The organism is Halomonas sp. G11 (genome assembly GCF_001663515.1).
Taxonomy (GTDB): Bacteria; Pseudomonadota; Gammaproteobacteria; order Pseudomonadales; family Halomonadaceae; genus Vreelandella.
The window spans coordinates 1-230,686 of sequence record NZ_LYXG01000023.1 but is presented as its reverse complement, the minus strand read 5'-3'; the positions used below and the strand labels follow the sequence as shown (position 1 = coordinate 230,686).

The following is a 230,686-nucleotide window of genomic DNA, read 5'->3' as shown; positions in this document are numbered from 1 at the left end:
GACTTGGCGATACTTAGTCTTCCATCCGCACAAGCCAGGACTCAACGGTCTCATCGCCGTATTCGTCTTTCCAGCTACGCAGCCCCTTGTGGTTGCCTCCACGCGTTTCGATAACCTCACCTGTATGAGGATTTTTATAAATCTTTAAGCGACGCTTACGGCGGCCCGCATTGCTACTGGCGGGCTTTGAACCACGCTGATCGGCAGCAGGGTCTAGCAACGCCACTACATCAGCTGGGCGCTTGCCAAATTCATTCATGAGCGCTTCAAGCTTTGATTTAAACTCTAGTTCACTCTTGAGGCGCTGATCACCCTCTAGTCGCTGAAGATCTTCTTGAAGCTGCTTCAGCTGCTGTTCTTTTTGGATGTATTCGTTAAGTAGTGACATGGGGAATCCTTTAACATCAGGTCAAACCAGATAAGATACCGAACGGACATTGTCAGTATCCATTAGTTCAGAATGCGCATTCATTATTGCTGTAAAAAAGCCAACTGACAACAGTCTAGTTGATTTTTAGTCAATTACGAAAGATATTTTAAAGATTGGCTTAGCGATGAATAACTTTTTAGTGGCTTAATCACCAAGTTATACAGGCAGGAATTCACTGACAAAAAAACGCCGCCCTAAAGGCGGCGTTTTATGAAACCAGTACTAATGGCGATATTAGTCTTGGCCCATCTGCTGCTTAATCAAGTCACCGATAGTGGTTGCACCACCTGCTGCTTCCGGCTCTTGTTCACGCAGCTTCTTGAGGTTCTGACGCGTGTCATCCTGCTCTTTCGCTTTCACCGACAGGTTAATCTGACGGCTCTTGCGATCAACGCTCACGATGCGCGCTTCAACGCTGTCGCCTTCACTGAGAACGTTACGTGCATCTTCAACGCGATCAGCCGCGATTTCAGACGCCTTGAGAACTGCCACTACATCGGTAGCCAGCTCAACGTGAGCTTCTTTGGCGTCCACTTCAACGACACGACCAGTAACGATGCTGCCCTTGTCATTGACCGACAGGTATTCAGCAACGGGATCGGAATCCATTTGCTTGATGCCCAGGGAAATCCGCTCACGCTCAGGGTCGATAGACAGGATAACCGCTTCGGCTTCGTCGCCTTTCTTGAAGTTACGAACCGCTTCTTCGCCAGTATCTGTCCAGGAGATGTCGGACAGGTGAACCAAGCCGTCGATACCGCCTTCCAGGCCGATGAAGATACCAAAGTCAGTGATTGACTTGATAGTACCCGAGACGCGATCGCCCTTGTTGTACTCGGCATTGAAGGTTTCCCACGGATTAGCAGTACACTGCTTGATACCCAGGGAGATACGACGACGCTCTTCGTCGATATCCAATACCATGACATCAACATCATCGCCCACTTGAACCACTTTGGACGGATGGATGTTCTTGTTGGTCCAGTCCATTTCGGAAACGTGAACCAGGCCTTCGACGCCTTCTTCCAGTTCAGCAAAGCAGCCGTAATCCGTCAGGTTGGTGACCACGGCATGAACCTTGGTACCTTCCGGATAGCGCTCTTTAATACGGACCCACGGATCTTCGCCAAGCTGCTTGAGACCCAGAGAAACGCGATTGCGTTCACGGTCAAACTTCAGCACTTTAACGTTGACTTCGTCGCCGACGGCCACGATTTCAGACGGATGCTTGATGCGCTTCCACGCCATATCGGTGATATGCAGCAGGCCATCAACGCCACCCAGATCAACGAAGGCACCGTAATCAGTCAGGTTCTTGACGATACCCTTGATTTGCTGGCCTTCCTGCAGTGTTGCCAGCAGTGCTTCACGTTCCGCACTGTTTTCAGCTTCCAGAACCGCGCGACGTGAAACCACGACGTTGTTGCGTTTCGGGTCGAGCTTGATGACCTTGAAGTCCAGCTCTTTATGCTCCAGGTGCGCTGTATCGCGAACCGGGCGGACGTCAACCAGAGAGCCCGGCAGGAAGGCACGGATAGAATCGACATCGACGGTGAAGCCGCCTTTGACCTTACCGTTGATCACGCCTTTGACGACTTCATCTTTCTCGAAGGCGGCTTCCAGAATCTTCCAAGCTTCTGCGCGCTTGGCTTTTTCACGGGACAGACGCGTTTCACCGAAGCCATCTTCAACGGCTTCCAGTGCAACGTGAACGTCGTCACCGATCGCAATGTTCAGTTCGCCGTTCTCGTCGCGGAATTGCGCCGCGGGGATCTGACCTTCAGATTTCAGACCGGCGTTGACGGTAACCCAGTCACCGTCAATATCGACAACCTGGGCCGCGACGATAGCGCCTGGCTCCATGTTGATGTCGTTAAGAGACTGTTCAAACAGTTCAGCAAAGCTTTCGCTCATGGTGTTCCTACGTGATCAACGTTGTTGAGGCATAAATGCCTTCTCCGTACCACCAGCGAGCACGGGCCTAATGTCACTCTGCTTTTGGAGGTGTTAGCGCTGGTTAGACCTGACCGGGCTCCCAATGTGAGTTTTACGCCCTGCCATGTCGTGACACCTGTCCAAAAACGCCGCAAGGGAGAGTCAATTGCCGGACACCAGCCCCTGTTGGGCCAGCAACTCGGTCAACTGATCAACCACTTCCGGTATGCTCAGGCACGTGGTATCAAGCGTAATGGCATCATCTGCCGGCTTGAGTGGCGCCACGTTGCGATGCATATCGCGGGCATCGCGCGCCTGAATCTCCTTTAGAAGACTCGAAAGACTAGCATCCACGCCCGCTTCCTGCAACTGCTGATGGCGACGGCGGGCTCTCTCCGCCGCTGATGCGGTCAGAAATATCTTCAGGGAAGCGTCAGGAAAAACGACCGTGCCCATGTCTCGACCATCAGCCACCAGGCCAGGCGCCTGACAAAAATCGCGCTGGCGCTCTAGCAACGCCTGCCGAACAGCCGGAAGCGCCGCCACCTGAGACGCGCGCTCGCCAGCCTGCTCGGTGCGGATCGCCCGGCTAACGTCTTCGCCTTCCAACAGGGTTCGTGGCTGACCATTTTCGACGGGAAAGGCAACGTCCAATGCTTGGGCCAATTGTGCCAAGGCCGCCTCGTCATCAAGCGCCACCTGATGCTTGACGGCGGCCTGCGCCGTCAATCGGTACAAGGCCCCACTATCTAACAGATGCCAGTTCAGGCGATCAGCGATGAGCCCACTGATCGTACCTTTACCTGCGCCGCCGGGGCCATCAATGGTCAATACGGGGGGATGTTCAGCCATGCACTCCCTCCACCGATAGCGCCATCCCCACGCGTGTCACCAGGTCCACGAACCCCGGGAACGAGGTCGCCACATTGGCGCAATCATCGATCACGATATCGTCGCTTGCCCGCAGCCCGGCAATGGCAAAGGCCATCGCAATTCGGTGGTCACCCAGGCTATCGATCCGCCCGCCACCATAACTGGCCACTTGGTCGTCACCATTACCAGTAATATCAATACCGTCAGCAACGACCGTATGCTCGACGCCCAGAATGGCCAGGCCATCAGCCATCGCCTGAATGCGATCAGACTCCTTGACGCGCAGCTCTTCGGCGCCGCGTAATCGCGTGGTGCCCTTGGCGTTGGCGGCGGCAATGAATAAGGCTGGAAATTCGTCTATCGCCAATGGCACCTGGTCGACGGGAATCTCGATACCGCTGAGCGGTGCATAGCGAATACGAATATCCGCAACGGGTTCGCCACCCACTTCACGCTGATTTTCCAGGGCCAGATTGGCGCCCATCAGGTTAAGAATATTAATCACACCGATACGCGTCGGGTTGATGCCCACGTGTTCGAGCGTTATGTCCGAACCTGGGGTAATGGCCGCGGCCACCAGGAAAAACGTCGCTGATGAAATATCCGACGGCACATCGATCGGCCCTGCTGTCAGCTTTCCACCCCCCTGCAGCCAGCAGGTATCACCATCACGGGACACCGGATAGCCAAAGCCGTTGAGCATGCGTTCAGTGTGGTCGCGGGTAGGCGCTGGCTCACGCACGCGGGTTTCACCCTCGGCATAAAGGCCTGCCAGCAGCAAGCAGGATTTCACCTGGGCACTGGCCATGGGCATGTCGTAATCAATGCCTTTTAAAGCGGCGCCGCCCTTGATATTCAATGGGGGCCGCCCACCTTCCGCGGTATCGATGGTCGCACCCATCAAGCGCAACGGGTCGGCAACGCGGGCCATGGGACGCTTGTTCAGCGACTCGTCGCCGGTCAATTCGCTGTCGAATGCCTGCCCGGCCAGCAAGCCAGCAAACAGACGCATCGCGGTGCCAGAATTACCCACATAAAGTGGGCCAGAAGGCGCTTTCAGTCCCTGCATACCCACACCATGGATGGTCACGCGTCCCTGATGCGGTCCCTCGATAGCCACGCCCATTTCGCGAAACGCCTGTAGCGTGGCAAGACTGTCCTCGCCTTCCAGAAAACCCTTGACCTCGGTAACACCGTCAGCCAGTGCCCCCAGCATGATCGAGCGATGCGACATGGATTTGTCACCGGGCACGCGCAATCGGCCCTGCGCCTGACCGCCTGGCCGCACCCGGTAAGTCACCTTACCTTCTGGTTGCATATGATATTCCGCCTGATAAGTGGTTTTGTTCAATAATGTATCAAAATAGTGACGTGCATGACTGGCCCGATCAAACGTCGCAATCAGGGCATCGCTATCGCCTTGCTCAACGGCCTTGCGCAATCGGGCAAGGCCCGCTTCAAAATCATCCAGCGACGACAGTACCGCCTGGCGATTGGCGATGAAGATATCGCGCCACATCACCGGGTCACTGCCCGCAATGCGGGTAAAGTCACGGAACCCGCCGGCGGCGTAACGAAAAATATCCAGCCGATCATCCTGACGAGCCAGCGTGTCGACCAATGAAAATGCCAACAGGTGCGGCAAGTGGCTGGTACGCGCCAGCACATGGTCGTGGTGCTCAACGCTCATTTCCAACACATCGGCACCACAAGCCGCCCATAGGGCCGAAACCCGCGCCAAGGCCGCCGCATCAACGTCAGGTTCCGGGGTCAAGATCACCTTGTGATGGCGATAGAGATCGGGGTTGGCTGCCGACACACCACTTTTTTCTGAACCGGCAATCGGGTGTCCCAGCACCATATTGGCAGGCACGCCACCAAAAACACGCTCGGCACAGGCGCGAATCGCCGCCTTGGTGCTGCCCACATCGGTGATCACCACATCGGGAGCGGCCTTGGACAATGCGCCAGCCAGCGTTCTCATGACCGTTTCCATCGCCAGCACAGGCACGGCGAGCACGATAAGTGACGCATCAGTCACCTGATCGCCAAGCTTGGTGCCGCCGCTGTCAATCAAGCCCATCTCGATGCCCCGGGCAATTTCATCGGGGTTAGGATCACAGCCGACTATCTGACCCTCAAACCCGGCAGCACGCAGTGCCGAGGCCAGTGATCCACCAATCAGGCCGAGTCCGACAATCAACAACCGCGACTCATCGATACCAGCCCCGGCGGGCACCTTTTCACCCACTGACGTCACAATACGCCCTGAGGGTAGGACCCCAGCACGCGCAATTCCGCTGCCCGCAATTGGACTTCTTCCAGCACGGCGGTGACGCGGGGCTCATCACGATGGCCCTTAAAGTCGATGAAGAAGACATAATTCCACACCCCGGTACGCGAAGGGCGCGTCTCCAGGCGGGTCATGTCGATTTGGTGACGATGGAACGGCTCGAGCAGATCATGGAGGGCACCCGGCTGGTTGCGCATGGCCACCACAATCGACGTCTTGTCTTCTCCCGACATGGGTACATCTTGATTGCCGATGATTAAAAACCGTGTGGAGTTGTCCGGACGGTCTTCAATCTTTTCTGCCACGTGCTCAAGGTTGTAGAGTTTGGCGGCCATGTCACCGGCAATCGCAGCACTGTGCCATTCGGTTTTCACCAGCTTGGCGGCTTCGGCATTGGAAGCAACCGGGACTCTTTCCGCATGAGGAAAGTGGGCGTCAAGCCATTTGCGACACTGGGCAAAGGACTGAGGGTGGGAATAAATACGCGAAACTTTATCCCGCCGGGTCGTTTCGCTGACCAGTAGGTGGTGATGGATGCGCAGGACCACTTCACCGCAAATACGGATCGAGGAATCCATGAAGGTGTCAAGCGTATGGTTGACCACCCCTTCGGTCGAGTTTTCGACCGGCACGACGCCGTAGTTGACGGCACCGGCCTCAACCTCGCGGAACACCTCATCAATGGCAGCCATGGGCAGGCTGATGGCGCTTTCCCCGAAGTGCTTCAATGCCGCCTGCTGGGTAAAGGTCCCTTCCGGGCCCAGGTAGGATACCTTGATGGGCTTTTCCAGTGCCAGGCAGGCGGACATGATCTCGCGAAACAGACGCGCCATTTCCTCGGCGTCCAGGGGGCCTTTGTTCAACGCCATGATACGGCGTAGCACCTGGGCTTCGCGCTCGGGTCGGTAGAACACCGCCTCTTCATCCTCGGCAAGCTTGATATGCGCAACCTGCTGAGCGCAGTCAGCTCGCTCGCTGATCAAGCGCAGAATATCATCATCCAGTTGGTCAATACGCTGGCGCAATGCGTCCAGGTTGATCGACGTGTCGGCCATGGTGATCAGCCCCTTCGTTGTTCGAAATCTGCCATGAAGGCAATCAAAGCGTCCACCGCTTCCTCTGGCACGGCGTTGTACAGGCTGGCGCGCATGCCCCCCACGCTGCGGTGCCCTTTTAGGTTCAGGAGCCCCGCCTCATCGGCCTCTTTCAAGAAGGCGTTATCAAGCCTGGCGTCTTCCAGCACAAAGGGAACGTTCATGCGCGAGCGGTTATGACGTGCAATCGGATTGCGGTACAAGTCGCTGGCATCGATGGCGGCATACAGTTTTTGAGCCTTGCGCTGGTTAATCGCATCCATCGCCTCCAGGCCACCGACATCCGCTTTCAACCACTTAAAGACAAGCCCCGCCAGATACCAGGCATAGGTCGGCGGCGTGTTGACCATCGACCCCGCCTCGGCAAGCAACTGATAGTCAAACAGCGAGGGAATGGTGGGCTGAGCGTTACCCAGCAGGTCATCGCGCACAACAACCAGGGTCAATCCCGCCGGACCAATGTTTTTCTGCGCACCTGCATAAATCACCCCGAACTGACTGACGTCCCGCGGCCCGGAAAGGATGTTGGATGACATATCACAGACCAGCGGTACGCCGGCGCCATCGTTACGCTGCACCTGTGGCGTGTAATCAAACTCCAGTCCGCCAATCGTTTCATTGGCGGTATAGTGCAGATAGGCCGCGTCGTCACTGATCTTCAAAGCGTCTGCCGCAGGCACCGCCGTATGGCCATTCGGCTCACTACTTGCTGCCACATGGCAGTCAAAACCCAGCCGCTTGGCCTCGTTGAGCGCCTTCTTGCCCCAGATACCGGTTTGAATGAAGTTGCCTCGCCCCCCTTGGCCCAAGAGGTTCATCGGCAGCATGGCAAACTGGAGGCTGGCGCCCCCCTGCAAAAACAGCACCTTGTAGTTGCTGGGAACCCCCAGCAGCTCACGCAGATCGGCTTCCGCCTGTTCGGCGATTGCCACAAACTCATCGCTGCGATGGCTCATTTCCATCACCGACAAGCCGCGACCCTGGTAATCGAGCAGTTCGTCGCGGGCTCTCGCCAGCACGGCTTCGGGCAGGGCTGCAGGCCCCGCACAAAAATTATAACGACGTGTCATCGGCTCCGGCATCCTGTGCGTCATTATGGTTGGCGTCGTCTGTCTGCGCCTCTTCCAGCGTCTCAAAATCGCCTTCTTCGGGCTCTTCGACACGCACGGTTTTAACCAGCTTTTCTTCTTTACCGAGACGAATCAGCATGACCCCCTGGGTATTACGCGACGTGGTCGAGACTTCTTCCACGCGTGTGCGGACCAGCGTGCCGCGGTCGGTGATCAGCATCATTTCGTCACTGTCATAGACCTGCATGGCCGCCACCAGCGAGCCGTTACGCTCGCTGGTCTGCATGGCAATCACACCCTGGCCGCCACGACCGCGAAGCGGGAAGGCTTCGAGACGGGTACGTTTTCCATAGCCGTTCTCGCTCGCGGTGAGAATATAGATATGGCCCGCGTCTGATTGACCGTCGACAACACTGTCCGAGGTATCGTCTTCACCGTCATCAATCTGCTGCGTCTTGGGAATGATCAGGCTGATCACTTCCGCATTGTCTGCCAGGCGCATACCACGAACGCCACGGGCCGTTCGACCCATCGCCCGCACATTACCTTCCTCGAAGCGGATCGCTTTGCCGTTGGAAGACAGCAGCATGGCATGATCGGAACCCGACGTGATCGCCGCGCCCACCAAGCGATCACCCTCTTCCAAGTCAATCGCAATCAGGCCGACGCTACGCGGACGCGAGAACTGTTCAAGGCTGGTACGTTTGACCGTCCCCTGGGCGGTGGCAAAGAAGATGTAGTGATCAGGGTCATAGTCGCGCACTGGCAGGATAGCGTTGACTGCCTCACCTTCCTCGAGAGGCAACATGTTGACCAGCGGCTTGCCACGTGAGCCACGGCTCGCATTAGGCATTTCGTAGACTTTAAGCCAGTACACCTTGCCACGGTTGGAGAACAGCAGCACCGTGTCGTGGGTCGACGCCACCAGCAGGTGCTCGATCACGTCTTCGTCTTTCATGGCCGTGGCAGACTTGCCGCGACCGCCGCGACGCTGGGCCTGGTAATCGGAAAGCGGTTGCGTCTTGGCGTAGCCTGAACGCGAGACCGTCACCACCATATCTTCTTCGGCAATCAGATCTTCGATCGACAGATCGAGATGGCTGGCCTGAATTTCGGTGCGCCGGTCGTCGCCAAACTGGTCGCGCACGGCATGCAGCTCTTCACGGATCACTTCCATGAGACGATCCGGCGAGGCAAGAATCTCGGTCAGCTCGGCAATTCTTTCCAGGATGGAAAGGTATTCATCCAGCAGCTTCTCGGTTTCAAGGCCGGTCAGTCGGTGCAGACGCAGCTCCAGGATGGCCTGCGCCTGGGCCGGGGATAACCGGTACTCGGTCGCGCTGGGATTAAGGCCAAAACCTTCTTCAAGGTCTTCAGGCTTGCACGAGGTGGCCCCTGCGCGCTCCAGCATGCTGGTCACCTGACCTGGCTGCCAGACGTTGGCCAGCAGCTTATCCTTCGCCTCGGACGCGTTGGGCGAGGCCTTGATGAGCTCAATCACCTCATCAATATTGGAAATCGCAACCGCCAGGCCTTCAAGGATGTGACCGCGCTCACGGGCCTTTTTCAGTTCAAACAGCGTTCGCCGAGTCACCACTTCGCGGCGGTGGCGGATAAACGCTTCGAGCATCTGCTTGAGGTTCAACGTGCGTGGCTGGCCGTTTTCAAGCGCCACCATGTTGATACCGAAGACGTTCTGCAGCTGCGTCTGGGCGAAGAGGTTATTCACCACGACGTCGCCGGACTCACCGCGCTTGATTTCGATCACCACCCGCAGGCCGTCCTTGTCGGACTCATCGCGCAGCTCGGCGATGCCTTCGATCTTTTTCTCTTTGACCAGCTCGGCGATCTTTTCGATCAAACGCGCCTTGTTAACCTGATAAGGCAACTCGGTAATGATGATGTGATCACGACCGGTTTTATCGTCATGCTCGATGGTGTGACAGGCGCGCACGTAAACACGCCCACGCCCCGTGCGATAGGCATCCAGGATGCCCGCACGGCCGTTGATGATGCCACCGGTGGGGAAATCCGGACCGGGGATATACTGCATCAGGTCATCGACGCTGAGCGTATAGTCATCGATTAACGCCAGACAGCCGTCGATCACCTCGCGCATATTGTGGGGCGGAATATTGGTCGCCATCCCCACGGCAATCCCCGAGGACCCATTGATCAACAGGTTGGGCACCTTGGTGGGCAGAACGTCGGGGATGCGCTCGGTACCGTCATAGTTATCGACCCAGTCGACGGTATCCTTTTCCAGGTCGGCAAGCAGCTCATGGGCCAGGCGCGCCATGCGCACCTCTGTGTAACGCATGGCGGCCGCATTGTCGCCATCGATCGAACCGAAGTTGCCTTGACCGTCGACCAGCACATGGCGCATGGAAAAATGCTGCGCCATGCGAACGATGGTGTCGTATACCGCACTGTCACCGTGCGGGTGATATTTACCGATCACATCGCCGACGACACGCGCCGACTTCTTGTACGGTTTATTCCAGTCATTGTTCAGTTCATGCATGGCAAACAGCACACGCCGATGAACAGGTTTCAGACCGTCGCGTACGTCAGGTAACGCGCGGCCGATAATGACACTCATCGCATAGTCGAGATACGACTGTTTGAGCTCGTCTTCAATATTGACGGGCAAGATTTCTCTGGCGATGTCACCCATGAAAGTCAGATCCTTTGCACTGCATTGGCACTGCGAGAGTTGAAAGCGCTTATAAATACGGCCTGAAAAGACACAGCATAGCGGCGCCCAAATAATTCCCCATCATACCACTGCATTTGCATCAAGGGCAGTCAGTCGCCATGCCGAGACGTTTCAATCGGCAAATATCGACTTGTCGACGGTTAACGCATCGAGTGTCTCGCGGACATTGCCGTCGATGGGGCTTGCCTTGTTGGCCCGCACGTCCAGCAACACAAAGGTAAGATCCGCTTGGGCCACCACACGGCCATCTTTTCGACGAATCTGGTGGTGGCATACCGCACTTCGATCACCGACATCGACAATCCCTGTCATCACCACCAGATCATCGCCTTGAACGGCGGCGGCACGGTAATCAATATTTAAATTCACCACTACAAACGCCCGCCCGGCGGCGTGCAGTTCGTTCATGAGCGCGGGATGTTCATCGAAAAATGCCCAGCGTCCTTCTTCCATGAATTCCAGGTAGCGGGCATTGTTTACGTGCCCATAGCCATCCAGATGATACCCACGCACACGAAGCTGGGTACGCGACACTGATTCGATCGACATGGATCCTCCTAAAATTGTCTCGGTTGATGACGATGGGGCTGACCGGCTTGATATAATCAGCACGCGCTTAATCAAACACAGGTTTGAAACAACCGCAACAACGAACCACTTGGCGACGATGCTGGTAGGAAAGCGCCGCTTTCGACATAATGTGCCACCTTTTACACAGGACAGGCGACATGTGGTTTAAACACCTGCACTTATATCGCGTACACAGCGCTCCTGAACTCAGTCATGAAGCGCTCAGTGAGGCACTGGATGCTCACGCAGCCGCCCCCCTGGGCAATGCCGACGCCCGCCGTCTTGGCTGGACGGCGCCTGCCGGACGGCTGGGCAGCGGCCAGCGTCTGCATGAAATCCAGGGACACCGACTGCTCTCGGCCTTGCGTCAGGAACGCCTGCTACCTGCTTCGGTGGTCAAGGAAGACGTCGACGAGCAGGTGGCAAGCATTGAGGCCAGCGAAGGCCGCAAGGTGACCCGCAAGGAAAAAACCGCCCTCAAGGAACAAGTAACCGAGGAGCTGTTGCCGCGCGCTTTCGTGCGCAGCCAGAAAATTGATGTCTGGTGGGATACTCGCCGCCAGCTAATCGGCGTCAATGCCAGTTCACGAACCCGGGCGGAAGATATTCTCGATCTGTTGCGCGAATCCCTGGGCACCTTGAGCGTTACGCCGCTGGCCTCCCAGACGCTGCCCATGCGAGCCATGACGACCTGGCTTGGCGACCCCGCCAGTCGACCCGCCGATCTCCAACTGGGCGATCAGGTAGAACTGAAGGCCAAAGGCGACGATGGCGTACTGCGTGCCCGGCAGGTCGACCTGGACAGCGATGAAATCCAGCAACTCCTCGAGAGTGGTCGGCAAGCCAGTAAACTCGCCATTCACATCGAAGGTCGCCTAAGCTTGGTATTACACGATGACCTGGCACTCAAATCGCTACGTTTTGGTGATGCGCTGATTGAAGAAGCCGACCAGGCCGACGATGGCGATGACGCGCTCGCCCGGCTTGAGACCGACTTCATTCTCATGGCAAATGCCCTGTCTGACGACATCGTCCGCTTGATGGAATGGCTTGGCGGTGAAGTACAACGAGAACCAGCACAGCAAGAACCAGCACCGGCTTGATAAAGTGCCGATACACGGTCAACGGCTATTGCTCATACATTTGATTTTATTGAAGAAATCTTACGGATCGCATGACACATCACAATAACGCTTCGACTGACCCGATGCCCTCAGACCCTTGGGCGGATATTCGTCCTTATATGGATCATGAAGTGGCGGACGTGCTCGCCAAGCTTTCGCGGGATAACGAGCTGCTGAATGCGCTTACCCGCTTTCGGCTACCCCGCCTGGCTCGCTGGGCACCGCCTCTGGCGCGTGCCATCGCCAGTCACGCAGTGCGCCGGGAAGTCAAGGACGTCACCAGCGTGCGTGAATTCCAGATGCGCATTGCCAGCTATATGGTGCGCATGATTCGCACTACCACCGATGCCTTCGAGGTGACGGGGCTTGACAAGCTCGACCCCGCCAGCGCCTATTTATTTATCGGTAATCATCGGGATATTTCGCTGGATCCGGCTTTCGTCAACTATGCCCTTTACCAGGCAGACCGGGACACTGTACGTATTGCGATTGGCGACAACTTATTGAAAAAGCCCTATGTCACTGACCTCATGCGGCTCAACAAAAGCTTTATCGTGCCCCGCAGCGCACGCGGCAAGCGCGCCATGCTGGCCGCGTACCAGAAGCTCTCGGCCTATATCCGCCATTCGGTTACCGAAGATCAACACTCGATCTGGATGGCGCAGCGGGAAGGTCGGGCCAAGAACGGTATCGACCGGACCGATCCTGCGATTATCAAAATGCTGACCATCGCCAGTCGTACCAGCAACCGTGACGTTCAATTTGGCGATGCCATTGCCGAGCTCAAGCTTGTGCCCGTGTCGATCAGTTACGAATATGATCCTTGCGATCTGCAAAAAGCCCAGGAACTTCACGATATCGACACCAAGGGCCACTACGCTAAAAGCGAATTCGAAGACATCAGCTCCATTGTGGCGGGCATCACCGGCACCAAGGGCCGTGTTCAACTGCGCTTCGGCACCCCTGTGGGAGCCGATATGGCCACCCCCGATGAAGTCGCTGCTGAAATTGACCGGCAGGTGATTGGCGGTTACCGGCTTTTCCCCAGCCATTACCTGGCACTTGAAGCCCTGGGAGACGCCCCCGAGCTGGTGGCCCGTCGCACCATTACCCGGGAAGACAGGGATCGCTTCAACGAGCGGCTGGCAAGCGTACCGGAAGCCCTGCGCCCCTACTGGCTGGCACAATACGCCAACCCGGTAAAACACAAGGCCGGACGTTTGACCCACTAAGATCACACGCCATGCTCATTGGCTGAAAAAATGCTATTGTCGGGATAGTTAGTGGTCTCGCTCGACGCCCTGCTCGTCGCGATTTAAAGGAGAACCCCATGTCCGCTTCAGAAATTCAGAAAACACGTATCATCAATGAGCTACGCGGCTTTATCCGCAAGCTGCTGCAAGACCCAAAGATTCTTGAGCAGTCACTGGCCATCGCCCGGGAAGAGTTGGTTGAAGGCAACAGCCCCGCCGTCATGGCGCGCATTGCCAACCAAATATCGGATACCACCAGCGTGCATATCCCGGAAGACCCCGCCGAACATTCAGAAGCGGATAAGTTGTTTCTAGAGCTCCTGCGCGAAGTGGTTCAAGAGGAACAGGCACTCTATTAGTCAGTCGCCTGAATCACCTCGCTGTTATATCTTTTTGTTAATGCCTGATCGGGATCTTCGTTCATCATGTCAACTACCTCCTCGCGCCGCATTCTGGTTACCAGCGCGCTACCTTACGCCAATGGCGCTATCCATCTGGGCCATTTGCTTGAATATATCCAAACCGACATTTGGGTGCGCTTTCAGAAAAGTCGTGGTCAGGAATGCTATTACGTCTGTGCCGACGATGCGCACGGCACCGCTATCATGCTGCGTGCCGAGCAGGAGGGCATTTCCCCTGAAGCATTAATCGACCGGGTGTCACACGACCATCAAGCCGACTTTGCCCGTTTCGGCGTAGCCTTTGATAACTACCACTCCACGCATTCCGATGAAAACCGCCATTACAGCGAACTGATCTATCAACGCTTACGCGATAAAGGCCATATCGCCACGCGGGAAATCGAGCAGATGTTCGACCCGCAGAAGGGGCTGTTTCTCGCCGACCGGTTTATTAAAGGCACCTGCCCCAAATGCGGCGCGGACGATCAGTATGGTGACAACTGCGAAAAATGCGGTGCCACCTATACCCCAGCCGAGTTGATAAATCCGGTCTCGGCGATTTCCGGGGCCACGCCCGAAGTCCGCAGCTCCACGCACTACTTCTTCAAGCTGCCGGACTTTGCCGATTTCCTGCAGCGCTGGATTAATGACGGCCATGTGCAGCCGCAGATCCGCAACAAGCTGATGGAGTGGTTTGAATCGGGCTTTAACGAGTGGGATATCTCCCGGGACGCCCCCTATTTCGGCTTTGAAATTCCCGATGCCCCTGGCAAATACTTTTACGTCTGGCTGGACGCGCCGATCGGTTACCTGGCGAGCTTCAAGAACCTCTGCGAGCGTGAAGGCATCGACTTCGATAGCTACTGGGAAAAAGATTCGGACGCCGAGATCTATCACTTTATCGGCAAGGATATTGTCTATTTCCACGCGCTGTTCTGGCCGGCGATGCTCGAGGGCGCGGACCTGCGAACGCCCACCGCCGTTAACTGCCACGGTTTTGTCACCGTGGACGGCGCCAAGATGTCGAAGTCACGGGGCACCTTTATCAAGGCGGCCACCTACGCCGACTACCTGAACCCTGAATACCTGCGCTACTACTTCGCCGCCAAGCTGACGTCGAAGGTCGATGACCTTGACCTGAACCTCGACGACTTTGCCGCCCGGGTTAACGCCGATCTGGTGGGCAAAGTGGTCAACATTGCCAGCCGTTGCGCCGGTTTTGTCAAAAAGCTGGGGGGCGGTCGCCTTTCAGGCCATTGCAGCGAGCCGCAGATGGTCGCCCGCTTTATTGCTGCTGGCGACAGCATTGCCCAGGACTTTGAAGCGCGCGAATTCAGCCGCGCGATGCGCCACATCATGGAACTTGCCGACGAGGCCAATACCTATATTGCTGAAAAAGAGCCCTGGGTGCTCGCCAAGCAGGAAGGCCGCGATGCCGAGGTGCTCGACATCTGTTCGGTGGGTATCAACCTGTTCCGTCAACTGATGGTTTACCTTGCGCCGGTCGTTCCCAGCATGGCCGAGCAGGCCAGAGTCTTCCTGAATGTCGAGTCACTGGACTGGGAGAGCCGTCAAACGGTGCTTGTCGACCATGACATCAACAAATTCAAACCCCTCATGCAGCGCATCGAACGCGACAAGATCGACGCCATGATCGATGCCTCAAAGGAGGATATCGTGGAAGAGCAAAAGCTTAAGGAAACCCCCAAGGGTCCCTTGACAGACGACCCCATCGCGGCGGAAATCAGTTTCGATGAGTTTGCCAAGGTTGACCTGCGCATCGCGCGGATCGCTAGTGCTCAATACGTCGAGGGCGCGGACAAACTGCTTCAACTGACGCTCGACCTGGGCGGCGAAACACGCAATGTCTTTTCGGGTATCCGCTCCGCCTATTCCCCGGAAGCGCTGGAAGGCCGTCTAACCGTCATGGTCGCCAACCTCGCCCCGCGCAAAATGCGCTTCGGTGTATCGGAAGGCATGGTGCTGGCGTCGGCCAACCAAGACGGCATCTATCTTCTCTCGCCGGACTCTGGTGCGGAACCGGGTCAGCGGGTCACCTAACCAGGTATCGTGCAGTTAAAGGGGCAAGGCACTAGCCTTCGCCCCTTTTTTATAAGCGCTTATTTAATACCCATACACTTTTGGTTCGCTCTATGCATCTGCATATTCCACGCTCTTTGCGTTTCCGCTTTTTCGCTGCTCTTGGCGGATTACTTGTCTGTGCAATCGTTGCGTTGGCCGCTATCAGTACATTGGTCATCTTTCCGGTATTGCAGGCTGAAGAACGTGGGGCCGTAAAACGAGAATTAGATCGCGTTGAGCGCAGCTTTCAGCTTGAACAGCAGCAACTTCTTGCCCAAGTGCGTGACTGGGCTCATTGGGATGATACCTATCAGTTTGTCCAGGGCGACTACCCTCGTTACAAAGACGTCAACTTCAGTCAAGAAATGTTCGAGGATATGCGCTATCAGTTGATGGCGTTTTTCAATAAGGCGGGAGAAGTCTACTTTTTAGCCGGTATTAACCCGACGACTGGAAATTACCAAACATGTACAACCCCTAACGATGAGTGTGCCTGGATGGAGTCGTGGGTTAACCGCATGCAGGCAGCCATTGAAGAGGATAAAGCAGATCAAAGCGCTATCTACGCTGACCAGGAACCTGTAATGGTGAGCTCCACCCCCATTTTGCGTACCGATAAAAGTGGCTCACCGGCGGGATGGCTATTTAAGACGCGCAACTTGGACGACGAATGGCTGAGTTTCATGGAAGAATACACGGGGCTGCCTATCAACCTGAGCCTTATCCCGGGGGCAGCCTCAAGCAGTGATGCTTTCAGCTTCTCTGGCAATACCGTTCACGCCGAACGTTACTTACCCATCTATAGCCCACTTACCCCCGCTTCATTAGGAATAGGCATAGAGCTCAATCGCACCAGCTATTTAACTAGTTTGACCACCTTTCGCTATGTGCTGTTGTGGACGGCTGTCCTAATGGTTCTGGTCATTGCCGTGGTACTACTGCTGCTTGAGAAAATTGTGCTTAGGCCGTTGCGCTTACTCACCCAATTTACTCAGCAGTTGGATATACACGAGACGGATGTACATAAGCTCACCAGACGAAACGACGAAATAGGGTTGCTGTCACGAGCGTTTCAGGAACATCTTACCTGCCAGCAGCAGCTCAATGAGGAACTTTTGACACTCTCCACCCATGATGCATTGACCGGACTACCCAATCGGCGGCTGTTTGACCAGCGCCTTGAAACTGCCTTTAACGAAGCCGATGCCACTTCAGGTTCGCTTGCCGTGATGATGCTGGATATTGATCACTTCAAACTCTACAATGACCACTACGGGCATCCCGAAGGGGACGTTTGCTTGCAACGTATTGCCGACGCCATGCATAGCCTCGCCCAAACGAGAGACTTTTTCATTGCCCGTACCGGCGGAGAAGAGTTCTGCGCCCTGCTTCCCCACACCTTGCCCGATAAGGCCAGGGACATCGGGGAACAGCTCTCGGCGGCGATCGACGACTTACAGATTCCCCATTCAACCTCGCCAGTTAAACCGTTCGTCACAATAAGCGCCGGCATTGCCATGCTCCAAGACGCTAAATCCCAATCGCCGAGTGCGGTGGTCAGTTGCGCTGACCAGGCCCTCTATCTCGCAAAGGAAGCCGGTCGACATCAGGTTGTATTATTCAGACAGCCGCTAGCCAGCACCGAGATTTCTCCGCACAATACGTCACCATGAATGAGCTCTTTGTGATCTTGGTCAGCACGGCACTGGTCAACAACTTCGTGCTGGTGCAGTTTCTTGGTTTATGTCCGTTTATGGGTGTTTCCAATAAACTTGAATCAGCGATGGGCATGTCGCTGGCCACCACCTTTGTACTGACCCTGGCCTCCGCCGCCAGTTTCGTGGTCTACCATGGCCTGTTGGTGCCCCTGAACGTCACCTATTTACGCACCATCAGCTTTATCGTGGTGATTGCCGCCGTGGTCCAGTTCACTGATATCATGGTGCGCCAGCTAAGTCCCTTGCTGCACCGTGTGCTGGGTATTTTTTTACCCTTGATCACCACCAACTGCGCGGTACTTGGCGTTGCCCTGCTGTCGCTTAATCGTGATCTGAGTTTTATTGCTACCACCCTTTATGGACTGGGCGCCGCGGTCGGGTTTTCCCTGGTGCTGGTACTGTTTGCCGCCATGCGCGAACGCCTCGCCGCGGCGGATACACCCAGGCCTTTCAAAGGTGCTGCCATCGCCATGATCACGGCCAGTTTGATGTCACTTGCCTTCATGGGCTTTTCTGGCCTGGTCCAAGGATAGGTGCCGTCAATGAGCGAGACATTTTCGATCATCAGCCTGCTCAGCGCTGTCGCTGTGCTCACCGCGCTAGGCGTGGGGTTTGGTGCCCTGCTGGGCGCCGTTAGCGAGCGTTTCAAGGGGGATGAATCCAGCCTGGTCGAGCAGATTGATACCCTGCTGCCGCAGACGCAGTGCGGACAATGTGGCTATCCTGGCTGCCGCCCCTACGCCGAAGCCATCAACCAGGGTGATGCCATCAACAAGTGCCCGCCCGGCGGCGAAGCCACCATTACTGCCCTCGCCGATCTGTTGGGCCGCACGCCCGAACCGCTGGATGGTGAAGCGCCGAGTGAGGATCTGGTGGCCTTCATCCGTGAAGATGAGTGCATTGGTTGTACCAAATGTATCCAGGCCTGCCCGGTGGACGCGATCATTGGCGCCGCCAAACAGATGCACACCGTTATCGAAGATGAGTGTACCGGCTGCGATCTATGCCTTGAGCCTTGCCCGGTCGATTGCATTGACATGCTGCCGCGGAGCACACCGTTGGCCCAATGGCAGCCTGTCACCTATCCATCCCAGGTGATTGCCAGCGACCGCCGCGCGTCAATGGAGATGCCTCATGGCACGCACCTTTGAGTTTCATGGCGGTGTCTATCCGCCCGAACGCAAACAGCGCTCCCAGGGTCCAGTGCGCCACGCAAGGTTGCCCGATCGCGTCGTGCTGCGCCTGGACCAGCACGCCGGTCGCCCTTCCTTCGCGACCGTCGTCGTGGGGGATAGCGTCAAGGTGGGCACGCCAATCGCCCGACGCGACGGCATGATTTCAGCCGCTTTGCACGCCAGCATCAGCGGCCAGATCACCCAGGTGGATCGCCATACCATCACCATCGACAGCGACGGCCTAGATACCTGGCAACGCTTGACGCCGCTTGAATGGCGTACCGCAAGCGCTGAGGAACTGATGACGCGCCTGGAACACAGCGGGGTGGTAGGGCTTGGCGGCGCGGGCTTTCCTACCCATATCAAGGCGCGCGTTGGCGAGCGCCAGCGTATCGATACCCTGGTGGTCAACGCTGCCGAATGTGAACCCTATATCACCGCGGACGACCTTACGCTGCAGCAGTACACCTCGGATGTGCTGGAAGGTGCCCAGCTCATCGCCTCGCTTTGTGGCGCCAAGCAGATCGTGGTCGGCATTGAAGATAACAAGCCCGGGGCGATAAGCGCCCTGCGTCAAGCGATGGCAGAAAGCCAACCGCTCATCGTTACCGTCAGCGTGATTGCCACCCGTTACCCCAGCGGCGGCGAGCGCCAGTTGATTAAAACACTGCTCGACCGCGACGTGCCCGACCAGGGGCTGCCCGCTGACGTAGGTGTGCTCTGCCAAAACCCCGGCACCCTGCTGGCAGCCCTGCGCTCGGTTCGCGATGGCGAACCGCTGGTTGAACGACTGGTAACCCTGACCGGTGAGGCCATCGCCGACCCGGGCAATCGTTGGGTGCGGATCGGCACGCCCATGGCCGACCTGCTCGACGAGGCGGGCCTGAATCGCGCAGCGCTTCATCAACTGATCGAGGGCGGCCCCATGATGGGCACGCCGCTTGCCGACCTTGAAGGCGTGGTGACCAAAACCACCAACTGCTTGATTGCTGCCACGCGCAAAGAACTACCGCCTGCGCCCCCCGAATCGCCCTGCATCCGTTGCGGCGCGTGTGAAGAGGTCTGCCCGGCCAATTTATTGCCCCAGCAGCTGCATTGGTACGCGCGCGCCAGGGACGATGCCAAACTGGCGCACTACCGGCTGTTCGACTGCATCGAGTGCAATGCCTGTAGCTACGTTTGCCCGAGCCATATTCCCCTGGTTGGCGATTATCGCCACGCTAAAACCCGGCTCCGCCACCAGCAGTTGGAAACCGCCAAGGCTGAACATGCCAAGCATCGCTTTGAGTGGCGCCAGGCGCGGATCGCCCGCGAGGAAGCAGAAAAGCAGGCGCGCCGACAGGCACGCCTTGCCAGGCAGTCGACTCAGCAGACCGATTCTCAGGGCGCCTCTCCTCATGCCGACCTGCGCAGTTTGCGGATCGCCCAAACCGCCGCCAAAGCCGCCGTCAGGAAGGCCGAGAAAAACCTCGCTCGGGCCGCCCAGCAAGACCCGCAACAGCCCCATGACGACCTCGAGACTCAACTGGCCACCGCCCAGGAAAATCTGCAGGCAGCCGAGGCACGCCTCGCAGAGGCTCGTGGCGCAGGCGAACCCCAAGAGACCCCATAAGTATGCTGCACGCGTCCCAGGTAGACGACCAACCCCGCTTAACGACAATGCCCAGCACCGGGGGCATCATGCGCTGGGTGATCATTGCCACCCTGCCCGGCCTTGCCACCATGACGTTTTTTTTCGGCCTGGGCGTGGTCAGCAATGTCGTTCTCGCCGCCGCTTTCGGGCTGGGGCTTGAGGCCCTTGTCTTGCGGCTGCGTCAGCGCAATTTGCGGCCGCTCAATGATGCCAGCGCGCTGCTCACCGGCGTACTGCTCGGCGCATCGTTACCCCCGGCCAGCCCCTGGTGGCTGATCGGTATCGGCATGGTCGCGGCCATCGTGGTCGCCAAGCACCTTTACGGCGGGCTGGGACACAACCCCTTCAATCCCGCCATGGTGGGCTATGCCCTGTTACTGGTGTCGTTTCCCACCTATATGACCCTATGGCCAACGCCCCAGTCGCTATGGCCCGCTTCGCTCGGCAGCCAAATCATGGGTAGCATTTCGCTTGAGCAGATCGACGGTTTAAGCGGCGCCACACCGCTGGACGCGTTCAAGCATAAAGCCGATGAGGTCACCGCCAGCCAATTCTGGGCTAACCCGCCGCTAACCCGTGGCACCCTCACTGCCTGGCAGTGGATCTCGGCTGCCTGGGCAGTGGGCGGCGCACTGCTGCTTGCCAGACGCCTGATCAGTTGGCATATCCCCGTTGCCATGCTTGGCAGCATGACGGCTGCCACCACGTTGCTTTACTTGTTGAATCCCGATAACGCCTCCTCGCCCTGGCTGCATCTGTTTACCGGCGCGACCCTGTTTGGCGCGTTTTTCATTGCCACCGACCCGGTGTCCGCGGCCACCAGCCAACGCGGCAAACTGATCTACGGCGCGGGAATCGGCCTGCTTGTCATCGTGATTCGCACCTGGGGCGGCTACCCCGATGCGGTGGCCTTTGCCGTGCTGCTGATGAACCTGTGCGTACCGCTGCTGGATATTTACACGGTGCCCGCCGCGACGGCCCCGCAATCCGCCACTGGCAGAGCACGTCCATGAGCACACTGAACGCCATGCAGCGCGGTGCACTGACGTTAGGTTTGTTTGCCTTGATCACGGCGGGCAGTGTCGCCACGCTGCGAGCATTGACGGCCGAGCGCATCGACGCGCACCAGCAAGCCTATGAACAACGCCAGCGCCAGGCCGTTCTGCCCGAGGCGCTTACCCAGCAGGCAACGGTATCGCCCATTTCGCTGCCCGATGCTGACCTGCTTGGCTACCCCGACGGGACGACCGGCTGGCAAGTGGCCAACGACCAGCATCGTGCCGTCGTGTTACCGGCCGTCACCCGGCGCGGCTATAACGGCGATATCCACCTACTCGTGAGTCTCGACGAGCAACAGCGTATCAGTGGGGTTCGCGTTACCCGGCATCAGGAAACCCCAGGCCTCGGCGACGACATCGAGCGTCGCCGTAGCGATTGGATCACTCACTTCGATGGCTTACGCCTGGACTCGCTAGCCGCCGAAGACTGGGCGGTACGAAAGGATGGCGGTCATTTTGATGCCTTTACCGGCGCCACCATTACGCCCCGCGCTGTGGTCGATGCTGTACACAGTGCCCTACAATATGCAGCCAGCCATGCACCCCTTGAAACCCCCCACAAGCGGCAAGCAGAGGAGCCAGAGCGATGAGCCAACTTGGCCAGCTTTCGCGTGAAGGACTGTGGTCAAACAACCCGGCGCTGGTTCAACTGCTGGGGCTATGTCCGTTATTGGCGGTCAGCGCCAGCGTGGTCAACGCATTGGGGCTGGCCATTGCCACCCTGGTCGTCATGGTCGGCGCCAGCACCACGGTATCGCTGATTCGTCATCAGGTACCCAGCGCCGTCCGCCTGCCTGCCTTCGTGATGATTATTGCCGCCTTTGTCACCTGCGCTGAGCTCCTCATGGCCGCCTACGCCTACCCGCTTTACCAGGTGCTGGGGATTTTTATTCCGCTGATTGTGACCAACTGCGCCATTCTAGGCCGGGCCGAGGCCTTTGCCTCGCGCCAGCCAGTATTACCTGCCGCCATTGATGGCCTGATGATGGGGCTCGGTTTTGGCGCTGTATTGGTGGTGTTAGGGGCATTACGCGAGCTGCTGGGCCAGGGGACGCTGTTCCGGGAAATGACGCTGTTGTTCGGCCCGATGGCCGACGGCTGGCGATTGACACTGGTCGATGACTATCAGTTTCTGTTTTTCGTGCTTCCCCCCGGCGCGTTTTTCGTCGCTGGGCTGCTGATCGCGCTGAAAAACAGCATTGACCAACGCCTTGAGGCAACGTCACAGCCCAAGACCGTTACACCCCGTGAACAGCGCCGCGTCCGCGTCACCGGTACGATTAAATAACCCAGAGACTGACCCATGAATGCCCAGAAGCGTCATGAAATTTTCGCCCGATTGCAGGCAGAAAACCCTCACCCAACGACTGAGCTCAACTGGCATACGCCTTTTGAGTTGCTTGCTGCGGTACTACTCTCCGCTCAGGCCACCGATGTCGGTGTCAACAAGGCAACTGCCCGTCTGTTTCCAGTCGCCAATACCCCGCAGGGCATTATCGATCTGGGTATCGATGGCCTGAAAACCCACATCAAGACCATCGGCTTGTACAACACCAAGGCCGAAAACCTGATGAAAACCTGCCATCAACTGGTGGAAAAGCATAATGGTGAAGTGCCCCAAACCCGCGCCGAGCTCGAGGCCTTGCCTGGCGTGGGACGCAAGACGGCCAACGTCATTTTGAATACGGCCTTCGGCCAACCGACCATGGCGGTGGATACCCACATTTTCCGGGTCGCCAACCGAACAGGCATTGCCAAGGGCAAGAATGTTGTCGAGGTGGAACAAAAGCTGTTGCGCCACGTCCCCAAGGATTTTCTAAAGGATGCCCACCACTGGCTGATCCTGCACGGCCGGTATACATGTATCGCCCGCAAGCCGCGATGCGGCAGCTGCATCATTGAAGATTTATGCGATTATAAAGACAAAACCGAGATTGCTTGATCAATCCAGCACGCCTTCCGTCAGCAGGGACGAATAGGCCGCCTGCCATGCTGGCCACTCCCATTGGGCCGTATTCAACGGCTCGGGCTGGTCTGTCGGTGTGGTGAGCCAGCGGTACAGCTGATCGTATAACCCACCTCGGGTGCCATCGTAACGATAGGCCTTGGGGTAAAGCGCCGGGAAGCAAAGGCGGTCAGGTACCAACGGTCGCGCCCCCCGCTGGGCCGCCTCCATGATCGCCAGCCCTTGAAACTCATGCCATGTAGTCGACACCACGATACCGGCTTTATCCAGTTCAGCCCGATAGCGCCCTTCCGGCAGCGGCCCCCAGGCGGTGATATGTGACGCAAGACGTTGCTCGGCCTCGGCAAAAATCGGCGGGACATGACGAAAGCGCTGCCCCACCACCGTAAGCTCGAAGGCCACCCCCTGGTTGCTCAGTTCAAAAAGCACTTCGAAAAAGTCCTCGGGGTTCTTGTCGTACTCCCAGCGGTGGTTCCACAGAATCCGCCGGGGATGACGCTGGCATTGATGCCTGCCATCAAGGGGCATGATCGGGACAGGCAGTATTCTGGCGCGTTGCCGCAGCGCCTCAAGGGGTTTCACCGCTGGCATATTCTCGGGCATTTTTTTCAAAAAGGCGCGGGCGCCATCGACAAAGGAATCGCGGTTATAGGCGGTATTAAAAACCACTGTGTCAGCCGCCAGGGCCGCATACAGATTGACCATTCTGCCTTCCACCGAGGAGTGCTGCGCTTCCGACACAGGGTAGGCAAACTGGTTCTCATGGAAATAGATGATCTTGTGTGCCTGGCCTAGCGAAGGGAACAAGCCAATTAACGTCGCCAGGTCCACCATCGAGGTTACCAGCACCACATCATACGGCCGACTCAGCGTTTCGTGCTCTTTAAACAGCCAGGTCAATGGGTTACCGCGAACGCGCCAGCGGAAATGGCGCGCTGGCAAGCGCAGTTGCGTCCACTCGACAGACTCGACGTGACGGATGACACTGTCAGCCCAGTAACGATGGCTGACAGCATCATAGGCGGATAGCAGTAAAACCCGCTTACGGCGATTCAAGGGAGCGTTCATTAGGGTCTCGTTGAGTAGCGTGGGGACAATTGTGTAATAATCGGGCGTTGCTTGTCATCACAGCCGCAGACTACCTATTGAACGTCCACAGTGACCGCTTTGTTACCAAGGTCGTCTTGGCGCAGCAGGCTCGCCTACCTACACTCTGGCTAATAATGGGGCAATAAGACGGCCCAACACCTTTAATCCAGGGAGAGCACAATGGCCAGAGTGCTTGTGGTCGATGACGAACCCAATATCCTCATCTCGCTTGAGTTTCTGATGCAGCAAGGGGGCTTCGAGGTCATGACGGCAGAAGACGGCGAGCAAGCGCTTGCGCATGTGCAACAAAGCAAGCCGGACCTCATCTTGCTGGACATCAGTTTGCCGGGCATCAGCGGGTTCGATGTACTGGAGCAGTTACGCCAGGCCCCCGGCACCGCAACACTCCCCATCATTATGCTGACCGCCCATGGCCGCGAAGTGGAGCGGGAAAAAGGCATGGCGCTGGGGGCTGATGATTACATCACCAAGCCCTTTTCTACCCAGGCGCTGGTCGAGAAAGTCAACGCACTGCTGACAGGAAACACCCCATGACGAGAGGTGGGCTGCCCAAACGCCAGCGACTGATTGGCCTGTGGCTTCTGCTTAGCGGCATCAGCCTGCTGGGCGGGGCTATTTTTGCTGCGTGGCTGGATGCTCAACTGGCGCCAAGTGGGGCGACACGAATCGCCTTATGGCTGGGCAGTTTCGCTGGTGGCGTCACGCTTTTCCTGGCGGGGTTGCTGCTTGAACGCATGCTGTTCACCCCACTGCGTCATTTACAGGTCCAACTGGCACGCCTGGTGGCCAACCCTGACGCCCGCGATGAGTACCCGCCCGAAGGCTGGCTGAAAGGCTTGGGGCCAGACCTGCAGCGGGTTCGCGAGAGCTGGCGGGAAGATCGTAGCCGACTGGCCACGGCACACACGGAAGGCGCACGCAGCGCCGCCAAGATTCGCCAGGAGCTTGAAACCTTGCTGCAGGTACTCGAGACGCCGCTGCTGCTGTGTGACCATCATCGCCGTGTCATGCTGTTCAATCAGGCCGCCGAGGATTTTTTTGTCGACCATACCGGCCTTGGCCTTGGCAAGCGTCTCGAAGCGCTTATCCCGGTCGCCAGCTTGCAGCAGGCGATCCGTCAGCTACCCGACGACGGCGCCCCCCGGGAGCTACTGGCCCCCTGCGAGAACCGCTGGCTCAAGGTCATTTTACGCCGCGTTCCCGGCAGCGACGGCGAAACGCTGTTGACGTTCAGCGACGCCACCGCCTCCTGGTCGAGTGAAATGGGCGTTAGAGCGGAGCTCGCCGACATGTTGACGCCGCTGCGCCAGCATACCGCCAGCCTGACCAGCGCCGCCGACGCGCTGATTCAGCTCAGGCATCAGGGCGACGTCGACACCTCGGCGCTGCGCCAGCGGTTCGAGCGCGTCATCCAGGAAGAAGGCGCCACCCTGGGCGATAACGTCGCCAGGATCGGTCAGCTTCTGGATGACATGCAGCATCAGGGGGAACGCCTGACGCCCATGTGGTCCAACGATTTCTGGCAGGCGCTGGACGAGCGCCTCGACCCCGAGCACCGCCTGATCACCCCGGTGGGTATGCCCGCCTGGTTCAAGGGCGACGCGCCGGCACTGATCGCGCTGTTCGATTCGCTGGTCAAGCACCTCAATGCGCACCTGCCCGACAGCGGCTTCGAGGGCGAAATGTGTTTGGGCAACAAGCGCGTCTATCTCGACCTTATCTGGCACGGCAAGGCGCTGCCGGAACACGAGCTGGCCGAATGGCGGCAGCAAACGCTGCCGTCACTGCCCCTGAGCCCGAGCGTCGCCGATGTGCTTCGCCAGCACGCCAGTGATATCTGGAGCCTGGGCGACGCAAACGGCACCCATGCCCGTTTGCGCCTTCCGCTACCCGCCATGGAGCGTGTCGGTGCCCCGCGGGAAACCGCTCCGCCGCGCCCTGAATTCCATGACTTCGGCATTGCCGACCTGCCGCCGCCCGACGAAGCCCTTGCCAGTCGTTCGCTGCGCAGCCTTGAGATCGTCGCCTTTGATACCGAAACCACCGGGCTTGAACTGCGTCGCGGTGACACAGTGATCAGTCTCGGTGCCTGCCGCGTGGTGAATGCAAAGCTGCTGGCAAGCGATGTCTTCGACCAGAAGGTCGACCCCAAACGGCCTATTCCGCTGGCCAGCACCGCCATCCACGGTCTTACCGATGCCGATGTGGCCGGTGCACCGCCGCTGGACATCGTCTTGCCCCGCTTTCGCGACTATGTGGGCGACGCCGTCATGCTGGCCCATAACGCCGCCTTTGACTTGCTGGCCATCAGCCATAAAGGTGTGACGTTCGACATCCCGGTAATCGATACCCTGCTGATTTCACGCGCCCTGGACGAAGCGCTGGATGGCCACGATCTGGACAGCCTTGCCCAGCGTTATGACCTGACGTTTCCACCGGGCACTCGCCACACGGCACTTGGCGATGCACGCGTCACCGCCGAGCTATGGTTGGCGCTGCTGCCGCGGCTGGAGGCAAGGGGTATCAATACCCTGGAGCAGCTGCTTGCCCTCCAGGCCAATGCCTTTGACCGAGAGGATGCCAGCGCCACATGAAATCGTCAGGCCTCAAATCGCGTAAAACCGAACGGCTGATGGCCCTGGTGGTCATTGCCCTGCTGCTGTTCTGCCCGCCCATGATCCTGGTAGTCGACCGCATCTCTGCTTCTCACATCGGCTGGCTGCCGCTGTACCTGTTCAGTACCTGGGCGATCGTGATCGGCCTGGCGGCTTGGCTCATGGAACACCGTGCGGGCCGCTGACCATGCGCACTGATCCGGTCATACTGGGTACCGCCTTTGGTTATCTGGCGCTGTTGTTTCTGGTCGCCGCCTGGGGCGACCGGCGCGCGGAACAGGGCCGTTCACTGATCGGCTCGCCCACGGTCTATGCCCTCTCCATCGCCGTCTACTGCACCGCCTGGACGTTCTACGGCAGCGTCGGGCGTGCCGCCGAGCATGGGCCCAGCTTTCTGCTCATTTATCTGGGGCCCACCCTTGCGATGCTGCTGTCGCCCTTTGTGATCCGCAAGATGGTGCGCATCGCGGCTCGCCAGCGGATCACCTCGATTGCCGATTTCATCAGTGCCCGCTACGGCAAAAGCAGCAGCCTTGGCGCCCTCGTTGCCTTGATGGCCCTGATCAGCATTACGCCCTATATCGCCTTGCAGTTAAAAGCCATTACCGTCAGCCATGCCGTGCTGATCAACTACCCCAATGCGGCAGATGCCACCCTGGTGGATGAACACTTCTGGATGGACAAGTCTCTCTGGGTCGCCCTGGTGCTCGCGGTCTTCATCATCCTGTTTGGTACCCGCCACCTGGATGCCAGCGAACGCCACGAAGGCATGGTGGCCGCCATTGCGCTTGAATCGATCGTCAAGCTGGTGGCCTTCATGGCCGTGGGCGTCTTCGTTGTCTTTGTGATGTTTGAGGGGCCCGCTGCGCTGTTTGACGAGGTAGCCGCCACGCCGGGCCTCGCCGACAGCATGCGCCTGGACAGCGTGCCCGGCGGTGCCACCGGCTGGGTGGGCATGCTGGTACTGGCCTTTCTGGCGTTCTTGACCCTGCCGCGTCAGTTTCAGGTCCTGGTGGTCGAAAATGTCGACGAGCAGCACCTCACCCGGGCAAGCTGGCTGTTCCCGCTGTATATGCTGCTGATCAATCTGTTCGTGATTCCCATTGCGCTGGCGGGACTGCTATTGGGCGTGAGTGCCGGCGACCCCGACAGCTTTGTGTTGACGCTGCCGCTGTCAGCCGGGCTTGAGGGCTTGCCCCTGCTGGTGTTTATTGGGGGCCTCTCGGCCGCCACCGGCATGGTCATCGTCGAGACGATCGCGCTTTCCACCATGGTCAGCAACCAGCTGGTCATGCCGCTGCTGTTACGCTCACGACGCCTGCACCTGAGCACCAAGGGCGAGCTGGCGGGCTGGCTGCTGGGCATCCGCCGGGTGGCCATTGTGCTCATTCTGCTTCTCGGCTACCTCTACCACGCGCTGATTGGCGATTCCTATAGCCTGGTCACCATTGGTCTGGTGTCCTTTGCCGGCGCGGCTCAGTTTGCCCCGGCGCTGCTCATCGGCCTTTACTGGCGAGGCGCTACCCGCCAAGGCGCCGCTGCAGGGTTAATCGCAGGTTTCATGGTCTGGTGCTATACGCTGCTGCTGCCGGGGTTTGCCCAGTCCGGCTGGCTGGATGCCGCGCTGCTCACCGACGGGCCCTGGGGCATCGACTGGCTGATGCCCTACGCGCTGTTCGGCCTGGAAGACTGGGATATTTACAGCCATTCACTGCTCTGGAGCATGCTGGCCAACGTGGGACTGTTGGTGGGTGTTTCGCTATTTACCCGCCCCACGCCCCTTGAACAGACCCAGGCCGCGCTTTTCACCGAAGCGATGCACCCCAACCTGCAATCGGCAGCGCTATGGCGTGGGCAAACGACGCAGGGGGCGCTTAACGAATTGCTCATTCGCTACCTTGGCGACCAGGCAACACGGCGCGTCTTCCGTCAAGGCCGCTTTGACAATGGCTTCACGGCGGATGAGCCCGCCAACGCCGAGCTGATCACCCGCGCCGAACAGGCACTTGCCGGGTCGCTGGGCAGTGCCTCTGCCCGGGTGCTGATCAATTCGGTGGTACGCGGTGAAGCGCTGGATATCGAGTCGATTCTGAGCATTCTGGATACCACCTCGCAAACCCTCGAGTACAACCGCCGCCTGGAGCAGAAGTCCCAAGAGTTGGCGCAAATCGGCGAAGAGTTACGCGGTGCCAATGAACGGCTGCGCGAGCTGGACCGCTTGAAAGATGAGTTTGTCGCCATGGTCAGCCATGAACTACGCACACCGCTCACCTCGATCCGCGCCTTTGCGGAAATTCTGCGTGATAACAGCGAGCTGCCCGACGAAAAGCGCCAGCACTTTCTGGGCGTCATCGTTCATGAAAGCCAGCGACTATCCCGCCTGATAGAAGAGATTCTGGACCTGGCCCGACTGGAAAGCGGCCGCTTGACGCTCAACCCGGTGCCGCTAGACTTGGCGGCGCTGGCGCGGCACAGCGTCGATGCCATTGCACACCTGCATCAGGAACGCGGGATCAAGCTTGAGATGAGTATCGAGGCTGACCCGGCCATGGTGATCGGCGACCAGGACCGCCTGGAACAGGTGATCATCAATCTGCTCGATAACGCGGGCAAATTTGCCGATCGCCATCAGCCCATGGTGCGCCTGAGCCTATACCGTCACCGCCATCATTTCCGCTTAAGCGTGGAAGATAACGGCGCAGGGATTAGCGTCGATGAGCGCGAGCGGGTATTCGAAAAATTTCACCAGATACAGCAGGACGGCGATATCCCCCACGGTCGCCCCAAGGGAAGCGGGCTCGGGCTACCCATCAGCCGGGGCATTATTGCCCATCTGGGGGGACGTCTCTGGGTGGAAGATGCCCAGACCCTGGGCGGCGCCTGCCTGACACTGGAGCTGCCGCCCGCCCCTGAGCATCCAACGACCACCGACTCATCCGCCCCACCATCGCTATCATAAGCACGACACCTGGCTAGGCGGCGCGTGCCTGTTGTACAAACGCCTTGATCTGCTGGAGGTCAAACTTTAAAAGCAACCGCTCATCGTCGCGCAGACGTTGCATATCAACCCAACCGTCAGCGGCGTGGCCGTGCGCCTTGTTGTATCGCTGCTGATCCAGCAACCGCTGCTGGAGGCGCTCAAAGGCCGCCACCAGGAGCGCTGATTGCGCCGCTGACAGCTCGCCTGCCTGGTCAAGCGCCACCAGTCGCGCTCGGGTGGACATTTCAGGGCACCGGTGGCGCACACACATCAGGCGTGCGGCGCTTATCAGTGGCAACAGCCCCTGCTGTTTCAGATTGACGGCCTGATGATGGGGGGCCGCAAGACCGGGACTTGACGTGACCCGCCCGAAGCGGTCCAGCGCCACCGGCAGCTCGTCAAGCAATGCGGCCATCTCGTGCATGAACAGGGACGCCTTGGGCAAGGTCGACGCGATGCTTTCAGCCAGTCGTTCCGCCAGCGCCGAATTGCCCGCAACCGGTGCAAAATCAAGCAGAATATTGGTCTGCTGTACCCGTTTTACCCGCCGGTCGGCACTCCAGATTGACAGCTGGGTGCGCCACTCGCTCAACCGCTTACGCCACATCGGCCAGCGTGCCATTACGTGACCTCGGCACAGTGGTATACCCGCCTCGTCCAGACGCTGGGTAAACCGCTCGCCTAATGCTTGAAAGTAGCCGTCGATCTCGACGTGGCGGTGATCGGGGTAGTCGTCAATGATCAGCGCATTGTCCTGGTCGGGACCCAGTAGACTCTCATAGCGCGCGGCAGAGCCCAACAGCAGTACGCAGTAGTCGACCGGCGGTTCCCCCCAGCCTTGGGCGCGCATTTCGTCGAGCGATAGCGAAATCGCCTGACGGTAAAGCATGGCGTTATGGTCACTGATCACCTCACTGATGCGCCAGGCTGGCAGGTCGTAGTGAACCAGTGATTCAGCCAGGGACAGCTGCCACGCATGCACATCGGCTAACGAGGTAAACGGCGAAGAGAGATGGGTGGAAAGGTGACTCAACGGCGCGGTGAGCGCCGATAGCTTGAGCGTCCCGTCATCAGTAAACAGGGAGCGCCAGGGTGAGGCTTGGTGGACAACCCGCATACGCCTCTCCTTAACGTTACAGCCGCCTCTCCGTCACCGGCCGCCTTCGTGGCGCGGATCGGGCTTGAACATGTCATCGCCCACTTCATCGATGTAGCGCTGGGCTTTGGTGATCATCATGGCGTCGCAGGCGTCTCGGCTGGGCAGCATATCCGAGCGTTCAAAGCGGTGCTCAAGCGCCTCTCCCTCACCCTGGGGCCGAGTGATCAAACCGCTCACCCGATACTGGCCGCTCTGGTTATCGGGCTGAGAAGTGATCATGTAGCCTTTGTATTCGACGGGGTCGGCCGATTGAGTGTTGCCCTTGGCGCCTTCCTGGCCGCCACCCAGCAACCCCGAGAGTAGTTTTTTTAACATTTTGTCTCCTCGCGTCCGGCAGGCGGCAAGTCATGCTTGCCGCCCAACCAGCCCGTTAGCTCTGTTGACGCCCTTTACCCGCCGCAATCCGCAGACGCAGCGCGTTCAGCTTGATAAAGCCTTCGGCATCTTTCTGGTCGTAGGCACCGGCATCGTCTTCAAAGGTGGCAATCGACTCATCAAACAGCGACTGCTCTGACTGACGGCCCACCACGATGGCATTACCCTTGTAGAGCTTCATGCGCACGACGCCGGAGACGTTATGCTGGGTTTCATCGATCGCTGCCTGCAGCATGCGACGCTCGGGGCTCCACCAGTAGCCGTTGTAGATGACTTCGGCGTATTTCGGCATCAACTGGTCTTTAAGATGCGCTTCTTCGCGGTCCAGGGTCAATGACTCGATCGCCCGGTGGGCGCGCAGCATGATGCTGCCCCCTGGGGTTTCGTAGCAGCCACGCGACTTCATGCCCACATAGCGGTTCTCAACGATATCCAGACGGCCGATGCCGTTATCGCCACCCAGCTTATTGAGCTTTTCAAGCACTTCATGGGGTTTGAGGGCTTCACCGTCGATCGCCACGATATCGCCTTTCTCGAACGTGAGTTCCACGTAAGTCGGCTTATCGGGCGCCGCTTCCGGCGAGACACTCCAGCGCCACATGTCTTCTTCGGCTTCCGCCCAAGGGTCTTCCAGAATGCCGCCTTCATAAGAAATATGCAGCAGGTTGGCATCCATGGAATAAGGCGATTTTTTCTTTTTACTGGAAAAGTCGACGGGGATATTGTGCTCTTCGCAGTAGGCCATCAGTTTTTCGCGTGATGTCAGATCCCACTCACGCCACGGCGCGATCACTTTCACACCTGGCTTCAAGGCATAGCCGCCCAGCTCAAAGCGAACCTGGTCGTTGCCTTTGCCGGTCGCACCGTGGGAAATGGCATCGGCACCGGTCTCGTTGGCGATATCGATCAAGCGCTTGGCAATCAACGGGCGGGCGATGGAAGTACCCAGCAGGTATTCGCCTTCGTAGATGGTGTTGGCACGAAACATCGGGTAGACGAAGTCACGCACAAACTCTTCGCGCAGGTCTTCGATATAGATTTCTTTGACGCCCAACGCCTCTGCCTTGGCACGCGCAGGCTCAACCTCTTCGCCTTGACCGATGTCGGCGGTAAACGTCACTACCTCGCAGTTGTAGGTTTCTTGCAACCACTTAACGATAACGGATGTGTCCAGGCCGCCTGAATATGCCAGCACAACCTTTTTGACATCGGACATTCTTGACTCCTTTTCTGAACGAGTGCGCGCCAGACTCGCTAATCGGGGAATGGCTCACGCTGAAAAACACCAGCCTCCAAGTATAGCGTTCTCAGTGCTCAGCGAATACCGCCAACGACGCCTTAACAGGAAACTGCTAGAATCACCCCACGAAAAGCGCTAACCGATTACTCGCAGACTAAGGAGAGCTGCATGAGCGAGGCGATTGCCCGCGAATTAATGGCCCAACGTTTTCGCAGTTACCTGCCCGTTGTCGTTGATTTGGAGACCGGCGGCTTCAATGCACAAGGCGACGCCTTGCTGGAAATTGCTGCCGTTACCCTGACAATGGACCCAGAAGGCAACCTTTTGCCCGATGCCACTCATGCCTACCATATTCAGCCGTTTGAGGGGGCCAACGTTGAGCAGTCCGCGCTGGACTTCACCGGCATCAACCTGGATGACCCCTTACGTCAGCAGGTCGCGCTGAGTGAGGAAGAAGCCCTGGGCGAGATTTTTCGGCCTATCCGCAAGTCGATTAAAGCCCATGGCTGTTCGCGGGCGATCCTGGTCGGCCATAACGCGGCGTTCGATCATGGTTTTTTAAACGCGGCCGCCAACCGTTGCGGTGTCAAGCGCAACCCCTTCCACCCTTTTTCCAGCTTCGACACAGCGACCCTGGCGGGGTTGGTCTACGGCCAGACCGTTCTGGCACGCGCCTGCCAGGCAGCGGGTATCGAATTTGATAACAAAGCGGCTCACTCGGCGCGCTACGATACCGAACGCACAGCCGAACTGTTCTGCGCCATGGTCAACCGCTACAAGGATTTAGGCGGCTGGCAACTGGCCCAGCGCGAACAGGCCCTGGATAGCGGCGACTAGCCGTATGCAGGCCTTAACGCTTTACGCTAAACTTCGCCCACTTATCATTACGCCTTCCGACTTTCAGGAGATGAGACGTTTCCATGGCTCAGTATAATGCCTTTTACGCCCAATCAGGCGGTGTTACCGCCGTGATCAATGCCAGTGCTTGCGGCGTCATCGAAGCTTGCCGTCAAGCCCCCGACCAGATCGGCAAGGTCTATGCCGGTCATAACGGCATTATTGGAGCCCTGACGGAAGACCTCATCGATGTCACCCAGGAAAGCGATGAAGCCATCGCGGCCTTGCGCTACACGCCGGGGGGCGCGTTTGGCTCTTGCCGCTACAAGCTCAAGGATATCGATACCCACCGCGCCCAGTACGAGCGCCTGATCGAGGTCTTCAAGGCCCACGATATCCGCTACTTCTTTTATAATGGCGGCGGTGACAGCGCGGATACCTGTCTGAAAGTGTCCCAGCTTTCCGAAAAACTGGGCTATCCACTGACGGCCATTCATGTGCCCAAAACCGTCGATAACGACCTGCCGATTACCGACAACAGCCCTGGCTTTGGCAGCGTGGCGAAGTACATCGCCACCTCTACCCGTGAGACGTCGCTGGATATCGCCTCGATGTGCGCCACATCAACCAAGGTGTTTGTGCTTGAAGTGATGGGTCGCCACGCTGGCTGGATCGCGGCGGCAGGCGGGTTAGCCGGTGAAGGCGCTGGTGAGCCCCCTCACCTGATCGTATTCCCGGAAATTCCGTTCAACCGCAAAGCGGTCATGGAAAGGGTCGAGCAAAGCGTCAAGCAGAATGGTTACTGCGTGATCGTGGTGTCGGAAGGGGCGCGCTATGAAGACGGCACTTTCCTGGCCGATGCGGGCAACACCGATGCTTTCGGTCACCGTCAACTGGGCGGCGTTGCCCCCACGCTGGCCGGTATGATCAAGCAGGACCTGGGCTATAAATACCACTGGGCGGTTGCAGATTACCTTCAACGCGCCGCCCGTCACCTGGCGTCCAAGACCGACGTCGAGCAGGCCTACGCGGTCGGTCGTGAAGCGGTGACGCTGGCGCTGGCGGGCAAGAACGCCATGATGCCCGCCATTCGCCGGATTTCTCAGTCGCCCTATCAGTGGGATGTCATCTCTGCGCCGCTGTCCCAGGTGGCGAACCAGGAGAAGTTCATGCCCCGGGATTTCATCAGCGAAGAAGGCTTCGACATTACCGACACCTGCCGCGACTACCTCTCGCCGTTGATTCAGGGAGAAGACTTCCCTCCCTTTGAAAATGGCCTGCCCAAAGTGGCCAAGCTGAAACTGGCCAAGGTAGAACGCAAGCTGCCTGTGTTCACGCTCTAGGCGTTTACTGCGTCGCCGCTACCCATAGCCCAGGCTCGTCCCGCGACGCCTGGGCTTGTTTATCCAATGGAACCGTTAACGCAACAGCCACGACAGCACCAGCAACAGCAGCAGAATACCGGCGACTCCCTGCCAGAAGTGGCGCGGCTCCTTGCGCTCTTTATCCTCCGCTGCCCGTTTACCCAAGGGCAACCGCAGGGCATGCAGAAACTCCGATAACCGCCTGAAACGCAGGGCTCGCTGGGGGTCCAGGGCGCGCCGCAGGGCCTCGTCGAGCTCTGGCGATATTTCCGGGTTGGTGGTGCGTGCGTTGCGGTAGGTCAAGCCTTCCAGATCGGTATGGCTGCGCAGCCGATTAGGCGTCAGGTTGTAGGGCAGCTCGCCGGTCAACAGCCAATAGACGGTCGATGCCAAGGAGTATTGGTCACTGCGCCGCCCGACACTGTCCCCCAGGGCATACTCCGGGGCGGTGTGCTCGTTGAAGCCCACCTGCCTCAACAGTTCGGCCGAGTGGCGATGGCCGTCAACCTCGCGCATATGGCAGGCGCTGAAGTCGGTAAGCACGACCTTGCCGTGGGGGTCGATCAGGATATTATCGGGGTTGATTTGTTGGTGGATGATTTCGCGGTGGTGCAAGGCCTGAACGGCTTTGCCCAGCTGATTGGCGATATCCAGCCGCTGGGACAGACTTGCCTGGGGATGGCGCTCGGCCCAGTGACGCAGCGTCTCGCCTTCAATGTGCTGCATCAGATAATAGAGGTAACGCCGCGGCCGCGACGGCTCGACAACCTTGACCACGAACGGCGAATTGACCCGTTCCACCACCCACTGCTGGAGCAGAAAGTGCTCTAGATAGGCATTGCGCAACGAAAGCTCGGGGCTCGGCGCCTTCATGACCATTTCCCGCTCGGAGTAGACATCGCGGACACGGTAGATACGTGATTGGGCGGTACGCGACAACACTGCCAGCACCTCCAGGCCATCCAGCCTGGCACCGGGTGCCAGTTCCGGCGGTATCGGCAGCTCGCCGTATAACTGACCGGGATGATCGCTGCTTTCTTCAGGCAGCTCATCGATGCGCACCAACTGGAAACAGAATTGGTCACCGCCATAGCCGCGTTCCTGAGCCCGCTGTTTCGCTTCATTGGCGAGACGCTCACAGGCCGCATCCAGATCGCTGGCATCCTGGCGGATCAGCCGCACGTAGTCAGACGGCAGCAAGGTGCCCCCCACAGCCTGGGTGGTAAACAGGAACAGATCGCCCTGCTTCATGGGTAGATGGGTGTAGTCAATGTCCAGACTGCCATCCATTCCCAGCGCCCGGGATGGATAGCGGTAGCCCCCCAGGTCCGTGACGTGATCACGCGTCAGCTGTTCGAACTCGGCGCCTCGCAGACGGAACACCAGGGTGTCCCCCATGTGGAACAGGTGGGCATCGCGTTCACGGAATATCAAGGCCGACAGCGATGACACGAAGCTGCCGTTCTGCACATGCTGGCTCTGGCCATAACACCAGCTATTGAGCGCTCTAAGCACGCGCGTCGCCGACGTCTTGACGTCCCAATGATCAGGCGTGGAAAAATAATCGGCTAAAAAGCCCCGTACGCTCAAATCTCCCGCCTGCTTGGCCAGGGTATTGCGCGCCAGTGAGTCGCTAATGACTGCGCAACCTCCTTTTGCCTTGAGCAACGGCGGTTCGGGGAAGCGTACCGACATGGAGCTGCGGTGCAGACGCCGGTCCGGGGCAACAAATGCCTGACCGTAACTGATCAGCAATTGGGCATGAGCCAAATCATCCTCCTGAGCATACAGCATTGGCAACTGACATCACTGTCTAGAAACTCCTATGATACACGCTGGCGATACTGAACGATGCTCGCCAAACGTCGTGACGTCGTAAAGCAGACCGAGCAGCACGATCGCGAAACGCTTTGTCGTCGCAACACCTATGTCGCATTGGTAATCTTGCGGCCATGTTCGTATAATCCGGTGCTATTCATACAGCAACTTCGATTGCCTAGCCATTGTACGACCAAGGAATTAACGATGAACTTCGACAACATCCCCGCTGGTAAGGATCTGCCCAACGACCTGTATGTGGCGATTGAAATTCCTGCCAATCATGCGCCGATCAAATACGAGATCGATAAAGACATGGGGGCCCTGCTGGTCGACCGCTTTATGGCCACGCCCATGTTCTACCCGGCCAACTACGGTTTTATTCCCCACACCTTGGCCGACGATGGCGACCCGTTGGATGCACTGGTCGTCACGCCGCATCCGGTCCAGCCCGGCAGCATCATCCGTGCACGCCCGGTCGGCATCCTGAACATGACCGATGAAGCCGGTGAAGACGCCAAGCTGGTATGCGTTCCGCACCCCAAGCTCAGCTCGCTCTATGACGACGTTCAGGAAGTCACCGACCTGCCCGAACTGCTGCGTCAGCAGATCGCCCACTTCTTCGAAAACTACAAAGATCTCGAAAAAGGCAAATGGGTTAAAGTCGAGTCCTGGGAAGGCGTAGACGCGGCACGCAAGGCCATTGAAAAATCGGCGGCGGCTTACCACAAAGCCTGAGCAGTTCCGCGCAGTGATTAATGGGGCCACCTTCGGGTGGCCCCGTTTCGTTGGCGCTCAGTATTTTTCCTGACGCCCGGCGCCAACCGTTACCGGCGCGCCATCTTGCGTTATGCTAGCGGCCTGATATGACGTTATCGACCAAGGATACATTTTGCATACGATTCGACGTTTAGGGCTCTTGTGTCTGCTCGGCACGCTACCGCTATTGGCCCAGGCGCAGTGGTTTTCCTCAAGCGATCAGAACGACGACTTTCTACCCGTCCTGGAAGCCTTTCAACCCACCGCCTGGCATGACGGTGACACCCTCTTCGTAGGCATTGAGGCCGCTGACGGGTATTACCTCTACCGGCACCAGTTTGCCGTGGAGAGCCTGACGAACCTGGCTCGCCTGGGCGAGCCAGAACTGCCCGAGGGCACCTTCACCAATGATGAATTCATGGGTGACGTCTATATTTTCCGCGACCGGATGGTCATGGAAGTGCCGCTGGAAAGTGACTTTTCAGGTCCGCTGGATATCGACTTTACCTTCCAGGGCTGCGCCGATGCCGGGCTGTGTTACCCACCGGAAACCGTCGCGCTGCAGGCTACCGAAAGCCAACCGCCGCGCGCGTACGCCGACTGGGAGGCCAGGGCGGATACTGACGAGACACCTGCCTCATCGCCGATGGAAGCGGCGGATGACGCCACCGACACGGCAGCACCTGCCGACGTGTCCGCGGCAGTGAATGACAATGCCACACGCCCTGGCGCGCCGCAGAGCGAGGACAGCCGTTTCAGCCAACTGATGACCGACGCCAGCCTACCGTTGGCGCTGGGACTTTTCTTCCTGGCAGGCATCGGGCTGACATTCACGCCCTGCGTATTACCGATGGTGCCCATTCTGTCTTCAATCATCATCGGTCAACAGCCCTCGCGCCCTCGTGCCTTCATACTGTCGGCCAGCTATGTGCTCGGCATGGCCGTTACCTATGCGGCGGTCGGCGTGCTGATGGGGCTATTCGGGGCCGGTCTCAATCTCCAGGCACAGTTGCAGTCTGCCCCGGTACTGATCACCTTTGCCATTCTGTTCAGCGTGTTTGGCCTGGCCATGCTCGGCGCCTTTGACCTGCGCCTGTCGCCACGTCTGGCGCAGCGCATCGACGCCTGGCAGGCACGGGCGCAGCGCAGCGGCCCGGCAGGGTTGGCACTGGCAGGCGCACTGTCGGTACTGGTGGTGTCTCCCTGTGTAACGGCGCCCCTGGCCGGGGCGCTGGTGATCATTTCCACCACCGGCGATGCATTCACTGGCGGCGCCATGCTGTTTGCGCTGGGCATGGGAATGGGTGTTCCGCTCCTGTTGGTGGGCACCTTCGGTGCAACATCACTGCCGCGTTCCGGCCCTTGGCTAAACGGGGTCAAAATCGCTTTTGGGCTGTTGCTGTTTGGGGTGGCCATCTGGATGGTAGAACGTCTGGTGGCTCCGCCGGTTGCCTTGCTTCTCTGGGCAGCACTTGCTATCGGTACCGCCCTGACCCTGGGCGCCTTGCAAACCAATACGCCATCGGGCTGGGCTAAAGCGCGTCAAACACTGGGCCTTATCCTTTTGACCTGGGGCATCGCCCTTACCCTTGGCGCTGCCTTGGGCTCGCATGATCCCCTGCGCCCGCTAAACTTCCAAACGGCCAATAAAAACGACGCTTCAGCACCATTGGCTTTTCAGCGTTTGGACAACTTGCCGGCACTCAACAGCGCCATCGACACAGCCAAGGCAGAGGGTAACCCGGTCTTCGTTCATTTTACGGCTGACTGGTGCATCGCATGTCGCCAGCTGGAACGCGACGTCTACACGAACCCCGCTGTCATCGAGCAACTTTCCGGCTTTGAGCGCATTGCCGTCGATGTCACCGAAACCAATGCGCAAAGTCGCGAACTGTTGAACCGCTACCAGCTATTCGGCCCACCCAGCCTGCTCTTTTTCCAGAATGGCCAGGAGGTCCGCGAAGCACGCATCCAGGGCGATATCAACGCCGCTGACTTCGCCCGGCACCTGCGCGAACTGGCACGTTGGGAAGAGAGCCGCCAGACGGGCCAAGGTTAGATATTGAGGCGTCCTGTCGCGAATGTCGTCAAACGATTGTTTGGAAATAGCGCTATGTGCCAAGCATGCGGTAGCTGGACATCGATAACGTTTTTCGGCAAACTTCGCCACCATATTGATTGATTTTCTGCTTTTTGAAGCAGTATAAAAGGGTAACGTTCGTTATCATGCGGCGTTCTCTTCATTTTAACATTTGGTTTACTGCGCTATTGACGCGCGGTGAGCACACCACTCTTAACGATAGTGATGGGGCTAGGTAATGGATATCCGTAAAGTCAAAAAACTGATTGAACTGCTTGAAGAGTCCAATATTAGCGAGATTGAAATCCAGGAAGGCGAAGAGTCGGTACGCATCAGTCGGCATCCCAATGGTGCGACGTGGCATCCGCAGTCCATGCCCCAGTACGCTCAGCATGCCCCTCAACAGGCGCCTGCCGCGCCCGCTGCCAACACTGCTCCGGCGCCCGAAGAGGATGCCGCTCCGGGCACCAGCTATCGCGGTGAAGCCATCAACTCACCGATGGTCGGCACCTTCTATCGCAGTCCCGCGCCCGGCGCCAAATCCTTTGTGGAAGTTGGCGATACGGTCAAGCAAGGCGATACGGTGTGTATCGTGGAAGCCATGAAGATGATGAACCAAATCGAAGCCGACCGTGACGGCGTGGTGGAAGCCATTCTGGTAGAAGACGGTGAGCCGGTGGAATTCGATCAGCCAATGATCGTCATCGCTTAATCCTTCATTTCAATACGGGTGGACTCTCCCATGCTCGACAAGGTACTTATCGCCAACCGCGGCGAGATTGCTCTACGTATCCTCCGGGCCTGTAAAGAGCTAGGCATTAAAACCGTGGCGGTTCATTCAAAGGCGGACCGCGAACTCATGCATGTACGCCTAGCCGATGAGGCGGTATGTATCGGTCCGGCCTCCTCTGCTCAGTCCTATCTTAATATTCCGGCCTTGATCAGCGCCGCGGAAGTGACCGATTCCAGCGCCATTCATCCCGGCTATGGCTTTTTATCCGAAAACGCCAACTTTGCCGAACAGGTAGAACGCTCGGGCTTTACGTTTATCGGCCCCCGCGCAGAAACCATTCGCCTGATGGGCGATAAAGTCAGCGCCATTGAATCAATGAAAGCGGCTGGCGTCCCCACAGTTCCAGGCTCGGATGGCCCGCTTGGCGACGATGATGAAACCAATCTCGCGACTGCCCGGCGCATCGGCTATCCGGTTATCATCAAGGCGGCAGCCGGTGGTGGCGGGCGTGGCATGCGCGTTGTGCATGCCGAGGGCCACTTGCTTTCCGCGATTACCGTCACCCGCACCGAGGCCCACTCCTCGTTTGGCGATGGTACCGTCTACATGGAGAAGTTTCTCGAAAATCCCCGCCACGTGGAAGTTCAGGTACTCGCCGACGGCCAGGGTAATGCCATCCACCTCTTTGACCGGGACTGCTCGCTCCAGCGTCGCCACCAGAAAGTCCTCGAGGAAGCACCGGCTCCCGGCATCGACCCTGAAGCGCGCGCCAAGGTGCTGGAAGCGTGCCGCCAGGCATGCGTGGAAATCAACTACCGGGGCGCAGGTACCTTCGAGTTCCTCTACGAAGACGGCAACTTCTTTTTTATTGAGATGAATACCCGCGTCCAGGTGGAGCATCCGGTCACCGAGATGGTAACCGGCGTGGATATTGTCAAGGAACAGCTACGCATTGCCTCGGGCATGCCGCTGACGATCCGCCAGGAAGACGTCGTACTGAACGGCCACTCGTTCGAATGCCGTATCAACGCCGAAGACGCGCGCACCTTCATGCCCTCACCCGGCAAGGTAAGCCTTTACCACGCGCCGGGCGGCCTCGGGGTACGCATGGACTCCCACATGTATACCGGCTATACCGTACCGCCCCATTACGACTCGCTGATCGGCAAGCTGATCACCTGGGGAGAGGACCGTGAAATTGCCCTCACCCGTATGCGCAACGCACTGGATGAACTATTGGTCGAAGGCATCAAAACCAACATTGACCTGCAAAAAGACTTGGTGCGCGACAGCTACTTCCGCCAGGGTGGCGTCAATATCCACTACCTCGAAAAGAAACTCAGCAGCTAAGCCACGCTGAGATTGATGATCACGGGATGGCCATCGTCATCCCGCTTTTTTTGCTGCTGCGGAGATCCGGAATGCCCTGGCTTCAACTCAAAGCGCACGTCCCGCCCGAGCAGGCAGAGCTGCTGGAAGAGTTGCTCCTTGAAGAAGGCGCGACAGCGATTGGGCTTCAAGACGCCCATGACGACCCGGTCTTCGAGCCTGAACGCGGCACAACGCCTTTATGGCAGGACACTGTCGTCACCGGCCTATACGATGATCTCGAGGGCATCGACGCCATGCTGGCGCGTATCGAAGCCGCCTGGTCGGAACAGGTAACGGACGAACCCTGCCCGAGCATTGACTACGAGCTACTCGCGGATCGCGATTGGGAACGCGAGTGGATGAAAGACTTTACCCCCCTGCGCATGGGAGAAAGGCTCTGGATTGTGCCAAGCTGGCATGAACCGCCCGAATCCGATGCCGTCAACCTGATCCTCGACCCGGGCCTGGCGTTTGGCACGGGGACCCACCCGACCACTGCATTGTGTCTTGAATGGCTCGATGGCCTGGCCGTCAGCGGTCAACTCGCCGGCCAGTCTGTACTCGACATCGGCTGTGGTTCGGGCATTCTGGCCATTGCCGCATTAAAGCTCGGCGCGGCCCATGCCGATGGTACCGATATTGACCCTCAGGCGCTGCAAGCCAGCCGCGAAAACGCAGAGCGTAACCAGATTGATGAAACGGCCCTGACCCTTTGTTATCCCGAGCAGCTCGCCAAAAGCCGCTATCCGATTGTCACCGCCAACATTCTGGCGGGTCCGCTGATCGAGCTGGCACCAACGATTGCAGGTCACGTTGCGCCCGGCGGTTGCATTGCCCTTTCGGGCATTCTGGCCAACCAGGCTGATGACGTCATGCAGGCTTATCAACAAGAGGGGCTGAGCATGGATACGCCTGTCATGCAGGAAGGCTGGGTACGCCTGACCGGACAACGTATCGCTTAATACGTCGATTACGACCCTGGCCGCCTTCACCCCGCCGTCGAGTAAGCGTATCATACGCCACCTCGGGCGACCTGACGGTCGTTAACCGCACCATCAAAGCGTCAACTGCCATGACCCTATCGACATTGCCACCGCTCAAGATTGGCCCCTACACCCTGCCGAACCGGGTCATATTAGCGCCCATGGCGGGTGTGACCGATCGCCCTTTCCGTCAGTTGTGTCGGCAACTGGGAGCAGGCTGGGTGGTTGGCGAAATGGTCACTGCCGACCCGAGCCTGTGGCACACACGCAAATCGAAGCTGCGCATGGACCATCGCGGCGAACCTGATCCAAGAGTTGTGCAAATTGCCGGGGGCGACGCCGAGATGCTCGCCCAGGCAGCCCGGCTCAATGCCGATCTTGGCGCACAGGTGATCGATATCAACATGGGCTGCCCGGCCAAGAAAGTCTGCAACAAGGCAGCAGGCTCTGCCTTGCTTCGCGATGAAAAACTGGTTGGCGAGATTCTGGATGCCGTAGTCAACGCCGTCGACATCCCCGTTACCCTGAAAATTCGCACCGGCTGGAGCGCTGACACGAATAATGGTGTCCGTATTGCGCGCCTTGCCGAGGAAGCTGGCATTCAATCGCTAGCGGTTCATGGCCGACACCGCGAGCAGCGCTATACTGGATGGGCGGAGTACGACACCATCGCCGATATAAAATCACGACTGAGCATTCCGGTGATTGCCAATGGGGACATCACGACCCCGGAAAAAGCGGCAGACGTGCTGCGCTATACGCAAGCAGACGCCGTCATGGTAGGACGGGGCGCTCAGGGAAATCCCTGGATTTTTGATCAGATTCAGTACTTTCTGGAACATGGTGAGCACCGCGCTCAGCCCAGCCTGGAAGAGCGGCGTAGTGTGCTCATTGCTCATCTAAGCGCTCTGCATAGCTTTTATGGCGACACCATGGGCGTGCGCATTGCGCGTAAGCACCTGGGCTGGTATCTGGGCGAAGATGCCCGTTTTACTCCCGCTCAGCGGCGTGATTTAAAGCAACAATTTAACGGATTATCCTCTGACGAAACACAAGTTAATTGGATCAATGACGCCATGGCACCCGATGCCATCAAGCGTCTGCTAGCCAAAGGAAGCTATGCAGCATGACCGAACGCGATCTTGATCTTGTTTCCAGCGACAGTGCCCCCGATAGCCATACCCCGCTCAACGGGACGCTGGCAGACTCCGACGCCAGTATGCCCGCGCAGCCACTGCGCGAGTGCGTGGAAACCGCGATGCGTCGCTACTTCGAGCATCTCGATGGCAGTCAGGCAACCGACCTGTACGCCATGGTGATGGCCGAAGTAGAGGCGCCACTGCTCGCCTGCGTGCTTGAGCACACCGAGGGCAACCAGACCCGCGCAGCGGATGTACTGGGCCTCAATCGCGGCACGCTGCGCAAGAAACTGAAGCTTTATGGACTTATTGAAGGTGACACCCCATAGCCTTGGGGCATCATTGTTTTTTATTCTCTACTCTGCATACGAGCACCCTCATGGCTGATAGCACTGCGACCCCTGTACGCCGCGCCCTTCTGAGCGTTTCTGATAAAACCGGTATCGTCGAATTTGCCCGTGGCCTGTCCGAGTCCGGCGTGGAGCTTCTCTCCACGGGCGGCACATTCCGCCTGCTACAGGAACACCAGATTCCGGTAAAGGAAGTTAGCGAACACACCGGTTTCCCCGAGATCATGGATGGCCGTGTCAAGACACTGCATCCCAAAATCCATGGCGGCATCCTCGCTCGTCGTGGGCAGGATGACGCCGTCATGGCGGAGAACGACATCACGCCGATTGATATGGTTGTGGTGAACCTTTATCCCTTCGCCGCCACCGTCGCCAAACCGGACTGCACACGCCAGGAAGCCATTGAAAACATCGACATTGGCGGCCCGACCATGGTCCGCGCCTGTGCCAAGAACCATGCCTACACGACGATTGTTGTGAACGCCGCCGACTATCCACGGGTACTGGGTGAACTCACCGCCCAGGACGGGCGTGTCAGCGAAGCCACCCGTTTCGATCTTGCCGTCAAAGCGTTTGAGCACACGGCGGGCTACGACGCTGCCATTGCCAATTATCTGGGCCGTCAGGTTGAAGCCGCAGACGCCAATTTCCCGCGCACGTTCAATCTACAGCTGCACAAGAAACAGGCCATGCGCTACGGGGAAAACCCCCACCAGCAGGCGGCTTTCTACGTGGAGGAAGAAGCGAACGAACCCGGCGTGGCGACGGCGAGAATGCTGCAGGGTAAACCGCTGTCGTACAACAATGTCGCCGATACCGATGCCGCTTTCGAGTGTGTCAGAGCCTTCGAAGACACCGCCTGCGTTATCGTCAAACACGCCAATCCCTGCGGCGTTGCGATTGGCGCTACCGCCCTTGACGCCTACGACAAGGCCTTTGCGACCGACCCTACCAGTGCGTTTGGCGGCATCATCGCTTTCAATGTAGCGCTCGATGCCGACACCGCGCGGGCAATCATCGACCGCCAATTTGTAGAGGTGATTATCGCCCCCGGCGTCAGCGCCGACGCCGCTTCCATCGTGGCCGCCAAGCAGAATGTACGGCTACTCGATGTCAGCGCACACTGGCCCAGCGAAACCCAGCCGGCCCTCGACTTCAAGCGCGTTAATGGTGGCCTGCTGGTTCAAGAGCGCGACCAGGGCATGGTACCCCGCGATGCCCTGACGGTGGTCAGCGAGCGCGCGCCGTCCGAGCAGGAACTGCGTGACCTCGAGTTTGCGTGGCGGGTCGCCAAGTTCGTTAAATCCAATGCCATCGTCTACGCCAATAATGGTCAGACAATAGGCGTTGGCGCGGGACAGATGAGCCGTGTCTATTCCGCCAAAATTGCGGGTATCAAGGCGGCCGACGAGGGCCTCTCGGTGCCGGGTTCCGTGATGGCGTCAGACGCTTTTTTCCCGTTTCGTGACGGCATTGATGCCGCCGCCGCAGCGGGCATCACCGCTGTCATTCAGCCGGGCGGCTCAATGCGCGACCAGGAAGTGATCGATGCAGCCAATGAAGCTGGCATTGCCATGGTGTTTACCGGTATGCGCCATTTCCGCCACTAGGCCAGGCTAGCCCCAGGCATCAAAAAGCCCTCATTGATAGGACATCAATGAGGGCTTTTTCGGTCCAGGAAAGCTTAAACAGCGGGGTTTAACCGAGGTCAATGCACAGGTACTTGGTTTCCAGATACTCTTCCAGGCCTTGATGCCCCCCTTCGCGTCCCAGGCCGGACGCTTTCACGCCGCCAAACGGCGCCGCTGCATTGGAGATCAGGCCGGTGTTGATGCCGACCATGCCATATTCGAGTGCTTCAGACACCCGCCAGACCCGCGACAGGTCACGTGAATAGAAGTACGACGCCAGCCCATACTGAGTGTCGTTGGCCATTTCAATGGCCGTCTCTTCGTCATCGAAGGGAAAGACCGCCGCCAGCGGGCCAAAGGTCTCTTCATGGGCCACTTTCATTTCACTGGTGGCAAAGCTGATCAAGGTAGGGCTGAAGAAGTTACCGCCCAGGGGGTGGGGATACCCGCCCAGTAACAGCTCGGCCCCATGATCGACAGCATCCTGGACGTGCTCACTGACTTTATTGACGCCATCCTGATCGATCAACGGCCCGATGTTGATATTGTCCTGAGTGCCATCGCCCACATTCAGCTCGCTGTTCATCGCGACGGCGAGTTTTTCGCAAAACGCATTGATCACGCTGGACTGGACCAAAAAGCGGTTGGTGCAGACGCATGTTTGCCCTGCGTTTCGGAACTTGGCGGCCATGGCGCCATCCACTGCAGCGTCAAGGTCGGCATCCTCAAAGACGATAAAGGGCGCATTGCCGCCCAGCTCAAGGGATATTTTCTGCACATGCTCGGCGGCCTGTGCCATCAGCTTGCGGCCAACTTCGGTTGAGCCGGTAAAGGTAATCTTGCGCACCTTGGATGACTGGGTGAGCGCTTCGGCGATGTCAGCAGCGCTGCCAGGCACGACATTGAAAACGCCCCGGGGGATACCGGCACGCTCCGCCAGCATGGCCAGCGCCGTGGCCGAAAACGGCGTCTGGCTTGCGGGCTTGACCACAATGGTACAGCCAGCCGCCAGGGCCGCACCCGCTTTACGGGTAATCATCGCCGCCGGGAAATTCCAGGGCGTGATGGCACCGACAACGCCAACAGGGTGTTTGGTCACCACGATACGCTGGTTGGCATTGGCTGCCGGAATGGTTTCGCCGTAGACGCGGCGAGCCTCTTCCGCAAACCAGCGCAGAAAGCTCGCCGCATAGGCGATTTCGCCTGCCGCTTCTTTCAGAGGCTTGCCCTGCTCGTGGGTCATCAACATGGCAAGATCATGCTGATGCTCGAGCATCAGGTCATGCCACTTCAATAGCAAATCCGCCCGTTCCTGGGCAGTCAGCGAACGCCATGCGGGAAGCGCTGCATCGGCCGCTTCAATGGCCCGTTCCGTTTCGGCTTTCCCCAACCTTGGCATATCACCCACTATCTCGCCGGTGGCCGGGTTAAGGACGTTGATCTGATCACCGCTGTCAGCCGCTACCCAACTTCCATCGATATAGGCAAACGGACAGTACAGCTGTGTCTCTTTAAGCGCTTCCATGACAGACTCCTGCCCCCAGATAAGGGACTCATCAGCAAAATAACCTCTTCATGCTATGACGAAACAGGGTAGCAGACCAACCGTAATGCCGTATCGTGTCGCCCTGGGTTAATTGACCAGCGTCAAGAACTCCTGACGCGTTGCCTGATTGGCCCGGAAATCGCCCAGCATGACAGATGACGTCATGCTCGAATTTTGTTTCTCGACGCCCCGCATCATCATGCAAAGATGACGGGCTTCAATGACCACGGCCACGCCACGTGCCTGGGTAACCTGCTGCACTGCCTCGGCAATTTCCCGGGTCAGATTCTCCTGAATCTGCATGCGCCGGGCGTACATATCGACAATGCGAGCAAATTTGGAGAGCCCCAAGACGTTACCGTTCGGCAGGTAAGCGATATGGCACTTGCCAATGAAAGGCAGCAGATGATGCTCGCACATTGAATACAGCTCGATATCCTTGACCAGTACCATTTCGTCTGTCTGCGACTCGAATACGGCGCCGTTGACGATTTCCTGAAGCGACTGATGGTAGCCATGCGTCAGGAACTGCATTGCCTTCGCTGCACGAAGCGGCGTGTCTTTCAGCCCTTCGCGCTCAGGGTTTTCCCCAAGTGCGCTGATAATCTGCTGGTAATACTGGGCGATATCATCCGTCATGGTAAGCCTCGTCGAAAGTGTCTTGCACGATGGATAAGGCACCATCGCGCTAAAAGGAGTCGGCCTTTGGCCGCCATGGCAATGATTGGACGCGATCCAGACACAACCATGTACAGAAAATATACTTTAAATAAGTTATGTACAATAAAATATTAACATAACGCAATGAAACGATGCATCTTAGCGCACCTCGACGCTGTGTGGCAGCCTGGCATGATGAGTCAAGCCTCTATGCGAATGATAGAAGGACACTATGCCAGCCACTGCGGCTTTTTAAGGACCAGCAACTGTTGCTCAAGTTGTCGGATATGCTGATCCCAGTACCCTTTATCAGCGACCCAGGGAAACGCCAGTTGGAAGGCAGGGTCTTGCCAGCGAGAGACCAGCCATGCGCTGTGCCGTATCAGTCGGTAGGCACGCAGCGGCTCAATCAGCTCAATCTGTTGATGGGGAAAGGGTCGCGTCTCTTCGTACCCCTCGACAATCTCACTTATCTGACGGCGCCACTCGGCGGGCTCATTGGCGGATAGCAGCATCCATATATCCTGGATCGCTGGTGCCATCAGGCAATCATCAAAATCCACCAGTGAAAAATGCTCATCACGCCCCAGGATATTGCCCAGATGACAATCACCGTGGCAGCGTATCATCGCTTCCTCACCCCACTGATAGGGACGAAGCGCTTCCAGCATGCGGGTAATGACGCTTTCATAACCTCGGCGCTGATAACGATCCAAACGCTGGCTATCGAAGACCCGCTGCTGGGCATCTCTCACCCCCTCCAATAACTCAAGGCGTGGACGATGGGTAAAAGTGCCCTTGTCGGCCACCGCGTGCAGCCGCCCCATCAGCTCTCCCAGGGCGAAAAGATGGGCATCGTTGTCCAGCTCGGGGGCCTGACCAGGGCAGTGGCGAAATAACGCAAAACGATACCCTTCGTAGTGATGCAGACTCTGACCCCGACGATCACGCCAAACGGTGGCCACCGGCACCTCGGCCTGGCTCAGTTCGACAAGAAAATCGTGCTCTTCCTGAATAGTGGCGTCCTGCCAACGTTCTGGACGGTAGAACTTGATGATCCACTGACTGCCGTGCTCATCGCGGAACATCATCACGCGGTTTTCATAGCTGTTCAGCGCAAACGGTTCTGACGTTGGCCATATATCCAACGACTCCACCGCTGACATTACAAGGCCGGGAGAAAGCGTTTGAAAAACATGCGTCATGGTGTCTCCAGGGGTCCATCCGTAAAAGGCTATCGTCGACGATGGGTCATGCCGTTAGACATCATCCACCACCAGAGGTGTGCGCGCTGCCGCCCATACATCAACACGCTGCGCCCCCGCCCGCCGCAATGCCAGGGCGAGCGCATGAGCCGTGGCGCCCGTCGTGACAACGTCATCGACAATCGCGACATACGCAGGCGGTGGTGTCTCGACCACAAAAGCGCCCGCCAGATTGGCAAAACGCGCCTGCCGGTTCAAGCCGCGCTGCGAAGGCCCCTGTTTGAGTCGCCGGGCTTCGAGCAGGGGCAGGCCGCTTCGCTTGGCGAGCTCGAAAGCCAACCAGTGCGCCTGATTGAACCCACGGTCGCGGGCACGCTCGGGCGTCATGGGCACAGGCAGTATCGCATCAAAGGGTGGCGAGGGCAGGCTGTCCTGCATTAACTCACACAGCAACATGCCTGCCCGGGGCCGGGCGTTGAACTTGAAATCGCGCACCAGCGCATTGATGGGGGATGCATAGCGTAACGCCACATGAGCCGCCTCAAAGGCAGGCCGCTTACTGATGCAATGCCCGCACAAGGATTGGTGATCGTTCGGTAGCTGATCACCACAGCACGGACAGGCAGGGCGATTCCAGGGCAACTGCTCGAAACATTCCGAGCACCAGCTTGCGCCCCCTTCAAGCGGTGCCAAACAAAATGCGCAATAACCCGGTAGTGCCCGTTTTACCAGAGCACTACCGGCAGCTACCCAGCGTTTCAATCGCATTCGCGCTCCCTGACCGGCGGATTGAACACTTTGTCGTTGACTTTATACAAAAGATTGATAGTATACGCCCCGTTCCGCGGATGTGGTGGAATTGGTAGACACGCTAGATTTAGGTTCTAGTGCCGTAAGGCGTGGGAGTTCAAGTCTCCCCATCCGCACCAATTCAGTTTCAAGCGTCATTCCCTCCTGGCACCCTGCTTGCTGTCCTCCTGACGGCCTCATTGATGATTGCCCGTTTTCCTCGTTTTCATTTTTTTGCATCCATTACATGCGTTTAGTCTTATATAAATGTATCAGCTATGTGACTGGCATCTCCAGTGTATTGAGCTAGCTTTTGTTTTACTTGGCAGATCCTCAATCACACATCCGGCGAAGGAACGCATCCATGGAATGGCTCAATAATAACGCTCAGGCGATTTCCGCCGTCACGAGCATCCTGACGCTTCTTGTCTGGTTATTTTACGCGCAGCTACTCTATAACGGCTACGTTCGCCAGCGGCGCCCACGCATCATCATCAACCGCGGCCTGGGCACCGGGCAGAATGCGCTGTGCTTGATCAGCAACATGAGCAGTGAATCCATCTATATCCAGCATGTGGTGGCGATTCTTCACACCCAGGAAAACAGCTTCATGGTCGACGTCGCGGAGTACCAGGAAGAGAAAGAGGATGAACAGAAAGGGAAATCCATCAGAAGCCACCAGGGGCCTCTAGCCTCTGGCGATTACCTGCATATGCAACGCTTTGCCGACATTGCCGATCAGATCTGCGCCACCTGGCGACTGGACAACACCATCTATGACCAGACAGGGCTGCAACTGGAGCTGCGGGTGATTGCCATCTATGGATCGGAGGACAGGCCTGTCGGGGCGTCGCGGACATTCTATCTAAGCGACCCATCCACTTCCGAAAAAGCATTGATCCCCATCAGTGTGGATACCAAACGTCTCAACGGGCGGCTTCAGCGCCGTAAGGTAAAGCGCTGGGCCGAAGAAGTGGATAACCTGGCAACGAAACGCTAGGGCCTGGATCACCAACACCGCCCCCATGGAACCTGGCTATAGCCGCAGCCCACCGTCGCACTCGATGATCCGACCCGAGAAATAGTCGTTCTCGAGGATAAAGGCCACGCTTTGCGCAATGTTCTCCGGCTCGCCCAGCCGCTTGAGCAGCACCTTCGACGCAATGCGTTCCAGCATATCCGGGCGCATTGAGGCCGTCATGTCAGTATTGATAAAACCAGGTGCCACCGTGCCCGTGCGAATGCCGTACCGCGCAAGCTCGGCTGCCCAGGTGACGGTCAATGCGTGAACCCCCGCCTTGGCGGCCGCGTAATTGCTCTGGCCGGGATTACCCGCTTTCGAGATGCTGGAAATATTGACAATCACGCCTTCGTGCCGGGCTTCGATCATTTGCGTCGCCGCTTCCCGGCCACACAAAAACACGCCCGTCAGGTTGATATCGATAACGCGCTGCCACGCCGCCAGGGACATGCGCGTTTCCACCTGCCCCTTCTTGGCTTTCACCATCAGGGCATCGTCGGTAATCCCCGCATTGTTGACACACCCGCTGATCGGGCCCTGCTTCTCGGCAATGTCCGCAAAGGCCTGCGCGACCGAGGCTTCATCGGCAACATCAACGACCACCCCCTGCGCATCGATCCCCTCCCGGGCCAGTGCCGAGACAGCGCTATCCAGAGCTTCGCCACTAATATCCAGCAACGCCAGCCTTGCCCCCTTCTGCCCCAGTTGCTGGGCCACGGCATAGCCCAGACCCTGTGCGCCTCCGGTTATCGCAATTACCCGACCATCCAGCTTCATTTGACACTCCTTTCCATCCGTTTTTAGCACGTTGATATATCTCGTCATTCAAACTGACACGCAAACCATCACCCGGCAATCCCCAAAAAGCGCAATGCAGCTTCGCTAGGCTATTTAGCCCAACTTGTTTTTCGATCAGACTGTCACCATATCTCTCATGACGTTTATTACGGAGTTGGTTATGCCCATTTTGGTGTTTGTTTCCCTGTTCACGCTGCTTGATTTTGTCATCCTGTTCTCGATTGGCAGCCAAATCGGTTTGTTAATGACCCTGCTGCTGGTGATTGGTACCGGAGTCGTGGGTCTTCATCTCATTCGCAAGGAAGGCGTGGCAACCTTTGCCCGCGCTCGCCAGCGCATGCAGGCAGGCGAAATTCCCTCCAGCGAACTGTTTACCGGTGCCGCCCTGATATTTGGCGGCGCGCTATTGATGGCACCTGGTTTTTTGTCCGACGCCCTGGGCCTTGCCTGCCTTGTGCCGAATGCCCGCCGCTTGCTGTTTAAACTGCTGACCGCCCTGGGGTTAAAGGTCGCCACCCACCGCACATCCGGGCATGACCCGTCGTGGGCCTACCAGCAGGATGAACCCCGCTATCGTCACGGCGAGCGCGCCTCATCCGCTGAAAAGCCGGAAGGGCCGATCGAAGGTGATTTTATTAGTCGGGATGAACCGAAACACCGTGGCTAGCAAAGGGGTCAGCGCTTGAGATTTTTTTATTAGCGACCCCTTGAAAGGCCATCCGCAGCCCCCACTTTTGAAACAGCATACAAGTTCGGTAACTGCTTCACTATAAAGTGGTTGCCATTTACAGCGAAGGCATCCTGCCTTCATTTTTCGCGGGCACCGCCCACGAAAGTTATCAACACTAACCGCCCTGACTGGGGCTTTGACGATACTCAGGAGAACGTAAGCATGAATATCCGTCCTTTGCACGATCGCGTCGTCGTTCGTCGCGTGGAAGAAGAGCAGAAAACCGCTGGCGGCATCGTGCTTCCGGGCAATGCGCAGGAAAAGCCTACCCGTGGTGAAGTTATCGCTGTCGGTAACGGCCGCATTCTAGAAAGCGGCGATGTTCGCCCATTAGACGTGAAAGTTGGCGATAACGTGATCTTCAAAGACGGCTTCGGCGTTGAGAAACAGAAAATCGACGGCGAAGAAGTCTTGATCATGAGCGAAGCCGATATTCTGGCAGTTGTCGAAGGCTAATCACCGCCTCGACCCATTACTTTCCCATTTCTTGAATTTTATTAGGAAGTAACGAACATGGCAGCTAAACAAGTCAAGTTTTCAGATGATGCTCGCAAGCGCATGGCGCGCGGTGTTGACACTCTTGCCAACGCAGTAAAAGTTACCCTGGGCCCGAAGGGACGCAACGTCGTTCTCGAAAAATCCTTTGGTGCACCGACCGTCACGAAAGATGGCGTATCGGTCGCCAAGGAAATCGAACTGAAAGACAAGTTCGAGAACATGGGCGCCCAGATGGTCAAGGAAGTCGCCTCGCAAACGTCTGACGTGGCAGGTGACGGTACTACCACCGCGACCGTGCTGGCCCAGGCCATCATTGCGGAAGGCCTGAAAGGCGTGACCGCCGGCATGAACCCGATGGACCTCAAGCGCGGCATCGACCAGGCCGTCACGGCAGCGGTCAAGGAAATCCGGGCGATGTCTGTGCCCTGCACCGACACCAAGTCCATTGCCCAGGTAGGCACCATCTCCGCCAACGGCGACAAGCGTATCGGCGAGATCATTGCCGAGGCGATGGAAAAAGTCGGTAAAGAAGGTGTCATCACCGTTGACGAAGGTCGTGGTTTCGAAGACGAACTGGAAGTCGTCGAAGGCATGCAGTTCGATCGTGGCTACCTGTCGCCCTACTTCGTGACCAACCAGGACACCATGTCCGTGGAACTGGAAGATCCTTACATCCTGCTGGTGGATAAGAAGATCTCCAACATCCGCGAACTACTGCCGGTCCTCGAAGCCGTTGCCAAGCAAGGCAAGCCGCTTGCCATCGTTGCCGAAGACATCGAAGGCGAAGCGCTGGCCACGCTGGTCGTGAACAACATGCGCGGTATTGTTAAAGTCGCGGCCACCAAGGCACCCGGTTTCGGTGATCGTCGTAAGGCGATGCTTCAGGATATCGCGATCCTCACCAACGGCACCGTGATTTCCGAAGAAGTCGGTCTGACCCTCGAGCAGGCGAACCTGGATCATCTGGGTACTGCCAAGCGCATGACCATGACCAAGGAAAACACCACCATCATCGACGGCGCCGGTGTTGAAGCCGATATCGAAGCGCGTGTGGGTCAGATTCGCACCCAGATCGAAGATACGTCTTCCGACTACGACAAAGAGAAGCTGCAAGAGCGGGTTGCCAAACTGGCAGGCGGCGTTGCGGTTATCCGCGTCGGTGCGGCCACCGAAGTGGAAATGAAAGAGAAGAAAGCACGCGTTGAAGATGCGCTGCACTCGACTCGCGCCGCCGTTGAAGAAGGCGTTGTGCCGGGTGGTGGTACCGCACTGGTTCGCGTTATGGCCAAGGTACAGGGCCTGACCGGTGATAACGAAGACCAGAACCACGGCATCAACATGGCACTACGCGCCCTGCAGTCGCCGCTGCGTCAAATCGTCAGCAACGCTGGCGAAGAACCGGCTGTGATCATCAACCGCGTGAAAGACGCTGAAGGCAACTTCGGCTACAACGCGCAGACCGGTGAGTTCGGCGACCTGTTCGAAATGGGCGTCCTCGATCCGGCCAAGGTAACGCGTTCCGCGCTGCAGTCTGCGGGCTCCGTTGCCGGTCTGATGATCACCACCGAGTGCATGATCGCCGACGATCCGGACGAGAAAGAAGCTGCCCCGGATATGGGTGGCATGGGCGGAATGGGAGGCATGGGCGGCATGATGTAATTGCCCCCCCGAGCCTTTTCGCTCTGACGGTTAGCCGTCATCAAGAACCCCGCCCTGTGCGGGGTTCTTGTCGTTAAAGCGTGGTAAAATCGTCGTTTTCCATTCGCTATTCAGGCTGTCTTATCACCGTGCTTTCCAATATCCGCATTGTGCTGGTGCAAACCTTCCATCCAGGCAACATTGGTGCCACCGCCCGGGCCATGAAAACCATGGGCTTAACGAATCTTGTGCTGGTCAATCCGCGGCAATTCCCTGACGACGAGGCTACCCGACTTGCCGCGGGCGCCACCGATGCCCTCGACAACGCCCAGGTGGTGACGCAGCTCGACGAGGCTGTGAGCGACTGCGTTCAGGTAGTAGGCGCCAGCGCGCGGCTTCGCAGCCTCCCCCTGCCCCATTTTGAAGAACCCGACGACATGGCCCAGGCGGTGACCCAGAACGCGCAGCATGCGCCGGTAGCACTCGTGTTTGGCCGCGAACGCTCAGGGTTGACCAACGACGAGATTCGCTGCTGCACGCATCAGGTGAGCATTCCCGCCAACCCTGACTACGGCATTTTAAACCTCTCTCAAGCCGTACAGATCCTTGCCTACGAAGTCCACCGGGCATGGCGCAGGCGTGACGACAGCCACTATGTTTATCAGCAGCCGACACAAACCACGCCACCGAGCCGCGAGCAGTTCTTGCACTTTCAGGCGCACTTGGGGCGACTGATGCAACAAAGCGGCTTTATTACCCAGCCGCATGCGCGCACCGAAGAGCAGCTGCAGGCGCTGTTTACCCGCGCCCAGCCGAGTCGCAAAGAGCTTTCCCTGCTGCGTGGCCTGCTAAGCGCTTTCGAATCCCACTTGCCGGATCGATAATTCGAGCCACACAGGCCCCATCGTGCAAGGTCCGTTATACATACCCAAAAAAACGGCGAGCTTGAGCTCGCCGTTTGTGTCTATACCGCTGGCTGATTGTGGGCGTAACGCTGATTAACGGGCCAACCACGCCATCAGCGCTTTACCGGTCGCCGCTGAGGAAGGCGGGTTTTGGCCGGTAATCAACTGGCCATCCTCACGCACATAAGGCGTGAAGTCGTCTGCCTTGCTGTAAATACCGCCACACTGCTGAAGCGCGTCTTCCACCAGATGAGGCACGACATCCGTCAGCCCCACGGCCGCTTCTTCACCGTTGGTAAAGCCGGTTACTTCACGGCCTTTCACCAATGGTTCGCCGTTCGTGCCTTTCGCATTGACGAGCACAATCGGCGCATGGCAGACCGAAGCCACCGGCTTGCCTTGTGCGATAAAGGTTTCGATCAGGTTGATAGAGTCTTTATCATCGACCAGATCCCACAACGGGCCGTGGCCACCCGGATAGAACACGGCATCAAAGTCATCCGCCTTCATATCACTCAGGCGATGCGTCGCCGCCAGGGCAGCATTGGCCTGCTCATCCTGCTTGAAGCGCCGCGTTTCATCGGTCTGCCCATCTTCGGCATCGCTTTTTGGATCAAGCGGCGGCTGCCCCCCTTTCGGTGAGGCCAATGTCACTTCGGCCCCGGCATCCTTGAACACATAGTAAGGCGCGGCAAGCTCTTCCAGCCAGAAACCGGTCTTTTCGCCGGTATCACCCAGCTGATCATGCGACGTCAGTACTATCAAAATACGCTTGCTCATCTAAATTCTCCTAGCGTGATGCGTTCAAAACTCCGCTTAACACTCTTCTAGATGGGGGCGTACCCGCTGAGTTGCAAGCCGAACCTGACTGTCCTGGCTGGATGTCTTGCCCTGGCCCTGAATGGTTAAAGCATCATCGCCGCCAGCCAGCCAAAGCCGATCAGCGGCAGGTTGTAGTGCAGGAAGGTGGGGACCACGCTGTCCCACATATGATCGTGCTGACCATCCACGTTCAACCCCGCGGTTGGGCCAAGCGTTGAGTCGGATGCCGGCGAGCCCGCGTCCCCCAGAGCCGCCGCGGTGCCGACCAGCACCACGGTCGCCATGGGCGAGAAGCCAAACTGAACCGCCAGCGGCACAAAAATAGCCGCGATAATGGGAATCGTCGAAAATGACGAGCCGATGCCCAGCGTGATGAACAGCCCGACCAGCAACATGACCAGGGCGGCCAAGCCACGATTATCACCAAATAGGTCGACCGCACCCGCAACAAGCGTATCGATATCGCCGGTGGTTTTCATGACCTCCGCAAAACCGGCCGCCGAAATCATGATAAAGCCGATCAACGCCATCATGCGCATCCCGCTGGTGAACAAGTCGTCGGCCTCGCGCCATTTAAAGATGCCACCCAGCGACAGCAGCCCGATCCCTACCAGGCCGCCCAGTATCATCGAGCCGCTATAAAGCTGAAGCCCGAGAGCGGCCACAATGGCGACCCCCGACATGACCAGCCCAAGCCGGTGTGGCGTGGCGGGCGTCGCCGAATGCCCTGCCGAGGTGTTCGCTAACGGCTTGGCGGCATAGTCGCGCCGACCGCGATAGCTGAAGGTTAGCGCCACGATTAAGCCCATCAGCATCCCGCCGACGGGGATCGCCATCGCCATGGGCAGCATCTCGCGTGAGATGTCCAGGCCCAGCGGCTCACCCGCGCTGTTCAGGTTGGCCAGCAGGATATCGTTGAGAAAGATCGCCCCAAAGCCAACGGGCAACAGCATGTAAGGGGCCGTCAAGCCGAAGGTCAGCGCACAGGCCACCGCGCGACGGTCAAGCCGCAGACGGTTCATGACCACCAGCAGAGGCGGAATCAACACCGGAATAAAGGCGATATGCACGGGGATTGCATTCTGGGAAAGAATCGCAACCAGCACGATGGCGACCAACAGCACCCACTTCACGCTATTTTGGTTGGCTGTATGGGTTTCTTTTCCCAGCATCCTGATCAGCACCTTGGCCAGCATGTCCGGCAGACCAGAGCGGGAAATCGCGACAGCAAAGGCGCCCAGCGTCGCATAGGCAAGCGCCACCTGGGCACCGCCGCCCACACCATCGTTGAACGCCTCGAGCGTCTGATCCAGTGAGAGCCCACCGACGAGCCCGCCCACTAACGCGCCCACGATAAGGGCAAACACAACCGACACCCGCGCAAGCGAGAGCGCGACCATCACAAGTACGGCAATAATTACGGCGTTCATCAATCTTCCTAAAGCAAGGCAGTGAAGTGGTAAGCGAGAAAACGCGGGATTTTAGCAGACAAAACGGCTATATGAGGCGTTATTCCCGCTAAAATATCCTGTTGGCCTGACGATTCAGGCCTCCCCGCTTTCCCTTGTCCTTTTCCCTTATCCTTTGCTTTGGATGACCGATGACATCGCATTTGATCAATATCGCCCCTAGCAAACCTGTTCTCCATCAAGAGGCTGATGGGTAAAAGTGGTATGATTCAGTGCCATAGGCTGAGTCTTACAACAGCCCATCGAATTCATCACGGCACTATAGCCATTATGAGTCTTGTATTACGTGACCATTCCGTACCCTGAACACATAGTGGTGGTCATCACCACCTCTATCGCTGTCGTACTCGCGGTTCTACTGCACTATGAAGCCCTCTGGCTGATTTCCCGCCAGATCGAGCGATCAAGCAGACCTCACCGTCAGCGCATTCTGGCCATGGCATTCGGCGTGCTGATGACCCACATCGCCGAAATCTGGCTGTTCGGCATCACGGGGTGGTGGCTGGCCGAGCAGCAAGGCATTGGCGCCCTGAACGGCTATAGCGCTTTCAACCTGCTGGATCATATCTTCTTCGCGGCCGTCACCTACACCACGGTGGGCTACGGCGATATTTATGCCACCGGCCCGATCCGTTTTCTGTATGGCACCCTGGCACTCACCGGTTTTGTCTTGATCACCTGGTCGGCGTCATTCACCTTTGTTGAAATGCAAAAGCATTGGCGAGCAAGAAAATAACCCGTCCGTTCCATACGCTGGGGATTGTGCATGTTTGAAGTCATTATCTTATCGTTTGCCTTTATCTTCGGCATTGCGGCTCGCCAGCTCAGCCTGCCACCACTGGTGGGCTTTTTAACGGCCGGTTTCGCGCTTAATTTTGCAGGCCCCTATATCGGCTTACCCACTGAGGCGGGCCCGCTACTTGAGCACCTCGCGCATCTAGGGGTATTGCTGCTGCTATTCACCATTGGCCTTAAGCTCAACCTTAGAAATCTCGTCGAACCCGCGGTGCTGGGTGGCGCTTTTATCCACCTTGGCATCACGACGTTTATTTTCACTGCAGGCTTTGTGATCTTTCTGGGCCTGGCGCTCGATACTGCCATTCTGCTGTCCATTGCGCTTTCGTTTTCAAGCACGGTACTGGCTGCCAAGGTGCTCGAAGGTAAAAGAGAATTGCGGGCGCTGCATGGGCGACTGGCGATCGGTATCCTGATTATCCAGGACCTGGTGGCATTGGCCGCCATCAGCATTTACAGCGGCCAGTCTCCCTCCTGGTGGGCGCTCTGGATCCTGGCACTGCCGCTTCTACGGCCACTGCTTTACTGGCTGATGAGCATTGCCCAGCACGATGAAATGCTGGTGCTGATGGGGGCCGTTCTCGCCATTGCCGTCGGTGGGCTTGGGTTCGATGTGGTAGGTCTCAGTGGTGAAGTGGGCGCCCTGGTGATGGGGCTTCTGCTGGCCAGACATCCGCGTGCTCAGGAAATGTCCAAAGCGCTCTGGGGACTCAAAGAGATCCTGTTGATCAGCTTTTTTCTGCAGATCGGCATGTCGGGCCTACCCGACGCGAACGCGCTGATCTTCGCTGGCGTCATGGCAATGCTGTTGCCGCTAAAAACCGCGCTGTTTTTTGCCCTGCTGGTTATTTTCAAGATACGCGCCCGTAGCGCTTTTCTGGGAAGCCTCAGCCTCACGGCCTATAGCGAGTTCGGCCTGATCGTGGCGTCCAGCCTCCTGGAGGAGTGGCTGGTACCGCTGGCGCTGACGGTGGCGCTTTCATTTATCATCGCCGCGCCGCTCAACCGCGTCGCCCACGTTCTCTTTGATCGTTATGAAGCCCGCCTGACGCGCTTTGAACGTCATTTACGCCACCCTGATGAGCAGCCCGTCACTCTAGGCGATGCCAGAATGATGGTGATCGGCATGGGCCGGACCGGCAGTGCCGCCTACGACTTTTTCGTCGAGAACCATTTGCGGGTGGTCGGCATTGATTCCGACCCGAATAAAGTAGCGGCATCCCAGCGCGATATACGCTATGCCGATGTAGAAGATATCGCCTTCTGGTCGCACCTGGATATTCATGCCCTTGAAGCCGTGATGCTGGCAACGCCCAACATCGAGAGCAAACTCTTTGCCACTCGACAATTGCGCAAAGCAGGCTTCAAAGGCACGATCATTGCTGGTATCAACTATCCCGATGAAGAAGCCCCCTTGATGGCGGCTGGCGCTGACCAAACCTACTTGCTGATGGCCGGTGCCGGTATCGGTATCGCCGAAAAAACCTGGGAAAGCCTGCAGTCTAATGCGCCAACCACGTTTTGAGGGCTTTAGCTCAACAAAAAAGCATCATGCAAATAGTTTAACCATGGCTAACAATTATTTCAGAAAATACGTTACCATCCTAATCAACGTTTTTACTCACTCTGATATAGCCAACCTATATAGCCATTATGAGCGATCATGAACAGCCGCCATTGCCGCCTACTTCACGCCTGAGTGGCGATGCACTGCCGCCTGTAGAACAGCACGCGCAACAATACGAAACCGTGCGCAATGCCCACGAAACAGAACTGATCGAGGATTATGTGGAATTGATCGGGGATCTTTTGCGCCACCGCGGCGAAGCACGCGCGGCTGATATTGCCAGTCGCATGGCGGTTAGCCAGGCGACCGTATCGAAAATGATCCGACGTCTGAATGAGCTGGGACTGGTAACGAGCCGCCCCTATCGTTCGCTCTTCTTGACCGAGGAAGGCCATAAAATGGCCGAAACCTCACGCGCCCGTCATGATATTGTGCTGCATTTCCTGCGCGCTTTGGGCGTTCGCGACACGACTGCTCGCATTGATGCGGAAGGCATGGAGCATCACGTCAGCGATGAAACACTGGCGATCATGCAGCGTTTTACTGAAAAGCATCAGTCATAAAACAGCCACTTCATTGTTTTTGCGATGGAGTTGGCGGCCCGGATACGGCTGAAAGCCGATTAACCTGGGCGATGGCACCGTTCCAGACCATTTCAAAGTGAGTGGTCTGAATCACCTGTTTGACATGACGCGGCGTTATCAGCGCCCAGCAGACGGCCCCGCTGTGCCGCACAGAATAATAACGCAATCCAACGCCTGCTGAGTGTCGCAAAGCCCCACCCAACGCCTGCGATGCCTGATAATCGTCGGCACGATAAATGGCATGGGTTGGCGCCAAGGCCAATGCATCCCGGCTTCCACCTTCATCGAACACGCATTTCAGGCCTCTGAAAACGAAGCGCTCATAATGCAATGACGGCACTTTCTGCCAGTACGCTTGCTGGTGGTATTTTACCTCCGCAATCGCGGCGCTCAGCGAATCGGCAACATAAAGTACGCCAAAGCTGCCGTCGCTGAAGCGTGAGCCATTGGGGTTGACGTGGGTAAAGGGTGCGGTGGCATAAGAGCAGCCGCGAATACCAAAGGGAATATCTTCAATGGGCACAAGCCCCAGATCGCCGACCTCGTTTCGCAAGCGTGGATTGGTCAATGCCTGAAGCGCGTAGAGCGCTTCAAACTCCTCGGCATCTGCCACGTCGTCAAACAGCTCGATGGGTGGAAACTTGCTGTTGACCAAGCGGTAACTCTCGACCCGTTTTGCGGCACATGTGGGCAGTTCCTCAGGCGTTACCACTGGGCACCCCGCAGGCTATCGATACGTTTGAAGGTCTCGTAAAGCGCGGCAAAATCACCACTACTTATGACGTCAAGCGGCGTACGGCCGTTGAAGTAGGGGTTATGATTGGCCATCGAGACAAATCCATACAGGTTCTCGGGGTTCTCAAACAGCATGCGTAATGCCGCATGAATATTGAGCAGATAGCTAATTCGCGTGAGTTGATCGCTGTCGAGCTTGATTTCAGCCACATCACCACGGCGCGCTCGGGCATAGGTGCTGTGGGAGACGCGCAAAATGGCCTCCCCCTGCTCACCGGTCGCGCGCCACTTATCCAGAATACGCACCGCGGCTTTCAGCCCTACCGCTGCCGCTGCCTTATTGTGAGCCAGTTCGCTTGCCGTTTGCATCGCCACCTCGCCATCTTTCTGTAAACACATATAAACAATAAATGTATCTACAGACATAATACACCATTGTGAGTGAGCTTGCCCACAAAGGAGACGTTCAGGCGATAGCCGTGCTTACTGGTGATTGCCCATGACGCGGGCCGGCATGCCCAGCCGTCCAATCCCCGGCAGTTTCAGCGCCGGACGCATGAGGTCGACGCCGATGCCCAGCCCCAGAAGGTTGACTTCAATACCTTCTTCCAGCGCCACCTGTACCCCTATGATACCGCCTAGCGAAAGCTGATACCCGGTACCGCTGGGGCTCGGCGCGAACACATCGTCAAACAGATAGTCCTTGCCCACGGCCGTCACCGGCAGCGATACATCGAAACCCGGGACCTCGCGGGCCACCCAGGCAATAAAACTGTTGCTGTTGGGGCCCGGCCACACTCGGTAGAGGTCAGCGTAGGGAAAGCGGGACGCCGCATCGGCAATCTGGGGAATCATTTGCTGAGCCTGGTCGCCGCGATAATCCGCCAGCACTTCGGGCGCATTGCCAAACCATGAGCGGTCGGGTGTGTCGATCGACGATACCACCGTGGGGCGCCGCCAGCTCAGCACCTGGTGCAGCCGGTAGTAGTCAGCATTTTGCGCCTTGGTGGCAATCCAGATATGCACCCCGAAAGCTCCCCGCCAGTTGTAAGCGCGGGCGGCGTAAACCTGAACCACCGCCTCCGAGACCTCCTCGGGGGCCGGGGCAATCGCGGCGGAGGAACGGTCAAGCGCCGACCAGTGGCCTTCGGTAACGATCTGGTCGCTGGCCAACATCCAGACGGGGCCGGCCAGCAACACCGCCAACATCACGATCAATACGGCCACCCAGCGCGCAAACGCCGCTAGCGTTTTCTTCATCTCTGACCTCGATTGGCAACGACCCCATTGGGTTCGGCAAATAAGCTAACCCGGCGCTGAGCACAAATCGAGGCGCTGATCTAAACGCGGTGCACACGCAAAGACCAAGCCGACTAGGAAGGGGGTAAAAAGCACGGTGGCGACGCACATTCACGATCGGCGACATCCTCTTGCCGCAACGCTTCGAGGAGCATGTCCCTTAGTACAGGCAAATGCGAATGCTCGGGATCGCGGGCAGCAGTCAGAAGCGTCAGCTTGCCCTGACGGGCATAGCGCATCAGCGGAATCAGCACCTCTGGCTCGGTCTTCAATGCCTTGCGATAGCGCTCGCGGAAGTCATCCTCGCTGATGGCGTGGCGGTGATAGTCGCGCCGCAACGCCGGCGCGGGCGAGGCGTCGCGGTACCATTCGTCAAGCGCAAGCGACGCGCGGGACTTGCCCCTTGGCCAAAGCCGGTCAACCAGCACCCTGGCACCGTCATCGTTTGCCTGCGGCGAGTAAATACGTTTGAAGACGATGTCATAACTCATCAGACTCTCCTCATCATGCCATGCCACGCAAGGCTAAAGAACGTCATGAAGCCGCTTCATGGCTGAATGCAAATCGCTCACTTGCTTTAAGGAGGTGCATTTTGTCATTATCTGCACCCTTTTGATGCAACAAGGCGCCAAATGAAAACCTACCTGGGGAAAATGCGTGGCGAACGTACCCGACGACCTTTTGTCGGTTGGCAGGACGCCTTCTGGTCATGGCTGGGCGCCTTTAGCGGCATGGCGCTGATTTGCTGGTTAAGCGCGGGCTGGCTCTCCAATGGACTGCTGATTGTCGGCTCGTTTGGCGCCACCTCGGTACTCATTTACGCGGCGCCGGAAAGCCCGTTTGCGCAACCCAGTCACGTCCTGTTTGGTAGCATGCTGTCAGCCGCCGTGGGTGTGGGCTGTTACCAATGGCTGGGCGCGACCCCGATGTCCATGGCGCTGGCCGTGTCATTATCCATTCTGGTCATGCAGCTCACTCATACAGTGCACCCGCCGGGTGCCGCCGCCGCATTGATTGCCGTTGCCGGCGGCGACAACGTGCACGCCCTGGGCTGGTGGTTTCCCCTGGTGCCGATTGGCGCGGGCTGTCTGATCATGCTGATGGTCGCCATCCTGATCAACAACCTGGCCCGCCATCGGCGCTACCCACGCTACTGGTAGTCGTCATACCCGCCCCTCCCAGTCAGGCAAGCGTATTTCCTCCTGCAGCTGACGAAGTTCGGGCTGATGCATTTCGGCAATTTGTGCCACGCGCTTTGCACCTTCTGTCAGCAAGTGGACTTCGATCTGGCGACGGTCTTCACGCCCTGGCCGCCGCTCCACCAACCCCAACTGTTCGCAACGGTCAATCAAGGTGACCGTGCCGTGATGCTTGGCCTGCAAACGCTCGGCCAACTGACCCACCGTCGCCCACTCCTGCCCTTCAAATCCTTGCAAGTGCAGCAGTAATTGATACTGCAGCGAGGTCATTCCATGTTCGCGGCAAATATTTTCGCTGTGGCGTAAAAAGCAACGGAGCTGGTAACGAAACTGGGAAAGCTGCTGAAAATCCCGTTTGGTTAATGACGACGTCGGATTATTGGGCATCGTTTGGCTATGTCTCTATTTAGCTGGGTTGGCTTGACAGCCACCAGTGTAGCGCCTAAACATTAAATATCACAATATGATATTTTAAACCTGAAACGTAGGCAACCGTTATCATTGCACGGTACGCGTAGCCAATGGGGAGGTGCTCCGATGAATTTACTGACCGCCGCACAAATGCCTTTTAATCATCAAGTGGGATGGCAAGAACTTCGCGGGCGGGAACCGTCGATACCTGCGCTTGCGGGATGGCTGGTACTACCCATGTCGCTTCTGCCACCAATCATGCTTTATTTTGCCGGCACTCACCACGGCGATGCGCTGATGCCTGGCTTTGCCGATCGGGAATGGCGGTTTATCACCACCATTTTATTTTTGGCCGAGCTGCTGACGTTTTTCATGATGGGGTGGGTGATTCATACCGTGGTCAATGGCACCCAGGCGCTTTCCATCGACTATCCGGACGCCTACCTGCTGGCCGCGCTGGCCCCACTACCGCTATGGGCATCATCGCTCATACTGCTCATTCCGAACCTGCTGCTTAATGTGCTGGTCGTGTTAGCGGCGCTTGGCGTCTCGTGCAGCCTGATCTATCACGGCCTGCAGGCGCTTTGCGGGAGACACGACCATGATATGGCCACCATGTCGGCGACCTATACCATCATGTCGGCAGGCGTGCTCGCTTGGGGCGTGCTGATGGCGCTGACCTGGGCTTACTAGGTTTTCCTGAATAACACGGCGGTGATCACTGCATCAGCGAGTCACCGCTATCATCGTCAAGCGCCACCCCTTCCACGCCAATATCCGCTTCCAGCGCCAGCAGGTAATGCCGCAGACCGCGGCGGGTCGCCTGTTCGTGCAGGCTAAGGTGTACACGGTCGGCCACATCACTATAGGCCAACTGCCGTCCGTCCTCGCGTGCGTCCACCATGACCAGATGCCAGCCGTAGCGCGACGCAAGCGGACGATCGTGCAGACCCTCCGGCAGGTGTTGCAGCGCGCGGTCAAGCTCCCCCACGGTTTGCCCTGGCACCAGCCAGCCAAGCTCACCACCCTGCTCATTCGAGGGGCAAGCAGAATAGCGCTGAGCAAACTCGGTCAACCGCTCAGGGTGCTGCCTGAGTGTTTCCAGCAATGTCACCCCCTGATGATACTGCGCGTCCCGTGCTTCAGCGTCGTCCGGCGCAGCGGCAAGCAGAATATGACGAACGCTCACTCGCGTGGGTTCACAAAAACGCTCAGGGTGAGTGGCGTAGAAACGCTCGCAGTCTTCTTCTGAGGGCTCAGGCACTGCAAGCTCTTGCTCGAGTAGCGCGGCAACTGCCTGATCATCAGCATCGTCGCCCTCTTGAAGCAGCCCAAGCTCGGTCGCACGCTGGCGCAGGAGTTCCCGAACCACCAGCGCCCGGGCGGCTTTCAACTGCGCGCTCCCGGCGCTGTCCGCCGGGTGGTACTGCATTTCCTGGGCGATATCACTGTCTAGAATGGGCTGACCACCAACACTAACCGCTGGAGTCGTTGCCTCGCCCGGTAGTTGTTCAATATCTATCATCTGCATGACAACACTCCTTAGCCTCTTTTACGCACCAACTGATAACGACGAGTGACATAGCCAAACGGCGCGCTCCATACATGAACAAGGCGGGTAAAGGGAAAGATCAAAATAATCGTCAAGCCGACCAGAATGTGCAGCTTGTAGATAAAGCCAACGCCTACGAGGTAACTGGCAGCGCCGCCCTGGAAGAACACCACCGCCTGGGCCCAGTGGGCAAGCTGAATCATCACGCCGCCATCAAGGTGATTCAATGCCGGAATGATCGTCAGCAGGCCTAACGAAACCTGCACCACCAGCAGTAAAATCATCAACGTATCCATGAGGCTCGACGAGGCTCGCACCCGTGGGTTGGCAACACGGCGATAAGCCAACATGGCACCACCCACTAGGCACATAACGCCAGCGATGCCCCCCACCACAATGGCGATGATTTGTTTGGTACCTGCGCTCATAAACGGTGCGTAGGCCCAGTGTGGCGTCAATAGCCCTACCAGGTGGCCAAAAAAGATGGTGATGATGCCGATATGGAATAGGTTGCTTGCTAACCGCATGTTTTTCGACGACAGCATTTGGCTGGAGCCGGTTTTCCAGGTGTACTGGCCGTGATCAAAACGCAGCAGGCTGCCAAGCAAAAATACCGTGCCCGCCAAATAGGGGTAGTAGCCATAAACCAGTTGATGAAGGTAGTCGCTAACCATGGGGATTCTCCTTTAGCGCTCGCTTGGGCCAGGCTTAGCGGCGCCAGTGCTGGGCATAATGTTAACGGGGTCGCTGGGAACGCTGCGCTTGCGCTCGGCAAGCCGACGCCCTTCGGCGGACTGCAGCGCGCAGTCCTGATCGGACTCGGCAGAAAAACGCACCGCTTCTTCTTCCCATACGGCATCCAGTGCCTCCGGCGTGTCATCAGGCACCTCGGCTTTCACCTCATCACGGTGTTCATTGACCTCCTCTTCAGCACCAATCAGTGCCAGTAATGCATAAGGAGCAAGGGCATGGTCCGCTTCGCGTTCTTCCAGCCGCGCCATCAATAGCGCCAGGATGTGACGAATTTCGCCCAGCCAACGGGCTATTTCCCCTTCCGGGCGCGTGGAGAGATACTCGAGAAACAGCGGCAGGAAGTCCGGCAGCTCACGCGCATCGAGCTCAAACCCGGCGGCCTGGTACTCGTTCATCAAATCGACCATTGCCTGACCGCGATCGCGAGACTCGCCGTGCACGTGCTCAAACAGCAGCAACGACGTCGACCGTCCTTTATCGAATAGCGCAACGTACTCTGCCTGCAGGTCGAGCAGATCAGTGTCGGCGATGCGCTGACACCAATTGATCAGCTGCTGGCGCAATGGCGAGCGCCAGCGACGCTCTGCGTCGATAATGTCGCTCAACTCACCGGTCGCCTGCTGCAGATCAACGCTGGGATAATCCAGAAGCCTGGCGAGCACGCGTAAACTCAACATTTCATCCTGCTCGTCGGGCAGCATGTTTTCGGCAGCGTTACCCATGTCGCGCCTCCTCGGCTTGAGCGTTGGGATCAAAGGTTTCAACCGGTTTGACCAGGGTGTCAGTGTTGGAGCGGCCGTTGAACAGGCTGGCCTTGCTCTCGCCATGGCAGCCCTCGCCAAAGCTGAAGCCGCAGCCGCCGCGTTCGGGAAACGCATCCGTGGCCATTTCGCGGTGGCTGGTGGGAATCACGAAGCGGTCTTCGTAATCGGCAATGGCAAGGTAGCGGTACATTTCCTCCACCTGGGTCGGCGTCAGATCCACCTGGTCGAGCACCTCGGTATTGGGCTCGCCCTCGACGTGTTTACCGCGCATATACAGACGCATGGCCATCAGGCGCTTGAGCGCCAGCACCACGGGCGCTTCTTCACCGGCGGTGAGCATGTTGGCCAGATACTTCACCGGGATGCGCAGGGACTCGATTTTCGGCATCACGCCGTCGAACTCGACCTTGCCGTCTTCCGCGGCGGACTGAATCGGCGACAGCGGCGGTACGTACCAGACCATCGGCAGCGTGCGGTATTCCGGGTGTAGCGGCAGCGCCAGCCCCCAGTCCATCGCCAGTTTATACACCGGCGATTCCTGTGCGGCTTGGATGACGTTATCGGTGATGCCGTCCTGTTTTGCCTGGGCAATCACTTCGGGGTCGTTGGGGTCGAGGAAGATCTCACGCTGACGATGGTAAAGATCCTGCTCGCTGGGCGCGCTTGCCACCTCCTCGATGCGGTCGGCGTCGTAGAGCAGCACGCCGAGATAGCGGATCCGGCCCACGCAGGTTTCCGAGCAAACCGTTGGCTGACCGGACTCGATGCGCGGGTAGCAGAAAATACATTTTTCGGATTTGCCGCTTTTCCAGTTGTAGTAGATTTTCTTGTACGGGCAGCCGGAAATACACATCCGCCAGCCGCGGCACTTGTCCTGATCGATCAGCACGATACCGTCTTCTTCGCGCTTGTAGATCGCGCCGCTGGGGCAGCTCGCCACACAGGTAGGGTTCAAGCAGTGTTCGCAGAGTCGCGGCAGATACATCATGAAGGTGTTTTCAAACTGACCGTAAATATCGGCCTGCACCTTCTCGAAATTCATGTCCTTTCGACGCTTGGCAAACTCGGTACCCAGGATTTCTTCCCAGTTCGGCCCCCACTCGATCTTCTTCATCCGCTCGCCGGAAATCAGCGAGCGCGGGCGTGCCACTGGCTGGTGCTCGCTTTGCTTGGCCGTGTGCAGGTGCTGATAGTCGAAGGTGAACGGCTCGTAGTAATCATCCACTTCGGGGAGGTCGGGGTTGGCAAAAATGTTGGCCAGCACCCGCCACTTACCGCCGATGCGCGGCTCGATCTTGCCGTCGCGGCGCCGCATCCAGCCGCCCTTCCATTTAGCCTGGTTCTCCCACTCCTTGGGGTAGCCAATGCCCGGCTTGGTCTCGACGTTGTTGAACCAGGCGTACTCGACGCCTTCGCGACTGGTCCAGACGTTTTTGCAGGTCACCGAGCAGGTGTGGCAGCCGATGCACTTATCGAGGTTGAGGACCATGCCTACTTGCGAGCGAATTTTCATTTGACGGCCTCCTGGACGTAATCGTTGCCTTCGCCATCGAGCCAATCGATGTGCTTCATCTTGCGAACCAGCACAAACTCATCGCGGTTCGACCCCACGGTGCCGTAGTAGTTAAAGCTGTAAGCGAGCTGGGCATAGCCGCCGATCATGTGCGTCGGCTTGGGGCAAACCCGGGTAACGGAGTTGTGAATACCCCCACGGGTACCGGTAATCTCGGAGCCTGGGACGTTCACCTGGCGTTCCTGGGCGTGGTACATCATCACCATGCCGACCTTGATCCGTTGGCTGACCACCGCGCGGGCGGCAATCGAGCCGTTAGCGTTGAAGACTTCCAGCCAGTCGTTGTCGTCAATACCCAGGTCGGCCGCATCGTCTTCGGACAGCCACACCACCGGGCCGCCCCGGTTGAGCGTCAACATCAATTGATTGTCCGAATAGGTCGAGTGAATCCCCCACTTCTGGTGCGGCGTCAAAAAGTTGAGTGCCTTGCTCTTGAAGCCGTTATCCGCCGGAAGCGGGAAGTTCTCGGCTGCCTTGGTGTTGATCGGCGGGCGGTAGACCAGCAGGCTTTCACCGAAGTCACGCATCCAGGCGTGATCTTGATACAGCTGCTGACGACCACTCACCGTGCGCCAGGGAATCAGCTCGTGGACGTTGGTGTAGCCGGCGTTGTAGGAAACGTGCTCATCTTCCAGGCCGGACCAGGTCGGGCTGGAGATAATCTTGCGCGGCTGGGCGACGATGTCCCGGAAGCGGATTTTTTCTTCCTGCTTGGGTGTCGCCAGATGGGTGTGATCCAGCCCGGTAATCTTGCCAAGCGCGCCCCAGGCCTTCACCGCCACATGACCGTTGGTTTCCGGGGCGAGGGTCAACACGGTTTCGGCGGCGTCGATCGCTGACTCGATGCACGGGCGGCCTTTGGCCGAACCCTCGAGCTTGCGTTTATTAAGCTTGCCGAGCAGCTCAACTTCGGAATCGGTATTCCAGTTGATGCCTTTACCGCCGTTGCCGAGCTTTTCAAGCGCCGGACCAAGCGACGTGAAGCGCTCATAGGTTTCCGGATAGTTACGCTGCACTTCCATCAAGGCAGGCATGGTTTTGCCGGGGATCGGGTCGCATTGGCCTTTTTTCCAGTCTTTGACATCCACCTGGGATAGCTCCCCCGGTGAGTCGTGCTGTAGCGGCAGCGTGACCAGATCGGTTTCTTCGCCAAGGTGGCCGACGCAGGCTTTTGAAAACGCCTTGGCAATGCCCTTGTAGATGTCCCAATCGCTGCGCGATTCCCACGCCGGGTCGGTGGCCGCCGTCAGCGGATGAATAAACGGGTGCATATCCGAGGTGTTCAGGTCATTTTTTTCATACCACGTGGCCGTGGGCAGCACGATGTCGGAATACAGGCAGGTGGTCGACATGCGGAAGTCCAGCGTCACCAGCAGGTCGAGCTTGCCTTCCGGCGCTTCGTCGTGCCATTTCACTTCTTCGGGCTTCTGGCCGCCAAAATCGCCCAGATCCTTGCCTTGAATACCGTGGCGCGTCCCCAGCAGGTACTTGAGCATGTATTCATGCCCCTTGCCGGAGCTGCCGAGCAGGTTGGAGCGCCAGATAAACATATTGCGCGGAAAGTTCTGCGGGTTGTCAGGATCTTCGGCGGCAAAGGAAAGCTCGCCTTTCTTCAACTGATCCACGACGTAGTCTTTGCTGGTCATGTCCGCGGCTTTTGCCGCTTCAGCAATACGCAGCGGGTTGGTGCCCAGCTGCGGCGCCGAGGGGAGCCAGCCCATGCGCTCGGCACGGACGTTGTAATCGATCAGGCTCCCGGTGTGCCGCGAAGTATCCGCCAGCGGCGAGAGAATCTCCTTGATCTCCAGCTTCTCGTAGCGCCACTGCGAGGAGTGGTTATAGAAAAACGAGGTGGAATTCATGTGCCGTGGGGGGCGCGTCCAGTCAAGACCAAAGGCGAGCGGGAGCCAGCCGGTCTGCGGGCGCAGCTTCTCCTGGCCGACATAGTGCGCCCAGCCGCCACCGCTCTGGCCGATACAACCACACATGATCAGCATATTGATCAGGCCACGGTAGTTCATGTCCATGTGGTACCAGTGGTTCATCCCGGCGCCGACGATGATCATGGATCGGCCTTGGGTTTTGTCCGCGTTATCGGCGAATTCCCGGGCGATCCGGGTTGCCTGCTCGGCGGAGACGCCGGTGATCTTTTCCTGCCAGGCGGGGGTATAGGGTTTGATCTGATCGTAAGCCGTCGCGCCGTCGTCTTCGCCCTCGTTGCCCAGGCCGCGGTCGATGCCGTAGTTGGCGCACATCAGGTCGAAAACCGTCACTGCCATTACGCTGCTGCCATCGGCTTTGATCAGCCGCTTGACGGGCAGGCAGTGATAGAGACGGTCGCCGCTCGCGCCGGCGACATGATTGAAGTGCTCGTGCTCGATGCCGCCAAAGTAGGGAAACGCCACCCGCGCGACGTCGTCGTGACGTCCCACAAAGGTCAGCAGCGGCTTGATCTCGCCGCCCTCGGCATCACGCGGCTCAAGATTCCACTTGCCCTGATTGGCCTCGTCTTCGCCCCAGCGAAAACCAATCGAGCCCCGCGGCACCACAAGCTGATCACGGGTTTCGTCCCAGGCAAGCGTTTTCCACTCGGGATTATTCTGCTGGCCCAGGTTGTCCGCAAAGTCGGCCGCGCGCAGTTGGCGACCCGGCACGATAGTGCCGTCCTCGCGGGTCTCCAGCTCGACCAGGCACGGCATATCGGTGTAGCGACGCACGTAATCGGTGAAGTAGACGCTTGGGTTGTTGAGGTGGAATTCCTTGAGGATCACGTGCCCCATCGCCATGGCAAGCGCAGCGTCGGTGCCCTGCTTGGCGCTCATCCATTCGTCGGTGAGCTTGGAGACTTCGGCGTAATCCGGCGTGATCGAGACCGTCTTGGTACCCTTGTAACGCACCTCGGTAAAGAAGTGGGCATCCGGCGTGCGGGTCTGCGGCACGTTGGACCCCCAGGCGATGATATAGCCCGAGTTGTACCAGTCGGCGGACTCGGGCACGTCGGTCTGCTCGCCCCAGGTCATCGGCGAGGCGGGGGGCAGATCGCAGTACCAGTCGTAAAAGCTCATGCATACGCCGCCGATCAGCGACAAATAGCGACTGCCGGCGGCATAGCTGACCATCGACATCGCCGGGATCGGCGAGAACCCGAGGATGCGATCCGGCCCGTATTGCTTGGCGGTGTATACGTTGGAGGCGGCGATCAGCTGGTTGAGTTCGTCCCACTCCGCGCGCACAAACCCGCCCATGCCCCGGGCGCGCTTGTACTGCTGGGTTTTCGCTGGGTCGCTAACAAGGTATTCCCAGGCATCCACCGGGTCGTTTTTTTCAGCCAGCGCTTCGCGCCACAGGCTCAGCAGGGCTTTGCGGATCAACGGGTACTTCAAGCGGTTGGCGCTATACATGTACCAGGAGTAGCTGGCGCCCCGAGGGCAGCCGCGCGGTTCGTGATTGGGAAGATCGGGCCGCGTGCGCGGGTAATCGGTCTGCTGGGTCTCCCAGGTCACCAGGCCATTCTTGACGTAGATTTTCCAGCTGCACGAGCCGGTGCAGTTCACACCGTGGGTAGAGCGCACGACTTTGTCGTGCTGCCAGCGGCGGCGGTAACTATCTTCCCACTGGCGGTCCTCTTGGCGAACTTCACCGTGGTCACTCGCAAAAGGCTCGCGGGCTTTGCGGAAAAAATTTAGCCGGTCAATGAAATGACTCATGGTCGATCTCCAGGCTTCTCAAAGGAAAGCAATCGCCTGATAGCAGACGTCTTGGAAATCGATTGTGGGGGATTGAACAGGCGATTTCTGCCCAGTTACCTCTATATACCCCACCCCTACCTCTTAGGTGATAGAACTCCCAAACCACTGGGGATAGAGGGCGAAAAACGCTTGCGGTCACTGACCTGCGTCAATGATGGTAAGGGCATCGGCATAGGATAGTACCCAACTAAAACACTCAGCTTTCGCACTTAAAGGCGCGCTTATGAGCTTACGTCAACTTTCTGATCGCTTACCGCTACTGCGTTTGGCCTTTCGTCCTTTCTTTTATTTTGCCGCGCTGTTTAGCCTGCTCGCCATGCTGGTATGGCTGGGCTTTTGGCACGGCAACGTTTGGCTTTCTCCCTACGGCGGCATGCTGTGGTGGCATCAGCATGAAATGCTGTTTGGCTTTGCGGGTGCCGTTATCGCCGGTTTTCTGCTTACCGCAGTACAGAACTGGACGGGGCGGCCCGGGGTATCGGGCTGGGCGCTACTGGGATTGGTGGTGCTATGGCTCGCCGCCAGGGTATTGCTGGCCTACGCCGCCTCTCTACCCGGTTGGCTATTATTGCTGGTGGATGTCAGCTTTCTACCGCTGGTTGCGATCATCATGGCGCGCAGCGTTGTGGCCGTACGCTTATGGCGCAACCTCTTGTTTCTTCCCGTGCTACTGCTGCTGGGCACCGCCAATGCCACCATGCACCTCGGGGTGATAAACGGCAACGCCCTGCTGATTCGCGAGGCAAGCCATCTGGCTGTATTGACTATTACCCTGCTGATGGTGGTATTGGGCGGACGCGTGATAGCGTTTTTCACCGCGCGCAAACTGGGCTTTCCTCAACCTGATCGCTCCCCGCTACTCGAGGCGCTGAGCCTTGGCAGCATGGCAGCCATCGTCGTTCTACAACTGATGAGTATGTTAAGCGACCTGGGCTCTGACCGGTTAATGGCCACGTTAATGACTATCGCCGCTTTAAGTAATGCCTGGCGATTAGCCCAGTGGAAAGGCTGGCTTGGCTGGCGCGAACCGCTTTTATGGGGATTGCACCTAAGCTATGCCTTTATTCCCCTTGGGTTGGTGCTTTGGGCATGGCAGCTAGTCAGCGGCCAGCGCGTCGAAACCGCCGTGCACGCGCTGGCGATTGGCGCCATGGCAACGATGATGCTCGCCATGATGGCGCGGGTGTCGCTGGGCCATACCGGACGCGCCATCCAGACGTTACCGGGAGTAGGCTTGGCGCTGGGCATCCTGCTAATCGCAGGGCTGCTGCGTTCGGTGTGGCTGGTGGTATTTCCGCAGACAAGCCATTGGGTGTTTAGCGCGGCCATCATCGCCTGGTGCATCAGCTATTTGGTTTTTTTACTGCACTACACCGTCCCGCTCTTCTCTGCACGCGTTGATGGCAATGATGGTTAAGCAGGCAATGTCGGCAACCGGCGGCTTATGGGGAGATGATCGTGGCGGAGCACTATTTATTGCTAAAGCACCTGCATATCACCGCGGCTTATGCGAGTCTGGCATTTTTTGTCCTGCGCGCTATCTGGTCGTTCAACGGCGCCCTCGTGCTTCAGGCCCGCTGGGTAAAGGTGATACCGCATATCATCGATACGGCCCTGCTGGCCCTTGGAGTATCGCTGGCTGTTATACTGAATTTCTGGCCGTTGCCACCCTGGCTAAGCGCTAAAATCACCGCGCTGGTTATTTATATCGTGCTGGGCACGGTCGCCATCAAGCGCGGCAGAACGCCGACCACGAGAGCCATGGCGGCGTTGGCGGCGATCAGCGTATTTGGCTACATGTTGGGGGCCGCCATACAGCGTTCGCCGCTATCCTGGCTTGGCTGGCTTGGCTGATACCTGGACATAATGAAAAAGGAGAGCCCATGCGACTGACACAGATAGCCTGGTGTGCGCTTGCCTACCTGTGTATCGGTCTGGGCATCGCCGGGATTGTGCTGCCTCTCGTACCCACTACACCGTTTTTACTGCTCGCGCTGTGGGCCGCCACCAAAGGCTCTCCCCGCATGGCACACTGGTTGTATCACCATCCGCGTATGGGCCCCTACCTTCACGCCTGGCACGAGCAGCGGGCCATTCCAAAGCGTGCCAAGATCATTGCCTTGGGGCTGTTGACGAGCACTTGGCTGATACTGTTGGCCAGCGGCGCACACCACTTCCTGCTCGTGGGGATGGCTACATTTTTCATCGGCGCTGCCAGTTTTATTGTCACACGCCCAAACGCCTATGCCGATCAATAAGCGCACGCTTACCCCTTGCCCGCGATACTCTTCTTATCCCCACAAAGAAGCATTACACTTACTTGATTAAATAATAGGGGCACGGCCCAATACCGCACCCTAGATGCCTTCTCTGCGCACCGGGAGTGACATGAACCCCCTACACCATTCGTTGGTCGTCAGAATCGTCGCGTTACTGCTGATCATCGGTAGCATGGCCATCGCCAGCATCAGCGCGACCATTGTGATTGCCCAACGCAGCCAGGGCGACGCCGAAGCGATTAACGTGGCCGGCTCGCTCAGGTTGTACAGCGCGCAAATCAGCCAGACGCTTCAGCAGCCGTCGACCACCAACAGCAACGCACGCCAGGCTGCGATTGACCGAGCCACGGCACGCTTTTCCGAACGGCTGGCAAGCCCTGCTTTAACTGACCGGGCGGGTGTTTCGTTAACGGATCAGGCCGAGCAGTCACTCACTTCATTGACCACCCAATGGCAGCGCGATATCACCCCGCTGATCGAACGTGCACGAGACGGCGACGGTGGCGACGTTCGCCTTGTGATCGACAGTCTCGATGGTTATATCGCCGATATCGACCACTTTGTCACTCTTCTGGAAGACCATAGCCAGGACAAGATCCGCTTTCTGACCCAGCTGCAGATGGGAAGCTTGGTATTGATTGGCCTGCTCTTGACCGCGGCGCTCTACGACCTTCGCGCCCATTTTATCAAGCCACTACGGCGATTAATGCGGCTCAGCCGTGAAGTGGGCAAGCGCAATTTTGGCTACCGTGCGCCGGCTCATTCCAAAGATGAGCTGGGTCAGCTGGGCCAAACGTTCAACCAGATGGCTGCGGAACTTGGCGACAGCTACCAGAAACTCGAGTCCCGGGTGTTCAGCAAGCAGGCAGAACTCAAGCGCCATAACCGGGCGCTGCAAATTATTCATGACGGCAGCCGAGCGCTTTATGGCGGTGGCAACGACCTTTGCTCAAGCGCCGCCCCGATGCTCCGTGAACTGGAGGCCTTATTGGCCATTGGCCCCATGTCCCTGTCTCTGCATAATTCCCACGACAACAGCGATATGGAAATTCTTGCCACCCACTCGCTTGAACGCCCTCGTTATTGCCGCGACCTGGCCTGCGTGGCCTGCCTGGAGCCCGCTCAGCCTATCGGTTTGGGTGATACGACTCACGACCCTGCTTTGCGCGTCGATAGCCATACTCATCAGCTGCAACTACCCATTACTGCTGGGCATTTAACTCTAGGGTATTTGACTGTTAGCTATACCAGCCCTATCAGCGATACCACCCACCAACTGCTCAACACGCTATGCGGGCAACTGGCCACCGCTATATACCTGCAGCAGCGAATCGAAGAGCAGCAGCAGCTGTCGCTGATCAAGGAACGCACCATCATCGCCCGTGAACTGCATGATTCGCTGGCCCAATCGCTGTCTTATCTCAAGATGCAGGTAGCCCGGCTCGAGCGCATGCAGGCCAAGGCAGTGCCCGTTGAGCAACAAAGCAACGTGATGAGCGATTTACGCGATGGATTGAACAGTGCCTATCGCCAACTGCGTGAGCTATTGAGCACGTTCCGGCTGTCACTGGATAAACCGGGTCTGCAGGCGGCACTGCAACATACCGTCGATGAATTCAGCGAGCGGCTGGGTTTTTCAGTAGCCTTTAGCTATGCCGTGCCGCCCCATTTGCTCAGCGCTAACGAAGACGTGCACATCTTACAAATCACCCGTGAAGCGCTAGCCAATACGCTCAAACACGCCAACGCCCAATGGGCCAGTGTCAGCTTGACCTTTGAGCAGGCCGAACTGCGTCTGACCATCGAGGACGACGGTGTTGGACTCAAGCAAGCCGAGTCGCCGCCCATGCATTTCGGGCTGGTGATCATGCGCGATCGGGCCAGCCATATTAACGGCATATTGACCTTTCATAACCGCCCCACAGGCGGAACCGGCGTTTATCTGTGTTTTACGCCCCAGGCCAATCGACTCATCAAGGAAGCGCGCCTATGAGCACTCCCAGCTCCGCTGCGGACCCGATCGCCACCATCATGGTCATCGACGATCACCCGCTACTGCGCCGCGGCGTCCGCCAGCTGTTGGACATGGAGGATGATCTGCAGCTGATTTACGAGACCGGCTCGCCGCAGGAGGGAATCCAGCAGGCCGTTGCGCTCGAGCCGGACATGCTGCTGCTCGATATGAACATGCCCGACATGAGCGGCCTGGAAACCCTCCAGCACCTTCGCGATGCGGGCTACGGCGGTCGCATAATCATGTACACGGTCTCGGATCAGGAGGATGACGTGGTCGATGCGCTGCGCGGCGGCGCCGACGGCTATTTGCTCAAGGACATGGAACCCGAAGATATGGTCCATCAACTGCGCCAGGCCGCCAAGGGACGTATGGCGATCAGCGAGAACCTGACCGCCCTCCTGGCCCAGGCGCTGCGCAACCAGCGCGGTGCCTCGCCAGCGCCTTCATCGGCATCGTTGACCCAGCGAGAGAAGGAAATACTGCGTGAACTGTCGGCGGGAATGTCCAACAAGCTGATTGCCCGCAAACTGGGTATTACTGAAGGCACAGTCAAGGTCCACGTTAAGCACCTGCTAAAAAAGCTTCACCTTCGCTCGCGGGTAGAGGCCGCCGTTTGGGCTGTGCAGGAAGGGATAAGCTAAACCGGTTCTATGTGGTTACCCCTAAATACCTAGCGGCAAATTTTGATCCTGCACCCACACCGCCCACACATAAAAATAACTCATAAAAACAATGCCTTAACTTAAATAACTCGCTACCTCCTTAGAGGTAGTTGGCCGTTAACACCCCTCTATTCCCCCGTTTTCCCGGATCAAGCCAAGGCGTATCTTGCAAGGCACTGCGCTTTGCAGCACTTGCGTCCAAAGGGGGTAGCGAATGGCCAAACACAATGCCGACATAGAACACTGGGACGTTGAGGATCCGCAATTCTGGGATCAGCAGGGCAAGCGAACCGCCACTCGAAACCTGTGGATTTCCATTCCCAGTCTCCTGCTTGGCTTTGCCGTCTGGATGATGTGGGGAATGATCACCACCCAGATGCTAAACCTGGGGTTCCCCTTTTCGAACGATCAGCTTTTCACTCTCACCGCCATCGCCGGGTTGGCAGGGGCCACGCTGCGGATCCCTGCATCATTCATGATCCGCATTGCCGGCGGTCGCAATACCATCTTTTTAACCACCGCGCTGTTGATCATACCGGCGGCCGGCACCGGTTTTGCGCTGATGAACCCGCAAACGCCTTTCTGGGTGTTTCAGGCACTTGCGCTGCTTTCCGGCATTGGCGGGGGGAATTTCGCCTGCTCGATGAGCAATATTTCCAACTTCTTCCCCAAACAGCAGCAAGGCTATGCGCTAGGCATGAATGCCGGGCTGGGTAATTTTGGCGTGACCACCATGCAGATTCTCGTGCCACTGGTCATGACGGTCGGCCTGTTCGGCGCGCTGGCAGGCGAGCCCATGGCGCTGGAAAGTGCGAGCGGCACGCTTATCGGTCGCATTGAGGCTGGCACCGACACCTGGATTCAAAACGCCGGTTTTATATGGCTATTGTTTCTTTTACCGCTGGCAATCGCCGGCTGGTTTGGAATGAACAACCTTCGCCCTATCACTCCCAACCCAGGCAACCCTCTTCAGGCATTCGGCAAGATTCTGGGGCTATACGCGGTGGGCATCCTGACATCCATCGTGGGCGTCCTGGCACTCGGGTATATCAATATGTGGTTTGCCCTGCCCCTGACGATTGTAGTCACGCTGGCGCTGTTGCGGCTGCTGCCGGGCGATATCAAGCCGGCGATCACAAAACAGTTCGGTATTTTCTCCAACAAGCACACCTGGTCGATGACGGTGCTTTACATCCTTACCTTTGGCTCTTTTATCGGGTTTTCGGCCGCACTCCCCCTCTCGATCAACATTATTTTCGGCAACATGATGGACGTCGCCGCTGACGGCAGCATGACCCGTGTCACCAACCCCGATGCACCGAGCGCGCTGACCTGGTCATGGATAGGCGCCTTTGTCGGGGCACTGATTCGCCCGGTGGGCGGCTGGATATCCGACAAGGTCGGCGGCTCGATTGTCACCCAGGTGATCTCGGCCATCATGGTGGTGGCTTCCGTTGCCTGCGGCTATGTGATGATGCTGGCCTACAACGCCACCGATCCAAATCAGTTCTTTTGGATATTCCTATTGCTATTCATTGTGCTTTTCGCCGCCAGTGGTATCGGCAATGGTTCGACCTTTCGCAGCATCGGGGTGATTTTCGACGCCCAGCAGAAAGGACCGGTACTCGGCTGGACCTCGGCTATCGCCGCCTACGGCGCGTTTATAGCGCCGCGGGTGATTGGCGATCAAATCAAAGCGGGCACACCGGAACTGGCGATGTATGGCTTTGCCGTGTTCTACGCCATTTGTCTGGTCGTTAACTGGTGGTTTTATCTGCGCAAAAACGCCTACGTCAAAAACCCGTAGACCTAAAGCGCTGCCCGCCTAGCGACTAACGCCACCCCAATTTCAAGAGAGGCCAACATGGCGTCAAAACGTTTTCAACAAACCTCGGTGCTGATCGCCAACACCTTTGCCTTCACCATGTGCTTCATGGTGTGGACGATGTTTGGCGAAATAGGCGTGCCGATTGCAGAAGAACTTAACCTGAATGGCACCCAGTTCGGCATCCTGACCGCCGTCCCCATCCTGACCGGCGCACTATCACGCCTGCCCCTGGGCGCAATGACCGACCAATACGGCGGCCGACCGGTGTTTTTTATTATCCTGCTGCTGATTATACCCGCCGTATGGCTCGTTCAATTCGCCACTCAGTACTGGCAACTTCTTACGCTAGGGGCATTTATCGGCCTTGCTGGCGGGGCCTTTTCAGTAGGTATCACCTATACCGCCAAGTGGTTTGAAAGCGATCGCCAGGGGCTTGCCATGGGCATCTTTGGTGCCGGTAACGCGGGGGCGGCGGTGACCAAGTTTATCGCCCCGACGGTGATTGTGATGCTCGGCTGGCAGGCGGTGCCGAATATTTACGCGGCGATCATGCTGGTCACCGCAATCCTCTTCTGGTGTTTCACCTTCACCAATCCGGCCCACCGCAGCCCTGGAAAAGTACCCCTGCGCGAGCAGATCAAAATCCTCAACGATCCTAAAGTGTGGAAGTACTGCCAGTACTATTCGCTCGTATTTGGCGGCTATGTCGGCGTGTCGCTTTGGCTCACCCGCTATTACATGTCCGAATACGGCTTTGGTATTCAGTTGGCGGCGGTGATCGCCACCATTTTCGTGCTGCCGTCCGGAGTCATCCGCGCCTTCGGTGGCTGGCTTTCCGACCGCTTCGGTGCCCATAACGTTACCTGGACGTGCCTTTGGGCCAGCCTGATTGCCTTGTTTATCATGTCCTACCCGGAAACACGCTACAGCGTTGAGGCAGCGGGTGGAGCAGGTCGTGTTGAGTTCGGATTCGGCATACCGGTATGGCTGTTTACCGCGGCATTATTTGTGGTGGGTATCGCCTGGGGCATTGGTAAGGCGTCGGTATTCAAATACCTCTCCAACGAGTACCACGAAAATCTGGGGCTTGTTTCCGGCATTGTCGGGCTGGCCGGTGGATTGGGCGGTTTTTTCCTGCCCATCATGTTTGGTGCACTGGTGGATATCACCGGAATCGCCACCACGGTGTGGATGCTGTGTTTCGGCATTACGCTGGTGTCGATCATCTGGATGTGGTGGACAGAGCGGCGCTCACCAGTAATCACACGCGGCTCATCGTCAGGCGCAAAGGCCAAACAAGGGGTAACCAGCGAAAGATAAAGCTGAGAGGTAGTGCGAGGGGGGCTGGTTGAGAGACAACTAAACAATAAATAATGGTGCTGAAATGGAGGCGGCCCCAAAAGCCACATCCCGGCACACGCATCCACCACTACCGTTGCTCCCTTCCGGGCCTGGCGGGGTTTGCAGTTTAGCGTTGCGGGAGGACCTAAGGGGCCACCATAACAGCTGACTCGTTTGCGAGTCTGCCTACGCTGTGTGGTGGCTACGCCCTGATTTGAACAGGGGACCCCATCATTATGAGTGATGTGCTCTAACCAACTGAGCTACGTAGCCTTTCCGACATCAGCGGAGACGCATTGTGCCTATCTTGATGGCAAAAGGCAAGCCGTTATCGACCTGCCTTTTGCCCCAGGCACCGTTTATTGCAGTGCGTTACGCACCGCTTCTTCAGCAGGCTCGCCGTCGATGGTTTCCACACCAGCCAACCACTCGCCTAGCAGTTCGTCATTTTCCTTCAGGTAAGCGCGGGCAGCATCACGGGGATCTTCACCCTCGTCCATGATTTCACCCATCAGCTGGTTTTCCATCTCGAGCGTGAAGGTCATGTTGTTGAGCAGTTCACCGACGTTGGGGCACTCTTCCACGTAACCACCACGGGTGTTGGTATACACCGTTGCGCCACCCAGATCAGGGCCGAAGTAGTCACCTGCCCCTTCAAGGTACGCCATGTCGAAGTTGGTGTTCATGGGGTGTGGCTCCCAACCCAGGAACACCATCCAGTCTTCGTTGGGCACCCGCGCCCGCAGCTCGGCAAGCATCCCGGCCTCGCTGGAATCGACCAATTGCCAATCGCCAAGGCCGAAGGCATCGTCGTCGATCATCTGCTGGATCAATTCGTTGCCGTCATTGCCTGCTTCAATGCCATGCAAATTGTTGTCGAATTTATCCGCATGGTCGGCTAGATCTTCCACCGAGGTAACGCCCGCATCATAAACATATTGCGGCACGGCCAGGGTGTACTTGGCCCCTTCGAGATTGGCGGATAGCCGGTCAACGGTGCCTTTCTCGACGTAAGGGTCACTGATGGAGGCCATGGAAGGCATCCAATTACCTAAGAAAACATCGAAATCACCGTTTTCCATGCCTGAGTAAGCAATGGGCACCGACACGGTATCCACGCGTGCTTCGTAGCCCATGCCTTCAAGCACTTCGCTAGCAAGCGCCGTGGTAGCGGTAATGTCGGTCCAGCCTACCTCTGCAAAGCGAACCGTGCTGCATTCATTAGCCATCGCCAGAGAAGGAAGTCCTGCCGTGACGACAACCGCCCCCATCATGCTCAAATGTGCTTTCTTCATTCAGCGTCCCCTTTTCATCAGATTATCGATCTCCCGCCCCGCATTGATATCGAAGCGGCAACTAACACCTTTTTATTGATTGAACGTTCAATAAAAAAATGCCATCATTGTTAGGTAATCATGCCTACCGTTGTTTTTCAAGGTTATGGGTGGATAGGCATTCAACGCGACAGGAGATAGCCATGCCTAAGGTTGGAATGGAACCAATACGCCGCGAGCAGTTAATTAACGCCACCATGGCGGCTATTGACGAGGTTGGGTTGGCGGAAGCCACTGTCATGCGGATTGCCCGCCATGCAGGGGTATCAGCAGGCATTATCAGCCACTATTTCGGTGGCAAGGATGGCTTGTTGGAAGCCACCATGCGCCAGATTCTGACCGACCTTAACCACGCCATTTCCATGCGTCGGCACGCGTTGGAAGACAACACGCCCCGCGCCCATATTGGCGCGATTATTGAAGGCAACTTCGACCGAACTCAGGTCACCGGCCCGGCCGCCAAGACCTGGCTCGCTTTCTGGGCAAGCAGCATGCACAAACCGATGCTGCAACGCTTGCAAAATGTCAATGACCGTCGCCTGTACACCAATTTATGCCACCAATTTCGCCAGGTGATGCCGCGGGCGGATGCTCGCAACGCGGCTCGGGGTCTGGCCGCCATGATTGACGGCCTTTGGCTACGCGGTGCCCTTACCCCAGAAGGTCTGGATGCCGACGAAGCCCGACACCTGGCCCATAACTACCTAGACCAGTTACTTGCTCACCATGGATGCCAACCACGTGCCTCCATGACCAAAACTTATTAAGGAGACCATCATGGCCGCTCAAGATATACAGCCTCTTTACATTAATGGTCGCCGGGTTGATGCCACCTCAGGCGATACGTTTACCATCACCAACCCCTTCGATGGCAGCCTGCTGGCAACCGTCGGCCAGGCAAGCCAGGCCGACGTGGACAGCGCGGTCGAGGCCGCCCGCAACGGCCAACGTCAGTGGGCCGCCATGACCGGCATGGAACGCGCGCGCATTCTGCTGCGTGCCGTTGCCATCCTGCGCGAGCGCAATGACGAACTGGCTGAGCTTGAAACGCTCAACACAGGCAAGCCAATCAGCGAAACCGCAAGCGTCGATGTCGTGACCGGTGCTGATGCGCTTGAATACTACGCTGGTTTGGCACCCGCGATTGAAGGCAGCCAGATTCCCCTTCGCGATAGCTCCTTTGTCTATACCCGCCGCGAGCCGCTGGGTGTCATTGGGGCCATAGGGGCCTGGAACTACCCTATCCAGATTGCCTGCTGGAAAGCCGCCCCGGCGCTGGCGGCAGGCAACGCGATCGTGTTCAAGCCCAGCGAAGTCACGCCGCTCACCACCATGAAGCTTGCCGAAATCTTCACCGAAGCGGGCCTCCCCGACGGCGTGTTCAACGTGGTGCAGGGCGATGGCCGTGTGGGCGCAATGCTCACCGCGCATAAAGGTATCGACAAGGTGACGTTCACCGGGGAAGCCGGTACCGGCAAGAAGGTCATGTCAGCCGCGGCCGAATCGACGCTTAAAGACGTCACCATGGAACTGGGCGGCAAATCACCGCTGCTAGTATTTGCCGATGCCGACCTCGACCGCGCCGCCGATGCGGCCATGATGGCCAACTTCTATTCCTCCGGCCAAATCTGCACCAACGGCACCCGCGTGTTTGTGGAACGCAGCGTCAAAGACGCCTTTGAAGCCAAACTGGTGGAACGCGTCAAGCGTATCAAGGCAGGCGACCCGCTGGATCCCAGCGTCAACTTTGGTCCGCTGGTCAGCTTTGAGCATCAGGAAAAAGTGCTCTCTTATATTGCCCTGGGCAAAGAGCAAGGTGCACGGGTCCTGGTGGGCGGCGAGGATTGGAACAGCGGCAGCTGGGCCAACGGTGCCTGGGCGGCGCCCACGGTATTCACCGACTGCACCGATGACATGCGTATCGTACGCGAAGAGATTTTCGGCCCGGTGATGTCGGTACTCGCCTTTGATGACGAGGAAGAGGTGATTCGCCGCGCCAATGACACCACCTACGGCCTTGCCGCCGGAGTCTTCAGCGAAAGTCTGAACCGCGCCCACCGGGTGATCCATCAGCTGGAAGCGGGTATCTGCTGGGTCAATACCTGGGGCGAGTCACCGTCCGAAATGCCAGTTGGCGGCTACAAAGAATCGGGCATTGGTCGCGAGAACGGTGTCGAGACACTGAATCACTATACCCAGACCAAGTCCGTACAGATCGAGATGGGGCCGTTTGAGTCTGTGTTTTAACTGTTTACAACACACGAACTCATGAACCAAGAGCGCTGGGGGTAGCCAAGCCACCCCCAGAGTCGCCCCCTCCCCCTATAAGTCCCGGTGAATCAGTATGTCTCAACCACGTGAATTTGATTACATCATTATTGGTGCAGGCTCCGCAGGTAATGTGCTTGCGACTCGCCTAACCGAAGACAGTGACGTCAGCGTGCTGCTGCTGGAAGCAGGCGGCCCTGACTATCGCTTTGATTTTCGTACCCAAATGCCCGCTGCCCTGGCTTTCCCGCTGCAGGGCAAACGCTACAACTGGGCATTTGAAACCGACCCGGAACCGCATATGGACGGCCGCCGGATGGAGTGTGGCCGTGGCAAGGGCCTGGGCGGCTCCTCGCTGATCAACGGCATGTGCTATATCCGCGGCAACGCCCTTGATTACGACAACTGGGCCAAACAGCCCGGCCTTGAAGACTGGGACTATTTAAGCTGTTTGCCCTACTTCAAGAAAAGTGAAAGCCGCGATATCGGGCCAAACGATTATCACGGCGGCGATGGCCCGGTCAGCGTGACAACCCCAAAGGCGGGCAATAACCCGCTTTATCGCACCTTTATCGAGGCAGGCAAACAGGCGGGTTACCCTGAGACCGACGACGTCAACGGCTATCAGCAGGAAGGCTTCGGCCCCATGGACCGCTTTGTGACGCCTAACGGCCGCCGAGCGTCGACGGCACGTGGCTACCTGGATACCGCCAAGCAGCGCGAAAACCTGATCATCGAAACCCACGCGGTGACCGATGTAATCGAGTTCGAGGGTAAGCGTGCAGTGGGCGTGCGCTATGAGCGAAAAGGCGAGAAACAGCAGGCCTACGTTCGTCGTGAAGTGCTGCTGTGTGGCGGTGCTATCGCATCACCGCAGATTCTTCAGCGTTCGGGTATTGGCAACCCGGCACTGCTTAAAGAGCTCGATATCGAGACGGTTCACGACCTCCCTGGCGTGGGTGAAAACCTTCAGGACCACCTGGAGATGTATATCCAGTACGAGTGCAAAGAACCTATCTCACTCTACCCGGCGCTCAAATGGTACAACCAGCCGAAAATCGGCGCCGAGTGGCTGTTCAAGGGGACCGGTATCGGTGCCAGCAACCAGTTTGAATCCTGTGGCTTTATCCGCAGCCGCGATGAGGAAGAGTGGCCCAACCTGCAGTACCACTTCCTGCCCATCGCGATCAGCTACAACGGCAAGAGCGCGGTGCAGGCCCACGGCTTCCAGGCCCACGTCGGCTCCATGCGCTCGGAAAGCCGCGGCCGCATTCGCCTGACCTCGAAAGATCCCCATGCGGCGCCCAGCATCCTGTTCAACTACATGGCCAAGGACAAAGACTGGCAAGAGTTCCGCGACGCCATTCGCCTGACCCGCGACATCATCGCCCAGCCAGCCTTTGATCCATACCGTGGCCGCGAAATCGCCCCCGGCCCGGACGTGCAGTCGGATGCCGAACTCGATGCCTTTGTCAAACAGCACGCCGAAACCGCCTATCACCCCTGTGGTAGCTGCCGGATGGGCAACGACGAAATGGCAGTCACGGATGGCCAGGGCCGCGTCCATGGCATTGACGGCTTGCGCGTGGTCGATGCGTCCTTGTTCCCGGTGATTCCCACCGGCAACCTGAATGCCCCCACCATCATGCTGGCGGAAAAGATCGCCGACCGGATTCGTGAACGTGAGCCCCTGCCCCGGGCCAACGTCGACTATTACGTCGCCAACGGCGCACCAGCCAAACGCCACTGAACCAAGTCTGGTTAGCAAAACTCTAAAACGTCGTAGCCCAGCGCTGCGACGTTTTTTTATGTCCCTTTAACGCATCGAAATACTTGCACTGGGTGGCGCAGGTCTGCCAATATTCAAACATCTGTTTAAATCTGTGCATTATTAACCATATCGTATCCTTCAACACTATCCCTCAACATATGGAGAGGCACTATGCTCACCCTACTACTGATCGTGCTGGCGGCTGTTGGCCTGCTCGCGGTGATGCGCCGCGAAGCCGGTGCAACCGCCGCCCTGGTCGTGCTTGCCGTGCTGGGTCTTGTTGGCCTGGTGTTCGATGCCGCCGTCATTGGCGTGCTCTTACTGCTGGGCGCCGCCGCTGTGGCCGTTGCCGGCCTTCCTGCGCTACGCCGCCAGTGGTTGACCCCGCGGCTGTTTGCAATGTTCAAGAAAGTCGCGCCCAAGGTCTCCGATACCGAGCGCACCGCCCTGGAAGCGGGCACGGTTTCCTGGGATGGCGAGCTGTTTTCCGGCAAGCCCCAATGGAACAAGCTGCTCAACTTTAAAGACGACGGCCTGCGTGAAGACGAGCAAGCCTTCCTCGACAACCAGTGCGCGAAAGCCGCCGGCATGTGCAATGCCTGGGATATCGCCATCGAACGTGCAGACCTGCCCCAGCAGCTTTGGGATTACCTGAAGAAAGAAGGCTTCTTCGGCATGATCATTCCGAAGGAGTATGGCGGCCTGGGCTTCTCAGCCAAGGGCCAATCCATGGTGCTGCAAAAGCTATCTGCCAATGAGACGCTGATGGTCACCGTCGGTGTGCCCAACTCGCTGGGCCCAGGCGAACTACTGCTCAAATACGGCACCCAGGAACAGAAAGATCACTACCTGCCGCGCCTTTCCGATGGCCGTGAAATCCCCTGCTTTGGCCTGACGGGCCCGCGTGCCGGTTCAGACGCCACCTCGCTGCCGGACACCGGGGTCGTGTGCAAGCAAATGATTGACGGTAAAGAAGTCCTCGGTCTGCGCCTCAACTTTGAAAAGCGTTGGATCACGCTGGCGCCCATTGCCACCGTTGTCGGTCTTGCTTTCCGGCTATTTGACCCCGACCACCTGCTCGGTGATGAAGAAGACCGCGGCATTACCCTGGCGTTGATTCCCCGCGATACCGACGGCATGGAAATCGGCCGCCGTCACCACCCGATCGGCAGTCCGTTCATGAACGGCCCGATCAAAGGCAAGGACGTCTTTGTGCCGCTGGATACGATCATCGGCGGCCCCGACATGATCGGTCAGGGTTGGCGCATGCTGGTCGAGTGCCTGTCCATCGGCCGCTGCATCACCCTGCCCTCCGGCGCCACCGGCACGGCGCGCTATGCGCTGGGCTGGAGCGGCGGCTTCACCCGCGTGCGTCGTCAGTTCAACGTGCCCGTGGCGGAAATGGAAGGCGTTCAGGAGCCCCTGGCGCGGATGGCGTCGCTGGGTTACATCTCTCAGGCGACGGTCTACCAGACCGCCAACCTGATCGATCACGGCGAGAAGCCCGCGGTCCCCTCGGCGATTCTGAAAAGCCAGCTGACCGAATTCCAGCGTGACATCCTGGCCGATGCCATGGACGTACATGGCGGCAAGGCGGTCACCCTGGGCCCACGCAACTACCTGGGGATCGGCTACAGCGCCAACCCGGTGGCGATCACGGTGGAAGGCGCCAACATCATGACCCGCAACCTGATGATCTTCGGTCAGGGCGCGATCCGCTGCCACCCCTACGTGCTCGAGGAGCTCGCCGCCAAGGACGCCAACGATATCAAGGCATTCGACAAGGCGTTCTTCAGCCATGCGGGCCTTATCTTCGGCAACGCTGCGCGCGCCTTTACGCTAGGCTTCGGTATCGGCAAACCCCAGGTGCCATTTGACGGGCCTGCAACGGCCTATGCACAGGACATTGCCCGCCTCTCCGCAGGCTTTGGGCTGTGCGCCGATGCGGCCATGGCAAGCCTGGGCTCGGCCCTGAAAAAGCGCGAAATGCTCTCGGCGCGCCTCGGCGATGTGCTTTCCAACCTCTACCTTGCCTCCATGGTACTCAAGCAGTGGCAAGCGGGTGACAAGGTGGAAGGTGAGGAAGCCCTGCTGCATTACAGCTGCCGCTTCCTGCTCCAGCGTGCCGAACAGGCGTTCGTGGAAATTTTCGATAACCTGCCCAACCGGGCGCTGGGCAAAACGCTGAAAGTGATTGTGATGCCGACCGGTCGCCGCTGGGACAAACCCCACGATGACTATGCACGGGATATCGCCACGCGGGTGTCCACCCACAGCGCCCTGCGCACCAAGCTGTTGCACAACACTTGGGACGCCGACGACGGCGAACAGCGCAACCCGCTGGCCCGTTACAATGCCCTGCTGGTGGACTACGACCGTGCCGAGGCGATCTACCGGACGGTCAACAAGGCCTATGCCAAGGGTGAACTGCCGCAGACGGCCCTGCACCCAGAAGCACGGGTAGAAGCCGCGTTGGCCATTGAGCTGATCAGCGAAGAAGACGCCCAGTTCATGCGCGAGTTCGAGGCGGAAGTGCTTGAAATGCTCACCGTAGATGACTTCCCCTACGAAACCTTTGCCACCGACAAGTCGACGCTGATTGACCACAACGCCAAAGACGTTGATCAATCCACGACCACGTCGGATGCCCCCTCAATCGAGGCATCCGCCAGCGTGAAATAGCGCTACCCTGGCACTTCCCCAAAACCGGCCCATCGCGGCCGGTTTTTTTTGACCCTAGACTTTCGTTTAATTTTCGAATTTTCATGCCTTTTCAGCAAACGAAAGCGATAAAAGGCATTGCAGGTTCGAAAACGATCAACTAGGATTTCGTAAACGAAAGCTAGATATTCTCCAATAACAACGACGCTAGCGAGATCCGCATGTCTCTACATTTGCAAAATATCGCCCATACCGTAGGCGGTGTTCCCTATATTAGCGACGTTGACCTAGCACTCGAGCCAGGCTCTTTCAATGTGCTACTGGGTAGAACACTCGCAGGCAAGACCACACTGATGCGTTTGATGGCGGGCCTTGAACCGCCTACCCAAGGCCGTATCTTGATGGACGGCAAGGACGTCACCGGGGTACCGGTACGCCACCGCAACGTATCGATGGTGTATCAGCAGTTCATCAATTACCCCAGCTTAACGGTCTACGACAACATTGCGTCGCCACTTAAACTCGCCAAGCTGCCAAAAAGCGAAATTGACAAGCGCGTCGGCGAAATAGCTGAAATGCTGCATATCGAGCATTTGCTTGACCGCTACCCTCTGGAGTTGTCCGGGGGGCAGCAGCAGCGCACCGCCATGGGCCGCGCTCTGGTCAAGGATGCCGATGTCATTCTCTTCGACGAGCCGCTGGTCAACCTGGACTATAAGCTCCGTGAGGAACTGCGCGACGAGCTGCGTGATCTGTTCAAAGTGCGTAATTGTATTGCCGTGTACGCCACCACTGAGCCTAATGAGGCCCTGGCACTCGGCGGCAACACGGCCATTCTTCACGAAGGGAAGCTACTTCAGTACGGCCCCACCGATCAGATCTACCGGCAACCCAACGGCATTCTCAGCGCCGAGATGTTCTCCGAGCCGCCGATCAACATCGTGCCGGGCCGGCTCACCGACAACGAGATCACCTTCGATAACGACACTCACTTTACCTGCGACGATGCCTTGCAAAAGCTGCCTCCCGGGGACTACCAGTTCGGGGTTCGCGCCTCGCATTTGAGCCTGACCCCGCAAGCCCCGGATGACCTGGAACTGCCGGTCACCGTGGATGTCGCCGAAATCAGTGGGTCCGAAACCTTCCTCCATGCGCGTCATGCGCACTTCCCCCTGGTATTGCACCTTCTGGGGATACACGAGCTGAAGGTCAATCAGCCCATCAAGGTGTATTTCCCCACTCATAAACTGTTTGTTTTCGACCAGCAGGGCCACATTGTGCATACCCCGTTGGCTCAGACGGAGGGTGTTGCCCATGGCTGAGATCGTCCTTAAGACACTCGCGCATACATACAGCGCCAATCCCCAATCGGCCGAGGATTACGCCATCCGCCATATGGAACACGTATGGCATCAAGGCGGCGCCTATGCCTTGCTGGGGCCGTCGGGGTGCGGCAAATCCACCCTTTTGAACATCATTTCAGGGCTGCTGGCGCCCACCGAAGGCGATGTGCTCTTTGATGGTCAGCGGGTCAATGAACTGCCACCGGAAGAGCGCAATATCGCCCAGGTGTTCCAGTTCCCGGTGATCTACGACACCATGACGGTGTTCGATAACCTCGCCTTCCCGCTACGCAACATGAACACCCCCGAGTACCGGGTTAAACCCAAGGTGCTGGAAGTCGCCGACATCCTTGAGTTGACACCGCTATTATCGCGCAAGGCCAAAAACCTGACCGCCGATGAAAAGCAGAAAGTCTCCATGGGGCGCGGCCTGGTCCGCGACGACGTTACTGCCATTCTGTTTGATGAGCCGCTTACCGTCATCGACCCTCAGTTGAAATGGAAACTGCGCCGCAAGCTCAAGGAAATCCACGAGCGCTTTAACATCACCATGATCTACGTCACCCACGACCAGCTCGAGGCCTCGACCTTCGCTGACAAGATCGCCGTGATGTATGAAGGCCAGGTAGTTCAGTTCGGCACCCCAAGGGAGCTATTCGAGACGCCCGCACACACCTTCGTGGGTTATTTCATCGGCAGCCCCGGCATGAACTTTTTCGAGCTTCGCTACGATCAGGCACAAAATACGGCCTATTTCGGCGACCAGCCGCTGCCGTTAAGCAATGCTTATCTGGCCACGCTTAAAAAGGCCGAGAGCGACAATCTCAAGCTCGGCATTCGCCCGGAGTTCATCGACGTGCACTCAAGTCCTGAACCCGACACGATTGCCGTACAAAAAGAGAACCTGCAGGACCTTGGCACCTACGCCATTCTCACCTTCTCGCTCAATCAGCAAACCTTCAAAGCCAGGCTGCCCGAAGACCATCCTGACTTGGGTGACACCGTCTATATCCGTTTTCCCGACGACAAACTGAGCCTTTACGTCGATGAATACCGAGTCGAGGTAGATCATGAATAAAGTCTATAACAACCGCGCCTGGCTATTGGTACTGCCAATGCTGGTCCTGGTCGCGTTTTCCGCGATCGTGCCGCTGATGACCGTGGTCAACTACTCGGTGCAGGACGTGCTGGGCGCCAACGCCCGCTTCTTTACCGGCACCGAGTGGTTTGAAACCATGCTCAACGACCCGGCCCTGCAAGCGGCGTTTCTACGCCAGATAATATTCTCGCTCACCATTCTTGCGATCCAGGTTCCCCTGGGCATAGGCATTGCGTTGATCATGCCCAAACGCGGCTGGCAGGCGTCGGCAGTGCTGATCCTGATTACCCTGCCCCTGCTGATCCCCTGGAACGTGGTGGGCAGCATCTGGCAGATTTTCACACGCGGTGATATCGGCCTGATGGGCTGGGGCCTACGCCAGCTGGGCCTCGAGTACAACATTACCCGTAACGCTGCCGATGCCTGGGTGACGATCATCCTGATGGACGTTTGGCACTGGACCCCGCTGGTCGCCATGCTTTGCTATAGCGGGCTGCGCTCCATCCCCGAAGCTTACTATCAGGCGGCGCGCATTGACCGTGCCTCCAAATGGGCGGTATTTCGCTACATTCAGTTGCCCAAGCTGACCAATGTGCTGGTCATTGCCGTGCTGCTGCGCTTCATGCATTCGTTCATGATTTACGCCGAGCCCTTTGTACTGACCGGCGGCGGGCCTGGCAGCTCAACGACCTTCCTGAGCCAATCGTTGACCACCATGGCCGTGGGCCAGCAGGACCTGGGCCCCTCTGCTGCTTTCTCGATCATCTACTTCCTGGTCATCCTGCTGGTGAGCTGGGTGTTCTATACCGCCATCATGAACATGCAGAAAGACAAGCATTCCCAGGGAGGCGCGTGACATGAGCTATCAACTGGAAAACACCCAGCAGGGTGAAAAGTACAACACCATTTTCAGCCGCATCACACCGGCACAACGCCGCAAGCGCAATGCAAGAACAAGGCTGCGCTCGCGCCTGTTGCTGGGCATCTACCTGGTCCTGATGATCCTGCCCATCTACTGGCTGCTCAACATGTCGCTGCAAACCAACAGCGAGATATTGGGCTCCATGACCATGTGGCCGGAGAACCTCACCTTTGACAACTATATCGGCATCTTTACCGACTCAAGCTGGTACATGGGTTATGTAAACTCGATTGCCTATGTACTGATGAACATGCTGATCACCATTTGTGTGGCGTTGCCTGCTGCCTATGCCTTCAGTCGCTACAGCTTCATTGGCGATAAGCACCTGTTCTTCTGGCTGCTGACCAACCTCATGGCGCCACCCGCCGTGTTCCTGCTGCCCTACTTCCAGCTTTATTACTCGGTGGGTCTGTTCGACACGCACATTGCCGTGGCACTGGCGCACTGCCTGTTCAATATCCCACTGGCGATCTGGATTCTGGAAGGTTTCATGAGCAGCGTGCCCAAGGAGATCGACGAAACCGCCTACATCGACGGCTATAGCTTTCCCCGTTTTTTCGTCAAGATTTTCATCCCGATGATTCGCTCGGGTATCGGCGTCACGCTGTTCTTCCTGTTCATGTTCTCCTGGGTTGAACTGCTCCTGGCCAGAACGCTGACAGCCACCGACGCCCAGCCCATTGGCATGATCATGACCCGCACATCCACCGCGTCGGGGATTGACTGGGGCACCCTCGCCGCCGCCGGTGTGCTGACCATCTTGCCGGGTATTCTGGTGGTCTACTTCGTTCGCAACCATATCGCCAAGGGCTTTGCCCTGGGTCGTACCTAAGGAGGTGATGTATGTCTTGGATGGTATGGACGGTGCCCACCGCTATTTTCTTTTCCGCCATTGCCGCCATGCTGGCCGGGATGACGGTTTGGGAAATTGTCTCGCCCACCATTGAACGCAAGGGCTTTCTGCCAATCTCCACGACACGTGGCGACCGGCTGTTTGTTGGCCTGCTGTCCGCTGCGTTTATTCACCTAGGCGTGATTGGCTACACCTCATTATCAATTTGGTTAGCGCTGGCAGCGTCGCTTGTCTGGCTGTTGGTGCTGATGCGCTGGGGATAACCGGTGCGACAACCAAAAGCGGTCTCATGGACGGTTCCGACATTAGGGAAGATCACAACACAACGAGGTCTATATGCGACATAACAATTTCAAACTCACCACCCTCGCCGCCAGCCTGCTGCTAGCATCCGGTTCGCTAGCCGCAGACGACCACGATGCACGTGCGGTGGCCGAGCGGCTGGTCGACGAGCATTTCCAAAACTCGACCCTGAGCCGCGAGGAACAGATCGAAGAGCTGATGTGGTTTGCCAAAGCAGCCGAACCATTTCGCGACATGGAGATCCAGACCGTGGCCGAGGGGTTAACCACCCACGTCTACGAAAGCGAAGTGCTGGCTGAAGCATTCAGCGAGCTAACCGGCATCAATGTCACTCACAACATCATCGGCGAAGGCGATGTTGTCGACACCATGCAAAACCAGATGCAGTCGGGTAACAGCATCTACGATGGTTTCGTCAACGATACCGATGCCATCGGTACCCACATCCGCTATGGCACCACCATCAACCTTTCCGAGGCGATGGAAAACGAATGGGCCGACTACACGCTACCCACGCTGGATCTGGACGACTTCATTGGGCTCCAGTACGGAACCGGCCCAGATGGCAGCATCTATCAGTTGCCAACCCAGCAGTTCGCCAACCTCTACTGGTTCCGCTACGATTGGTTCCAGCGCGAAGATCTGCAAGAACAGTTCCGTGACATTTACGGCTACGACCTGGGCGTGCCCACCAACTGGACCGCCTACGAAGATATCGCCGAGTTCTTTTCCGAGCATGTCGGCGAGATCGACGGTGAAAAGATCTATGGCCACATGGACTACGGTCGGCGTGATCCGTCACTAGGCTGGCGTTTCCACGACTCCTGGCTGTCCATGGCCGGTATGGGCAGCCCCGGCGTGCCGTCCGGCAACCCGGTGGATGACTGGGGCATTCGCGTCAACGAGGATAGCCAGCCGGTAGGCGCCAGCGTCAGCCGCGGCGGCGCCACCAACTCGCCCGCTTCGGTATTTGCCATGCAGAAAGCGGTGGACTGGCTGCGCGACTTTGCCCCCCCAGAGGCTCAGGGCATGACCTTCGGTGAAGCCGGCCCGGTACCTGCTCAAGGCAACATTGCCCAGCAGATATTCTGGTACACCGCCTTCACCGCCGACATGACCGACCCCGATGTTGCCGTGACCGATGACGAAGGCAACCCGAAATGGCGCATGGCGCCCTCGCCTACCGGCCCTTACTGGGAAGAGGGCATGAAGGTTGGCTATCAGGACGTAGGCGCCTGGACGTTCTTTGACTCTACCCCCGAAGACCGTCGCACAGCGGCGTGGCTGTTTGGTCAGTTCACGGTATCCAAGACCGTATCACTCGAGAAGCTGATGCACGGCCTGACGCCGATCCGCGAGTCCGACATCTTCTCTGAGCAGATGACCGAAATGGCGCCCAAGCTGGGCGGGTTGGTCGAATTCTACCGCAGCCCCAACGAGTCCAACTGGACACCGACAGGCACCAACGTTCCCGACTATCCCCGCATGGCACCCCTATGGTGGCAAAACCTTGCACCGGTCATGAGCGGCGAAGTGACGCCACAGGAAGGTCTAGATGCACTGGCGGCGGATATGGATAGCACCATGCACCGGCTTGCCCGTGCCGATGTCTTCGACAGCTACGCCCCCGTGCTGAACGAAGAGCGTGACCCGCAGTACTGGCTGGACCAGGATGGCGCACCGAAAGCCAAGCTGGATGACGAAATGCCGCAAGGCACCACCGTGCCTTACGACGAAATGATGGAAGAATGGATGTCGGCCGGTACGCGCTAATACCGGTTGGGCGGGCCCCACGGCCCGCCCTTTCCGGCTTCATTGGCGGCACCCTCTATCGACATTTACCAACAGCGCGGTCGCCATATAGCGCCGTGAACGGGGCTTTCTTTGTTAATTTGGATCCGCTATGAAACTGCGTAACCGTAATATCGAGAAACTACATTCGGATGAATTCGATGTACTGATTATTGGTGGCGGCATCAATGGTGCCGCCACCGCTGCTGCGCTCTCGGGTAAAGGCGCCAAGGTTGCCCTGATCGATCGCGGCGACTTCGCTGGCAGCACCAGCATGCACTCCTCCAATCTCGTTTGGGGAGGCATCAAATACATGGAAAGCAAAGACTTTGCATTGGTCAGAAAGCTTTGCAAGAGCCGCAATCATTTAATTAAAAGTTACCCATCCACTGTTCAGGAAATTCGTTTTCTGACCAACATCACCCGTGGGTTTCGCCATTCACCGCGCTACTTGTGGATTGGTACCTGGCTCTACTGGCTGATGGGCAATGGCTTTACCAAGCGTCCCCGCTTGCTGTCACCCAAGGCTATCAAGCAGGAAGAACCGATTATCGATGTCGGTGACTCCGTCGGCGGCTTTGAATATTCGGATGCCTACCTGCACGACAACGATGCCCGGTTTGTCTTCAATTTCGTTCGTCATGCACTCAATCATGGGGCAACTGCCGCCAATTATGTTGAGTCACTGGGCGCCGAGCGTGAAGGGAATGTCTGGGTCACCAAGGCGCGTAACGTGATGGATAGCCAAACCTTCGATATCCGTGCCAAGGTCCTGATTAATGCAGCAGGCCCCTGGGTCGATCAGCACAATACCCTGACCGGGCAAAAGACCACCCATCAACACCTGTACTCCAAGGGTATTCACCTGATTGTGCCCCAGTTGACGGATTCCCAGCGTGTGCTGGCCTTCTTCGCCGACGACGGGCGGCTGTTCTTTGTGATTCCCATGGGCAACCGGACCTGCATCGGGACCACCGATACGCACATGGAACACCCCGAGGTGGATGTTACCGCTGACGATATTGACTTCGTGCTGGAAAACATCAACAAGCGCCTGACACTCGACAAGCCACTAGGCCAGGCCGATATCATCTCTACCCGCTGTGGCGTGCGCCCCTTGGCCATCAAGGCGGATCAAGGCAACGACCGTGACTTTCTCCAGCTATCCCGCAAGCATGTGATCGATACCAATCAGGATAGCGCACACATCAGTATTTTTGGCGGCAAGTTGACCGACTGCCTGAACGTGGGCGACGAGATCGCTGAAGCTGTCGCGAAGCTTGGGATCGAACTACCCGACCAGGGCTTCCGCTGGTATGGCGAGCCACCCGATGCCGTGAAACAACAGTTCATGGATCACGCCAAGCGCATGAACCTGGACGCCATGACAGCAGCGACATCGTCAGAGCCTCTCTCATCACGCCTTTGGCGGCGTTACGCCGAACAGGCCATGCCCATGCTGGAAAAAATCCGCCAGGATCCGGCAGAAGCCGACATTCTGATCGAGGGCACGGAGTATATCCGCTGCGAGCTTGAACATGCCCGTGACCATGAAATGATCACCCAGCTTGAGGATTTCCTGCGCCGCCGGGCCAAGGTGTCGCTCGTGGTTCACCACGAACAACTGCGCCACTCCAAGGGGTTGAAAGAAGCCTGCCGTGTTCTCTTTGGCGAGCAAGCCGAAGAGCGTTTTGAGGCGTACTTCGCCCAGAACCGGGATACCGCCCAACCCTATGCCCCCAAACAGGAAGTTCCCTCATAGAGAACGGCGGCAGGAAACGCAGGGGCAAATAAAATCCCCCTCACGGTGGCCGCCAGGGGGATAGAGGAAAGTGACGAGCGTCAGAAACTGATCTTTAGTCGCTATTCTTCGTTTTCAACCAGCAGCTGGGAATCCCCTGCCAGCACTTCGTCCCAGGCTTCCTCAATGGTGTACCCCATACGGTTATCAATGGTGTCGATGACTTCAACCGCGTGCTGAAGTGACTCCCGCTGTCCTTTTAGCGCTACTACCAGCTTGGCCAGGTCCTGCTTGCTGAACGTATTGGCGATTCGGTCGGCTTGTTGGCTTAATTCGATGCAGTTCATGGTAAAACCCTCATGGTATGGTCATCCGCTGCTTACTATTGTCGTTAATCGTTAAGCAGCCATCTTGTTAATGACGAATGGTGACGTTGCTACTCATGCTGGACCGGATAAGTGTCCAGTTCGGTGACTGCGATAAGGTCACAAGCGTTACAAGACCTTCGCTTCAAGCGCCCGGGTAATTCAAAAGCGCATCAAATGTAGCAGTGGTCAGAAGGGTCAATCGGGATAACGAAACACCGCCCTGATCCATGACTTCACTATGGTGCACTGCCGTAAAGCTCACAATGCTTCATTGGCCGCAGGCAGCGTTGTAGCTCGACTACATAAGCGCCGAATAGCCCCAAAGGGTGTCATAGAATTTCACGATAGAGGGTCAATACGCGGGAAGGCGTTGATAAAGACGAGAAACTTGGCCGAGATGGCCTGGAAAAGCGAAAGCAGTATACGCCATCAACCCGACAACACCAGTCGACCAAGGGTTAATAAGATGACGCCGCTATCACAGCTATGGCGATAGCGGCCTCTGGCGGGAATCGGTCAATCCGTTGAACGCACGCGGGAAACCGCGTCCAACCACCCTTGGTACAGCTGTTCGCGGTTTGCCTCCTCCATGCTCGGTATAAAACTGCGCTCGCACCGCCAGAGCTGCTCTATCTCGTCCAGGGTCTGATACCAGCCTAACCGCAGGCCAGCCAGGTAGGCGGCCCCCAGCGCGGTGGTCTCCAGAATCGTGGGGCGGTCCACCTGCACGTTGAGCATGTCGGCCAGGAACTGCATGACCCAGTTATTCTTGACCATGCCGCCATCGACACGCAGATTGCCGGGAGGGGCTTCCATATCGTCGTTCATGCAATGCTGGAGATCACGCGTCTGGTAACAGACCGCCTGAAGACCAGCGGCGACAATTTCCGCAATCCCGGTATCGCGGGTCAGGCCAAAAATCGCCCCACGGGCTTTGGGGTCCCAGTGCGGTGCCCCGAGACCGGTAAACGCGGGCACCAGATAAACGCTGTGCCCACGGCGGGTTTTACGCGCAAGGGCTTCGGTTTCCGCCGCATCCGCAAATAAATTCAGCCCATCGCGCAGCCACTGGACCGTGGCGCCAGCGACAAAGATACTGCCTTCCATGGCGTAGGTCGGCTTGCCATTCAGGCGATAGCCAATGGTTGTCAGCAAGCGGTTGCGCGACAGCGACGGTGTGTCCCCGGTGTTGACGATCATGAAGCAGCCGGTTCCATAGGTACTCTTCCCCATACCCGGCTGAAAGCACGCCTGACCGACCAGCGCTGCCTGTTGATCACCCGCCACGCCCGCAATCGGCAGCTCAACACCCAGCCAGCGGGCATCCATGGTGCCAAAATCATCGCTCGAGTCTTTCACCTCAGGCAGCAAGCTTGCCGGAATATCGAACAGGTCGAGCAGTTCATCGTCCCAGCATTGCTCGTGGATATTGAACAAGGCGGTGCGCGAGGCATTGGTGGCATCAGTTACGTGATGGTGACCACCGGTCAATCGCCAGATCAGGAAGCTGTCGACGGTACCAAAGAGCAATTCGCCTTTCTCAGCCCGGGCTCGGGCCCCTTCGACGTTGTCCAGCACCCATGCAAGCTTGGTGGCGGAAAAGTACGGGTCGATCAGCAGGCCGGTCTTGGCCTGCACACGCTCGGTATGGCCACCATCGCGCAGCTGTTCGCAGAGCGACGAAGTACGCCGGTCCTGCCACACAATGGCGTTATAAACCGGCTTTCCGGTGCGCTTGTCCCACACAATGGTGGTTTCGCGCTGATTGGTAATGCCTACACCGGCAATCTGCTCTGGTTGGATAGCGGCCTTTTTGACGACTTCCTGGCAGGTGGCAACGACCGTGTCCCAGATATCTTCAGGATCGTGCTCGATCCAACCGTCGTAGGGATAGTGCTGGGTAAATTCCTGCTGCGCGACAGCAGTTACTTGACCTTCACGGTCAAACAAGATGGCGCGGGAACTGGTCGTACCTTGATCGATGGCAAGTATATAGGAGGACATGGCACGTTCACTTTGTTGTTGGTAGTTTCGATTCTGTACATTTATTTTCGAATTATTATCACCAAAGGCTACGCCAGCCGCCAGCAATGCTCAAGTATGAAAACATCACCGCCTTCACCTAATCAGGCCAGGTGCAACGCGACATCGTGCTGGGTCAGCAGGCGCTGAATGGCCTCAGGCGGTTTACGGTCGGTAAACAGCGCATCCAATTGGGCAATATTGCCTTGGCGTACCACCGGGTTACGGTGAAACTTGGAATAGTCGGCGGCCAGATAAACACGCCGTGAATTGGCGATGATGGCCTGGGCAACGCGTACTTCCTGGTAGTCGAACTCCAGCAAAGAGCCGTCTTCGTCGATGCCACTGATGCCGATAATGCCGTAATCGACCTTGAACTGGTTGATAAAGTCGATGGTGGCCTCGCCAATAATACCGCCATCCCGGGAGCGCACCTGCCCGCCTGCAATGATCACCGTAAAATCTTCCTTGTGCTGCAGAATCGCGGCGACGTTGAGGTTATTGGTGATAATCTCCAGCCCCTGATGATCGAGCAGCGCCTGAGCAATCACTTCGTTGCTGGTACCGATGTTAATGAACAGTGATGCGTCGTTGGGAATATGCGCCGCCAGGCACCGCGCGATGCGCTCTTTTTCTTCCAGGTGCAGGGTCTTGCGCGTGCTGTAGGCGGTATTCACCGTACTGGATTCAATCCCCACTCCTCCGTGAACGCGTCTAACGCGGCCATCGTTTGCCAGCGTATTCAGATCGCGGCGAATGGTTTGTGGCGTTACGGCAAAGTGGTCAGTGAGCTGCTCGATGCTCATGTACCCATGCTGGCGGACCAGCTCGATGATCGCGTCTTGACGAAACTGTTGATTCATAAGCTAGCCCGTGACGTTATTTTTTCGTTTTAGAACGTATTTACTTTAAAACTATCTACTTTAAAACCACTTACTTTGAAACCATTCACTTTGCAACCATTCGCTTTGAGACATAGCAGCGTAGCAAAATTTCCCATCAAATAACGCCCATTGATGCTCGAAGACGAACATTATGCCGACAGCGGCCATACCCACAGGATCATCGGTATCGACACCAGCAGCACGACGGCCGAAAGCGGCAACCCCAGCTTCCAGTAATCGCCAAACCGATAGCCCCCGGGCCCCAGCACCAGCGTATTGGACTGATGGCCTATCGGGGTCAGGAAGGCGCAGGACGCACTGACCGCAACCACCATCAAGAAGGGGTCGAGCGATACCTCGAACCCTCTCGCCAGGCTGACGGCAATGGGCGCCATCAGCAGCGCCGCCGCGGCATTGTTGATGACATTGGAAAGCAGCATGGAAAGGATAAATAGTCCCACCAGGGTAACCACCACCGGCCAGTCGGTCCCCCATTGCAACAACGCCTGGGCAATCAAGTCCGCCCCGCCGCTGGATTCCAGTGCCTCGCCGACCGGAATCATGGCCCCCAAAAGGACGATCACCGGCCCATCGATTGCCTGATAGCCTTCCCGAAGCGGCAGCACACCGATCAAAAGCGACACCAGTGCCGCGCTACTCAATGCCACCGCAGCAGGCAACACGTCCAGCAGCATAGCAACGATGGCAGCCGCAAAAATAGCCAACGAAAGCAGCAATTTGCGTGGCTGGCCAAGGTTCAGATCACGGTTAGCCAGGGGTAAACAACCCAACGCTGGCAGGCTTTCGGCAATTTCATTCTCCTCGCCCTGCAACAACAGGATATCCCCGGTCTGAAAACGAATATCCCGCAGGCGCTGCTTCAACCGGGTGCCATCCCGAGCCACCGCGACCAGATGCAGACCAAACTGGTGATTGAGACGCAACTGACGAACACTCCGGTTGATCATCATGGAGTCATTACGCACCACCACTTCCACCAGCTGTAGCCCCTCGGTATCCACAGGCGGGTGAGAATCCTGCTCGTCTTCCGTGGTTAAATCGTGGTTTTCATCCTCCTCGTCATCCCGTTCAAGCTCGGCGACGGCGCTCAGCCCTGCTTTGTCTTCCAGCAGTTTTAGTTCTTCAGGGCCGGCTTCCAAAAGCAGGATGTCGCCTGCCTGTAACATGCCGTGAAACGAATAGCCCGCCTGGCGATTATCATCACGCACCACCGCCAGTACCGGAATGGATTCTTCGAGCTCGTCGCGAAGCTGCTGCAGCGTCAACCCCTTGGCTTTTGATTCATCATTGACCTTGAGCTCTACCAGATAGTTGGCCGTATCGAACATATCCGCCGGTGATGCCTGGCCGCTACGCTTGGGCGTTAGTCGCCAGCCAACCAGCACGATAAAGGCCAACCCGGCCAACGCCACGACGCCTCCTACCGGGGCAAAGCTGAACATGCTGAAAGTATCGTCGGATACGTTACCCCGATAACTGGAAATAATGATATTCGGCGGGGTACCGATAAGTGTCGTCAGCCCACCCAGCAGCGAGCCAAATGCCAGCGGCATCAGCAATAGCGATGGAGAGGTGTCGTGTTCCCGCGCCATACGCATGGCAACGGGCAACAACAGCGCCAGCGCTCCGACATTGTTCATGATTCCCGAGAGCACAAGGACGGTTCCCACCAACGCCAGCAACTGGAGAATCAAACGCTCCCCCACCCTGAGTATCTGGTCGGCGATAATATCGACCAGGCCAGAGCGTTCGAACCCTTTACTCAGCACCAGCACGGCGGCAACGGTGATCACCGCAGGATGGCCAAAACCGAGAAACGCATCTTCGGCGGGCACCAATCCCAGCATCACCGACCCCAAAAGCGCGGAAAGGGCGACCAGGTCGTAGCGAAACCGTCCCCATACAAAGGCCGCCAATGTTAACCCCAGCACGACAAATACCAGCGTACTCGGCGCCAGCCCCACGTCCTCGATTGCCATTGTTGCATCACCTCCCTGTGGTTCACCGTCACTACCGTGGTTAAACGCTTGCTTCACTGTAAATCAGATAGCGACGCGCAGGTAACCAATATCAGGCATTGACTATACGCCAATAAAAAGCCCGGCGAAGCCAGGCTGAGAAAGGTCATTGGTTGAGCCGACAGAGCAATGACGCTATTTTTTCATGCGGTCCAACATTTGCTGAACGGCTTCAAGGTGCTCGGGTTCGTTATGGGACATACCCTGAAAAACGGCGCAGACGTCCAGAAACGCCTTTAGCTCCATGTCAGGTGCCATTTTCATCAGCCGCTTGGTCAACCGCGTGGCCTTGGGCGGCTGGGCAGCGATCCGTCCGGCATGTGCCATCGCTGCCGTCATCAGCGCATCGGGCTCGACAACCTCCAACACGATGCCATACGCCAGGGCTTCCTGGGTATCGATAACCCGTCCGGACAAGGTCAATTCAAAGGCACGCTGGTAACCGATCTGACGCTGCATGAACCATGCCCCGCCGTCGCCGGGAATAATGCCCAGGTTGAGAAAGGTTTCGCCAAACTTGGCCTGGCGCGAAGCGATGCGTAAATCCGCCATATTGGCCAGGTCAAACCCGGCACCGATCGCAGGCCCATTGATCGCTGCAATGATGGGTACTTCCACCGCTTCAAGCGCCAGCGGCATACGCTGGATGCCCCGACGATAACGCTCGGCGACTTCCGCCGCGTCTCCCGCGAAATCGCCGTCGCGGCGGGCCATATCCTTGACGTTACCACCGGCAGAAAACGCCGAGCCTGCGCCGGTGATCACCAGTGCCGACACCTCGTCTGTGTGATTCACCCAGTTAGCCGTGGCAACAATGTCATCGACCAGTGCGGTGCCGGTGAGCGCATTGCGCACGTCGTGTCGATTCATGGTGAGCGTGGCTACCCGCTCTTCAAGGGTTAGTGTCGCATCCGTCAGTGTCGGCATCGATAGACTCATTCTTCGCGCTCCACGATGATTCGGGCATCCACAATGGCATACCCGTGGGGATGGCTGTCTGGATAGACCATCACCGGGTTCAAATCCAGCTCACGAATACTCGGGTAGGCGTCCACCAGCTTTGAAATGCGCATCAACAACACTACCAGCGCCTGCTTATTGACCGCCTGTGCACCGCGGACCCCTTCCAGCACTTTCTGCGCCTTGATCTGGTTCACCATGGATTCGGCGTCGGCTTGGGTGATGGGCAGTGAACGAAACGCCACGTCCTCCCAGACTTCGACGAAAACGCCGCCCAGGCCAAACATCAGTACCGGGCCAAAGACCGGGTCCCGCAGCATACCAATGATCACTTCCACCCCTTTCTCAACCATCGGCGTGACCAGCACCCCCTCGAGTCGGGCGCTGGGGTCGTAAGCCTGGGCGTTAGCCATGATGGTTTGGTAGGCATCGCGTAAAGCGGCGTCGCCTACCAGATCGAGCTTGACCCCACCCGCGTCGGATTTGTGCAGGATGTCTCTGGAAACCACTTTCATGGCCAGCGGCTCTTCACCAAAGTGACGGGCAACTTCCTCAAGCTCATCACTGCCCTGCACCCACCGTTCGTCGGGCACATGAATGCCATGCTCGGCCAAAAGCCCCCTGGCTTCGAACTCAAGCAAGTCCCGCTTTTGTTGTTTGGCGTTGGTTAACATTGCCTGGCCTTTAGGGGATGCCTGCATCGGCAGACTAGCGGGTTGAGCAGCGCATTTCGACAGGTATTCGCCGCGCTCACCCAACGCCGCCAGCACTCTTACCGCATGCTCGATGGAGGCGTAAACGGGCAGCCCGGCCTCGTGCAGTCGGCGTAGCGCCGGAGGTTTAATGGGCGCGTAGAGGCTGTAGATAACCAGCGGTTTAGCGCTCGCATGGGCGAGCTCAATCATGGATTCGGCGCCGCGCATCTCATCACCCAGCAAGGACTCGGCAAAGCGCAGGCTATAGCCGCCAAACATCCCCACTAAAAACACGCTATCGACATTCGCATCAGCGGCCACCACGGCCATGCATTCTGCCAGAAGTGAAGGGTTCGCATCTGAAGAGCCCGCTACATCGACGGGGTTCAGCGTCGAAGCCTGGGGTAGCAAAAGCGCCTCGAGCTTCAACTGGGTTTCGCGGCTAAGCGTTGCCAGCGTCAAGCCTGCTTCCGCCAGCCGATCGGCGGCAATCGTTGCCTGACCGCCACCGTCGGCCACCACCGCTACGCGTTTGCCCTCCGACTTTTGCAAGCGGCCCAGTCCTTCCGCCACCGGGAGAATTTCATCGGAGTATTGCACCACGCTCACCCCGGCCTGGCGCAACAGGTCCACGGTCATCCGGTAGCTACCCGCAAGGGCTCCGGTGTGCGAGCTGGCGGCCTTTTGGCCCTGCTCGGTGGAACCGGATTTATACACCACCACAGGCTTCATGGCAGTGACCTCACGCGCCACATAGAGAAACTTGCGCCCGTCGCGGAAGCCTTCCACGTAAAGCGTCGCCACCCGTGTGTGCTCATCTTCGCCCAGATAGCGCAGGTAGTCGTTAAAGCCGATATCGGTCTGGTTGCCCGGCCCGATATAGGTACTGAACCCGACCTGACCGTTATGCTGTGCCTCCAGCGCCAGGGAAAGCAGCATATTGCCCGATTGGGAGACGATCCCGATGTCGCCGGTCCTGAGGTTTTCAAGCGCCAGCAGATTGACCTGATGGTGCAAATTGAATAGCCCCGACGTATTGGGCCCGATGATGCGCACGCCATGGGCTCGGGCGTTGTCCATCATCTTGGCTTCCAGCGCAGCGCCTGCCTCGCCGGTCTCGGCAAAGCCGCTTGCCAACACCACGGCACCCTTGATACCGCGATGACCGCATTCGGCAATCAGGTCCGGCACCGTCGCGGCAGGGGTGCAAATCAGCGCCAGCGCCGGGGTGCCCGGGATGGCACTGATCGACGCAAAAGCATTGACTCCTAAAATCGAGGTCGCTTTAGGGTTGACCGGGTAAATTTCACCGCCATAGCCGCCCTTGATCAGCCCGACCATGGCCTTGTAGCCACGCTTGGTAGGATCAGACGATGCGCCAACGACGGCAATACCCGACGGCGCCAGGATGGCATGCAGCGGGCTTTGAGAAGGAAGATGACCTTCGATGGATTGCATGAAGTTACCTGTAGAAATTAAGACACGTCGACAATGCGTTTCGGTGTAGCGAGCGGACGCCTAACGGCCCTTGAACTGGGGCGCGCGTTTTTCGGCGAAGGCGTTGACCCCCTCCTGCCAATCCTCGGTGGTCGAGCAGGTAAAGACCGCGTCCAGCTCTTGCTGGAGCTGGCTTGGCATGTCGGTTTGCGCGGCGCGATTGACCAACGGTTTCAACATCGCCAATGACACCGGCGCCTTGCCCGCCAGCTGCGACGCCAGTGACCCAGCTTCAGGCATCAACTGATCCAGCGGATAGTTGGCCAGCGCCAGGCCCAGCCGCGTTGCCTCGGCCCCGTTGATGTTTTCGCCGGTATACAGCAGCCGACGCGCCTGGGCCAGGCCGACCAGTTGAGGTAGCCACTTGGAAACGCCACCGCCTACGCTGGTGCCAATGCTGGTTTCGGGAAAACCGATCTGGGCATCATCGGCCATCAGCACAAAATCACAGGCCACGGCCATTTCGGCGCCTGCCCCCAAGGCATAGCCGTTCACTGCGGCAATCACCGGCTTGCTCAGTTGCGCAATCGCCTCGCCTACGTCATTTCCCAACTGCAGATATTGGCGCCGCTGGAAAAGCGTCCGCCCCGCGCCTTCGTGGGCTTTCATATCAGCCCCGACGCAGAAGGCGCGCCCCTCCCCGGTGATCACCACGGCACGCATATCCCGCTCGCGCTGGGCAATGGCCAGCACGTCGAGCAGCTCTTGATACAGCGCCTCAACGACGGCATTGAGCCTGTCGGGCCGATTGAGGCAAACCGTCAGCACATGGTCCTGCTGGGTGACAATAAGATGGGAGTAGGAAGGCAAAACTTCGGGCGTGGTCATTAGGGTCGGGCTACCTGAAAGAAAGATGACAATATAGGTACATATGTTTCTATATTATTCATTAAAAGAAACATATGTATCGCATATGATCCTAGGGCCATACTTAGCCTCAGTCAACACGAATGTTTCATATAAATAATAAAAGGGTACAAATGTACCAATCCGTTGACATGGTTTACACTGCCCATCTGAATGCGCTGGAGCCTTGAATGACCTCTGAAAATAGTGAAACGCCCCCCTCGTCTGCCTCGCCGCTGGATTCCATCAACCAACGTCTTGCGGCGGCTTATCCAACCCTTAGCCCGCAGTTGAAACAGGCGGCAGGCTATGTGATGGAACATCCCCTGAACATCGCGTTTCAATCCATCCGCAAAACCGCGGAAGCGGCACATGTCACGCCCTCGACCCTGGTGCGTCTGGCCAAGCGACTGGATTTCAAAAGCTACGAAACGTTTCGCGAGGTGTTCCAGTCGGCGGTACAGACACCGCCAGTGGAACTATCAGGGCGCGCCTCCCGACTTCGCCACCAGGCTAGTCAGCCCGATGATCCCCTCTTTGTGGATGTCGGCGATGCCGCCTTTGACAACATTGGCCGCCTGTTCACCGCCGATAATCAGGCCCGGGTACGCGATGCCGCTCAGCAGTTATTGGCCGCGCGCAATATCGCCGTGGTGGGTTTTCGCGACACCTTTGCCTGCGCCTACCACTTTGCCTATGTAGGGCGCATTGCCATGCCCAATATCGACCTTATTAGAGGTCTGGAAGGCGGGCTTTTAACCGAACTTGACCGCTTCGATGAAAACGATATGGTCGTCGTTTTTGGCTTTGAGCCCTACTGCGCTGAAACGGTAAAAGCACTGGAAGTTACCCGGGCTAACGGCGTCAAGGCCATTGTCGTAACGGATACCATGCGTTCACCGCTGGCACCCGGCGCACAGATCACATTCAACCTTGCCAACGCAACCCCGCACTTTTTCCCTTCGATCCTGTCGGCCATTACACTCATCGAAGCCATTCTGGCAGAGTGCGTCGCCTTCGGCCCTGATGCACTGGTCGATAATGTGACCAGGTTTGAGCAGCGTATGCGGCATATTGGAGCGTATGTCGAGATCGACTAAAGATAAGACCATTGATGGAGACCAAGCAGGTATTTCGGCATTCGACATTCGCTGTACTATGGCAAGCGTTGAAAATATTAATTGGCGCTTAGCTCAGGACTCGCTAAATTCTGTTTACGTAAAGTGATGCTTTCACGCTAGGCATTGCCTTGCCTGTGCCACAGGGAACTCGAGAGTGGTGCAATTTTCAGTATGGGAATACAAAAACAAACAGTGGCAATGATCACTGCTGGAGCTTCCAAAATGCATAACAAAGAGCAAAACGCGAAGTCAGAATCATTAATCTCCACATCAACAGAACTACCTTCCTCGATCACCAAGGGGTCCTCAACGCGACGTAATTTCCTTAAAACGGCGGCCGCCGGTTCCGCTGCTGCTGTCGCGGCCCCCTGGATCGGCAATGTTCAGGCCCAGGAAGGTATTCGTATCCGCATGCAGTCTTCCTGGCAGCCAGGCACCGTCGGCTACCGGACTTTCGAAGCCTGGGCAGCCGGTGTCGCCGAGGCGACAGGCGGTGAAGTGCGCATCGAGCCCTTCCCGGCCGGTGCGGTCGCGGGCGCCTTTGAAGTCGCCGATGCGGTGCGCAACGGTGTTCTTGATGGTCAGAACTGGTTTACGGTGTACTGGCCCGGCAAAATGCCGGCGGGGGTATTTCTTACCGCCTTCCCGATGGGGCTATCGCTGCCTCACCAGTGGGACATGATGTTCGGTGCCTACGGCGGCTTCGACATTGCCAAAGATCTGTACCGCAAGCAGGGCCAGGAACTGCTCGGCTACGTTCACCACGACCTTAACCTGATCCACTCCAAGATTCCGCTACGCAGCTTCGACGACTTCGACGGCGTCAAGATTCGCATGCCGGGTGGCATCGTGGCGGAGACCTTTGCCGCCATGGGCGCACGTACCACCCTGCTGCCGGGCTCCGAGGTTTATCCGGCCCTCGAGAAAGGCACTATCGACGCGGCCGACTTTACCGGTGCGGCGGTCAACTACGAGCTGGGCTTCTGGCAGGTGGCCGACTACATCATCATGGGCCCGCCCTCGACGCCCTGCCTGCACCAGTCCGTCGACCTCATGGACATTTCCGTCAACCGCCGCGTATTTGAGCGCATGTCGACCCAGACCCAGGATCTGATGCACGACCTGGTGGCTGCCTACTCCCGCGAGCACTATGCAGCGATCCAGAAGGCCAACGCAGAAGCCTGGCCCAAGTACCGCGAAAAAGGCGTGGAGATCATCCACCTCAGCGAAGAGGACGCGACGCGTTTCCGCGAAGTAGCCATCCCGCTATGGTTCAAGTGGGCCAACAAGGATGCCGACGCTGCGCGTTTGTTCCGTGCCCACCTGGATACCATGATGGACCCCGCGGTGGCATTGATCACCGAGGAAGACATCCAGGGCTACGAACTCAACGTCTAACCTGCCTGCTCAAGCCGACCGGGTGTTGTGGAGCGAAGGCTGCAGCACCCGGTTTGTATAGAGTGTAACGTTAACCCCGCATCCCGTCGGCTCGAACATCCGTCTCCATCGCCTGAAAGTGATGGCTTAGCGGAGGAGTGTCCATGAATTTTGAGATCAATTTCATTTTACCGCACTGGCTTTACTGGTCGGTGCTGTTCTTATTACCGCTACTGGTCATGTGGCTGGTTGACCGCAGCTTTCGTCGCGGTGCCACCGTCAGCGGCGGCGATACTGCCGAGATACCTGCAGGCGAGGTTCCCGAGGTCGCCTACCAGCCACCCGGCAACCTTTTCACGGCTGTTATCGACCGTATTTCCGGGTTCTTTGGTCGCTATGTGGCCTACTGGGCCCTGATCGCCCCCTTCGTTTTCGCCTACGAAGTGTTAATGCGCTATGCCTTCAACTCGCCGACCAACTGGGCTCATGAATCAATGACCCTGATGTTCGGCATGCAGTACCTGATCGCTGGCGCCTTTGCTCTACGTGAAGGTGGGCACGTCCGGGTGGATATCCTCTACTCGCGGGCCAAGCCGATCAACCGGGCGGCGCTTGACCTGCTGACCTCGATCTTCTTCTTCATTTTCACCATCGCACTGCTGGTCACCGGCTGGAAGTTCTTCTCCCAGGCGGTAAGCGACCAGTTTTTCTTTGGCTCCAGCTACGCCAACGAGACGTCTTTCACCGAATGGGCCATCCAGTTCTACCCGGTGAAGTTCATGCTGTTTTTTGGGGCACTGCTGCTGCTGTTGCAAGGGATTGCCCAACTGATTCGTGATTTCCAGTCCTACCGGCATCATCGTCAGGAACGTATCGACAGTCGCACCTTTTCCACCGTGCTTGTGTCAATGGGCGTCATTCTGGCGCTCTGGACTGGCTTTGAGATGGTCAACATCGCCACCACCGACTACGAAAGCCTGGCGGGCAGCCTTGAAGGGGCACTGAACAATGTGGGCATCGGCGGCCTGACGCTGGTGATGTTCGGCACTTTGATGGTCGTCCTGGTGGCAGGCCTGCCATTGGCGTTCGTTACCGGCGGTCTGGGCGTGTGTTTCCTCTATCTGGTCGGCACCCAGGATATGCTCAACCTGATGCCGTCGCGCATCTTCCCGATGATGACCAACTATCAGCTCTCGGCCATTCCGCTGTTCATCTTCATGGCCTCGGTGCTGGAAAAAGCCGGGATCATCGAAGAGCTGTTCGACGTCGTCTACAAGTGGATGGGCGGCCTCAAGGCCGGGCTGGCCATCGCCACGGTGATTGCGTCCACGCTGCTCGCCGCGATGGTCGGCGTGATTGGCGCGGCGGTGGTCACCATGGGCCTGATTGCCTTACCGGCGATGCTCAAACGCAACTATGATCCGGAAATTGCCATCGGCTCGATCATGGCGGGCGGTACCCTGGGCATTCTCATCCCACCCTCGATCCTGGCGATCATCTACGGCGTTATCGCTCAGCAGTCGGTGGGTGAGCTCTACCTCGGCTCGCTGATTCCGGGCTTGCTGCTGGCCTTCATGTACGGCTTCTACTGCTGGATGCGCGGCACCCTGAACGTCAAGATGGCCCCGCCGATGCCGGTGGAAGACCGGGTCGACATGAAGGAGAAGCTACGCCTGCTGCGCAACATGCTGGCGCCTATCGTGCTGGTGATACTAGTCCTCGGCATCATCTTTACCGGCATCGCCACCCCAGTGGAAGCGGCGGGTATCGGTACCTTTGGTGCCCTGGTAGTCGCCGCCATGCACAAGCGACTGACCTGGCCCAACCTGCACGCCGCCTGCATGACCACGCTGGTCGCCTCGGCGATGGTGATGTGGATCATCTTCGGCGCCAGCATCTTCGTCGGTTTCTACATCCTGCAGGGCGGCCAGACGTTCGTGCAGGAGCTGATCTCCGGCGCGGGCCTTGGTCCCTATGCGGTGCTGATGCTGATGATGGTGCTGTTGGTGGCGCTGGGGATGTTCCTCGACTGGGTCGGCATCCTGTTGCTAGCGGTGCCAATCTTCGTGCCGCTGATCAAGGGGATGACTTTCGATGGCGTATTTGGCCTGCCCGGCGTCGACGCGGCTGACGTCTCGCTGTGGTTCGGCGTCATCTATCTGGTCAACATGCAGATGTCGTTCCTCAGTCCGCCGTTCGGCTATGCGTTGTTCTATATCAAGGGGGTCTGCCCGCCGCATATCACCATGGCGCAGATATTCCGTTCATCCTTCCCGTTCCTGGGCATCCAGGCATTGGGCCTGCTGCTGGTCATTCTCTTTCCGGCGCTGGTTACCTGGCTCCCCAACCTGGCCTACGGCTAGCCACGCTTGACGGCTCGCCATCACGACCGCCCTCGCTTAGCGAGGGCGGTTTTGGTTTTGAAACAGGAAAAAATCAGGGCAGCAGCACCGTGGAACCGGTGGTCTTGCGGCTCTGAAGCGCGTCCTGTGCTTTACCCACCTCTTTAAGCGGGTAGCGATTGGCCACATCAACCTTGATCTTGCCGCTTTTCAGCATGGCAAAGAAATCCTCGCACATCATCTCGAGACGCTCGCGGGTATCGGCATAACCATTCAGGCTGGGGCGGGTAACAAACAAAGCGCCTTTCTGGTTGAGAATCCCGATATTAACGCCGTCAACAGGGCCGGAGGCGTTACCAAAACTGACCATTAGCGAGCGTGGCTTGAGACAGTCCAGCGACGTTTCCCAGGTGTCTTTACCCACAGAGTCATAAACCACGTCGCACATCTCGCCATTGGTGAGGTCGCGCACGCGCTCGACCACGTCTTCCTGGGTGTAGTTGATGGTCGCCCAGGCACCGTTGGCCATGGCCAGGTCGGCCTTCTCTTGTGAACTGACGGTCCCGATCAGCTTGACGCCCAGTGCCTTGGCCCACTGGCAGGCGATGGAACCAACGCCACCGGCAGCAGCATGGAATAAAATCGTTTCCCCGCCCTTGAGTTCGTAGGTTTGGCGAAACAAATACTGAACGGTCAAACCCTTTAGCATGCTGGCCGCCGCCGTTTCAAAATCGATAAAGTCCGGCAGCTTGACCACTTTCGACGCGGGCAACGTGTGCAGCTCGGCGTAGGCACCCAGCGGCCCCTGCGCGTAAGCGACCCGGTCGCCTTCTTTCAGATGAGTAACACCGTCACCCACCGCATCAACAATACCGGCACCTTCGGTACCCAAGCCAGAGGGCATTGAAGGTGCAGGGTAAAGCCCGGTACGGAAATAGATATCGATAAAATTAAGGCCGACCGCCTTGTTGGCCACGCGGACTTCGCCAGCGGCGGGTGCAGCCGGTGTCACTTCAACCAGTTCAAGCACCTCAGAACCGCCGGTATGAGCAAATTGAATCCGTTGAGACGCCTGTTGCGGCATATGTTGTTGAGACACAGAAAGCTCCTTTTTTATAGGATGAGGTAAGGCTCAGCTAGCAAGCTAACGCCATCTGCCCGGCAGCGCAACGCGGTTGTCACAACCCCATGCTAGACTCGCCTCTGTTGATCGCCGACGGCTAACGGAACATTGCAAATGCACCCTGCTATTTCACTGCCCACATTAATCGCTCACCGCGGCTATTCCGCCGCGGCCCCGGAAAACACCCTTGCCGCGGTGCGCGCCGCCCACCGCGCGGGTGTACGCTGGGTCGAGCTCGACGTCCAATTACTCGGTGATGGAACCCCCGTGATTTGGCACGATGCCGACGTCGCCCGATGTTCAGACGGACGAGGCAGGCTACGCCGCATGACCTGGTCCCAGACGCAGACCCTCGACGCGGGCCGCTGGTTTGGTAAGGCATTCGCCGGTGAAAAGATGGCCAGCCTGGAGGACATGCTGGCGCTGCTCGGCGCGCTGGGGATGGGCGTCAATCTGGAGCTCAAGGTCAATCGCGGCCACGACCCCATCGCGTTGGTCGACCGCGTGCTGCCGAGCGTGCTCGACGCCCTGCCCGCCGAGCGGTTTGTGCTGTCGTCCTTTGATCAAACGGCGCTGCGCCACAGCCGTACCTTTGCGCCCGCCAACACGCTGGCGCTCGGCGTCCTGGTCAACCGCCTGCCCAAGAACTGGCGGACACTGTGCGCCGACATTGACGCCTTCAGCCTTCATGCCCACTGGGGCCGCTTGAAGCCCGCACAGGCCGAAGCCGTTGTGCAGGCGGGCTATGCCCTGCTCTGCTACACCCCCAACGACCCCCACGCCTTCCACCCGCTCTGGGCCTGGGGAGCTGCCAGCGCAATCACCGATGAGCCCGAGGCCTTCCAAAGATATTTATCGGCCCCGGTCAGCGCCATAAGCAGGTAATGAAAGTTGCTTCACGGTCGCGGTGCTTGCTTGTCAGCCACTTATATAGGGCGTTCTGAATACTGAGGAAGGTCATCATTAATGTCGTCCCACTCAGCCTTGCTTGCTACAAAAATGTGGCTCGCTTTTTCTATGTCGATATCATCATCCAGAGTCCCCACTCGAAGCCTTAGAACCTCCGGCATTGATAAACGTTTACTATAAATTGGCGAGCCGCAGTGCTCACAGAAATACCGGCGGGCATCTTCTGATGAAGCATAACTGCGTAGACTACTTTCCCCTTCCAACAGCTTGAAATCAGACGTATTAACCGCAGCGTTCAGGGCGAAGGCAGAACCATTCGATTTGCGACATATTTTACAATGGCAGAACATGGCGTCACCAAGTTCGCCATTGATTTCATAGCGGACAGCACTGCACAAGCAACTTCCTTTAATAGTCATCACATTCACCACTTGAACTATAGGTGTTATAGGAGTCGAGTCCCAAGAGGAACGTCTTTATCCGGCACACACAAGGCAACGTCTCCATCTTCATTATGAAACCCCGTTACCAGGCATTCGGACATCAGCGGACCGATCTGCTTGTTTGGGAAATTCACGACAGCAACTACAAGTTTTCCTACAAGCCCTTCAGTATTATATAGACCTGTTATTTGAGCACTGGATTTCTTGATACCTAGCTCATCACCAAAGTCCACATGCAAGATATAGGCAGGCTTTCGAGCTTCCTTAAATATTTCTGCCGTGACAATGCGTCCAACCCGAAGCTGAATTTTTAGAAAGTCATCAAACGATATCTCTTCCATGAATTACCTCTAAAACATGGCTAACGCCGAAGCGCGACGGTGACTCTGATGTAGCGAAGCGGAGACAAAGGTATCCGAGTGACGCGCCTGGTTAGCTGCTTCCGAGCATGTACGCACGAAGCTGTCGTTCCTCTCGCATGACATAGAGGACAAGAACCCGCTTCTCATCATCACGATAAAAAATGCGGCACGGTGTAACCACTACCTCCCTGTATACCGAATTGGGGAGTTCAGGAGGAACCCGTCCGGATTGAGGAAAATTTTCCAAACGCTCGGTCTTATCGAAAACTTCCTGGACCAGCTCGCTTGCGGCAGTAGGATTGTCCAGAGCAATGTACTCAGCGATGGCATCCAGTTCCTGAAGGGCGGGCTCCGTCCAGACTACTTCAGCCATTTCCCCATTTTCTCCCTGGCCTCAGTTTGGCTGTACGTTCTTCCCTCAAGTACAGCACGCTCTCCCCGTGAGAGGCCCTCAAGTAGCTCGAGTCGACGCTGCATGAACTCGTAATCCTGCACATCAACAAGATAAGCGGATGGCTGGCCATGCTCGGTAATCAGTACTGGCTCTTTCGATAAGTGAAGATCTGCCAGAATTTTTGTAGCTTGGCGCTTGAGGTTCGTAACCAGCTCAACTTTCATGGGCCCACCCTTAATCAGACCAATAGTGACACTATAGTATCACTATTCAGGTGAGACAATCACAGACCTGACCATCAGGCTGCATATCCAAAATTCGCGTGCCTGCTCATTTGCTCTATTCACTCATACTCTATTCATAAATTTTGCTTAGGTCACGCCCTGGCAGGAATTTTTGTACGCCACTTATCACAGGGCATATACCGGTAGCCGACTTGGGTGATAAGTAGTGCGTGAGGCGGGTTAGACGCTGATCGACCCGTACATTAGGCTTTGGAGAGCCCCTTCTGAGTCATGACCAACAAGGAGAGTGAAATGAGTGATACGGACCTTGGCACCTTAGATGCGCAAATTCTCAACCAGCTCTTCGAGTCGCGAAAGGCATCCCCCCTTGAAGCCACTCGCGCCGCCCTGGGTCGCATTGACCGTTTTAACGAGGCTGTTAACGCCTATGTCTATGTGGATGCTGAAGGCGCCGAAGAGGCCGCCAAAGCCTCGACTCGTCGCTGGCAACAGGGTAAACCGCTGAGCCCTATTGATGGGATTCCAGTGTCAATGAAGGACTTGACCGAAGTGGCGGGCATGCCCTGCCGTGCGGGTTCATTGACGTCCTCGACGGCACTTTGCGATACCGATGCGCCGCCTGCGCGGCTGCTGCGCGAGGCCGGTGCAATTTTTCTCGGCAAGACCAACACACCTGAATTTGGCTGGAAAGCCGTCACCGATAATCGTGTTTTTGGCGCCACCTGTAACCCCTGGGATACCCGTCTGACGCCCGGCGGATCCTCAGGAGGAGCCGCCGCAGCGGCCGCCCTTAACATGGGCGTCCTTCATCAGGGCGGCGATTCGGGGGGCTCAATTCGCATCCCCGCTGCCTTTACCGGCGTATTTGGCTTCAAACCTACCTTTGGCTGGACTCCTCAATGGCCACCAGCCCAAGAGCCAACGCTTTCACACCTGGGGCCGTTAACCCGTTCGGTACGTGATGCGGTGAGCATGCTGAACGTGATGGGACGCTATGACTATCGCGACCCTTATGCGACCAGAGGACAGCCCGACTGCTGGGGAAGCGATTTGAATAAAAGTCTCGTGGGGCTTCGCATTGGTTACTCTGCCGATCTCGGCTACGCGAATGTCGATCCGCAGATTGCCAGCCGGGTGAAAGAAGCCGCCCATAAAATGCAAGCATTGGGTGCCGAAATCGTCGAAGTGGACCCTGACTTCTCATCACCCCTGGATACCTTCCGCAAGATCTGGTTCACCGCTTCCCTGGCCCAATGGCAGCAAATGGATCAAGAAAAGCGTGACCAGCTCGACCCGGGCATGGTGGCCAATGCTCGCGAAGCCGCAACGTGGAGCGCCCTTGATCTCTTTCATGCGCTGTCGGACAGGGCCGAACTGACCCGGCGACTCGAGCATTTCAATCAGCAGTATCACCTGCTCATGACGCCAGCGGTGGCCGTCATGCCGTTTGACATCAACCGGGAAGTCCCGCCGGGAAGCGGCATGCGCGATTGGGAAGAATGGGCGCCGTTCTCTTACCCCTTCAATCTTAGCCAGCAACCTTCTGCCTCGGTTCCCTGCGGCTTTACTGACCGCGGCCTGCCGGTAGGGTTTCAACTGTCCGGCGGCAAGTTCGACGATGTGCGGGTACTTCGCGCCTGCCATGCCTTCATGGAAGCACATCCGCCGCGTTTTCCCTCTGTTCCCAACCTCCCTCAAAACACTTGAAATTACATCGCCGATAGACGATCGTCATCCATGACGCCCGACATACGCACCATGGCCAGCGCCTCTTCGAGGCTATCCACCTGTTCGACCTTGACCAATTCATTCTTCAGCGTCACCGGCTGCCCAGCCTGTTCGGACAGCACCTTTTCCAGCGAGGCTATATCCATGTCGTCACCCAGCGACTGCATCTCGATATCGCTGCTTGTCCGGCTGGGCAGGTAAATCGTGCCATTAGAGAAATCCACGGCGTAGGCAATCACGCCGGGGACAATAAAGAAAAGCAGCCCAACGCCATTAGCCACTGCCACGGCAGGGTCAATATCGCCACCCAATTGACCTTTTCTTTCCGGGTGAAAAAGCGTCCCGCAACCGCTGATGGCGACAACCGCCGCGCCAATGACGGCCCCCTTCAACCACTGGTTAACTGTGCGTTGCATGCAGGGTCTCCCCGTTAATAATCAATTGTGTATAGGGTTAAAACCCGCTGATTTTAGCACACCGAACGGATAAGTCAGCGCGGGTAATCTCAGCGCAATTTTGCCGCCTTAACCGCTTGGCCGTACAATGTCGTAACGAACGATAACGGGTCCACCCCATCAACAAGGAATGCTCTCGCCCATGCGCGCCAGCCAACTACTCATTGCCACCCTGAAAGAAACCCCGGCGGACGCCGAGGTGATCAGCCACCAGCTCATGCTGCGCGCGGGCATGATCCGCCGCCTCACCTCGGGCCTTTATACCTGGCTGCCGCTGGGCCTGCGCACGCTGCGTAAAGTGGAAACCATCGTGCGCGAGGAAATGAACAACGCCGGTGCCCAGGAAGTGTTGATGCCCGCGGTTCAGCCAGCCGAGCTCTGGCAGGAATCCGGCCGTTGGGAAGAGTACGGTCCTGAGCTTTTACGCTTTAAAGACCGCCATGCCCGCGACTACTGCGTTGGCCCCACCCACGAGGAAGTCATCACAGACCTGGTGCGCAAAGAAATCGCCAGCTATAAGCAGCTGCCGATCAATTTCTACCAGATCCAGACCAAGTTCCGCGACGAGATTCGCCCGCGTTTCGGGGTCATGCGCTCGCGGGAGTTCATCATGAAAGATGCCTACTCCTTCCATCTGGACGAGGCATCGCTCAAGGAAACTTACCAGGGTATGTACGATGCCTACTCGCGCATCTTCACCCGCCTGGGTCTCGACTTCCGCCCGGTGATTGCCGACAACGGTTCGATCGGTGGTACGGGGTCGCATGAGTTTCACGTCCTGGCCGACTCGGGCGAAGACGATATTGTGTTCTCCGATGGCTCGGACTACGCCGCCAACATGGAAAAAGCCGAGGCAATACCGGCCCCGTTGAATAGCAATGCCTCGCGCGAAGCCCCCAAGGAAGAAATGCGTCTGGTCGACACACCCGACGCTAAAACCATCGCAGCGCTGGTCGAGCAGTTTGGTCTGCCTATCGAGAAAACCATCAAGACGCTGATAGTGAAGGGTGCCGATGACCAGCTCATCGCCCTGCTGGTGCGCGGTGACCACGAGCTGAACGAAGTCAAGGCGGAGAACCACCCCAAGGTAGCAACGCCATTGACCATGGCCAGCGAGGAAGAAATTCGCGCCGTGGTTGGCGCAGGTCCTGGTTCGCTTGGCCCGGTAGGCCTCGAGCTGCCCATCATCATCGACCGCAGCGTGGCACTGATGAGCGATTTTGGTGCCGGTGCCAATACCGACCACAAACACTATTTCGGTATCAACTGGGAGCGCGACACGCCCTTGCCCGAGATTGCCGACCTGCGCAATGTGGTTGACGGTGACCCTTCACCAGACGGACAAGGCACGCTGTCGATCAAGCGCGGTATCGAGGTGGGCCATGTCTTCCAACTGGGCCAGAAATACTCACAAGCCATGGATGCCAACGTGCTCGGCGATAATGGTAAAACCAGCCACCCCTGGATGGGTTGCTATGGCATTGGCATTACCCGCGTGGTGGCGGCTGCTATCGAGCAGAATCATGACGACGCTGGCATCATTTGGCCCAATGCCATTGCCCCTTTCCAGGTGGCGCTCGTCCCCATGAACGCTCACAAGTCCCAGCGGGTGCGCGAAGAGTCTGAGCGCCTTTACCAAGCGCTCAGTGCCGCTGGCCTGGATGTGTTGCTGGATGACCGCGACACGCGCCCCGGGGTTAAATTTGCCGACCTGGAACTCATGGGCATTCCCCATCGCCTGGTCATTGGCGACCGCAGCCTGGACAACGGCGAACTCGAATACAAAGGCCGCCGTGACAGCGATGCCACCATGGTGCCTGCCGAGCAGATTATCGATTTCCTGCGAGAAAAAGCCGGTCTTGCGCCCACCGGTCAATAGACGCGCAACCTGCCGCACCCGACGATTGTCGCGGCTGACACTGGCGGCCTGTATGGCCGCCAGCCTTCTTATCGGCCCACCCGTCCAGGCCGAGCCTTTGCCTGAATCTCTTCGCCCGACCTTGGCGGATACCCATCAGCGTCATCAGACACCCCAACAGCGATGGCTGATGCGCCAGTGGAGACAGCGTATGGACGGCCATCTGGCTGACTTTATCAGCGCACCTACCGAGCGCCGCAAGCTGCTTACCCGTATCTACCAGGAGGCAAGCCTTGCCAGGCTACCGCCCGAGCTTGTTCTGGCATTGATTCAGGTGGAAAGTGGCTTCGATACACAGGCCGTATCATCCGCGGGCGCCGTCGGCCTAATGCAGATCATGCCGTTTTGGATCGAAGAGTTGGGGCTGCCGATGGATGACTTGACGAATCCAACGCGCAACCTGCGCTATGGCTGTACGATCCTGGCTCACTATCTCGCCGTTGAACAGGGCGACTTTACCCGGGCGTTGGCCCGTTACAACGGCAGCTTAGGCAAAACCTGGTACCCGGAACGGGTACTGCGTACCTGGCGTGATCACTGGCGATAAGCCTGATGGCTGCTCGAGGTATATCTGTGAGCCTATCGTTAAGTAAGTGGCATGACTTTCCTGACATAAACTCGCATGATAGTGGCTCAAGATCCGGCCCTGCTAACCAAGGAAGTTTATGGTATCTCTCAAACATGCGTATTGGGCGCTTTTATGCGGCGCCGCCTCGCTGGCTCTTCTCAGTATCAGCCCTGATACGCTTGCCAGTGATACCCGTATCAGCGTATCTGACAGCCAAGGTGAACCACTGCCCAACGCCGTGGTGGAAGTCTATTTTCCACACTCGGCGTCGCGCGATACCAGCGTAAAGCAAATTTACCAGCGAAATGCGGCATTCCATCCGGAAGTCTTGGCAATACCTGTCGATAGCCAGGTCGCGTTTCCCAATAAAGACACAACGCGTCACCATGTATTTTCTTTTTCAGACGCCAAAACCTTTGATCTGAATCTTTATCTGAACGAGACGCCACCCCCCGTCCATTTTGATACGCCTGGTGTGGTGGTCCTGGGCTGTAATATTCACGATCACATGCAGGCCTTCATTGTGGTAAGCGATGCACCTTTCTATGCCATGACCGATGAAAGGGGGCAGGTCAGTCTGCCATCGTTGCCATCCGGCCAACACCGTGTGAGGGTTTGGCACCAGCGACTCCACGATAGCCAGCAGCGCTGGTGGGAAGGCGAAATTGCCTCAGACGAGCAGTTGTCGGTCCCCCTGGAACTCCGCGCCACACCGAAGCCTCCCGAGGAACTGTCGCCGTTGCAGCAACGTTTCAAGGAGGCCACCTAGTGCCCAGCGACAACTTGGGGGCCCGATAACCACAATATGCGCTTTCGTACCCGTTTAATGCTCGTGCTGTTAACCGTGGTGGTGGTCTCACAACTGGCCACCGGCCTCGCGTTTCTGCGCGCCACCCAGCAAGATGCCCTGGCCAAGGGCAACCAGCGCCTGGAAGTAGGTGCCCGCGTTCTCGACCAGCTGCTCGAAAGGCGCGGCGATCAGCTACGCGATAACGTGGCGATCCTGGCCGATGATTTTGGCTTTAAAAGCGCGGTCGCGTCCCAGGATCGTGAAACCCTACAGTCCGTATTGGTTAATCACGGAACTCGGGCTGATGCGGACATCGTGCTATTGAGCGACCTGGACGGCCAGCTGCTGGCCAGCAGCCACCATCCCTCGCAAACGCCCATGCCCTTCCCCGAGCTGTTCGAAACCGCTCGCCAACAGGGTTCCGCGTTCAGCGTCGTGATCGCTGATGGAGAGCCCTATGAGCTTGTCATGATGCCGGTTCAAGCGCCCAACGTGATTGGCTGGGTGGGCATGGGCTTTTTGATTGACGACGCCGTCGTCGAGGAAATCAATGCCCTCACCGGCCTGGATATCAGCGTGGTCAATTACACCTCTGGCCAGACACCAACGTATCTAGCCAGTTCGCATTCCCCAAAAACAGCCGAGCCGTTAAGTCAGTTCAGTGATGCAGCTGAGGCAGGGGCGTACTCAGACACCAGTCAGATGACGCCTGACGATGGCTATCTTACCTACGCCAGCGAACTCTATAAGGACTCAAAGAATCAAACGTTCGCGCTCATTCAGCTGTCACGTAACGAATTATTAGCGGCCTACGACGACCTACAGTGGCAGCTATTAGTTATCGTGGCGCTTATACTGCTGTTCACGATCGCCATTGCGGCCTGGAGTGCCCGGAGCATCAGCCGCCCGCTTGTCGCGCTGGCCGACGTGGCCAGACGGATTGGTCAAGGCGAACGGGTCACCGACGTCCCGGCAGAATCATCCCAAAGCGAAACCGGGCTGCTCGCCGGAACGCTGCGCTCGATGCAAGACGATATTGCCGAACGCGAAGCGATCCTGCGGCACCAGTCACGCCATGACCTGCTCACCGATTTGCCCAATCGCATCAGTGCGCTCGAAGACATCAATGCCCGCATTGAAGACGGTCACCCCTTCACCCTGCTACGCCTGGCCATTAAAGACTTTCGCAACATCAACGATACCTTCGGCTACGAACTGGGCGACCATGTACTGGTAACTCTCGCCAACCGTATGAAAGCGCTGACCTCTCCTATTCAAGCCGCCTATCGCCTGGCCAGCGATGAGTTCTTGTTGCTGATCAATCAGCCTTACACCACGCCAAACTGGCGCATCAGTGAGCTCGCATCACTGTCAACGCCCATTGACCTGGATAATTCGTCGATCGGTCTTTCACTGGCAGCAGGTGAAGTGAGTTATCCAGAACACGGTGCAAAGGCCCAGTTGCTGCTCCGGCGCGCCGATATTGCTCTCGACATGGCACGTCATCACCCGGATGCCCACCAGCGTTACGCCGAAGGCCAGGACGAACGTCACTTACGCCAGTTGACGCTGATCCATGATCTTCGCGATGCGGTGAGCAACAACCAGCTTTGGATGGCCTATCAACCCAAAGTGGCAACGCGTGATGGAGAGGTATGTCAGTTTGAAGCGCTGATGCGTTGGCGCCACCCTTCGCTTGGTTTTGTGCCCCCGGATGAGTTCATTGGCCTGGCCGAACGCTCGGGCAATATTCGCAAGCTTAGCCAATGGATGCTTGAGCACATCGCCTCACAGCTCCACCAGTGGCAGCAGCAAGGCGTTCGAATCAGCGTGGCTGTCAACTTGTCCGCCAGCGATGTCACCGACGCCCAGCTTCCGGGGCAGCTAGCCGAGTTGCTGGCGCGCTACGGTCTAGCAGCGGATCAATTGAGTCTGGAGGTCACCGAAAGTGCCGTCATGCAGGATATCAATGCCGCTGCCAGAACGTTGGACGAACTGAGCCGTCTCGGCGTGTCCATCGCCATAGACGACTATGGCACCGGGTATTCCTCCCTGGCCCAGATCAAGCGATTGCCGGTCAACGAGCTCAAGATCGACAAGTCCTTTGTGCTCAAGCTCGACTCCCAGGAGGACGACCTGACGATTGTGCGTTCGACGATCGAGATGGGTCACAGCCTGGGGCTCAGCATTGTGGCCGAAGGGGTTGAAAATGCGGCTAGCGCCGCCCTGCTGAATGACTTGGGCTGCGACTATCTACAAGGCTACTGGATCGCCAAACCCATGCCCAGTGACGAGGTCATTCCCTGGCTGAAAAGCGCCGAAACCTTCACCTTCACGCATTAACCGCGTACTTACCGAGAGAGCCTGTCCATGTCCACTTTCATCCCCAAGGCAACAGCAAACGGCATGCGGCTGCTTATTATCGCCCTCGGGCTCTCAATAAGCAGTTCGTCCCTTGCTGGCAGTCGTCTTATAGGTACCGGTGGCGTGGGCGCTATTGAGGGAGCCGCTGGCGGTGGCCTCTCGCCCTGGGCCTTGCTGACAAGTACCGCCAGTGAGCAGGAGTTCGGTGCAACGGCAACCGTCTCGCGGGCCTGGCTGGATGATTATCGCTTAACGGTAGAGGCCGCCAGTGCCAACATCTACGATCGCGTCGAGCTCTCTGCGGCACGCCAAACCCTGGATCTCGAAACCTTAGGCGGCGAGCTGGAGCAAACCATTGTCGGTGCCAAGGTACGCTTATTCGGCGATGTGCTGTACCACCCCTGGGGGATCTGGAGCGCGGGCGTTCAACATAAGAACCTGGCCGATGACAGCATCCCCAAAGCGTTGGGAGCTCAGCACGGCCAGGGCAACGACGTTTATTTGAGTGCCAGCAAACTGGTGTTCAACGCCGTGGCTGGGCGCAACCTGTTGCTGAATGCCACGCTGCGCAATACCAACGCCAATCAAGGTGGATTACTGGGGTTTGGCGGCGATAACGGCGGCCGCGAATGGGTTGCCGAAGGTAGCCTGGGGCTCTTTTTGACACCTAAATGGGTTGTGGGGATGGAATATCGACAAAAGCCTGATCGGCTTAGTGCAGCCCGTGAAGACGACTGGCAAAGCCTGTATAGCGCGTACTTCTTCAACAAGCACGTATCGCTGACCGCTGCCTGGTTATCGTTGGGCGATATTGCCGGGCTACCTTCTCAGAATGGCGCCTATGCGTCGCTTCAGGCGGCCTTTTGACCCGCCAAGGAGACTCCATCATGCGTTTTCACCGCTGCGCCACCCCGCTGCTGATGGCACTCTGGCTGACAGCATGTGCGGCCCAGGATACGACCCAACCATCGCTTTACACACAGCTCGGCGGCATGCAGACCATCGATCGCGTCGTCGAAAACATGCTGTATCGAGTGGCAAATGACCCCGAGGTCGTGGTCTTTTTTGCCAACACCAACATCGACCATTTTGCGGAAGCCTTCGCTACCCAGCTATGCGATATAAGCGACGGCCCCTGCCAATACGAGGGACCGCCCATGGATCGCGCGCACCAGCACATGGGCATCAACGATGCGCATTTCAATCGTGTGGTTGAGTACCTGGCCGACGCAATGGCGGAGGAAGGCGTTCCACTGGCGGCCCAAAATGAGTTATTGGGGCGACTGGCCCCGCTGTACGATGACGTCATGCGACTGCAATGATGTGCCAGTCATCCCTTCCCGCTGTCTTCACCTGATAAAGGGCGTTATCCGCGGCTTCATAGGCCCGTTGGAACCCCACTTGAGACGGAATGAAACAGGTCGCCCCGATACTCAGCGTCACCTGTTTTTTGTCGGGATGGGCGGCGTGGGAGAACGCTGACTGTTGCACTTGCTGGTGAAGCTGTTGGCAGTAACGACCCAGCGCATCAACATCCTCACAAGGCAGTAGCGCCGCGAATTCATCGCCGCCCAGGCGATAGAGGGTCGCCTCTTCCGGCAAGGCATCGGCAATTAACAGCACAAGATGGCGTAACAGTGCGTCCCCCGCCGGATGCCCCATGGTATCGTTATACTGTTTGAAAAAGTCGATATCCACCAACACCAGGCCAAGCGACTGCTGTTCCTGCTGCATGACATCCTGGTGAAGTGCGCTGCGATTGCCAATGCCCGTTAAAGGGTCACGCATGGCGCGTTGCATCCACCGCAATGTTTCCTGAGTCGCTTTTTCTGTACGCCTTAATTGCCGGTCATGCAGCCACCAGAACAGCAGGCCAAAGGCGAAGATCAGCAGGCTGCTATAGATAAGCACCTGGTTGTGCCAGCGGGTTCTTTCCGAAAAGGTGTTAATGGCTTCCCCGCGGCGATCCAACTGCCCCATTTCGATACGCGTCAGGCAGGCGATCGGGTCGAGCAACTCGCGAGCGAGTATCACCGGTAATACGTTATTGCTTTCAAGCGCCGTCACCGTCTCATCCAGCACGCTTAAGCTGGGCGACGTGCAGTCATATTGCTGATGGTAAACATCCACGTCGAACAGCCCGTAGGCCAACTCGATGTCGGTTATCGCTGCTGCCCGTTCTTCTGGCCCAGGCATGTCCAACAGACGGGCCTGGGCATCCTGCAAATAGTGCCGGGAGCGCGTAGCCAACTGCTGGCCCGTCAGGTTATCCGACTGGCTGAAGTAAGTCTGAATCTCGGGAAACACCCAGCGGGCTTCATAGATGATCAACACCATCAGCGCCATGAAACTCATCAGGCTAAGCGACAGCCATTTGATGTAGCGACCAGGCCGCTTGCGGTTGGCCGAGTCGCTTCCATCAACGTCACGGGATGAGTCAAGGGTTGGCTTCATGATTTACCCACGCGCTTCGATACTGCGAATCATCCAGATCCAGTCATTGAACTCGCGTAAGCTGTTAACGTCCCGGTCACCGTATTCCCGCTCTACCAAGCGTACCGGGCCCCTTGAGCGCAGACTCAACGGCTTGCCATTTTCAATCGTCACCAGATACCAGTTGGGGTCATCCCAATCGCCTAGCGTGACCTCGTAACCGTCCCAGGCAGTAAAGCGCAGCTTGTCAGGCACACGGCCAAAGTGGCGGGCAAGAAAGTCTGCAAACGGCATGCCCTGCATTGCAACGCTTTCCCCCTGATAAGGGTCAAATAGCCGAAAATGGCTGTCTGAAGACTCACGAAGCTGCGCGACATCGACCTCCTTGACCCTATCACCATCGATCAGTCGCAGCGTTTGCGCCACGCTGGCGACAGGCATCAGGAGAGTGGCGATACCTGCCCCTAGCGCCCACTGAGCTACAGGGGAGCGGCGCAGACAACGCTTGAAAACGGCAGCATCCATAGCGGGAACTTCTCAATAGCTGGCAATGGGACCGACTGTACCACTTCCAAATTTACTTTACATTTCAACCGCGATGAACTCGCGTTGAACACAATCAACTGAGCGTCTTTCCAGGAGAAGCCGGTCAATCAGGGTCAGAGTCGCGGGGGTGTCGCTTGGCGTTCTCCTGGGTTTCGAGGCCGCTTTTCAGCTCATGGGTCAAGGGGTCGTAATTAGGTCTTAGCTCGTCCTTGACCGTACCATTCCATAAGCGCGCGCCCACAAAGTAACCCGCCCGCCCAATGACGTGCGCCGCCACCGGGGCGGTCATCATGATGAAAAAGATCACCCCGAAGGCCCGGGCGACCACCGCCACCTCGGCGAAGTGCAGGGCCACCGCCAGCATGATCAGGGTAGCGCCCAGAGTCGCTGCCTTGGTGGTGGCATGCATGCGCGTCAGCAGGTCGGGCATGCGCACCAGGCCAAGGGCAGCCAGAAACATGAAGATGGCGCCAACCAGGATCAGCCCGCTCTTGAGCAGTTCAATCATCGCGGGGCCCTCCGCGTTCCAGGAAGCGCGCAAAGCCGATGGCCGCCATGAAGGCCATCAGCGCCATGACGATAGCAACATCCAGCAGGCTGGGCACGTCGGTGGCGATGGCCACCAGGCCGATCGTGCCGACCAGGATCGACGAAAAGAGCTCAAGGGCCACCACCCTGTCGGGCAGGCTGGGTCCCTTGAACAGGCGCACGAAGGCCAGGCAAAGGGCCAGACACATGAGCGCCAGGCTCAGCAGAATGACGGTCGACACAGCTCCCCTCCTCTCAATGGCATTCTCAATGGAACAGCTCCAGAGCACGGCGCTCGAGCTCGGCCAGCCCTCGGCGCAGCTCGTCCTCGTCGTCGAGGAACATGGCATGGATATAAAGCACCCGGCGGTCGTCGGAAACGTCCAGGCTCAAGGTGCCCGGCGTCAACGAGATGAGGTTGGCGACGAAGGCGATCTCGAAGTCGTTGCTCGCCTTGAGCGGCATGGCGATCACACCCGGTTTCATGTACCAGGGGGGCGTAATGATATCGAAGGCCACCTTGAAGTTGGCCAGCACCAGCTCCTTGAGGAAGAAGCCGATAAACCGTATGAGCCGCGGCAGGCGTTGGGCATGGCCGTCCAGAGCCGGTACATGGGGCTGAATCAACGCCAGCACCAGGTAGCCGAACAGCAGACCGGCGAGCAAATTGCGTCCGCTGAAATCGCCGGTGAGCACCACCCAGGCGAAACCCAGCATCAGATTCCAGGCAGCACCGATCATGGAATCACCTCCCGGTCTTCACCCAGTACCGCCTCAATGTAGCGGGACGGGTCGAGCAGTTCGGTCGCCGACGCCTCGGCCAGGGAGTAGATCGGCTCGGCGTTGAGACCGATGAATACGGTGCAAAGTGCCAGCCCCACCACGGGCGTGGTCATCAGCCACATCTCGCGCTGGCCGATTGCCGGGTAGGGATCGACGTCACCGTCCTCCGGGGGAGACTTCCAGAACACCTCGGCCCAAATCTTGATCATCGAATAAAGGGTCAGCAAACCCACCAGCAAGGCAATGAAGGTCACGCCCCAGGCTTCGGCCTCAACCCCCGCACGGATCACGATGAATTTGGCGAAGAAGCCGGACAGCGGCGGCATGCCCGCCAGCGACAGGGCCGGAATCAAAAACAGCACGGCCAGCCAGGGGTGGCTGCGATACAGCCCGCCCAACTGCTTGAGCTGGTAGGTCCCGCGCAGGCGACGTACGATGCCGCTGACCAGGAAGAGATTCGTCTTCACGATGATGTGGTGCATGATGTAGAAGACCCCGCCGATGATCGCCAGCGGCGTGAACAACGCTAGGCCCAGGATCATGTAGCCGATCTGGCTGACGATGTGGAACGACAGGATGCGCCGGAATTCGAACTGGGCCGCCGCGCCCAGCACCCCCGAGAGCATGGTCAGCCCCGCCCCCCACAGCAGAATCTCATGGGTATAGCCAGGGCTCTGGTTGAAGATCAGCGTAAACACCCGATACAGAGCGTAGACCCCCACCTTGGTGAGCAGCCCGGCGAACAGTGCCGAGACGGCCACCGGAGGGGTATGGTAGGAAGCTGGCAGCCAGAAGAACAGAGGAAAAGCCGCCGCCTTGATGCCGAAGGCGACCATGAACATCATCGCCAGGACATCGACCATACCGGTATCTTCCAGGGCACCCAGGCGTCGGGCGATATCGGCCATATTAAGGGTACCGACCATACCGTAGAGCAAGCCCACGGCTACCAGGAAGATCACCGAGGACACCAGATTCAGGGTCACGTACTTGATCGCGCCCTCCATCTGCGCCTTCTCACTGCCGAGTATTAGCAGCGCGAAGGAAGCCACCAGCATCACTTCGAACCAGACGTAGAGGTTAAAGATGTCGCCAGTGAGGAAGGCCCCGGCCACCCCGGCCAGCAGCAGATGCATCAGCGGGAAATAGCCAAACTTCTCATGCCCTCGGCCAGCACTGGCCAGCGAGTAAAGCGCCACGGCGAAGCCGATGATGCCGGTTAGCACCACCATGATGGCCCCCAGCAGGTCGGCCACCAGACTAATGCCGAAGGGTGCCTGCCAGTTGCCCATATGCATCACCAGAATGCCGTCGTGGTTCACCGTGGCGAGCAACCAGCAGGCAGTGACCAACAGGCTACCGGTCCCCGCCACGGCGACGAAGCGTTGCATGCCCCGGGAACGCCAGAACACCAGCGAAACGGCCCCGGCAAACAGCGGGATCAGAATAGGTAGCGCAATCTGGGGCATCACGTGTCGGTATCCTTCATCTTGTCGAGGTCATCGGCGCGAACGATCTCCCAGGCACGCCGCACCAGTACCACCGCAAATGACAGCACGCCGAAGGCGATGACGATAGCAGTGAGCACCAGGGCCTGAGGCAACGGATCGGCGACCGCCCCTGCGGGAGCGGTCATCCCCTCGGGCACCAGTGGCGGTGCCCCGCGTGTCAGCCCTGCGGTGACAAAGATCAACAGGTTGGCGGCGTTGGAGAGCAACATCAGGCCGATTACCAGCTTGACGATGGAGCGGCGCAGCATCATGTAGATGGCGGCAGCAAACAAGATGCCGATGGTCACGGCCATCAAGGGTTCCATGTGGTCTCCTCCGGATCGGGTTGATCCTCGTGGTCGTTCTTGATCAGCGCGGTGATGGCCGTGAGCACCGATCCCAGCACCACCAGATAGACGCCAATGTCAAAGATCAGCGGCGTCGAGGCCTTGAAGTCGATGATTGGGATGGTCCACCACTGAGCCGTAAAGAAAGGGTCGCCGACCCACCAGGCAGGCAACGTCGAGAGCACCCCGAACAGCAGGCCCATGCCGACCAGGTCCCGGGGCGAAACCTTGAGGATGGCGTGCATGGCTCGTCGCCCGAAGGCGAAAAGGTAAAGGGCAAAGGCCCCCGCCGCCACCAGGCCCGCGATGAATCCCCCGCCCGGCTCGTCATGGCCACGCAGCAGCAGAAACACCGAAAACAGCAGCTGCAACGGCATCAGCAGCCGCGCGGCGACAGTGAGGATCAGCGTTCCCGGTTTAATCATCGTATCTCTCCGTCGGGGTCGCAGACTTGACCTCGTACTCATCGGCATGGAAGCGCATCATGGCATAGACCCCTATGGCTGCCAGGGCCAACACGAACATTTCCCCGAGGGTGTCCAGCGCCCGGAAATCGACCAGGATGACGTTGACGATGTTATGGCCATGGCCCAGCGGCTGACTGTTCTCGACCATATAGTCTGAAATCCTCGGCAGGCGCTCGCCGCCCAGCACCGAGAGCATCAGCAGGGTGACCATGGTACCCATCAGGCAGGCCACCACCAGGTCACGCAGGCGCTCCGTCGTGGTCGACAGGGTAGCGAAGCGCGGCAGGCGAAATAGCACCAGAACCAGCAGGATCACCGTCAGGGTCTCCACCAGCAGCTGGGTAATGGCCAGGTCCGGCGCGCTGAACAGCACGAAGGTCAGCGCGATGGAGAAGCCCATGATACCCACCGCGGCCACCGCGGCCAGGCGCGAGCGCATCACGCAAGCCGTCACCGCCCCGGCCACCATCAGCCCCGCCGTCACCACCTCATGGAAATAGGCGTCCACCGAGAAGGGAAAGCTCGGCGAGTGCCGGAAGAACAGCGCATGCCCCACCAGGCCCAGCAGTACCAGCAGGGTCATCACCAGATAGTTGCGGATGTAGCCGTTCTGGAGCATTCGCGTCTGCCATTCGGCGACCGTCACCAGACCGCGCATCATGGCCTCATAACCAGCCTCAGGGCCACGGGCCATAAGCGGTTCCAGCCTTGCCAGGGCGGCGCGCACCCGGTCCCAATGGCGGAATACCAGAATACCTAGCACGAGGCTCACCAGCGACAGCACCAGCGGCAGATTGACGCCGTACCAGAGTGTCAGCTGCGCCGACACCTCACCGGTGCCGATCCCCGACGCGGTCGCCGATACCAGACCATCCAGCAGGCCCGGCGCCAATCCGAAAACCAGCGACAACCCAGCCAGCAGCGCAGGCCCCAACAGCATATCCAAGGGTGGGTCGTGGGGAGAGTTGGGTGTCGTGCGACGCTGCCCGAAAAAGGGCCGCAGCACCACGACGGCCGCCACCGCCAGCGTCAAAAAGGCCGCCGTGAAGGCCAACAGCAGAATCAACCAGCGCCAGGCGTCGGCCCCAAGCACCGCCTTGAACATCAGTTCCTTGCCCAGAAATCCCAGCAACGGCGGCAGCCCGGCCAGGGACACCGAGGCTACCGCGGCGACCACGGCGGTACGCGGCATCAGGCCGCGCAAGCCGCCCATGGCGGTGACGTCCTTGGAGCCGGTCTCGTGATCGAGGATACCGGCGACCATGAACAGCGCCCCCTTATAGAGAGAGTGAGCAAGCAGGAAAACCACGAAGGCGGTCAGGGCGCCCTCGGTGCCGATGCCCAGCAGCATGGTCAGGGTGCCCAGCGCCATCACCGTGGAATAGGCCAGCAGCTTCTTGATGTTGGTGTGCTGAATGGCCAGGAAAGCCCCGGTCGCCATGGTCAGGGCACCCACCAGCGACAGGGTGATCACCCAAGGCTCGGTATCGCCCAGCGCAGGGTGCAGGCGCGCCAGCAGGTAGACGCCCGCCTTGACCATGGTTGCCGAGTGCAGATAGGCGGAGACCGGCGTAGGCGCGGCCATGGCGTTGGGCAACCAGAAATGGAACGGGAATTGAGCCGACTTGGTAAAGGCACCGATCAGCACGCAGATCAGCAGCGGCGCGTAGAGAACGTGCTCGCGCAGTGCGTCTCCCTGGTTGTTGAGCTCAACGAGTGACCAGCTATCGCCAGCCACCCCCAGCATGACGAAACCGGCAAGCAGCGCCAGCCCTCCGCCTACGGTGACAAAGAGCCCCTGCAACGCCGACTTTCTGGCCTCCGGGTCGGTATGGTTGAAACCGATCAGCAGGTAGGAGGTGATGCTGGTGAGCTCCCAGAAGACAAACAGCGTCACCAGGTTGTCGGCCAGCACCAGGCCCAGCATCGACATCATGAAGGCGGTGATAATCACCAGGAAACGGGCAAGATCGCGATGGCCGCGCAGGTACTCACCCGCATAGACCAGTACCAGGGCGCCGATCACCGTGATCAGCATCGCGAACAGCCAGGCCAGGCCGTCGATGAAAAAGGTCAGGCTGATGTCGAGCCCCGGCACCCAGGCCCACTCAAGCAGTAGCGTCTCGCCGGCCAGAATCTCCGGGGCAAGCCCGAGCAACCAGACGGCCATCAGCGCAGGATATGCCGCCATGACGCGAGCCGTGTGCTCACCGAACCAGCGATGCAGCAGCGGGGCTACCGCCGCCAGCAAAAATCCCATCAATAAGGCAAGTTGCATCTGGCGGTATCTCCTGTGTTCTCGCCCCCACGTTCAAGCGGCAAACTGTAGACTAGTCAGCGCTGGCTTGCCAATCAACGGTTTAAAGCACCTTTCAAAGTACCTTCTAAAGTACCCTCTAAAGTACCTTGCGGTCTTCAACCTTGCTGTGATCGGTATCCGGCGGCAACGGATGACCTTTGGCCAGCTCCGCTCTCGTTGCCTCACGGGTGGTGAGGATTCTGACCTGGTAACGCAACGTATGGCCTGCCAGCGGGTGGTTGGTATCGATACTCACGTTGTCCCCGTCCAGGCCGAGCACGGTCACGATCTGCGGCCCGGCTTCTCCTTCGGTTTGAAAACGACTGCCCACTTCAAGCTGAGTATTACCGAAAGAGCCACGGCTGACCGTTTGTATCAACGACTCGTTATAAACGCCATAGGCGTCTGCCGGGGCCAGCGTTACACTGAGCTCGGCACCTACTGGCTGGCTTTCCAGGGCACGCTCAAGCCCGGGCAGGATATTGTCATGGCCATGCAAATATTCGAGCGGCTTGTCCCGCGCCTGGGAATCATCCAGCAGTTGCTCGCCGCCATCGTTCAGCACGTCATGCAAACGATAGTGCAAGGTAACCACCTGATGTGCTGAAATCGACATACAAAACTCCTCTCCGGTAAGCTGTTGGCCGTGTGTCCAAGCGTAGGCACAGCTTATCATCAGGCCGCTGTCACCGTCTTACCCCAGGAGTCGCATTTCATGCCCACCCCTATGCCCCAGCGCAGTTGGCGCGCTGCCCTGGCGATTTATCTGCGCGCCCCGGTCATTACCATGCTGTTTTTGGGGTTTTCCGCCGGACTGCCCTTCTTGCTGGTGTTCTCGACGCTTTCCGCCTGGCTGCGTAGCGACGGCGTCGAGGTCGCGGCGATTGGCTTTTTCGCCTGGGTAGGCATGCTCTACTCGATCAAGTTCTTCTGGGCACCGGTGGTCGACCGTCTGGCGCTGCCGGTACTCACCCGCCATTTCGGCCAGCGACGCGGCTGGATGCTGCTCGCCCAGGCCATGATCGCCGGCGGGCTCGTCGGCCTCGCCGGGCTCGACCCCGTAGGCAATCTGGGCTGGGTCGCGGCCTTCGCACTGCTGGTGGCCTTCGGTTCCGCCACCCAGGATATCGCCATTGATGCGTTTCGGATTGAATCCGCCGACGACGATGTGCAAGCCGCCATGGCGTCCACCTATATCATCGGCTATCGCGGCGGGTTGATAGCCGCCGGGGCTCTGGCACTGTATGTTGCCTCGGCGGTGTCGTGGCAGGTCGCCTACCTGACCATGGCGGCGCTGGTCGGCATCGGCGTGATAACGGTGCTGCTGCGGCCGGAACCCAAGCGCGCCTCGTTGACGGTGCAGTTAATTCACGAACCCAAGGTGCGGGCCTTTATTCGTGCCAGCCGTGGCCAGCCCAAAATACTGCGCAGAATCGGCGCCTGGGTGATTGGCGCCATCGTCTGCCCGTTCACCGACTTTTTCCGCCGCTATGGGCTCAAGGCACTGTGGCTGTTGGTGTTTATCGGCGTGTTTCGCATCAGCGACCTGGCCATGGCCTCGATGGCCAACCCGCTCTACATTGATTTGGGGTTCTCGCTGGAGACCATCGCCAACGTGACCAATGTATTCGGTATCGTGATGAGTATTGCGGGGGGGATTCTCGGCGGGCTGCTGGTGGCGCGCTACGGCATTGGGCCGCTGCTGATCTTTGGGGCGGGCATTGTCATGGTCACCAACCTGTTGTTTGCGGCCCTGGCGCTGATCGGCAACCAACTGCCCATGCTGGTACTCACCATCACCGGGGACAACCTCGCCAACGGCCTGGCCAGCGCGGTATTCATCGCCTTTCTCTCCAGCCTGACGTCCCGCGCCTATACCGCCACCCAGTACGCGCTGTTTTCATCCTTGATGACGCTACCCGGCAAGTTTCTCAGCGGCTTTGGCGGGCTTGTGGTGACTGGTCAGGGCTATGCCAGCTTTTTTGTGCTGGCCACCCTGCTCGGCCTGCCCGCCATTTTGCTGGCCATCTGGATCAATCGCGACAAACAGCTCGTTCCCGCCCCCGTTGCTGACACCCGTTAACGCTTACCGACTCCCGGGGCGATGGGCGTCGAGCCAGTCCAGCGCCCCCTGGGTCGTCCGCCACTGATCGCGCATTAGCGTGCGGTACTGCCAGGCCTCGGCGCGTGAGCCGGGGTCAACCTGACCATCGGGGTGCGGCATGACCGGGCGCGGGTTTTCAGCGCAAATCATATCCAGCGTATGGCGATTATGGGCGACCACCTCCTTGAGCGAACGTTCTGCGGCTTCGTGATGGCCAAGGCGGTATAGCGCCAGCGTGCGGCCCATCAGCAACCCAAGTTCCAAAGAGCTATCGCTGCTGGCTTGTTCGGTAAGCGCCAGCGCCTCTTCATTGCGGTCGTCGCGCAGTAGTTGGTCCAGCACCAGTTCGCTCAGCCCCAGGCTGTCCTCCTGGTCGATCGCCAGGAGTTCTTCAGCCAGTTCGCGTGAGTGCTGACGCGCGCCACGCTCCATGCCTACCACCAGGGCCAGACCAATGCGCAGCAGGATGGCGTTATTGGCATCGTCCCAGCGCAGGCTACCTTCGCCCTCAGCACGCGCCTGGGTCAGCCAGCGCGAGAGACGTTTGGCAAGCGGAGCGAGCAGACTGGGGGCCATCCACGGCAAACTGCCAAAACGGCTGGTGAGGGCCAGCGTCAGGTCCTGCACCACTTGCGGCGCATCCAGCCACTCGGGATGGGCGCACAACGCCGACATCCACTCCACCGCGTTGCCCCAGGGTTCGCCTCGGAACCCCAGCGCGACCTCATCGTCAACCATGACCTGAAACTGCTCGTGCCAGGCGGCAAAAAGCGTCGCTTCGCGTGCGCTGACGTGGTACTCCAGATGCCCGGTATCAGGATTTGGAGTGATGTCGATCTTCGGCGCAGTGGGCAGCGCGGCGAGCAGCGCCTGCAGTGAAATCAACGGCGTTGCCAGGTCTTCCTCAGCGCTGAGCAGTTGATCCGCCAGGGTCGCACCGGGGTTGTCGGCAAGCGCCGCCAGGAAGTCGAGCTGATCGTCGTCAAGATCGCCCTGCCGGACCAAGCGGCGATACCAGAAATTGGCGCGCTCCTTGGCTTCACGCTCGTGCCCTTCATGCAACAACAGCATGGCTTCGATATACGCCAGCGTCGGCGAGTCAGGCAATGCCTGCTGGGCTTTGACAAAGGCTGCACGGGCGCTATCCAGGTCATCGTTGTCCAGGTGCGTCAGGCATAGCCGTTCAAGTGCCACCCCACGCAGGAACAGCGGCCCGCGTTCCAATACTTCATCCAGCAGGTCGGCGCGCTTGCGGGTAAAACCGCGCTCCTGATAAATATCCAGCAGAATTTCGAACGCGGGCTCTGCCTGCTCAGGCAGCCGCGACCAGTCGCTGCCATCGAACAGCGATTCAAGAATCTGCATGGCACGGCCGCTCTGGCCGCTTTCGGCGGCAATCAACCCGGCCTCGAGCAGTGCCTGGGGCAGCGCGCGCTGGCTCTCCAGCGCGGCTTTCAGGGTCGCGCCCTTCCACTCGCGCAGTGAAAGCATCCACATCATCTGCTCGGGGATTTCAGTGGGGAATTCGACCTGCGCGCAGCACTGCTTGTACTTGTGCCCTGAATCGCACCAACAGGGTTCGTTTCGACCGGGCGTGGCCAGGGGCTCGCAGGCAAAATCCAGCCGTTCCAGTGGCGTTTGCGACCATAAAATAGGGGCAAGCGCCTGGGCCGTCGCCAGATCACCATTGAAATATTCCGCCCCCTCGGCACGCACCCAGGTCATAAAATCGGGATAGTGTTCATCCTGCCTGATTGCCGAGAGTGCCCCGGAGGCAAATCCCAGCAGCTGATCGACCCATACCGCCAGCATTGCCGTCTCCACTTATAAAAGACCCTATTGAAAAGCGACATAGTCTAGCATGACCATTGGGGGCACGCAGAGAGGATTGGCAAGATCGCCAAGGGCTGCCAGCGGGCAGCCCTTTTACCCGGCCAAGCAACGCTTTATCAGGAGAGCAAACCAATGGACACGCTAACACTGACCACCTGCCAGGGGGCCGAAATAACGCCTCATGTCCAGGCACTGGCACGCCTGCGCATCGAGGTATTTCGTGATTACCCCTATCTGTACGATGGCGACTTAAGCTACGAAGCGGATTACCTGGGTCGCTACGCGGATAATCCAGACAGCCTCTTCGTTCTGGCCTTCGACGGCGACTCACTGGTGGGTGCCGCCACCGGACAGCCCCTGGCCGATGAAGTCGACGAGTTCCGCCGCCCGTTCGAGGCTAACGGCATTACCCCCTCGAGTGTGTTTTATTACGGCGAATCGGTGCTGCTTCACGCTTACCGTGGCCGCGGCATTGGCAAACGCTTCATGGCCGAGCGCGAGGCGCATGCCAAGCTGAAGGGATTTGATATTGCCGCTTTCTGCGCTGTCGAGCGCCCCGCCGACCACCCGCTCAAGCCATCCAACTATCGTCCGCTGCACGGCTTCTGGAATGCCCAGGGGTACCAACGTCACCCGGAACTCACCACCACTTTCGCCTGGAAAGACATCGGCGAAAATGAAGAAAGCCACAAAACGATGGTGTTCTGGATGAAGCGTCTCGATTAAGCCGCTCGGCCCCATTCAAGCAGGGGGGCCGTCCGCGAGTGCATATCGAGCCGTGCCCGCAAGCGCACCAGGTTCCAGTAATGGCCATTCAGGGCACGGGAAAGCAGCAGCGTATCGGCGGGGGGCTGCAGGCGGTCCATGGCCGCCCATACCTTGGGCGTCAGTTCGCGCAGGCGGCGATGGACACGTACATCGCTGAAGTCCTGTTCACCGGGGCTAAACAGCGGCGCCACACACTCAGCGGATTCGCGGTAAAGCGACAAAGGGGCCCCCTGCCCCTGGCGGCCGCCCATTTGCATCAGCGCTTCATCCATCGCCATCGGGTCATGGGCAAGGGTCGCATCGAGGAGCTGCATCATTGCTTTCAGGCGAGCCTCGGGCACCGGAATCACGGCGCCAAAGTCGTAAATCACCAGTCGACCTTGGTCATCGGCCGCAAAGTTACCCGCGTGCGGGTCAGCGTGCAGCTCGCCATAGGTGAACAACTCTTCAGTGATCCAGTCCGCCAGGGCCGACGCGACTTTCTGACGAGTATCATCGTCGGCGCTCTCCAGCTCACGTAGCGGCGTGCCGTCAACAAAGCGCATGGCGAGCACGTGCTGGCCGGATAGATCAAACAGAGGCTCAGGAATGACCAGGCGCGAGTCTTGCTGATAACGCTCGCGGTAGCGCGCCATCGCGTCGGCCTCAGCACGATAGTCGAGCTCATCGCGCAGCCCCGCCGCCAGTTCTTCAAACAGCGCATCCAGCCGCGCCTGGGGAACCTTGAACCAGCGGCCCAGGCTCATGATACGCCTGACCTGCTTGAGATCGCTTTCCAGCACATCCGCTAACCCAGGGTATTGCACCTTTAGCACCACCGTTTCGCCAGCATGGGTGACCGCCTTGTGCACCTGCCCCATGGAAGCGCTGGCAAAGGGGCGCTCCTCAATTTCCTGAAAATGCTGTTCAATATCGCCGTACTGCATCACCAGCGCCTCGCGGATGCGCGGCCAGGGCATCGGTTCCGCCTGGCGTTGCAGGCGCGCCAGCTCCTCGGCAAGATCCGGCGGCAGCAGGTCATCCCACTGGGACATGATTTGCGCCAGCTTCATGGCCGGGCCTTTCAGCTCGGAGAGACCCTCGAATAGTGCCTCGCCCAAGGACCGCCAGTCTGCCTGGCCACCCAAGCGTGTCTTGAGCAGCGCTCCGCCGGTGCGTGCACCCAACCCCATCAAACGTCGTGTTCTTCCGCGATCTCGCATTTAAGTCGCCTCGTTGACCATCTGACATGCAGCTTACGCAATCCGGCTAAATTATACAAAAGCTATACGAATAATCGCCACACATCATTTTCCAGACAACCTTTCGCTATGCTCACCGACATACGGTGTCTGTTACCATATTCCTACGTTACACAATTTAAGGCATCTCCCGTATGCGCTTGATTATCGCCGAAAAACCCAGCCTTGCCCGAGCGATTGCCGAGGCGCTCCCCGGCAGTTCCAGGCGCCAGGAAGGCGCGATCAGTTGCGGCGATACCACGGTGACCTGGTGCCTGGGCCACCTGCTGGAACAGGCGGCACCGGAAGCCTACGACCCCGCCGATAAACAGTGGCGACTGGACCGGCTGCCCATTGTGCCGCAGCAATGGAAACTGATGCCGCGTTCAAAAGCCCGAGGCCAACTGGCGGTGATTCGCAAGCTGATCAAACAGGCAAGCGAGGTTGTTCATGCCGGTGACCCGGACCGCGAAGGTCAGTTGCTGGTACAGGAAGTGATCGACTACATGAAGTACCGCGGCCCGGTACAACGGCTGCTGATCAGCGACCTCAACAAGCCCGCCGTCAGCCGCGCGCTTGCCAGCCTGCGACCCAATGCCGAGTATCAGCCGCTGTTCCAGGCGGCCCAGGCCCGGGCTCGTGCTGACTGGCTGTACGGTATCAACCTGACCCGTGCCTGGACCCTCACAGGCCGCCAGGCGGGCCACGACGGCGTGCTTTCCGTGGGCCGTGTGCAAACCCCGGTACTGGGCTTGATCGTGCGCCGCGATAACGCCATTCGTGATTTTGTGCCCCACCCGTTTTATCCCCTATGGGTGGATCTCAAGGTCGCTCAGGGGCAACTGCGCGCCTGGTGGGTGCCCAAGGAACACCAGCCGCTTGATGATCAGGGGCGCTTGATCGACCGCCAACCCGCCGATGCGTTGGCAGCGCAGCTACCCGGCGCCTCAGGTCAACTGACAAAGCTCGACCAGCAGGAGAGGCGCCAGGCACCGCCGCTGCCCTACTCGCTGTCTGCCCTTCAGGTCGATGCCGCCCGCCGTCACGGGCTTTCCGCACAGGTGGTGCTGGATATTTGCCAGCGGCTATATGAGCAGCACAAGCTGATTACCTACCCGCGCTCCGACTGCCGCTACCTGCCCGAAGAGCACCTCCCACTTGCCCAGCGTAGCCTGAGCGGCGCCTGCCAAAACGACGATGCTCTTCGACAGTGGCTGAAAGGCGCGGACTTCTCGCTACGTTCCAAGGCCTGGAACGACAAGCAGGTAGGCGCCCACCACGCCATCGCCCCCAGCGGCAAACCGGCCGACTTTAGCCAGCTCTCCGCGACCGAAGGCCATGTGTTCCGACTGATCGTACGCAACGTCATGGCCCAGTTTTACCGCCCCCTGCGCACCTTTGAGGTCAAGGCCGAGTTTACGCTGCTTGATGAGGCCTTCCGCGCTCGCGGCCAGAGCATCCTCGACCCCGGCTGGAAACCGCTGTTCACCACCCGAGATGAAAGCCCACCGCTGCCGCCGCTTACCCAAGGAGAAGCCTGCCAGGCGCTGGGTGCAGGCGTTGAGGAGAAGGAAACCCGCCCGCCGGAACCCTTCACCGATGCCAGCCTGATCAAGGCAATGATGAACATCGGCCGCTACGTGGACGACCCTGCCGTGCGCCGCACCCTGCGCGACACCGACGGTCTGGGCACCGAAGCCACCCGCGCCGGTATTATCGAAACGTTGGTCCAGCGCGGCTATCTGGTACGCCAGCAAAAGGCCCTGCGCGCCACCAAGCTCGGCAGCGCCCTGATCGCCGCCCTGCCTGAAGCGGTCAGCACCCCCGAACGCACCGCACTCTGGGAACAGCGACTGCGCGCCATCGCCGAACAGCAGGACGACGCCAACACCTTTCAGCAGGCGTTACTGGATGACTTGCGCGGCCTGCTCAACCATAGCGATGCTGGGAAACTCAGGCAGAGCCTGCAAACGGCACACGGCGTAGCCGGTGGCCCGGCGAAGCGCTCAGGCAAGCCGAGAAAGCGTAGAGGAAACGTGAAACGCCCCCCTGCCAAGCAAGGCTGATAGTCAACAGGCGAATCCTTATAACCATATATATGGCACCTGACGTCTTAGTACGAAACCTCATCCAAACTATGTGCGAGAGACCTCACTATCGAGTTTCAATCCTCCATGCTAGTGACTGAGCGGAAGGCCCGAATGAAGCCGCTACTTGAACTCTCAACATGCATCAGACAAACTGTCACCAGATATAAACAAGTGGTGACGGTTTGTCTGACACTGACTCTGCCCTATCCCCCAGGGCGCAACTCCAAACCCTTTTCCGCCAGCACGGCGGCCATCTTCGCCTGAGCGAGGCCCTGGCGCGGGGTATAAGCCGGTACCAGTTCTATCAGCTCCGGGATGAAGGACTGATAGAGCCAGTCAGCCGCGGTCTATACCGGCTGGTAGACCTGCCGCCCACTGAAAACCCGGACCTTGTGGCCGCCGCCACGCGTTTTCCCCATGCAGTGCTCTGCCTGATTTCCGCGCTGGACTGGCACAGTATGACCACGCAGATCCCTCATCAGGTACACCTTGCGGTGGCGCGGGATGCCCGCCTGCCGGTTTTGGACTATCCGCCGGTGGCCGGTTACCGGCTCTCTGGGCAGGCTTTCAGTGAAGGTATTGACCAGATAGACGTGGATGGCATGAAGCTGCATGTCTACAACCCCGAAAAAACCCTGGCGGACTGCTTCAAGTTCCGCAACCGTATCGGCATGGATGTGGTGCTGGAAGCCCTTGAACTTTACCGCACCCAAAAAACGTTCCGGCCAGGCAGGCTGATGGAATACGCCCGTATCTGCCGAGTCGCCAAAATCATGGCACCCTATGTGGAGGCCAAGCTTTGAATGGAATCACTCAGTCAAAAGAATCAATAAGATGACAAGAGCTCACGGTGGCCAAAAACATTGACGCGTCTGTTCGCCAGAAATTGCTGAATAAATCCCGACAAGAAAAACGCCCTTTCGGATCTGGCAGGTGCTATCGCAAGAACCTTTGCCAACCGGCATACGGAACTACCTGAAACCAGTCCCTTTTCTACCGTTTTTGTGGAAAGCAAACAGCCACAGTGGAAAGCTTTTCGTACGCGTCTTGGTCAGCCTCATGTGCCGGAAGCGTTTTCGGAGATTGTAGTAGCGGTGTTGGAATTTCTTGCCCCTGTAATAGAGAAAACAACCGCTGAACCCGTGCAAAAAATCTGGCACCCTCCCGGTCCATGGAGGCGGCATATCGATGACTAGCTTTATTTCAGAAGACAATATCTGACAGTAGTGTTCGCCTAAATGGCGACAGCGCTTCGGGATCAAACATCAGAATCATCTTCATCATCATCCCCTAAGTGTGACGTTTTTTTCTTGCTGATCGGGCGCGAAAAGAAAGGCACCACGTAAAGCACCATCCAGGCCAGCAGCGTACATAAAACGGCTGTTTGCTCACGCCCCAGACCCACGGCTATACCAATGGCCGCCGTCAGCCAAATACCGGCCGCCGTGGTGAGTCCTGACGTGCCTTTTTCATCCTTGCGGGTAATGATGGTGCCGGCACACAGAAAACCGATGCCTGCAATGACACCCTGAATGACGCGACTCATCTCTGCATCAGAAATACCCGTCTGTTCAGGAATAAAAATGAATAAAGCAGCACCCATGCAGACCAGCATGTGGGTCCGTATACCAGCCGCCTTGCCTCGCTGCTCTCGCTCGAGCCCCAACAGGCCACCGAGAACAGCTGCCAATAGTAGCCGGATCACCACAATGATGAGTTCGCCTAAGTCGTTGAATTCCGAAAACTCGGAGGCGATGATATTTCTAATTGCTTCCACCTTTTCACTCCTGTTGATCCAGTCTGGTAGCCCTTCATATCCACACGTCAGTGCGATGGCGCACAAAGCCCACCCGGCACCGATTTCACCCACTCCCGTATAGCCAGAATCGTCGGATCGTCCCGGCGGCTTTCCGGATAAACTAGAAAAAACGGCTTGCCTTCAAATGCCGGGCCGAAAGGTTGCACCAGGCGCCCTTCCTCCAATTCATCCTTAATCAACTGGCGACTCATCAGCGCAACGCCCTGTTCACCCACGGCAGCTGAAATAGCATGGGTTTCGTCAGAAAACACCAGACCGGCACTAACGTCCAGTCCAGGCACCTTTGCCTCTTTTTGCCACGCTGCCCAATCAAGCGGCGAAGAAATAGCCCCCTGACTACTGAAGTGAATCAATGGGTGCAACGGTAAATGCGCCACCTCGTTCAGACCAAGGCGTGGACTGCAGGTCGGGATGAAGGTGTTATCAAATAATTTTTCCGCTACTAACCCTGGCCAGCGACCATCGCCATAACGAATGGCAATATCTGCCGTTACCCCATCCAACGCTACCGGCTCGTGAGAAGCATGAATGCGCAGATCAATGTCTGGATGCGAGTCACGCAGTAGGCAAACCCATGGCAGCAACCAGCGCACCGCGACCGCAGGCGTCGTGGAAAGCGTAATGGTTTGGCGAACGGGCACAGCGCTTAGCCGCTCGACCGCGTGACTGATGCTGTCAAACGCGCCTTCCAACACCTGCAGCAGCTCCCGGCCCTGGGAAGTCAGTTCCAACTGGCGTGGTTTACGCACAAACAAGGCAATGCCGAGCGTTTCTTCAAGTCCACGGACCTGGTGACTAATGGCAGTGGCCGTCACCGAGAGCTCCTGTGCCGCCTGCTTGGCACTTTCATGACGGGCAGCAGCCTCAAAAGCGCGCAGTGCCGAAAGTGAGGGTAAACGTCGATAGCTCATGAATGAATTTTAATCACCTATAACGACAAGAAAAGATCGTTTGTTCGCCTCTACAAGCAGGGCCTACGCTGATTCTGTTGTTAATCATAGATGAGTTCAGTTCAGATTAGGAGACCAATCATGCCACATATTCTGCAGATAGATGCCAGCGCCCGCCCCGGTATTGCGGGAACCGATAAGCACGGCTCCCATAGCCGCCACCTCACCCAACGGTTTGTCAGTCAATGGCAATCAGGTCGCCCCCATGACACGCTAACTTATCGCGATATTGGTCAAAACCCGCCGTCCTTTATCAGCCACGATTGGATCGCGTCAGCGTTTACGCCTGAAGACCAGCGAGAATCCTGGATGCAGGAAGCGTTGGCAGAAAGCGACCTATTGGTGGATGAATTAATTGCTGCTGATATTGTGGTGATTGGCGCGCCGCTCTATAACTTTGGCATGCCAGCCGCACTCAAGGCGTGGATCGATCAAGTGATAAGGCTTGGTCGTACAGTGGATCTCGATGCTACCAATCCCATTGCCCCTCCCATCCCAAAGCTCACGGATCGGCCAAGGCATGCCATCATTCTAAGCGCTAGAGGCGGTATAGGCTTTGACCCTGGTGGAGAAATGGCGCATATGAACCACCTCGAGCCAAACCTCGCCACCGCGCTTGGTTTTATTGGCATTACCCGACTCCACTACATCGCCATTGAGGGGCAGGAAGCTGGCGGTGAGCTACTGGCAAACTCTGTGGCCGAGGCGATAGGCAAGGTTGAAGCGCTGGTCGATAAACTACAGATGTCGCTAGAGACCACTCCGATATCCGAACCGGCCTAGATCTCAAAGGGAGCTATTTTCAAGTAAACAGTCAACATTAATAGGTGCGGTGATCGCAAACCCAGGATATCCGCACCTTTTGAATCTATTTAGTACTAGCGAGTAGAAATTCCTCATTTAACACCAGAGTTACCTTCACTTAGTTTTGCATAGGCAGCTTTTTTCTGGCTGATTGAGTGTGAAAAGAAAGGCACCACATAAAGCACCAGCCAAGCCAGAAGCGTGCACAGTACCGCCGTTTGCTCACGCCCAAGGCCAACCGCTATGCCGATGGCCGCTGTGAACCAAATACCGGCTGCTGTGGTAAGCCCTGTAGCAGCCTGATCATTCTTGCCAGTGATGATACTTCCGGCGCAAAGAAAGCCGATCCTGGCAATAACCCCTTGAATAACTCGGCTCATCTCCAAATCCGAAATACCTGCTTGCTGCGGAATCAATATAAATAACGCAGCGCCCATGCAAACAAGCATATGGGTGCGTATTCCAGCCGCCTTGCCGCTCTGTTGACGTTCAAGCCCCAGCAGCCCACCTAGCAAGATAGCTATCAGTAGTCGAACTATCAAAATAATAAGTTCACTTACGTCATTGAAATCCGAAAACTCAGAAATAACGACACTGCGGATCAATTCCATCACTTCTATTCCTGTTGGTTAACTAAAAAAAGCGGGCTGCAAAGGGAAAACCGGTGCACTGTGCCTGATTATGGCCACCACTTTGTCATCATCGGCTTGACGGTTAGTCCATGGACGACGATCGACAGCACGATAACCACTAGCGTAATGTGGATGAACTCCACGGCCAGCGCTTCCGGCAGGCCAAAGACGATCGCGAACATCAAATAATAGATCGAGCCGATTCCACGTACGCCGAACCAGCCAACCAGCATCTGCAGCCGCATCGGTGTGCCAGAACCCAGCAGACCCAAGAATACGCTGGCGGGGCGAACCACCAGAAAAAGGAACAGCGCCACCCCGACGGCCCTTAAACTCCATGAGTCAAGAAACAACATTCCACCCAGCAGCATGACCAGCACCAGCTCGGAGAGCCGCTCCAGAGACTCCTTGAACAACATGGAACCTTCAGACACTTGGGTGCTATTCGGTGGCGTCGGCTCTTCGGAATTAACTGAAATTTGCCGGTTAAAGCCCGTTTCTTGGTTAGGCCCGTGAATACTTGCCAGCTTAAGTTCCGACTGACGAAGTGAAATAGCCGCCGCGAAAACGGCCAGAAACCCCCAGGCATCGAGTAGCAGACAGACGCCATAGACCACGCCGATCAAGCCCATACCCAGAAAGTCATCCAGCAACGGGACTTCGTTACTGAGAAAGCGCTGTTTCCATACCAGCTGTGCTAATAAGCGCCCCATTACGAGTCCGACAACCAGGGCAACGATTGTCGACCATAAAACATCCTTTAACACCCAAGCCCCAAGCAGTTCGTAACTAACCGGGGAACTGAGCATTGCCAGCCCCAGCATGACAAACAGAAAAGCACTGCCGTCATTCATGCCCGCTTCACTGGTCAGCGTGAAACGTAAAGGATCTTTATCCCCCATGTGCCGAACTTGAACATCGGTGGCTAGAACGGGATCAGTGGGTGCCAGAATAGCCCCCAGCAGAATCGCCGCTCCCAGTGGCAAGGCCAGCACGTAATAGCCAAACACAGCGGTCAGGGCGACACTGATGGTCATGGAGATAAGCGCGAGCCGAACGGGGGCATTCCACTCCCGCCATTTGAACGGCATCGGCATTTTCATACCCGCGATAAACAACGATACGAGAACCGCAATTTCAGCGAGCACTTCCAGCAAATGCGCCTGTTCTAACGGATTAAAATGAAATGCTCCCAAAACCGACGGACCAAGAGTTACCCCAATAGCCAAATAGACAATGGAAGGTGTCAGCCGCAGGCGTTGGAGAACGGGCGAACGCAACCCCATCATGATCAGCAGGGTTCCGATCAATACAAACCAGGTAGCGTTGGTCACAGGGATTCATCCGAGGCGGGTTGAGTAGCAGTGTGGCGCATGAAAGCTGTCCGGTCACGAACACAATTCGATGGCACCCACAAAACTGGCGATCACCTCAGCTAAATCGTCATTCCATGTTACGGAACAAAGCTGCCAAAATTGGCGGTTCCTGTAAGCTATGCCACTAAAAGGCACACCGAGTGGCCAGGAACTGTCCATTCCCGACGGGTACTGTGCAGGTAGTGACATCAGCATCTGCCGATACCAACGTCATAAATGAATCCATTTCATCGGCGTGGGACCTGGCGTTATCCACGACAAGAAGCCCGCCCCTGCGTAGTAAACGTTTAAGGGTAGGCCACCAGGCCACATACGCCGAGCGTCTGGAATCCAGAAAGATAAGGTCACAGCTTTCGTCATGCAGGGCGCCGATCAGACCGCCTGCTTCCCCACGCAGCTGGGTGATAAACGCAGAGAGGCCAGAACGTTCAAAGTTCTTGGCGGCGAGTTCAAGCTTGAAGTCAGATTGCTCAATAGTTGTAACGTGCCCGCCAATCTTTTGCGCCGCCTGAGCCAGCCACAAGGTGGAATACCCGTTGGACGTGCCAATCTCAAGCACACGCTGAGCGTTGGTTGCCTGAGTAAGCACCAGCAGAAACTCCCCGGTATCACGGGTGATATTCAGCATTAGCTGTGGGCGCTCGGCGATTGCAGCATCGTTTTCCTGCCCAAATTGTTCTAATTCGACTAACAGCGCTTTTAATGGCTCGATCTGGCCGGAAAGCGAGCTGCCGCTTCCTTGAGGATTTTTAGCCATCCCAAACCTCCTTTTCGTTTGGCTCTTAACCGTTCCTGCTCAAGTGCTTGACCATGGAAAGCGAGTCCCCGGTTTCAGCTTAACGCATCGTGACCTCCGCCAGATGGGTGTCGGTTAGCGGGCCAGAGGCGCCAATGCCAATACCTCCTTGCGCAGCTCCTGCTTCGGCTTCTCCAATGAAGCGCCCCATGACGCGCACTCTTTCTTCTGTTCAGCGTCGTTATCAGCGCTTTCGATGAAGGCATTCAGCCAAGCCTGTCGAGTGCATAGATCCTGAAAGTCACCGAGCAGGCGCTGACGGTGCTTCAATTCTGCCAGAAACGACTTGGGGATCTTTGGATTCAGATCGGCCAGATAACGGATGCGCTTCACGCCCTTGCGAAGTTCGTGCAAAGCAGTGTCAGAGCTATCTGAAGAAAGTGCTGCCAGATCCTCATCGTGACGCGCAATGCGCTTATTGAGCACCGCCTTGATACGCTTGGGCGTCAGCTTGGTAAGCGCCTTACTGACGTCATCGGAAGCGATGAACGTCTGCCAGTTTTGCATTTCCTCAGCGTAGGCTGGCTCGCTTAACTGCTCGCACAGGGCTTGATGCTCTCCGCGCTGGCAATCCTGCAACCATTGCTGCAACCCCTGATAAGTCGCGGAAGAAAGCGGCGGCGGCGTATTGCCAATATCCTCAAGGAACACATCAAGGTCGCGGAGGTCGCTGGTGGCCCTGGCACGGTGCTTGAGCCGCTTGAGCATTTTTTTCAGGCCAGGCACTTTGGTAATGGAACGTATGGATTCCCCCACGGCTCGGCTGCGACGCAGGTTAACCCGGTACTGATGCAAAAATTCAGCATCAACGCCCGCCATCACCCCTGGTTCAAGGGCCCTGACCATCCGGTACTGGTGCGTAAGCATGGCCCGGAGTTGGTTAGAAGTGCTGCCCTTGCGATCAGGTGGCTTGGGGGCAAGACGCTTGAAAAGTGAATAGCTGGCCTCTTCCGGGGTCAGCCGCCCCACCAGCTCCGCACAGCCCTGTTCCATGGCTGACCAGGGCGTATCGGGCAAAGTGAAATGCAGCACGCTGCCGGTAGGCAGCGACGTCGGCGCTGCCTCATCGAGCCAGCGGGCGAGATCAACCAATGCCGGGTTATGACCAATGACAAGCACTTTTTCAAGCTCATCAGGCAGTGCTTTGAGCCATGCAAGCAGCTCTTCACCATCGAAGGTGTAGAGAGCGTCATCAACGTGAAGCTGATTGATGAGTGCTCGTTCGGGCAACTGCGCGGCGATGTCGTCGAGGGTTTCCCGCGTACGCGCCGCCGTGCTGACGTAAACCTGCCCTTCCAACGCTTGCCAGCGCTGTAGCACAGTCACCATTGCCGTCGCCTGACGTTTTCCCCGTTTACGCAACGGCCGTTGTTGGTCGGTCATGTTGCCACTGGGCTGCTTGGCCTTGGCGTGACGCATTACGTAAAGGTGCCGCATGTGTGCCTCCTTATTGCGACATGATTCACAAAGCCTAGTACACACCCCTATGCTAGTGAATTCGTTTACCCGGCTTGACCACCCACCAGCTTGTCAGCACCAAGCCGCCAAATACGCTGTAAACGATGCCAAACACCCAGTCCGGGGCGCTGTAGTAAAGCAGGCTATGCAGCCAATGCTGAATAAAAGACCCGGCATAGGTGGCCGCCCCTGCCTCGGCTCTGAGCGCCATCTCCCAGGTCGTCAGCGGGCAGATCATTCCCAGCCAAGCTTGCCCCACGACGTAGCCGGTGGCGCATAAGTGCACGATACGAAAAACGCGATGACGCACCCACTGCCACGCCAGGAAGTACCCTGCGTAAATAGCCAACAGACCCAATACCACGAAGGCTACAAATAGTACGTGGAGTATCAGGATAGCGTCTGCGAGTAACAGCAGTAGCCACTCTTCAGATATCACGATTCATTCCATAGACGCTTCAGGCCCGCAATGGCAGCGCTGCGCCAATTGTCATGAAAAGACCTCCGCAAACACGATTAAACCCACGCCCGGCACGCTCTAACCAGTGCCGGATACGGCTAGCGGCGCTTGCAAGGATGAATTCCGCCAAAAACTCCGTCATCACGAAGGTCGCGGCCATGATGACAAACTGATGCACCAAGCTATTTTGCGGGTCAAGAAACTGCGGCAAGAAGGCGCTAAAGAACAGCAGCACTTTGGGATTTGTTATCGAGGCAAGCGCCCCTTGGCGGAAAAGCGACCAACCGCTGGTCACCCTTTCGTCAGCATCAGCCGTCGTGGAAATCGGCGGTGAGCGCCATACCTGAATGCCAAGCCAGATGAGATAGGCACCCCCTACCCACTTGAGCACGGAAAGCCACATGACGGAAGACTTGATCAGCGCCCCAATGCCAAACATGCAGAGGGCTATCACGATGACAAACCCTATCGCGCCGCCTGAAATAGTGAACAGCGTCTTGCGGCTTCCGTGAAGCACTCCGTGCGTAAGCGCGAGAAGCCCGTTGGGACCGGGCGAGAGCGACAAGCCCACACAACTGGCGAGATAGATAAACCACATTTCAAGGTGCATTGATAACCCCCTAAATACCCACTAGTGCACACCTACGCCTAGCAAGGTGCAAGCTATCGCTGGCTAAGATCAGGGGTAATCCTGGCATACTTAGTCAATGGGATGCATTTTTCAGCAGTGCGGCAGCTAAAAAACATTCAACACCATCAACCCCGGCAACGCTGGATTTATCCATTTCAACACCACCGCATTTATTCGGCGTTTCAATGCGTTTGCCACTGGCCGCTAGCGACGACAAATGAGCTCTGTGGCGGGCTGACAAGAGTCACCACATACCTAGCTGAACGGCGACCCAGCGCCCTGGTGCCAAGGTGCCGATAAAGGCGCCGACCAGCCCCAGGTAAGCACCTACCATCCAGCCACGATGTTGCTCCACTCTTCCCGTGAGGATAGCCACAACGGCAAAGATAAGGGCCAAGAGAATCCATAAAGCGAGTAGATGAATCGGACCAAGGTGACCGATTACCGGAAGCACGCCCCCACCTAACCAAAAGGAACTCAATGCCGAAAGGGCCATGGCCAGCACCCAAATGCTGCCCATTAACCGGTGGAGTGTCGTTCCCTTGGTCGAGAGCAGTAAAATAGCCCCAAGCGACAGGGCAAGAAAGGAAGCGTAGAGATGCAAGGTTAACGCCATGAAAACCTCCAAGGGCCATATCCGTCATCTGGCAATTATTCAAATGCAACTTGTTGCATAAGACTAGCTTCAACACTTTTGCTATGCAACCATGTGCATAAAGAAACCGCTTCGCATGGCTCCTCATGTCTCTACGCGCCGTTATATTAATCACCCTGCAGCATGAGCCCGGTACCGGCTACGATATCCTTCAGCGCTTCAAGACGGGCCTGTCCCATGTTTGGCAGGCAAGTCACCAGCAGCTTTACCGCGAACTTGACCGAATGCGCGGTGCTGGCCTGCTGACGTGCGAGACAATGCCTCAAGCCGAACGCCCGGACCGCAAAGTCTACCGACTGACCGATGCCGGCCGACAAGCGTTAGACAGCTGGCTTGCCGACCCCCTGGCCGCCAGCCCGGTGCGCCAACCGTTGTTTGCCAAGTTCTTCGCCTGGGAGCACTGGCCAGAGCAGGCCCGCCACCAAGAACTCGCCGCTCTCAAGGAGCAACTCAAGGAGCGCCTGGCAACCTACGCCGACATTGAACATGAGTGGTTCAGCGACCCAAAAGCGTTAACACCTGGCCAGCGCGCCCCCTGGCACACACTGCGGCTCGGCCAACGCCTGACCGAAACCTGGATAGAATGGCTTGAGGAAGTGATGGAGGAGCAACAGGAGTAGCTGGCGATGAACCTTGGCTTTTCATGTAAACCGAGAGACTGGCAAGCTACACTCACTCAAGGTTTGGAGCCTCCGGAAGGCCCTGAACGATTCAGTTTGGCGCCGCCCTCAAATTCCGGAGCAGTATTCTCCAATCGCGCCCGAAGGCGGGGTAGTTGCGAGGGGTAATGCTGCTGTATGAACGTCACCAGCCCTTCACGAATCGAGCATCGCAGGTCCCAATTCTGGTTGGAGTTAGGTGCACTCATAAGGAAGCGGACCTGTATCGCCTGTTCATTGGAGTCGGTCACCTGAACCGTCGCCACCTTGCCATCCCACTGCTTCATCGTATCCAGCAAGCGCGAGAACTCCTGGCGCAGTGGCTCAATGGGCATGGTGTAATCCACCCAGATAAAGACCGCGCCCTGCAAATCCGCTGTATTCCGCGACCAGTTCTGGAAAGGATTCTCGATAAACCACTGTAACGGTACGATAAGCCGACGCTGATCCCACACCCGCAGGACGACATAGGTTGCGGTCACTTCCTCGACCCAACACCACTCGCCCTCAACAATCAGCACATCATCAATGCGGAACGGCTGGGTGAGCGCAATCTGAATGCCCGATAACAGGTTACTGAGTACCGGCCGTGCAGCAAAACCCAGGACAATACCGCCAACACCGGCAGACGCCAGCAGACTGGCGCCTACTTTCTGTACCGGTTCGAAGGTCATCAGCGCGGCACCAAAGCCCACGATGACAACGAGGACATTCAGGCAACGGACCAGGAAGCGTGTCTGTGTCTCTACCTTGCGGGCCCGTTTCCACTGTCCTTCCAATACCGGATTCAGAAACACGATAACGTCACCAATGACGGAAGTCAGACGAACGGCCGCCCAGGTCAGTGACAGAATCAGTAGCAAAGTGGCTATCTGCTTCAACGGACTCAAGAGCAGCAGGCCATCCGGAGCGCCATCAAGCATAGCCCTGAGTACCAGCAGGCTGATAACCAAGCCCAGCGCCTTGTCAACCGCATCCAGAAATAGCCGGGGGACGGTTCGCCGTTTCGAAAAATGGCGGATCACCGCTAGTGTCAGCCGGTAGAGGAAGTAACTGGCTATGACGGCAAGCAACGTCAAAATGCCCGGCAACATCCAGGCCTGTAAACCAGCTTCCAAAGTTTTCAGCATTGCCCTTCCTTATCGATGGTGGCTCCACCCCGAATAACCTAAAATAGGCGGTTCGGAAAGGCCAGAAAGTCACCCATAGACTTTGATAAACCTCTGCAAGTGTACGCACTTATGGAATTAGCGTCTTCCAAAGATCCTCGTCGGATGTTGCGCCCTCTGCCACACTTGAGTAACTCGCGGACACGCCGCACCAGGCGTTGCGCGTCATGCCTGGCGCACAACCAAGACGCCCCCGGAATTCCGGGGGCGTGGGTGTTGCTAGGCTTTGAATTTACCGAGAGTGTCATTCGCTCTCATTGAGGACCGCTTCCGGGAAGTAGCGACGCAACATCCGGTTCTGGAAGTCGTCCACGAAGCGGCTGTTGATGATGATGATGAACCGCTCGAAGGGTGCCTCGCTGTCGAGCTGTTCGATTCCGTCGACACTGTGGAATAGCCGATCATCGCGCAGATGAAGGATATCACCCGGATCCATGGTGATATCGACCAAGGGTTGCGTGCCGGCCTTGTCTGCGTAGAGGTGGTTCTCAGCGCCCGCCACGTTTTCCCGATTGATGACCAGAATGCTGAGAGCCTTGCAGCCATCGGCATGAATTCCCTGTCCCTGAAGGGGGTCGATGTTGCCTTCTCCGCGAACCCCGGTGATCTGCATCAGAATGGGTTCGTGCGCACCGATACTCCACAGCCTTGCCCAGGCGCGAACGAAGGCCTTTACATCGGGGCGTCCCATGAACTCCCGAGTCAGCGGATCATAGTACCGCAGACGATCCGCCATGCTTTCCGCGTCGTTGAAGGCCCCTCCCTGGGCCATGGGGCATTGGCCCATATCCTCGACATCTCCCTGATCATTCAGGGCAAGCCATGACATCCGTTTCCATCGCTGATTGACATAGGGATCGCGCGGCAGGTCAGCGGTAAATCCCTGCCAGGCGGTCAGATCGATTCGCTCCCGAATATCGGTTTTCGCCCAATCCTGTTGTCTCAGTGCCTCGGTCACTCCCGGATTCCAATAATCGGCAAGTGAATCGGCAGGCATGGAGGTGGGGTCGAAACCGTGCTTGAGGGTATCGAGTTTCATGTTGGTACTCTCCTGTTAACTGGGCAGAATTGCCCGGTGTTGCCGGTGTAAACATCGCGGTCAACAGGAGAAAAATGAAAAGATTTGCAAGGATAAGTCAAAGAAATGTACTAAATAAGCGTGATTTTTTTGAAAACAGTACCAGACCGTTGATGAGGTATATATGTAGGTTTTCCTGCCAATAGGTGTAGGATAATCACAACAAAGTGCCTATCGTTACCATTATGATGATGGCTCTTGACAGTGTTGTTTCTTTAAGTGGATCCCATGACTGCCAGCGATTCCCGACATCACAGAGATCCGGAACGCCTGAAGAAGAACCGCAGGGAGTTTTCCGGTGCGCTCGTGTTGAAGATGTCAAAGACACCTTCGACGGATGGCATCGATTCGCATGATGTCGGCCGGGAGGAAGTCGAGTTAGTCCGTCGCCAGTATCTGGAGAGTGAGCAGCGATTCCGCGCCCTGCTGGAGAGCCTGCCGAAGGTGGCGGTTCAGGGGTATGATCGCGATCGGCGGGTGATTTACTGGAATGAGGGTAGCACTCGTCTCTATGGCTATACCGCTGAAGAAGCGCTGGGACAGTTACTGGAAAATCTGATCATTCCTGCCTTCATGCGTGACGAAATGATCCAGGCGCATGCTGCCTGGATCAATGAAGGCGTCGACATACCCGCCGGTGAACTCGAGCTCAAGCACAAAACCGGTGAACTGGTATCGGTCTTTTCGCAGCATCTGATGCTCAATGAGCATACCGACTCACCCTTGATGTTCTGCGTGGATGTCGATCTTTCCGACCAAAAGCGCGCCCACCGTGACCTGGAATTCGCCACCCGTTTCGACAGGCTCACCCATCTCCCCAACCGCCAGACCTTCGAGGTCGACCTGGACAGTCTGTTGGATTCCAGTCGACGCCAGGGCAATGGCCTGGCAACCATCTACCTGGACATTGATCACTTCGTCGAGATCAATGATGCCCTTGGCTATGATCAGGGGGATCGCCTGCTCGTTGAGCTGACTCGGCGACTGAGAGAGTGCCAGCGAGTCACTGACCTGGTGTCACGTGTCTCTAGCGATGAATTCGTGCTGGCCTTTCCCGGCGTCCACTTGGACCCCGATGTCAGACGGGTCGTGCGTCATGTCCAGAATGTCTTTCGGGAACCTTTCGTCCTGGATGGTCGGGAGCATCATGTCACGGCCTGCCTGGGCGTGGCGCTCTTTCCCGAGAATGGTGAATCGTCACGCGAATTGATCCGTAATGCCGATGTTGCCAAGAATCGTGCCAAACTGGAGGGTCGGGGTGCTGTACGTTTCTTCCAACAGAAACTTCATGATGAGCTGGTTCGCCAGCACGATCTCTCGGCGCGACTTGAGGAGGCCCTGGATAACGGTGAATTCTCCCTCCACTACCAGCCCCAGGTCTCGGCGGTTAGTGGACGAATAGAGAATCTCGAGGCCTTGATACGCTGGGAGCCTGCCGAGGGCCCGACGATCTCGCCTGGGGAGTTCATCCCTCTGGCCGAGCGTTCCGGTTTGATCCATCGCCTGGGCGAATGGGTCATCGAAGAGGCTTGCCGCCAGCAGGTGGAATGGCGTGCCAAGGGGTTTCATGAGCACCGCATCGACATCAATGTATCGGGTCGTCAACTGGTGCGCCCCGATGCCCTCAAGCGCTTCGAGGACTCGCTGCAGCGTCATGGCTTAGGTCCGCGGGATATCGGCATCGAGTTGACCGAGAATGTCCTGATCGAAGCCGACGAGACCGTCCTCGAGGACCTGCGGCGCCTTTATCATCGCGGTATTCGCATTGCTATCGACGACTTCGGGACCGGTTATTCCTCCCTGAGCTATCTCAAGCACTTTCCCGTCACCGCCCTGAAGATCGATCGCTCCTTCATCCACGACGCTCCCACACAGCCGAAGGATCGGGCCATCATGGAAGGTGCCATCTTCATCGGTCACCGGTTGGGGTTGGAGGTGGTGGCCGAGGGCGTCGAGAACGCCGAACAGTTGTCGTTGCTTCTCGAAATGCATTGCGACCTCGTCCAGGGGTTCTTCTTCTACCGTCCGATGCCTGCCAAGGAAATCGAACGCCTGCTGGGCGGTTTTGTGCCTGGTAACGAAGGGCCGTCGAGCTGAACCGCGTGGTGATTTGACGTACAACCCCCAGGCTTTCAGTTGACCGACAGTGCCTTTATCGCACGCCTAGAAACGGCACCCTTGGCCGCCCAGTCATTCGCCCGACGGCATGCCACTACTCGGCTCGGTCAGACTGTCAGCACAGCACTTACCAGCCAGCCGTTGTAGACCACTAACCCCAGCAGTAGCAGGCTCGCTTCGATACGGTTGATCCGTCCCTTTCCGCGAACCCCAAACCCCATGATGAACAGGCCCACTACCATAGCCATCATCACCGGCCAGTCTCGGCGCATGACCTCGGCGGAAAGCGCCTCCATCGGTGCGATAACACCCGCGATGCCCACCACCGCTAATAGGTTGAACATGCAGGAACCCACGACGTTGCCAATGGCAATATCGTGCTCCCCCTTGCGCACCGCGGCGATCGACGATGCCAACTCCGGGAGCGAGGTACCCAGCGCCACGATCGTTAATCCGATGATGAGGTCACTGACGCCCAGGGCACTCGCCACAGAGACGGCACCCCAGACCAGCATCCGCGAGCTCACCAGCAGCAGCGCCAGGCCAACCAGGAGCCACAGGATGGCCCGGCCAAGCGTCATGGCAGGCGATGAAAGTTCCTGTTCAGTCTCCGAGGCTAATGGGTCACCCTTGCCACGCAGTGCTGTCCAGGTCGTCCAGGCCATCAGGCCGAAGAACCCCATCAGTAGCAACACGGACTCCAGCCGACCCAGTTGGTCATTCCAGAAAAATGCCCCAGCCACGGCGCCAAACAGCAACAGCAGCGGTAACTCGCGGCGGATAATCGTCGAATGCACCGCAATCGGCACGATCAGCGCCGTCACTCCGATAATCAGGCCAACATTGTAGATATTGGATCCCAGCGCATTGCCGAGGGCCAGCTCGGGATTTCCCTCCAGGGCCGCCATGATGGACACGACGATCTCGGGCGCCGAAGTACCGAACCCGACGATGACCATGCCGATCACCAACGACGGTAACCCGATGTGCCCAGCCACCGCAGAGGCGCCATCAATGAAGCGGTCAGCACTCCACAGGAGCAGTATAAAACCCAGGATGATGGCCAGAATCGGTAGGATCACGACGTTTCCTCAATCGTTGTGAATGGCACTGTTTGTAACCAGCCCGTCAGATGCCGGTATCTCTATCATGAATAGCGCTCGCTATTGATCTGGCGTGACGGCGAGGATTCACTTGGCGACGGCTGAAGCGGCACTAGTTATTGTCGACTGTGTAACAGCAAGCCGCTAGCGCGTGCGTGATTTTCGCCGGGAGTAGTAGCGCAACGCAAATAGCAGCAAGATGCCAAGCCCCAGACCGGCCAGCGACAGCATGACATCGCGCGGGTCACTGGCCGTCACAAGCGCACCCAACTGGCTGCCCAGCAGGGTGACGGCTGCGAGCCCAGGCACAATGCCAAGGGTTGAACCGACCATGTAATCGCGAAACTTGATGTGAAACGCACCCGCCATCATATTGGTAAGGGTAAAAGGTGCCAATGGGAGCAGGTTAATCAACGTCATTGCACGGATGCCACGACGGGACAGGTAGTGCGAAAGCCCCTTCATGTGTTTGCCGCCATGGTTCATCAACGCCTCGCGTCCCAGGCGATGCCCTACAGCATACGACACTACCGACGACGCCAGCGTCCCCATCGTCGCATAAACAAACCCCCATACCGGACCGAATATCAAACCGGTGACGGCCACCAGGATACTCAGTGGAAACATCACCAAAAGGGCGATCACATAGACGATCGTCACCAGCACAAACACCCAAGAAGAATCTCGCCACTGAGGGGATGCGGCTACCCACGCACGGAGGCCATTGACTGTCACAACGTCATTGACCGTCAGCCATTGCCATAACCCACCGAGTGCAAGCAGCAATGCTAGAACACTCAGCACTATTGTGACGGGACGCACCATCCGCTTTTTCTCCCCAAATTCGATTGCAAACATGGTAAAAAATTGGGTTGTCGACGCGCGGGCACGTTTGTGTCAGCTTATCGCCCCTGTTACCCACCCAGCCAGGAGACACAACGAGTGCCCCGCCAGCGACTCATTTCGTGGTTTTTCTATCTCAACCTTGCCCTTATTGCTGCACTGCTGGGTTACAAAGCTTACCTGAATTTTTTTGAGCAGGACTTTGCCAGCGCTCACGCCGATCAGGTCAACGCCATTGAGTCGATGCTTACCGAACGTGAGACGTACCGTTTTGCCGTGCTGGGCAACATTAACAACTCGGTGGGCATTTTTGAGCGCAAAATTATCCCTCGCCTCAATCGCGAGGGCTATGACTTTATCATCTCGGCTGGCAATGCTGTCGCCAGCGGTGGCGAAGACAAATACCGCGCACTGTTTGGCACTCTCAGTTATTTGGATATGCCATACCTGCTAACCTTCGGCCCCCACGAGGAAAGCCGACTCGGTGGCTTTCGCTTTTACGACCACTTCGGCCCCTATCACTTCAGTTTTGCCGCAGGAAAAAGCCGCTTTACCTTTCTTGACAGCACCGGCACCACCGATTTTGGCTGGCAAATGCGGTGGCTTGATGAAGTGCTCGCCGCACAGCGCGAACCCAACCAGTTTCTGTTCAGCGCCCACCCACTCTACCCGGTGGACCACGCAGGGCTTTTCGGCCTAGACGATGATGACGACTATCACCTTGAGAACCCCGCACGCCAAGGGTTGACCCGCCAGATCGAGCAAGCCGGCGTGGATGCAGTGTTCTCTTCACAGGCGCCGCTGTTTGACCGCCAGCAACATGGGGGCACCACTTACATCACCACCGGCGGGGCTGGCGGATTGGTGCTCAATGATGACCAAAGCTACCACCACTTTGTCTCCGTCAGCGTTGACGGTGATGACATCCAGATTAGCGAACGGCGCCTGGATATCGGCCAGCACCCGATCTGGCGCACGCTGGAAAGTTTGTGGTTTTTTATCTACTCACTGTTTTACGTTGGCTACCTGAACTTCATCCTGATCGTTTCCACGTTTATTGCCATCGCGCTCTGGTTATACAAGCGGATTTTCACCGAGCAGGATTACTACCCAGATTTTGATATTGACCCGGATGCCGGTGGTAATAAGCCACTTCACGTGGCCATGTTCACCAATAACTACCTGCCATTTATCGGTGGCGTACCGATATCTGTTGAGCGCTTAAAACGCGGTTTGAAAGGGCTTCATAATAGCGTCTTGGTCGTCGCACCGGGCTACCCCCATCAGCCTTCCGACGAGGAAGCCGATATACTGCGCCTGTCCTCGCTTTTGCCAATGGGCCGCCACAAAGAGTTTCGACTGGCTAACATTTTCTCTTGGCGTTTGGTCAAGCGTGTGCGCGCCTTTGCTCCGCAGGTGATTCACGTTCACCACCCGTTCTGGATCGGCCGCGCCGGTCAGCTGTTGGGCCGGTTATTGAGAGTGCCAGTGGTTTACACCTACCACACACGCTTGGAGCACTACGCTCACTATGTGCCACTACCAGGGCCGTTGTTTCGCAATTTGATTTCCCATGCCCTGGTGAAGCGCTTTGCCAACGGCTGCGATGCGGTCATTGTTCCCACCAGCTCCGCCGAGGAGTACATGCGGATTATCGGCGTCAAACAACCCATCTTTGTCCAGCCGACGGGTATCGAATACGCGCGTTTTGCCACCGCTGACAGTGCCATGCTCGACACGCTCCGCCAACGCTACCGGCTTGAAGGCAAACGCGTGCTGGTGTCAATTTCACGCCTGAGCAAAGAAAAGAACATCGACTTTATGCTCGATGGTTTAGCGCTTTTACGCGATAGCAGTGAACACAACTTTCACTTGCTGCTGCTTGGCGAGGGGCATGACCACGAGCGATTGCAGGCACGTATCGAAGCGTTAGGCCTTGGCAAGCACGTCACACTGGTTGGCGCCGTCCCTCCAGACGAAGTGGCTAACTACTGCCACCTGGCCGAGCTTTTTGTCTTTGCTTCCCGCTCGGAAACGCAAGGCATGGTGGTACTCGAAGCCATGGCGGCGGGACTACCGGTTGTAGTGATTCGCTCCAGCGGCATCGAGGATATCGTTCAGCACGGGGTTAACGGCTACAAAACCACCCCCGATCCTCAGGCTTGGTGCGACCGTATCGACACCCTGCTCAGCGACGATACATTAAAAGCACGCATGAGCGAGCAAGCCTCGCACTGTGCCGCCGAACACCGTATCGAGCAGTTTGCCACAGCAGTGCTACGTGTTTACCGCTACGTGATCGAAGCACGACGTAAGTCACATGCTGATTAAGCGTGCGAGTCCCGACGACTTAATGGCTTAACTGACCCGGACTTATGACACATGAGCCTGTCGAAATAGCAGTGGCTTTTGTCAAACAACGCAGACTTGACCATAGCGGTAGCAAAAAATGGGAAGAGATGGATATCTATTTACCGCCCATCTATATATATTCCACTCGTCGAACTTCTAACGACGTGGATGAGGGATGCATAAGAGATGAGCCTGGCCGATGTATTGCGTGCTCTTCCTGGTAGCTTGAAAAATCAACGCCCATCCCTAAGTGACATTCTTGACGCTCTCGATGAGCGTGCGACTCCTTTGGTATTAATGCTTTTCGCGATCCCTGCGATTGTGCCCACGCCTGGTATTCCCGCTGGCATGGTGTTTGGGACAGCGCTAGCCTTCATTGGCATGCAGATGGCTGTCGGCGCCAAGCGTATCCGGCTGCCCTCGCGTATTGCCCAACTGCGTATCGGAATTGAGCAGCTGGAGCGGGTCCTGGGCAAGGCAACGCCTCATCTCGAAAAGCTTGAACGGCGCCTGAGCGCACGCCTGGCGTGCCTCAACACACCGCTGGCGATTCGTAGCATCGGCGTCGTCATTTTCATCATGGCCGTGTTGATAGCGCTCCCGATTCCATTCGGTAATACGCTGCCCGGCTTGGCAGTACTGATTTTGTCGTTAGGCCTCGCCCAGCGCGATGGCATCGCTGTCGTCGCGGGACTCGGCCTTGCCCTGATAGCCGGTGTGGTCTCCACAGCCATTATCGGCAGTAGTTGGTGGCTAATCGAAGGCTTTTTCAACGGGCCGCTCATCACATCAACATGATGAGAAAATCATCATGACAATGCGGTGACGGTGATCAGCACGCCCTAGCAGGATTCATCGCTTATAGAGACTGACGGATAGGAGCCCCGCTCAGAAAGCGTACGGAACTTTGTAAAGTGACTGCTGTAATAAAAATGCTGTCATGTTACATGCACTCGAAAGACAGGAGTCAATCGTGATGCCCAAGCTCCATTCACCCTCTTGGCTGATAAGCTTAACGCTATTGCTGATGTTGGCAACGCCAGCGCTCGCCGAACCACGGCTGCCAGACTTTACGGAGTTGGTCGACACGGCCGCGCCTGCCGTGGTCAACATCTCGACCACTCGCGATGTCGACAGGGCAATGACCTCCTCCCGGCAATTCGGCGGAGAGGAGATCCCGGAGATCTTTCGCCACTTCTTTGGCGACCGTTTTCCGATGCCGCCTGGCGGCGCACCCCGTCATGATAACGAGCCGCGTCGGTCACTGGGGTCGGGTTTTATCTTCGATGAAGACGGCTACATCATGACCAACGCCCATGTCGTCAAGGATGCCGACAGAATTCTGGTCCGCCTCAACGACCGCCGCGAGCTTGAGGCAGAATTGATCGGAGCCGATGAGAAGACCGACGTGGCGGTCCTCAAGGTCGAAGCCGACGACCTGCCCACTCTGGAGACGGGCGAGTCCCACGACCTCAAGGTCGGCCAGTGGGTCGCCGCCATCGGCTCGCCCTTTGGCTTTGATCACTCTGTGACCTCCGGCATCATCAGCGCCATCAACCGCACCCTGCCTCAGGATGTCTATGTCCCCTTCATCCAGACCGATGTCGCGATCAACCCTGGCAACTCGGGCGGGCCTCTGTTCAACCTGGATGGCGAAGTCGTGGGCATCAACTCCCAGATCATCACCCGCAGTGGTGGTTACATGGGCCTTTCCTTCGCCATCCCCATCGATGTGGCGATGGATGTTGCCACACAATTGCGTGAAGACGGTTATGTGAGTCGCGGCTGGCTCGGCGTCAGCATCCAGCCGGTGTCCAAAGACCTGGCTGAATCCTTCGGTATGGAACAGGCCGAAGGCGCCTTGATCGCCGAACTCGAACCCAGCGGCCCAGCGGCGGACAGTGGCCTTCAGGCAGGCGACGTCATCCTGGAAGTCAACGGCCAGGAGGTGGACCACTCCACCACGCTGCCGCGCCTGGTCGGTAAGACGACACCCGGCGAAGAGGTCGAGCTCTCCATATTGCGCGACGGCCAGAATGAGACCGTCACGGTAGAGGTTGGCGAGTGGCCGAATGCCGGTCCTCATCAATCAGACGGCGATCCGCTTCGACTCGGCATCGCGGTCCAGCCGTTGAACGACATGGAGAAACGTCAGCTCGGCATCGAACATGGGGTACGCATCGTCAGGGTCGACCCGACCGGACGCGCCGCTGCCGCTGGCATTCGCCCCGGCGATGTGCTGGTCAGCATCGGCCAGCAGCCGATTGAGAGCCCGGGCCAGTTGAAGGAAATGCTGACCAATCTGTCTGGCGATCAAACGCTGCCTGTGCTGCTCAATCGCGAAGGCCGCGCCTACTTTGTCGCCATTCGCCTTGGCGACGAGGACTGACGTCTGAGAGAAAGCTCACCCCGTCAGCGCATCGGTGGCCCGTATCACCGATGCGCTTTTTCATAGCGGCTCGAGGCGGTGGCCACCGAGGGACTCATCCCTCGCCATCACGCCGAATCCCAGGAGACACGAGTCACCGACAACGCCGAGGCTGTGAACATCCCCTCATTCGATTTTATTAGCATTTGCTATACCTCATCTATAAAACATCCAGTCGAAACAAGGAACGGGGGGTCGTAGCAAGAATATGTTGGCGATCATCAGCATCGCTAATCCAGTGATTGAGCCAACCGTAAGTATCGCGGTAAGTATGCTTATCCTCATGGCGTGTCCACGGCCAATCGCTGCCCCACACCAATTTATCGCGCCCAAGATGATGTAACAGCGCTTGAACATGCGGCTTTAGATCGGCCACCGGTGAACGATAGGGAGCCGAGAGCTTCACCCAGGTACGTTCTGCCTGCCCGGCCTCAAGCAGCAGACGACACCCGGGATCTTGCCTAGGGACGGCTTCGACAGGCAGTCCAATATGATCGATGACTAACTTCACGCCATGCTCATGTAACGCTGGAAAAATTTCAGGCAGCCGATTTCCTTCCAGGTGTAGCTCAAGATGCCACTCCATGGTTTTCAGATGATCCAGAAAATCTATCCATTGAGGATCCTGGAGGTTTGGCAATGCGCTTCGCCCCTCAATGAGATTCCATCTCACCCCCACAATACCAACAGCATCAAGAGCGGCTATTTCCTCAAGGGTTGTCTCCTTGGCTAGCTGAACGACACCGCGATATGAATGATCAAGCTTGGCAAGAATTTCAAGCAGTTGCCGATTGTCATTACCCAGAAAGCTCGGCTGGACCAATACGCCGCCACTTAATTGGCAACTGGCGAGATTCTCTTGCCAGTCCGCAAGCGACGCAGGACGTGAGGGGCTGTAGTTAGAGGCTTGGACATTGTTCACAGGCCCGTAAACATGAGCATGACAATCAAAACCTGCTTTCACTTTTGGCACCTCATAACGTTATCCCTGGAGATTTCTCATCGGCTAGCTTGTTATACATAAGTCTAGTTCTCTAGAGAACTGGTTGACTGGAAGTATACACGGGTCTTCAATGACCTCAAGAAATCAACGATAACCATTGGGTGACCCTATGCAATCCAGATTCACTACTGATACGGACGGAAGATTACCTCTGTATGCCAAACTCCGCGATCAATTAGGGTCAAGGATTGCCAATGGGGAGTGGAAACCTGGCGACATGATCCCCTCGGAGAACCGTTTAGCCGAAGAGTATGGCGTTGCTTTGGCCACCATGCGGATGGCAATGAAGCAGCTTGTCGATGAGGGGCTGCTGGATCGTCGGCGAGGCACTGGTACCTTCGTTAAGCAACCTGCGTTCCGAGCCGATCTGTTTCGCTTCTTCCACGTGCATGACGTGGACGACCCCGATATCCCCGTCATACCAGAAAGCCGAATTCTTAGCTGCCAGAAAGTCCCCCTTCCCCCAGAGGCACAGAAAGCCTTTGGCGAGGACCCAGTCAGCCAATGCGTAAAACTGGAACGTGTTCGCCTCTGGTCAGGCGAGCCGCTGCTGTTTGAAGAAATTTACCTACGCCTGCCCGATTTCGAAGAGCTCTTGTCACTAAATCTGAAAGCGACGGGCCCTTTGTTATATCCCGTATTTCTCGAAAAATTCGGGATTCTAATCTCGTCGGCCACCGACGAGCTTTCGTTTGGCATTGCTACCGAGACCAGCGCCAAGCAATTGGAGCTAACACCAGACGCACCGGTCGCGGTCATCCAGCGCATTGCCCGCAATCCCGCAGGAAGAGTCATCGAGTTTCGCCGCGTACACGGACGGCCTGAGCGCTTCCGTTACCGTGTCACGCTCGGCGATCAACCCGCATGACAGCGCTCCTGATACATCCATTAACTCGCTTCATTACCTAAAAAGGTATCTAACAATGAAAAGATTACAGCTTACATCTGTTGTTGCATTGTCAGCATTGACTGCCATGCCGATCATGGCTGATGACTACCCGAACCGTCCCATTGAAATCATCGTACCGGCACCTGCTGGCGGCGGCACTGACAACGTTGCCCGCATGCTCAACCAATACCTTCAGGAGGAATTGGGAGAGTCCTTGGCCGTGCTGAATGTCGCTGGAGGAGGTGGTGCTATTGGGGTGAACCAGATTGCTCGGGCTAAGCCGGATGGCTACACACTACTCTCTACCTGGAATAGCCCTATCACCACTGTGCCGCACATGCAGCGTGTTCAATACTCGTATGAGACATTAACTCCCATTATCAGCACTTCACAGAGCGCTTACACCATGTGTGTAGCGCCGGATTTCCCCGCTGAAACGGGTGAGGAATTCATTGCCGAACTACAAAGCAACCCCGGCCAGTACGCCTATGGTAATGACGGTGTTGGGGGAACCATGCGTTTGGCGGCAGAACGTATTTTCGAAGCCACGGACATTGAAGCACGTCCCATTCCGTTCAGCGGCGCCGGTGAGACACTCCAAAACTTCCTTGGAGGCCACGTTGACATCTACGGTGGCTCCATCACGCCGGTACTTCCCTATGTAGAAGAAGGTAAGGCGAAGTGTCTGCTTGTGACATCCGCCGACGATAACGAGGCTCTCCCCCAAGCATCAGGCCTTGCAGCACTGGGGCATCCTGAGCTGGAAACCGTGCTGTGGCGCATGATGCTGGCACCAGAGGGTATGGAGGAACAGCGCGTTAACGTCATCGCCGATGCCGTTGCTAGCGCTGTAGAGCATCCCGAGTTCCAAGCGTTCCTGGCTGCTCAAGGTGAAACACTCAACCTTGTACGGGGTGAGGCGCTCCGCGAGCGTCTGCAGCAGGAAACCGAAGCGATTGGCGAGACACTCGACAAGCTTGGGCTTAAGAAAAACTAATCCATGCTGACTGGACGGTAATTTGCTCATGAACTTCAGAGATATTATCTCTGGCATCGCCTTCCTCATCCTCGGCTGTTCAGTCGTCTGGGTGGGGAATGGCTTTGATGCCGGCGCCGCTTACGTCCCCATGGGTGTTGGCATTCTGATATGCCTTTTTTCACTTCCTCTGATCTTTAAGGGCGTTATGCAGAGATTGAGGACAACTGAGTCGAGCAGCAGCGCTGTCGCCTTAATCGATCACCCTGGACGGTTTATGGCAACAGTCGCCTGTTGCCTGATCTATTACTTGGCCATGCCAACAGTGGGTTTCTACACCACTAGCACCCTGTTCATCATACTACTGGCGCTGGTACTCGGTGAAAGGCGTCCCAGCGTGGTTCTGGGTATTACGGTGGGCTTCATCATCCTGTTATACGGGTTGTTTGCGATCGTGCTGAAACGCCCCTTGCCCGTCGAGTTTTTCCTGGCTTCCTAAATAGGGTGACACGCTATGTTTGATTCCCTGTTCAACGCACTCCCCGTAGTACTGCAGTTTGGCTCCCTGGTCAGTCTGTTAGTGGGTACGCTGGTGGGCATCTTGATCGGTGCTCTACCCGGGCTCAATCCAGTGATGGCCATCGCTCTGATGCTTCCCCTGACCTACGGCTTTGATCCGGTGATCGCTTTAGGGTTGGTGGCAGGTATCTATAATGGCTCGATGTACGGTGGCGCCATTCCGGCCATCTTGCTGAAAATACCGGGAACGCCAGCTGCCATCGCGACGACATTCGATGGTTACCCCATGACACGTAATGGTCAAGGCGGGCTGGCCCTCAAGACGGCGTGCTGGTCGTCAGCCATTGGGGGAATCATCAGTGCCATAGCGCTAATGACGCTAGCCCCTCTTTTGGCGCAAGTCACGCTCGCTTTTGGGCCCACCGAATATTTCTGGGTTGCCGTTTTTGGTCTGGTAAGCATCGCCGTGCTGGTGGGCAGTGATATCAGCAAGGGCATGCTCAGCGCCCTATTTGGCATCGTCATTGGTCTGGTGGGGATCGACACCATCAGCGGTATGGAGCGTTACACTTTCGGGTCGCTCTACCTCAGCGGTGGATTCGACCTGATCATTGTGTTGATTGGCCTCTACGCGATTCCACCAGTGCTGGAAATGGCCGAGAAACGCAACGCCACCTACTACGATGAAGGCAGCTTCAAAGTCGATGCCAGTGGCAATGCACTGGCATTGATACGTCAGCACTGGCGTACCTGGACGCGCTCATCGCTGATAGGCGTCAGTGTGGGCATTTTGCCAGGTGCTGGCGGCAATCTGGCGGCATTGTTGAGTTATAACGAAGCGAAGCGCAAATCCGCTGACCCCGACTCTTTCGGTACCGGCAATCCAGTGGGGGTTGCCGCCGCCGAATCAGGTAACAGTGCCGACAATGCGTCTGCGATGATTCCGTCCCTGACGTTGGGCATTCCAGGCAACCTGGTCGCTGCACTGGTGCTCGGCGCGCTGATGATTCATGGACTTCAGCCCGGGCCACAACTGTTTACGAAGTCGCCTGATGTGGTCTTCGGTTTCATGTGGCAGATGCTGCTGACAGCAATGTTACTACTGTTACTGGGTGGCATGGTGGCTACCCGCCTTTTCGCCCAGGTCTTGCGCATGCCGACCGCCCTATTGGTTCCCACAACCTTGGTGCTCATGGCGGTGGGAGTCTATACCGTCAAGGGTAACATGACGGACCTGTATGTTATGTTAGGGTTTGGGTTGCTCGGCTATTTACTCCATCGACTCGCCTTTCCACTCGCACCCGTTGTGCTGGGGGTGCTGTTAGGGCCGATGGCAGAACAAAACTTACGCTTGGCAATGCTGCTCTCGCAAGACGACGTGGGTTCCCTCTTTACGCGCCCTATCTCGCAGGGGATTATCGCACTACTGTTATTGGTCGTGTTTTCACAGGTTTGGAAAAAGTTACGGAAAGGTCGTCAGGGTTAAGTAGGGGCTCGACCTCAAGCAAACAAGCAGGCATGGTAGATATTATCATTTACTATCAGCAAACCAACGGAGGTTACGCCAATGCCGCACTATCTTACTCAAACCCTACGCATGATGGGGCTATTATCGATCTTGGTGTTTTCACCCAACGCCTTCAGCCAACAACAACCGGGGACAGCTTCCGGTGATAATGTCACCACCGAGTCGTTCCAGGACTGGGAGGTCCGTTGCCAGCGTAATGCCGAGAGTCCGACCCCTTGTGCGATGGTGCAATTGGTCACTCAACCTGGCAGCAACCAGCCATTGATGCAGGTAGTGCTCGACTACCCGCCCCAGATCGATGGCCCGGTGATGAGCTTCTTCGTGCCGCTGGGGGTACGTCTGTCCGCGGGCATGCAGTTGAGTGTGGATGACGGTGAGCCCATCCAGTTCCCCTATCAGGTCTGCCAGGCGCAAGGGTGCCGTGCTGATGTTCCCATTGAGCCGTCGATGTTGCAGCAACTCCGTAGTGGCACTTCGGCAACCCTCAGCATGATTGATCCACGCGGTGAACGCATGGATCTAGATATTTCGCTGATCGGCTTTACCGACGCCAGTAGCCGCATCGCTCCCTGATCTTGGGAGCCTTACCAGACAAAACCGGCCCACGAAGGCTGGTTTTGTCTACCCAGCCGCTGTCAGCAGGCCCCAGACCCGAACCGTTGTACTTAATACAGATCAACACATCTTTCTACCAGTCAGTCGGCGCGAATTGTGAAAGCCTGGGTAAGCGAAATTGGCCTACATGCATGCTCCAAGACATACCCATGGAGATGTTGCTTCAAGCTAGCAATCATTCCAGCGGAAGCGACCCGCGCTTCTGCTTTATGGGGTAGCTCTTAGCAGTTCAGAAAACGCGTGAGGTAGGAATTCATCGATGTAGCTGTCATTGAACTCAACTAGCCGCGCCAACGCCTCGGGATCGGGTAACTTGATATGCTGGCGATCTCGAATCACAAGCCCCTCCTCCCGCAGCATCGAGAAGGTCCGGCTCACGTGTACCGGGCTCATCCCCAGCGCATCGCCGATCAGCTCCTGAGTGAGCGGCATGAGAAAGCTATTGTCCTCCACAGCTCCAATCCGCTTGAGTCGCAGATAGATCTCGTAGAGAAAGTGTGCCAGCTGCTCATGAGCGGCATACTTGCCAAGGTAGACCAGCCGCTCGGAAAGCAACGCTTGCTGACGCATCGCAGTGGCCATGATCCCGACAGCCAAGCTTGAACGCCCAAAGAGTTCAAAAAGCTGCTGATAAGAGAACGGATAGATCACACCTTCATTTATCATCGCAGCACTTGCCAGTCGACGGGTGAAGCCAAAATCGCGAATGCCGATGATATCCCCGGGGAGGTAGAACTTTAGAATCTGCTTCGAACCATTTTTCAAGTTGCGATAGGAGTATCCCCAACCTTCCTTGACCACGCAGAACAGATCAGCATGCCCGTTCTCCAGCCACAGCACCTCGCTGGCTGACATGTGCCGAGGGTTAAGCTCAAGTTCCAGCAAAAAGGCTTTGTCTTCATTTGACAATGCCCCTTGGCTGCTAAGGCCCCGCATGACGACTGTATCGAGGAGAGCCACTCTATTACCTCTCAGGCAAATGATTTTTTCACCTTATTCTAATGCATATGCCTACTCGCTCACTTAACATAGGTTATGGATAATCCGCATTATCAAGCAGTTGAGTAAATTCCTGCAGAGCGGCGACAGGAAAGACCTTTGAGCCACACTTGGCGATGGGCCAGCTTGAATTTCGATAATCAGGCTAGGAAGTTGCTTTGTCCACTTCCAGGCGGAGCGGCGTCTCTGATCGCTGTAAGACTGCGCTTGTGAGGGTTCATACCCCTTGGCACCCGAATTATATCTCTGCTCACGGCTCACGGTACTGTTGTGAATGCCAAGCTGTGGAGCAATCTGACGTTGGCTCAATCCTACATCCCTATGGGCAAAAATTTGCTATCGTTGTGCCAGGGTCAGTTGTCGGTATCCCATACGCTGCTTCACTTTGGTCAGTCAGGCGGAGAGGATACCGCTGTTGGCCCCTCCTGCCTCTATCGTATTATCCAAAGTGCTGCAGTTATTCTATGAATTCAGGAATCCAAATCAGCTGACTGACTAAGGAATAGACAATGAAAATTAGCGCCCGTAACGTATTAAAAGGCAACGTTCTTGCAGTGAAAGACGGGGCTGTAAACTCTGAAGTAACAATGGAACTGTCTGGAGGGGAGACACTGGTCGCGGTAGTGACGTGTGATAGTGTCAAGAACTTGAATTTGGCTCCAGGAAGTGAGGCCATTGCGCTTATTAAAGCACCTTGGGTCATGCTGATGACCGAGTCTGATGATGTGCGCCTATCTGCACGCAACTGCCTGAAAGGGAAGGTCCTTAGCGTTAGCGATGGTGCTGTCAATGCCGAGGTCATATTGGAACTGCTGGGGGGTAGCCGAGTATGCTCTATTGTCACCCGTGATGCAGTGGAAGAGTTGGGCTTGGAGCCTGGCGTTAACGCTTCGGCGATTATCAAGGCCTCACACATTATTTTGGCGGCCACTGCCTAACAACTTTTTCTACGCCACCTTTCGGCTACGCTCCCATGCAGCTCTAATCGTTTCCGCACCGACACCGGCTAATAATCCAAAAAATGGATCAGTCCAGACGGTAATCAACGCGGTGATGGCGATAACAGGCCAGCACGACGGTTTGGCTGCCCTAAGGCGCTTAGTGAATGCGAGCTCGAAGGCGGCCAATAATAACATTGCTCCTAGACCTGCCATGGGAATAGTGCCAATGGAGGCAAGCCCTCCCGGTACCATGGCGGTCACAAGCAAGCCAATTCCCAGCAATACGGGAGCCGTGCCTGTGCGGGCTCCGAAACGATAGTGCGCCGCTAAACCGCCCGCTCCATGGCACATAGGCAACGCACCGAGGGGGACCATAAACAGATTGGCCAATCCAGTGCTCACCGAAAGCCGAGCTGGCGAGACACGATGAGCTTGCTCGCCGAAGTAGTCTTCTGCCATTAACGCTGTGAGCAAGATGGCATTGGTTAATGTAAGCGCCAACTGTGGCAACACCAACATGGAAAACCCTTGCTGCCAGTTGGTTATATTCGGTAGCTCAGGCCAGGAAAAAGTGAACGAATGGGTTATATGGAGCGACAAGCTCGGAGCCCCAACCAATAAGCCGATTGCTATTGACGCACAAAGCCCTATCAGCGCCGCTGGCATGTTCGGCAACATCTTTAGGGTAATGATCAACACGGTTAACGTAGTCAATCCCACCGCCCAGGAGGTCCCTATCAACCCCAGGCTCATGTTGGCCAGTAAAATCCCCAGCCCTAATTGTAGGCCGGTTAACACGGATCTTGGTAAGAGACGTGCCAGCCAATTAATCCAGCCGATCGAGCCCAGTAACAACAATATTACGCCGATCAAAACACCGCTTGCGACCAGGCTCTCAGCACTCACCTGGGTAGTAAGTAACACGGCAGTGACGGCTTTCATCGGCTGTACCGGTATCGGAAGACGGTAATACAGACCCGTTGCAATGTAGAACGCCGCAAACCCCAAGAGCACAGGTATTGGGGCTAATCCCGCAACCCCAATAGCTCCTAGGCTCAATGGAAGCAAGGTACCTAAATCGCCCAGCGCGCCGCTGGCATCTTTCAATAAATTATTTTTCGATGAGGGCATACGGGTTTACTCGGCAATCACCTTTCCATTAGCAGGAAGTTATTGATCTCTTGAGGCTTGTAAAGCGTCTATTCCCCAAGCGCGTTGGTCATAAACACGCTCAGGAAAGCCGGTGGCTTGGCAAAAATATTGCCCCACGCATAAAGTCAGGTGCTCGATTTCGAGCACTGTAATGCCGAGATGCTTTTATTATGCATAAAGCTGTATTAATTCCACCGCTGAATACAGATAAAACAACCAAGGTAGATAATGCAACCCAAAGGCATGCGAACACAATGCACCAGCGTGCCTTACTTTATTGAGCCGAACACTACGTTGAGTGTTGGACATAAGGGGGCAGAAGCCTCGTGACCATCAAAACCATGCTACCGGTCAGGCTCAAATAACGGGATATCCTCACCCTCAACACTGCCGCAAAAAATCTTGCTAATCAGTGTATCCCCGCCCTGCGGGTTTTAATTGCTTTGCCGCTGGTAGACAGGCGTCGCCCATGCTTTCCGTGGAAGGTGGCGCTCGCCTCTGATCGACGGCATCGCATCACTGTGCCAAGATCGTGATGTGTCGAAGACCTGCAAGAGGAGCGCCAAACCATCATGCCTGAGGATTCCTTCTGGTTGGAGCTGTTGAGCAACCGTCTGGTGAGCTCGGTTGCGCTCGTGGCGATTCTCATAACGCTGCGTATCCTTGCCGTGCGTGTCATTCGCGGGCGCCAAGAGATTCTGTCCGATTACCGGCGTGCGTGGCTGGCCCGAATTCGCAATGTGGCCGTCATCCTGACGCTGCTCGGCCTGGCGTTGATCTGGCTGCCTTCCCTGCATGCCTTTGCCCTTTCCATTACCGCTTTTGCCGTGGCCTTGGTTATTGCGACCAAGGAGCTGATTCTGTGCCTTTCGGGCACCGTGCTGCGTATCGTCAACCAGCCGTTCGAGATTGGTGACTGGGTCGAAATCGGCAGCCTGCGTGGTCAGGTGGTCGACGAGACCATGCTGGCGACGACTCTGCAGGAAATTGGCGGCGCGGTGGGCCGTTTTGAATACTCCGGCAAGACCATCGTGGTGCCCAACAGCGTGTTCTTGACCACCCCGGTTCAGAACCAGAACTTCTTCAAGAAGTGGGTATATCTTGACGTCTGCGTGGTGTTAGAGGCCGACGTGGATATGCGATCCGAACTGTCGGCGCTTGAAGACGAAGTGGCCTCCCTGCATGCGCCGCATTCCGAATTGGCCCAACGCTACAGCGAGGTCATCAGAAAACGCAGCGGCGTCGACATCGCTGACCCCCAACCCCGCGTGACCCTGACGACCACGGACATTGGCAAGCAGCGCATTGGCGTCACGCTTTTCTGCCCCACGCCAAGCGCCTTTGAAATGGAACGCGCTATCAACGATGCCGTACTGCGCCGCTATTGGCATTTGCGCACGACATCGAATGCCTCAGCCCCAGCATAACCAGCTACGCCAGCCCGCTAGAAACGCTGGCAGCGGGCCACTCCAGTAGTGGCCCTATGACTATTACCAGGGATGAGGTGCCCCTCATCCAAATTGATGACTTAAAATTCTTCCCACTCCAGTTCTGCTACTTTCTTGGTGCTGGCAGGCTGGCCAAGTGAGGGGCGCGCCGGGTTGCTGGCGATTGCTCTTGCCGCCGGTTTGCGAAGCGGCAGCGCTGAAGAGGCGACGCCACACTGCAGTTTGAAGATAGCCACCGCGGTTTCAAGCTGGGCGGCCTGGTCTTCCAGGGACGCAGCGGCGGTCGCGGCTTCCTGAACCAAGGCGGCGTTTTGTTGAGTTACCTCGTCCATCTGTGAAACGGCCTGGTTCACCTGTTCGATGCCATCGCTTTGCTCTGTGGATGCCGCCGAAATTTCATCCATGATGTCAGCAACGCGCTTAACGGACGCCATGATCTCTTCCATTGTCTTACCGGCTCCTTCCACGAGGGTAGACCCCTGATGCACCTGGCCTGCCGATGTTTCAATGAGGCCTCTTATCTGCTTGGCGGCATCGGCGCTGCGGCTGGCAAGATTGCGCACTTCCGTGGCAACAACAGCAAAGCCGCGGCCTTGCTCACCCGCACGCGCTGCCTCGACAGACGCATTAAGGGCAAGGATATTGGTCTGGAAGGCAATCGAGTCGATCACGCCGATGATGTCGCTGATCTTTCTGGAGCTTTCCGAGATGCTATGCATCGTGTCGACGACTTGGCCGACCGCGTCACCACCCCGCGCTGCGGTGGCAGAGGCATCGCTCGCTAGCTTGCTACCCTGACGGGCATTGTCTGAATTTTGCTTCACCGTTGCGGTGAGCTGTTCCATGCTGGCAGCGGTTTCTTCCAGCGACGCGGCTTGCTGCTCCGTGCGTGATGAGAGGTCGGCGTTGCCCATTGAAATTTCCCGCGCCCCAATATGAATCGAGCCACTGCTGTCACGCACGCTCGATACCGTTTGAGAAAGTCCTGACTGCATATACTGCATGGCTGCGAACAGTTGGCCGATTTCGTTTCGGCCACGATCCGCGATCTTGTGCGATAAATCGCCCTGGGCAATGCGCTCAAAGTGGTGAACGGCTTCCTGAAGGGGGCGAATGACCACGCGCATCATACCGACTCGCACCACAACGACACTCAGAATGACCAGCAACAATGCGCCGATCCCTACGTACTCTGACGTCGTCATGGTTGACTGGTAGCCTGCCATCAACTCACTGCCCCGGGCTGTGGCATAGTCGATAAAGGCTTCATTGGTTTCGATATAGGCAAGATTGAGCTGGTCGCCTTCGCGCTTGGCCGCTCGATAGGCACGTTCATCATTGCGGTTAAGTGCTTCGTACTGAGGTATCAGGCCTCGCGAGAGCAATTGAGTAAAAGCGGTCTCGATCGCGTCTGCGTAAGGCTTGCCTGTTTCTGACTTGGGCACAGCCAAAAAGGCATCAAAACGCTGCTGGGCCATCTGGAGGGTCTGCCCTGCCTGGTCAAGATAGCGTTCTGCGAGCGCCTGGTCTCCCTCGTTCAGCGCGTCCAGATGGTTCATAAAAAACAGCTGTGTATCGGCAATATTCACCTGCGCCCGATTCAAAGAATTCAGCTGTTGGACATTGATGCGGTTGAGCTCATCAATCGAACCAGCGCCCAGCATGCTGGTTTTGTAGCCAAGCCCCGCCACGACCAGAATCAAGGTGGTAAACAGGCCTAGCACGACCGTCAAGCTCGCCTTGACGGTTAATTTTTTCAATAGATTATGCATCTTCGTTCTCTACGAGAGGGAATCATTCAAGGTGAATGCATCCAGCCAATGGGAGGGCACCTCGTAAAAAAAGTATTTAAAATACTGGTTTATGCGAGGTTAAAGAGAATATCGGCGCCAGGTGCATAAAATTGAGTTAAAAAGACGGCATTTCTGACAATATTGACCTGTGTCAATTAACGATGACAGTCACCCTGGACCGTTACCGACCTTCAACTCTGGGTAATGAACACGGTAAGCTTGTCGCCATACTCGCTGCAGATGCTGTCTCGATGATGACTCCCCACTGGATACTCGGCCCTGGTGCCATTGGCCGCCTGTTGGCCCATTCGCTGTCGCCCATAGGTGACGTCACCCTGGTTGGCCGCCGGGCGCTGGCTGAGCCGCAATGGCTGACCACGCCAGAAGGCGAGCGGCGCCCTCAGCGTTTAAACGCGCTTACCGTTGATCAAATGGCATCTGCAGCCCTGCCTGCGCCTGGGTTTGTGCATATCACCACCAAAGCCATGGCCGCTGAAGCGGCGCTTGAAAGCATCTCGCAGGTTATCCCCTCGACGACCCCGCTGGTGCTCTGGCAAAACGGCTTTTTGGCCCAGCCGCGGATTACCCAGGCGTGGCCGGGCCCTGTGCTAAATGCCACCACGACCCAAGGTGCTTATCTGAGCGGCGATGCTGAGGTGGTGCATGCGGGGCGCGGGCACACCTTTATCGGCGATCTGCATAACCGGCACCCTGCCCTGGCGAAAACGCTGGTGCAGACGTTGGCCCAGGCTGGGTTTGATGCCACGGCAGTGGACGATATCCGCCAGCGGCTTTGGCAGAAGCTGGCAGTCAACGCCGCCATCAACCCGCTAGTGGCGCTGCATGGCGTGCACAATGGAGAATTACGCGGCGCCGAGTATTCGGGCCGCGTGGCGTCTGTGATCACCGAAGTGGCGATGATACTGCAGGCAGAGGGCATTCAGCCGCCAAACGCGGGCCAAGGCGACGCCGCGTGGCGGGCGCTGGTATGGCAGGTGGTGGACAATACCGCGGGCAACAAGGCCTCGATGCTTCAGGATGTGGAGGCCCACCGCCCCACCGAGCGCGGGGCGATCTTGGGGCCGTTAATCGAAAGTGCAAAGCACCATAGGCTGCCATGTGAGGTTCTACAAGCGCTTGATTCCGAGCTAGCGGCATTGGAAGCCAGTTACCTGAGCCCTCACTAAGTACAAAATCCTAGGCCAGCACTGGATACAGCGAGCCCACCAGCAACACCGCCATGGTGATATTGAACGCCCGGTTGCGCCTGGGGCTGGTCAGCCACTGGCGCACCACCAGGCCCAGCCAGGCCCAGATCGAAATCGCGGGAAAGCTGACCATGGCAAATACACTGGCCACCATCACCACGGAAAGCAGGGTTCTGTCCGGCGCGTAGAGGGTGATGGCCGAAAGGCACATTGCCCAGGCTTTGGGGTTCACCCACTGAAAGGCAGCCGCCTGCAGGAACGTCATGGGCGTGCCCTTTTCATCCGATGCCTTGAGCGGCGCGGCGTTGGCGATCTTCCAGGCAAGCCAAAGCAGGTAGGCAATCGATACCGCCTGCAGCACCTTGCTCAGCAGCGGATAGGCATCGAAAAGCGACATGAGTCCGCCCCCGACTACCAGCACCATCACGCTGACGCCCACCATAATGCCAAGCATATGAGGCAGGGTTTTCCTGAAGCCAAAGTTCGCGCCTGAAGCCATCAGCATCAAATTGTTGGGCCCTGGGGTCACAGTGGTGACAAACGCAAAGGCCGTTAAGGCAGCCAATACCGATATGCTCATTCTCGCTGTCTCTTTTGGGTGAGTATGCGTAGAATTTTACGTGCTCGAATGCGCAATATGGTGCCTAATATCCATTTAAATAACCGCTTTCCGCAAGAAAATATGAAAATAGATACCCTTGACAGAAAAATATTGCACGAACTCAAGCGTGATGGAAACCTGAGCAACGTTGAACTTGCCAAGCGGGTCAACCTTTCTGCCTCGGCATGCCTGCGCCGGGTGCAGGAGCTCGAGAAAAACGGAGTCATTCTCGGGTATCGGGTAATCACGGCGCCAGAGGCGATGGGGCGAGGCTTTGTGGCGTATGTCACGGTGGGGTTGGCAATACATACCAAGGCGGCTCAGGAGGGTTTTGAGCGGGCGATGGCCGTGGCCAATGAAGTAGCGGAATGCCACAACATCGCCGGCCCGTTCGAGTATCTGCTGCGCGTCGAAACCCGCGACCTTGCCAGCTACAAGCGCTTTCATACCGAGGTGCTGGGCACCCAGCCTCATGTCAGCGCCATTTCCACCCTGATTGTGATGGACTCGCCCAAGGACGAGCGCGGCTAGGGGCGGCCGACGAGCCCATCACTTGCCTGCGCGTTATGCGTTACCGTCTTTGTCCTGATAGAACCGCATCAGACTCGAGAAGTCGAGCTTGCCGTTACCGCCTGCTTTATGGAAGGTAAACAGCGAGCGGGCGGCGGAGCCCATGGGCACCGGCGAGGCGCTTAGCTGGCTGACGTCCATGGCCAGGCCCAGGTCCTTGATCATCAAGTCGACTAAAAAGCCGCCTTGGTAGCCTTTCGATGCCGGGGCATTTTCCATTACGCCCGGGTAGGGGTTATACACATTGAGCGCCCAGTTACCACCGGAGCTTTGTTTCATGATCTCTGACAGTACTGCTGGGTCGAGGCCGTTTTTGACGCCCATGTTGATCGCTTCGCAGGTACCCGCCATCAGGATCGACAGCAGCATGTTGTTGCATACCTTGGCAATCTGCCCGGCGCCATGATCACCGGCGTGGAAGATATTCTTACCCATGGCGTCCAACACGGGTTCGGCCTGTGCGAACTGAGCCTCACTGCCACCCACGATAAACGTCAGCGTTCCTGCCTGGGCGCCGCCCACACCGCCGGACACCGGCGCATCGACAAAGCCAATCCCTTTCGCCTCACCCAGCGCCGCCACGTCTCGGGCGGTATCCGCATCGATCGTGGAGCAGTCGATCACCAACGCACTGGGCTTGATCAAGTCAAACAGAGGCGCATCGCCTTCGGCATAAAGGCCCATGACGTGCTTGCCTGCAGGCAGCATCGAAATCACGAAGTCGGCATTGGCAACGGCTTCCTGTGCGGAACTTGCGACTTCGCAGCCCTGGGATTTTGCCGTTTCCAGCGCGCTTGCCGAAAGGTCGAAGGCGCACACATGAAAGCCTGCCTTGACCAGGTTGGCGGCCATGGGGCCGCCCATATTGCCTAAACCGATAAATGCGACGTTGCTCATAGCGTTTGTCCTTGTTGTAAGTCGTTAATTGTATGTTGGAAAACGTTAGCGAAGATCGTGGAGCGGATTCGTAGCCCACGGCGGCGTTAAAAGCTCGTCGATGAACGACGCCTCAACCGAGGCCACATCGGGGTAGGTCCAGTCAGGTTCACCGTCTTTATCCACCAGCAGGGCACGCACCCCCTCGGGGAACTCCCGGTGACGGCAACACTGGACCGAAAGCGCCAGTTCCGACTGAAACACCTCGGCAAGCGACATGTACTTGGCCCGCTTGAGCTGTTCATCGATCAGCGTGATGGACACCGGGCTGCCGTGAGCCAGCGTTTTCTGCGCTTTGCTAAACCACTTGTCATCGCTTTTGACGTCCGCAATAGCGGCAACAATCTGTTCAACGGTATCGTGATCCATCAGCTCGCGGATCAGCGGGGAGAATTTATATACCGGGGCTTCCAGCTCTTCGAACACCGGCTGGGACGCCTGCTCCAGCTCGCGCAGAATACGGTTGACGACCCCATGGGTATCCGTGTTCTCCCCTTCGCCCCAGGCGGCTTGAGTCAGCTTTTTCGCCAGCGTATCGCGCTCGTGGCTGGCAATGGCTCGGTCGGCCAGGCCCAGGTGAACGGCATCCGGCGCGTTGATCTGGCTGCCCGTCATGGCCAGAAAACGCCCGGTGCCATTGGGCAGGCGGTTAAGGAACCAGCTGGCACCCACGTCCGGGTAAAGGCCGATGGTGACCTCGGGCATCGCCAACCGCGACGTTTCTGTCACCACCCGATGGCTGCTGCCGCTTAGCAGCCCCATACCGCCGCCCATGACAATGCCGTTACCCCAGCAGATCACTGGCTTTGGGTAGGTATGCAGCGCGTAATCCAGACGATACTCCTGATGGAAAAAGCGCTCCGGAAAATCGGGATCGCCCTCACCTTTAATCGCCTTGTAGAGGCTGACCACATCACCACCGGCGCAGAAGGCTTTTTCTCCGGCGCTATCAAGTAGCACGGCGACCACGCGCGGGTCCTCCTGCCAGTCGGCCAGGCGGGGCAGTATTTCCTCGATCATTTCCAGGGTCAGGGCATTCAGCGAACGCTCAGAATTGAGGGTTATTTCCGCAATGACGTGGCCGTCCTGGGTGGGGTGTTCGGCAAACAGTACGCTACTCATCTAACCATCCTTATTCGGTGCAACCACTACAACGATTTGATCAACGATCGGCTTTGCAGCGTTCATAGCTCAGCGGCGCCTTCTGCAAGCACCCGGCGTGAAATGATCAGACGCATGATCTCATTGGTCCCCTCAAGAATACGATGCACGCGGGTATCACGCACAAAGCGCTCCATCGGGTACTCCTTGATATAGCCGTTGCCGCCGTACAGCTGAAGCGCTTCGTCACATACACTGAAGCCTACATCGGTGGCGAAGCGCTTGGCCATGGCGCAGTAGGTAAGCGCATCCGCGTCGCCCGCGTCCAGCTTGGTGGCGGCCAGGCGTACCAACTGCCGCGCGGCGACCAGCTCGGTCACCATGTCGGCCAGGCGGAACTGAAGCGCCTGGAAGTCCGCCAGACGCTTGCCGAACTGTTTGCGGTCGAGCATATAGGCCCGGGCCTCGTTGATGGCCTGCTGAGCGGTACCAATCGAGCAGGTGGCAATATTGATTCGGCCGCCATCCAGGCCTTTCATGGCGATCTTGAAGCCGTCACCTTCGTTGCCAAGCATCTGATTTGCAGGCACCCGAACGTCTTCGAACGTGATCGTACGGGTCGGCTGGCTGTTCCAGCCCATTTTGGCTTCCTTACGGCCGTAACTAATGCCGTCTGCCTTGGCATCCACCGCGAAGGCGGAAATGCCCGCTGCGCCCTCTCCGCCCGTGCGTGCCATCACCACCAGCACATCGGTACTGCCCGCACCGGAAATAAACATTTTGCTGCCGTTGAGCAGGAAGTCGTCGCCGTCGCGCTTGGCCGTAGTTTTGAGCGAGGCGGCGTCGGAGCCTGAGTTGGGCTCGGTCAGACAGTAAGAGCCTAATAGCTCGCCGGTGGCCAGCTTTTCGCCCCACTGCTCGATGACCTCTGGCGTGCCGAAATCGGCCAGCATCCAGGTGACCATGTTATGGATCGTGAGATACGCCGTGGTAGAGGTGCAGCCCATGGAAAGCTGCTCGAAAATGATGCTGGCATCCAGCCGTGAAAGCCCCAGTCCACCGACGCTTTCCGGTGCATAGAGCGAGCAGAAGCCCAACTCACCCGCCTTGCGGATCACTTCAACGGGGAATATAGCCTCCTGGTCCCATTCCGCCGCATGGGGAGCCAGCTCATTTTGGGCAAAGGCACGCGCCATATCGGCAAACGCAACCTGGTCTTCACTCAGCTCGAAATTCATGGCGACGCTCCGCTGAAAGCCGCCCCCCTAGATCAAGCCTCAAGGGGTCGCTTTCGATATTGTGATTGTGGTCTTCAAGCGGGGATGACGAAAAGCCAAACACGCTAATTGACGTTTACGTTAACTTATATTTTAACCCTGCCATACGCAACCACCCTCCCCCTCGACCTTTGGCGTAGACGGCTTCCTGATCAAAAAAGGGTGCCGAATGGCACCCAACAACGGACAGACGCGAACCCGCTTTGTCGATAAAGCAGCGGTATTTACTTAAAGTTTTTGCGGTACATCTTGCCAAGCTCCCCCACAATGCCGCTGCGGAAGCTCAGTACGCAGACCACGAAAATGATCCCCAGGATGACGCTCACCCAATTACCCAGCGGTGATTGCGCAAGAATATGCTGAAGGCTGACCACCAGGCTTGCCCCCATCACCGGGCCAAGCAAGGTGCCGACCCCACCCAGCAGCGTCATCAAAATCACCTCGCCCGACATATGCCAGTGGGCATCGGTCAGCGACGCCAGCTGAAACACCACGGTTTTGGTGGAGCCCGCCAGCCCCGCGATCGCGGCGGACAGCACGAAGGCGAGTAGCTTGTAGGCGTCCACGTTATAGCCCAGCGAGACTGCCCGGGGTTCGTTTTCGCGAATCGCTTTTAATACCTGCCCGAATGGCGAATGCACCGCGCGCTGAATCAATGCAAAGCCAAACAGGAAGATGGCAAACACGAAATAGTACATGGCGACATTATTGCTCAGGTCGATAAAGCCCAGCAGCTCGCCCCGCGGTACGCCGTGAAGCCCATCTTCCCCGCCGGTAAAGGGCGCCTGGATGAAAACGAAAAACATCAGCTGCGCCAGTGCTAAGGTCACCATGGCAAAGTAGATGCCCTGGCGGCGGATCGACAGCACGCCAAACACCACCCCCAGCAGCGTCGCTGAAAGCGTACCGGCGATAATGCCCAGCTCTGGCGTGAGTACAGGGTAGCTGGCCAACAGATAGCCGGTGACATAACCGCCGCTCGCCAGAAAGGCCGCATGCCCAAACGAGAGCAGCCCCGCGTAGCCAAGTAGCAGGTTGAACGCACAGGCAAACAGCGCAAAGCAGAGAACTTTCATCAAAAAGACAGGATAGGCCAGAAACGGGGCGACCAAGCCTATCGCGATCAGCGCCAGATAGAACAGGGTACGGCGCTGCTTGGCTCGACGCTGCCGCTCGGCGACCATTGATGGCGCGGCTATGGCTTCGTGTTGAGATTGCGTCATGGTTTACGCCTCCTTACCGAACAGCCCTGAGGGGCGTAATAACAGAACCAGAATCATCACCAGGAAAATCACCGTATTGGCTGCCTCGGGGTAATACACTTTTGTTAGCCCTTCGATGATGCCCATCGACAGGCCGGTGATAATCGCCCCCAGAATCGACCCCATACCGCCGATCACCACCACGGCAAATACCACGATCAGCAGGCTGGAGCCCATGGTCGGCGATACCGGATACAGCGGCGCCGCCAGCACCCCGGCAAACGCCGCCAGCCCGACGCCAAAGCCGTAGGTCAGGGTAATCAGCAAGGGCACGTTAACGCCAAACGCCTGCATCAGCTGGGAGTTTTCTGTCCCCGCGCGAAGATAGGCCCCCAGCCGGGTCCGCTCGATCATGAACCAGGTGAACAGGCACATCGCCAGGGCCGCCACCAGCACCCACCCCCGATACACAGGCAGGAACATGAAGCCCAGGTTCATGCCACCCTGCAACGCTTCAGGGGCGGTATAGCGCGCTCCTGAAACACCGAAAATATTGACCAGCGTACCCTCGAATATCAGCGCCAGCCCAAAGGTCAGCAATAGGCCATACAAGTGGTCCAGGTGAGCGATACGACGAAGCAAAAAGCGCTCCATCAACATACCGAAAGCACCCACAACAAGCGGCACCAACACAAGCGCCAGCCAGTAATTGATGCCTAAATAGCGAAAGCCCAGCAGCGCGGCAAAAGCGCCCAGCATGTATTGCGCTCCGTGGGCAAAGTTGACGATCTTCAACAGACCGAAGATGACCGCCAGACCCAGGCTGAGCAGTGCGTAAAAAGCACCGTTCACAAGGCCCAGTGTCAGTTGCCCCAGGAACACGGCCAATGGCACGCCGAATATCATCGTCATGGTACGACTCTCCCCGACATCAAGCGGGTAGCAGCCAACGACTGCTACCCGAAGATGGATGCTTGTTTATTACCTCTGGGCTGATTTAGTTCTGCACCAGTTCGCACTGGCTCTCAGACAGCGGACGATAAGCTTCTTCGGCGGGAATGGTGCTGAGGATTTCGTAAAGATCCCATTCACCGGTGGATTCCTCAGGGGTTTTCACCTGGGCCAGGTACATGTCATGAATCATGCGGCCGTCTTCCCGAATACGGCCGTTGCGAGCGAAGAAATCATCGATCGGCATCTCCGCCATCTGGGCACGAACGGTTTCCGGGTCGTCGGTGCCAGCGGCTTCAACGGCTTTCAGATAATGCATGGTGCTTGAGTAGATACCTGCCTGCACCATGGTCGGCATGCGTTCTTCTTCTGCGTAGTAGCGCTCCGCCCATTCCCGTGACTGATCGTCCATATCCCAGTACCAGCCGGTGGTCAGCAGCAGGTTCTGGGTGGCTTCCAGGCCAAGCGCGTGCACATCGTTAAGGAAAATCAGCAGGCCAGCCAACTGCTGCCCGGATTGCGTCAGGCCAAACTGGCTCGCCGTGGTGATGGCATTGACCGTATCGGAGCCCGCATTGGCCAGGCCCACAATCTTGGCACCTGAACCCTGGGCCTGAAGAATATAGGATGAGAAGTCGTTGGTCGGGAACGGATGCCGAACACCACCGACAATTTCACCGCCATTCGCCTCCACCACGCTGGTCACATCGGCTTCCAACGCATGACCGAAGGCATAATCCGCCGTCAGCATGAACCAGCTGTCACCGCCCTGATCCACCACCGCCTTAGCGGTACCGTTGGCCAGCGGATAAGTGTCGTATACCCAATGAATGTGATTAGGCGTGCAGTGCTCGTTGGTGATACTCGACGCCGCCGACCCGGACACAATCGCCAGGCCATCGTTTTCTTCGATCACATTGCTGACGGCGATCGACACCGATGACGCCACCAGGCCGCCAACCATGTCGACGTTGTCCTCGTCGATCCAGCCGCGCACGGTATTGGCGCCTACGTCAGCACTGTTGCGATCATCAGCACTGGAAATCACGATGGGCGCGCCGTTGACGCTGCCGCCAAAGTCCTCAACCGCCATCTCCATGGCAGTTAAGCCACCAGGGCCAGCAAGATCACGGTAGGTACCCGACATATCGGCTAAATAGCCAATACGCACTTCGTCGTCACTCATTTGCGCCTGGGCATTCGAAGCCATCAGGCTGGTGGCTGCCGCCGCGGCAACACAGCAGGCTAGCGTTTTCTTGTTAAATGTCATGCTATTCTCCTGACTCTAGAGAGCCTTTGTTGTTGTGATACAGGCGAAATATCAAGCGTGCTTGGTCAAGCATGTGGCTTGTGAAATAAAGCTTGAAAACCGTGTCGGGTTATACCCCCAGCATTGAATTGAGATGCTCACGGCGGCTTGGCAGCTCGGCTGCGCTGATTTCCTCGACGATCTGCCCGTGCTCCATGACGAAGTGGCGATCCGCCAGCGGCGCGGCAAAACGAAAGTTTTGCTCCACCAGCACAATGGTCATGCCACGCGCCTTGAGCTGTTCCAGCACCTCACCGAGCTTTTGCACAATCACCGGCGCGAGGCCTTCGGTAATTTCATCCAGCAACAGCATCCGCGCACCCGTGCGCAAAATACGCGCCATCGCCAGCATCTGCTGTTCACCGCCGGAAAGCCGGGTACCCTGGCTTCTACGCCGCTCGTAGAGGTTAGGAAACATGGCGTAGATTTCATCGAGACTCATGCCGTCTGAACGCACAGTAGGCGGCAATAAAAGGTTTTCATGCACATCAAGGCTGGCAAAAATGCCACGCTCTTCCGGGCAGTAACCAATCCCCAGGCGCGGGATATGGTGCGGCTTCATGTGCAGTGTTTCGTTGCCGTTGATGATGATCGAGCCGGAACGCCGCCCCACCATGTTCATGATGGCTTTCAGGGTAGTGCTACGCCCGGCACCGTTGCGGCCCAGCAAGGTCACCAGCTCACCGCGCTTTACGTCGAAATCGATCCCGTGGAGGATATGCGACTCGCCATAAAAGGCATGCAGATCCTGTACGCGCAGCATTTCCAGGCCTTGAACATTATCGCCAGGTGCCTGATCCATAGGTGCCTGCGCTTCAGCGGTATTCATACGGCAGCTCCTTCCTCTTCGGCGGCGTCGCTGCCCATATAGGCTTCGCGCACTAGCGGGTTACGGGACACGTTGTCGTAATCGCCCTCGGCCAACACGGCGCCCCGCGCCAGAACGGTAATACGATCGCACAGACGGCTCACCACGCTCAGATTATGCTCTACCATCAAGACGGTACGGCCTTTCGATACCCGCTTGATCAACGCCACGATGCGGTCGACGTCTTCTGCGCCCATGCCTTGGGTGGGTTCATCCAGCAGCATCATGGTCGGATCAAGGGCCAGCGTGGTGGCGACTTCCAATGCCCGCTTGCGCCCGTAAGGCATCTCAACGGTTAGCGTATCGGCATACTCGCCAAGCCCCACTTCTTCCAGTAATTCAAGGGCACGCTCATTGAGGTGATCCAGGGATTTCTCTGACTTCCAGAAGTGAAACGAGGTACCCAACTTACGCTGGAGCGCCACCCGCACGTTTTCCAGCGCGGTCATATGGGCAAAGACGGCTGAAATCTGAAAGGAGCGCACCAAACCCAGTCGCGCGATCTCATTGGATTTCATCGAGGTAATGGGGTTACCCCGATAGAGAATCTCCCCGCGGGTAGGGGGTAGAAATTTGGTCAGCAGATTGAAAACCGTGGTTTTGCCCGCGCCGTTAGGCCCTATCAAGGCGTGAATATGCCCTTCCTGCACCTGGAGATTGACATCGTCCACCGCTGTAAAACCACGAAACTCTTTGGTCAACCCGCGCGTTTCGAGAACGGGCACTTTCCGGACATCGTCTGCACACATGAAGTGGTAAGCCTCTTGTTGTTCTTGTGCTGACTTAGAGCCCCCTGACCCACGATGGCATGCTGATGCATGCCTCATGTGCCAGTGACTTCTTTACACCAGCCTTTATCTACCTCTAGCAACTTGCAGAAACAGAATTCGTTAGCTGGCAACATATTCTTACCTTAACGTAAGGTGTAGGTGCAAACTAGCAACCTCTGTCAGGTAATTACAATTACAACTTTGGTCTACGCAAGGGAAAGGCACCGACTATGTTTTACAAAAATAACTGCAAATTCAGAAGATTGGCAATTTTTATCAGCAAAACAAAGAAAACAAGATATGCTTTACGTTAACGTAAACTTGTTTTAGCCTCACTGGCAGTGTTCCATAGAAGGTATACCTTAAGAATGATTCTTGGGAACAATGCCCTTTTGAGAGAACGTCACCATGAGCAAAACCTACTCGATCAGTGAATTGGCCAACGAATTTGATTTGACCACCCGCAGCATCCGTTTCTACGAAGATCAGGAGTTGCTTCACCCCACCCGCCGTGGGCAAACCCGAGTCTACAGCAGTAAGGATCGGGTGCGACTCAAGCTGACCATTCGTGGTAAACGTCTTGGCTTTTCACTCGCCGAAATCCGCGAGCTGTTCGAGCTCTGGGACGAGACCCGCAGCGGTAGTAAAAAACAGCTGAATTTAATGCTCAGCAAGATCGCCGAGCGCAGGGCGGCGCTCGACCAACAGATGAAAGACATCACCATGGTCCAGCTTGAGCTCGAAAGCGCAGAAATTCGCTGCCGCCAGGCGCTGGAAGAACTGAATCAAAAGCAACGCGAAGAAGAGCAGACGGAAACCGATACAACATCGCCCTCTTCATCCGCGACTACGCATTGAATAGATAACGGCTCTACATGCCGCCAGCGCGCTTACCAACACAATGAACAACAGGTGATTGACCATGTTTTCACACTACTCAGAACTCAATTTTGGCCTGGATGACGAGCTGAATATGCTGCGCGAGCAGGTCAACGCCTTCGCCGCTAGCGAGATTGCCCCCCGCGCTGCCGAGATCGACCAGAGCAATGAATTTCCCAACGACCTATGGAAGAAGTTTGGCGACATGGGCCTGTTGGGGATTACCGTTTCTGAAGAAGATGGTGGCAGCGGTATGGGCTATCTCGCCCATTGTATCGCCATGGAAGAAATTTCCCGCGCCAGCGCCTCGGTGGCGCTCTCCTACGGCGCCCACTCCAACCTGTGCGTCAACCAGATCAAGATCAACGCCTCCGCCGAGCAGAAGGCCAAGTACCTGCCCAAATTGATCAGCGGCGACCATGTGGGGGCGCTGGCCATGTCAGAACCCGGCGCCGGTTCCGATGTGGTTTCCATGCAGTTGCGTGCTAAACGCGATGGCGACCACTACATTCTCAACGGCAACAAGATGTGGATCACCAACGGCCCGGACGCGGATGTGCTGGTGGTCTACGCCAAGACCGACCCGGACGCCGGTTCCAAAGGCATTACCGCCTTTATTATCGAAAAAGACATGCCCGGCTTCTCGACCGCCCAGAAGCTCGACAAGCTGGGCATGCGCGGCTCCAACACCTGCGAGCTGGTGTTCCAGGACTGCGCCGTGCCCGCCGAGAATATTCTGGGCGATGAGGGCAAAGGCGTTCGCGTACTGATGAGCGGCCTGGATTACGAGCGCACCGTGCTCGCGGCCGGCCCCATCGGCATCATGCAGGCCGCCATGGATGTGGTGCTGCCCTATATCCACGAGCGCAAGCAGTTCAACCAGTCGATTGGCGAGTTCCAACTGGTGCAGGGCAAGGTAGCGGATATGTATACCACCCTGAACGCCTGCCGGGCCTATCTGTATGCCGTGGCAGGAGCCTGCGACCGCGGCCAGACTTCCCGCAAAGACGCTGCCGGGGTGATTCTCTACTGCGCGGAAAAAGCCACCCAGGTAGCACTGGATGCGATTCAGCTACTCGGCGGCAACGGCTATATCAACGAGTACCCCACTGGCCGCCTGCTGCGTGACGCCAAACTGTATGAAATTGGCGCAGGTACCAGCGAGATTCGGCGGATGCTGATCGGTCGCGAACTCTTCACTGAAACCCTTTAACGAACATCAGCAGGGCCGCGCCATGAGCACCGTGAATAGCCAAATCAATCCGCGCAGCGATGTGTTTCAAGCCAACGAAGCCTCCATGCTCGGTGAAGTCAACAAACTGCGTGAACTGACCGCGGCCATCTCCCAGGGCGGCGGCGCCAAGGCCCGGGAGCGTCACGAAAGCCGCGGCAAACTTTTCGTGCGTGACCGTATCGATCATTTGATCGATGAAGGCTCACCGTTTCTCGAATTTTCAGCGCTTGCCGCCCACCACGTGTATGAAAGCGAGATCCCGGCGGCAGGGGTGGTCACAGGCATTGGCCGCGTTTCCGGCGTCGAGTGCGTGATCGTCGCCAACGACGCCACGGTGAAAGGCGGCACTTACTTTCCGCTGACGGTCAAAAAACATATTCGCGCCCAGGAGATCGCCCGCAAGCATCGCCTGCCATGCATCTATCTGGTCGATTCCGGCGGCGCCTTCCTGCCCCGCCAGGATGAAGTCTTCCCCGACCGTGAACATTTCGGGCGCATCTTCTACAACCAGGCGACCCTCTCCGCCGAGGGCATCCCGCAAATTGCCGTGGTGATGGGCTCCTGTACCGCGGGCGGCGCCTATGTGCCCGCCATGGCGGATGAATCGATCATCGTCAAAGAACAGGGCACGATTTTCCTCGGCGGCCCGCCGCTGGTAAAAGCCGCCACCGGCGAGAGCATCAGCGCTGAAGACCTGGGCGGTGCCGACGTGCACGCCAAGGTCAGCGGCGTGGCCGATCACTACGCGGAAAACGACGCCCATGCACTGCAGCTGGCCCGCGCCTGTGTGTCCCGGCTGAACTGGCAAAAGCGCGGCCAGCTCGCTATGCAGGCGCCCAAGCCCCCCAAGCTCGATCCTTCCGAGCTGTATGGCATTGTCGGCACCGACCTTAAAAAACCCTATGACGTGCGGGAAGTCATTGGCCGCATCGTTGACGGCTCCGACTTCGACGAGTTCAAGCGTTACTACGGCGACACCCTGGTCACCGGCTTTGCCCATATTCACGGCTACCCGGTAGGCATCGTGGCCAATAACGGCGTGCTGTTTTCCGAAAGTGCGGTTAAAGGTGCGCACTTTATCGAGCTGTGCGCCCAGCGCAAGATTCCGCTGATCTTCCTGCAGAACATTACCGGCTTTATGGTCGGCTCCAAGTACGAGCATGAAGGTATTGCCAAGCACGGCGCCAAGCTGGTCACCGCCGTGGCCTGCGCCAAGGTGCCCAAATACACCGTCCTGATTGGCGGCAGCTTCGGCGCCGGTAACTACGGCATGTGCGGCCGCGCCTATGACCCCAACCTGCTGTTCATGTGGCCCAATGCGCGCATTTCCGTGATGGGGGGTGAACAGGCCGCGGGCGTGCTTTCCCAGGTGAAACGCGAGCAGTACGAGCGCGAAGGCCGCGAGTGGACGCCGGAGGAAGAAGAAGCCTTCAAGCAACCCACCCGCGAGCAGTACGAGCACCAGGGCCATCCCTACTACGCCAGCGCCCGCCTTTGGGATGACGGCGTGATTGACCCGCTGCAAACCCGCGATGTGCTGGGGCTTTCACTGGCTGCCGCGATGAATGCCGAAGTCGAAGAGACACGCTTTGGCGTGTTCCGAATGTAACCCCCTTGCTACGCAAGGGAGCTAGAAGCTTGAAGCGATAAGCTGGAAGTCTCGTCCTCACGCTTCGGCGGCAAGGTATCGGGGTTTCTTCCAGCTTCCAGGCGCGAAGCGCCGCTCTTGCAGCTTCCAGCTTTGCTAACGAGGTCCAAGATGTCAGATAACACCTCCTACTCAAGACTAGAAATCGACGAGCGTGGCGTCGCCTGGCTAACCCTGAACCGCCCCGAGGTGCATAACGCCTTCGACGACAGTTTGATCGCCGAGCTGAACGATCACTTGAGTCGGCTGCATTCGCTTGCGGACGCAGGGGATGTGCGCGTGGTGGTACTCGGCTCTGAAGGCAAGAGCTTCTCGGCCGGAGCCGATTTGAACTGGATGAAACGCATGGTCGATTACGACCTGGAGGATAACCTCGCCGACTCCCGCAAACTCGCCGCATTGATGCACGGTCTCGACACACTGCCCTGCCCGACGGTTTGCCGCGTTCAGGGTGCCGCCTTTGGCGGCGCGGTGGGGCTAGCCGCCTGCTGTGACGTAGTGATTGGATCAGGAAACGCCAAATTCTGCCTCTCGGAAGTCAAGATTGGCCTTTCACCCGCCGTCATCAGCCCCTATGTGCAGCGCGCCCTGGGCGAGCGGCAAATGCGCCGCTATGCGCTAACCGCCGAGGTGATAGACGCGGAAATGGCGCTCGCTCTTGGTCTAGTCCACTTGGTAGTGGAGCACGATAAGTTGGACGACCAGGTGGAGACCCTGTTGGCAACGCTGTTAGCAGGCTCGCCCCAGGCCCAGCGTGCCACCAAAGCGCTAATGGCCGCAGTGGCTCAAACGCCTGACAGTGATGCCACCCGCGAGCATACCTGCCAGGTCATCGCCCAACTGCGGGTAAGCCAGGAGGGCCAGGAGGGTTTATCCAGCTTTTTTGAGAAGCGCCGCCCGGATTGGGTCGACTCCAATAACACATCTAACGCTTCGGAGCGTCGCTCATGAGCCATTCGCCCTCTATCAACACAACAGAAAAAGCTGACAACGCTGCTCGCACAACACCTTTTGACACCCTACTGGTCGCCAACCGCGGCGAAATCGCCTGCCGAGTAATGCGCACGGCACGCCGCATGGGCCTGAAAACCGTCGCCGTCTACTCCGACGCCGATGTCAGCGCCCGCCACGTGCGCGAAGCCGACGAGGCCGTGCGCTTAGGCCCTGCTGCCGCGCGTGAGAGCTATCTCAATATTGACGCGGTGATTGACGCTGCCAAGCGTACCGGCGCCGGTGCGATTCACCCCGGCTACGGCTTTCTTTCCGAGAACGGCAGTTTCGTTAAGGCCCTTGAAGAAGCAGGCATTACCTTTGTGGGCCCGCCCGCCTCGGCCATTGCCGCCATGGGCGATAAATCCGCCGCCAAAGCGCGCATGGCCAATGCGGGTGTACCGCTGGTGCCTGGCTACCACGGGGATGACCAGGACGATACCCTACTGCGCAGTGAAGCTGACCGAATCGGCTACCCGGTCATGCTCAAAGCCAGCGCGGGTGGCGGTGGCAAAGGCATGCGCGTGGTTGAATCGGGCGATGGCTTTCAGGCCGCGTTAGACGGCTGCCGCCGTGAGTCCAAAGCCGCCTTCGGCGACGACCGCATGCTGATCGAAAAATACCTGGTGCAGCCCCGCCATGTGGAAGTACAGGTATTCTGCGACCGCCACGGCAACGGGGTTTACCTGTTCGAGCGTGACTGCAGCGTTCAGCGGCGTCATCAAAAGGTGATCGAAGAAGCCCCCGCTCCCGGCATGACGGCGGAACTGCGCAGCGCCATGGGCGATGCGGCGGTGCGTGCCGCAAAAGAGATCGGCTACGTGGGTGCAGGCACCGTAGAGTTTCTATTAGACGCGGATGGTTCCTTCTACTTTATGGAGATGAACACCCGCCTCCAGGTCGAGCACCCGGTCACCGAGATGATCACCGGCCAGGATCTGGTCGAGTGGCAACTGCGTGTTGCCATGGGGGAACGGCTCCCGTGTCATCAGGATGAGCTAGCCATCACCGGCCATAGCTTTGAAGCACGTATTTACGCTGAAGACCCGGACCAGGATTTCATCCCCGCCACCGGCCTGCTTACCCGCTTTGCACTGGATCTGGAAGGTGCAGGCTTGAACGCCGATCAGGTTCGCTTGGATAGCGGTGTGGAAAGCGGCGATGCGGTATCGATGCACTACGACCCCATGCTCGCCAAGTTGATTGTGCACGGCCCCGACCGCGATGCGGCGCTGGCGACGCTTAACCGCGCGCTTGCAGCGCTGGACGTTCAAGGGGTGGTCACTAACCGTGCCTTTTTAATGCGCCTGGCGACCCACCCTGGTTTCAAGAACGTGGAGCTGGATACGCGCTTTATCGAGCGCAACGAAGCCACGCTATTCGCGCCGCGAACCTATAGCCGGGAAGACTATGCCAGTGCCGCGCTGATCGGCCTGCACCAGCTTGCCCAGGAATGCGAAAGTGACTCTCCCTGGGATCGCCACGACGGCTTTCGCCTCAACGCGCCCCACACCATACGCATCGCCCTGTGTGACCCGGCAAGTGCTCAAGCACCCGACAGCGATGAAGCGGTGGTCATCGTCGAGGGCAAGCGCAATGCTGGCGAGTCACTTTGGAACCTGACAATCAATGATGAAACGCTCACCGCCAGCCTGCAGCCGCTGACCGGCGACGCCGTCGCCGTCACCCTGAACGGCCACCGCCAACGCCTGCAGGCACGCCGGGATGGGCACGTGGTGATCATGGCCGACCCCAGCGGTGAAACCCGCCTGTTCTGGCGGCGTATTGATGCCATTGACCACGGCCACCACGAGGCGGAGTCGACCCTCACCGCGCCTATGAACGGCACAGTGGTTGCGCTACTGGTGGAACCCGGTGTAGCCGTCGAGAAAGGCATGCCGCTGATGGTCATGGAAGCCATGAAGATGGAACACACCATGACCGCCCCCGCGGATGGCAGCGTGGAGATTTTCCATTTTCAAGCTGGCGATACGGTCAGCCAGGGCGCTGTGCTGCTCGACTTTGCGGCCAACGAAAACGAATAGGAGTCACTCTTATGCCATTGCCTACGTCCGTCAAGCTGTTTGAGATGGCCCCCCGGGATGGCCTGCAAAACGAGCCGGGGGGCATCGTGCCTGCTGCGACCAAAATCGCCCTGATCGAACTCCTCGCCAAGGCGGGTATGACGCATATTGAAGCGGCCAGCTTTGTGTCACCCAAGTGGGTGCCGCAAATGGGCGATGCGGCTGAGGTAATGAGCGGCATCAAGCGCCAGCCAGGCGTGGTCTATTCTGCACTGACGCCCAACCTGAAAGGCCTGGAGAACGCCATGGAAACGGGCGTTGACGAAGTGGCCGTCTTTGGCGCCGCGTCAGAAGCGTTTTCGCAAAAAAATATCAACTGCTCGATTGCCGAGTCACTGGCGCGCTTTGAACCGGTACTGGAACGCGCCCGTGAGGCAGGCATTCGAGTTCGCGGCTACGTCTCCTGCGTGCTGGGCTGTCCGTACGAGGGCGAGATAGCACCTGGCAAGGTGGCCGAGGTAGCCAAGGCACTTTATGACATGGGCTGCTACGAAATTTCACTGGGCGACACCATTGGTGTGGGCACCCCATTGGCCGCCAGGCGCATGATCGAGGCGACGCGCCAGCAGGTGCCCGTCGAGTTCCTGGCCGCTCATTTCCACGATACTTACGGCATGGCGCTGGCGAATCTTTACGCGGTAATGGAAGAAGGCGTCAGCGTGATCGATGCCGCCACCGCCGGGCTCGGCGGCTGCCCCTATGCCAAGGGCGCTTCCGGCAATGTGGCCACCGAAGACGTACTCTACCTGCTTGAAGGGCTGGGGATTCAAACGGGCATCGACCTGCAGGCCGTGATCGATACCGGCTACTGGATTACCGGCCAGTTAGGCCGCAAGCCCAGCTCTAAAGTCGCCCTGGCAAAAGGCCGCGCCAGCTCATAACAAACAACAAACCGTCGCGGCCCTCGCTCGGACAAGACAATAATATTTGGAGAGATACCATGGCATCACCTGCACTTACCCTTCCAAGCTACACCAGCAGCACCGCCCACAAGCCGCTGCTGGGCATGACCATTGGCGATAAATTTGACCAGATCGCCGAGCAGTACCCGGATAACGACGCCTTGATTGCATTACACCAGAATATTCACTGGTGCTACCGCGAGCTTCAGGATGAAGTGAACCGCTGTGCCCGAGCCCTGCTGGCTATTGGCGTCAAAAAAGGTGATCGTGTGGGCATCTGGGCGCCCAACTGCAGCGAATGGACCGTCACCCAATTCGCCACTGCCAAAATTGGCGCCATCCTGGTCAATATTAATCCCTCCTACCGGACCCATGAATTGGAGTACGCGCTGAATCAATCCGGTGCCCGCTTTCTGGTGACGGCCAACCGTTTCAAAACCTCGGACTACAGCGCCATGCTGTATGAACTGGCGCCAGAACTTAACACCTGTACCGAAGGCCAGTTGAGGTCACAAAAGCTGCCCGAGCTTGAGTGCGTGATTAATTTAAGCGCCGATAAACACCCCGGTATGTGGCGTTGGGCCGACATGATGGAAGCGTCTCGCCACGTCAGCCAAACCGACGTTGACGACCTGCAGGCCACGCTCCAGTTCGACGACCCGATCAATATTCAGTACACCTCGGGTACCACGGGCTTCCCCAAAGGGGCGACGCTCTCCCACCACAACATTCTCAACAATGGCTTCTTCGTTGCTGAAAGCATGGGCTTTACCAACGAAGATCGCCTGGTGATCCCGGTGCCGCTCTATCACTGCTTTGGCATGGTGATGGGCAACCTGGGCTGCATGACCCATGGTGCGGCCATGATCTACCCTGATGAAGGCTTTGACCCCGGCGCCGTGCTAAAGGCGGTGCACGAACAGAAAGCCACCGCACTGTACGGCGTGCCCACCATGTTTATCGCCGAGCTGGATCACCCGGATTTCCCTGATACCGACCTCTCGTCGCTGCGCACCGGTATCATGGCGGGTTCCATCTGCCCTGCCGAGATCATGAAGCAGGTCATCAGCAAGATGAACATGAAGGGCGTGCAGATCGCCTACGGCATGACCGAAACCAGCCCGGTATCCACCCAGACCGGTGCCGATGACAGCCTTGATAAGCGCGTTTCCACCGTCGGACGTACCCAGCCGCACCTGGAAACCAAAATCGTTGACCCCGGCAACGGCGGTATTCTGCCCCGTGGCGAAATCGGCGAGCTGTGTACCCGCGGCTACAGCGTCATGTTGAAGTACTGGAACAACGACAAGGCCACCGCGGAGGCGATTGACGAAGCAGGCTGGATGCACACCGGCGACCTGGCCACCATGGACGAAGAGGGTTACATCCAGATCGTCGGTCGCATCAAGGACATGGTGATTCGCGGCGGGGAAAACGTCTATCCCAAGGAGATCGAGGAATTCCTTTACGCCCACCCGGCCATTTCAGAAGTACAGGTGACCGGTGTGCCGGACAAGAAGTATGGCGAAGAGCTGATTGCCTGGGTCAAGCTCAACAGCACCGCCGATGAAGTCACTGGGGAAGAACTGCGCGAGTACTGCAAGGGCAAGATCACCCACTTCAAGATTCCGCGCTACTTCAAATTCGTCGATGAATTCCCGATGACCGTCACCGGCAAGATCCAGAAATTTAAAATGCGCGAGATTTCCATTCAAGAGCTCGGGTTAGACGACTAGCGGCACACGCTGGCGGCTCGTCGGCTAGCGAAGGAGCATCAAATGGCTTTTCATTCGCCTCTGGTGACGCATTACCAGCAGGCACTGCGCGATCGCGAAGTGCTTGAACAAATCCGGGCCCATTACCCTGACGGACCGACGCTGCCCCAGCTTGCCCCCCTGGACCAACTGCATATTGGCGGCATGGCCGCGTCCGCCAGGTTGCTGAACCTGATTGACCCCGTTGCCCCCACACGCGTGCTGGATATTGGCGCTGGTCTGGGTGGGCTAATGCGCCAGGGAGCGACGCTGGGTTATCACATGGTCGGCCTCGACCTCACCCATCGGTTTAACGTACTCAACCAATCGCTTAGCGCGCTGGCAGTCAACGCAGGCAGCCCGACGCTTGTCTCTGTCACTGCTGATGCCTGTGCCTTGCCGTTTGGTTCGAGGTGTTTCGATGCGGTGGTCTTCCAGCACAGCCTGCTCAACATGCCCGATGCGGCCAGGGTGATGGATGAATGTCACCGCGTGCTGAGCGCGAACGGTCAACTGGTGATGCACGAAGTGATCAGTGGCCCCAACATGGAAGACCTTGTCTACCCCGTACCTTGGGCAGCTTCACCAGCGCATTCCCATTTACTTACCCAGGATGGATTAGTCCATCTACTCGAATCGAAGGGCTTTCACATTCAACACCTCGACGACTGGACCGATACGGCCCTTGAGTGGCGGCAGCGCCAACTGCATAAAGAACAGACCCCGCGGTCAGCTGTACTTTCACCAGCGTGGGTTTTTGGCGACCGCTTTACCCAAATGGGCAAGCACCTGGTCGAAAACCTGGTCAATGGGGCAATTAAATTGGTAGAAATCAAGGCCAGTTGCTACGCTTACTAGGTCTGCCCTTTCATTACGCTTCTAGGTGTAAGAAAAATGCCAATGAAACGCTTGGCAAGCACCCTCCTGTTTTGCGCCGTGCCTTACGCTGGCGCCCATGCTGCTGACGAGTTCGCGCCCGCCACGTCGTATGCCTTGCCGCAAAGTGAGTTAATGCAGCTGGACAATGGCGTCATCCTCGAAGGCAGCGACCTGAGCAGTATCGACAGTTACACCAGCGGCTTCCGGTTAACCGCTGGCTTCAGTCCATGGCAGTTGCCCCAGTTGGATATCGGCGCTGAACTGGCCTACCGCGAGAGCGAAGAAGTCCCCATTTCATCAAGTATTACGCCGTTGATCATGGACACCCTCAGTCTAGGCGGCGCTGTGGTAGCAGGCATCCGCATGGGGGCATTCAGCGTTTACGCAAAATCAGGGCTAACCGAGTGGCGCGGTGAAAGCTACCGGCCAATGCAAGACATCGATGAAAGCGGCACCGCCCTACTGCAAGGGTTTGGCGCCACCCTTACCGTCGACCGTCTCGTCAGCCGCCTGGAATACGAGCGGGTCGATGACCCCACCCTTGATCATCTCAATATGCTCAGCGCTTCATTGCATCTGCCGTTCTAGCGTTTTTCATCACTATCTTCCGTCGGCACAGGCGGCGTCCAGATCGGCACGTCCTCACGCTGGGGCTCGGGCCAATCCTGCTGCATGGCGCTGTTCAGGGCTTCTTCCAGCTTCATGAAAAGCTCGCCGTAGCGAGGGCTGAAGTTGATGCCTTCCTCGATTTCTTTCCAGGCATCGAACAGTTCGTCCTCGTGGGCCTCCTCGTTCTGCACAAATGCCCAGGTCATCTGCTTGGCGCGCATCGGGTGGACCCCCATGGCCGTCAGCGCATGCCCGCCCATCTCCAGCGCGGAATGGTAGGTTTCGCTGACGATGTCGTCGGCACCAGCCTCGCGCAATTGATAACCATGGCCACGGTCAAATGCCCGGGCCAGCACCCACACATGGGGGTAGTAATGCTTGACGTACTTGACCATATCAACGGCACGCTTGCGGTCATCAATGGCCACGACCAGCAGGCGCGCCTGTTCGATACCGGCGGTTTCCAGTAGATCTGAGCGACTGGCATCGCCGAAATAGCTTTTGATATGAATCCGCCGCAGGTTCTCGATCTGCTCGAGTTCGTGATCGAGCGCGACGATGGGCATGTTGTTGGCGCGCAGCAGGCGGCAAATGATCTGCCCGAAGCGACCCACGCCCGCCACGATCACCGGCGCCTGCTCGTCGATGGCATCGGGCTGGCGCCCGTCGTTCTTGACCCGGCGATAGCGTGGCAGCACCAAGCGGTCGTAGGCGATGAACAGCAGCGGCGTCAGGAACATCGACAGCGCAATGACCAGCGACAGCACCTGGGAAATCTCGACGGGGATCACGCTGTTCTGCACGCTGTAGGTCAACAGCACGAACCCGAACTCACCGGCCTGGGCAAGGCTCAGGGTAAACAGCCAACCGTTGCTGCCACGCACTCGAAACAGCAACGCCAAAACGAGCAGAATGGTTGCCTTGACGGCTATCACCACGACGCCAAGTACCAGCACCGTGCCCCACTGCGAGGCCAGTACCTGAAAGTCGATCCCCGCGCCGACGGTGATAAAGAACAGGCCCAGCAGAAGCCCCTTGAACGGATCGATATTGGCTTCGATCTCATGCTTGAATTCGCTGTTGGCCAGTACGATACCGCCCAGAAACGCGCCCAGTGCCGGGGAAAGGTTCACCAGGCTCATGAGGGCAGCGATACCGATGACGAGCATCAGCGCCGTCGCCGTGAACACTTCACGCAGCCCGGAGCCCACCACATAACGGAATAGTTTCGGTACCAGGTAGTAACCGCCGGCAATCACGCTGCCGATCGCCGCGACCACCACCAGGGCATACGCCCAGCCGGGCAAGTGTGCCACCAGGCTTATGCCCGCATGACTGGCGCGATCATCTCCTGCCCCCATCAACTCTGGCAGCGCCAGCAGGGGAATCAGCGCCAGCATGGGAATGACCGCGATGTCCTGGAACAGCAACACGGAGAAGGCGCTGCGGCCTCCCTCGGTTTTTTCCAGGCCCTTTTCACTCAGGGTTTGCAGCACAATCGCTGTCGAGGACAATGCGAACAGCAAGCCGATAGCGAGCGAGGTTTGCCACGTAAGCCCCAGCCACCAGGCAATAGCTGTGCCTGCCACCGTGGTCAACCCTACCTGCAGTCCGCCAAGACCGACCAGGCGCACGCGCATGGCCCAGAGCCCTTTCGGATCAAGCTCCAGACCGACCAAAAACAGCATCATCACCACACCAAATTCGGCAAAGTGCTGAATCGTGGTCGTTTCCTGGCCCACCAGACCCAGTATCGGGCCAATGACCACACCGGCCATCAGGTAGCCCAGTACCGAGCCAAGCCCATAGCGTTTTGCGAGGGGAACAGCAATCACCGCCGCCACAAGATAAATAAACGCCTGGATAAAGTATGCGGTCATCGAGACTCCTTGTATTTTTTAAAGTAGCTTGACTTCACTGACGCAAACGGTATCGTACTAGTACGCTAGTACATTATCTATTACCTGGTGGCACACGATGTCTTCAAACCATGCTTTCCAACGATGATTACCAGGCGGAACTGGTTCGCCACTTGCTTGCCATCGACTCTCCAGAGGCAATGGATGAAGCACTTGCCAGCCTGCTGACCCCTGCAGAGTATCAAGAAATCAGCAAGCGCCTACAGATTTTCAAGCTGCTGCGCGAGGGTGTCCCCCATCGCAAAATTGCCGAAACCCTGGGCGTAGGGATCGCCACGGTATCCCGTGGCTCACGCGCCTTGACCTCGTTACCCTCTTCACGACCTTCTTCACGGAATGATCATCTATGACCACGGCCGATAAGCAAGACGCACAAGGCCCTGAGCCTTTTACGCTGCCGCGCAAGCCGCACTACGTGACGCTGGCGGCGGACTGCGATTTTTTTGCGCTCTTCCAAAAAATCGAGCGGCAGTTTACCAACTGCTACATGCTGGAGTCGCTGGGCGAAGATAGCCATATGGCGCGCCACTCGATCATCGGCTTTGACCCAGAGTACACGCTTTACGCCAACGGCCACACGCTGACGATCGAAGACCGCGACGGCCATGCCAATCACTACCCGAGCGATAACCCTTATGAGTTGCTGCGCAGCCTGATTCCCCAGAACATTATTTCGCGTAAATATGCCGGTGGGTTAAGCGGTTACCTCGGTTACGACGCCATGCAGTACTTCGAGCCATCGCTGACGTTAAAAGCCAGCGATGATTTCGATACGTTCCGGTTCGGGCTCTATAAAGACGGCTTGATCCTCGACAAGATGACCGGTGAGGTTATCTATTTTTACTACGACAATAGCCGCTACGAGTTCCTGCAGACGCTGATCGACGCCGACGACACGCCCCCCGGCCCGCTGCATATCACTGCCCTGGGCGATACCATGAGCCAGGCAGAGCACGCCGAGGCCGTGGCCAAGGTGAAACAGGACATCATCGACGGCAAGGTCTTCCAGTGCGAGGTCGGCTTTAAAAAGCGCTTCCGGATTCAGGGCGATACCCTGGCGCTATACGACCAGCTACGCACCATTAACCCCTCGCCGCAGATGTACTACGTCAAGTTTGGTGATCAGAAGCTGATTGGCGCAAGCCCGGAGCTGCTGTTTCGACTACGCCAGGGCGAAATGGAAACCTTCCCGCTGGCGGGCACCACCACCCGTGGTCAAACGCCCCAGGAGGATACCCAGCTCGCCCGGGCACTGCTCAATGACCCCAAAGAGATCGCCGAGCACAATATGATCGTCGACCTGCACCGCAATGATATCGGCCGGGTGGCACAGTTTGGCACGGTAAAAGTCCGCAGCCTGATGGATATCAAGCGTTTCAGCCACGTCCAGCACATCTCCAGCGAGATTGTCGGCATCATCGCCGAGGGTGACGACATGTTCAGTGCCCTGGCCAGCAATTTCCCGGCGGGCACGCTCACCGGCGCCCCCAAGATCGAGGCGATGAAGATTATCGACGACCTGGAAAATGACGGACGGGGCCCCTACGGCGGCGCTGTGGGGCAGTTCTCGTTCAACGGCGACTGCACCTTTGCCATCCCCATTCGTACGGTATTTGTGAACGGCGAGCGTGCTTACGTGCAGACCTGCGGCGGCAACGTGTATGACAGCAACGCCGAGGATGAGTATGAAGAGATTCGCCGCAAGTTTGCCGGCACCCGCAAGGCCTTGGCCCCCTTTATGAGCACGGAAACGGAGAGCCCCGCATGAAGGTGCTGATCATCGATAACTACGACTCCTTCACCTATAACCTGTATCAGTTCATTGGTGAGATTCTGACCACCGAAAAAAACCGCGGCAGGGTGCCCCATTTCGAGATACTCGTTAAACGCAACAACCAGATCGACTTCAAGGCCATTGAAGCCATGGCGCCGGACCGCATTATTATCTCGCCTGGCCCCGGCTCACCGGATGACCCGCGTTACTTCGGCGTCTGTGCAGAGGTGATAGAAAAGCTCGGTAAAACCACCCCGCTGCTGGGGGTTTGTCTTGGCATGCAGGGCATTGTGCACGTGTTTGGCGGCCAGGTGGTCAAAGCACCGCTACCCATGCACGGCAAGATCAGCCCAATCAATCATAATAACCACTCGGTGTTTAATGGCGTCCCCGACCAGCTCGAAGTGATGCGCTATCACTCGCTGATTGCTGATGCCGCGACCCTGCCAGAATGCCTGGAAGTCACCGCGACGGTAGGTGCCCTGGCGGCTGACAACTTTGAACAGCGTAGCCGCTGGCAGGCGGTCGGCGAATTCGAATTGATGGGGGTTAAACACCGGGACTACCCCATTCACGGCATTCAGTTTCACCCGGAATCGTTTGCGACCGAAGGCGGCAAGGAGTTGATTGGCAACTTTTTGTTTGCCTATGACGCCTGACGTTGGCGCTATTACTTTCGGCGCGAGGGAGACTTTCCCTTCATAGGCTTGTTTTTGCCACCACCGCCTTTGACGGGCTTGCCTCGTCCGGTCGCCTTCCTGCCAGAAGGCACGCCACTTGACTTGCCTTTAAGCGTTGGTTTGCCGCCAGCGCTTTTGGCCTTGGGCCGCCCTGACCCGCTGGCAGTGCGTTTTCCCGTCCCTTTGCTCGGCGTTTTGTCACCGGATTTACCGCCACGCTTGCCCGGCGTGCCAGCGGCATTTTGCCGAGATTTATTCTGGCTGCTCGAACGCTTTGGCGCAGACGACGGCGCGGGCTTGGCCTCTGAACTGGCGGTTAGCTCCTCAAGCGTCGCGATCTCTTTCGGGGTCAAGTCGCGCCAGTCGCCCAGCGCCAGGCCCTTGAGCGATACATTCATGATGCGCGTGCGAATGAGCTGGGTGACGTCATAGCCGAAATAGTCACACATGCGGCGAATCTGACGGTTCAATCCCTGCACCAACGTTATCGTGAACTCGAAGGTGGATACCTTTTCCACGTGGCATTTCTTGGTGACCTGACCAAGGATGGGTACCCCGTTCTGCATCCCTTGAATGAAGTCATCGGTAATCGGTTTGTTGACCGTTACCCGGTATTCCTTTTCATGGTGGTTGTTGGCCCGCAATATCTTGTTCACCAGGTCGCCATTATTGGTGAGCAAAATCAGCCCCTGGGAGTCCTTATCCAGCCGACCAATGGGGAAAATGCGCGTGCCGTGTTTTACAAAATCGACAATGTTGTCTTTTTCGCTTGGCTCTGTGGTACAGACAATACCCACCGGCTTATTGAGCGCGATGAGGACAAGGTCTTCCTCTTCCTGAGGCTCGATATCCTGGCCGTTGACCTTGACCCGATCGCCTGCCACTACCTGGTCGCCTGTCGTCGCGCGGCGTCCGTTAATCCAGACGTTGCCCTGCTCCACATAGCGGTCGGCTTCCCGCCGTGAGCACAGGCCGCTTTCACTGATATATTTGTTGATACGGGTAGATTTTCGTAACGTCATAGAACGCCATGTGGCTGAAAGGGATAAAGAAAACGCTTAAAAAGACGACCCGGGCTGCTTCAGAAACGCCAGCTCCTCGTCGGTAGAAATTCGCCCCAGCAGCGCATTACGGTGCGGGTAGCGGCCGAAGCGATCAATAATCGCCTTGTGGCGCACTTCAAAGTCGAAGTTTTTCTCCAACCCCGGCTGGTTAAACAGCTCCATCGCCCGCTCGTGAATCGCCACCGATTCGCTATGCATATAGGGCATATACAGAAACGCCCGCTGCTCGCTGGAAAGCGACGCAGCGGCGCCAGCGGCCACCGCTTCCTGAGCCAGCGCCAACGCCAAGGTATCGGTGGCAAAGGCACGAGCGTCGTCGCGGTAGATATTGCGGGAGAACTGATCCAGCACAATGATCTCCGCAAGCCGCCCTTGGGGCGTTTCCCGCCAGGCGTAACACTCGCACTGCGCCGCCTGGGCATGCAGAGAGCCAAACCGTTCCCGGATCGCCTGATCCATCTCGGGGTCTTTTTTAAACCACTGCGCAGGCGTCAAGGCCTCAAACCAGAAGTCGAGTACCGCTTGAGCATCTGAGGACATTGACGCCTCCTGATTGTGACAAAAAAGTTGGTGGTGATAACAAACTAGCCCGTATTACGTAGACCAGCCGCGATCCCCGCCATGGTAACCATCAGTGCTCGAGACAGGTCAGCGCTAATAGCACCATCAGCATCACGGTTACGCTGCAATAGCTCCGCCTGCAAGCCGTGAAGCGGATCGATATAGGGGTTACGCACATCGATCGCCTGACGAATCAGCGGCGTATTTTCCAGCAGTTCCTCCTGCTGCAGAATATCCAGTACGGACTCTTCCAGCCGCGCGAACCGCTCGCGCAGCTGCTTACCCAATGCCTTCAACGAGGGCTCATCCACCAAGCGGTGCTCGTAATAAGCGGCAATCGCCACGTCGGCCTTGGCCAGCAGCATTTCCAGCATATCGAGGTAGGTACCGAAGAACGGCCACTCGTTGCGCATTTCCTGCAACACCTCGCGCCCGCCCGGCTGTTCAAGCCGACGCGAGAACGCCTCGCCGCTACCCAGCCACGCGGGCAGCATCAGGCGAATTTGCGTCCAGGCGAAAATCCACGGAATCGCCCGCAGGGTTTCCACCCCACCGTCCTGGCGGCGCTTGGTTGGCCGGGAGCCCAGCGGCAGCCTGCCCAGCGCGCCTTCCGGCGTCACCGAACGGAAGTAGGGTACAAAGTCCGGGTCTTCGCGCACGACGCCGACATAGGCGGCGTGGGCGACGCTGGAAAGCTGGTCCATCTCTTCGCGCCAGTGCGGTTCGGGGGCTCTCGGCGGCAGCAGCGTGGCTTCGAGCACGGCACAGGCATAAATCTCCATGGAACGAAGCGCAATATCGGGCTGGCCAAACTTGAAGCGAATCATCTCGCCCTGTTCGGTCACCCTTAAACTGCCGTTCACCGACCCCGGCGGCTGGGAAAGAATCGCCGCGTGGGCGGGGCCGCCGCCACGGCCAACGGTGCCACCGCGGCCATGAAACAGGGTGAGGTCGACACCGTGGCGGTCGCACACATTGACCAGCGACTCCTGGGCCCGGTACTGCGCCCAGGCGGCGGCCAGCTGCCCGGCATCCTTGGCAGAGTCTGAATAGCCGATCATCACCTCCTGGCCCTTGCGCATCAGCTTGCGATAGCCCGGCAGCGCCAAGAGCTGGTCGATCACGTCGCCTGCATGATCCAGGTCGTTCAGGGTTTCGAACAGCGGCGCGATGGGCAGCGTCACGTTGCCACCGGTTTCCTTCATCAACAGCGCCACGGTAAGCACATCGGAGGGTTCAGCAGCCATGGAGATGATATAGGTACCCAGTGCTTCAGAGTGCTCCTGGGCGATCACCTTGAAGGTATCCAGCACCTCGCGGGACTCCGCCGAACACTCCCAGCGGCGCGGGATCAGCGGCCGCCGTGATTCAAGTTCAGCCAGTAAAAACTCCTGACGCTGGGCTTCATCCCACTCGCGATAGTGGCCAAGGTTCAGGGTATCCGTCAGTTCTTCCATGACCTGGGCATGACGGCTGGCTTCCTGGCGAAGGTCTAGCTTGGTCAGCGTGACGCCGAAAACCGCGACGCGGCGAAGGGTATCCAGTAGCGCGCCATTGGCGATGGTATCCAGGCCTACGTCGCACAGTGAGCGATAGCAGGCCAGCAAGGGGGCATACAGCTGATCGCGGGTTTCGATAATCGCCCCGCCGTCATAACCCCGCCCTTCCAGTTCGGCCTTGGCCCAGTCGCGGGTGGACTCCATTTTCGCCAGCAGGCGTTTAAGTACTTCGCGGTAAGGCTCGGCCACATCGCCCGCCTCAGCCTTGAGGGCACTATTGGCCTTCCACATGGAGAGTTCGGTCTTGAGCTGTTCAAGGTCGCGCAGGTAAAGGTCCGCCGCCATCCAACGGCCCAACAAAAGCACTTCCTTGGTGACCTTTGCCGTGACATTCGGGTTGCCATCCCGGTCACCCCCCATCCAGGAGGCATAGCGAATGGGCGCAGCATCCAGCGGTAGACGTTCGCCGGCCGTTTCCAGCAGCAGGTTATCGAGATCCCGGTGAAAGTCAGGCACCGCCTGCCACAGCGAATTTTCAATCACGGCAAAGCCCCACTTGGCTTCATCCACCGGCGTGGGCCGCTCGTGGCGGATCTCGTCGGTGTGCCAGGCCTGGCTGATCAACTCCTCCAGCCGCCCCTGGGCACGGGCACCCCGCTCCGGGTAGTCATCAGAGCCTTCAATGGCTGTCAGGCAGTCGTCGATGGCATCGTACTTTTGAATCAGCGTGCGTCGAATGACTTCGGTGGGGTGCGCGGTGAGCACCAGTTCAACCCGCATATTGGCAAGGCTCTCGACCAGCTTGCGCGGCGAGTTGCCTGCCTGCTCGGCGCGTTTGAGCAGCTCGCCAAGCACCGGCTGCGAGCCCGGCTTGTAGTCTTCAACGCGGCGGAAACGCGCCCGATAGTGCTGCTCGGCAATGTTGGCGAGGTTTAGAAACTGGTTAAAGGCACGGGTGACGGGCAGCAAATCCTGCTCGGGCAGTTGGCGCAGGTATTCGATCAAGTTGCGTTGCTGTAGCGAATCACCCTGCCGTCCCTGCTTGGCGTGGGCACGAATGGTTTCGATTTTATCGACAAATGATTGGCCTAGGTCGTCGGCAATGGTAAGCCCCAGGCTGTCGCCCAGAATACGCACGTTATCGCGTAGCGATTCGTGTAGGTCATGACTCATGGCGTGGCCTCCTTGCAGGGGTCGCGGAATTCAATCAATGGGTTTCTTCGGCTTTGGCCGCCAACCAGTGACTTTCCATCTCGTCTAGAGAGGCATCCGTCAATGGTCGCCCCGCCGCTTCCAGCTCACGCTCGACAAAACGAAAGCGGCGTTCGAATTTGGCATTGGTGTTACGCAGGCACTGCTCGGGGTTGGCCCCCATGGTGCGTGCTAAATTAGTGACGGCAAACAATAGGTCGCCCACTTCTTCCTGAGCGTGGATGCTGTCGCCCGCGGCGAGGGCCTCTTCCACTTCATCGAGCTCTTCGCGGATCTTGGCCAGCACGCCACGGGAATCCGGCCAGTCAAAGCCTACGCGTGCCGCGCGTTTGGAAAGCTTGGCCGCTCGGCTGAGCGCAGGCAGGGTGCGCGGCACGTCGTCAAGCACCGAGGCAGCCGCACTGGCGCTTTCGGCACCTGCCCTTTCATCACGCTCTGCGGCTTTTAACGATTCCCAGCGGCTATTCACCTGCTGGGTCTGCACATCCTCGGCACTTACCCCCGGTGGGCGACGTGAACTCAAGGTGCCATCGGGAAAGACATGCGGGTGGCGACGCAGCATCTTGGCGGTCAGCGTATCGACAATGTCGTGGAAGTCGAAGCGCTGCTCTTCCGCTCCGAACTGGGCGTAGTAAACCACCTGAAACAACAGGTCACCCAGCTCGCCGGGCAGCTCGTCAAATGCGCGCCGTTCGATGGCATCGGCCACCTCATACGCTTCTTCAAGGGTGTGGGGCACAATGCTGTCCCAGTCCTGCTTGATATCCCAGGGGCACCCCTGCTCGTGGTCGCGCAGTACTTGCATCAGGGTCAGCAAATCATCCAGCGAATATCGCATCAGGCCCCGCCTCCCCGCGTTGTCTTGTCCGGATCGGTGTCGCGCAGGCGACGCACCTCGGTCACATTGGGCAATTGCTGAATACGCGAGAAAAGTCGCCCCAGCGCTTCCAGGCCATCGACTTCCAGGGTAATACGCAGCCGGGCAATGCCTTCGTCGGTGTCGGTCAGCGTGTTCACCGCCAGCACGTTGACTTTTTCGTTGCCCAGCAGACCGGTGACATCGCGCAGCAGGCCCGAACGGTCCCAGGCCTGGATCTCGATGGTCACCGGATAGCGCGTCTCGGCACGCTCGCCCCACTCGACTTCAATAATGCGCTGGGGCTCATCCAGGCGCAATTGCAGGATGTTGTTGCAGTCCTGGCGATGCACCGTCACGCCGCGCCCCTGGGTAATGAAACCGACGATAGGCTCGCCGGGAACCGGCCGACAGCAGTTGGCCATGCTGGTTTTCAGGTTGCCCACCCCCAGCACGGTAATGTCACTTTTGGTTGCCTTGCTGGACTGGCGCTTGGGCTTGGCGAGCAGTCGGTCAAGCTGTTCCTGGTCATCGGTTTCACCAAACAGCTGCTGGGCCTGGTGAAGCACCTGCCCGATACGCAAGTCGCCCGCCCCCAGGGCGGCGTACATGTCATCCGGTGTCTGGTAATTAACCGCCTTGGCCAGCTTGGGCAGATCGAGCCCGTCGACATCCAGGCGGCGCATTTCGCGATCAAACAGAACGCGCCCTTCCTCCAGGTTCTGGTCGCGTGCCTGGTACTTGAACCAGGCCTGGATCTTCGCCCGGGCCCGGGAGGTGCGCACATAGCCTAGGCTCGGGTTAAGCCAGTCCCGGCTTGGCCCGCCTTTCGTCGCGGTAAGGATCTCGACCTGTTGACCGGATTTCAGCTTGTAGGTAAGCGGCACGATACGGCCATTGACCTTGGCCCCGCGGCAGCGGTGGCCAATTTCCGTGTGCACGCGATAGGCGAAATCGATAGGCGTGGCGATCCGCGGCAGGTCGATGACGTGACCATCGGGGGTAAACACATAAATACGATCCGGGGCGACATCGCTTGAAAGCCCTTCGCGCAGGTCGCCAAAGCCGCCCACCTCGTCCTGCCATTCGAGCACCTGGCGCAACCAGGCGATCTTTTCTTCGTAGCTGCGGCTCTTGGCGTTGGTATCGTGGCCCTTGTAGCGCCAATGGGCACAGACGCCAAGCTCAGCTTCGTCGTGCATCGCAAAGGTGCGAATCTGAATTTCCAGCACCTTGTTTTCCGGCCCCATCACGGCCGTGTGCAGCGACTGGTAGCCGTTTTTCTTGGGGTTGGCGATGTAGTCGTCAAACTCATTGGGGACGTGATGCCAACGGGAATGGACGATGCCCAATACCGTGTAGCAGTCGGTCACTTCGGGGACCAGAATGCGCACGGCGCGCACGTCATGAACCTGGGAGAAATCGATCCGTTTGCGCTTCATTTTGCGCCAGATCGAATAGATGTGCTTGGCGCGCCCATCAACATCGTAATGATGGATGTTCTGAGCTTCCATCAAGCCTTTCAGGGTCTCGACCACATCGTTGATATAGCGGTCGCGGTCGAGGCGCTTTTCTGCCAGCAGTTTGGCAATCGCCTTGTATTCGTCTTCGTGGAGATAACGAAACGACAGGTCTTCCAGCTCCCACTTGAGCTGCCCGATACCCAGGCGGTGCGCCAGCGGCGCGTAGATATCGGCCACTTCCCGGGCGACCTGTTGGCACTTTTCCCGAGGTGCATCTTTGACCTGGCGCAGGGCACAGGTACGCTCGGCAATCTTAATCAGCGCCACGCGCACATCGCCGACCATATTGACCAGCATCTTGCGCAGGTTTTCCTGCTGGTTGTGCTGACCCATGCCATGGTTGGGGGCCAGCGGATAGCTGATTGCGGCCATCTGCAAGACACCGTCGATGAGGTTGGCCACCTCATTGCCAAAGCGCTTGGTAACCCCCTCCAGGCTCAACAGGCCTTCACGCACCGCACGGTAGAGCACCGCGGCTTCAAGCGTTGACTGGTCGAGCTTGAGCTCCCCCAGGATGTCGGCCATTTCGAGGCCCATGCGGAAGCTGGACCCCGGCGTCAGCCACACACGGTGCGACCTGGGCGCATCGAGCTCCAGGGTTTGAGCAAGCTCACAGGCCTCGCGTAAACGCTCGGGTTCGGGAAGACGCACGTCTTCTTGCAGGCGAGATAACCATTTCTGCAAGTTCACCGTTCCGCTGTCGGTTAGCGGCTGGTCTTCACGCACTTTTACCATGACGATTCTCATCCATTCGAGGCAGCCGTTTGCGATACCGCTGCCGAGGCTAACGACGTTTTAGGCACACTTTGTGTGTTCAAACAGCATCAGCGTTTCCATATGTGCAGTGTGCATGAACATGTCGGCCACTGCGACGTGATTGATGCGGTAACCTGCATGCACAAGGTGTGCCGCATCACGGGCAAGCGTGGCGGGATCACAGGAAATATACATTACCCTGGCAACCGGACTGCGTGCCAGCGCTTGGCAAATGACCTCGGCCCCGCTGCGTGGCGGGTCGAGCACCAGTGCCTGCAGATCCACAGCCTCGAGCAACGAGGCGACGGTATCCGGATCGCTCAGATCCGCCTGCTGGCCCGTCACATCAAGTCGGTTTAGATGGGCATTATCTGCAAGGCGCTCGACCATGGCAGGACTGCCTTCCACGGCATGTACCTCCGCCCCGGCCGCGGCCATTGGCAGACTGAAGTTACCGATACCGGCAAACAGGTCCATCGTCCGTTGGCCGGGGGAAGGTGCCAGCCAGCGCATGGCGGTATCGACCATCTGCTGGTTCACGGCGGCGTTGACTTGTAAAAAGTCACCGGGCGCAAAATGCAGCGTCAACGCCTTTCCATCAGGTATATCGAGGGCCTCTTCCAGTACCGGCGGCGCACCATGCCAGTGCAGCGTCGGGCTCTCACGCCCCAACCAGGTACCCAAAGCAACGTGATGATGATCAGCAAACGCCTGCCAGCGCTCGGCGTCCGCCGGATTGGCTTTCAATTGACGAACCAGAACCACCCGCTGGCTGTCGGTCGCCAGCAATTCGATGTGGCCCACCTGGCGCGGCGCATCCAGCGTTGCCAAAAGTTCGCGCAAGGGAGCGATCAGCGCTTGCAAGCCATCAACCAGGACGATACAGCGTTCGATGTCGATCAGCCTGTGAGAGTGGGCCGCTCGAAAGCCTAACAGGGCATGGCCGTCGCCATCGACTTTGACGCCCAGGCGTGCACGTCGGCGGTAGCCCTGCACATCATCGTGCAACGATTCGATCTCGCCCAGTTCGATTCCCTGGCGAGCCATTAAATCACGCACGACCTCTCTTTTATGCTCGCGCTGCGAGGCCACGGTCATGTGCTGCAAATCGCAGCCGCCGCAATGACTGAAATGCGGGCAAGGCGGCGAAACACGCTGCGCCGAGGAGGTAAGCCGTTGTTTGACATGGGCTTCGTCATAGCGCTTGCGTGTCTGGTGAACCGCAACTTCGAGGTGCTCGCCGGGTAGTGCCTGGTCGATAAAGACCGTTTTGCCCTCGGCGTTGTGAGCCACCCCGCGTCCGTCATGCGCCAGGCGCTCTACCACCAGTGCGCTTGTCGCTTGCGGCGCCTGATTCGACGATTTTGCCGCGGGTTGGCGTGCCAGCCCGGAATGCCCCGACGCGGGCCGTGGCGGTCGCCGTTTTCCCAACATGGCCATCTATACCTCCGGGGCAAACAAGCCCGTGGAGAGGTAGCGATCTCCGCGGTCGCAGACGATAAACACGATCACGGCATTTTCCACCTGCTCGGCAATACGCAGCGCCCCTGCCAGACTCCCCCCCGAGGAGACGCCCGCGAAGATACCCTCTTCTCGCGCCAGACGCCGCATGTGCTCTTCAGCTTCATGCTGGGCAATATCCAGGGTGGTATCCACCCGCGGGGCTTCAAAGATGGCGGGCAGATATTCCTGCGGCCAGCGCCGAATCCCCGGGATGCTCGCCCCATCAGCGGGCTGCAGGCCGACAATCTGAATCGCCGGATTCTGCTCTTTCAGATAACGCGATACCCCCATGATGGTGCCGGTTGTCCCCATGGAGCTGACAAAATGGGTGACTTCGCCGCCCGTCTGCCGCCAGACTTCAGGGCCTGTCGTCCGATAGTGGGCCAGCGGATTGTCCGGGTTGGCGAACTGGTTGAGCGGCTTGCCCTCACCCCGAGCGATCATGCCGTCGGCAATATCCCGCGCTTCTTCCATACCGCCTTCCTTGCTTGCCGACACCAGCTCCGCGCCGAAGGCGGCCATGGCCTGCCTGCGTTCCTCGGAGGCGCTCTCGGGCATGATCAGCACCATGCGATAGCCCTTGATGGCAGCGGCCATCGCCAGGGCAATCCCGGTATTGCCCGACGTGGCTTCGATCAGGGTGTCGCCGGGGGTGATATCACCGCGTGCTTCTGCCTCACTGAGCATCGACAAAGCGGGCCGGTCTTTAACCGACCCCGCCGGGTTATTACCTTCCAGTTTCGCCAGGAGGGTATTGTTGCGCCCCGCGCTGATGCGCTTCAGACGCACCAACGGCGTGTTGCCAACCACCTCTTCTAACGTGGGATAATCCATCGCATCAATTCCTTATCGTGATCGTTACCTACATTATATCGGTGCTAACGTACACTGGACAGGTAACCCTCTTGAATCAGCAGGCTGCTTTCATGTCTTTGAACACGCGACTTCTTTTTGCGCTGCTTGGCCTTCCGCTTGTGGTCTATGCCTGCATGGCGATATTGCTCATCATCCAAAACGACCAAAAAGCCCACGCGCTGCTGGAGGAGCGCATTGTAAGCGCCAGCCACTCCCTTGCCCCTCGCATGGCGGAGGCACTACTAGAGACAGATATTGATCAACTGGACACCCATGTTGGCACTTTCCTGGCGCAGCAGAGCGTCAGCTCAGTCACCATCTTCGATAACCAAAACAACCGTCTGCTGGTGCGCGGACGCACCAACTCAGCATCACCGCTCTCGTCATATCCCAATACCACACAGCTGGTCACCACTGATGATGGATGGCGCTTGCAAGTTCCCCTGGAAGCGCCGACAACCGGTAACGAATCTCCCACACGGGCGGGGTGGCTCGAGGCCACGATAGACACCTACTCACTAAACCTTGCCCGCTATCAGATGATTGCCAGTTTAAGCCTGGGAGGCATGCTACTCGGGCTCTGCCTGTTCTTGATTGCCTTTGCGATCAGCCGCTATGTCACGCGGCCGATCGAAGAGGCAAACCATGCACTGTATCGCCTGTCGCGGGGGGATTATGAGCAAACGGCGATGTCACATAACGCCGTCGAACTGAACCAGTTGGCCCAACAGATCAATGCGCTGGCCCATCACCTCCAAAGCGCCAAACATGACATGCAAGCGCAAATCGAACAGGCGACCAGCGAACTCCAGGAATCCATGGAGACCATCGAAGAGCAGAATATAAAGCTCGACCTGGCCCACCGCAGCGCGGTGCGTGCAAATACGGTGAAGTCCGAGTTTCTCGCCAACATGAGTCACGAGATCCGTACACCGCTGAACGGAATCATCGGATTCTGTCGACTGCTGGGCCGTTCGTCCCTGGATGACCGCCAGCGCGATTGGTTGCAGCACGTGCACAGGGCCTGCGATAACCTGCTCATGCTGGTCAACGATGTCCTCGACTTTTCCAAGCTGGAAGCTAACCGGCTAACCCTGGAAGAAGCCGACATCGACATCGTGACCCTGGTTGATGAGGTGCTCGGCCTGCATGCTCCCGAGGCTCAACGTAAACACCTCCACCTGGTGGCCATGGTGTACGACGATGTCCCCACACCGCTCAGCGGCGACCCGCTCAGGCTGCACCAGGTGCTCAACAACCTGCTCAGCAATGCCCTCAAGTTTACCCAGCAGGGCGATGTAGTCGTCAGGGTCATGCTGGAGCACTACGCGGGTAAGCATGTCGTGCTGAATATCAGCGTCAGCGATACAGGCATTGGCCTGAGCGAAGAGCACCAGCAACAGCTGTTCAGTGCCTTTTCCCAGGCCGAACCCAGCCACCCCCGGCAGTTTGGCGGCAGCGGGCTCGGCTTGACCATCTGTCGTCAGCTCATTCACCGCATGGGGGGCGAGATCAGCGTCGAGAGCGAACTCAATAAAGGCTCGACGTTCTCTTTCACCCTGCCCCTCCAGGCCACCCACGCCGACGAACGCAGCCCAGAGCTGCACCTTGACGGCCCGATCGTCGGCGTTCACGAACCCCACACCACCACCAGGAATGTACTGGATCACCTGCTGGAACGCTGGGGCGCAATGCCGGTTGCGCTGTCAGGGAACGCTGCCTGCGATTTGCTGCTCATCAGTCTTGACCAGGATGATCTACAGCCCAAGGTGCTCAGCCAGTGGCAGGACATCATCCGTGCCGCCGAGTGCCCCGCACTGGTGTTGGTAAACGGATCGAGCTTTGAACTGCCTAAACTCGATTTTCCGTTCAAAGGCGAGCTGCTTTGCAAGCCATTTACCCGCTCGCAACTGGCTGCCTCGCTGACGCACCTATTGGTGCCGGTCAGCGAAACCCGCGCCCTCCAAAGCGCGCCTCTTCCGGCGTTACCTTCTGCCAATGAGGGGTATCGATTATTGGTCGTCGACGACAATACCTCCAACCGGCAACTGCTGAGTGCGTTATTGGAGGCGCCCGACCGGCACATTACCATGGCGGCAAGTGGCCATGAAGCGATCAAGATGGGTCGGGAGCAGACGTTCGACATGGTACTCATGGATATCCGCATGCCGGAGATGGATGGCGTGCAAGCCACCCGGACGCTGCGACGCATCAGCAATGCCTGGAGCCGCTGTCCGATCATTGCGGTGACCGCGCACGCGTTGAACAGTGAACGTCAACGCTGGCTGGCCGAAGGGCTGGACGACGTGATTGTCAAGCCGATCGACGAGCATGACTTGAACCAGTTGCTCAACCGGTTCCTGGGCATTGACACGCCGGATTCAGCGCCCCAGCCGACTAAAAAACCGCCCAGCGAAACATCCACATCCGCCACCTTGCCGGTGATCGACCTGACGCTGGGTGCGCGCCTGGCCGGGGGCAAGGATGACATTGCACGGGCCCAGATCAAGCGTCTGATCGACAGCTTGCCCGCCACACGGCAAGCCATGGATACTGCCTATCAGCAGCGCAACATCGAGTCGCTGCTGGACAGCGTCCACGACCTGAACGGTGCCAGCCGCTACTGCGGAACCCCCGAGTTGGCACTGATTGTCGAGACACTGGAGACCCGGCTGCGCACCAGCGGGCTGGACCACGCGGAAAGCCTCATCAACGACCTTTACCGGGCCATGGACAAACTCATTGCCCAGCGGGGCACGCTTGGCTAGGACGACCTAGCTTTCCAGGACCACTTAGCTTTGCAGGACCACTTAGCTTTCCAGGACCACAAAAGCAATAGCGTAGGCATCTTCATCGCTTAACGTGATGTGCAAGGCGTTCACTCCGGCGGCTGACGCTTTCTCGGCAGCCGCCCCCTGGAGATCGAAGTAGGGTTTGCCCAGCGCATCGTTGAACACCTGGATATCGCGCCACTGAAGCCCATGCCGCAACCCCAGGCCCAGCGCCTTGACAAAGGCCTCTTTGGCGGCAAACCGCTTGGCCAGAAAGGCGACCGGATGGGCTTTCTGCTGCCACACGGCGTGCTCTTCAGGACCCAGGATACGCAGCGCGAAACGCGGTCCGTGACGCTCCAGGGCCCGCTCAAAACGCTCGATCCGGGCGATATCGGAGCCAATACCGACAATCACGGATCAGTGCCCACAGCAGCCATCATGCCCATGACCGTGCTGCTCCTCATGTTCATGATCATGGGCATCCAGCGCCGCCATCAGACCGGCTTCCTGACCCGCGATAATCAACCGCTTCATGTCGGCAACGGCGTCTTTCAGTCCTACAAACAGCGCACGTGCGATAATCGCGTGACCGATATTCAACTCGTTGATACCCGGCAACGCCGCGATGGCTTCCACATTGTGGTAATGCAACCCATGACCGGCATTGACCACAAGCCCAAGCGATACCGCATGCGTGGCGGCAGCGGTTAACCGCTGGTACTCGGCCGTGGCTGTCTCGCTGCCGGTGTGCGCCTCGGCATAAGCTCCGGTGTGCAACTCAATGACCGGTGCGCCCGCCCGCTGCGCTGCGTCGATCTGGTCCGCGTCGGGATCGATAAATAACGACACTTCGCAACCGGCTGCCGCCAGTCGCTGGCAGGCACTGGCCACGGCGTCGAAGCCTCCCACCACGTCGAGACCGCCTTCCGTGGTCAATTCTTCGCGCTTCTCGGGGACCAGGCATACATGGGCCGGACGAATGTCCTCGGCCAGCGCCAGCATCTCTTCAGTTACCGCCATCTCCAGGTTCATGCGCGTATTGAGCACCTCGGCCAGCAGCTTCACGTCGCGCAGCTGAATATGGCGGCGGTCTTCGCGCAGGTGCACGGTAATGCCGTCGGCGCCCGCCTCTTCGGCTAACAGCGCGGCCTGAACGGGATCCGGATAGCGGGTGCCGCGTGCCTGACGCAGCGTGGCAATGTGATCGATGTTGACGCCTAACAGTATCCGGGGGGGATGCATAAATGGCCTCCAGTTTTATAAAGGATGATTACCTAACGTTGGCGACGCTGGGCAAGATCGCGCATCAATTCCCGGGAGCGTAATGCAGTGGTCCCCAGATGCGGCGCCAGCGCGGCGCGCATGACGGCCTTCAACGCGTTGGCAAGCGTCGGTTCCTGCCAGTCATGTTGATCAATATAGCGTAGGGTGCGACCGTCCAGCCCTTTGGCGGCCGGGACGAACGCCCGGCTGGCGGCATCGAATCGGTACTGGGCCTGAGGGTCGAGCGCGCCACCGTCAGGGGTGCAGAAGCGTGGCGTGGCGTCCAGGACCTCCAGCAGCGACCATTCGTAACGGCGCAGCGCCAGCGCGCGGGCGGCAGGCATCGGCAGCGCCTCCAGCAAGGCGGTGTAAAAGGCAAAGACATTGCCTGCGGGCAGTTCCAGCGGCAGCAGGCGAGTCGCAATCTCGTTGGCGTAAAACCCGCAAAGCAGGCCCTCCCCCGCCAGCAGCGCTGTTGCTCCCCGCGACTCCATCAGGTGCAGCCGCTTGAGCTCACGTTCGCCCCGCCAGGTCACATGAAGAGGGGTAAAAGGCTGGAGCCGCTGACGCGATTTTGACGTGGGTCGCTGACCGCCCTGGGCGACCGCTCGGATGCGGCCATGGTGGAGTGTCAACAGATCCACCAGCGCACTGGTTTCGCGGTATGGCCTTCGGTGCAGCAGGAAGGCCGGCTCCGCCGACATTGCCATGCTCAATCGAGATCGTAGCCCAGGCTCTTCAGCGCGCGTTCATCGTCTGACCAGCCGCGTTTTACCTTGACCCACAGGTTCAGCATGACTTTGGTCCCCAGCGCACGCTCCATGTCCAGGCGCGCCTCACGACCAATGCTCTTGATGCGCTCGCCGTTTTCGCCGATCAATATGACTTTCTGCCCCTGACGTTCCACCAGAATCAGCGCACTGATATGGGTCACGCGTTCGGTTTCGCGAAATTCTTCAATTTCCACGGTCATCTGATAGGGCAACTCGTCACCCAACTGGCGCATGACTTTTTCCCGCACCAGCTCAGCCGCCATGAATCGCAGGCTACGGTCGGTAATCTGGTCTTCGGGGAAATAGTGAATGCTTTCAGGAAGATGCTTGGCAACCTCTTCTTCGAGGGTATCTACCTGGGTGCCGTGCTTGGCGGAAATGGGCACAATGGCGGCAAAGTCCCGGCGCGCTCCCACCTCGGCAAGCCAAGGCAGCAGGTCACCTTTGTCGTTGAGTCGATCCACCTTGTTGACCGCGAGAATGATAGGCGCCTTGACGTGCTCAAGGCGTTTAAGCACCGCCTGGTCTTCATCGGTCCAGCGGGTGCGGTCAATAATGAACACCACGCAGTCGACGTCCCGCAGGGCCTGGGTCGCCGCCTGGTTCATGAACCGGTTGATCGCTTTATTGCGATCCTTGGACATGATGTGCATGCCCGGCGTATCGACGTAGATAGACTGGGCGTCGCCTTCCGTCTTGATCCCCATCACCTGGTGGCGTGTGGTCTGCGGCCGCCGGGAGGTAATCGAAATTTTCTGCCCCAGAATACGGTTCATCAAGGTGGATTTGCCGACGTTGGGGCGGCCGACAATCGCAACGAATCCACAGGACTGGCTCATGCATTGTCTCCAGGACGTTTTTCAAGGTGGGCGAGCGCTTCTTCAGCGGCTTGCTGTTCTGCGTGACGACGGCTGGGGCCTTTGCCTGTCGTGTGCTCGCTCAGCAGATCAATGTAACATTCCACAGTGAACATCTGGGCATGAGCTTCCCCCTTGACGCTAACCACTTCGTAGCGGGGTAGCGCCGCCTGTCGTGACTGAAGGAATTCCTGCAGCCGCGTCTTGGGGTCTTTCTGGGTGTCCTGCAGCGAGATACCCGCCAGCCGTTCGGCGTACCACGACAGGACCCGCTCGCGAACGGCATCCATGCCTGCATCCAAATAGATGGCACCGATCACCGCTTCTACCGCATCCGCCAGGATCGATTCCCGGCGATGCCCGCCGCTTTTCATTTCGCCTGAACCTAACCGTAAGCACTCGCCAAACGTCATTTCCCTGGCCAGTTCCGCAAGCGTCTGTCCTTTGACCAGGCGCGCCCTCAGGCGCGATAGCTGACCTTCACGGGCCTGGGGAAAGCGCTCATAGAGCGCTTCCGCAATCACGAAATTGACGATGGAATCGCCCAGAAATTCCAGGCGTTCATTATTGCGACCGCCATAACTGCGGTGGGTCATGGCCAGCTCTATCAGCGTAATATCGCCGAAAGTATGGCCAATGCGTCGGCAAAAAGCGGTTAACGAAGTACTCACGGGGCCCCTACGTCATTGACGTTGACTAAAAATAAATGGTTATACATGACGATTGGTTTCATTACTCGATGCGGCGTACGTCGGTAAAGCTCGGCAGCCCGCCATCCCAGTGCATCCAGACGGCGAAGGCGCGCCCGACAATATTTTCTTCAGGTACAAACCCCCAGTAACGGCTGTCATTGGAGTGGTCGCGGTTGTCGCCCATGGTGAAATAGTGGCCTTCGGGCACTTCGACCTCACGCATCTGCGGCCCGGGATCACGGGGGTTGTTATAGATATAATGCTCAACGTCCCCTAGACGCTCTTCAAATAACGGCTGCTGCGTGGCGCTCTCTTCCATCAGCTCCTTGGGAACCGGTTCGCCATTGATGTACAGCTGCTTGTCTTCATAGCGAATCTTGTCACCAGGCAGGCCTACCACGCGCTTGATGAAGTTGACCGAGGGCTCTTCAGGGAAGCGAAACACCATGACATCGCCACGCTCAGGGTCATCGACTTCAAGGAACCGCGTGTTGACGACCGGTAGACGCAGGCCATAAGCGAACTTGTTGACCAGAATGAAGTCGCCCACCTCAAGCGTCGGACGCATCGACCCGGAAGGGATTTGAAACGGCTCAACGACAAAGCTGCGCACCACCAGCACGACCAGCAATACCGGGAAGAATGAGCGCGAATAATCGACCAGCCATGGCTCTTTAAGCAGCTTTTCACGGGTGGCCGGGTCCAGCCCTTCCTGGGTGCTGGCGTCGGCGCGCTCGACACGCTCCCGACGCTTGGGACGCAGCCAAACCACATCCAGCAAATAGATAACGCCAGAAAGCGCAACGGCAAGTACCAGCAGTAATGCAAAATCCATGGGTGGACGTCTTCCTTAGTCGTTAACCTTGAGTACAGCAAGGAAGGCTTCCTGGGGGATCTCCACCCGACCGACCTGCTTCATGCGTTTCTTACCCGCTTTCTGTTTTTCCAGCAGCTTTTTCTTACGGCTGACATCACCGCCGTAACATTTCGCCGTCACGTTTTTGCGCAGTGCTTTGACAGTAGAGCGCGCCACGACCTGCCCCCCGATAGCGGCCTGAATCGCCACGTCGTACATTTGCCGGGGAATCAGCTCTTTCATTTTTTCCACCAGCAGTCGACCACGCGAGTGGGCGTGATCACGATGAATAATCACCGCGAGGGCGTCCACTTTATCACCGTTAATCAGCACGTCCAGGCGGGCCAGATGGGCCATTTCAAAACGCTCAAAATTATATTCAAGCGACGCGTAACCACGTGAAATAGACTTCAACCGATCAAAAAAGTCCATCACGACTTCAGACATCGGTAATTCGTAGGTCAACTGGATCTGGTTGCCGAGAAACTGCATGTCCAACTGGGTGCCGCGGCGCAGTTCACACTCGGAAATCACATTCCCGACAAACTCCTGGGGTACCAGAATGCTTGCCCGCACAACGGGTTCGCGCATCTGCTCGACGTCGGCCATATCAGGCAGCTTGGAGGGGTTCGATACGTAAAGGAGATCGCCATTTTTCATGGACAGCTCGTAGACCACCGTGGGGGCGGTGGTCAGCAGGTCCAGATCGTATTCACGTTCCAGGCGCTCTTGGATGATCTCCATGTGGAGGGTGCCAAGAAAACCCACCCGGAAACCGAAACCGAGTGCGTCTGAATTTTCCGGTTCGTATTCGAGCGACGCATCGTTAAGTGCCAGCTTTTCCAACGCATCGCGAAAATCTTCATAGTCATCGGAATTGACGGTGAATATGCCGGCATACACCTGCGGCTTGACCTTTTTAAAGCCTGGCAGCCTGGGCACATCCGGTGTTTTGGTATGCGTTATGGTATCACCCACAGGAGCACCGTGAATGTCTTTAATGCCCGCCACGATAAAGCCCACTTCACCAGCACGCAGAATATCGGTCTGCTTGCGCAGCGGCGTAAAAATACCTACTTCAGTGGTATTCCAATCTCTATTTGTGGAATTGATGCGGATCTTGTCGCCTTTGCGCAGCGTGCCATCAAAAAGCCGGACCAAGGACACGACCCCAAGGTAGTTATCGAACCACGAGTCGATAATCAGCGCTTGCAAGGGGGCGTCAGGGTCGCCTTTGGGGGGCGGTATATCGCGTACCAGACGTTCTAACAGCTCATCGATGCCAAGCCCGCTTTTAGCGGACACCTGGCAGGCATCGGTCGCATCGATGCCGATGATTTCCTCGACTTCCTGAGCCACCCGGTCGGGGTCGGCCTGGGGCAAGTCGATTTTATTCAGCACCGGCAAGACTTCCAGGCCCTGTTCAACGGCGGTGTAGCAGTTGGCAACCGATTGGGCTTCAACCCCCTGAGCGGCATCGACAACCAGCAGCGCGCCCTCGCAGGCGTAAAGCGAGCGAGACACTTCATAAGAAAAGTCGACGTGGCCGGGCGTATCGATAAAGTTGAGCTGGTAGACCTGCCCGTCGGACGCGGTGTAGTCCAGGGTGACCGACTGAGCCTTGATGGTAATGCCACGCTCGCGTTCGATATCCATCGAGTCAAGCACTTGTTCTTTCAATTCGCGCTCGGTTAGACCACCACAGGTTTGAATCAACCGGTCTGACAGGGTGGATTTGCCGTGATCAATATGCGCGATGATCGAGAAGTTTCTGATGTGCTTGATTTTGCTAACTGTTTCTTGGGTCATTGGCCGTTTTTATCCGGTATATGTACGCAACCATGTACGGTTAACAGTCTTGCTGTGGTATACGCAGTAGAAATTTGACGCCATTGTACCGTTACGACGGTCCCGGTGCTATGTGCAAAAAAAAGAGCAAAAAAAACGACAGCCCGCCAAGTGAAAACGGACTGCCGTTATAGAGAGGTTAATCAGTTACTCAAAGCGCAGCGCCACGAAGAGCGAGCGTCCATCGCGATAGAGGCGTAGCGGAATCGCTCGGTCGGTGGGCAGGTCCTCCACAATGCGACGCAGCTCTTCAGGCGACGTCAAACTGCGATGGTCCAGGCTCACCAGAACATCACCCGCGCGTAGACCGGCGCGAGCTGCCACGCTATCGGGCGCTACTTCGCGGACGACGACGCCGCCTTGCAGGTTAAGTTGCTCACGGGTTTCCTGGTCAATTTCGGCCACCGAAACCCCAAGGCGTACCTGACTATCACTGGACGACGATGGTACAGCCGCTTGTTCAGCATTGGGCCAGCTACCCAGCTCGACCGACTCGCTGCGTTCTTCTCCATCGCGCATCAGCAGCAAGTCCACTTCATTGCCCGGCGCGACACGGCCGATCAGACGCGGCAGACTGCTCGAACTGTCCACGGTTTCGCCGTTGACTTCAAGGATCACATCGCCTGCCTGAAGCCCGCCTTTTGCCGCCGGCCCTTCAGGGTCAAGGTCAGCGATTAGCGCGCCTTCGGCTTCTTCCATGCCGAATGACTCGGCCAGGTCACGGGATACGGGCTGTATCATCACCCCTAACCAGCCACGGTTGACGTACCCATCTTCGCGAAGCTGATCGGCCACATCCATCGCGACATTGATCGGGATGGCGAAGGAAACGCCCATGAACCCGCCGCTACGCGTGAAAATCTGCGAATTGATACCAATAACTTCGCCATCGAGATTGAACAGCGGGCCACCGGAATTACCGGGGTTGATCGCCACATCGGTTTGAATGAACGGCACGTAGGCATCCCGCGGAAGCGTGCGGTTGATCGCGCTGATAATGCCGGCGGTCACCGAATGGTCGAATCCGAAAGGCGAGCCTATCGCCGCCACCCACTCACCGACGCGAAGCTCGTCGGAATCGCCGAGTTCTAGCGTGGGCAAATCACTTGCCTCCACCTTCAAAAGCGCCACATCGGTTTGCGGATCACTGCCGATAAGCTCGGCGGTCAGTTCACGGCGGTCGTTCAAACGCACCAGAATTTCATCGGCGTCCTGCACCACGTGGGCGTTGGTCATCACGTAGCCGTCTTCACTGATAATGAAGCCAGAGCCCAGTGATTGGCGCTCTTCCGTACGCCCCCGACCGCTACCTGGTGGTAACGGGAAACGATCACCGAAATCATCGCCAAAGAAGTGGCGAAATATCTCGGGTATCTCCTGCCCGCCAAAATTGTCAATGGATGGCCCGCCGCGCTGCACCGTGCGGCTAGTGGAAATATTGACCACACCGGGCGCGGCGTCTTCAACGAGATCGGTAAAGTCAGGCAGATCCTGGGCATGGGCGCTTTGCCCCATAGCGAACAATAAGACAAAGCAGACCCACAACGTGGAGGAAAACATTAAGCGCTTCATGCAAGAACTCCTACTTAAAAACACTACCATGCCAAGTTAATACAGCTCGCAGCGAGCCATCCATCACGGTGCGTCGATCAATTGCGGGCGGAAAAACTCTGCTCGCTGACCTAACGCATATTTAAGGCCGACCATGCCACACATCAAGACACCAAAAAAAAGCCCTGGGGCAAGCCAGGTCGAATCACTCACCACACTCCCGATGGCGGCGACCACCAACCCCATCAAAAGCGGCAACCCATAGATCAACCCCGTCAACTGTGTCATTGAGGCTTTTGGCATCGCTACCGTTACCTCGCTGTTCAGTGGCGGCACGGCATCTCCTTCGGGATATGTGGGCACCTCTATTTCCAACTGCCACGCGCGGGGACGCGAGAGAAGCCCCGCCCCACAGCCTTGGCCTTTCGCACATTGAGTGCAGCCGGACGATGCCGTCACCTCGACGACAATTCCCTTGTCGTGGTAGCCCACCACGCGTGCCTGGCGCTCAATAAACGTCTTGCTCGCTGATATCGGCATCACTGCACTCTCCATACACCTCGCCACACAGTCATCGCCCAAGGAGCGCTCGCCAGAACCGTATCCATAAAAAATGGACGTTGAAATAGAGAGAAGCTCTTTTCAACGTCCATTTATCACTTTCCATGTTCGCCACTCGGTTTGCTGATCAGCGTTGACCCAAGGGCTCTGTCACACCGGCGGACCGCATCAATGTCGATCCTTGATCGGCTTGATGGCCCGTTGCACTTTGGGTTTGCTGCTCAAGGTAAGACTGCAACATGCGCAGTTGCTCAATGTCGATGTTAGTTCCCTGCTGGGCCGACACGCCTTGCTGAGAACCAGGACCGGCAAAGCCGCCTTCACTGACATTCATCAGGCCGCTACCCGAGGCTTGCCCATTCATGCGGAAAGGAGTCTGCTCGAACATGGGCATCTCGTTTTGCCCAGCGCCCGCCGCCTGACCACCGGAGACCGCCGGTGTCGTGGCAAGATTGACCGGCTGGACCTGATTAGAAGCAGGCGCAGAGCTGGATGCCACCCCTTCGTTACCGCTCTGATCGACGGTACCGCCACTGTTGCCGAAGAACTGAACGCCGGTGATCACCATCAGCGAAACCGCCGCTGCCACGCCAGCACCACGCGCGAAGGAAACGCTTCCAGCACTACGGGTGACCGTCGAGTCGTCTTTCAACGTGGGTGCGGGTTCATCCTGCAGGCGCGCCATGACACCAGCGGAAAGATCAACGCTCATATCCACGTCCCGTTCGCGCCGCATCATGCTACGCGCCAGATGGTAGCGTCGCCAGGTATCAGCGGCATCATCATCGTTAGGTAGTGCCTTCAACACTCGGCGCAATTCAAGCTCATCACTTTCGCCATCCATTAATGCCGAAAGTGATTCCCGTGTGTTTTGACTCATACTTCACACCCTCACACTGTTGAGAAGAAGCGCTGATGCCATCGTAATAGGTTGCTTTTACGCTGATTCACCGGCTGCTTCACTGTCGCTTCCCATTGGGAATGTAATGGCTTTGACGATGATGGCACCAAACAGTTCACGGTGATCAGTCATTTTTCGCCATTAGCGTTTAATCTACCCACATTGACCATTAATCATCGCGGCTGTTCCGTGCCGTGGACACCAGTGGGCGAATATGTTCGTCAACGGCTTCGCGAGCACGAAAAATGCGCGAACGCACCGTACCTACCGGGCACTGCATCACCTGTGCGATATCTTCGTAGGCCAGCCCGTCGAGCTCACGCAACGTAATCGCGGTGCGCAAATCATCCGGCAGCTTTTCGATCGCCTCGTAAACCGCAGCTTCGAGCTGGTCACGGGCAATCGATGCTTCAGGAGACTCGGCATCCGCCAGGCGGCCGCTTTGGTCGACGATTTCGGCGTCGGATATATCCAGATCGCTACCGGGTGGGCGCCGCCCACGGGACACCAGGTGATTTTTGGCCGTGTTGATCGCGATGCGATACATCCAGGTGTAAAAGGCGCTTTCCGAGCGAAACTTTCCCAGTGCCCGATAGGCCTTGATAAAGGCTTCTTGAGCAACGTCGTGAACTTCGGCATGGTCATGGACATAGCGCCCAATCAGGCCAATAATTTTATGCTGGTATTTCTTTACCAGCAGATCAAATGCGCGTGTATCGCCTTTTTGGGCACGTTCAACGAGCTGTTGATCTGTTTCATGAGTGCCCATTCACACGCTCCCCCCACCCGGACGGTGACCGCCGAGCGCAACTCTTCCTTTAAACCCGATACACTGGGTGTTGACAGCAAGCAACATAACGTTCCTTGGGCATTGGTTAATCATTCGAATGACATGAATTGGCACTGTAACGTGATCGCCTTTTGATAGCTAAGTGTTACGCGTTCTGCACGGCGCATCAAGCGTTTACCCCTTGAACAAAACCCAGCGGCTGACTTCAATTTACCTCGCCAAGTTCCGCAACAATTGATTTTTACTGCGCTGACAAGCGATAGTAGGCGCCATTAATCGATCATCACGCACGCACAGGTAGCACAATGTCAGATCAGCAGGTCAACAACCTTAACGTCCTTGCCCAGGACGTACTTACCACCCCGGAAACCCTCAAGCAGGATGTGCCGCTTACCGATGCTGCCGAGCGCACCGTGATAGAGGGTCGTCATACCATCCAGCGCATTCTGGACGGCAGCGATCCGCGCTTGCTGATGGTAGTGGGCCCCTGTTCGATTCACGATGTCGATGCCGCCCTCGATTATGCCAAGCGCCTGCGCAAACTGGCGGATGAGGTCAGCGACAGCCTGTATATCGTGATGCGGGTGTATTTTGAAAAGCCCCGCACCACCGTCGGCTGGAAAGGCCTGATCAACGACCCGCACATCAACGACTCGTTCGAAATCGACGAAGGCCTGCATATCGCCCGCAAGCTGCTGGTCGACCTTGCCGAGATCGGCTTGCCGCTGGCCACCGAAGCCCTGGACCCGATCTCCCCCCAGTATCTGCAGGACTGCATCAGCTGGTCCGCTATCGGCGCGCGTACCACCGAGTCGCAAACCCACCGCGAGATGGCCTCTGGCCTGTCTTCACCGGTCGGCTTCAAGAACGGTACCGACGGCAGCCTGGACGTGGCGATCAATGCGCTGCAATCCGTCGCCAGCCCGCACAACTTTCTGGGCATCAACCAGTCGGGACAAGTCGCCATCATCCGTACCCGCGGGAACGGCTATGGTCACGTGGTACTGCGCGGCGGCAACGGCAAGCCCAACTACGATAGCGTGAGCGTGGCCCTGGCCGAGAAAGAGCTGAAAAAAGCCAACCTTTCCGCCAATATCATGATCGACTGCTCCCACGCCAACTCGAACAAGGACGCGGCACTTCAGCCCCTGGTCCTTGAAAACGTGACCAACCAGATATTGGATGGCAATACGTCCATCATCGGCCTGATGGTGGAATCCAATATTGGCTGGGGCAATCAGAAAGTCCCTGCCGATCTAAAAGACCTGCAATACGGCGTTTCGATTACCGATGCCTGCATCGATTGGCAAACCACCGTCGATGCCTTTACCCAGATGAACGCCAAACTGGCACCGGTTCTGGCCAAGCGCCGCCCGTCGTAACCCTTCCTGTCGCCCACCGCGTTGAACGCGGTGGGCGTCATGTCATGAGGCGATTTCACGCCTGAAAGGTGGCAGCGCATCCAGTAGCGCCTGACCGTAGCGTCGCGTGATGACGCGCTTATCCAACAGCGTGATCGTGCCTTTATCGCTTTCCTTGCGGATCAGTCGGCCGCAGGCCTGCACCAGCTTGATCGATGCATCCGGCACGCTGATGCGCATGAACGGGTTGCCGCCCTGGCTTTCGATCCACTCGGCAAGCGTCGCCCCCACGGGATCATCCGGCACCGCAAAGGGTAACCGTGTAATGACCACATGGGTCAGGTAATCACCGGGTAGATCGATGCCCTCGGCAAAACTGGCCAGTCCGAAAATAATACTGCCCTTACCGCTGTCCACCGCCGCGCGATGACGCTCAATCAGCTCCCGCTTGGGCAATGCATCCTGAGCCAGCACGCGCTCTCTGACGGGCTCACCCAGCGCCTTCTCGACCCCGCGCAGCTGCGCCCTTGATGAAAACAGCACCAGCGCCGCTTCGCGATCCGCCAGTTGGGTCACAAAGTCGACGATCGCCTTTTCGTGGGCGTCACGGTCACTCGGGTCCGTCGCTTCCTTGGGCACGCTCAGCACGGCATTGGCGTAATCAAACGGGCTGGGCAGCGCCTGATAGCGGTAGCGATTGGCAAGCCCTGCCCGCTCCTGAAGCCGCTCGAAGCGACCCAGCGCCGTCAGTGTTGCCGAGGTGACCACGGCGCCATGGCAGCGCCCCCAAAGGTGCTTGGCCAATGTGTGCGCGGCGGATACCGGGCTTGCCGAAAACTCGATTTCCGGCTCGCCAGCCACCCGGCTCAGGGTGATCCAGCGCGCGCTGGGCGGCGCATTGGCCGCGTCACGGTCGCTGAACGCTTGCCACAGTGAGTGGGCATCCAGCGCCCGTCCGTGAAGCAGCGCCACCAGCGGCAGCCAGGTTTCCGCCTGCTCGCGGTCCAAGCCGGTCTGCTTGTCTGGATCGAGGCTTTCACGCAGCACATCGCTGATGCTCTCAAGACTGCGCGACAAGGTGGCAAACAAGGTTAACAACTGCTCGGCCTGTTCGCGCAGCGCATCAGGAATCTGCCCCTTTTCAAACCGCGACTGATGGGTGGTTTCTTCATCGGCCAGGCCATTGGCGCGACCCGCCAATTGATGTCCCATACTGAACACATCGCCCAACGCGGGTTCCAGGGTATGAATAAGCTCGGGCAAACCGGCAAGCAATCGGGCGATGGTTGGCTGGACAGCCAGCCCCTGGTTCAAGTCCGTCAAGCTGCTCTTGAGGGTTTTCAACCAGCGCAGGCAACCATTGATGGCAAAGCGGTGGGCAAAATGCGACAGCGCCTTGTCGGGCAGGTGATGGCCTTCATCGAATACGAAGATACAGTCGGCGGGGTCCGGCAGGATGGCACCGCCGCCCAGCGCCAGATCCGCCAGCACCAGATCGTGGTTGGCCACGATGACATCGGCGTTTTCCAGTTCCCGGCGGGAGCGGAAAAACGCACAGGCACCAAAATGGCCGCAGCGGCGTCCGGTACACTGGCGGTGATCGACGGTCAGTCGACGCCAGTGGGCATCGTCGATCGCATGGGGCCAGTTATCCCGATCGCCCTCCCATTCACCCTGCCCGTAGGCCTCGGCCATATCGCTGGCAATCACGCCAAGGTCACTGCTCTGCGACTGCTGTGACTGCTCGAACAGCGAAAGCGTGGGATTTGGCTCCGCACCTTCCAGCGCCTGGTCCAGCCGCGCAACGCAGACATAGCGCCCACGCCCCTTGGCCAACGCATAGCGAAACGCCAAACCACTGTGATTCGCCAGGGACGGCAGGTCGTGATTGAGCACCTGTTCCTGAAGCGCCACGGTGGCGGTCGAAATGATCAACCGCTTGCCGCGAGCCTTGGCGATGGGCAGCGCGGCTACCAGGTAGGCCAGGGTTTTGCCCGTACCAGTCCCCGCCTCCAGCACACAAACGTGGTTGTCGCTTGTGCGCTTGCCCTCGTCGTCACACTCGATGCCCCCCAGCGTGCGGGCGATTTCAGCGATCATCAGCCGCTGCCCGTAGCGCGGGGTCAACCCGAGGTTTTCCACCACGCGACGGTAGGCGTCCTGAATCTCGCTTTTAAGGGCAGTATCGAGCATGCGGCTTAAAGCATACCTTCCGGCGGATGTTCGCAGGGCAGCTTGTCGTTGATATAGCGCTCGATCTCAGGCAGAGAAAAAGCATCCTCTTCGCCGACAAAGCTGATGGAGACGCCTTTTGCGCCTGCCCGGCCGGTCCGCCCGATACGGTGAACGTAATCTTCCGGGTCTTCCGGCAGCGTGTAGTTGATCACGTGACTGACGTCTTCGATATGAATGCCACGCCCTGCCACATCGGTGGCCACCAGCACCTGGATCTCGCCTTCGCGGAAGCTTTCCAGGGTCTTGATACGCTGGTTCTGCGGCACATCGCCCGACAGCATGGCGGCACTGATACCGGCTTTCTTGAGCAGACTGTCGAGCTGGCGTACCAGGTCACGGCGATTGCCGAACACCATCACCCGCTCGAAGCTTTCCTGCTCCAAGAGCTTGACCAACAAACGCTGCTTGTCATCGTCAGAGACCATGTAGACCCGCTGGTCGATATCGGCCTGATTCTCGACGGTCACTTCGATCTCGACGTGGGCCGGGTTCAGCGTCCATTGGCTGGCCAGGTTGAGAATATCGTCGGTGAAGGTGGCCGAGAACAGAAAGGTCTGGCGCTCTTCTTTCTTGGGCGTGTAGCGGATGATTCGCTTCACATCGGGAATAAAGCCCATCGATAGCATGCGATCGGCCTCATCCAGCACCAGCACTTCCACCTCGGAAAGGTCGATATCGCGCTTCTCGTGAAAATCGAGCAGACGGCCGGGTGTGGCGACAAGCAGGTCGATCTTTTTACCCAGGCTATCGCGCTGCTTTTGATAATCCATCCCGCCCACGACGCTTGCCACGTTCAGCTTGGTAAAGCGGGCAAGGGCCTTGGCATCCTTCTCGATCTGCAGTGCCAGCTCACGGGTGGGCGCGATAATCAGCGCACGCGGCGCGCCGGGCTTCTGCCCATCCGGGGTTGGCTCTTCGAGAAAATAAGCCAGCGCCGAGATCAGGAAGGCAGCGGTTTTTCCGGTACCGGTCTGTGCCTTGCCGACAATATCGCCGCCCAGCAGCGTATGACGCAGTGCCTCGGCCTGAATGGGCGTGCAGTACTCAAACCCTTGAGCATGAATCGCGCGCATTAACGGCAGCGGCAGATCGAAGTCATGAAAGCGCCATTTGCCGGCCACGGCAGGCACCTGAAACTGGCGAAGATCCCAATTCGACTGACGACGACGCGGCTTCCGACGACGACGTTTAGGCTTACGGTTCTGGGCCGATGCTGTGGTCTGTTCCGACTCGCTCATAGGCTATCTATCTGTCCATTGCTGTGGATATTAGGCATCTTGACGCGCGCATTGTAACAGGGCTTGGCGATAAGAGCGCGCCCTGCTGTCGAAGGAGGTGACTAGACTGCTAGAATAGGCCCATTAACGAACCAAGGAGCGCGATATGACGCGTAAGAAAAAGACCCGTTCGCTGGCGGATAAAGTAACCATCAAAACCGGTCGGCGTAAAGATTATAAAAAGTGGCGTCATGATAACCCTGATCAGGTGACATCATCACGCCGTTTTGTGGCAAAAAAACAGCAGCAACGCAAACTTCAGGCCGTGCGCAAGCTGGCGCGCCAACAGAGCGGGCAGGATATCGCCATTCACCCCGACAAGGATACGGATAACCCGCCGGGAGATCGTTCGTGATGCGCCTTGTTTCTTTCAATATCAACGGCATTCGCGCGCGACTTCATCAACTGCAGGCATTGATCGAGTCGCAAAAGCCTGATGTGATCGGCCTTCAAGAAACCAAGGTGCAGGATAGCGAGTTCCCCCTCGCCGATGTAGAGGCCATGGGCTATCACGTTTACTACTACGGCCAGAAAGGCCACTACGGCGTTGCGCTGCTGTGCCGTCACAAGCCTGAGGCGGTATTTTACGGCTTCCCCGACGATGACGAAGACGCCCAGCGCCGCATGATCGGCGTCAAACTCCTCGCCGACGATGGTCAGCCCGTCACCGTGTGGAACGGCTATTTCCCCCAGGGGGAAAATATCAACCACCCCACCAAGTTCCCGTACAAGACCCGCTTTTACCAGCAGCTGGCGCGCCTGCTTGACGAGCAGCACCAACCCGACGAGCGCGTTGCGGTAATGGGGGACTTTAACATTTCACCCGAGGACCAGGATATCGGCATCGGCGAAGCCAACCGCAAACGCTGGCTGCGCGAAGGCAAAACCAGCTTCCAGCCCATCGAACGTGAATGGCTGGAAGGTATCAAGGCATGGGGATTGAGCGACAGCTACCGGCTTTGCCACCCCACCGATGCCGAGTGGTTCAGCTGGTTCGATTATCGCTCAAAAGGCTTTGACCGCGAACCCAAACGCGGGCTGCGCATCGACTATATTCTGGTTACCCAACCGCTGGCCGAGCGTATCAGCGCCGCGGGAATCGACTATGTACTGCGCGGTATGCAGCGGCCCTCTGATCACGCCCCCACCTGGAGCGACTTCTCGCTCAGCCTGACGTCGGCGGAATAACCCACGCGGTCTGCTTTATAGTGAATGGCGCGGTGACTGCTCGAGCGTCGCCAGCCATTCAGCCGCCTGGTCATCGCCCAGCGACTGGGCACGGGACAGCGCCTTCTCGGCACGCTCATCCTGCCCCCAGGCAAAAGCGAGCTGTCCATATTGTCGCCAGTCGCTGCCTTCTTTGCTGAGGGTCGCTAATGCCCGCCAGGCATCAAGGGCCCGACTCTTGTCGCGGGCCTGATGCCAGGCGTTCGCCAACAGGCGCAGCGTGGTTTCATCCCGCACGATGTCGCCCGCTTCAAGCCATCGTTCAAGATACTCGGCGGCTCTGGCGGGCGTCCCCCCCGCCATGTGCAGGTTTATCAATTGCCAGCGGTCCTCGTCCTCATCCAACCTTCCCAGTCGCCAGGCGGTGTCCCACAACGCCGCGGCGATACCCGGCTGACCGGCCCGCTGAGCAAGACCGGCGGCTTGGCGCCAGTGAGTCGCATCACTGCTTTCATCAAGCCCGCCCAGCAAGACGTCAAGCGCCTGATCGGTTTGCTGGGTGCGCTGGTAGATCACCAGCGCCAATCTGCGCTGGGTAGCATCAGGCTCAGCGGTTTGGCTCAGGCTACGTTCAAGCCAATCCGCCGCTTCCTGCCAACGTTGATCGTCGACGAGCCAGCGGGTCAGCTTCCAGGTGTCAGCGGCAGGGGCTGCGGTGCCCTGGGACTCGAGCCACTCGGCAAGCAAGTTGCTGGCCTGCGTCGTCTGCCCCGCCGTGCGGCGCAACGATGCTTCTTCGCGCAGCCAGCGGGCCGCCTGGGCTTGCTCACCTTCGGCCAGTTCGCGCGCTTGCGCCAAGCGATTTGCGGCATCACCCGGCTGGCCCTGGCGCGCCAGGGCGTTAGCGGCCAGCTGCTGATACAGCGCGCTGGCCCAGCGGTCAGCCGCATTCCCCGCTTGCAGACGGGTGGCTTGCTGGGTGGCCTGGGTGACCACGCTTGCGTATTGCGCGTCGCGTAATTGCGTCTGCAAGCGGTTCAGGTCGTCAATGATATCGCCGGGAAGCGCCGGGCTGGCGTGGGCAAGCGATGCCCACAAACCAATTAAACAGATGCACCCCCATACACGCATGGTCATACCTCAATAAAGTCGTTAACGCAGTTGAAACTCGATCCGCTGGGTCGCATTGCGCAACCGATCACTAGGCTCGAACTGCCACTGCGCAATCGCGTCGCGGGCCGCATCGTCAAATACCCGACGTGGCTGGGCATCCGTAATGCGAATCGAAGAACCATCAACGCTGCCGTCACGACGTATGGTAAACGATACCTCAACAAAGCCCTCCATGCCGCGACGCTGGGCGCGAGCAGGGTACGTCGGATTGACCCGACTGGTCGGAGCGGCCTGACCGACATTGACCGGTTCATCCGACACTTCCTGCGGCGCTTCTGGCGCTGCCTCGCGTTCGGCGTCGGAAGGCTCGGCTTCACTTGGCTGCGTAACAGGGTCGGGCTGCGGCGTTGGTTCAGGCGTCGGCTCCGGTTCTGGCTGCGGCTCGGGTTCCGGCTCGGGCGTCGCCTCGGTCAATTCCGGCAACTCACTTTCCATTTCCACCGGCTCTTCGGGCGGCTCGGGCAGGTCAATCTCCGGCAAGGCAATGGTGCTGTCGGCCACCGGGGGCGGCTCGGGTGTCGGCATCGGCTGTGGCGGAGGCGTGGGTGCCTGTTCAGCCTGCGGGGGTGGTGCCTCTTCTTGCGGGGCTACTTCGGGGGCTTCCACCATGTTCATCGAGACCGTCTGCTCTGGTGGTTCCACCGGGTCGTCCGGCGGCGCGACCAGCAGCGCCAACAGCCAAAACAGCCCAATCGCCAATATCCCACCACTCACCATGGATAATGCCTGGCGTATCATTGGCCGCTCCGGCTGGCCGCCACCGCCACCTGATCCACGCCGGCCTGGTCAAGACGGTCCATCACTTCAATCAGCAGCCCGGTGGTCGACTCGCGATCCGCCTGGATGACCACCGAGCCATCCTCGCTGAGCATGCCGGCGACTTCTTCGCCCACCCGGTGGGCGTCGATCGCGCGGCCATCCACCCATACCGCCCCTTCGGGCGAGAGCGCGACCAATACCTGGGCATCGGGCCTGGGACTGGCGTCACTCGACTCCGGGCGGTTGATCTCAATCCCGCTTTCCTTGATAAAGCTGGTGGTCACGATAAAGAAAATCAGCATGATGAACACCACGTCCAGCATCGGCGTGAGGTTCACCTCGGTATTGTCGTCAGCGCTTCCCATCGAACGTCGTCTACGCATCATTTTCCTCCACTGCTCGCGCCATCCGGTCGTGCAACCGCTGATCCTCGCGTCGAATAATGTGTTCCAGACGACTGATAAACAAAAGCCCGACCACGGCGATCGCCATGCCGGTCAGCGTCGGCAGCGTTGCCCGTGCCACGCCATCGGCCATTGCCCGGGCCTGATGGGTATCACTCAGCGACAGACTGTCGAAGACGCCGATCATGCCGGTCACGGTACCCAGCAGGCCAAACAGCGGGCATAACGCCACCAGCAGCTTTAGCCAGGGCAGCGGACGGCGCAAACGGACCACGAGGTCCGCCGTCCAGACGTTGCGCAGCGTGCGCGCGCTCCAGCTGTGATGGTCATCTCGCCTGGCCCAGCGATTGACAAGCTGGCGGCGTGCTCGCCGCCAGGTCATGCGATAGAACCAGAAGCGTTCAATGGCCATGCCAAATACCAGCAACGCCACCACGGCCAGCACGACCAGCACCACGCCGCCCGCATTCATCAGCCGCTCGACGGGCTCAAGCCAAAGGGGAACGGTCAACATATCAGCTCACCGACGCGTCTTGGGAAGGCTGCTGGGCTTCCAGGTGGTCGGCCAGCGCGGCACTTGCCTGCCCTTCAATAACATGAGTGAGGTGGCGACTGCGGCTTGACAGCGCCGTCTGCGCAAACAGCAGCGGTACGGCGGTAATCAGGCCAAGAACGGTCGTCACCAGCGCCTGGCTGATACCACCC

The 230,686-nt window shown here is 57.8% G+C and carries 209 protein-coding genes, 2 tRNA genes, 1 other RNA gene and 1 pseudogene; 101 read left to right on the top strand and 112 right to left on the bottom strand.

The window, feature by feature from the left end; translation table 11 throughout:
* Positions 1-13: 13 nt before the first annotated feature.
* The 8 genes from ADS46_RS11960 to ADS46_RS11925 form a co-directional block, all read right to left on the bottom strand.
* Complete coding sequence (locus ADS46_RS11960) at positions 14-388, bottom strand: histone-like nucleoid-structuring protein, MvaT/MvaU family (protein ID WP_066320449.1); 375 nt, start codon at positions 386-388, stop codon at positions 14-16.
* A gap of 276 nt (positions 389-664) precedes the next feature.
* Positions 665-2,344, bottom strand: a complete 1,680-nt coding sequence (gene rpsA / locus ADS46_RS11955; protein WP_066320448.1) for a 30S ribosomal protein S1 — start codon at positions 2,342-2,344, stop codon at positions 665-667.
* A 183-nt stretch (positions 2,345-2,527) separates the two neighbouring features.
* Positions 2,528-3,217: a (d)CMP kinase gene (cmk, locus tag ADS46_RS11950; protein WP_066320447.1), complete on the bottom strand. Its 690-nt coding sequence runs from the start codon at positions 3,215-3,217 to the stop codon at positions 2,528-2,530.
* Complete coding sequence (locus tag ADS46_RS11945; protein ID WP_234346822.1) at positions 3,210-5,498, bottom strand: bifunctional prephenate dehydrogenase/3-phosphoshikimate 1-carboxyvinyltransferase; 2,289 nt, start codon at positions 5,496-5,498, stop codon at positions 3,210-3,212. The genes cmk and ADS46_RS11945 overlap by 8 nt, the downstream gene beginning before the upstream one ends.
* Entirely contained in the window at positions 5,495-6,586 is a 1,092-nt protein-coding gene (pheA, locus tag ADS46_RS11940) for a prephenate dehydratase (RefSeq protein ID WP_066320446.1), read from the bottom strand. The genes ADS46_RS11945 and pheA overlap by 4 nt, the downstream gene beginning before the upstream one ends.
* A 5-nt stretch (positions 6,587-6,591) precedes the next feature.
* Positions 6,592-7,695 carry a 3-phosphoserine/phosphohydroxythreonine transaminase gene (serC, locus tag ADS46_RS11935; RefSeq protein WP_066320444.1) on the bottom strand — a complete coding sequence of 368 codons (1,104 nt, stop codon included), beginning with the start codon at positions 7,693-7,695 and terminating at the stop codon, positions 6,592-6,594.
* Positions 7,679-10,372 carry a DNA gyrase subunit A gene (gyrA, locus tag ADS46_RS11930; RefSeq protein ID WP_066320443.1) on the bottom strand — a complete coding sequence of 898 codons (2,694 nt, stop codon included), beginning with the start codon at positions 10,370-10,372 and terminating at the stop codon, positions 7,679-7,681. Before gyrA ends, serC begins: the two co-directional genes overlap by 17 nt.
* Before the next feature lie 153 nt (positions 10,373-10,525).
* Entirely contained in the window at positions 10,526-10,963 is a 438-nt protein-coding gene (locus ADS46_RS11925) for an acyl-CoA thioesterase (RefSeq protein ID WP_066320440.1), read from the bottom strand.
* A gap of 179 nt (positions 10,964-11,142) precedes the next feature.
* Between ADS46_RS11925 and ADS46_RS11920 the strand changes: the two genes are divergently transcribed.
* The 12 genes from ADS46_RS11920 to nth all read left to right on the top strand — a co-directional run bounded on the left by ADS46_RS11920 (position 11,143) and on the right by nth (position 23,370).
* Positions 11,143-12,087 (top strand): recombination-associated protein RdgC, encoded by a 945-nt coding sequence (locus ADS46_RS11920; RefSeq protein WP_066320439.1) that lies wholly within the window; start codon positions 11,143-11,145, stop codon positions 12,085-12,087.
* Between the two features lie 71 nt (positions 12,088-12,158).
* Complete coding sequence (locus tag ADS46_RS11915) at positions 12,159-13,340, top strand: 1-acyl-sn-glycerol-3-phosphate acyltransferase (RefSeq protein WP_066320438.1); 1,182 nt, start codon at positions 12,159-12,161, stop codon at positions 13,338-13,340.
* Between the two features lie 98 nt (positions 13,341-13,438).
* Positions 13,439-13,720 carry a hypothetical protein gene (locus tag ADS46_RS11910; protein WP_066320437.1) on the top strand — a complete coding sequence of 94 codons (282 nt, stop codon included), beginning with the start codon at positions 13,439-13,441 and terminating at the stop codon, positions 13,718-13,720.
* Between the two features lie 66 nt (positions 13,721-13,786).
* The gene (gene metG / locus ADS46_RS11905) at positions 13,787-15,823 is read left to right on the top strand and encodes a methionine--tRNA ligase (protein ID WP_066320435.1); all 2,037 of its coding nucleotides are present in this window, start codon (positions 13,787-13,789) and stop codon (positions 15,821-15,823) included.
* Between the two features lie 92 nt (positions 15,824-15,915).
* Complete coding sequence (locus ADS46_RS11900; RefSeq protein ID WP_066320433.1) at positions 15,916-17,517, top strand: diguanylate cyclase domain-containing protein; 1,602 nt, start codon at positions 15,916-15,918, stop codon at positions 17,515-17,517.
* A complete protein-coding gene (gene rsxA, locus ADS46_RS11895; protein ID WP_066320431.1) occupies positions 17,514-18,095 on the top strand; it encodes an electron transport complex subunit RsxA in 582 nt (193 codons plus the stop codon). The genes ADS46_RS11900 and rsxA overlap by 4 nt, the downstream gene beginning before the upstream one ends.
* Positions 18,096-18,104: 9 nt before the next feature.
* Entirely contained in the window at positions 18,105-18,713 is a 609-nt protein-coding gene (gene rsxB / locus ADS46_RS11890) for an electron transport complex subunit RsxB (protein ID WP_066320429.1), read from the top strand.
* Positions 18,697-20,349 carry an electron transport complex subunit RsxC gene (rsxC, locus tag ADS46_RS11885; protein ID WP_066320427.1) on the top strand — a complete coding sequence of 551 codons (1,653 nt, stop codon included), beginning with the start codon at positions 18,697-18,699 and terminating at the stop codon, positions 20,347-20,349. Before rsxB ends, rsxC begins: the two co-directional genes overlap by 17 nt.
* Positions 20,346-21,383: an RnfABCDGE type electron transport complex subunit D gene (locus ADS46_RS11880; RefSeq protein WP_066320426.1), complete on the top strand. Its 1,038-nt coding sequence runs from the start codon at positions 20,346-20,348 to the stop codon at positions 21,381-21,383. Before rsxC ends, ADS46_RS11880 begins: the two co-directional genes overlap by 4 nt.
* Positions 21,380-22,018, top strand: coding sequence for an electron transport complex subunit RsxG (gene rsxG, locus ADS46_RS11875; protein ID WP_066320425.1), 639 nt, complete (start codon positions 21,380-21,382; stop codon positions 22,016-22,018). The genes ADS46_RS11880 and rsxG overlap by 4 nt, the downstream gene beginning before the upstream one ends.
* Positions 22,015-22,716 (top strand): electron transport complex subunit E, encoded by a 702-nt coding sequence (locus ADS46_RS11870; protein ID WP_066320424.1) that lies wholly within the window; start codon positions 22,015-22,017, stop codon positions 22,714-22,716. Before rsxG ends, ADS46_RS11870 begins: the two co-directional genes overlap by 4 nt.
* A gap of 15 nt (positions 22,717-22,731) precedes the next feature.
* Positions 22,732-23,370: an endonuclease III gene (gene nth, locus ADS46_RS11865; RefSeq protein WP_066320423.1), complete on the top strand. Its 639-nt coding sequence runs from the start codon at positions 22,732-22,734 to the stop codon at positions 23,368-23,370.
* On the opposite strand, the gene ADS46_RS11860 is transcribed toward nth, so the two are convergent.
* Entirely contained in the window at positions 23,371-24,462 is a 1,092-nt protein-coding gene (locus tag ADS46_RS11860) for a tRNA-queuosine alpha-mannosyltransferase domain-containing protein (protein WP_066320422.1), read from the bottom strand.
* 201 nt (positions 24,463-24,663) lie between these two features.
* On the opposite strand from ADS46_RS11860, the gene ADS46_RS11855 reads away from it, so the two are divergent.
* Genes ADS46_RS11855 through ADS46_RS11840 form a run of 4 tightly spaced genes read left to right on the top strand, consistent with a single transcriptional unit; the run spans position 24,664 to position 30,078 of the window.
* Complete coding sequence (locus ADS46_RS11855) at positions 24,664-25,038, top strand: response regulator transcription factor (protein WP_066320419.1); 375 nt, start codon at positions 24,664-24,666, stop codon at positions 25,036-25,038.
* Positions 25,035-27,098 (top strand): 3'-5' exonuclease, encoded by a 2,064-nt coding sequence (locus tag ADS46_RS11850; RefSeq protein ID WP_066320418.1) that lies wholly within the window; start codon positions 25,035-25,037, stop codon positions 27,096-27,098. Before ADS46_RS11855 ends, ADS46_RS11850 begins: the two co-directional genes overlap by 4 nt.
* Positions 27,095-27,304 (top strand): hypothetical protein, encoded by a 210-nt coding sequence (locus tag ADS46_RS11845; protein WP_066320416.1) that lies wholly within the window; start codon positions 27,095-27,097, stop codon positions 27,302-27,304. The genes ADS46_RS11850 and ADS46_RS11845 overlap by 4 nt, the downstream gene beginning before the upstream one ends.
* A gap of 2 nt (positions 27,305-27,306) precedes the next feature.
* Complete coding sequence (locus ADS46_RS11840; RefSeq protein WP_066320413.1) at positions 27,307-30,078, top strand: sensor histidine kinase; 2,772 nt, start codon at positions 27,307-27,309, stop codon at positions 30,076-30,078.
* Positions 30,079-30,091: 13 nt separating this feature from the next.
* On the opposite strand, the gene ADS46_RS11835 is transcribed toward ADS46_RS11840, so the two are convergent.
* Genes ADS46_RS11835 through ADS46_RS11825 form a run of 3 tightly spaced genes read right to left on the bottom strand, consistent with a single transcriptional unit; the run spans position 30,092 to position 32,849 of the window.
* Positions 30,092-31,216, bottom strand: a complete 1,125-nt coding sequence (locus ADS46_RS11835; RefSeq protein WP_066320411.1) for a DUF294 nucleotidyltransferase-like domain-containing protein — start codon at positions 31,214-31,216, stop codon at positions 30,092-30,094.
* Positions 31,217-31,249: 33 nt separating this feature from the next.
* The gene (locus ADS46_RS11830) at positions 31,250-31,573 is read right to left on the bottom strand and encodes an HlyU family transcriptional regulator (protein ID WP_066320410.1); all 324 of its coding nucleotides are present in this window, start codon (positions 31,571-31,573) and stop codon (positions 31,250-31,252) included.
* Positions 31,574-31,628: 55 nt separating this feature from the next.
* Complete coding sequence (locus ADS46_RS11825) at positions 31,629-32,849, bottom strand: argininosuccinate synthase (protein ID WP_066320407.1); 1,221 nt, start codon at positions 32,847-32,849, stop codon at positions 31,629-31,631.
* Positions 32,850-33,041: 192 nt separating this feature from the next.
* On the opposite strand from ADS46_RS11825, the gene rnt reads away from it, so the two are divergent.
* Positions 33,042-33,710 (top strand): ribonuclease T, encoded by a 669-nt coding sequence (gene rnt / locus ADS46_RS11820; protein ID WP_066320406.1) that lies wholly within the window; start codon positions 33,042-33,044, stop codon positions 33,708-33,710.
* Between the two features lie 83 nt (positions 33,711-33,793).
* Positions 33,794-35,053 (top strand): 6-phosphofructokinase, encoded by a 1,260-nt coding sequence (locus tag ADS46_RS11815; protein WP_066320403.1) that lies wholly within the window; start codon positions 33,794-33,796, stop codon positions 35,051-35,053.
* A gap of 75 nt (positions 35,054-35,128) precedes the next feature.
* Here the strand turns inward: ADS46_RS11815 and ADS46_RS11810 are convergent, their stop codons facing one another.
* Positions 35,129-36,844 (bottom strand): bifunctional protein-serine/threonine kinase/phosphatase, encoded by a 1,716-nt coding sequence (locus ADS46_RS11810; RefSeq protein ID WP_066320660.1) that lies wholly within the window; start codon positions 36,842-36,844, stop codon positions 35,129-35,131.
* Positions 36,845-37,099: 255 nt separating this feature from the next.
* On the opposite strand from ADS46_RS11810, the gene ppa reads away from it, so the two are divergent.
* From ppa to purH, 8 genes are all read left to right on the top strand, one after another.
* Positions 37,100-37,630 carry an inorganic diphosphatase gene (gene ppa / locus ADS46_RS11805; RefSeq protein ID WP_066320401.1) on the top strand — a complete coding sequence of 177 codons (531 nt, stop codon included), beginning with the start codon at positions 37,100-37,102 and terminating at the stop codon, positions 37,628-37,630.
* A 154-nt stretch (positions 37,631-37,784) separates the two neighbouring features.
* Entirely contained in the window at positions 37,785-39,710 is a 1,926-nt protein-coding gene (dsbD, locus tag ADS46_RS11800; RefSeq protein WP_066320400.1) for a protein-disulfide reductase DsbD, read from the top strand.
* Between the two features lie 259 nt (positions 39,711-39,969).
* Positions 39,970-40,443 carry an acetyl-CoA carboxylase biotin carboxyl carrier protein gene (accB, locus tag ADS46_RS11795; protein WP_066320398.1) on the top strand — a complete coding sequence of 158 codons (474 nt, stop codon included), beginning with the start codon at positions 39,970-39,972 and terminating at the stop codon, positions 40,441-40,443.
* A gap of 30 nt (positions 40,444-40,473) precedes the next feature.
* Positions 40,474-41,814: an acetyl-CoA carboxylase biotin carboxylase subunit gene (accC, locus tag ADS46_RS11790; RefSeq protein ID WP_066320395.1), complete on the top strand. Its 1,341-nt coding sequence runs from the start codon at positions 40,474-40,476 to the stop codon at positions 41,812-41,814.
* A gap of 71 nt (positions 41,815-41,885) precedes the next feature.
* Entirely contained in the window at positions 41,886-42,797 is a 912-nt protein-coding gene (gene prmA / locus ADS46_RS11785; RefSeq protein WP_066320658.1) for a 50S ribosomal protein L11 methyltransferase, read from the top strand.
* 110 nt (positions 42,798-42,907) lie between these two features.
* On the top strand, positions 42,908-43,948 hold the full coding sequence (gene dusB, locus ADS46_RS11780) for a tRNA dihydrouridine synthase DusB (protein WP_066320393.1): 1,041 nt from the start codon (positions 42,908-42,910) through the stop codon (positions 43,946-43,948).
* Positions 43,945-44,286, top strand: coding sequence for a DNA-binding transcriptional regulator Fis (gene fis, locus ADS46_RS11775; protein ID WP_066320391.1), 342 nt, complete (start codon positions 43,945-43,947; stop codon positions 44,284-44,286). The genes dusB and fis overlap by 4 nt, the downstream gene beginning before the upstream one ends.
* Positions 44,287-44,336: 50 nt before the next feature.
* Positions 44,337-45,917: a bifunctional phosphoribosylaminoimidazolecarboxamide formyltransferase/IMP cyclohydrolase gene (gene purH, locus ADS46_RS11770; protein ID WP_066320389.1), complete on the top strand. Its 1,581-nt coding sequence runs from the start codon at positions 44,337-44,339 to the stop codon at positions 45,915-45,917.
* Positions 45,918-46,005: 88 nt separating this feature from the next.
* On the opposite strand, the gene ADS46_RS11765 is transcribed toward purH, so the two are convergent.
* The 4 genes from ADS46_RS11765 to ADS46_RS11750 all read right to left on the bottom strand — a co-directional run bounded on the left by ADS46_RS11765 (position 46,006) and on the right by ADS46_RS11750 (position 50,117).
* A complete protein-coding gene (locus ADS46_RS11765) occupies positions 46,006-47,463 on the bottom strand; it encodes an NAD-dependent succinate-semialdehyde dehydrogenase (RefSeq protein ID WP_066320381.1) in 1,458 nt (485 codons plus the stop codon).
* Positions 47,464-47,571: 108 nt separating this feature from the next.
* Complete coding sequence (gene folE, locus ADS46_RS11760; RefSeq protein ID WP_066320379.1) at positions 47,572-48,123, bottom strand: GTP cyclohydrolase I FolE; 552 nt, start codon at positions 48,121-48,123, stop codon at positions 47,572-47,574.
* A 251-nt stretch (positions 48,124-48,374) separates the two neighbouring features.
* Positions 48,375-49,349, bottom strand: coding sequence for a serine/threonine protein kinase (locus ADS46_RS11755; protein ID WP_066320375.1), 975 nt, complete (start codon positions 49,347-49,349; stop codon positions 48,375-48,377).
* A 54-nt stretch (positions 49,350-49,403) separates the two neighbouring features.
* Positions 49,404-50,117: a ComF family protein gene (locus tag ADS46_RS11750; protein ID WP_066320372.1), complete on the bottom strand. Its 714-nt coding sequence runs from the start codon at positions 50,115-50,117 to the stop codon at positions 49,404-49,406.
* Positions 50,118-50,193: 76 nt separating this feature from the next.
* Between ADS46_RS11750 and ADS46_RS11745 the strand changes: the two genes are divergently transcribed.
* Positions 50,194-50,278 (top strand) — tRNA-Leu (locus ADS46_RS11745).
* A 224-nt stretch (positions 50,279-50,502) separates the two neighbouring features.
* Positions 50,503-51,138: a hypothetical protein gene (locus ADS46_RS11740; protein WP_066320369.1), complete on the top strand. Its 636-nt coding sequence runs from the start codon at positions 50,503-50,505 to the stop codon at positions 51,136-51,138.
* A gap of 36 nt (positions 51,139-51,174) precedes the next feature.
* On the opposite strand, the gene ADS46_RS11735 is transcribed toward ADS46_RS11740, so the two are convergent.
* Positions 51,175-51,936 (bottom strand): SDR family oxidoreductase, encoded by a 762-nt coding sequence (locus ADS46_RS11735; protein WP_066320365.1) that lies wholly within the window; start codon positions 51,934-51,936, stop codon positions 51,175-51,177.
* Positions 51,937-52,117: 181 nt separating this feature from the next.
* Here ADS46_RS11735 and ADS46_RS11730 point away from each other — a divergent pair, with 181 nt between their 5' ends.
* From ADS46_RS11730 to ADS46_RS11715, 4 genes are all read left to right on the top strand, one after another.
* Positions 52,118-52,624 (top strand): FxsA family protein, encoded by a 507-nt coding sequence (locus ADS46_RS11730; protein ID WP_066320362.1) that lies wholly within the window; start codon positions 52,118-52,120, stop codon positions 52,622-52,624.
* A gap of 225 nt (positions 52,625-52,849) precedes the next feature.
* Positions 52,850-53,143 carry a co-chaperone GroES gene (locus ADS46_RS11725; RefSeq protein ID WP_066320359.1) on the top strand — a complete coding sequence of 98 codons (294 nt, stop codon included), beginning with the start codon at positions 52,850-52,852 and terminating at the stop codon, positions 53,141-53,143.
* A 57-nt stretch (positions 53,144-53,200) separates the two neighbouring features.
* Positions 53,201-54,844: a chaperonin GroEL gene (gene groL, locus ADS46_RS11720; RefSeq protein ID WP_066320357.1), complete on the top strand. Its 1,644-nt coding sequence runs from the start codon at positions 53,201-53,203 to the stop codon at positions 54,842-54,844.
* Positions 54,845-54,972: 128 nt separating this feature from the next.
* Positions 54,973-55,707 (top strand): RNA methyltransferase, encoded by a 735-nt coding sequence (locus ADS46_RS11715; RefSeq protein ID WP_066320656.1) that lies wholly within the window; start codon positions 54,973-54,975, stop codon positions 55,705-55,707.
* Positions 55,708-55,821: 114 nt separating this feature from the next.
* Here the strand turns inward: ADS46_RS11715 and ADS46_RS11710 are convergent, their stop codons facing one another.
* Entirely contained in the window at positions 55,822-56,508 is a 687-nt protein-coding gene (locus ADS46_RS11710; protein WP_066320355.1) for a type 1 glutamine amidotransferase domain-containing protein, read from the bottom strand.
* 125 nt (positions 56,509-56,633) lie between these two features.
* Positions 56,634-57,980: a Na+/H+ antiporter family protein gene (locus ADS46_RS11705; protein WP_066320354.1), complete on the bottom strand. Its 1,347-nt coding sequence runs from the start codon at positions 57,978-57,980 to the stop codon at positions 56,634-56,636.
* A 325-nt stretch (positions 57,981-58,305) separates the two neighbouring features.
* Here ADS46_RS11705 and ADS46_RS11700 point away from each other — a divergent pair, with 325 nt between their 5' ends.
* The 3 genes from ADS46_RS11700 (at position 58,306) to mntR (ending at position 60,944) form a co-directional block, all read left to right on the top strand.
* Positions 58,306-58,755, top strand: a complete 450-nt coding sequence (locus ADS46_RS11700) for an ion channel (RefSeq protein ID WP_066320352.1) — start codon at positions 58,306-58,308, stop codon at positions 58,753-58,755.
* A gap of 30 nt (positions 58,756-58,785) precedes the next feature.
* A complete protein-coding gene (locus ADS46_RS11695; RefSeq protein WP_066320351.1) occupies positions 58,786-60,339 on the top strand; it encodes a cation:proton antiporter family protein in 1,554 nt (517 codons plus the stop codon).
* 128 nt (positions 60,340-60,467) lie between these two features.
* The gene (mntR, locus tag ADS46_RS11690) at positions 60,468-60,944 is read left to right on the top strand and encodes a manganese-binding transcriptional regulator MntR (RefSeq protein WP_066320348.1); all 477 of its coding nucleotides are present in this window, start codon (positions 60,468-60,470) and stop codon (positions 60,942-60,944) included.
* Positions 60,945-60,954: 10 nt separating this feature from the next.
* Here the strand turns inward: mntR and ADS46_RS11685 are convergent, their stop codons facing one another.
* The 4 genes from ADS46_RS11685 to ADS46_RS11670 all read right to left on the bottom strand — a co-directional run bounded on the left by ADS46_RS11685 (position 60,955) and on the right by ADS46_RS11670 (position 63,490).
* Positions 60,955-61,677, bottom strand: coding sequence for an RES family NAD+ phosphorylase (locus ADS46_RS11685; protein ID WP_066320345.1), 723 nt, complete (start codon positions 61,675-61,677; stop codon positions 60,955-60,957).
* On the bottom strand, positions 61,671-62,126 hold the full coding sequence (locus ADS46_RS11680) for an MbcA/ParS/Xre antitoxin family protein (protein ID WP_234346821.1): 456 nt from the start codon (positions 62,124-62,126) through the stop codon (positions 61,671-61,673). Before ADS46_RS11680 ends, ADS46_RS11685 begins: the two co-directional genes overlap by 7 nt.
* 57 nt (positions 62,127-62,183) lie before the next feature.
* Entirely contained in the window at positions 62,184-62,960 is a 777-nt protein-coding gene (locus tag ADS46_RS11675) for a DUF3750 domain-containing protein (RefSeq protein ID WP_066320343.1), read from the bottom strand.
* 113 nt (positions 62,961-63,073) lie between these two features.
* A complete protein-coding gene (locus tag ADS46_RS11670) occupies positions 63,074-63,490 on the bottom strand; it encodes a DUF488 domain-containing protein (protein WP_066320342.1) in 417 nt (138 codons plus the stop codon).
* 141 nt (positions 63,491-63,631) lie between these two features.
* On the opposite strand from ADS46_RS11670, the gene ADS46_RS11665 reads away from it, so the two are divergent.
* A complete protein-coding gene (locus ADS46_RS11665; RefSeq protein ID WP_066320340.1) occupies positions 63,632-64,159 on the top strand; it encodes an HPP family protein in 528 nt (175 codons plus the stop codon).
* A 3-nt stretch (positions 64,160-64,162) separates the two neighbouring features.
* Here the strand turns inward: ADS46_RS11665 and ADS46_RS11660 are convergent, their stop codons facing one another.
* Positions 64,163-64,468 (bottom strand): MarR family transcriptional regulator, encoded by a 306-nt coding sequence (locus ADS46_RS11660; protein WP_234346820.1) that lies wholly within the window; start codon positions 64,466-64,468, stop codon positions 64,163-64,165.
* Between the two features lie 267 nt (positions 64,469-64,735).
* Here ADS46_RS11660 and ADS46_RS11655 point away from each other — a divergent pair, with 267 nt between their 5' ends.
* A complete protein-coding gene (locus ADS46_RS11655; RefSeq protein ID WP_066320331.1) occupies positions 64,736-65,302 on the top strand; it encodes a YIP1 family protein in 567 nt (188 codons plus the stop codon).
* Between the two features lie 25 nt (positions 65,303-65,327).
* Here the strand turns inward: ADS46_RS11655 and ADS46_RS11650 are convergent, their stop codons facing one another.
* From ADS46_RS11650 to ADS46_RS11630, 5 genes are read right to left on the bottom strand one after another with little or no spacing between them, the layout of a single operon-like run.
* Positions 65,328-66,140 carry a peptidylprolyl isomerase gene (locus tag ADS46_RS11650; protein ID WP_066320330.1) on the bottom strand — a complete coding sequence of 271 codons (813 nt, stop codon included), beginning with the start codon at positions 66,138-66,140 and terminating at the stop codon, positions 65,328-65,330.
* Between the two features lie 11 nt (positions 66,141-66,151).
* On the bottom strand, positions 66,152-66,835 hold the full coding sequence (gene narI, locus ADS46_RS11645; protein WP_066320328.1) for a respiratory nitrate reductase subunit gamma: 684 nt from the start codon (positions 66,833-66,835) through the stop codon (positions 66,152-66,154).
* Between the two features lie 12 nt (positions 66,836-66,847).
* Positions 66,848-67,636 (bottom strand): nitrate reductase molybdenum cofactor assembly chaperone, encoded by a 789-nt coding sequence (gene narJ / locus ADS46_RS11640; RefSeq protein ID WP_066320326.1) that lies wholly within the window; start codon positions 67,634-67,636, stop codon positions 66,848-66,850.
* Complete coding sequence (gene narH, locus ADS46_RS11635; RefSeq protein ID WP_066320324.1) at positions 67,629-69,191, bottom strand: nitrate reductase subunit beta; 1,563 nt, start codon at positions 69,189-69,191, stop codon at positions 67,629-67,631. The genes narJ and narH overlap by 8 nt, the downstream gene beginning before the upstream one ends.
* Positions 69,188-72,958 (bottom strand): nitrate reductase subunit alpha, encoded by a 3,771-nt coding sequence (locus tag ADS46_RS11630; RefSeq protein ID WP_066320321.1) that lies wholly within the window; start codon positions 72,956-72,958, stop codon positions 69,188-69,190. Before ADS46_RS11630 ends, narH begins: the two co-directional genes overlap by 4 nt.
* 265 nt (positions 72,959-73,223) lie before the next feature.
* Between ADS46_RS11630 and ADS46_RS11625 the strand changes: the two genes are divergently transcribed.
* The 7 genes from ADS46_RS11625 (at position 73,224) to ADS46_RS11595 (ending at position 81,106) form a co-directional block, all read left to right on the top strand.
* Positions 73,224-74,417, top strand: coding sequence for an NnrS family protein (locus ADS46_RS11625; RefSeq protein ID WP_066320318.1), 1,194 nt, complete (start codon positions 73,224-73,226; stop codon positions 74,415-74,417).
* Between the two features lie 41 nt (positions 74,418-74,458).
* Complete coding sequence (locus ADS46_RS11620) at positions 74,459-74,854, top strand: SirB2 family protein (protein ID WP_234346819.1); 396 nt, start codon at positions 74,459-74,461, stop codon at positions 74,852-74,854.
* Positions 74,855-74,883: 29 nt separating this feature from the next.
* Positions 74,884-75,258, top strand: a complete 375-nt coding sequence (locus tag ADS46_RS11615) for a YbaN family protein (protein WP_066320314.1) — start codon at positions 74,884-74,886, stop codon at positions 75,256-75,258.
* A gap of 130 nt (positions 75,259-75,388) precedes the next feature.
* On the top strand, positions 75,389-77,272 hold the full coding sequence (locus tag ADS46_RS11610) for a HAMP domain-containing protein (protein WP_066320312.1): 1,884 nt from the start codon (positions 75,389-75,391) through the stop codon (positions 77,270-77,272).
* Positions 77,269-77,937 carry a two-component system response regulator NarL gene (gene narL / locus ADS46_RS11605; RefSeq protein WP_066320310.1) on the top strand — a complete coding sequence of 223 codons (669 nt, stop codon included), beginning with the start codon at positions 77,269-77,271 and terminating at the stop codon, positions 77,935-77,937. The genes ADS46_RS11610 and narL overlap by 4 nt, the downstream gene beginning before the upstream one ends.
* Before the next feature lie 235 nt (positions 77,938-78,172).
* Positions 78,173-79,765: an antiporter gene (locus ADS46_RS11600; RefSeq protein ID WP_066320308.1), complete on the top strand. Its 1,593-nt coding sequence runs from the start codon at positions 78,173-78,175 to the stop codon at positions 79,763-79,765.
* A gap of 57 nt (positions 79,766-79,822) precedes the next feature.
* Positions 79,823-81,106, top strand: coding sequence for an MFS transporter (locus tag ADS46_RS11595; protein WP_082926070.1), 1,284 nt, complete (start codon positions 79,823-79,825; stop codon positions 81,104-81,106).
* Between the two features lie 74 nt (positions 81,107-81,180).
* Here the strand turns inward: ADS46_RS11595 and ffs are convergent.
* The 3 genes from ffs to ADS46_RS11580 form a co-directional block, all read right to left on the bottom strand.
* Positions 81,181-81,277: signal recognition particle sRNA small type (ffs, locus tag ADS46_RS11590), an RNA gene on the bottom strand.
* A gap of 46 nt (positions 81,278-81,323) precedes the next feature.
* Positions 81,324-81,400, bottom strand: a tRNA-Met gene (locus ADS46_RS11585).
* Between the two features lie 86 nt (positions 81,401-81,486).
* Positions 81,487-82,401: a choline ABC transporter substrate-binding protein gene (locus ADS46_RS11580; protein ID WP_420706136.1), complete on the bottom strand. Its 915-nt coding sequence runs from the start codon at positions 82,399-82,401 to the stop codon at positions 81,487-81,489.
* Between the two features lie 203 nt (positions 82,402-82,604).
* Between ADS46_RS11580 and betI the strand changes: the two genes are divergently transcribed.
* The 11 genes from betI (at position 82,605) to ADS46_RS11525 (ending at position 97,234) form a co-directional block, all read left to right on the top strand.
* On the top strand, positions 82,605-83,228 hold the full coding sequence (gene betI / locus ADS46_RS11575; RefSeq protein WP_199825225.1) for a transcriptional regulator BetI: 624 nt from the start codon (positions 82,605-82,607) through the stop codon (positions 83,226-83,228).
* Positions 83,229-83,238: 10 nt separating this feature from the next.
* Complete coding sequence (betB, locus tag ADS46_RS11570; protein ID WP_066320301.1) at positions 83,239-84,708, top strand: betaine-aldehyde dehydrogenase; 1,470 nt, start codon at positions 83,239-83,241, stop codon at positions 84,706-84,708.
* Positions 84,709-84,805: 97 nt separating this feature from the next.
* Complete coding sequence (gene betA / locus ADS46_RS11565) at positions 84,806-86,479, top strand: choline dehydrogenase (protein WP_066320300.1); 1,674 nt, start codon at positions 84,806-84,808, stop codon at positions 86,477-86,479.
* A 192-nt stretch (positions 86,480-86,671) separates the two neighbouring features.
* Complete coding sequence (locus ADS46_RS11560; protein WP_066320299.1) at positions 86,672-89,182, top strand: acyl-CoA dehydrogenase; 2,511 nt, start codon at positions 86,672-86,674, stop codon at positions 89,180-89,182.
* Between the two features lie 200 nt (positions 89,183-89,382).
* Positions 89,383-90,483: an ABC transporter ATP-binding protein gene (locus tag ADS46_RS11555; RefSeq protein ID WP_066320297.1), complete on the top strand. Its 1,101-nt coding sequence runs from the start codon at positions 89,383-89,385 to the stop codon at positions 90,481-90,483.
* Positions 90,476-91,582 carry an ABC transporter ATP-binding protein gene (locus tag ADS46_RS11550; RefSeq protein ID WP_066320296.1) on the top strand — a complete coding sequence of 369 codons (1,107 nt, stop codon included), beginning with the start codon at positions 90,476-90,478 and terminating at the stop codon, positions 91,580-91,582. The genes ADS46_RS11555 and ADS46_RS11550 overlap by 8 nt, the downstream gene beginning before the upstream one ends.
* Positions 91,575-92,459 carry a carbohydrate ABC transporter permease gene (locus tag ADS46_RS11545; RefSeq protein WP_066320293.1) on the top strand — a complete coding sequence of 295 codons (885 nt, stop codon included), beginning with the start codon at positions 91,575-91,577 and terminating at the stop codon, positions 92,457-92,459. Before ADS46_RS11550 ends, ADS46_RS11545 begins: the two co-directional genes overlap by 8 nt.
* A gap of 1 nt (position 92,460) precedes the next feature.
* The gene (locus ADS46_RS11540; protein ID WP_066320289.1) at positions 92,461-93,357 is read left to right on the top strand and encodes a carbohydrate ABC transporter permease; all 897 of its coding nucleotides are present in this window, start codon (positions 92,461-92,463) and stop codon (positions 93,355-93,357) included.
* An 11-nt stretch (positions 93,358-93,368) separates the two neighbouring features.
* A complete protein-coding gene (locus ADS46_RS11535) occupies positions 93,369-93,641 on the top strand; it encodes a DUF2160 domain-containing protein (protein ID WP_027335582.1) in 273 nt (90 codons plus the stop codon).
* 73 nt (positions 93,642-93,714) lie between these two features.
* On the top strand, positions 93,715-95,454 hold the full coding sequence (locus ADS46_RS11530; RefSeq protein WP_066320287.1) for an ABC transporter substrate-binding protein: 1,740 nt from the start codon (positions 93,715-93,717) through the stop codon (positions 95,452-95,454).
* Between the two features lie 130 nt (positions 95,455-95,584).
* Entirely contained in the window at positions 95,585-97,234 is a 1,650-nt protein-coding gene (locus ADS46_RS11525; RefSeq protein ID WP_066320285.1) for a glycerol-3-phosphate dehydrogenase/oxidase, read from the top strand.
* Between the two features lie 101 nt (positions 97,235-97,335).
* Here ADS46_RS11525 and ADS46_RS11520 read toward each other — a convergent pair whose 3' ends face one another.
* From ADS46_RS11520 to ADS46_RS11490, 7 genes are all read right to left on the bottom strand, one after another.
* A complete protein-coding gene (locus ADS46_RS11520) occupies positions 97,336-97,560 on the bottom strand; it encodes a hypothetical protein (protein ID WP_066320283.1) in 225 nt (74 codons plus the stop codon).
* A 537-nt stretch (positions 97,561-98,097) separates the two neighbouring features.
* Positions 98,098-99,585 (bottom strand): glycerol kinase GlpK, encoded by a 1,488-nt coding sequence (glpK, locus tag ADS46_RS11515; protein WP_066320281.1) that lies wholly within the window; start codon positions 99,583-99,585, stop codon positions 98,098-98,100.
* Between the two features lie 122 nt (positions 99,586-99,707).
* Positions 99,708-100,466 carry a DeoR/GlpR family transcriptional regulator gene (locus ADS46_RS11510; protein ID WP_066320278.1) on the bottom strand — a complete coding sequence of 253 codons (759 nt, stop codon included), beginning with the start codon at positions 100,464-100,466 and terminating at the stop codon, positions 99,708-99,710.
* Between the two features lie 170 nt (positions 100,467-100,636).
* Entirely contained in the window at positions 100,637-102,487 is a 1,851-nt protein-coding gene (locus ADS46_RS11505) for an SLC13 family permease (protein ID WP_066320275.1), read from the bottom strand.
* Between the two features lie 174 nt (positions 102,488-102,661).
* Complete coding sequence (locus ADS46_RS11500) at positions 102,662-103,465, bottom strand: enoyl-CoA hydratase-related protein (protein WP_066320272.1); 804 nt, start codon at positions 103,463-103,465, stop codon at positions 102,662-102,664.
* On the bottom strand, positions 103,462-105,639 hold the full coding sequence (locus ADS46_RS11495; RefSeq protein ID WP_066320270.1) for an acetate--CoA ligase family protein: 2,178 nt from the start codon (positions 105,637-105,639) through the stop codon (positions 103,462-103,464). The genes ADS46_RS11500 and ADS46_RS11495 overlap by 4 nt, the downstream gene beginning before the upstream one ends.
* 60 nt (positions 105,640-105,699) lie before the next feature.
* Positions 105,700-106,506, bottom strand: a complete 807-nt coding sequence (locus tag ADS46_RS11490) for an enoyl-CoA hydratase/isomerase family protein (protein WP_066320268.1) — start codon at positions 106,504-106,506, stop codon at positions 105,700-105,702.
* Between the two features lie 209 nt (positions 106,507-106,715).
* Between ADS46_RS11490 and ADS46_RS11485 the strand changes: the two genes are divergently transcribed.
* The 3 genes from ADS46_RS11485 to ADS46_RS11475 all read left to right on the top strand — a co-directional run bounded on the left by ADS46_RS11485 (position 106,716) and on the right by ADS46_RS11475 (position 111,385).
* Entirely contained in the window at positions 106,716-107,624 is a 909-nt protein-coding gene (locus ADS46_RS11485; RefSeq protein WP_066320267.1) for a MurR/RpiR family transcriptional regulator, read from the top strand.
* Positions 107,625-107,867: 243 nt separating this feature from the next.
* Complete coding sequence (gene dctP, locus ADS46_RS11480) at positions 107,868-109,043, top strand: TRAP transporter substrate-binding protein DctP (protein WP_082926068.1); 1,176 nt, start codon at positions 107,868-107,870, stop codon at positions 109,041-109,043.
* A 143-nt stretch (positions 109,044-109,186) separates the two neighbouring features.
* Positions 109,187-111,385, top strand: a complete 2,199-nt coding sequence (locus ADS46_RS11475) for a TRAP transporter large permease subunit (RefSeq protein ID WP_066320264.1) — start codon at positions 109,187-109,189, stop codon at positions 111,383-111,385.
* Between the two features lie 73 nt (positions 111,386-111,458).
* On the opposite strand, the gene ADS46_RS11470 is transcribed toward ADS46_RS11475, so the two are convergent.
* A complete protein-coding gene (locus tag ADS46_RS11470; protein WP_066320260.1) occupies positions 111,459-112,448 on the bottom strand; it encodes an NADPH:quinone reductase in 990 nt (329 codons plus the stop codon).
* Between the two features lie 153 nt (positions 112,449-112,601).
* Here ADS46_RS11470 and ADS46_RS11465 point away from each other — a divergent pair, with 153 nt between their 5' ends.
* Positions 112,602-113,372 carry a glycerophosphodiester phosphodiesterase family protein gene (locus tag ADS46_RS11465; RefSeq protein WP_066320258.1) on the top strand — a complete coding sequence of 257 codons (771 nt, stop codon included), beginning with the start codon at positions 112,602-112,604 and terminating at the stop codon, positions 113,370-113,372.
* Between the two features lie 41 nt (positions 113,373-113,413).
* On the opposite strand, the gene ADS46_RS18555 is transcribed toward ADS46_RS11465, so the two are convergent.
* The 4 genes from ADS46_RS18555 to ADS46_RS11455 form a co-directional block, all read right to left on the bottom strand.
* Complete coding sequence (locus tag ADS46_RS18555; RefSeq protein ID WP_082926067.1) at positions 113,414-113,815, bottom strand: GFA family protein; 402 nt, start codon at positions 113,813-113,815, stop codon at positions 113,414-113,416.
* A gap of 26 nt (positions 113,816-113,841) precedes the next feature.
* Complete coding sequence (locus tag ADS46_RS11460; RefSeq protein ID WP_066320256.1) at positions 113,842-114,180, bottom strand: tRNA-binding protein; 339 nt, start codon at positions 114,178-114,180, stop codon at positions 113,842-113,844.
* A 91-nt stretch (positions 114,181-114,271) separates the two neighbouring features.
* Complete coding sequence (locus ADS46_RS18550) at positions 114,272-114,574, bottom strand: type II toxin-antitoxin system RelE/ParE family toxin (RefSeq protein WP_082926075.1); 303 nt, start codon at positions 114,572-114,574, stop codon at positions 114,272-114,274.
* On the bottom strand, positions 114,562-114,819 hold the full coding sequence (locus ADS46_RS11455) for a type II toxin-antitoxin system Phd/YefM family antitoxin (protein WP_066320254.1): 258 nt from the start codon (positions 114,817-114,819) through the stop codon (positions 114,562-114,564). Before ADS46_RS11455 ends, ADS46_RS18550 begins: the two co-directional genes overlap by 13 nt.
* A 312-nt stretch (positions 114,820-115,131) precedes the next feature.
* Here ADS46_RS11455 and ADS46_RS11450 point away from each other — a divergent pair, with 312 nt between their 5' ends.
* Positions 115,132-116,547 (top strand): amidase, encoded by a 1,416-nt coding sequence (locus ADS46_RS11450; RefSeq protein WP_082926066.1) that lies wholly within the window; start codon positions 115,132-115,134, stop codon positions 116,545-116,547.
* A gap of 2 nt (positions 116,548-116,549) precedes the next feature.
* Here the strand turns inward: ADS46_RS11450 and ADS46_RS11445 are convergent, their stop codons facing one another.
* Positions 116,550-116,984, bottom strand: a complete 435-nt coding sequence (locus ADS46_RS11445; protein ID WP_066320249.1) for a hypothetical protein — start codon at positions 116,982-116,984, stop codon at positions 116,550-116,552.
* Between the two features lie 181 nt (positions 116,985-117,165).
* Here ADS46_RS11445 and ADS46_RS11440 point away from each other — a divergent pair, with 181 nt between their 5' ends.
* The 6 genes from ADS46_RS11440 (at position 117,166) to ADS46_RS11415 (ending at position 123,985) form a co-directional block, all read left to right on the top strand.
* Positions 117,166-118,902, top strand: a complete 1,737-nt coding sequence (locus ADS46_RS11440) for a proline--tRNA ligase (RefSeq protein WP_066320247.1) — start codon at positions 117,166-117,168, stop codon at positions 118,900-118,902.
* A gap of 52 nt (positions 118,903-118,954) precedes the next feature.
* Positions 118,955-119,488, top strand: a complete 534-nt coding sequence (locus ADS46_RS11435) for a transglycosylase SLT domain-containing protein (protein ID WP_066320245.1) — start codon at positions 118,955-118,957, stop codon at positions 119,486-119,488.
* Between the two features lie 118 nt (positions 119,489-119,606).
* A complete protein-coding gene (locus ADS46_RS11430; RefSeq protein ID WP_066320244.1) occupies positions 119,607-120,278 on the top strand; it encodes a Cupredoxin in 672 nt (223 codons plus the stop codon).
* 36 nt (positions 120,279-120,314) lie between these two features.
* Complete coding sequence (locus ADS46_RS11425) at positions 120,315-122,642, top strand: EAL domain-containing protein (protein WP_066320242.1); 2,328 nt, start codon at positions 120,315-120,317, stop codon at positions 122,640-122,642.
* A gap of 27 nt (positions 122,643-122,669) precedes the next feature.
* A complete protein-coding gene (locus ADS46_RS11420; RefSeq protein ID WP_066320239.1) occupies positions 122,670-123,530 on the top strand; it encodes a DUF3034 family protein in 861 nt (286 codons plus the stop codon).
* Between the two features lie 20 nt (positions 123,531-123,550).
* Positions 123,551-123,985, top strand: coding sequence for a group I truncated hemoglobin (locus ADS46_RS11415; protein ID WP_082926065.1), 435 nt, complete (start codon positions 123,551-123,553; stop codon positions 123,983-123,985).
* On the opposite strand, the gene ADS46_RS11410 is transcribed toward ADS46_RS11415, so the two are convergent.
* From ADS46_RS11410 to ADS46_RS11365, 10 genes are all read right to left on the bottom strand, one after another.
* On the bottom strand, positions 123,969-125,117 hold the full coding sequence (locus ADS46_RS11410; protein WP_234346818.1) for a GGDEF domain-containing protein: 1,149 nt from the start codon (positions 125,115-125,117) through the stop codon (positions 123,969-123,971). The genes ADS46_RS11415 and ADS46_RS11410 overlap by 17 nt on opposite strands.
* 3 nt (positions 125,118-125,120) lie before the next feature.
* Positions 125,121-125,621 carry a hypothetical protein gene (locus tag ADS46_RS19020; protein WP_234346817.1) on the bottom strand — a complete coding sequence of 167 codons (501 nt, stop codon included), beginning with the start codon at positions 125,619-125,621 and terminating at the stop codon, positions 125,121-125,123.
* A 124-nt stretch (positions 125,622-125,745) separates the two neighbouring features.
* Complete coding sequence (gene mnhG / locus ADS46_RS11400) at positions 125,746-126,150, bottom strand: monovalent cation/H(+) antiporter subunit G (RefSeq protein WP_066320236.1); 405 nt, start codon at positions 126,148-126,150, stop codon at positions 125,746-125,748.
* Positions 126,143-126,412 carry a monovalent cation/H+ antiporter complex subunit F gene (locus tag ADS46_RS11395; protein WP_027335551.1) on the bottom strand — a complete coding sequence of 90 codons (270 nt, stop codon included), beginning with the start codon at positions 126,410-126,412 and terminating at the stop codon, positions 126,143-126,145. The genes mnhG and ADS46_RS11395 overlap by 8 nt, the downstream gene beginning before the upstream one ends.
* Before the next feature lie 25 nt (positions 126,413-126,437).
* The gene (locus tag ADS46_RS11390; RefSeq protein ID WP_066320233.1) at positions 126,438-126,911 is read right to left on the bottom strand and encodes a Na+/H+ antiporter subunit E; all 474 of its coding nucleotides are present in this window, start codon (positions 126,909-126,911) and stop codon (positions 126,438-126,440) included.
* On the bottom strand, positions 126,908-128,425 hold the full coding sequence (locus tag ADS46_RS11385; RefSeq protein WP_156524508.1) for a Na+/H+ antiporter subunit D: 1,518 nt from the start codon (positions 128,423-128,425) through the stop codon (positions 126,908-126,910). The genes ADS46_RS11390 and ADS46_RS11385 overlap by 4 nt, the downstream gene beginning before the upstream one ends.
* Positions 128,422-128,769: a Na+/H+ antiporter subunit C gene (locus ADS46_RS11380; protein WP_066320229.1), complete on the bottom strand. Its 348-nt coding sequence runs from the start codon at positions 128,767-128,769 to the stop codon at positions 128,422-128,424. Before ADS46_RS11380 ends, ADS46_RS11385 begins: the two co-directional genes overlap by 4 nt.
* Positions 128,757-129,215 carry a Na+/H+ antiporter subunit B gene (locus ADS46_RS11375; RefSeq protein WP_066320228.1) on the bottom strand — a complete coding sequence of 153 codons (459 nt, stop codon included), beginning with the start codon at positions 129,213-129,215 and terminating at the stop codon, positions 128,757-128,759. The genes ADS46_RS11380 and ADS46_RS11375 overlap by 13 nt, the downstream gene beginning before the upstream one ends.
* Complete coding sequence (locus ADS46_RS11370; RefSeq protein ID WP_066320219.1) at positions 129,208-131,535, bottom strand: putative monovalent cation/H+ antiporter subunit A; 2,328 nt, start codon at positions 131,533-131,535, stop codon at positions 129,208-129,210. Before ADS46_RS11370 ends, ADS46_RS11375 begins: the two co-directional genes overlap by 8 nt.
* A 118-nt stretch (positions 131,536-131,653) precedes the next feature.
* Complete coding sequence (locus ADS46_RS11365) at positions 131,654-132,172, bottom strand: FKBP-type peptidyl-prolyl cis-trans isomerase (RefSeq protein WP_066320216.1); 519 nt, start codon at positions 132,170-132,172, stop codon at positions 131,654-131,656.
* 99 nt (positions 132,173-132,271) lie between these two features.
* On the opposite strand from ADS46_RS11365, the gene ADS46_RS11360 reads away from it, so the two are divergent.
* Positions 132,272-133,639 (top strand): AmpG family muropeptide MFS transporter, encoded by a 1,368-nt coding sequence (locus ADS46_RS11360; protein ID WP_066320214.1) that lies wholly within the window; start codon positions 132,272-132,274, stop codon positions 133,637-133,639.
* 3 nt (positions 133,640-133,642) lie between these two features.
* Here ADS46_RS11360 and ADS46_RS11355 read toward each other — a convergent pair whose 3' ends face one another.
* Positions 133,643-135,472 carry an SEC-C metal-binding domain-containing protein gene (locus ADS46_RS11355; RefSeq protein ID WP_066320212.1) on the bottom strand — a complete coding sequence of 610 codons (1,830 nt, stop codon included), beginning with the start codon at positions 135,470-135,472 and terminating at the stop codon, positions 133,643-133,645.
* A gap of 153 nt (positions 135,473-135,625) precedes the next feature.
* Here ADS46_RS11355 and ADS46_RS11350 point away from each other — a divergent pair, with 153 nt between their 5' ends.
* Positions 135,626-136,219: a GNAT family N-acetyltransferase gene (locus ADS46_RS11350; protein ID WP_066320210.1), complete on the top strand. Its 594-nt coding sequence runs from the start codon at positions 135,626-135,628 to the stop codon at positions 136,217-136,219.
* Here ADS46_RS11350 and ADS46_RS11345 read toward each other — a convergent pair.
* Positions 136,216-137,463: an ABC1 kinase family protein gene (locus ADS46_RS11345; protein ID WP_066320208.1), complete on the bottom strand. Its 1,248-nt coding sequence runs from the start codon at positions 137,461-137,463 to the stop codon at positions 136,216-136,218. The two genes, ADS46_RS11350 and ADS46_RS11345, sit on opposite strands and share 4 nt — an antisense overlap.
* Before the next feature lie 173 nt (positions 137,464-137,636).
* Here ADS46_RS11345 and ADS46_RS11340 point away from each other — a divergent pair, with 173 nt between their 5' ends.
* Positions 137,637-139,547: a DNA topoisomerase III gene (locus ADS46_RS11340; RefSeq protein ID WP_066320205.1), complete on the top strand. Its 1,911-nt coding sequence runs from the start codon at positions 137,637-137,639 to the stop codon at positions 139,545-139,547.
* A 206-nt stretch (positions 139,548-139,753) separates the two neighbouring features.
* Positions 139,754-140,374: a type IV toxin-antitoxin system AbiEi family antitoxin domain-containing protein gene (locus ADS46_RS11335; RefSeq protein ID WP_066320202.1), complete on the top strand. Its 621-nt coding sequence runs from the start codon at positions 139,754-139,756 to the stop codon at positions 140,372-140,374.
* A 455-nt stretch (positions 140,375-140,829) separates the two neighbouring features.
* Here ADS46_RS11335 and ADS46_RS11330 read toward each other — a convergent pair whose 3' ends face one another.
* Together ADS46_RS11330 and ADS46_RS11325 are read right to left on the bottom strand one after the other, a co-directional pair.
* Positions 140,830-141,348: an MgtC/SapB family protein gene (locus tag ADS46_RS11330; RefSeq protein WP_066320199.1), complete on the bottom strand. Its 519-nt coding sequence runs from the start codon at positions 141,346-141,348 to the stop codon at positions 140,830-140,832.
* A 47-nt stretch (positions 141,349-141,395) separates the two neighbouring features.
* The gene (locus tag ADS46_RS11325) at positions 141,396-142,301 is read right to left on the bottom strand and encodes a LysR substrate-binding domain-containing protein (protein WP_066320196.1); all 906 of its coding nucleotides are present in this window, start codon (positions 142,299-142,301) and stop codon (positions 141,396-141,398) included.
* A 120-nt stretch (positions 142,302-142,421) separates the two neighbouring features.
* Here ADS46_RS11325 and ADS46_RS11320 point away from each other — a divergent pair, with 120 nt between their 5' ends.
* Positions 142,422-143,123 (top strand): FMN-dependent NADH-azoreductase, encoded by a 702-nt coding sequence (locus tag ADS46_RS11320; protein ID WP_066320193.1) that lies wholly within the window; start codon positions 142,422-142,424, stop codon positions 143,121-143,123.
* Between the two features lie 113 nt (positions 143,124-143,236).
* Here the strand turns inward: ADS46_RS11320 and ADS46_RS11315 are convergent, their stop codons facing one another.
* From ADS46_RS11315 to ADS46_RS11285, 8 genes are all read right to left on the bottom strand, one after another.
* On the bottom strand, positions 143,237-143,755 hold the full coding sequence (locus ADS46_RS11315; protein WP_066320191.1) for an MgtC/SapB family protein: 519 nt from the start codon (positions 143,753-143,755) through the stop codon (positions 143,237-143,239).
* 68 nt (positions 143,756-143,823) lie between these two features.
* Entirely contained in the window at positions 143,824-145,110 is a 1,287-nt protein-coding gene (locus tag ADS46_RS11310) for a cation:proton antiporter (protein WP_066320189.1), read from the bottom strand.
* Positions 145,111-145,276: 166 nt separating this feature from the next.
* Positions 145,277-145,909 (bottom strand): O-methyltransferase, encoded by a 633-nt coding sequence (locus ADS46_RS11305; protein WP_066320188.1) that lies wholly within the window; start codon positions 145,907-145,909, stop codon positions 145,277-145,279.
* Between the two features lie 114 nt (positions 145,910-146,023).
* Positions 146,024-147,385 carry a CHAD domain-containing protein gene (locus tag ADS46_RS11300; protein ID WP_066320185.1) on the bottom strand — a complete coding sequence of 454 codons (1,362 nt, stop codon included), beginning with the start codon at positions 147,383-147,385 and terminating at the stop codon, positions 146,024-146,026.
* Between the two features lie 52 nt (positions 147,386-147,437).
* Entirely contained in the window at positions 147,438-147,845 is a 408-nt protein-coding gene (locus tag ADS46_RS11295) for a DUF2784 domain-containing protein (protein ID WP_420706130.1), read from the bottom strand.
* 19 nt (positions 147,846-147,864) lie between these two features.
* Positions 147,865-148,476, bottom strand: a complete 612-nt coding sequence (locus tag ADS46_RS11290; protein WP_066320182.1) for a LysE family translocator — start codon at positions 148,474-148,476, stop codon at positions 147,865-147,867.
* 94 nt (positions 148,477-148,570) lie between these two features.
* Complete coding sequence (locus tag ADS46_RS18760; protein WP_156524507.1) at positions 148,571-148,714, bottom strand: hypothetical protein; 144 nt, start codon at positions 148,712-148,714, stop codon at positions 148,571-148,573.
* A 27-nt stretch (positions 148,715-148,741) separates the two neighbouring features.
* Positions 148,742-149,113, bottom strand: a complete 372-nt coding sequence (locus tag ADS46_RS11285) for a DUF2306 domain-containing protein (protein ID WP_066320179.1) — start codon at positions 149,111-149,113, stop codon at positions 148,742-148,744.
* A 125-nt stretch (positions 149,114-149,238) separates the two neighbouring features.
* Here ADS46_RS11285 and ADS46_RS11280 point away from each other — a divergent pair, with 125 nt between their 5' ends.
* Positions 149,239-149,772, top strand: a complete 534-nt coding sequence (locus tag ADS46_RS11280) for a PadR family transcriptional regulator (RefSeq protein WP_066320177.1) — start codon at positions 149,239-149,241, stop codon at positions 149,770-149,772.
* Positions 149,773-149,828: 56 nt separating this feature from the next.
* Here the strand turns inward: ADS46_RS11280 and ADS46_RS11275 are convergent, their stop codons facing one another.
* Positions 149,829-150,941 (bottom strand): mechanosensitive ion channel family protein, encoded by a 1,113-nt coding sequence (locus ADS46_RS11275; RefSeq protein WP_066320170.1) that lies wholly within the window; start codon positions 150,939-150,941, stop codon positions 149,829-149,831.
* 283 nt (positions 150,942-151,224) lie between these two features.
* Positions 151,225-152,019 (bottom strand): 2OG-Fe dioxygenase family protein, encoded by a 795-nt coding sequence (locus tag ADS46_RS11270; protein ID WP_066320168.1) that lies wholly within the window; start codon positions 152,017-152,019, stop codon positions 151,225-151,227.
* 354 nt (positions 152,020-152,373) lie between these two features.
* Between ADS46_RS11270 and ADS46_RS11265 the strand changes: the two genes are divergently transcribed.
* A complete protein-coding gene (locus tag ADS46_RS11265) occupies positions 152,374-154,155 on the top strand; it encodes a putative bifunctional diguanylate cyclase/phosphodiesterase (RefSeq protein WP_082926064.1) in 1,782 nt (593 codons plus the stop codon).
* Between the two features lie 128 nt (positions 154,156-154,283).
* On the opposite strand, the gene ADS46_RS11260 is transcribed toward ADS46_RS11265, so the two are convergent.
* Both ADS46_RS11260 and ADS46_RS11255 read right to left on the bottom strand, forming a co-directional pair.
* The gene (locus ADS46_RS11260) at positions 154,284-155,258 is read right to left on the bottom strand and encodes a calcium/sodium antiporter (protein WP_066320166.1); all 975 of its coding nucleotides are present in this window, start codon (positions 155,256-155,258) and stop codon (positions 154,284-154,286) included.
* 165 nt (positions 155,259-155,423) lie between these two features.
* Positions 155,424-156,104 carry a TVP38/TMEM64 family protein gene (locus ADS46_RS11255; RefSeq protein ID WP_066320164.1) on the bottom strand — a complete coding sequence of 227 codons (681 nt, stop codon included), beginning with the start codon at positions 156,102-156,104 and terminating at the stop codon, positions 155,424-155,426.
* 117 nt (positions 156,105-156,221) lie between these two features.
* Here ADS46_RS11255 and ADS46_RS11250 point away from each other — a divergent pair, with 117 nt between their 5' ends.
* From ADS46_RS11250 to ADS46_RS11240, 3 genes are all read left to right on the top strand, one after another.
* Positions 156,222-158,453, top strand: a complete 2,232-nt coding sequence (locus ADS46_RS11250) for a glycosyltransferase (protein WP_066320162.1) — start codon at positions 156,222-156,224, stop codon at positions 158,451-158,453.
* A 207-nt stretch (positions 158,454-158,660) separates the two neighbouring features.
* On the top strand, positions 158,661-159,272 hold the full coding sequence (locus tag ADS46_RS11245) for an exopolysaccharide biosynthesis protein (protein ID WP_066320155.1): 612 nt from the start codon (positions 158,661-158,663) through the stop codon (positions 159,270-159,272).
* Between the two features lie 178 nt (positions 159,273-159,450).
* Positions 159,451-160,863 (top strand): DegQ family serine endoprotease, encoded by a 1,413-nt coding sequence (locus ADS46_RS11240; RefSeq protein ID WP_066320153.1) that lies wholly within the window; start codon positions 159,451-159,453, stop codon positions 160,861-160,863.
* Between the two features lie 199 nt (positions 160,864-161,062).
* Here ADS46_RS11240 and ADS46_RS11235 read toward each other — a convergent pair whose 3' ends face one another.
* Complete coding sequence (locus ADS46_RS11235) at positions 161,063-161,866, bottom strand: amidohydrolase family protein (RefSeq protein ID WP_066320151.1); 804 nt, start codon at positions 161,864-161,866, stop codon at positions 161,063-161,065.
* A 148-nt stretch (positions 161,867-162,014) separates the two neighbouring features.
* Here ADS46_RS11235 and ADS46_RS11230 point away from each other — a divergent pair, with 148 nt between their 5' ends.
* The 5 genes from ADS46_RS11230 to ADS46_RS11210 all read left to right on the top strand — a co-directional run bounded on the left by ADS46_RS11230 (position 162,015) and on the right by ADS46_RS11210 (position 166,390).
* Positions 162,015-162,773, top strand: coding sequence for a GntR family transcriptional regulator (locus tag ADS46_RS11230; RefSeq protein WP_066320148.1), 759 nt, complete (start codon positions 162,015-162,017; stop codon positions 162,771-162,773).
* Positions 162,774-162,879: 106 nt separating this feature from the next.
* Positions 162,880-163,791 carry a Bug family tripartite tricarboxylate transporter substrate binding protein gene (locus ADS46_RS11225; protein ID WP_156524505.1) on the top strand — a complete coding sequence of 304 codons (912 nt, stop codon included), beginning with the start codon at positions 162,880-162,882 and terminating at the stop codon, positions 163,789-163,791.
* Between the two features lie 28 nt (positions 163,792-163,819).
* Entirely contained in the window at positions 163,820-164,269 is a 450-nt protein-coding gene (locus ADS46_RS11220) for a tripartite tricarboxylate transporter TctB family protein (protein WP_234346816.1), read from the top strand.
* A gap of 15 nt (positions 164,270-164,284) precedes the next feature.
* Positions 164,285-165,775: a tripartite tricarboxylate transporter permease gene (locus tag ADS46_RS11215; protein WP_066320142.1), complete on the top strand. Its 1,491-nt coding sequence runs from the start codon at positions 164,285-164,287 to the stop codon at positions 165,773-165,775.
* Positions 165,776-165,856: 81 nt separating this feature from the next.
* Positions 165,857-166,390 (top strand): invasion associated locus B family protein, encoded by a 534-nt coding sequence (locus ADS46_RS11210; protein WP_066320139.1) that lies wholly within the window; start codon positions 165,857-165,859, stop codon positions 166,388-166,390.
* A gap of 249 nt (positions 166,391-166,639) precedes the next feature.
* Here ADS46_RS11210 and ADS46_RS11205 read toward each other — a convergent pair whose 3' ends face one another.
* Positions 166,640-167,392, bottom strand: coding sequence for a Crp/Fnr family transcriptional regulator (locus tag ADS46_RS11205; protein ID WP_082926063.1), 753 nt, complete (start codon positions 167,390-167,392; stop codon positions 166,640-166,642).
* Between the two features lie 177 nt (positions 167,393-167,569).
* Positions 167,570-167,764 (bottom strand): annotated as a pseudogene (locus tag ADS46_RS19175) (IS30 family transposase); the annotation flags it as partial.
* 176 nt (positions 167,765-167,940) lie between these two features.
* Here ADS46_RS19175 and ADS46_RS11200 point away from each other — a divergent pair.
* The gene (locus ADS46_RS11200) at positions 167,941-168,369 is read left to right on the top strand and encodes a TOBE domain-containing protein (protein ID WP_066320135.1); all 429 of its coding nucleotides are present in this window, start codon (positions 167,941-167,943) and stop codon (positions 168,367-168,369) included.
* A 9-nt stretch (positions 168,370-168,378) separates the two neighbouring features.
* On the opposite strand, the gene ADS46_RS11195 is transcribed toward ADS46_RS11200, so the two are convergent.
* Positions 168,379-169,503, bottom strand: coding sequence for a molybdate transporter family protein (locus tag ADS46_RS11195; RefSeq protein ID WP_066320133.1), 1,125 nt, complete (start codon positions 169,501-169,503; stop codon positions 168,379-168,381).
* A 593-nt stretch (positions 169,504-170,096) separates the two neighbouring features.
* Here ADS46_RS11195 and ADS46_RS11190 point away from each other — a divergent pair.
* Positions 170,097-170,951 (top strand): mechanosensitive ion channel family protein, encoded by an 855-nt coding sequence (locus ADS46_RS11190; RefSeq protein WP_066320130.1) that lies wholly within the window; start codon positions 170,097-170,099, stop codon positions 170,949-170,951.
* A 101-nt stretch (positions 170,952-171,052) separates the two neighbouring features.
* Here ADS46_RS11190 and ADS46_RS11185 read toward each other — a convergent pair whose 3' ends face one another.
* On the bottom strand, positions 171,053-172,744 hold the full coding sequence (locus tag ADS46_RS11185) for a methyl-accepting chemotaxis protein (protein ID WP_066320129.1): 1,692 nt from the start codon (positions 172,742-172,744) through the stop codon (positions 171,053-171,055).
* Between the two features lie 275 nt (positions 172,745-173,019).
* On the opposite strand from ADS46_RS11185, the gene ADS46_RS11180 reads away from it, so the two are divergent.
* The gene (locus tag ADS46_RS11180) at positions 173,020-173,952 is read left to right on the top strand and encodes a ketopantoate reductase family protein (RefSeq protein WP_066320642.1); all 933 of its coding nucleotides are present in this window, start codon (positions 173,020-173,022) and stop codon (positions 173,950-173,952) included.
* Between the two features lie 10 nt (positions 173,953-173,962).
* Here the strand turns inward: ADS46_RS11180 and ADS46_RS11175 are convergent, their stop codons facing one another.
* Positions 173,963-174,553 (bottom strand): LysE family translocator, encoded by a 591-nt coding sequence (locus tag ADS46_RS11175; RefSeq protein ID WP_066320128.1) that lies wholly within the window; start codon positions 174,551-174,553, stop codon positions 173,963-173,965.
* A 24-nt stretch (positions 174,554-174,577) separates the two neighbouring features.
* Between ADS46_RS11175 and ADS46_RS11170 the strand changes: the two genes are divergently transcribed.
* Entirely contained in the window at positions 174,578-175,105 is a 528-nt protein-coding gene (locus ADS46_RS11170) for an Lrp/AsnC family transcriptional regulator (RefSeq protein ID WP_324611684.1), read from the top strand.
* A 33-nt stretch (positions 175,106-175,138) separates the two neighbouring features.
* Here the strand turns inward: ADS46_RS11170 and mmsB are convergent, their stop codons facing one another.
* The 8 genes from mmsB to ADS46_RS11130 form a co-directional block, all read right to left on the bottom strand.
* Positions 175,139-176,041, bottom strand: a complete 903-nt coding sequence (gene mmsB / locus ADS46_RS11165; RefSeq protein ID WP_066320127.1) for a 3-hydroxyisobutyrate dehydrogenase — start codon at positions 176,039-176,041, stop codon at positions 175,139-175,141.
* Positions 176,042-176,086: 45 nt separating this feature from the next.
* Complete coding sequence (locus ADS46_RS11160) at positions 176,087-177,202, bottom strand: enoyl-CoA hydratase/isomerase family protein (RefSeq protein ID WP_066320119.1); 1,116 nt, start codon at positions 177,200-177,202, stop codon at positions 176,087-176,089.
* Positions 177,203-177,264: 62 nt separating this feature from the next.
* Complete coding sequence (locus ADS46_RS11155) at positions 177,265-178,419, bottom strand: acyl-CoA dehydrogenase family protein (protein ID WP_066320116.1); 1,155 nt, start codon at positions 178,417-178,419, stop codon at positions 177,265-177,267.
* A gap of 263 nt (positions 178,420-178,682) precedes the next feature.
* Positions 178,683-179,681: a branched-chain amino acid ABC transporter permease gene (locus tag ADS46_RS11150; RefSeq protein WP_066320113.1), complete on the bottom strand. Its 999-nt coding sequence runs from the start codon at positions 179,679-179,681 to the stop codon at positions 178,683-178,685.
* A gap of 3 nt (positions 179,682-179,684) precedes the next feature.
* Positions 179,685-180,572, bottom strand: a complete 888-nt coding sequence (locus ADS46_RS11145) for a branched-chain amino acid ABC transporter permease (RefSeq protein WP_066320111.1) — start codon at positions 180,570-180,572, stop codon at positions 179,685-179,687.
* Between the two features lie 85 nt (positions 180,573-180,657).
* Positions 180,658-181,881, bottom strand: coding sequence for an ABC transporter substrate-binding protein (locus ADS46_RS11140; RefSeq protein ID WP_066320109.1), 1,224 nt, complete (start codon positions 181,879-181,881; stop codon positions 180,658-180,660).
* Positions 181,882-181,990: 109 nt separating this feature from the next.
* Positions 181,991-182,749, bottom strand: coding sequence for an ABC transporter ATP-binding protein (locus tag ADS46_RS11135; RefSeq protein ID WP_066320108.1), 759 nt, complete (start codon positions 182,747-182,749; stop codon positions 181,991-181,993).
* Positions 182,746-183,537: an ABC transporter ATP-binding protein gene (locus ADS46_RS11130; protein WP_066320105.1), complete on the bottom strand. Its 792-nt coding sequence runs from the start codon at positions 183,535-183,537 to the stop codon at positions 182,746-182,748. The genes ADS46_RS11135 and ADS46_RS11130 overlap by 4 nt, the downstream gene beginning before the upstream one ends.
* Before the next feature lie 429 nt (positions 183,538-183,966).
* Here ADS46_RS11130 and ADS46_RS11125 point away from each other — a divergent pair, with 429 nt between their 5' ends.
* The 9 genes from ADS46_RS11125 to ADS46_RS11085 all read left to right on the top strand — a co-directional run bounded on the left by ADS46_RS11125 (position 183,967) and on the right by ADS46_RS11085 (position 194,516).
* Entirely contained in the window at positions 183,967-184,416 is a 450-nt protein-coding gene (locus tag ADS46_RS11125) for a MerR family transcriptional regulator (RefSeq protein ID WP_066320101.1), read from the top strand.
* A gap of 64 nt (positions 184,417-184,480) precedes the next feature.
* A complete protein-coding gene (locus tag ADS46_RS11120; protein WP_066320097.1) occupies positions 184,481-185,650 on the top strand; it encodes an isovaleryl-CoA dehydrogenase in 1,170 nt (389 codons plus the stop codon).
* 22 nt (positions 185,651-185,672) lie between these two features.
* On the top strand, positions 185,673-187,280 hold the full coding sequence (locus ADS46_RS11115; RefSeq protein WP_066320094.1) for a carboxyl transferase domain-containing protein: 1,608 nt from the start codon (positions 185,673-185,675) through the stop codon (positions 187,278-187,280).
* Positions 187,281-187,430: 150 nt separating this feature from the next.
* Positions 187,431-188,270, top strand: coding sequence for an enoyl-CoA hydratase/isomerase family protein (locus ADS46_RS11110; protein ID WP_066320091.1), 840 nt, complete (start codon positions 187,431-187,433; stop codon positions 188,268-188,270).
* Positions 188,267-190,354 carry an acetyl/propionyl/methylcrotonyl-CoA carboxylase subunit alpha gene (locus ADS46_RS11105; protein ID WP_066320082.1) on the top strand — a complete coding sequence of 696 codons (2,088 nt, stop codon included), beginning with the start codon at positions 188,267-188,269 and terminating at the stop codon, positions 190,352-190,354. Before ADS46_RS11110 ends, ADS46_RS11105 begins: the two co-directional genes overlap by 4 nt.
* 11 nt (positions 190,355-190,365) lie before the next feature.
* Positions 190,366-191,274 carry a hydroxymethylglutaryl-CoA lyase gene (locus tag ADS46_RS11100; protein WP_066320080.1) on the top strand — a complete coding sequence of 303 codons (909 nt, stop codon included), beginning with the start codon at positions 190,366-190,368 and terminating at the stop codon, positions 191,272-191,274.
* 59 nt (positions 191,275-191,333) lie between these two features.
* Positions 191,334-193,031: an AMP-binding protein gene (locus tag ADS46_RS11095; protein WP_066320077.1), complete on the top strand. Its 1,698-nt coding sequence runs from the start codon at positions 191,334-191,336 to the stop codon at positions 193,029-193,031.
* Between the two features lie 42 nt (positions 193,032-193,073).
* On the top strand, positions 193,074-193,907 hold the full coding sequence (locus ADS46_RS11090; protein WP_066320076.1) for a class I SAM-dependent methyltransferase: 834 nt from the start codon (positions 193,074-193,076) through the stop codon (positions 193,905-193,907).
* 36 nt (positions 193,908-193,943) lie between these two features.
* Positions 193,944-194,516, top strand: a complete 573-nt coding sequence (locus tag ADS46_RS11085) for a hypothetical protein (RefSeq protein ID WP_066320073.1) — start codon at positions 193,944-193,946, stop codon at positions 194,514-194,516.
* On the opposite strand, the gene ADS46_RS11080 is transcribed toward ADS46_RS11085, so the two are convergent.
* Positions 194,513-196,417 carry a monovalent cation:proton antiporter-2 (CPA2) family protein gene (locus ADS46_RS11080; protein WP_066320069.1) on the bottom strand — a complete coding sequence of 635 codons (1,905 nt, stop codon included), beginning with the start codon at positions 196,415-196,417 and terminating at the stop codon, positions 194,513-194,515. The two genes, ADS46_RS11085 and ADS46_RS11080, sit on opposite strands and share 4 nt — an antisense overlap.
* A gap of 110 nt (positions 196,418-196,527) precedes the next feature.
* On the opposite strand from ADS46_RS11080, the gene ADS46_RS11075 reads away from it, so the two are divergent.
* Genes ADS46_RS11075 through ADS46_RS11065 form a run of 3 tightly spaced genes read left to right on the top strand, consistent with a single transcriptional unit; the run spans position 196,528 to position 198,889 of the window.
* Entirely contained in the window at positions 196,528-196,806 is a 279-nt protein-coding gene (locus tag ADS46_RS11075) for a Trp family transcriptional regulator (RefSeq protein WP_066320066.1), read from the top strand.
* Positions 196,803-198,224 (top strand): anthranilate synthase component I family protein, encoded by a 1,422-nt coding sequence (locus ADS46_RS11070; RefSeq protein WP_066320063.1) that lies wholly within the window; start codon positions 196,803-196,805, stop codon positions 198,222-198,224. Before ADS46_RS11075 ends, ADS46_RS11070 begins: the two co-directional genes overlap by 4 nt.
* A complete protein-coding gene (locus ADS46_RS11065) occupies positions 198,221-198,889 on the top strand; it encodes an anthranilate synthase component II (protein ID WP_066320061.1) in 669 nt (222 codons plus the stop codon). The genes ADS46_RS11070 and ADS46_RS11065 overlap by 4 nt, the downstream gene beginning before the upstream one ends.
* Positions 198,890-198,900: 11 nt before the next feature.
* Here ADS46_RS11065 and rluF read toward each other — a convergent pair whose 3' ends face one another.
* The 7 genes from rluF to cysM are packed head-to-tail and all read right to left on the bottom strand — an operon-like array spanning position 198,901 to position 208,718.
* Positions 198,901-199,932: a 23S rRNA pseudouridine(2604) synthase RluF gene (gene rluF, locus ADS46_RS11060; protein ID WP_066320058.1), complete on the bottom strand. Its 1,032-nt coding sequence runs from the start codon at positions 199,930-199,932 to the stop codon at positions 198,901-198,903.
* 36 nt (positions 199,933-199,968) lie between these two features.
* Complete coding sequence (locus ADS46_RS11055; RefSeq protein WP_066320055.1) at positions 199,969-200,514, bottom strand: DUF924 family protein; 546 nt, start codon at positions 200,512-200,514, stop codon at positions 199,969-199,971.
* A 44-nt stretch (positions 200,515-200,558) separates the two neighbouring features.
* Positions 200,559-203,207, bottom strand: coding sequence for a phosphoenolpyruvate carboxylase (ppc, locus tag ADS46_RS11050; RefSeq protein ID WP_066320052.1), 2,649 nt, complete (start codon positions 203,205-203,207; stop codon positions 200,559-200,561).
* Between the two features lie 34 nt (positions 203,208-203,241).
* On the bottom strand, positions 203,242-204,084 hold the full coding sequence (gene mazG, locus ADS46_RS11045; RefSeq protein WP_066320050.1) for a nucleoside triphosphate pyrophosphohydrolase: 843 nt from the start codon (positions 204,082-204,084) through the stop codon (positions 203,242-203,244).
* Positions 204,084-206,360: a GTP diphosphokinase gene (gene relA, locus ADS46_RS11040; RefSeq protein ID WP_066320047.1), complete on the bottom strand. Its 2,277-nt coding sequence runs from the start codon at positions 206,358-206,360 to the stop codon at positions 204,084-204,086. The genes mazG and relA overlap by 1 nt, the downstream gene beginning before the upstream one ends.
* A 60-nt stretch (positions 206,361-206,420) precedes the next feature.
* Positions 206,421-207,821, bottom strand: coding sequence for a TRAM domain-containing protein (locus ADS46_RS11035; RefSeq protein WP_066320044.1), 1,401 nt, complete (start codon positions 207,819-207,821; stop codon positions 206,421-206,423).
* Positions 207,822-208,718 (bottom strand): cysteine synthase CysM, encoded by an 897-nt coding sequence (gene cysM, locus ADS46_RS11030; RefSeq protein WP_066320041.1) that lies wholly within the window; start codon positions 208,716-208,718, stop codon positions 207,822-207,824.
* 92 nt (positions 208,719-208,810) lie between these two features.
* On the opposite strand from cysM, the gene ADS46_RS11025 reads away from it, so the two are divergent.
* Positions 208,811-211,507, top strand: a complete 2,697-nt coding sequence (locus ADS46_RS11025) for an ATP-binding protein (RefSeq protein WP_066320035.1) — start codon at positions 208,811-208,813, stop codon at positions 211,505-211,507.
* Between the two features lie 42 nt (positions 211,508-211,549).
* Here ADS46_RS11025 and acpS read toward each other — a convergent pair whose 3' ends face one another.
* The 11 genes from acpS to rpoE form a co-directional block, all read right to left on the bottom strand.
* Positions 211,550-211,927: a holo-ACP synthase gene (gene acpS, locus ADS46_RS11020; RefSeq protein WP_066320033.1), complete on the bottom strand. Its 378-nt coding sequence runs from the start codon at positions 211,925-211,927 to the stop codon at positions 211,550-211,552.
* Positions 211,928-211,930: 3 nt separating this feature from the next.
* Entirely contained in the window at positions 211,931-212,755 is an 825-nt protein-coding gene (gene pdxJ, locus ADS46_RS11015; RefSeq protein ID WP_066320030.1) for a pyridoxine 5'-phosphate synthase, read from the bottom strand.
* A 32-nt stretch (positions 212,756-212,787) separates the two neighbouring features.
* Positions 212,788-213,480 (bottom strand): DNA repair protein RecO, encoded by a 693-nt coding sequence (gene recO, locus ADS46_RS11010; RefSeq protein ID WP_066320026.1) that lies wholly within the window; start codon positions 213,478-213,480, stop codon positions 212,788-212,790.
* 8 nt (positions 213,481-213,488) lie between these two features.
* Positions 213,489-214,388, bottom strand: coding sequence for a GTPase Era (era, locus tag ADS46_RS11005; RefSeq protein WP_066320024.1), 900 nt, complete (start codon positions 214,386-214,388; stop codon positions 213,489-213,491).
* Positions 214,385-215,077, bottom strand: coding sequence for a ribonuclease III (gene rnc, locus ADS46_RS11000; RefSeq protein ID WP_066320021.1), 693 nt, complete (start codon positions 215,075-215,077; stop codon positions 214,385-214,387). Before rnc ends, era begins: the two co-directional genes overlap by 4 nt.
* Before the next feature lie 61 nt (positions 215,078-215,138).
* Positions 215,139-215,933 carry a signal peptidase I gene (lepB, locus tag ADS46_RS10995; RefSeq protein WP_066320018.1) on the bottom strand — a complete coding sequence of 265 codons (795 nt, stop codon included), beginning with the start codon at positions 215,931-215,933 and terminating at the stop codon, positions 215,139-215,141.
* Positions 215,934-215,948: 15 nt separating this feature from the next.
* Positions 215,949-217,763 (bottom strand): translation elongation factor 4, encoded by a 1,815-nt coding sequence (lepA, locus tag ADS46_RS10990; protein WP_066320015.1) that lies wholly within the window; start codon positions 217,761-217,763, stop codon positions 215,949-215,951.
* A gap of 186 nt (positions 217,764-217,949) precedes the next feature.
* Complete coding sequence (locus tag ADS46_RS10985) at positions 217,950-219,374, bottom strand: DegQ family serine endoprotease (protein ID WP_066320014.1); 1,425 nt, start codon at positions 219,372-219,374, stop codon at positions 217,950-217,952.
* A 63-nt stretch (positions 219,375-219,437) separates the two neighbouring features.
* Positions 219,438-219,893: a SoxR reducing system RseC family protein gene (locus ADS46_RS10980; RefSeq protein ID WP_066320012.1), complete on the bottom strand. Its 456-nt coding sequence runs from the start codon at positions 219,891-219,893 to the stop codon at positions 219,438-219,440.
* Positions 219,894-220,041: 148 nt separating this feature from the next.
* The gene (locus ADS46_RS10975; protein ID WP_066320010.1) at positions 220,042-220,794 is read right to left on the bottom strand and encodes a sigma-E factor negative regulatory protein; all 753 of its coding nucleotides are present in this window, start codon (positions 220,792-220,794) and stop codon (positions 220,042-220,044) included.
* A 190-nt stretch (positions 220,795-220,984) separates the two neighbouring features.
* Positions 220,985-221,584, bottom strand: coding sequence for an RNA polymerase sigma factor RpoE (gene rpoE / locus ADS46_RS10970; protein ID WP_066320008.1), 600 nt, complete (start codon positions 221,582-221,584; stop codon positions 220,985-220,987).
* A 326-nt stretch (positions 221,585-221,910) separates the two neighbouring features.
* On the opposite strand from rpoE, the gene ADS46_RS10965 reads away from it, so the two are divergent.
* Positions 221,911-222,987, top strand: a complete 1,077-nt coding sequence (locus ADS46_RS10965) for a 3-deoxy-7-phosphoheptulonate synthase (protein WP_066320000.1) — start codon at positions 221,911-221,913, stop codon at positions 222,985-222,987.
* A gap of 42 nt (positions 222,988-223,029) precedes the next feature.
* On the opposite strand, the gene dinG is transcribed toward ADS46_RS10965, so the two are convergent.
* Together dinG and rhlB are read right to left on the bottom strand one after the other, a co-directional pair.
* The gene (gene dinG, locus ADS46_RS10960; RefSeq protein ID WP_066319997.1) at positions 223,030-225,159 is read right to left on the bottom strand and encodes an ATP-dependent DNA helicase DinG; all 2,130 of its coding nucleotides are present in this window, start codon (positions 225,157-225,159) and stop codon (positions 223,030-223,032) included.
* A gap of 5 nt (positions 225,160-225,164) precedes the next feature.
* Positions 225,165-226,439, bottom strand: coding sequence for an ATP-dependent RNA helicase RhlB (gene rhlB, locus ADS46_RS10955; RefSeq protein ID WP_066319994.1), 1,275 nt, complete (start codon positions 226,437-226,439; stop codon positions 225,165-225,167).
* A gap of 145 nt (positions 226,440-226,584) precedes the next feature.
* Between rhlB and ADS46_RS10950 the strand changes: the two genes are divergently transcribed.
* Positions 226,585-226,833, top strand: coding sequence for a hypothetical protein (locus ADS46_RS10950; RefSeq protein ID WP_066319991.1), 249 nt, complete (start codon positions 226,585-226,587; stop codon positions 226,831-226,833).
* Positions 226,833-227,666, top strand: coding sequence for an exodeoxyribonuclease III (gene xthA, locus ADS46_RS10945; protein WP_066319989.1), 834 nt, complete (start codon positions 226,833-226,835; stop codon positions 227,664-227,666). The genes ADS46_RS10950 and xthA overlap by 1 nt, the downstream gene beginning before the upstream one ends.
* A 15-nt stretch (positions 227,667-227,681) precedes the next feature.
* On the opposite strand, the gene ADS46_RS10940 is transcribed toward xthA, so the two are convergent.
* The 5 genes from ADS46_RS10940 to ADS46_RS10920 form a co-directional block, all read right to left on the bottom strand.
* Positions 227,682-228,782, bottom strand: a complete 1,101-nt coding sequence (locus tag ADS46_RS10940) for a hypothetical protein (RefSeq protein ID WP_324611682.1) — start codon at positions 228,780-228,782, stop codon at positions 227,682-227,684.
* 15 nt (positions 228,783-228,797) lie between these two features.
* Entirely contained in the window at positions 228,798-229,556 is a 759-nt protein-coding gene (locus ADS46_RS10935; protein ID WP_066319979.1) for an energy transducer TonB, read from the bottom strand.
* On the bottom strand, positions 229,553-229,960 hold the full coding sequence (locus ADS46_RS10930; protein ID WP_066319978.1) for an ExbD/TolR family protein: 408 nt from the start codon (positions 229,958-229,960) through the stop codon (positions 229,553-229,555). Before ADS46_RS10930 ends, ADS46_RS10935 begins: the two co-directional genes overlap by 4 nt.
* Positions 229,953-230,495 (bottom strand): MotA/TolQ/ExbB proton channel family protein, encoded by a 543-nt coding sequence (locus ADS46_RS10925; protein ID WP_066319976.1) that lies wholly within the window; start codon positions 230,493-230,495, stop codon positions 229,953-229,955. The genes ADS46_RS10930 and ADS46_RS10925 overlap by 8 nt, the downstream gene beginning before the upstream one ends.
* 1 nt (position 230,496) lies before the next feature.
* The coding region (locus ADS46_RS10920) for a MotA/TolQ/ExbB proton channel family protein (protein WP_199825223.1) at positions 230,497-230,686 on the bottom strand (190 nt) is incomplete at its 5' end.

Bases quoted from the DNA above. Each gene is read 5' to 3' on its own strand.
- ADS46_RS11420 (WP_066320239.1), top strand. From the start codon at position 122,670: ATGTCCACTTTCATCCCCAAGGCAACAGCAAACGGCATGCGGCTGCTT.
- ADS46_RS11910 (WP_066320437.1), top strand. From the start codon at position 13,439: ATGTCCGCTTCAGAAATTCAGAAAACACGTATCATCAATGAGCTACGC.
- dctP (WP_082926068.1), top strand. From the start codon at position 107,868: ATGCATAACAAAGAGCAAAACGCGAAGTCAGAATCATTAATCTCCACA.
- ADS46_RS11365 (WP_066320216.1), bottom strand. From the start codon at position 132,172: ATGTCGATTTCAGCACATCAGGTGGTTACCTTGCACTATCGTTTGCAT.
- ADS46_RS11825 (WP_066320407.1), bottom strand. From the start codon at position 32,849: ATGTCCGATGTCAAAAAGGTTGTGCTGGCATATTCAGGCGGCCTGGAC.
- ADS46_RS11140 (WP_066320109.1), bottom strand. From the start codon at position 181,881: ATGACATTTAACAAGAAAACGCTAGCCTGCTGTGTTGCCGCGGCGGCA.
- ADS46_RS11190 (WP_066320130.1), top strand. From the start codon at position 170,097: ATGCCTGAGGATTCCTTCTGGTTGGAGCTGTTGAGCAACCGTCTGGTG.
- ADS46_RS11765 (WP_066320381.1), bottom strand. From the start codon at position 47,463: ATGGAAGCGCTTAAAGAGACACAGCTGTACTGTCCGTTTGCCTATATC.
- ADS46_RS11815 (WP_066320403.1), top strand. From the start codon at position 33,794: ATGGCTCAGTATAATGCCTTTTACGCCCAATCAGGCGGTGTTACCGCC.
- ADS46_RS11595 (WP_082926070.1), top strand. From the start codon at position 79,823: ATGGCGTCAAAACGTTTTCAACAAACCTCGGTGCTGATCGCCAACACC.
- serC (WP_066320444.1), bottom strand. From the start codon at position 7,695: ATGACACGTCGTTATAATTTTTGTGCGGGGCCTGCAGCCCTGCCCGAA.
- ADS46_RS11410 (WP_234346818.1), bottom strand. From the start codon at position 125,117: ATGAAGCCAACCCTTGACTCATCCCGTGACGTTGATGGAAGCGACTCG.
- ADS46_RS11660 (WP_234346820.1), bottom strand. From the start codon at position 64,468: ATGACCTCGCTGCAGTATCAATTACTGCTGCACTTGCAAGGATTTGAA.
- ADS46_RS11920 (WP_066320439.1), top strand. From the start codon at position 11,143: ATGTGGTTTAAACACCTGCACTTATATCGCGTACACAGCGCTCCTGAA.
- ADS46_RS11200 (WP_066320135.1), top strand. From the start codon at position 167,941: ATGAAAATTAGCGCCCGTAACGTATTAAAAGGCAACGTTCTTGCAGTG.
- ADS46_RS11530 (WP_066320287.1), top strand. From the start codon at position 93,715: ATGCGACATAACAATTTCAAACTCACCACCCTCGCCGCCAGCCTGCTG.
- ADS46_RS11415 (WP_082926065.1), top strand. From the start codon at position 123,551: ATGCGTTTTCACCGCTGCGCCACCCCGCTGCTGATGGCACTCTGGCTG.
- ADS46_RS11180 (WP_066320642.1), top strand. From the start codon at position 173,020: ATGACTCCCCACTGGATACTCGGCCCTGGTGCCATTGGCCGCCTGTTG.
- ADS46_RS11340 (WP_066320205.1), top strand. From the start codon at position 137,637: ATGCGCTTGATTATCGCCGAAAAACCCAGCCTTGCCCGAGCGATTGCC.
- ADS46_RS11265 (WP_082926064.1), top strand. From the start codon at position 152,374: ATGTCAAAGACACCTTCGACGGATGGCATCGATTCGCATGATGTCGGC.
- ADS46_RS11475 (WP_066320264.1), top strand. From the start codon at position 109,187: ATGAATTTTGAGATCAATTTCATTTTACCGCACTGGCTTTACTGGTCG.
- ADS46_RS11160 (WP_066320119.1), bottom strand. From the start codon at position 177,202: ATGAGTAGCGTACTGTTTGCCGAACACCCCACCCAGGACGGCCACGTC.
- ADS46_RS11275 (WP_066320170.1), bottom strand. From the start codon at position 150,941: ATGCTGAAAACTTTGGAAGCTGGTTTACAGGCCTGGATGTTGCCGGGC.
- rsxG (WP_066320425.1), top strand. From the start codon at position 21,380: ATGAGCACACTGAACGCCATGCAGCGCGGTGCACTGACGTTAGGTTTG.
- ADS46_RS11650 (WP_066320330.1), bottom strand. From the start codon at position 66,140: ATGCAGATGATAGATATTGAACAACTACCGGGCGAGGCAACGACTCCA.
- ppa (WP_066320401.1), top strand. From the start codon at position 37,100: ATGAACTTCGACAACATCCCCGCTGGTAAGGATCTGCCCAACGACCTG.
- ADS46_RS11215 (WP_066320142.1), top strand. From the start codon at position 164,285: ATGTTTGATTCCCTGTTCAACGCACTCCCCGTAGTACTGCAGTTTGGC.
- ADS46_RS11315 (WP_066320191.1), bottom strand. From the start codon at position 143,755: ATGGAATTGATCCGCAGTGTCGTTATTTCTGAGTTTTCGGATTTCAAT.
- ADS46_RS11655 (WP_066320331.1), top strand. From the start codon at position 64,736: ATGAATTTACTGACCGCCGCACAAATGCCTTTTAATCATCAAGTGGGA.
- ADS46_RS11065 (WP_066320061.1), top strand. From the start codon at position 198,221: ATGAAGGTGCTGATCATCGATAACTACGACTCCTTCACCTATAACCTG.
- ADS46_RS11470 (WP_066320260.1), bottom strand. From the start codon at position 112,448: ATGCCGCAACAGGCGTCTCAACGGATTCAATTTGCTCATACCGGCGGT.
- ADS46_RS18555 (WP_082926067.1), bottom strand. From the start codon at position 113,815: ATGACTATTAAAGGAAGTTGCTTGTGCAGTGCTGTCCGCTATGAAATC.
- ADS46_RS11625 (WP_066320318.1), top strand. From the start codon at position 73,224: ATGAGCTTACGTCAACTTTCTGATCGCTTACCGCTACTGCGTTTGGCC.
- ADS46_RS11115 (WP_066320094.1), top strand. From the start codon at position 185,673: ATGAGCACCGTGAATAGCCAAATCAATCCGCGCAGCGATGTGTTTCAA.
- ADS46_RS11680 (WP_234346821.1), bottom strand. From the start codon at position 62,126: ATGTCTGTAGATACATTTATTGTTTATATGTGTTTACAGAAAGATGGC.
- ADS46_RS10925 (WP_066319976.1), bottom strand. From the start codon at position 230,495: ATGTTGACCGTTCCCCTTTGGCTTGAGCCCGTCGAGCGGCTGATGAAT.
- ADS46_RS11105 (WP_066320082.1), top strand. From the start codon at position 188,267: ATGAGCCATTCGCCCTCTATCAACACAACAGAAAAAGCTGACAACGCT.
- ADS46_RS11070 (WP_066320063.1), top strand. From the start codon at position 196,803: ATGACCACGGCCGATAAGCAAGACGCACAAGGCCCTGAGCCTTTTACG.
- relA (WP_066320047.1), bottom strand. From the start codon at position 206,360: ATGGTAAAAGTGCGTGAAGACCAGCCGCTAACCGACAGCGGAACGGTG.
- ADS46_RS11130 (WP_066320105.1), bottom strand. From the start codon at position 183,537: ATGTGTGCAGACGATGTCCGGAAAGTGCCCGTTCTCGAAACGCGCGGG.
- rsxB (WP_066320429.1), top strand. From the start codon at position 18,105: ATGAGCGAGACATTTTCGATCATCAGCCTGCTCAGCGCTGTCGCTGTG.
- ADS46_RS11850 (WP_066320418.1), top strand. From the start codon at position 25,035: ATGACGAGAGGTGGGCTGCCCAAACGCCAGCGACTGATTGGCCTGTGG.
- ADS46_RS11670 (WP_066320342.1), bottom strand. From the start codon at position 63,490: ATGAGTTATGACATCGTCTTCAAACGTATTTACTCGCCGCAGGCAAAC.
- folE (WP_066320379.1), bottom strand. From the start codon at position 48,123: ATGACGGATGATATCGCCCAGTATTACCAGCAGATTATCAGCGCACTT.
- ADS46_RS11615 (WP_066320314.1), top strand. From the start codon at position 74,884: ATGCGACTGACACAGATAGCCTGGTGTGCGCTTGCCTACCTGTGTATC.
- ADS46_RS11125 (WP_066320101.1), top strand. From the start codon at position 183,967: ATGAGCAAAACCTACTCGATCAGTGAATTGGCCAACGAATTTGATTTG.
- betB (WP_066320301.1), top strand. From the start codon at position 83,239: ATGGCCGCTCAAGATATACAGCCTCTTTACATTAATGGTCGCCGGGTT.
- narI (WP_066320328.1), bottom strand. From the start codon at position 66,835: ATGGTTAGCGACTACCTTCATCAACTGGTTTATGGCTACTACCCCTAT.
- groL (WP_066320357.1), top strand. From the start codon at position 53,201: ATGGCAGCTAAACAAGTCAAGTTTTCAGATGATGCTCGCAAGCGCATG.
- mntR (WP_066320348.1), top strand. From the start codon at position 60,468: ATGAGCGATCATGAACAGCCGCCATTGCCGCCTACTTCACGCCTGAGT.
- ADS46_RS11550 (WP_066320296.1), top strand. From the start codon at position 90,476: ATGGCTGAGATCGTCCTTAAGACACTCGCGCATACATACAGCGCCAAT.
- ADS46_RS11075 (WP_066320066.1), top strand. From the start codon at position 196,528: ATGCTTTCCAACGATGATTACCAGGCGGAACTGGTTCGCCACTTGCTT.
- ADS46_RS11490 (WP_066320268.1), bottom strand. From the start codon at position 106,506: ATGACCACGCCCGAAGTTTTGCCTTCCTACTCCCATCTTATTGTCACC.
- ADS46_RS10980 (WP_066320012.1), bottom strand. From the start codon at position 219,893: ATGCCGATATCAGCGAGCAAGACGTTTATTGAGCGCCAGGCACGCGTG.
- ADS46_RS10950 (WP_066319991.1), top strand. From the start codon at position 226,585: ATGACGCGTAAGAAAAAGACCCGTTCGCTGGCGGATAAAGTAACCATC.
- gyrA (WP_066320443.1), bottom strand. From the start codon at position 10,372: ATGGGTGACATCGCCAGAGAAATCTTGCCCGTCAATATTGAAGACGAG.
- ADS46_RS11300 (WP_066320185.1), bottom strand. From the start codon at position 147,385: ATGCGGCACCTTTACGTAATGCGTCACGCCAAGGCCAAGCAGCCCAGT.
- accC (WP_066320395.1), top strand. From the start codon at position 40,474: ATGCTCGACAAGGTACTTATCGCCAACCGCGGCGAGATTGCTCTACGT.
- ADS46_RS11510 (WP_066320278.1), bottom strand. From the start codon at position 100,466: ATGAATCAACAGTTTCGTCAAGACGCGATCATCGAGCTGGTCCGCCAG.
- rsxA (WP_066320431.1), top strand. From the start codon at position 17,514: ATGAATGAGCTCTTTGTGATCTTGGTCAGCACGGCACTGGTCAACAAC.
- ADS46_RS11360 (WP_066320214.1), top strand. From the start codon at position 132,272: ATGCCCACCCCTATGCCCCAGCGCAGTTGGCGCGCTGCCCTGGCGATT.
- ADS46_RS11960 (WP_066320449.1), bottom strand. From the start codon at position 388: ATGTCACTACTTAACGAATACATCCAAAAAGAACAGCAGCTGAAGCAG.
- ADS46_RS11085 (WP_066320073.1), top strand. From the start codon at position 193,944: ATGCCAATGAAACGCTTGGCAAGCACCCTCCTGTTTTGCGCCGTGCCT.
- ADS46_RS18550 (WP_082926075.1), bottom strand. From the start codon at position 114,574: ATGGCTGAAGTAGTCTGGACGGAGCCCGCCCTTCAGGAACTGGATGCC.
- ADS46_RS11280 (WP_066320177.1), top strand. From the start codon at position 149,239: ATGTCTCTACGCGCCGTTATATTAATCACCCTGCAGCATGAGCCCGGT.
- fis (WP_066320391.1), top strand. From the start codon at position 43,945: ATGACCGAACGCGATCTTGATCTTGTTTCCAGCGACAGTGCCCCCGAT.
- ADS46_RS11830 (WP_066320410.1), bottom strand. From the start codon at position 31,573: ATGTTAAAAAAACTACTCTCGGGGTTGCTGGGTGGCGGCCAGGAAGGC.
- era (WP_066320024.1), bottom strand. From the start codon at position 214,388: ATGAGCCAGTCCTGTGGATTCGTTGCGATTGTCGGCCGCCCCAACGTC.
- ADS46_RS11750 (WP_066320372.1), bottom strand. From the start codon at position 50,117: ATGCGATTGAAACGCTGGGTAGCTGCCGGTAGTGCTCTGGTAAAACGG.
- ADS46_RS11725 (WP_066320359.1), top strand. From the start codon at position 52,850: ATGAATATCCGTCCTTTGCACGATCGCGTCGTCGTTCGTCGCGTGGAA.
- ADS46_RS11580 (WP_420706136.1), bottom strand. From the start codon at position 82,401: ATGATGGGGGCGGTTGTCGTCACGGCAGGACTTCCTTCTCTGGCGATG.
- cmk (WP_066320447.1), bottom strand. From the start codon at position 3,217: ATGGCTGAACATCCCCCCGTATTGACCATTGATGGCCCCGGCGGCGCA.
- ADS46_RS11535 (WP_027335582.1), top strand. From the start codon at position 93,369: ATGTCTTGGATGGTATGGACGGTGCCCACCGCTATTTTCTTTTCCGCC.
- ADS46_RS11495 (WP_066320270.1), bottom strand. From the start codon at position 105,639: ATGCAATCCATCGAAGGTCATCTTCCTTCTCAAAGCCCGCTGCATGCC.
- ADS46_RS11325 (WP_066320196.1), bottom strand. From the start codon at position 142,301: ATGAGCTATCGACGTTTACCCTCACTTTCGGCACTGCGCGCTTTTGAG.
- ADS46_RS11675 (WP_066320343.1), bottom strand. From the start codon at position 62,960: ATGAAGAAAACGCTAGCGGCGTTTGCGCGCTGGGTGGCCGTATTGATC.
- ADS46_RS10940 (WP_324611682.1), bottom strand. From the start codon at position 228,782: ATGACCATGCGTGTATGGGGGTGCATCTGTTTAATTGGTTTGTGGGCA.
- ADS46_RS11240 (WP_066320153.1), top strand. From the start codon at position 159,451: ATGCCCAAGCTCCATTCACCCTCTTGGCTGATAAGCTTAACGCTATTG.
- ADS46_RS19020 (WP_234346817.1), bottom strand. From the start codon at position 125,621: ATGGATGCTGCCGTTTTCAAGCGTTGTCTGCGCCGCTCCCCTGTAGCT.
- rpsA (WP_066320448.1), bottom strand. From the start codon at position 2,344: ATGAGCGAAAGCTTTGCTGAACTGTTTGAACAGTCTCTTAACGACATC.
- ADS46_RS11155 (WP_066320116.1), bottom strand. From the start codon at position 178,419: ATGAATTTCGAGCTGAGTGAAGACCAGGTTGCGTTTGCCGATATGGCG.
- ADS46_RS11845 (WP_066320416.1), top strand. From the start codon at position 27,095: ATGAAATCGTCAGGCCTCAAATCGCGTAAAACCGAACGGCTGATGGCC.
- ADS46_RS11450 (WP_082926066.1), top strand. From the start codon at position 115,132: ATGAGTGATACGGACCTTGGCACCTTAGATGCGCAAATTCTCAACCAG.
- nth (WP_066320423.1), top strand. From the start codon at position 22,732: ATGAATGCCCAGAAGCGTCATGAAATTTTCGCCCGATTGCAGGCAGAA.
- ADS46_RS11840 (WP_066320413.1), top strand. From the start codon at position 27,307: ATGCGCACTGATCCGGTCATACTGGGTACCGCCTTTGGTTATCTGGCG.
- ADS46_RS10985 (WP_066320014.1), bottom strand. From the start codon at position 219,374: ATGAAGCGCTTAATGTTTTCCTCCACGTTGTGGGTCTGCTTTGTCTTA.
- xthA (WP_066319989.1), top strand. From the start codon at position 226,833: ATGCGCCTTGTTTCTTTCAATATCAACGGCATTCGCGCGCGACTTCAT.
- ADS46_RS11390 (WP_066320233.1), bottom strand. From the start codon at position 126,911: ATGATCGGTGCTGCCTGGAATCTGATGCTGGGTTTCGCCTGGGTGGTG.
- ADS46_RS11170 (WP_324611684.1), top strand. From the start codon at position 174,578: ATGCGTAGAATTTTACGTGCTCGAATGCGCAATATGGTGCCTAATATC.
- betA (WP_066320300.1), top strand. From the start codon at position 84,806: ATGTCTCAACCACGTGAATTTGATTACATCATTATTGGTGCAGGCTCC.
- ADS46_RS11425 (WP_066320242.1), top strand. From the start codon at position 120,315: ATGCGCTTTCGTACCCGTTTAATGCTCGTGCTGTTAACCGTGGTGGTG.
- ADS46_RS11860 (WP_066320422.1), bottom strand. From the start codon at position 24,462: ATGAACGCTCCCTTGAATCGCCGTAAGCGGGTTTTACTGCTATCCGCC.
- ADS46_RS11355 (WP_066320212.1), bottom strand. From the start codon at position 135,472: ATGCTGGCGGTATGGGTCGATCAGCTGCTGGGATTTGCCTCCGGGGCA.
- ADS46_RS10935 (WP_066319979.1), bottom strand. From the start codon at position 229,556: ATGATACGCCAGGCATTATCCATGGTGAGTGGTGGGATATTGGCGATT.
- ADS46_RS11285 (WP_066320179.1), bottom strand. From the start codon at position 149,113: ATGGCGTTAACCTTGCATCTCTACGCTTCCTTTCTTGCCCTGTCGCTT.
- lepA (WP_066320015.1), bottom strand. From the start codon at position 217,763: ATGACCCAAGAAACAGTTAGCAAAATCAAGCACATCAGAAACTTCTCG.
- ADS46_RS11505 (WP_066320275.1), bottom strand. From the start codon at position 102,487: ATGGCAATCGAGGACGTGGGGCTGGCGCCGAGTACGCTGGTATTTGTC.
- ADS46_RS11555 (WP_066320297.1), top strand. From the start codon at position 89,383: ATGTCTCTACATTTGCAAAATATCGCCCATACCGTAGGCGGTGTTCCC.
- ADS46_RS11145 (WP_066320111.1), bottom strand. From the start codon at position 180,572: ATGACGATGATATTCGGCGTGCCATTGGCCGTGTTCCTGGGGCAACTG.
- narL (WP_066320310.1), top strand. From the start codon at position 77,269: ATGAGCACTCCCAGCTCCGCTGCGGACCCGATCGCCACCATCATGGTC.
- ADS46_RS11610 (WP_066320312.1), top strand. From the start codon at position 75,389: ATGAACCCCCTACACCATTCGTTGGTCGTCAGAATCGTCGCGTTACTG.
- pheA (WP_066320446.1), bottom strand. From the start codon at position 6,586: ATGGCCGACACGTCGATCAACCTGGACGCATTGCGCCAGCGTATTGAC.
- ADS46_RS11120 (WP_066320097.1), top strand. From the start codon at position 184,481: ATGTTTTCACACTACTCAGAACTCAATTTTGGCCTGGATGACGAGCTG.
- ADS46_RS11100 (WP_066320080.1), top strand. From the start codon at position 190,366: ATGCCATTGCCTACGTCCGTCAAGCTGTTTGAGATGGCCCCCCGGGAT.
- ADS46_RS11175 (WP_066320128.1), bottom strand. From the start codon at position 174,553: ATGAGCATATCGGTATTGGCTGCCTTAACGGCCTTTGCGTTTGTCACC.
- ADS46_RS11835 (WP_066320411.1), bottom strand. From the start codon at position 31,216: ATGCGGGTTGTCCACCAAGCCTCACCCTGGCGCTCCCTGTTTACTGAT.
- ADS46_RS11925 (WP_066320440.1), bottom strand. From the start codon at position 10,963: ATGTCGATCGAATCAGTGTCGCGTACCCAGCTTCGTGTGCGTGGGTAT.
- ADS46_RS11220 (WP_234346816.1), top strand. From the start codon at position 163,820: ATGAACTTCAGAGATATTATCTCTGGCATCGCCTTCCTCATCCTCGGC.
- ppc (WP_066320052.1), bottom strand. From the start codon at position 203,207: ATGAGTCATGACCTACACGAATCGCTACGCGATAACGTGCGTATTCTG.
- prmA (WP_066320658.1), top strand. From the start codon at position 41,886: ATGCCCTGGCTTCAACTCAAAGCGCACGTCCCGCCCGAGCAGGCAGAG.
- ADS46_RS11705 (WP_066320354.1), bottom strand. From the start codon at position 57,980: ATGAACGCCGTAATTATTGCCGTACTTGTGATGGTCGCGCTCTCGCTT.
- ADS46_RS11445 (WP_066320249.1), bottom strand. From the start codon at position 116,984: ATGCAACGCACAGTTAACCAGTGGTTGAAGGGGGCCGTCATTGGCGCG.
- dinG (WP_066319997.1), bottom strand. From the start codon at position 225,159: ATGCTCGATACTGCCCTTAAAAGCGAGATTCAGGACGCCTACCGTCGC.
- narH (WP_066320324.1), bottom strand. From the start codon at position 69,191: ATGAAAATTCGCTCGCAAGTAGGCATGGTCCTCAACCTCGATAAGTGC.
- rsxC (WP_066320427.1), top strand. From the start codon at position 18,697: ATGGCACGCACCTTTGAGTTTCATGGCGGTGTCTATCCGCCCGAACGC.
- ADS46_RS11110 (WP_066320091.1), top strand. From the start codon at position 187,431: ATGTCAGATAACACCTCCTACTCAAGACTAGAAATCGACGAGCGTGGC.
- ADS46_RS11095 (WP_066320077.1), top strand. From the start codon at position 191,334: ATGGCATCACCTGCACTTACCCTTCCAAGCTACACCAGCAGCACCGCC.
- ADS46_RS11080 (WP_066320069.1), bottom strand. From the start codon at position 196,417: ATGACCGCATACTTTATCCAGGCGTTTATTTATCTTGTGGCGGCGGTG.
- rhlB (WP_066319994.1), bottom strand. From the start codon at position 226,439: ATGAGCGAGTCGGAACAGACCACAGCATCGGCCCAGAACCGTAAGCCT.
- ADS46_RS11245 (WP_066320155.1), top strand. From the start codon at position 158,661: ATGAGCCTGGCCGATGTATTGCGTGCTCTTCCTGGTAGCTTGAAAAAT.
- ADS46_RS11630 (WP_066320321.1), bottom strand. From the start codon at position 72,958: ATGAGTCATTTCATTGACCGGCTAAATTTTTTCCGCAAAGCCCGCGAG.
- ADS46_RS11370 (WP_066320219.1), bottom strand. From the start codon at position 131,535: ATGCAACTTGCCTTATTGATGGGATTTTTGCTGGCGGCGGTAGCCCCG.
- ADS46_RS11430 (WP_066320244.1), top strand. From the start codon at position 119,607: ATGGTATCTCTCAAACATGCGTATTGGGCGCTTTTATGCGGCGCCGCC.
- purH (WP_066320389.1), top strand. From the start codon at position 44,337: ATGGCTGATAGCACTGCGACCCCTGTACGCCGCGCCCTTCTGAGCGTT.
- ADS46_RS11440 (WP_066320247.1), top strand. From the start codon at position 117,166: ATGCGCGCCAGCCAACTACTCATTGCCACCCTGAAAGAAACCCCGGCG.
- ADS46_RS11305 (WP_066320188.1), bottom strand. From the start codon at position 145,909: ATGGCTAAAAATCCTCAAGGAAGCGGCAGCTCGCTTTCCGGCCAGATC.
- ADS46_RS11710 (WP_066320355.1), bottom strand. From the start codon at position 56,508: ATGAGCAAGCGTATTTTGATAGTACTGACGTCGCATGATCAGCTGGGT.
- ADS46_RS11380 (WP_066320229.1), bottom strand. From the start codon at position 128,769: ATGGAACCCTTGATGGCCGTGACCATCGGCATCTTGTTTGCTGCCGCC.
- mazG (WP_066320050.1), bottom strand. From the start codon at position 204,084: ATGCGATATTCGCTGGATGATTTGCTGACCCTGATGCAAGTACTGCGC.
- ADS46_RS11210 (WP_066320139.1), top strand. From the start codon at position 165,857: ATGCCGCACTATCTTACTCAAACCCTACGCATGATGGGGCTATTATCG.
- ADS46_RS11600 (WP_066320308.1), top strand. From the start codon at position 78,173: ATGGCCAAACACAATGCCGACATAGAACACTGGGACGTTGAGGATCCG.
- lepB (WP_066320018.1), bottom strand. From the start codon at position 215,933: ATGGATTTTGCATTACTGCTGGTACTTGCCGTTGCGCTTTCTGGCGTT.
- ADS46_RS11375 (WP_066320228.1), bottom strand. From the start codon at position 129,215: ATGATTAAACCGGGAACGCTGATCCTCACTGTCGCCGCGCGGCTGCTG.
- ADS46_RS11665 (WP_066320340.1), top strand. From the start codon at position 63,632: ATGAAAACCTACCTGGGGAAAATGCGTGGCGAACGTACCCGACGACCT.
- ADS46_RS11230 (WP_066320148.1), top strand. From the start codon at position 162,015: ATGCAATCCAGATTCACTACTGATACGGACGGAAGATTACCTCTGTAT.
- ADS46_RS10965 (WP_066320000.1), top strand. From the start codon at position 221,911: ATGTCAGATCAGCAGGTCAACAACCTTAACGTCCTTGCCCAGGACGTA.
- ADS46_RS10975 (WP_066320010.1), bottom strand. From the start codon at position 220,794: ATGAGTCAAAACACACGGGAATCACTTTCGGCATTAATGGATGGCGAA.
- ADS46_RS11345 (WP_066320208.1), bottom strand. From the start codon at position 137,463: ATGCGAGATCGCGGAAGAACACGACGTTTGATGGGGTTGGGTGCACGC.
- narJ (WP_066320326.1), bottom strand. From the start codon at position 67,636: ATGGGTAACGCTGCCGAAAACATGCTGCCCGACGAGCAGGATGAAATG.
- ADS46_RS11055 (WP_066320055.1), bottom strand. From the start codon at position 200,514: ATGTCCTCAGATGCTCAAGCGGTACTCGACTTCTGGTTTGAGGCCTTG.
- ADS46_RS11255 (WP_066320164.1), bottom strand. From the start codon at position 156,104: ATGGTGCGTCCCGTCACAATAGTGCTGAGTGTTCTAGCATTGCTGCTT.
- ADS46_RS11870 (WP_066320424.1), top strand. From the start codon at position 22,015: ATGAGCCAACTTGGCCAGCTTTCGCGTGAAGGACTGTGGTCAAACAAC.
- ADS46_RS11185 (WP_066320129.1), bottom strand. From the start codon at position 172,744: ATGCATAATCTATTGAAAAAATTAACCGTCAAGGCGAGCTTGACGGTC.
- ADS46_RS11320 (WP_066320193.1), top strand. From the start codon at position 142,422: ATGCCACATATTCTGCAGATAGATGCCAGCGCCCGCCCCGGTATTGCG.
- pdxJ (WP_066320030.1), bottom strand. From the start codon at position 212,755: ATGCATCCCCCCCGGATACTGTTAGGCGTCAACATCGATCACATTGCC.
- ADS46_RS11695 (WP_066320351.1), top strand. From the start codon at position 58,786: ATGTTTGAAGTCATTATCTTATCGTTTGCCTTTATCTTCGGCATTGCG.
- ADS46_RS11545 (WP_066320293.1), top strand. From the start codon at position 91,575: ATGAATAAAGTCTATAACAACCGCGCCTGGCTATTGGTACTGCCAATG.
- ADS46_RS11270 (WP_066320168.1), bottom strand. From the start codon at position 152,019: ATGAAACTCGATACCCTCAAGCACGGTTTCGACCCCACCTCCATGCCT.
- ADS46_RS11455 (WP_066320254.1), bottom strand. From the start codon at position 114,819: ATGAAAGTTGAGCTGGTTACGAACCTCAAGCGCCAAGCTACAAAAATT.
- ADS46_RS11855 (WP_066320419.1), top strand. From the start codon at position 24,664: ATGGCCAGAGTGCTTGTGGTCGATGACGAACCCAATATCCTCATCTCG.
- ADS46_RS11460 (WP_066320256.1), bottom strand. From the start codon at position 114,180: ATGGAAGAGATATCGTTTGATGACTTTCTAAAAATTCAGCTTCGGGTT.
- ADS46_RS10930 (WP_066319978.1), bottom strand. From the start codon at position 229,960: ATGCGTAGACGACGTTCGATGGGAAGCGCTGACGACAATACCGAGGTG.
- ADS46_RS11195 (WP_066320133.1), bottom strand. From the start codon at position 169,503: ATGCCCTCATCGAAAAATAATTTATTGAAAGATGCCAGCGGCGCGCTG.
- ADS46_RS11735 (WP_066320365.1), bottom strand. From the start codon at position 51,936: ATGAAGCTGGATGGTCGGGTAATTGCGATAACCGGAGGCGCACAGGGT.
- cysM (WP_066320041.1), bottom strand. From the start codon at position 208,718: ATGGATTATCCCACGTTAGAAGAGGTGGTTGGCAACACGCCGTTGGTG.
- ADS46_RS11520 (WP_066320283.1), bottom strand. From the start codon at position 97,560: ATGAACTGCATCGAATTAAGCCAACAAGCCGACCGAATCGCCAATACG.
- ADS46_RS11525 (WP_066320285.1), top strand. From the start codon at position 95,585: ATGAAACTGCGTAACCGTAATATCGAGAAACTACATTCGGATGAATTC.
- ADS46_RS11740 (WP_066320369.1), top strand. From the start codon at position 50,503: ATGGAATGGCTCAATAATAACGCTCAGGCGATTTCCGCCGTCACGAGC.
- ADS46_RS11915 (WP_066320438.1), top strand. From the start codon at position 12,159: ATGACACATCACAATAACGCTTCGACTGACCCGATGCCCTCAGACCCT.
- ADS46_RS11730 (WP_066320362.1), top strand. From the start codon at position 52,118: ATGCCCATTTTGGTGTTTGTTTCCCTGTTCACGCTGCTTGATTTTGTC.
- ADS46_RS11465 (WP_066320258.1), top strand. From the start codon at position 112,602: ATGCACCCTGCTATTTCACTGCCCACATTAATCGCTCACCGCGGCTAT.
- mmsB (WP_066320127.1), bottom strand. From the start codon at position 176,041: ATGAGCAACGTCGCATTTATCGGTTTAGGCAATATGGGCGGCCCCATG.
- accB (WP_066320398.1), top strand. From the start codon at position 39,970: ATGGATATCCGTAAAGTCAAAAAACTGATTGAACTGCTTGAAGAGTCC.
- ADS46_RS11025 (WP_066320035.1), top strand. From the start codon at position 208,811: ATGTCTTTGAACACGCGACTTCTTTTTGCGCTGCTTGGCCTTCCGCTT.
- rluF (WP_066320058.1), bottom strand. From the start codon at position 199,932: ATGACGTTACGAAAATCTACCCGTATCAACAAATATATCAGTGAAAGC.
- recO (WP_066320026.1), bottom strand. From the start codon at position 213,480: ATGTCGGCGGAGCCGGCCTTCCTGCTGCACCGAAGGCCATACCGCGAA.
- ADS46_RS11755 (WP_066320375.1), bottom strand. From the start codon at position 49,349: ATGACGCATGTTTTTCAAACGCTTTCTCCCGGCCTTGTAATGTCAGCG.
- ADS46_RS11435 (WP_066320245.1), top strand. From the start codon at position 118,955: ATGGCCGCCAGCCTTCTTATCGGCCCACCCGTCCAGGCCGAGCCTTTG.
- dusB (WP_066320393.1), top strand. From the start codon at position 42,908: ATGACCCTATCGACATTGCCACCGCTCAAGATTGGCCCCTACACCCTG.
- ADS46_RS11290 (WP_066320182.1), bottom strand. From the start codon at position 148,476: ATGCACCTTGAAATGTGGTTTATCTATCTCGCCAGTTGTGTGGGCTTG.
- ADS46_RS11540 (WP_066320289.1), top strand. From the start codon at position 92,461: ATGAGCTATCAACTGGAAAACACCCAGCAGGGTGAAAAGTACAACACC.
- ADS46_RS11560 (WP_066320299.1), top strand. From the start codon at position 86,672: ATGCTCACCCTACTACTGATCGTGCTGGCGGCTGTTGGCCTGCTCGCG.
- ADS46_RS11900 (WP_066320433.1), top strand. From the start codon at position 15,916: ATGCATCTGCATATTCCACGCTCTTTGCGTTTCCGCTTTTTCGCTGCT.
- mnhG (WP_066320236.1), bottom strand. From the start codon at position 126,150: ATGATTGAACTGCTCAAGAGCGGGCTGATCCTGGTTGGCGCCATCTTC.
- ADS46_RS11350 (WP_066320210.1), top strand. From the start codon at position 135,626: ATGGACACGCTAACACTGACCACCTGCCAGGGGGCCGAAATAACGCCT.
- ADS46_RS11485 (WP_066320267.1), top strand. From the start codon at position 106,716: ATGACCTCTGAAAATAGTGAAACGCCCCCCTCGTCTGCCTCGCCGCTG.
- metG (WP_066320435.1), top strand. From the start codon at position 13,787: ATGTCAACTACCTCCTCGCGCCGCATTCTGGTTACCAGCGCGCTACCT.
- ADS46_RS11035 (WP_066320044.1), bottom strand. From the start codon at position 207,821: ATGGCCATGTTGGGAAAACGGCGACCGCCACGGCCCGCGTCGGGGCAT.
- ADS46_RS11090 (WP_066320076.1), top strand. From the start codon at position 193,074: ATGGCTTTTCATTCGCCTCTGGTGACGCATTACCAGCAGGCACTGCGC.
- glpK (WP_066320281.1), bottom strand. From the start codon at position 99,585: ATGTCCTCCTATATACTTGCCATCGATCAAGGTACGACCAGTTCCCGC.
- betI (WP_199825225.1), top strand. From the start codon at position 82,605: ATGCCTAAGGTTGGAATGGAACCAATACGCCGCGAGCAGTTAATTAAC.
- ADS46_RS11150 (WP_066320113.1), bottom strand. From the start codon at position 179,681: ATGACGCAATCTCAACACGAAGCCATAGCCGCGCCATCAATGGTCGCC.
- ADS46_RS11500 (WP_066320272.1), bottom strand. From the start codon at position 103,465: ATGAGTCTATCGATGCCGACACTGACGGATGCGACACTAACCCTTGAA.
- ADS46_RS11225 (WP_156524505.1), top strand. From the start codon at position 162,880: ATGCCGATCATGGCTGATGACTACCCGAACCGTCCCATTGAAATCATC.
- ADS46_RS11135 (WP_066320108.1), bottom strand. From the start codon at position 182,749: ATGAATACCGCTGAAGCGCAGGCACCTATGGATCAGGCACCTGGCGAT.
- rpoE (WP_066320008.1), bottom strand. From the start codon at position 221,584: ATGGGCACTCATGAAACAGATCAACAGCTCGTTGAACGTGCCCAAAAA.
- rnt (WP_066320406.1), top strand. From the start codon at position 33,042: ATGAGCGAGGCGATTGCCCGCGAATTAATGGCCCAACGTTTTCGCAGT.